The organism is Pandoraea capi (genome assembly GCF_902459735.1).
Classification (GTDB): domain Bacteria; phylum Pseudomonadota; class Gammaproteobacteria; order Burkholderiales; family Burkholderiaceae; genus Pandoraea; species Pandoraea capi.
In genome coordinates, this window is the sequence record NZ_CABPRV010000008.1 from 57,672 (window position 1) to 288,357 (window position 230,686).

The following is a 230,686-nucleotide window of genomic DNA, read 5'->3' on the forward strand; positions in this document are numbered from 1 at the left end:
AGCACTTTCGGGGCGTTGGTGTTTCGCAGCACCGAGTCGCTGATCCGGGATGTCGAGGCGAAGAACACCGACGCCCGCAAGCATCTGCTGAAGATCGATGGACTGATCGTCGCGATGATCGTCGTGACGCTGCTGTGCCTGATCTATGTGGATGCGGTGATTCTGCGGCCGCTCACGCATCTGATCCGGATGGCGGGGAACGCGGTGGCGGGCAAGGACAAGCTGCGGCTGCCGTGGCTGTCGCGCGGCGACGAAATCGGGGCGCTGTCTCGCACGTTGTCGAAGATTCAGGACAGTACGGCGTCGTTGGTGCGCAATCAGAAGCTTGCGACGGCGAAGAACACGATCTTGCAGCGCGCGCTGGCGAATGAGGAGCGGCTGAACAACTTCCAGAAGACGTTCCGCTCGATGGCGACGCACGAATTCCGCACGCTGCTGAGTGTGATCGACGGTCATGCGCAGCGGCTGCTCAGCCCGCGCAATGAGGAGACGGATTCCCGTCCGCGTTACACGAAGATTCGCGAGGCGGTGGCCAAGCTGAACAATCTCATTCAGAACTGGCTGGACGCAGCGCAGAGTGCATCGCTGGACGACCCGAAGTTTGGCAAGCGCGCCGAACTCTCGCTCGTGGCCTTGCTGGAGGACGTGCGAGGCGTGGGCGCCGACATGTTCCCGAATGCGACGATCACGGTGCAGGCCCCGCAGGGGATGGACAGCCAGATGATCGGCGACAGCAATGTGCTGTTCCACGCGTTCATCAATCTGGTGAGCAACGCGACGAAGTACACGATGGCGCAGCCTGCCATCGACATGAGCGTGTCGGATAAGGGCGAAGCGTTCGAGGTCGTGCTGCGAGACAACGGCACGGGTATCCCGGAGGAAGAACTCAAGGAGATCTTCCAGATGTCGTTCCGCTCACGCAGTAACGCCGTGCTGGAAGACGGCTCCGGCGTAGGACTGGCCGTGGTGTACGCCGCCATCGAATTCCATAAAGGGACGATCGACGTCACCAGTCAGGTTGGTGTCGGGACGACGTTTACGATTACGTTGCCGAAGCAGCCCGTGGTTGAGGAGGCGGTGGCGGGTTGAGGATTCAGGGTCACGATGACCCGATAAGGATTCATACGAGGCATTGCTCGCGAGCTTCGGGGGGGACTCAGCCTGTCCCCAATAGCAAGGCATCCAGGTTTTTTATACAAGCAGCCTAACGCTGCGCATCTGCGCTTCGGAACACTCCATGCACGAAATCATTTGTCCTCATTGCAAAAAGGCGTTCAAGATCGACGAAGCTGGCTACGCCGATATTCAAAAGCAGGTCCGCGACAGCGAGTTCGATAAGCAGCGCGAAGAACTGGAGAAGCAGTTGCACGAGCGGCTGCGGCTGGCCGAGCAGGAAAAGCAGAATGCCGTCGCGCTGGAACGAGCCAGGCTGGCCGGTGAAATGACGAGCAACGCCGCCAACAAGGATGCCGAAATCCAGGACCTCAAGAACCAGTTGGAAGCGGCCGCCATGGCCAGCCGGCTGGCTGTGACCGAGGCCCTGAGCGGACTCGAAAAGGAACGTGATGGGCTGCTCCACCAGTTGATGCAAGCGCAAAGCGAGCAGCAAAGCGCCGAACAGCTGGCAGCGGCGCGGTTGCAGGTCGAGCTGGAGAAAACCGCTGCGGCCAAGGATGTCGAAATCCAGAGACTCAAGGCTCAATTGGACGGCGAAGTCATGGCACGCCAACTGGCCGTGACCAAAGCCGTCAACGATGTACAAAAGCAGCGTGACGAACTTGCGCAGCAGTTGCATCAGGCCCAGGCCGAACAAAAATCTCAGGCCGAGCTGGCTCAGGCCCGATTGGACACCGAGCTGCAAAAAGCCGTCACCAGCAAAGAACTTGCATTACAAACGTTGAAATCGCAGTTGGATGCGACGTCAGTCAGCCACCAGTTGGCAATTACCGAGGCCGTGGGCAAAGTTCAGCAAGAGCGGGACGCGCTCAGAAACAATCTGGACCGCGCCGCACTGGAAAAGGAACTGGCTGAAAAATCGCTCAAGGACAAGTACGAAACCCAGCTCAAGGACCGGGACGAAGCCATTGAGCGTCTGCGCGACATGAAGGCAAAACTCTCGACGAAGATGGTCGGCGAGACGCTGGAACAGCATTGCGAAATCGAATTCAACCGCATCCGCGCCAGTGCTTTTCCGCGTGCCTATTTCGAGAAAGACAACGACGCCAGCGGCGGCAGCAAAGGCGACTTCATCTTCCGCGAGAGCGACGACGCGCAAACGGAAATCGTCTCTATCATGTTCGAGATGAAAAACGAGAACGACCAGACGGCTACGAAGAAAAGGAACGAAGACTTCTTCAAAGAGCTGGACAAGGACCGTTCGGAGAAAGGCTGTGAATACGCGGTGCTGGTTTCGCTGCTGGAGCCTGATAGCGAGCTTTATAACAGCGGGATCGTCGATGTCTCGCACCGCTACCCAAAGATGTACGTGGTGCGGCCGCAGTTCTTCATCCCGATGATTACGCTGCTGCGCAACGCGGCCATGAACTCACTACGCTACAAGTCCGAGCTGGCCCTCGTGAAAGCGCAGAATCTGGACATCACTCGCTTCGAGAGCCAGTTGGACGACTTCAAGACCTCGTTTGGCCGTAACTGGCGTCTGGCCTCCGACGGTTTCGAAGAAGCCGTCAAGCGCATCGACGAAGCCATCAAGGATCTGGAAAAGACCAAGGATGCGCTTTACAAGTCGGCCAATAACCTGCGGCTGGCGAACGACAAAGCCGAAGACCTCACCGTCAAGAAACTGACACGCGGGAACCCGACTATGGCGGCGAAGTTTGCGGAACTGAAGGGTGAAGATCCTACTGAGTCGAATTGATATGGCGTCAAAAGCGGGAAGCGCTCCAATTGCGGCAACTTGGGCGCAGGGCTTTGAATGACGGCATTCAACTTGAAACAGCCTTAGCGGGGATACTTTAAAGGACTGTTTCCGGGAGAACCTACGCTCGCTAAAGGATAAAGTCAGCGCTAGTGAAGATAGGATCGTGAACGAATGAAATTCATCGCTTATCACCTACTTGCCGGGGGCCATCAAATGGGAGCAGCTTGGTCCCATGGGGAGCACATATGCCGAGGACGGGATAACGATTATTCTCCCCATTTTCCATCGAGCGACTGCGACCTCACCCCACCAACACCCCACTCGCCACCGCTGCACGAGCTGCAGCCGCTGCCAGACGTTGCGGATCGCCGCCATGCACGCGCATGAGCACATCACCGACCTTCACCCGCTGCCCAACAGCGCAAAGCAGATCCACACCCGCCCCCAGATCCTCGGGCGCACCGGCGTCGCGGGCGATGCCGGAAATCTCCCAGCCGTCGATAGCCGCGACGACACCGTCTGACGTTGCCACGACGTTCACGAATTCCGTGGAAGGCGTCGCATAAGGTTTTCGTCCCTGTGATTCAACGATACGTTCGAACGCGCGACGCGCCGAGCCATCCGTCAGCAATGCTTCCGCGATAACCCGCGCCTTGACGACATCGCCGCCAAGCGCCGGATCCCACGACAAAATCCGTGACGCGAACGTCAGCGCTTTCGCCTGCAGATCGGCCGGCGCAGCAGCGTCATTGTCCAGAACCTGCAACACATCGCGCAGTTCCAGCGCCGGGCCGATGCCTCGACCGATCGGCGCACGGCCGTCGGTGGCGAATGCCTGCACGGTCATGCCCAACGCTGCCCCGACCCGCTCGAACAGCGCGCCAAGTTCGCGCGCCTGCGCTTCGTCCGCCATCTTGGCCTGCGGCCCCCACGGCAGATCCACCACCACGTGCGTGGCACCGGCACAGAACTTCTTGGAAAGTATCGATGCGACAGACCATCTGCGCGTATCCAGCCGGAGCGGTCGAACCATCGCGTTGGTCACGTCGTCGACGCGAGAGTGATTGAGACGACCGTTCCAGACGATGCAGCCCCCGGCCTGCGCCACCGCTGCACGCATTTCGGTCGCGTCGAGATCGACGCGTGTCGCCGCCTCCATCGCGTCGGCCGTTCCCGCCGCCGACGTAATCGCACGCGACGACGTCTTCGGCATGCACAACCCGTAAGCCACGACCAGCGGCACCACGATCAGCGTGATACGACTGCCCGGCACACCGCCCATTGAATGCTTGTCGACGACGATCGGACGTCCCCAATCGATACGCGGCATCCATCGCGTGCGGGCACGCGTCAGCGCAACGATCTCGTTGTCGTCCAGCCCTTCGATCAACAGCCGTAGTAGCGCCTCGCCCTCTTCCGGCGCATAACGCTCGTGCATCAGGTCGTCGAGGAGTAACGTCCACGACGCCTCGTCAAGCGTTGCACCGGCACGCTTGGCTTCCGCCAACCCCAGACTCTCGGGGGGCGCCGCACACGTCTCCAACGCTTCGACGAAACGCGCGATGCCGATGTCACTGGTGCTGTCGTTCGACACGCGCACGAGCGGCACTTCCGTCGGATAGGCCGTGACGGTGCGAGCCAGTCGCGCGACGATCTGTTCAGGCGTCTCGCGCCCGCGCCCGGCGATGCGCATAGCAAGCACCTCGGCAGGTGCACTGACCTCGATGACAATCAGACGCGGCACCCGGCCAATGAGCTTGGGCAGAATCGCCCGGGACCCATTGGCCACCACGTGACGGCCCTGCGCAAGATCGTCACGCAGCGTGGCATCGAGCCCGTAGTGCAGCCCATGTGCCTGCCACGTGACGAGAAACGCGCCCTGCGCATCTCGGGCGGCGAACTCGGCTTCGGTCACGCCGATGTGCGCCTCACCCGGGGCGTCGCCCGGACGGGTAATCGTACGTGTCGCGAACACGTACCGGCCACTGTCGGCGAAGCGCGCCTGCGCCCCGTCGATCAGCGTGTCCTTGCCGGCCCCACTGGGGCCGACCACGAAGAAGAAAATCCCGGGGCGCGTCATGGTCGGCATCGGCGTGTCGAGTGTCGGTAGATGTCGATGCCAGGATCAGGCTTCGTCCAGGCCGATATCGACGGCCGGGGCCGACTGCATGATCTTGCTCGTCGAAATGTAGTCGACGCCCGTCTCGGCAATCGGACGAATCGTATCCAGACGAATCCCGCCCGACGCTTCCACCTTGCACTTGCCATTGATCATGCCAACCGCCGTCTTCATGTCTTCGACCGACATGTTGTCGAGCATGATCACGTCCACGTCGGTCTCAAGCGCTTCGCTCACCTGATCGAGGCGGTCGCACTCCACTTCCACCTTGGTCAGCATCGGCACGAGTTTGCGCGCACGCGACACTGCGGCCTTGATGCTGCCGGCCACCGCAATGTGGTTGTCCTTGATCATCACGCCGTTATCCAGCCCCAGGCGATGGTTCAGCCCGCCGCCACAGCTCACGGCGTGCTTTTCCAGCATGCGCAGACCCGGCGTCGTCTTGCGGCTGTCGAGCAGTCGGGCACGCGTGCCTTCGATGGCGGCGACATAACGCGCCGTCTCATTGGCGATACCGCTCATGCGCTGCACGATGTTCAGTGCAGTGCGCTCCGCCGTGAGAATGCTGCGGGCGTTACCCGACACGTGCAGCAGGATCGCACCCTTCGGGGCATGCTCACCGTCACGCACTTTCACATCGATCTTGAGCGTCGGATCGTAACGCTCGAAAATTCGCGCAGCCACCTGAATACCGGCAACGATCACCGGTTCACGGGCGTTCATGACAAAAGCACCAGTCGCAGATTCGTCGATCATGGTCTGCGCCGTGAGGTCGCAATAACCAATGTCTTCGGTGAGCCACAGGTCGATCAGGCGGTCAACAGCAAAACGGTCGTACATGGCGGTTCCTCAGTCAGGACTCGGAAGGGTTATTAGTAGCGTACACACTTAAAATTGCGCCTTCAAGGAAAACAATTCCCCTTATCGGTAGAGAAAAACCCTATGTCTTTGATAGGCCCTTAATTTACGGCCTTTCCGGCATTGGCGAGAGCGGTAATTGACGACTTCAGGTCATCGGCGGACCTCTTATTTTTGTAGCGCATACACTTTTTGTTCGTGCTATACATCCGTCAGTGCCGAGCGCACACGCCCGAATTCTCGCCGGGCGGACGATTCACCCATCCCTTACAGTCATCGGGAATCGCCATGTCTTATATCTCAACGCCAAATGTGGTTGAAGCTGTGGCCACGTCGAGCGCCGACACCGACGCGGTCTACCGCAAGGTCACGGTGCGTCTCATCACCTTCTTCTGTCTTTGTTATTTCGCGGCGTATCTCGATCGCATCAACGTCGGGCTGGCCAAACTGCAAATGCTCAGTGCATTGCAGTTCAGCGATACGGTCTACGGGCTGGGCGCCGGTTTGTTCTTCGCCGGCTACATACTGTTCGAGGTGCCCAGCAACCTGATTCTGCAAAAGGTCGGCGCGAAGCTCTGGATCGCGCGGATCATGGTCACGTGGGGCCTGATCTCGGGCGCGACGGCCTTCGTCTCGACACCCACGCAGTTCTATGTGTTGCGCTTCCTGCTGGGCGTAGCCGAAGCCGGGTTTCTGCCGGGCGTGCTGCTGTATCTCACGCGCTGGTATCCGGATGAGCGACGCGCACGCATCATCGCGCTGTTCATGGTCGGCCTGCCGCTCTCGAGCATGATCGGCAGTCCGCTGTCGGGCTGGATCATGCAGATGTTCGACGGCGCCCATGGCTTTGGCGGCTGGCAATGGCTGTTCGTGATCGAGGCCATTCCGTCGGTCGTGCTGGGCATTGCGATCTTCATCTATCTGCCGAACGACATCGCGTCGGCACGCTGGCTCACGCCGCAGGAAAAAGCGCTGCTCGTCGCCAACCTCGACAAGGACGCCAATGTACAAAAGCGTCACAATCTCGGCGCCGCGTTCTCCGACGTGAAGGTGTGGATGCTGGGACTGATCGACCTGTGCGTGCTGCTCGGCCTGTATGGCGTGAGCTTCTGGCTGCCGACGATTCTGAAAGACACCGGCGTCAAGGACCCGTACACGATCGGCTGGCTGATGGCGATTCCCAACGCGCTGGCCGTTATCGGCGTGCTGGTCTGGGGCGCCCGCTCGGATCGACTGCGCGAACGCCGCTGGCACATCGTGCTGCCCTTCCTGCTCTCGGCAGTCGCCATGTTCATCTTTGCCAGCGGCTCACACGGCACGGCAATGACGGTCCTTCTGTTCTCGCTGATCAATCTGGGCGCGGCGGCTGCCATGCCGGTGGTGTGGGCGGTACCGTCGACGTTCCTGAAAGGGGCGGCTGCGGCAGCAGGCATCGCGTTCGCCTGCTCGCTGGCGAACCTGGGCGGCTTCCTGAGTACCTACTTCATCGGCTGGCTGCGCGACACCTTCCACACACAATCGGCAGGCATTTACGGATTTGCTGCGTGCATGCTGATCGGTTGCGCGCTGGCATTGGCGTACCCGAAGCACGTCGTAAATCGTTAAAGATAGCTTGAAGTGAAGGCTGTGCGAATCGGATGACTCACATGATTCGCACAACCTCGTCGGCTGAGGCATTGCGCTTCAGCCGACGAGCGTTTTACCCGCCTCCACGTCTATGAGCGACGTCACAGGAAGACGATGTCGACGAGCGGTCAGATCCGCCGCAATCGACACCGCAATCTCCGGCCGCGTCCGCCCGCCCAGATACAACCCGACAGGGCCGCGCAACCGCGCAAGCGCCTCGGGCGTCACCCCGAACAATGCCAGCCGCTCGCGACGCTTCTCGTTGTTGCGACGCGAACCAATCGCACCGACGTAGAACGCCGGCGACATCAACGCCTCCACCAGCGCGAGATCGTCGAGCTTGGGGTCGTGCGTGAGCGCCACGACCGCCATGCGCGCATCGGGACGCATCCCGACGACGGTATCGCCCGGCATCGTGCGCACCAGCGTCGTGCCGGGCGTATGCCAGCCGTCCCGATACGCCTCGCGCGGATCGCAAATCGAGAACTTCGCGATCGACGCTGTGCATGGGGGGCTCCGTAAATCGGGCGAACGCTCAGGGATGGTGTGCGGCGCGCGCACGGGCAGCGGCGCCGCTCAGGTTTTCCCATGCGGGCTGGTCGGGGGCGTAGCGCGTGCGGATGTAGGCGGCGAGTTCGGCCATCTGGCGATCGTCGAAAGCGTCGCGGAATCCGGGCATGTAGCCGAGGCCTTCCGTCGCGGGCTGATCGATGCCGTTCATCAGCACATGCATGAGGTTGTCGGGGCTGGCCTGACTGACGCTCGTATTGAGTCCCATCAGCGGTCGCACGCCAAAGTGCCCCACGCCGCCCGAATCTGTATGGCAAACGGCGCAGGCGGCCTCGAAAGCGCGACGACCGTTCTCGAGTCCGAGCGTGGTCGCAATGTCCACACCCGCAGCGCGATTACGCACGAGATCGGCCACCTTGGCGGTGTCGGGTTGCGGCGACAGCGACGCGATGTAATGCGCAATGGCGCGCACGTCGGATTCGGGCAACGCAGCGAGTCCGGACACCACGGGCGCCATCGGACCCGCGGCGACCCCGTGCTCCGGCGAAAAGCCGGTGCGCAAATAATCGAAGAGCGCCGCCTCGGTCCACGGCACCGGCGTGTCGGGGGTACCAACGAGCGGCGGCGCACGCCAGCCCTCCGCTTCGCCGCCGCGCAGATACAGCTTGTCGCGCTCGGCGCCGAGCATGTTGCGCGGCGTATGGCAGGCCCCGCAATGCCCCGCGCCGTCGACAAGGTAACGACCGCGATTCCACAGGGTCGACTGCGACGGATCGGGACGATATTCCGCGGTGTCGTGATACATCCAGTTCCACCCGGCGACCAGACGTCGTTGATTGAGCGGGAACGGGAGTTCGGTTTTCGGCGGCGTATTCGAGACGGCCGGTTGCGACATCAGATACCCGTACAGCGCGAGCATGTCCGGCTCGCTCATTTTGGCAAACGACGTGTACGGAAATGCGGGGTACAGATGCGAGCCGTCTCGGGAGATGCCCTCACGCATGGCGCGCGCGAAGGCGGCATACGACCAGCGACCGATACCGGTCTCGGGGTCGGGCGTGAGGTTGGTCGAGTAGACGGTGCCGAACGGTGTTTCCAGCGCGAGGCCACCGGCATTGGTCGCGCCGCCCCGGGTCGTATGGCAGACGGCGCAGTCGCCGGCCAGGGCGACCTGTCGTCCGCGCTCCAGCGTCGCAGCAGACCACAACGTGTTGTCTGCCGCCGAGATGGGGGCAATTTCCGCCGGTCCGGGCAGCATGGCGCAGGCGAGTCCGACCAGCCCGCCGATCAGTCCGCCGATGCCACCGCCCGCGAGCCAGCGACGCCAGCGCGCCGGGCGACGCCGGTCGGCGGGGGCATTTGCCACCCCGGCAATCTCTGCTGCGACCGGATCGCGAAACGCCTGACGCAGGCTGGCCGGATCGAACGGCGGCCGACGCAGGCGCACGCCAGTCGCGTCGAACAAGGCATTGGCGATGGCGGCAGCAGCCGACGCCGAGGCGTTCGCCAGACGGCGAGCGTCAGCCTCCGAGAGCTCGTGAGGCACATGCGCGCCATCCGGCATCTCGCTGGCCTGCGTCAGCGCGCGTTGCAGCGCGAGCGCAACGGCTGCCTGATTGTCGTTGGGGTTATCGGTACCGGTTTCGTCGTGCGCCGCTTCGGCGTGCCATGCCATGCCCAGCGCACGCTGCATCGCGTCGGTGATCTGCCACGCGGGCAGACCGCTCACGTGAGGGGCGGCGTCAGGCTTGCCCGTCGCGGCACCGGCGACCACGCGGCGAATCGCAATGTCCCCCGATTGCGGGTTGACGTCCAGATCGACGATCCACGCCGACCAGGCGTCCGGCGCGCCGTCCGTCGCGTCAGAGGCGCCACCATCGAATGCGAAACCCCGGCCGCGGCGCCAGCCCTCCGGTACGGCTGGCGCATCGGCGCGCTCCGGCAGTCCCCACGCGGCGCGCTGCGCCACCATGCGGATGACCTCACGTGCACCGGCGTCTTGCCGGGGATCGAGATGGTGCAGGCGATAGCTGACCGGGTCGTACCCGGCGTCCGTTGCCGCTTCGTCGATGAACGATTCACGCGCAAACGTGTGCGCTTGCGGCGGAATTCGATGGCCGACGTCGCTCACCTGCATGGCGCTGACGTCATGACGATAAAGCTGCGGTGGCGGCAGTGCTGTGTCCTGCGATGCCATCATGGGAGGCGCAGCGTCGCCGGGAGTGGCATCGCTGGATACCTCTGCCCGGTAGTCCCAGGTGCGCAGTGTGCCGTCGGCACGCGTGCGCGCCGTCACATCGAGCCGGGCGACGGCATCGCCGTCAAGCGTCGGCCAGCCGTAGGTCGCATGCGGCCCGTCGTCCGGCGTCGGCGATCCGAAGGCACTCCCGGTGGCGGGAAGTGCATCGGCCTTGCCGGCGGGCGCGACGCGGTGCGCGTCGCTATCGTCACGAGGGACGCCATCGACGCTATCGATCCGTGTCATGTCGCAGGTATTGCGCCGCGCGATGCACGGCCTTGACGATTTCGTAGTGTGTCCCGCAGCGGCACAGATTGAAGCGCAATGCGGCGTGAATCTCGCTGTCGTCGGGGGTGGGATTGCGATCGAGCAACGCCTTGGCGCTCATGATCATGCCGTTCAGGCAATACCCGCACTGCGCCGCCTGCTCGTCGATGAAAGCGCGCTGGATCGGATGCAGATCATCGATCCGGCCCAGCCCTTCGAGCGTGGTGACCTCGCGTTCGCGAGCGATGCTGACCGGTACCACGCATGAGCGCGTGGGCTGACCGTCCACGAGTACCGTGCACGCGCCGCATTGACCAAGCCCGCAGCCATACTTCGGGCCGTTGAGCGCAAGATCGTTACGCAGCACGTAGAGCAGCGGCGTGTCCGGTGTCGCATCCGCCACGCTGTGGCGCTCGCCGTTCACGCACAGCGTGACTGGTCCTGCGACGGTATTCGATACGGCCATGGATTACTCGCAGACGAAAAATCGGGGTGACGCCGTCCGTACCGGACGCCTCACCCCGCAGGTTCATGCAAGTCCTGTGCCTGCAAGTCAGGCGACGGCGCTCAGCGGCGGCGCAACCGTGCGCGAGGAAGCGGGGACGAGGGGGATCTCGAACACATCGTAACCGAACACCCAGGCCGGGTCCTCATTGGTGCGCAGCCAGGTATTGTTGTGGGACACGCGCTGCACCTCGGAGGCGCGCGCCGCACGGTTCGCCTCGTAGAGCGCGAAGGCATTGCCGTAATCGGTGACACCCACTTCGTTCAGGCAGCGCGTAAGCATGGCGGCGTCTTCGATCGCCATGGCCGCGCCCTGCGCCATGTGCGGCTTCATCGGGTGGCAGGCGTCGCCCAGCATGACCAGACGGCCACGGCTCCACAGCGGCAACGGATCGCGTTCGAGCAGCGGCCACTTGGTGATCGTCGGCGAGACCTCGATCAGATGCTGCACGTCGGCGTGGTAGCCGGCGAACGCTTCGCGCATCTCCTCGCGGCTGCTCGGCAGCATGGACACGCCAGCCGGCCATTCCTTCTGCGGCACCCCGGTCACGTAGTAGTACTCGTCCTTCTTCTCGGTCACGTAGTAGACCATCATGTGACGATCTTCCGACCACCACTTCACGCACATGTCGTAAGGCTTGTTGCCGAGCAGCGATGCCGGGAACACGGCGCGATGCGCGACATACCCCGTGTAGCGCGGCGGCTCCGCGCCCAGCAGATGCTCGCGGACCTTCGAGTTCACGCCATCGGCGCCGATCAGGATATCGGCCGTCTCGACGGTGCCGTCGGTAAAGGTCATGCGCACTTCGCGACCGGTGTCCTCCACCGATTGCAGGCACTTGCCGAAGCGGATGGTGCCCGGCGAGACGGCGCGCGTCATCAACTCGTGAAAGTCGCCGCGATGCACCGTCAGATAGGTCGCACCGTAGGTCTTCAATGCGAACTCGCCCAGCGGAATCTGCGACATCGCCTCGGCCGTCTTCCAGTCGCGGCTGTACCAGTAGTCGGGGTGCGAGCCCATGACGTTGAGCGCATCTTCGATACCCAGGCGACGCATGATCTTCATCACGTTCGGCCCCAGGTGAATGCCGGCGCCCAGACGCGAGAAGGCCGGGGCCTGCTCATACAGCGCAACGTCGTAGCCGCTGCGCTCCAGCAGACCGGCGGCCGCCGTGCCGCCCAGGCCTGCGCCGATAACGGCGATGCGTGGTTTGCTCATGAAAGCTCCTGATCGTGCGCCCGGCTTAGCCGTGAATCGGGGGAACATCCGGGCTGGTTGAGTTCGATGAATCAAAGCGTACACACGATAAATTTTGATCGCAAGAAGAAAAATGTCACGTCAGGGTTTGCCCCGATGAAGATCGATCAATTCACGCAAACTCCTTGATTCATGCGGCTTCATGCGCGGCAGCGAGGATTTTGTCTTGTGTTGCGAAAATATAATGTGTGCGCTAGAGTTTCTCGCACCTTGACCATTTATGGCGTGTGCATGGTATTGCTACCGTGCGCCAGCCGGGTCGCCCAACCCTTCGGGAGAATGCCGTCATGACCAAGCAATTCCGCATCGGCCAGATCGTGCCGAGTTCCAACACCACCATGGAAACCGAGATTCCCGCGATGCTGCGGCTGCGCGAGACGATCCGCCCCGAGCGCTTCACGTTCCATTCGAGCCGCATGCGCATGAAAAAAGTGGTCAAGGAAGAGCTCGCGGCCATGGACGCCGAATCGGATCGCTGCGCGCTGGAGCTGAGCGATGCGCGTGTGGACGTGCTCGGCTACGCCTGCCTCGTGGCGATCATGGCCATGGGTCACGGCTATCACCGCGTGTCGCAGAAGCGTTTGACGGAGAAGACCGTCGAGAATGGCGGCGCGGCCCCGGTGCTCACGAGCGCCGGTGCGCTGGTCGATGCGCTGCGCGTGATCGGTGCCAAGCGCATCGTCGTGGTGGCGCCGTACATGGTGCCGCTCACCGAACTGGTCGTCGATTACATCCGTAACGAAGGCTTCGAAGTCATCGCTTATCGCGCTCTCGAAATTCCCGACAACCTCGACGTCGGCCGTCATGATCCGAGCCGTCTGCCGGACATCGTCAAGACGCTGCCCTACGACGATGCCGACGCCATCGTGCTTTCGGCGTGCGTGCAGATGCCGTCGCTGCCGGCGGTGTCGAAGGTCGAAGCCATGACGGGCAAGCCCGTGATTACGGCGGCAATCGCCACGACCTACGCCATGCTGCGCGAGCTCGATCTGGAGCCGATCGTGCCGGGCGCCGGGGCATTGCTCTCCGGTGCGTACTGACACGCCGCCCCTCCTCCTGCCCCGACATCACGACTTTCGCGGAGCCTGCCTCATGCCTTCCACGTTCCAGTACGGCGCCAATGTGGCCGCCAACGGCATTCGCCAGCATTACCTGCGCTATGGCGGCGCACACGGTGCGCGCGCATCGCGCCCGGCCATCGTGCTTATTCCCGGCATTACGAGTCCGGCCATCACATGGGGCTTCGTCGGCGAGGTGTTCGGCCGCGAGTTCGACACCTACGTGCTCGACGTTCGCGGACGCGGCCTGTCGAGCGCTTCGGCTGACCTCGATTACAGCCTCGACGCACAAGCAGATGACGTAGCGGCGCTCGTTGCCGCCCTGGGGCTGACGCGCGTGATACTCGTGGGCCACTCGATGGGCGCGCGCATCGCCGCACGCGCCGCCCTGCGCGAGCCGCACGGTCTGGTGTCGGTAGTGCTGGTCGATCCGCCGGTCTCCGGTCCGGGGCGCCGCGAGTATCCGGGCAAGCTGCCTTGGTACGTGGATTCGATGGCACTCGCACGTGCGGGCACCGATGCCGAGGGCATGCGCGCCTTCTGTCCGACATGGACGGAGGAGGAGCGCACGCTGCGCGCCGAATGGCTGCACACCTGCGACGAACGCGCCGTGCTGGCGTCCTACGAAGGTTTCCATCACGACGATTTCCACGCCGACGCCGCGCAATTGCGGGTGCCGTCGCTGCTCATCACGGCGCAGAACGGCGACGTGGTGCGCGACGAAGACGTTGCGGAATTGCAGCGCGCCACGCCGGCCATGCAGCACGTGCGTGTGCCGAACGCCGGCCACATGATTCCGTGGGACAACGCCGCGGGTTTCTATGCGGCGTTCGGTGACTTCCTCGGCGCACCGCTCGGCGGGCCGGTCGCCGTCTGACGATCACGCCACGACCGTCACGAGAACCCAACGAAGGCGCTGTACCAAGAGGTCAACAAGGAGTCAAACGATGGCCATCAGCGATTACCAATTGATCGAAGCCTGGAAGGAAGTACTCACGCTCTCGAAGCTGACGCCCGGGCAGACCGTCACGATTCTCACGAGCTCGTCGACACATCCGCAAACGCTGTCGTGCGCGCTGATCGCCACGCAGTCCATGGGCGCGATCGTCAACCGGCTCGACCTGCCACCCGTGAACGGCGAAAAGGCGTTCAGCCGCGACTCGCTGGCCTATCTCGGCACCACGCCGCTGACGGGCAACCGCGCCGCCATTGCCGCGCTCAAGCACAGCGACCTCGTGCTCGATCTGATGACGCTGCTGTTCTCGCCGGAACAGCACGACATTCTCAAAGGCGGCACGAAGATCCTGCTCGCCGTTGAGCCGCCGGAAGTCCTGGCACGCATGGTGCCGACGCTGGCGGACAAGGCCCGCGTGCTGGCCGCGGCCGAAAAACTGAGCGCAGCGCGCGAGATGCGCGTGACGTCGCCTGCCGGTACGTCGCTGGTCTGCCCGATGGGCGAATTCGGCCCGACGGCCGAGTACGGCTTCGTCGACGAGCCGGGACGCTGGGATCACTGGCCGAGCGGCTTCGCCCTCTCGTATCCGAACGATCACACGGCGCACGGCACCATCGTGATCGATCGCGGCGACATTCTGCTGCCGCAAAAGCGCTATGTCACGGAGCCGATCGTGCTGACCGTGGAAAAGGGATATGCCACGCGCATCGAAGGCGGGGTGGACGCCGCGCTGCTGCGCGACTACATGGAGACGTTCCGCGACCCCGAAGGCTATGCCATCTCGCACATTGGCTGGGGGCTGCAACCGAGGGCGCGCTGGTCGACGCTCGGGTTGTACGACCGCGAAGCGACGATCGGCATGGATGCGCGCGCTTTCGAAGGCAACTTCCTGTTCTCGCTCGGCCCGAACAACGAAGGCGGCGGCAGCCGCACCACGACGTGCCACATCGACATCCCCCTGCGCCACTGCACGGTGTCGCTCGACGACGCCGTCGTCGTGCAGGACGGCCGGGTCGTGAACGAATGAAAGCGAATGATCCGTGCGGCATCGCGCCGCGCATCCAACCCAGAGACAAGACGTCATGAGTGATACCTCGCAACACGCCGAAGCCCATGTCTATCAACGCCAGGGCTTCGGCACTCCGCTGCCGGTCCGAGGCAATATCGGCTTGCTGATCATCGATCTGGTGGTCGGTTTTGCCGACCCGAAGACCTTCGGCGGCGGCAACATTCCGCAGGCCATCGCACGCACGGTCGATGCGCTGGCGCTAGCGCGTCGCAACGGCTGGCCGGTGGCGCACAGCCGTATCGTGTATGCCGACGACGGCAGCGACGACAACGTGTTTTCGCTCAAGGTGCCGGGCATGGCAACCCTGACCGAAGATCATCCGAACAGCGCCATCGTGCCGGAGCTGACGCCCGCGCCGGGTGAACTGGTCGTGCGCAAGGTCGTGCCGTCGGCATTTTTCGGCACGCAGCTCGCACCGTGGCTCTCGCAGCGTGCCGTGCAGACGCTGCTCGTCGCGGGTGCGGTGACCAGCGGCTGCGTGCGCGCGAGCGTGGTCGACGCCATGTCGCACGGCTTCCGGCCGCTGGTGCTGTCCGACTGCGTGGGCGATCGCGCCATCGCACCGCACGAGGCCAACCTGTTCGACATGCAGCAGAAGTATGCGGCCGTGATGCCGCTGGCGGACGCCATCGAAGCCATCGAGGCCGCCGACAAGCGCGCTCGCTGACGCACAAAGCCCGCCGCGCGCCCGTGATCGCGAGCACATGCGGCAGGAATCGCAGGAATAGCGGGAACGGTTGGCAAGTTGAGAAGAACGGCCGCAGGGTGATTGACGGGCCAATATTGGCCCCCTACCGTGACGAATGGCATGGTGCGACGGCACTTGCCGAACCACAGGAATCTGCTTGTGAATCGCACCGAATTACTGGCGCGCGACGGCTGCCTGACAGTCATCCGCCAGCCCGTCAAACCCATCAAGCCCGCTCCCGGTCAGCCGGGCAGCCATTCGAGCTTCGTGCCCGAAGTCGCCGAAGTGTTCGTCGCCGTGCTCGACGACGGACGGATTCTCGCGTTCAATGGTCATGTCGATCTGGGCACGGGCATCCGCACGTCGCTCGCGCAGATCGTGGCCGAAGAGCTCGATGTCGAAGCCGCTCAGGTGTCGATGCAGCTCGGCCATACCGACGCAACGCCCAATCAGGGCCCGACCATCGCGAGCGCCACCATTCAGATTTCCGCCGTACCGCTGCGATGTGCGGCGGCGCAGGCACGTCATGCGCTGATCGGGCTGGCCAGCCGTCGATTCGACATTCCCGCGCAGCAACTGTCTTGCGATGGCGCACGAGTGTTCGGTGAAACCGCTGGCGGCTTGGCATGCAGCGCCACTTTCGCCGAACTTGTGCGCGGCGAACGCATTGCGCTCGTGCTGAATCTGGAAACCCCGGTCAAGGACCCTGCCACCTATCGCGTCGTCGGCAAATCGTCGCGCCGCGTCGATCTTCCGGCCAAGGCGACCGGAGAACTGACCTTTGTGCACGACGTGCGCGTGCCAGGCATGCTGCACGGCCGTGTCGTTCGCCCCCCTTATAGCGGCATCGATTCGGGCACGTTCGTCGGGGCATCGCTGCTGTGCGTCGACGCGTCGTCCGTCATGCATTTGCCGGGGGTCAAAGCGGTCGTCGTGATCGGCGACTTCATCGGGGTTGTCGCGCAACGTGAAGAGCAGGCCATTCAGGCGGCGCGAGAGCTTCGCGTGACATGGAAACCCCTGCCCTCGCTGCCCGCCATGGACGACCCGGCGACGGCAATCTCGGCCGCACCGGCCACGCGTCGCGCACTGCTTGACGAAGGCGACGTGGCGTCGGTCTTCGCGCGCGATGACGTGGTCACACTCGAACGCACTTACGTCTGGCCCTATCAGATGCACGGCTCGATCGGCCCGTCGTGCGCAGTGGCCGACTACCGCGCGGAGGACGACGGACGAATCACCGTCTGGTCCGGCACACAAAACCCGGTCTCGCTGCGCTACGACCTGTCGCAGTTGATCGCCCGCGACGAATCGCAGATCGATATCGTACGCATGGAGGCATCGGGTTGTTACGGCCGCAATTGCGCGGACGACGTCTGCGGCGATGCGCTGCTCCTCTCACGCGCCGTGGGCGCGCCGGTACGCGTGCAACTGTCGCGCGCCGACGAACATCTCTGGGAGCCGAAAGGCACGGGCCAGGTCGTGACGGTTCGCGGTGCGGCAACACGCGACGGCGAGTTGCTGGCCTACGACTTCGCCTCTCGCTACCCGTCCAACGATGCGCCCCTCCTCGCCTCGCTGCTGACCGGTGTGACACCGCCGACGGGCGGCGTCTTCGAAATGGGCGACCGCACGGCGGTATCGCCTTACGAGAGCCCGAACCGCCGCTTCGTTTGCGACGATATGGCGCCGCTGGTGCGCGCCTCATGGTTCCGTGGCGTGTCGGCGTTGCCCAACTCGTTTGCCCACGATGCCTTTGCCGATGAAATGGCGGCGGCCACGGGCGTCGACCCGCTGCAATTCAAACTGCGCCATCTCAAGGACGAACGCGCCATCGAACTGCTCGAAGCGGTCGCCGCACGCGCGGGCTGGACGCCTCGGTCACACGACACCTCTCGCTGGGACACCGCGCCGCGTCATGCGCGTGGACGCGGTGTGGCCTACGCGCGCTATGTGCACAGTCGCTTTCCCGGCTTCGGGGCCGCATGGTCGGCGTGGATTGTCGATGTCGTCGTCGATCGCGTGACCGGCGAGGTGACGGTGGAGCGCGTGACAGTCGGCCAGGATACGGGCACGATGGTCAACCCCGACGGGGTGCGTCATCAGTTGCACGGCAACGTCGTGCAGGTGCTCAGCCGCTCGCTCAAGGAGCGCGTGCGCTTCGTGGACGGCAAGGTGTCGAGCCGCGAATGGGGCAGCTATCCGATCCTGACCTTCCCTGAACTGCCTGCGCTGGACGTCGTACTCATGCCGCGTCAGGGCGAGCCGCCGATGGGGGCCGGAGAGTCCGCCTCGGTGCCGGGGCCAGCAGCTTTGGCCAATGCGATTTACGATGCGGTAGGTGTACGCATCGTCGCGCCGCCGTTCACGCCCGAAACCGTGCGCGCCGCGTTGGCGGGTACGGGCCGGCTGATGCCGGCGCAACCGAGTCTGGCGCCTTCCCTGTGAAGGTTTAACGGCATGCACATGAAGGCATGAGCGTGCCGACGAACGATATCGAGGCAGATACCTGACCTCTGCGGCACGGGTATGCCGGCCTTACGCGTCTTTCTCGGTGGTCTCGCTATCCATCATCTTACGCAGCAGGAACACCAGCGCCACGCGCTCGGCCGTGTTGAGCGCGCCGTAGGTGCGCTCAGTCACTTCCTTGGCGAACGGCACCGTGTGATTGATGAGGGTGAGGCCTTCGGGGGTGGCGCGCACGAGCAGCTTGCGACCGTCGCTCGGGTCGGTCGTGACTTCAATGAGATGTCGCGCCTTGAGACGCTCGACCACGCCGCGAATGGTGGCCTGATCGATGGCCGTGGTCTTGACGATATCGTTGAGCGAGCACGACTGCTTTTCCTTGACGGTGCACAGCGCGACGAACTGCGCGGCGGTCAGGTCCGAATCGGGAATGGCGTCCTGAAAGATGGCGACGTGGCGCTGGTAAGCGCGGCGCAGCAGGTGGCCGATCTGATCGTGGAAGTCGTAGGAGTCTTTGCGCGACGTCATGAAGCGATGCCCGAATGGAAAGTGATGAAGTGTACACCCTGAAAGTGTGACGACCAAAGTGCTGATATTCAGTCGTTTGTGCTGCATCAAACACGTGACGTCACTGTAAATCGGGGTGCTTCAGGCGAGTGCATACCGCGTGACGGAGCACCAAAGCCGGGAGTGCCTGCACCAGCATACGCCGCACACTGAAATTTATAACGTACACATTAATTTTTTCATTTGAAATTGCACGATCATGATGTGACGATACGTGCACGAAAATGCAGGTGACGCATCGAAAAACCCCTTTATTTCTGCGGCCTTTTGCATGATGCAGTGCAACTGAGTGCAAACCCCTAGGCTGTGGCACGAACATTGCGTTGCAATGATTATTTGAGTGTCTACAATGTATTTTGCGCGAGCGGGGTGCGCGCAGAATCCGACAAACCTTTTGCATGTTGGACCCGGAGCTGATAATGACGAATCTGTTCAAGCGCGCTTGCCTGACCTTGAGCGCTGCGGCCATGCTGGTGCCCGCGGTACGCGCAGTTCACGCCGAGGAGATCTCGGTGACGCAGTGGGGCAACAGCCTGTACGGGCTACCGTATGCCGTGGCGATCGACAAGGGCTTGTTCAAAAAAGCCGGTATCGACATTACGGGCATTCTCAGCTCGGGCGGTGGCGGCACGACAGTGCGCAACATCCTCGCGAGCAAGACGCCATACGGTGAAGTCGCGGTATCGGCAGCACTCGCCGCGGCGCGCCAGGGCATGGATATCGTCATCGTCAATACGGGCACGCGCAGCGTGGCAGAAGCGTCGATGGTGACCATGCCTAACAGCAATGTGAAGTCGGTGGAGGATCTCGTCGGCAAGAAGGTGGCGATCACCTCACCCAAGAGCGTGTCGGAAATGTTGTTCATGATGGTGTTGCGCGACAAGGGCATCGATCCTGCCAAGGTGACGCGTGTGGCATCGGGCGGCTACGTCAACGGCATGACGATGCTTGAGCAGGGCGCCGTCGCCGGCGCCGTGGCGATCGAGCCGCTGTCGATCGTGCGCAAGGACAAGTACCGCGTGGTCTATCGTGCCGGCGACGTGCTGCGCCCGATGACCACGTCAGTGGGCATCACCACGCGCGAATTCGCCAAAGCGCATCCCGACGTGCTGCGTGCGATCATTGCCGGGCGTCGCGCCGGTGTCGAAGCGACGTATGCGGACCCGGCCGGCGCGGCGAAAATCATCGAAACCAGCTTCAAGCTCTCGCCGGCGGTCGCCAAGGAGGCCGTCGACAACATGGAGCGCTCGCGCATGTGGAGCACGGGCGAGTTCGATCGCGAGGAGCTCGATCGCATGGTCGACGGGCTCAAGCTCGTCGGGGAAATCAAGGACAACGTGGACTGGTCGAAACTCGTCGACACGAGCTTCCTGCCGGCCGATCTGAAAGCCAAGGGGAAGCTATGAACCTGATGCAAGCGAATTCCAAGCTCCATATCGTCGAGGCCGTGGCAGCACGCGCGCCCACGCCCGTCACGCAACCGGAGGCCCATGCGGTACTCACGGGCGTGATGCGCTACTTCAACAAGCCCGGCGAGCGTGAGCTGTTTCATGCGCTCGGCCCCATCGATCTGACGCTGCTCAAGGGCGAATTCTTCTCGGTCGTCGGGCCGTCGGGTTGCGGCAAGTCGACGTTGCTCGACGCGCTCGCCGGACTCGCCAAACCCAGCAGCGGCACCGTGATGTTCGAAGGCAAGCCGGTCAAGGGCGTGCCGGACGGCGTGGGCGTGGTGTTCCAGGAGGACGCCTCGTTTCCCTGGCTCAACGTGCGCGACAACATCGCGTTCGGCCTGCGCGCGGCGGGCGTCGATGGCGCCGAGATCAACCGTCGCGTGGAATACGCCATGGGGTTCATGGGGCTGCGCGACTTCGCCAAGGCGTACCCGGCGCAGCTCTCGGGCGGCATGCGTCAGCGCGTGTGCATTGCGCGCACGCTGGTGATCCAGCCACGGCTGATTCTGCTCGACGAACCGTTCGGCGCACTCGATCAGCAGACCCGTCTGCTCATGGGCGACGAATTGCTGCGCCTGTGGCGTGAAACGTCGGCCACGGTGCTGCTGATCACGCACGCACTCGACGAAGCGGCCATGCTGTCCGATCGCGTGGGCGTGATGTCGTCGCGCCCCGGCCTGTTCATCGATATCGTGGAGACGGGCTGGTCGCGCGATCGCGACAGTCAGGTGGTGTCTACACCGCGCTTCGGGGAGATTACGTCGCGCCTGTGGGAGAAGCTGCGTATCGAGTCGCTCAAGGTCATGGGCGCCGACGGCGCCGCGCACTGACTTCATGGCCGGAGGAGTCGTGATGACGCAACGAATAATCAAGCGGGAAACCCTGTGGCGCGGCGGCGTGGTGATCGGCTTCGTGCTGCTCATCGAGTTTCTGTGCCGCGTCGGTGTGATCCCGACCGAAGTAATGATTGCGCCGAGCGCGATGGCCGGTCATGCCATCGAAGTGCTGCGCGACGGCCGATTCGCCCACGATATTACGACGAGCTTGATCAATATCGTCGCAGCATCGGTGACGGCGGTGGTGCTGGGCTTCGTGCTGGGACTCGCGATTCATGCGATGCCCAGCGTGCGGCGCGCGCTTGAACCGATGATCGTGAGCTACTACGCCGTGCCGACGTTCATCTTCTATCCGGTGTTCATCGTGCTGTTCGGCGTGGGATCGCTGCCGATCATCGCGATTGCCGTGATGCTCGCGGTGGTGACCATGATTACGGCCACGCTCACCGGACTCGATCGCATTCCGCGCTCGCTGTCGAAGACCGCCAGGGTGATGCGTCTGTCGCCCTTGCAGTCGGCGTTGCGCGTGAAGCTGCCTGCGGCGCTGCCGTATCTGTTCAGCGGCGTGAAGTTGTCGGTGGCGTATGCGTTTATCGGGGTGATCGCGTCGGAATTCATTCTGTCGGGATCGGGCATCGGATACGCGATCGGATACGCCTACAACAACTTCCAGAACGACGACATGTACGCGTTGATGCTGATGGTGCTCGTCACCGTCACGCTGATCAACGTGGTGCTCAACCGGCTCGATGCGCGCTTTCAGGCGCGGCGTCAGCGCTGAGCGGGCAACGGAGAATTCGCATGAAAAATCTGATCGGACCTACCTGCGTCGTGCTGGTCGTGGTGCTGCTCTGGGAGGCGTTGCATCTCGCCGTGGGTGGCGCATCGCTGAGCTCACCGGCGCAGACGGTCGCGGAATTGTGGCAGATGCTCGGCACGGCGTCGTTCTGGGATAACGTAGCCGAGACCGGCCGCGCGCTGATCTACGCGCTGGTGATCGCCGTCGCGGGCGGGATTGCGCTGGGTGTGCTGCTGGGCATCAACCGCATGGCCGGCACGGTGGCCGAGCCGCTGCTGGTCAATCTGTACTCGCTGCCGAAGGTCACGCTGTACCCGCTGGTGCTGCTGGTCTTCGGGCTGGGACTCTCGGCCAAGGTGGCGTTCGGCGTGATGCACGGCCTCATCCCGATTCTCGTGTTCACGATGAACGCGATCCGTCAGATGAAGCCCGTGTATCTGCGCGCGGCGCAGACCATGCGCATGCCGTTCCGGGAGACCGTATGGCGTGTCGTGCTGCCCGCCATCTTTCCCGAGATCGTCGCCGGAATGCGGCTGGGCTTTTCGCTCACGCTGCTGGGCGTGCTGATCGGTGAAATGTTCGCCTCGCAAAAGGGACTCGGCTATCTGCTGACCAATGCAATGAACCTTGGCGACATCGGCACGATCATGTCGGTGGCGCTGTTCCTCACCATCTTCGCCCTGACCTGTAACGGCCTGCTGATGGCGGCGGACAAGCGGCTCACGCATCGGTGATGTGCGACGGCAGGGCCTATGCCGGCGGATTCACATCCGACGCGTTCCCTGCCCCGCCCAGCGCCTTGTAGAGGGCCATGCGATTGTTCAGACGGTTCAGGCGCGTCTGCGCATCGGCGGTCTGCGCAGTGCGCAGCAACTGGAGTTGTTGGAGCCACGGCTGCACGTCGATCGCCCCTGCCCGATAGCGCAAGCGCAACAGCGTCTCGGCACGTTGCGCCTGCGTGACCGACAAGGCGCGCTGCTCGCTTTCCCTGGTGAACTGATCTCGTGCGGACAGCGCATTCTCGACTTCGCTCAGCGCGGTGTAGAGGCTCTTGCGGAAATTCACCACCGCTTCCTCGTACTGCGTTTGGGACACCTTGATCTGCAACTGCATGGTGTTCCACTGAATGAACGGCAACGCCAGCCCCAGACCTAGCGAGCCGACAGGGTTCTGCAACACGCGCTCAAGCGAGGCGCTCGTCGTGCCCAACTGCCCGGTGAGCGTGAACGTCGGGTAGAAACTCGTGCGGGTGATGTCGACGTTGGCGAGCGTGCCGCGCAGGCGCAACTCCGCCGCGCGCAGGTCCGGCCGGCGGCCGAGCAGTTCGGCAGGCAGCCCCGCCGGGACCGCTGGCAGCGCCTGCATCGGCAGCGTCGACGGCTCCGGCGCCGCCTGTTCAGGCGGACGATCGAACAGGATCGCCAGCGCATTGCGGCTCTCCGTGCGCTGCTGCACCAACGATGTCAGGGCGGCGCGCTGATCCGCCAGACTCCCTTCCGTCTGCGCCACATCCAGCCCCGATACCGCGCCCGCCGCGTAGCGCGAACGTACCAGCGCCAGAATGCGCTCGGTGTACGCGATGTTGCTTTCCGCGTTGGCGATCTGCTGATTCAGGAAGCCGATCGTCCAGTAAAGCTGCGCCGTGGTGCCGATGAGCGACAGGCGAGCGGCCTCGCGGTCGGCATCGGTCGCTTCATACTCCCAGCGCGCGGCGTCGCGTTGCGCCGCCAGCTTGCCCCACAGGTCCAGTTCGTACGACGCCGTGGCCTGCAAGGTACTCTTGCGCCCCATCGCATGCGTATCGAGCGTGCGCGACACGGTGCCGTTGCCGTTGACCGTCACCGACGGCGTCAGGTTCGTGTCCGCCAAACCGGCCTGCAACTGCGCCCGGTAGACGCGAATCCCCGCCACCGCCAGATCGTTGTTGACGGCGAGCACGTCGGTGATGAGCTTGTCCAGCACCGGATCGCCAAACGCGCGCCAGAAGTCGGGGGCGATGACGGCCGCCGTGCCTGCTGCGGCCACGGTGCCGGCTCCTGCCCCCGGCGCTGCCGCCCATTGCGCAGGCACCTGCACGGCGGGAAGCGGTTCGTGACGCACACCGGCGCACCCCGCGAGCAGCGCCGCCACGCTCGCCAGCGCGAGCACCGAGCGGCTGAGGGACAACACCGGGGAGGGCGACGCAAGCGACGCCGTCGACGAATCGGACAAGGGGCGGGTCGGACGAGCGGGACGAGTAGGAGCAATCATTCGGGTCATCTGGCAATACCTCAATCGCGGGCAAGCGCTTCGACCGGGTCCAGCCGCGCCGCATTGCGCGCAGGCATGAAACCGAACACCACGCCGATGAGCGTCGAGCACAGGAATGCTGTGACGACCGACCCCATCGAAAACACCATCTTCCATTTCTCGACGAACAGCGAGAACAGGAAGCTCGCCCCGAAGGACAAGGCAATCCCGATCGCGCCGCCGATCAGACACACCATCACCGCTTCCACGAGGAACTGCTGCATGATGTCGCTCTGACGTGCGCCGACCGCCATGCGAATCCCAATCTCCCGCGTGCGCTCGGTCACCGACACGATCATGATGTTCATCACCCCGATCCCGCCCACGACTAGCGAAATTACGGCGATCAGCGACAGCAGCAGCGTGAGCGACTGGCTGGTCTTCTCGACCGTCTTCACCACGCTGTCCATGTTGTACGTAAAGAAGTCCTTGCGGCCGTGGCGCTGCGTCATGAGCGTCTCGAGGCTCTTCTCGGCCACCTTGCTCGGCTGACCGTCGCGCACCCGCACGGTGATGCTGTCCACGTTGCGCTGCCCGAACAGCCGCCCGGCCGCCGTCGTGTAAGGCACCCAGATGTTCAGGCTCTTGGTGTCGCCGAACGCGCTCTTCTTCTCGACCGTCACGCCGATCACCACGCACGGCAGATTGCCCACGAAGATCACTTCGCCCAGCGGGTTCGGATTCGAGCCAAAGAGCTTGCGACGCGTGTTCTGATCGATCACCGCCACCTGCGCCTGACGTCGCACCTCATCCGGTCCGAATGCAATGCCCTGCCCGATCTTCAGACCGCGCACCTGAAAGAAGTGCTCGCCCACGCCCGTGACCATCGCGCTCGCGTCGACGTTGCGGTAACGCAGCAGCAGACTGCGCGCCGTCTCGGGCGTCGCGCTGTCCACGTAGACCTGCTCCGAGAGCGCCTGCACGTCTTCGGGCACGAGCGTCTGAATCGCCGTGGCGCGGTTATCTCCCCAATCCTTGCCCGGATAGATGTTGATGGTGTTGGTGCCGATACTGCCGATCTCGGCCAGCATGTAGCGCTTCGCGCCCTCCCCGATCGCCACGATGGAGACGACCGACGTGATACCGATGATGATGCCGAGCATCGTCAGGAAGGTGCGCAGACGATGCGAAATCAACGCGATCCACGCCATGCGGAACGCCTCGGCAAAGCGACCGACACCGCCCGTCCAGCGGCGCGGCGGGATCGCGCCGCCATGGCTGGCATTCACCGACGCCGGATCGGTTGCCGATGCCGCCGAGGCCTCGGCCTGTGCCACCTCCTGGGGCGACTCGTCCGGCGGCGTGGCGTGCGCAGACGCGTCCGGCTCGACCTCCACCGGCGTATTCTCCCGATCCGCCACGATCTCGCCGTCGCGAATCTCGATGATGCGACGGGCGTGCGCGGCCACCTTCTCGTCGTGGGTCACGATGATGACCGTGTGCCCCAGCGCGTTCAGTTCCTTGAGAATGCGGATGACTTCACGGCCGCTGCGCGTGTCGAGCGCGCCCGTCGGTTCGTCCGCCAGAATGACTTCACCGCCGTTCATCAGCGCGCGCGCGATACTCACGCGCTGCTGCTGACCGCCCGACAACTGGCTGGGCCGATGCTCGGTGCGGTCCGCAAGCCCGAGCCGTTCGAGCAGCATGACCGAGCGCGACCGACGCGCGGCATGTGGCGTGCCCGTGTAGACGGACGGCATTTCCACGTTCGACGCCGCGTCGAGGTGCGGCAGCAGGTGATAGCGCTGGAAGATGAACCCGAAGTGCTCGCGACGCAGTTGCGCCAGCGCGTCGGCGTCCAGATCGCGCGTCTCGCGTCCAGCCACGCGGTAGCTGCCATCGCTCGGATGATCGAGACACCCGAGAATGTTCATCAGCGTCGACTTGCCCGAGCCCGACGCGCCCATGATCGCAACGATCTCGCCCGCTTCGATGGTGAGGTTCACATCGCGCAGCACGACGACGTCGCGCTCGCCCGACGGGAAGCGCCGGGTGATGCCCGTGAGCGACAGCATCGGGTGCGCGCCGACCCCGAGGGCATCCGCCGCGTTTCGAGACGTTTCGGAGGCTTGAGTCATGACGCTCGACATCCTCGACTTCCTTTATTGAGCGGCGCCCGACGACGTGTCGGCCGGCGTCGACGCGCCATCGCCCGCCTCGCCGATCACGACCCGGTCGTCTGCCGTGAGACCTTCACGCACTTCGACGCGCACGTTGTTGTTCAGTCCCGTGACGATCTGACGCGTCACGGCGTGCCCATCCTTGGCGTCCTTGTCCAGCACGCGCACCTCATAGCGATCGGGGCCGACCTTCTTGCCCAGCGCCGCCACCGGCACGCTCAGTGCCTGCTTGGCGGTGCCGAGCAACACGTTGACCTGCGCCGTCATCGAAATACGCAGGCGATGATCGGTGTTCGGCACGTCGAACAGCGCGTTGTAGAAGACGGCCGTGTTGTTGCGCGTGGCACCGCCGCCCAGCGTGCTCTGCGTGTCGAGGAAGTTCTGCGGCGCAGGTTCGATGGCGCGCAGCTTGCCGTAGTAACGCTTGTCCGGATCGCCGAGGATCGTGAAGTAGGCGGTCTGGCCCGGGGAGATGCGAATGACGTCCGCCTCCGATACCTGCGCCTTCACGGTAATGGTGTCCATATCGGCGAGCTTCAGAATCACCGGCGCCTGCTGCTGCGCGATCACCGTCTGACCTTCCTGCGTGACGATGGCGACCACCTGGCCGTCGATGGGCGCCACGATACGCGTGTACCCGACGTTCGCGCGTGCCGACTCGATGGCGACGCCCGCCTTGCGGATCTGGGCATCGAGTCCGGCGAGCGTGGCGCGCTGCGTGTCGAGCGCGGCCTGTGCCGATTCGAAGTCCTGACGGGACGTGGCGTCGTCGGGCAACATCTGACGCTGCCGGGCAAAGGCCAGCTCGGCCTGCTTCAACTGGGCCGTCGTCGAGCGCTTCTGCGCCTGGAGATTCTGCTCGTCGGCTTCGGCCTGACGCAAACCGTTCTGCGCGAGCACCGGATCGATCTCGGCGAGCCACTGCCCCTTCTTCACCTTGTCGCCGAGCTTGACCTTGAGCGACTTCAACTGGCCGCTGACCTGCGCGCCGACGTCGACCTGCTGGAACGCCTGAAGCGTGCCGGTGGCAAGGACCGTGTTTTCGAGGTCGCTGCGCTCGACCCTGGCGCTGATGTACTGCGGCGGCTTCGGCGTCGCAAGACTGCGCAGACCGAGCACCACGAGAACGATTAGCACAACGAGGCTGGTGACCAGATAGGGCCGGCGGCGAATGAACTGGATCATGGAACGAAGTTGGCGATCAAAAAGGCACGTCAAAAAGGGCAGTACAGGGGCGGTGAAAGCGGCGGTAAGACTGGCTGGCCGGTCGTTTTGCCGACCGTACGCCGTCCGACACGCTCAGGCACACAAAAGGTTGAGAGTTTAAGGGGTTTGGACAGCCTTGGGGCCGTGTCTGCCCATCTGTCGTTTCGTTGCCAGCAGTGTCGCACCGGGCCATGCGCCTGAAAACCTGTACAAATCACAGTGAAACGGCGCGCAAACCCTGAAAAACTGGGAAAAAACGCATGAAGTGATATAGTCGCCCGGCCTTTGCAAGGGACATCATGAAAACAGAAATCTTCTACGCCCTGTACCTGATCGCCATCGTGACGGAAGCGATGTCGGGGGCCATCATGGGGATGCAGCGCGGCATGGACCGCTTCGGACTCGCCTTCGTCGGCATGGTGACGGCGCTCGGCGGCGGCACGATCCGCGACGTGCTGTTCGGCCGTCACCCGCTGGTGTGGATCGCGCATCCCGAGTATTTGCTGCTCACGCTGGGCGCGGCGACGCTCGCGTCGATCGTGGCGCGCCACATTCACCGGCTGCGCATGACCTTCATCACGGTCGACGCCATCGGGCTGGCGGCTTTCACGATTCTGGGATGCGATATCGGCATGACCGTGAGCACGAGCCCGGTCATCGTGGTCCTCGCGGGGGTGCTCACCGGCATTGGCGGCGGCATGCTGCGCGACCTGCTATGTGGTCAGGTGCCGCTGGTGCTGCGCCGTGAGATGTATGCAAGCGTGGCGTGCATCGCAGGCGCGATGTATGTCGCGATGCTGCATTTCGGTGTGCCGAACGGTGTTGCGACGGGTGTGGGTTTCGTCGGCGGCTTCGTGATCCGCATGCTGGCGGTGTGGTTCGGCTGGCGCTTCCGTACGTTCGAGGACGAAGCCCCTTCCGAACCGTTGCACTGACGCGCGCTGCCGGTGGATTGCGCACGACACCGCCCCGTCCGACATCGCGAGCGGCATTACCGGGTCGACGGCACTTCGAACGACTCGAATGTTTCCGCCACGACCGGGCCGCCATAGCCGTATTTGGCGCGTGGGCGCAGCATGAACGCCTGCGTGCGTTGCTCCATGACATGCGCCACCCAGCCCGCCGAACGCCCGATGATCCACATCGCGGTCGACGTACCGTCGGGCAATCCCAGCGCCCGTGCGAGCGCCACCAGTCCGGTCGCCAGACCGGCATGCGCGTTCGCCTCGGTGCGCATGCGCTCCAGAAAGTCGAGCGTCAGCCGGGTGTTCCTGCGCAGCGTGTCGTCAATGGCGCCGTCATCCGTCTCGTTCATCAGCTCACCCGCGATCTGCATCATCAGATCGGCGCGCGCGTCGCCGCCCGGATACAGCGGATGATTGAAGCCAAGCAAACTCGCGCCATATTCGCGAACGCGCTGAACGCGTGTGTCCAGCGCATCGAACGGCTCGCATAGCAACAATGTCTCGATCTTCTCGGTGCTGGTGCCGGTGGTAAAGCCGATGTGCGAACCGATGGCTGCCGCCACACAGCCGAACAGATCGGCGTTGGTGGACGCCGCCACACGCGCGGAGAACGTCGCCGGGGCGAGTTCGTTGTCCGCCAGCACGACGAGTGCCGCGTTCATGGCGCGCAGCCTCGCAGGCGTGACAGCGCTGCCGGCCGCACGCAGCAGTTGCGCCGCGACACTCTCGTCTGGCTCGCGCGCTACGAAGCGTCGCTGCGGCCCGAGAAAGCCCACGCATCCGACCATGCAATGCAGCATCGCGCGCGCCGCCTGCACGGCGGTGCCATCGGCCAGTTCACGGGCGCCGCGCCCGTGCATGGCCAGCGCGAACGGCACCATGCCCAACAAGTTGCCGATGTCTGCGCTCGCGACTTCGCCGTCGTAGGTCGACAGAAAGCGCAGCACGTCGGGCGGCGTCTCCTGCATCGGCCAGTCGGCGATGCTGTCCTGCCAGATCCCCGTCATCAACAAATGCACGACCGATTCGAACGACGCCCCGCCGCTCGCCAGATCGATCGCCAGCCGGTTGCGATAGCGCGGACCGTGCGGCGTGATCTGCGTGATGGCCGAGTGCAGCACCGGGTCGCCGAAGCGCATCGTCGATTCCGCCACGGCGCCGGTCGGGGCCCGTCCCCGCTTGCGGGTCGCCAGACGCTCGACGTCGCGCCGCAGGTAAAGGCTCTTGCGGCCGTCCTCATGCGGCCGCGCACGGATCAACCCCCGGCTCACATAGGCATAGAGCGTGGCCGGCTTGATATCGAGCATCGCCAATACGTCCTCACGCGTCATCAGGTCGGTTTGCTGCGTCATCGTCTCCCTCTGAATGGTCTCGCCACGCACGCCGCCGCCTCGCTGCGACGGCTTTGCGGCACATCATGCCACATTCATATTGACTTTAAAAATCAATATTGATAAACAAAAAATCGGTCAGTAAAGTCGTCTCCGCGTGCACAGCAAAGTCATGGCAAGACAACAAAGACACTGCGAGCCGGCTTCGTCCGAGCGTCGACAGGTCGCCCATTCGGAGACAACGCATGGCCCTGGACCTACCCTCGCGGGCAGGCGAACGCATCGACGTTCGCGACGCCCTGCAATCCGCCCCGCTAGGGGCCTTTCACTACCGGCTCGCGACACTGCTCGCGCTGATCCTGCTGTTCGACGGCTTCGATCTGTACAACGCCGCTTACATCGTTCACGACGTCACCCGCCTCTGGCATCTGACACCGAGCCAGATCGGCGTGCTGCTGTCGTGCGGACTGGCCGGATTCGCCGCCGGCTCGGCCGTCTCGGGGCCGTTCAGCGACCGCATCGGCCGCCGTCGCGTCTTGCTCACCGGCATCTGGCTGTCCGGGGTAATGAGTCTTGCCATCGGGTTGTTTGCCCACGATCTGCGCACCTTCATCGGACTGCGCTTCGTGATGGGGATCTCGCTGGGCCTGCTCATGCCGGTCGCCGTCACCTACATCAACGAAATCGCGCCCAAGCGCAGCGCCAACGTCTTCACCATCGTGTTCTTCTCGTGCGGATGGATCGGTGGCGCAACGGCGTCAGGCTTCATCGCCGCATGGCTCATCCCGCAATACGGATGGCAGAGCATGTATTACGTGGGCGCGCTGTCGGTCGTGCTGGCGCTGGCGCTTCAGTTCGTGCTGCCGGAGTCGGTCTCGTTCCTCGCCAGTCGCGGTCATCAGGAAGCGGTGCGGGCGCAGCTCACCCGGCTGTGGCCCGCGCGTGCGGCCGAGTTCGCCACGGCGACGTTCACATCGCCCGACGCCGGCGTGAAAGCCGGTTCGGTCGCCGCGCTCTTCTCCGGTGAGTTTCGCCGTCAGACGATTTGCCTGTGGTCGATGGGGGCGTTGTCGCTCTTCTCGTCGTATGGCCTGTCGGGCTGGCTGCCCACCATCATGCTGGCACGCGGCGAGAACCTCTCGACGAGTTTCGCCTACGGGTCGCTGCTGGTCTTCGCCTCGGCGTTCGGCAGTCTGCTCACCGGTGTGGTGGCCGACCGCATCGGCAACCGCCGTCTGGCGATGTCGCTGGCGTGGTTGTGCGGCGCGGCGGCCATCGGGGTGCTGGCCACGATCACCGGCGGCTCGGTCACGTTCGTGGGCATCGTGGTCGCGGGCATGTTCGTCATCGGCACGCAGACCGTGCTCAACAACCTCGTCGCCGTGAGCTATCCGACAGAGATCCGCAGCACCGGCGTCGGCCTCTATCTCGGCATTGCCCGGGTCGGCGCGATGTGCGGCCCGGCCATCGCCGGCGTGCTGCAACAGGCAACGGGCGGCGCGGGAACGATGTTCTTCGTGCTCGGCGCCGCACTCGTCACCGCCGCGATGCTCGTCTTCCTCGTCGCACGCCCGGAAAACCTGCCGAAGGCCCCGGCCTTCGGTCACTGATTCATTGAACCTCTACCGTCTGCATCGAAACGCTTCATGAACAGACTGACCCTTTCGCTCGCCGTCAACGACTACGACCACGTGCGCGATCTGCTCGACGGTCGTGTCTCGGCCCAAGGCATCGACCTCGTGCCGTCCGTGTTGCCCGTCGAAGAAATCTTCTATCGCACGACGCATTTTCAGGAGTGGGATCTCTCGGAGATGTCGCTCGCCAAATATGCGTCCCTGCGCTCGCAGGGCGACGACCGGCTGATCGGCTTGCCCGTGTTTCCGTCGCGCGTGTTTCGTTTGTCGTCGCTCTATGTGCGCGCTGACGGCAGCGTGTCCTCGCCGGCCGACTTGCGCGGCAAGCGAATCGGCGTGCCCGAGTGGGCACAGACGGCGTCGGTGTACTCGCGCGGCTGGCTGGCGCAGGATCAGGGCGTGGCGCTCGCCGATGTCGAGTGGGTGCAAGGCGGCGTGAATCAGGCCGGACGCCGGGAGAAGGTCGCGGTGCGCGTGCCGGAGGGCGTGCGTTATCGCCCGTCGCCCGAGAAGTCGCTCACCGCCCTGCTGCTCGACGGCGAGATCGACGCGATCCTCAGCGCGCGTCCGCCAGCGCCGCCCCCGAGGCGCGAGCGCGAAGTGGTCCGGCTATTGCCCGACTTCGAGACCGCCGAGCGGGCCTATTTCTCGCGAACGGGCATCTTCCCGATCATGCATCTGATCGTGATGCGACGCGAGGTCTTCACCGCGAATCGATGGATCGCGAACAACCTCGTCAAGGCGTTCACGCAGGCGAAGGACGCCAGCATTGCGCGACTCGAAGACATCACGTGTTCGCACTTTCCGTTGCCGTGGATGAGCCAGCGCGCCGCACAAGCCCGCGAAATGTTCGGCGGCGATCCGTGGCCGTACGGCGTCGCGCCCAACCGGGTCACGCTCGACGCCTTCCTGCGCTTCGCCTTCGAACAGGGTGTGTGTCATCGCGAGATGCAGGCCGACGACCTGTTTCCGCCCGAAGTCTCGGCGGCCGTGCGGGTTTGACCCGACGCGGCGCCTCCCTTCGCTTTCGAACCTTCCATACGTCTAACCACACCTGCCCGACACCATCATGCAAGCCCATACCTCCCCTGCGCCCTACGTTCCCGCAGAGACCGAACACGATGCGATGACGATCGCGCAACTGTGCGAAGACCTCGCCGCCGCCAATCACGTGCTCGCCCATCATGAAGTGCTCGACGGCTTCGGTCACGTCAGCGTGCGCGATCCGCGCAATCCGGCGCATTTCCTGATCGCGCAATCGATGGCGCCCGAACTCGTCTCGCCCGACGACATCCTCACGCTCGACCTCGATTGCCAGCCGGTCGACGGCGACACGCGCAAGCGGTATCTCGAGACGTGGATTCATAGCGAGATCTATCGCGCCCGTCCGGACGTCAAGGCCATCGTGCACAGTCACTCGCCGTCCGTGATTCCGTTCGCCGCATCATCGGTACGACTGCGCCCGGTGTATCACATGGCCGGCTTTCTCGGCAGCGGCGCGCCGGTGTTCGACATCCGGCACTGCTTCGGCTGCACGGACATGCTCGTGCGCAACGGCGAACAGGGCAAAGCGCTCGCTGAGTCGCTGGGCGACTCGGACGTCGCCCTCATGCGGGGTCATGGTTTCGTGGCGACGGCACCCTCGCTGCCAGCCGCCGTCTATCGCGCGATCTACACCGAACTCAACGCGGGCATGCAAGCGAAGGCCATCGCGCTCGGCGGCGACGTGACGTATCTGGACGAAGAAGAAGGCAAGCGCGCCACGCAGACCAATCTCGGCGTGATGGAGCGGCCCTGGACGTTGTGGAAACGTCAGGCGGCAGCCCTGCGCGGCGAGTGATCGAGCGTCGTATGGTGTGCGCGCAACTCCGTTGTGCGCACCGCAAACGCGCGGGTCGCCGGTGACGCGATCACCACGGCACCGTGCGTCCGAGGTAATCCACGTAATGCAGCCCGGCGCGGCCCTCGTGCGCGGTGATGGTGTGGATCAGCGCGGGAATGCTTTCGTCGATACTTAATCGCGCCCCGGCGCCGCCCATGTCCGTGCGCACCCAACCGGGCGCCATCAGCAACAGCGCGCGCGGGTCGTCGCGATGCCGCGCCGCGAAGCTGCGCATGAACATGTTCAGCGCCGCCTTGCTGCCGCGATACACCTCGTAATTGCCGTTCGTATTGTTCGTGAGGCTGCCCTGCCCCGACGACATGACACCCAGCGTGCCGCTCGCGGGCACCAGAGACTCGAACGCCTCGATCACCCGCATCGGACTCAGCGCGTTCGTGACCATCACGCGCACGAACTCGTCGGTAGATACGTCGGCAATCGTTTCCCGGTCGTCGTTCTTCACCCCGGCGTTGACGAACAGCAAGTCCAGACACCGCCCGGACAGCCGTTCGCGCAAGCACTTGACCTGCAAGGCCACCGTAATGTCGACGGTCTCGACTTCCAGCGCGCCGTTCGCCTTGGCGGCCAACGTATTGAGCGCGACGCACGAGGCCTCACGCCCCGTCGCGATCACGTGCCAGCCGCGTTCGAGATAGCCTTCGACCATCGCGAATCCCAGCCCGCGCGAAGCGCCGATCACCAATGCCGTTTTCCGGCGCGTCGTTTCAGATGTCGTCTTTTGCATATGCCATTCCTCTTCAAAGTCGCTACGCGTGTCGCGCCTTCGCCACCGGCGACATGCCGGGCAGCCTTGCGACGCGACCCGCAGAGCAATATAGAAGGACGGGATACCTGGCGGAAGACGCAGCGATTGCACTGATAACATGCACGAAACGCCTTATCTCGTGCCAAGCCCCGTGCACGCGCCATCACGACTGGAAACGCCGATGTCCGACCCTGATCTGAATCTGCTCGTTGCGCTGGACACCTTGCTCGCGCAAGCGAGCGTGGCAGGTGCCGCGCGACAACTCGGGCTGAGTGCGTCGGCCATGAGCCGTACGCTCAGCCGTCTGCGAGACGTCACCGGCGACCCGCTGCTGGTGCGTGCCGGCCGACGCATGGTGCTCACGCCGCATGCCGAACACCTGCGTTCGCGCAGCCGCGGCGCCGTCGATGAGGCCCGCGCCCTACTGACGCCTGCGGCAGCGTCACTGGATCTGGCGAACCTGCAACGGACGTTCACGATTCGGGCGAACGATGGCTTTGTGGAGGCGTTCGGCGCGCGCCTGATCGCGGCGGTGACAGCACTCGCGCCGCATGCGGGCCTTCGATTTCTGCCCAAGGCCGAGAAGCACGCGGACCCGCTGCGCGAGGGGCGTGCCGATCTCGAGATCGGTGTGCTCGGCGCCGTTGGCGACGCGGGCAACATGGGGCCGGAGATTCGCGTGCAGGCGCTGTTTCGCGACCGGTTTGTCGGTGCGGTGCGCTCGGGTCATCCGCTGGCGACCGGCATGTCGTCCGGCACTTCGGCCGATAGCCCCAGCGATACGCCACCCGGCGTCGAAAGATACGTCGCCTTCGGGCACGTCGTGGCATCGCGCCGGGGCATTGGCAACGGACCGGTCGACGAAGCGCTCGCGGCGTTGGGGCGGCAACGGCAGATCGTCGCCGTCGTCCCCAGTTTTCCGGCAGCGCTGGCGGTGGCGCAAGCGTCCGATCTGATCGCGCTGGTGCCGGTGTCGCTGCTGCAAGCGCCGCACGCACGGCGAGGACCGGCCTCGCCCGCCCCCTTCCACAGCTTCACGCTGCCCGTGGCAACCGCTCCGGTTATCGTGTCGTTGATGTGGCATCCGCGCATGGACGCCGATGCCGCACATCGCTGGTTGCGTCAGCACATCGTCATGGTGTGCCGTGGTGACGCCGCCTGACGGCCGAACACGCCAGCGGTTTTAGCGCCGCTCCGTCTGTCGCGCTTGAGCCCGCCACTGCGCGGGCGTCACGCCGACGACCTTCTTGAACACACGCTGAAATGCGGCATCGGACTGGTAGCCGACGGATTCGCCGATGTCGGCGACGGATGCCGTCGTATGCGCAAGCTTGCGGCCTGCGAGCGTCATGCGAATCTCAGTGAGGAAGTCGTGCGCCGAGCATCCGAGCGCCTCATCGAAGCGGCGTGAGAACGTGGCGCGCGACATGTGGCACAACTCGGCCAGATCGGGCAACGACCACGCACGCTCCGGCGTATCGAACATCGCCGACAGCGCCGGTTGGAGACGGGGTTCGCGCGCGAGGGCCAGCAAGCCGCGCGGCGAGTTATCGCTCTCGCTTGCCGCGCGCAGCGTCATCGCGAACAAGGCCCCCGACAGATTGCCGACGAGCGCTTCGCATCCGGCCTCCTGCGCCATCGTTTCGTCGCGCATGAGCGCGATCAGCCGCGCCAGCCGGTCGCCGATACTGCCCGGCGCCGGTGCCTGCCCATCGGCCTGCCGCCCCCCTCGCACCACCATGCGCGACGGCAGGTACGTCTGAATCAGCCCATACGGCACCGTACCGAAGAAGAAGCGTCCGCACAGCACGTCGGCCGCATCGCCGTTGCCCTGACGCAAGATGGTGAAACCCGCGCCCGCTTCGAAGTGCGGCGGGTCCTTCTGACGTCCCTCCCCCTCATGCAGCGAATGCGCATGCCCCGCCGGAAACATCACGATATCGCCCGCCGTCATCACGACCGGCGGCCCGTCGCCATGCTCGACGGTAGCGGTGCCGCTCAGCAGCAAGTGCCAGGCGATCTGACTGTCGGGCGCACGCGCTTCGTCGATCCGCCACGGGGTGCCGAAATGACAACGGAAGTCGAGTTGTCCGGTCACGGGAATCAGTGTCAGGAGGCGATCCAGCAGATTCATAGGGGTGAGGTCCAGGATTCGTCTTGAGACGATTGAGCATAATACCGAGAAAAACAGGCATTAAAGATATCACCAATCCTCCCTAAGATGGGATCCATGCCGTCGCCACTCTGTCGCGGTATTTCCAACCCACTGAAGGAGTTACACCATGAGCCGCATTTCCACTGTTTCGCCCCAAGACGCTACCGGCCGCACCGCCGAACTGTTCGCCAGGATCAAGGCCGGAATGGGCAAGGTGCCTAACCTGTTCGTGACGATCGGGACCCACGCCCCGGACGCCCTCGAGACGGCACTCGGCCTCGATGCCGTCATCGGCAAGACCAGTCTCGCAAAGCAGGACATCGAGACGATCCGCCTGGTGGTCAGCGAAGTCGGCGGTTGCGATTACTGTGTGGCGGCCCACACGATGGTCGGCAAGATGGCCGGTCTTGCACCGGACGCCATGCGCGCCGTGCGCGCCGGTGTGGTGTCCGGCGACGACCGTCGCGACGCGCTGGCGCACTTCGTCCGTACGTTGGTGACCACGAACGGCACCCTCGGCAACAGCGAATACCAACGGCTGCGCGACGCCGGTTTCACCGAACGTCAGATCATCGAAATCGCGCTGGTGATGTCAGGCATCACATTCACGAATCTGGTGAACCGCATCAACGACACGGATCTGGATTTCCCGCGCGCCGACTGACCCCGTCGTTCCGCTCGCGCGGTGTGTGAAAGTGCAAAACGCCTCCCGGTGTGCCCGGGAGGCGCTTTTGCTTTTGCTGATGCTTTTGCCGTTGCCTGAGACGTCGGCCGTGATTGAACACGGCACGACGTGGCACGACGTGGTGTCACATCAGGGCATGACCGGCGGATGATAGGTCAGCGTCTGTGCGAGCCACCAGAGCATGATGATGACCACCGGGAAGTGCACCAGCAACTGCGTGAACGTGTAGCCGACCACGTCGCGAGCCCGCAGACCGAGCACACCCAGCAGCGGCAGCATCCAGAACGGGTTGATCAGGTTCGGCAGCGCTTCGGCCGCGTTGTACACCGTCACGGCCCAGCCCAGATGCACGTGCAGATCGTTGGCGGCCTGCATCACGTACGGCGCTTCGATGATCCACTTGCCACCGCCCGACGGCACGAAGAAGCCCAGCACCGCCGAATACACACCCATCACGCCCGGGAACGATTCCTGCGACGAGATCGCCACGAAAAAGCTCGACAGGTGATGCGAGAGCGTCTGCCCGTCGAGACCGGGCGCCTTCGTGAGGAGATAGGCAATGCCGCCATACAGCGGGAACTGGATCAGCACGCCCGCGACCGACGGCACCGACTTGGCGATGGCATCGAGAAAGCGGCGCGGACGCCAGTTCAGCAACATCCCCAGCATCAGGAACAGGAAGTTGTAGGTGTTCAGATTCGAGATCGCCAGCAGCGGGTCCTTGGTCGTGAACTCATGACCGATCCACAGCGCGCCCAACGCCACGATCAGCACCGTCACCAGCGGACTGTATTCGAGCCAGTCGCCGGGACGTTGCGGACGCCCGTACGACTTCGTGGCATCGTCGAGAGACACACCGAGGTCGGCGGCCACCGTCGCACGGTCGTCGCGCGGCGCGGAGTAGTACGCGAGGATCACGGAGATGACTGTCAGCACGGCGGCAATCGCCATCGATTGCGGCAGGAAGATCGTGTCCGAGAACGGAATGACACCGGTGATCTCGATGATCGCCTTCGGCAAGCTCGCCGGATTCGCCTGCAACTGCGCGGCCGATGAACTCAGACCCAGCGCCCACGTTGCGCCCATGCCGAGATACGCCGCCGCACCGCCCGCACGATAGTCCATGCGGATGTCGTCGCGCCGGGCGATGGCGCGCACCAGCAAGCCGCTGAACACCAGACTGATCGCCCAGTTGAACAGCGAGAGCACGATACTCACGAAGGCCACATAAGCCACAGCGCTGCGACCGCTGCGCGGCACGGCGGCCATCTTGCGGATGAGCGCAGCGGCCGGCGGGGAGACCGCGACGACGTAACCGGAGATAGCGACGATCGCCATCTGCATCGTGAACGGAATCAGGCTCCAGAAGCCGTCGCCGAATGCGACACCGACCTTGACGGCCGGCACGCCGATGGCGAGGGCGCCGCCGGCGCAAACCACCACGGCAAGGGCGGCGAACAGATAGGCGTCGGGAAACCAGCGTTCGGACCAGCGCGTGACCGATGCTGCCAGACGTTCAAGTAGGCCACCGCCTTGCGGCGACGGCGTGGTGCTCGATAGTGAAGATCCCGGTTTCATTTCCTGCGTTCCCCTTGCTGTAGTGTGTGCTTGATTGACGTACCGAACGCCCGTAGCCGTTCAGTGATCCTGCTGATCTTGCGTGGCGCGCCAGACGAGCATCGCGGCCGCAAGGTCTTCGAGCGCGGTGCCCACCGCCTTGAAGACGGTGCGTTCGTCGCGGGTATTGCGACGAATGCGCCCCCCTCGGCAAAGATCGGCGAGCGTGCCTTGCACGTCCTGCGCCGTGAACACGCCGCGCGACATCGGCCCGAGCAACTCGCCCGATTTCGCCAGCGCCTCTTCGGTGTCGACGAATAACGTCGCACCGGCGAAGCACGCGTCGTCCGCCTCGCGCATCTGCGGCGTGAAACTGCCGATCAGATCCAGATGCACACCCGGCGCAAGCCATTCGGCGTGCACCACGGGTTCGGTAGCCAGGGTTGCGCAAGTCACGATGTCGGCTTCTGCGACCGCCGCACGGGCGGTCTCGCAGACTTGCGCCTCGAAGCCCTGCGCACGCAATCCGTCGACGAGTCGCGCCGCAGCGGCCGCATCGCGATCCCATACGCTCACGCGCTCGATCGGGCGCACCGTGCGATGCGCGAGCGGCACCAGCGAGCCCACGCGTCCCGCGCCGAGCAGCGCGAGGTGCGACGCGTCTTCACGCGCCAGATACGCCGCGCCCAGTGCCGACGCGGCTGCGGTGCGGCGCGACGTGATTTCGTTGCCGTCCATTTGCGCGAGCGGCACTCCCGTCGTGGCGTCGTACAGCAGATACGTCGAATGCAGGCCCGGCACACCGCGCTGGGCGTTGGCCGGTGCAATGTTGACCGTCTTGATGCCGAGGAAGCCGCCCGGCTGCCACGCCGGCATGATGAGCACCGTGGTGGCTGCGCCCGTGGCCGGATCCGGAATGACGTGCGTGTGGCGCAACGGCACTTCGCATCCCTGCACGAACATGGCGTTGAGCGCGTCGAGCAACGGGCCGAATGCCAGGGCGTCCCGGGTCGTGGCAGCGTCGATGATTTTCATGGGGGTCGGTTCCTCTCTGAAATGGACGGAAGGAAAAGATGGAGGGAGGGAATCTCAGGCGTCGATGACGACGGCTTCGCGCGGCACGGCCTGACAGGCCAGACACATGCCCGGCTCGTCGAGCGCCACGTCGCCCATGTGATCGACTTCACCTTCGAGCACGCGCACGGCGCAACTCTCGCACTGTCCGACGCGGCACCCGCTCGGCAGCGACAGTCCCAGCGACTCGGCGAACGACAGCAGACTGCCGTGCGACGGCGTCCAGACGGCCTCGCGGCCCGAACGTGCGAAGCGCACAGGCCACGCGGCGTCGGCATCGACACGCGGTGCGCTCGGTGACCGGAAGGCTTCCTTGAACATGTCGAACGCCGGCATGCCGCGCGCCGCAAGTCCGCCCATGACGGCTGCCATCATCGGCTCCGGGCCGCACAGGTAGACACGCCCGCGTCGCGCGATGAGCGTGTCGGGCACGACCGCCGCCGACAGACGCTCGGACGACGCGTAGTCGCGCCCGAGCACATCGACATCGCGCGGCGCGTCGTAGTAATTGACGATATGCACGCTCGGCAATCGTGCCGCCAGCGCCGCCAGACGTTCGCGAAACGCATGCGTCGCGCCGCTGCGATTGGCGTAATGCAGCCAGACTTCCGGTGTCTGCCCGACACCCCGCTCAGCCTGTTCGGCAAGCGATTCGAGATAGCAGAGGAACGGCGTGATACCGATGCCTCCGGCGAAGCACACGACAGGCTGACGGCTTTGCAGCGGCATGACGAAGCGTCCGGACGGCGCGCCGAGTTCGATCACGTCGCCCACACGCGCGCCGGTGTTGAGCCAACTGGAGACGATGCCCTCGAACGGTTCGCCTGCGGCGGTGCGCCCCTGCTGATGACGCACGGCGATGCGGTAACCCCGGCGGCCCGGCTCGTTCGCCGGTCCGGTGAGCGAGTAGGCACGCGTGACCGGTTGCGCATGACCGGGCACCGGTACGCGAACGGTGACGTGCTGCCCCGCCAGATAGTCCGGCAGCCCCACGTCGTCCAACGGTTCGAAGGCGATGGCGCGCACGCCGTCGGCTGCCGCAGCGAGTTCGCTGATACGAAAGCGCGCCAGACCGTCCCACGGACGATGCGATGGATCGCTCGCGGCATCGCGCGCCACATCGCAGCGAAACGAGCGCAACGGCGACGACCCGCTGATCGGATCGATGTCACGCGCGGTCACCAGCGCGTTGAAGTTGCTCGACTGCTCGCCCGTCATGACGAAGCCGCGTCGGCCCACGCTGTCGCACGCCTGCCACCAGCCGTACTCGGCGAGCAGTACGTCTTCGCCGACGCCGGTATCGAACGCGGCGCGAAACCGCGCGACGCCCGCCGGGGTCGTCACCCGCACCCAGTCGCCCTGCGCGATCTGCTTGCGCTGCGCCAGCGCCGGATGCAGATGCACCACCGGATCCGGCGCGCGCATGCGCAGGCTCGCGAGGCCGCGATGCTGGCTGTGACAGTAGTAACCGTTCTTGGTCGACCCGAGCACGAGCGGGAATCGTTGCGCTTCGTCCTCCGTAACGTGACGTGGCGCCACATGCACCGGCACCGGCGGGTAGCCGTGACGCAGCAGACGCTCGGAATACAGTTCGACGCGACGCGTCTCGGTCGCGAAGCCCCGCACGCCGCCCGCCTCATTACGCGCGTACTTGCGCTCGTACTGCGGTTGGGGACGCGAAATCCCCTCGGGATGCGCACGCAACGTCTGCACATCGAGCCCGGTCGGGGCGAGTTGATGATTCCACCCGGCTTCGAGGCTTCCACCGAAGAAGGCGTCGCCCATGCCCAGCCGCGCGGCCAGATCGAACACAATGTCGTTGTCGCTGCGCGACTCGCCGCGCGGCGACACCATGCGCTGACGCAGTTGAATCAGGGCATCCGCCCGATCGTCGATCTCGAAGCCGGGGCGCAGACCCTCGCGCTCCCACGGCGTATTCACCGGCAGGATGATGTCGGCGTAACGCGACGACGGCGTCTCGAACAGATCGCAGTGCACGTGGAACTCAAGCGCTTCAAGTGCCTGCTTCGCCATCTCGTAGTCGGCGTGCGATGCCAGCACATTGGTGCCGAAGCAGAACATGGCGCGAACGCGATACGGCTCGCCGTCGAGGATCGCGCGATACGTGTCGCGTGCCGTCACCCAGCCGCGCGCGGGCGGTCCCAGCGGACGTTCGTCGATGCCCAGCGCCTTCGCCTGCTGCTCGGGACTCAGCAGTTCATGTTGCGCGACCGCGTTCACCGGCTGACGCGTCATCACGCGATTACCGCCGCGCCGGTCGAAGCTGCCCGTGAGCGCGTACAGCACGGCAATGGCGCGCTCGATCTGCGTAGCGTTGGCATGCTGCGCCACGCCCGACCATGCGTGATAGGCGATGCGCTGCGCGCCGTCGAAAAGGCTGGCCGCCGCGTCGAGTTGCTCGGGCGTCACGCCGCATAGCTCCGCGACCGTCTCGGGGTCGTAAGGGGCCAGCCCTTCGCACAGCAGGTCGAACGCAGGACGGCAGGTGATGCGCTTGCCGTCCCGGCCGTCGACAGTGAACTCGCCGCGCAACGCCGCGTAGTTGGCGGCGTCCCGTGTCAACGCGTGGGCAGTGTCGTAGACGTGCGGGGCGGCAGCCACTTCGTTCCAGATGACGAAGGCGTCCGGCAACGCGCTGTCGGAAGTCGCCAGTTCGCCAGCCCGAAGGAAATGGCCGTTATCGCTGCGCACGAGCATCGGCGCGTTGGTCCAGCGTCGCACGAAGGTGTCGTCGTAGCGCCCCGTGTCGATCAGGCGACGCGCGAGGCCAAGGGCCAGCGCCGCATCGGTGCCGGGACGCACCGGCAGCCACGCATCGGCGTCGCCCGCCAGCGGCGTCTTGCGCGGATCGACGACGAGCAGCCTGGCGCCGCGCGCGCGTCCGCGTCCGATGGCGTTGGCCTGACTCAGCCACGTGCTCGTCGGGTTATGGCCCCACAGCATGATGACGTCGGCTTGCGCGTAGTCGGCCGTCGGCATGCCGCAGCCGAACGTGAACGCGTGCGCGAAGTCTTTGTGCCAGTTGCAGATTTCCGTCGCATAGACGGTGTTGGGGCTGCCGAACACCCGGATGAAGCGCTCGATCCAGTCGATGCTGTCGGAAAGCGGCGTGCCGCTCGGGGTGGTGACGCCGAACGCCACGGCATGGGCGCCGCTCTCGCGCCGGATGTCCCCCAGACGCGTGGCGATTTCGGTGAGGGCCTGATCCCACGAGATACGCTCCCAACGCGGGTCGTCGTCGCCCTTCGGGGCCGTACGGCGCAGCGGCGTGGTCAGGCGATCGGGGTGATGCACCAGCTCCGGCGCCGCCTTACCCTTGCGGCACATGGCGGCGCCGTTCGGGTGCGACGGATCGGGCTCGACCGCGATCAGCGCGTCGTTTTCCACGCGATTGAGCGTACCGCAGCGGGATCGGCACAGCGTGCAGAACCCGGGCTTGACCTCCTGAACCATGTCCCGTGCATCTCTATAGGAATTGATATTCCGATGCTATACAGGGGTCAGTTTTATTACTAATATAAAAAATATAGTTTGCAATATTGATTTTTTCAATGAAACCAACCCTGCGTCAGATCGAGTATTTCGTGGCGGTGGCCGAGACGGGGCAAGTGATGCGCGCCGCCGAGCGGTGCAGCGCGTCGCAGTCGTCGCTCACGATCGCCTTGCAGAACCTGGAGGTCATCGTAGGCACGCCGCTGTTCGTGCGCCACGCGAAAGGATTGCGACCGACGGAAGCCGGCGAGCGCTTCCTGCGACATGCCTACCGCATTCTCAACGCCACGGACGATGCGCTGCATGAAGCGCGCACCCTGCCCGACGACGCCGGCGGCCGGTTGCGTCTGGCCGTCACCGAGACGATCTCCGCCTACCTGCTGCCATCGGTCGCGAGCACGCTGTCGAAGCGCTTCCCCAACGTCGAACTCACGCTGATCGAAGGCGACCGACAGGAACTGGAGGCGGGGGTACTCGCGGGGGATGTGGATCTTGCGCTGCTGCTGGTATCGAACGTCGTCGCCGACGGTCTCGTCTCACACACGCTGCTGCGCTCGACGCGCCGTTTATGGACAAGTCCGGGGCATCCGCTGCTGGACAAACCGACGGTTACGCTCGACGACGTGCGCGGCCAGCGCTTCCTGCTGCTCGACATGGACGAGCACGTGCAGACGGTCGAGCGCTACTGGCACGCGGCGAAGGTCGAACCGGTGGTGCATTTCCGAACGCGCTCGATCGAGTCGATTCGCAGTCTGGTGGCGCAGGGGTATGGCGTATCGATTCTCTCGGATCTCGTCTACCGGCCATGGTCGATCGATGGCGGACGGATTCTGCGACGGGATCTGGGCACAGGCGTGCCGTCGATGGATGTGGGACTGGTGTGGGCCGCGCAACGTCCGCCTCAAGGGCTGACGGAGCGTCTCGTCGGTGCGCTACGCACGCTCATCCGCGAAATCAACGATCGCGGGCATATGGGCATCGAGTGAGGGGCTGACGACGGCTTGCGCGCCGCCGCCCCGCATCCGGATCACGCGCGGCGCGTGGCCAGCTCGGCGCCCTGACGCAGCGCTTCGAGCAGACTGCCTTCGTCGGCAATGCCCTTGCCTGCGATGTCGAAGGCCGTGCCGTGATCGACCGACGTGCGCACCACTTGCAGGCCGACCGTCACGTTCACGCCAGCCTCGAGACCCAGCACCTTCACCGGGCCATGGCCCTGATCGTGGTACATGGCGACGACGAGGTCGAAGTCGCCGCGACCGGCGCGGAAGAACAGCGTGTCGGCAGGCAGCGGTCCTTCGATGTCCCAGCCGCGCTCGCGCAACAGTTGCACCGCCGGCACGATCTTCTCTTCCTCTTCGCCGTAACCGAACAGACCGTTCTCACCCGCATGCGGATTGATGCCGCACACCGCGATGCGCGGGTTCGCGATACCCGCCTTCACCAGCGTGGCATGACCGCGCTCGATGGTCCGTTGCACCAGACCCGGTTCGATCTTGCGGATGGCGTCGATGATCCCGATGTGCGTCGTGACGTGAATCACGCGCAGTTGCGGCGCGACCAGCATCATCGACACTTCGTCCACGCCCGTCAGATGCGCAAGCATCTCGGTATGGCCCGGGAACTTGTGACCGCCTGCGTGCAGGGCTTCCTTGTTGAGCGGCGCCGTGCAGATGGCGTCGATCTCACCCGCTTCCGCAAGCTTCGCCGCATGCGCGATGTACTGATACGCGGCGTCGCCCGCGATGGCCGACAGTTCGCCGAACGGCAGGTCTTCCGGAATCAGGTTCAGGTCGATGCACTCGATCACGCCACGCGCGAACGTCGCCTCGGAGACCGTCTTGATGCGACGCACGGTCAGCGGCGTCTTGACGATGGCGATGGCCTGTTCGAGACGGCGTGCGTCTCCGATCACCACCGGACGGCACTGCGCATAAACGCTCTCGTGCGCCAGACTCTTGACGATGATTTCCGGGCCGACGCCAGCCGCATCACCCATGGTGATGCCAATGACAGGGAGGTAAGGGTTCATGGCGTTTGCGTTCCTATCCGTTTCGTTGGGGGTGTCCGGCCTGTCACTGCGATGGCCGGAACGATATCCAAATGTGATGCTGTTGTGCTGACGGTATCGCTCACCCGCGCGCCGCAGCGCGCAAATGCCGATAGGCGCTGTGAAGCGCAGCCTCGCCACCAAAGGCGCCGGCCTTTGTGACGACATGCATCGGCGTGCCGTTGGCGGGTCGCCCCACGGCCACACCCGGTTCGACTTCGGAGAGCAGTTCCAAAGCCCCGATGTTCGCCGCGCTCAGCATCGCGCGCGCGGTCTCGCCGCCCGTCACGATCAAGCCCGACAATTGCGTGAAATGCGGTGCGATCAGCGCCGCCAGTGCGGCCGACAACTGCGCGCCTTCGGCGGGATCGAACGCCTCGTCGCGTCCGATACGCACCAGCAGATCGGTGCCCTGCCCGATCGCCTCGCCGATGCGCGCGCACCAGCCCTCGCTCTCGGGATGCGACGCGCCCGCGCGCAGCACCTCCGGCGGAACGATCCACTCGACGACGTCGTTGTCCTCGCACAGCCGCGCGCACTGCTGACGCGAAACGGCCGACAGACTGCCGACCAGCGTCAGGATGCGGCCAGCGCCAGCGCGACGATCATTCGTCGTGTCGTTCGCTGTCGCTTCCGCTTTCTCGATCTCGCCCGTCAGCGCAGCGCTTTCCGGCGTCTCGAACAACGCCGGCAATTCGGCCAGCTCGCGCGCGAGACCGCCCGAACCGACCCAGAAGATATCCGTGAGCGTAGCGCTCGCCCGCGCGAGCATGGCGAGATCGTCGTCCGTCTGCGCATCGACGATCAATGCGGTGACGCCATCTTCGCGCGCCTGCGCAGTGGCTTCACCGAGCGCCGCCTGCACTTGCGCGAGTTCGCCACGCAAGGCACTTGCGGGCACAATGCGCGACGTCATGCCGGCCGCGGCCAGCATCAGCGCCAGACGCGCTTCCTGCCCTTCGTGCTCAAGTTGCCAGGTGTCCGTCTCGGCCAGTGGTACGCCGCGCACGAACACTTCGCCGTTGCGCACGGTGCGGCCCGTGGCGGGGAATGCGGGCGCGACGATCGCAAGCCCCGCGAGCGGCTGCAACGCCGCGACTTCTGCGACCCAGTTGCCACGCAACGTGGAGTCGATTTTCTTGTAGAGACGACGGCCCGGGGCCGCCAGTCGCTGCCAGGCGGCAACGGCACGCGCCGCTGCGTCGGCCGGGGCGAGACGACGCGTATCCGTGTCGATCGCAACGACCTGCGCCGAGGCATTGAAGCCGTCGACATCCAGCGACACCACACTACGCCGTCCGGCATTGGTAAAGCCGATGGCACAGTCGGCAGCGCCGGACAGATCGTCGGCGACAATCAGAACACTCACCGCACCGCCCCCTTGCCTGCCATCGCACTGCGCGCCATGGCACGCTTGGCAACGGCGGCTGTCAGGATCGGCGAGACGATGGCCGTCACGACCACGCAGGCGGCCACGAGCAACGTCGCGCTCTTGGCCGCTTCTTCATAAACAGGGTTCGCCGCCGCGATCAGCGCAGGCACCGCTGCCGCATTGCCCGCCGTGTTGGCGGCGGCCGTACCGGCCACCCCCGTGCCGCCCGTCAGACGGTCGACGATGTACAGCGGAATGCCCGTCACGACGACCACGGCGAAACCGAGCAGGATGCCCAGCAGGCCGGCTTGCCAGACCTTGTGCAGATCGAGACCGGCGCCGAGCGCCAGCGCGAAGAACGGGATCATGACCGGTACGGCGCGTCCGAGAAAGTCGCGCATCTCGCGGTCGAGGTTACCCAGCAGCATGCCCAAGGCCAGCGGCAGAATGCTGCCCACCAGCGTCGGCCACGGGAACGCCGACAGACCGGCAACGCCCAGCGTGACCATCGTCAGGAACGGGCCCGATTCGAGCGACATGATCGTATAGGCGCCCACGTCTTCCGACCGGCCGTATTGCCCCATCAGCGCCATGTAAAGGCCGCCGTTGGTGTCGTTCATTGCGGCGACCACGGCCAACGTGGAGATGCCGGCGAACATGCCCGACGACACCGGCGCTTCACCGAGGAAGTGACCGAGCACGATACCCACGACGATCGCCGCACCCACCTTGGCCGCGAACAGCGCGCCGCCCTTCTTGACGAGGTAAGGCGTGGCCTTCACGTCGATGCTCGCGCCCATGCAGACGTAGAACACCGCCAGAATCGGCAGCGCGCCCGTGAACAGCGCATTCGTGAACGAGCCGAAGAACTTCGGCATGCCCGGCATGAACGTGGCGATCAAGGAGCCGATCAGCAGGGGGACAATCATCATCCCGCCCGGCACGCGCTCGATCCCGCGCTTGATACGAATTTGAGCCATTGTTGTCTCCCGACTGGTATCGATATTGATTAATCGATCATTTTTTTGATCGATTTGAGCAGACGGAAGTCTAATCGTTGCCAGAAAAATGTGCAAATTTTGTGACTAGGGGTTTATCCTCGGGTGAAATCGATCAAAACGGCATCATCGAGCCACGTCAAAATGATTGAATCGATCATTTTTGATCGACGCCAGTCACTGGCACCGCCCGACGACCACGCCTCTCGCTCACTGATCGATTTCCGGACGCGGCAAGCTACACTATGCGCGCCGCATGGCGATCCTGCTGTCGGCCGCTGTGTGGGTGCCTGTGCGGGCAACTTCGTAGCGTCCGGCTGTGCAGACCTACGGCATCCATCCGCTGACTGAACTTCCATGAAAGTAGCCAACCGCCGCGAGGCGATATTCAAAGCTGTCCTGTCGGGCATGACCGATGTCGCGGCGCTGTGCGCACATTTCGGCATGTCGGAGGCGACCGTGCGGCGCGACTTGCGCGCACTGGCGGACGAGCGGCGCATCGTGCGCACCTACGGCGGCGCGGCCGCGCCGGTGCGCATGCACGAACCCGAAGAGTCGCTGGAGCTGCGACGCGAGAGTTTTCGCGAGCAGAAGGACGCCATCGCGCGCGCCGCCGTCGCGCATGTGGCCGACGGCGACACCATCTTTCTCGATGGCGGCACCACGACCGAAGCGATGGCGCGCTTTCTGGCCGGACGCGAAAACGTTCAGGTGGTGACGAACAACCTCCTGGCCGTGGGCGCGCTCGCCGCCAATAAGGTGCCCGTCACGTTGATCGGTGGCGACGTGCGCCCGTCGAGCATGAGCGTGCTCGGGCCGCTGGCACAACTCGCGCTCTCGCGCGTGTCCGTCGACAAGGCCTTTCTCGGTGCGGACGGCGTGGTCGCTGGTCGCGGCCTGTGCGAAGCCTCGGCGGAACAGGCATGGCTCAAGGAATGCATCATTCGCCAGTCGGCCAGCGTCTATGTATTAGTGACGGCCAACAAGCTCGACCGCGCGAACCAGCAGCACTGGACCCCATTGGAGCGCGCGTGGACCCTCGTCACCGACGCACCGGCCGATGCCGACGCCCTCGCCGAATTCCATAAACACGCCGAAATCGCCGTCGAGTCAGTGCGATGAAGTCGGTGCGATGAAGTCAGTGCGCTGAACGCCGTCTGAGCCTGACCTTGTGTGGCGATTCGTAACGTCGCTGGTCCCGGTCGGCCTTGTAATCTGCCGAGACATTTATCCCCCTCAACGCGACGTCAATTCGTTGGGGTGTGCCATCGGGATTTGTCCCGCGCAGAATATCTGTCGTTGCGCGATGCGCGCGTTTGCCCGAGCGAGACCCCGATGACGATGAACCGACGCACGCTGCTGCGCTCCATGACCCTGGCGAGCATGGCCGCAATGGCTGGCTCCCTGCGCGCCGCCCCGCGTGCCTTTGATACGCGTGCGACGCAGATCCTGCTATGGCCGGGCACGCCGCCCGGTGGCGGCGGCCCCGGCGGTCAAGTGGAAACGAGTGTCAAGGGCGCCGTCAGCAATGTCGCCGCGCCGTATCTCGACGTCTACGTCCCTGAGCGTCCCAATGGCGCGGCGATGCTCGTGGCGGCCGGCGGCGGTTACAAGCGCGAACAGATGGGTTCCGAAGCGATTCCCGCCGCGCAGTGGCTCGCCGAGCGCGGTATCACCGCGTTCGTGCTGGCGTACCGTCTGCCGAACGAGGAATGGGTCGACGGCGCGCTCGCGCCATTGCAGGACGCCCAACGCGCCATGCGCATCATCCGTTCGCAAGCACACCAGCGCGGGCTGGACGCGGAGCGCGTCGGGGTCCTCGGCTTCTCCGCAGGCGGACATCTGATGGGATTGACGGCAACGCGCTCAGGCTTCGCGTCGTATCGTCCGGTCGACGACATCGACACGCATTCGGCGCGACCGGCCAACGCCGCGCTGATCTACCCCGTCATCACCCTGCTGCCGCCGTACGACCACACGTCCACGCGTCGTATCCTCGTCGGCAATCATCCGACGAAGCAGGAAAGCGCAGAGTGGTCCGTGGAAACGCATGTGAAGCACGGGTGCCCGCCGGTCTTTCTGACGCAGGCGGACGACGATCCCATCTCCAACCCGGAGAACACCCGCATCATGAAGCGCGCCTGCGAGCAGGCCGGGGTGCCGGTCGAGTTCCATCCGCTTGCCAGCGGAGGTCATGGTTTCGGTATGGGGAAGCCGGGCACGCCGACCGCCGAATGGCCCGCCTTTTACGAGACATGGTTACGCGCTCGCCAGATGATCGCCTGAATGGGAGACGGCAGCCGGTAGCGAGGCGCAAGACGCCTCGCGACTGTCAGTCCGCCGATTAGCCCGCAGCGTCAGCCCGCCGTATTCCTCGCCGCAGGCCCGTGCACCAGACGCGAGTACGAGACGAGCATCGACACCAGTTCCTGCGTGGCCAGCGTGAACGGCGCCGAGCGGCGCGCCACGAGACAGACGTCGCGCGGATCGAACGCCTCCCGAATCGGAATGCTCGTCAGCGCGCCGGAGAACAGCGTCAGCTCCGAGAGCACGCGCGGTTCGATCGTCAGATAGTCGGACTCGCAGACGATGTGAAGCGTCTCCAGCAGCGACTCCGCCGTCAGCACGATCTTCGGTGCGCCGAGATTCTCGGTATTGAACAGGCTGATCAGCCGGTTTTCGGCGCCCCCGACAATGCCTGCCGGACGAATACTCACCCACTCGCAATCGACCAGATCACGAATGGACGTGACGTGCGCCTTCGGATGCCCCTTGCGCGCGATCACGCTGGGCACCGACCGGTACAGACGCTCGATGGACAGATCGACGTCGCTCACCTGCGGGGCGAGCGGCGCGAGCGCGAAATCGAGCCGCCCGTCGCGAATGCGCTCGATCAGCATCTTCGTGTAGCCGCTGGTGACATGCACCTTCACGCGGGGAAAGCGCTCGACAAAGCGTTTGACCACCGGCAGCAGCAACTCGGCCAGCGGTTCCGACGTCACGCCGAGCGTGATGTTGCCTTCCTCTTCGCCGCGAGACTGCATGACGTCCTGCGACGCGAGTTCGCAGTCGCGCAAGATCGCGTTGGCGCGCACCAGAAAGCGCTCACCGATGGGCGTGAGGCTGATGCCCTGATGCGAGCGGTTGAGCAGCGTGACGCCCAACTCGCCCTCCAGGCCCTGAATTGCCTGCGTCAGGGTGCTTTGTGCGATGTCGAGCGTGCGCGCCGCGGCGCGAAAACTTCCCTGCTCCACCACTGCGCAGAACACTCGAAGCTGGACTAATGTCATGGGACCTCTCATCGTCTTGACGGGCCGGCGCGAGGATCGCGGACATGGCAGTCATGCCCGGGCCGGTTCGCTTGCGCCGCAAACGCGCCATCGTACCGCACTACCCCGGCGCCCAAGGCCTTCCCGGAAGTCAGGCGGCGCGAACGGTCGCGCTGGCCTGCGTCGCCACGGGGGCGACGAGCTGGTACAAGTCCTTGCAGTTGTCCAGTTCGGGGATCAGATCGATCACACGGCCCACACCCGCGTCGCGCGCGAGGTCGTGCAAATAGCGCAACGTGGAGAAATCTTCGAGCGCGAAGCCCACGGAGTCGAACACCGTGACCTGTTCGGCCGTCTCACGTCCCGCCACTTCGCCCGACAGCACTTGCCAGAAATGGATGACCGGCGAATTTTCGGGCAGATGTTGAATCTCGCCCTCGATACGCGTCTGCGGTTCGAACTCCACCATGACGCGCGCCGCCGTCACGATGTCGGTATGCAATTCGGTCTTGCCCGGGCAGTCGCCGCCAACGGCGTTCAGGTGCATGCCCGGCTCGATCATGTCCGGCGTGAGGATGGTGGCGTTCGCCTTGTCGGCCGTGACGGTCGTCACGATGTCCGCACCGCGCACGGCGTCGCGCGCTGAGGCGGCGCACACGATGCGCAGGCCGGGCACGTTCGAGAGGTTGCGCACGAGCTTGGCGGTGGCATCCGGATCGACGTCGAACAGACGGATCTCTTCGATGCCCAGCATCGCGTGAAACGCGAGCGCCTGGAATTCGCTCTGCGCGCCGTTGCCGATCAGGGCCATCACGCGGCTGTCGGGGCGTGCCTGCATCCTTGCGGCGAGCGCCGACGTGGCGGCCGTGCGCAGCGCGGTCATCAGCGTGAATTCGGACAGCAGCAGCGGCGCGCCGGTGTGCACGTCGGCCAGCACCGAGAACGCCATCACGGTCAGCAGATTGCGACGCGTATTGATCGGGTGACCGTTGACGTACTTGAAACCGTACAGGTCGCTGTCGGAGACGGGCATCAGTTCGATGACACCGTCCTTGGAGTGGTTGGCCACACGCGCCGACTTGTCGAACTCGGGCCAGCGCAGGTAGTCGTCGCGGATGTAATCGGCCAGTGTCTGGATGAACGGTGCGACACCGGTTTTTCGTAACAGCTTTTGAACGTCGTGAATGTCGATATAGCGAGTCATGGATTGTCTCGTTGTCAGAATCAGGTTCGGCCTACATTGGCGTCTGGCTTGGCGAAAATGACGGAAGTGTCGAAGTCGATGGATCGGGCGCCGATCACGCGCCCAGCAGCATGCCGGTGCGTTGCGAGCGATGCCCCGTGACGCGCCCCAGCGGGTCGCCCGCGTTGACGAAGCGCACGTCGCGTCGCATGTACATCACGCCCTGCGTGCGGCTCACCAGCGTGGTGATGTCGCCCGTGACCGGGTCCACGATGTCGAAGACCGGCTGATCGATCTCGACCAGCGCGCCGAGGGCAGCCCGATGCACGAGCACGCCCGCGCACGGTGCGCGGAACTGCTCGCTGCCGGCGAGCGGCGTGGCCGGATACGGCAAGTCGGGCAGCGGCGAGACTTGCCCGTCCACATCGCCCGTGTAGGTCAGGTATTGCAGGATGGCACTGGCGTCGGCTTCGGCCTGCTCGTACGACACGTCGCGCTGACCGCGATGCTCGACCGTGACCGACACCGGACCGGAGGGCATCGGATACGTCGCGCCGAAATGCTGGCGAAGCTGATACCACGTGTAGCTCTGCGCTTCGTCGAACGAATGCGCGCCCGAGTCCAGCGCCAGCAGGTTCGCCTTCGAGCCGAGATAACGGGCCAACGGCTCGACGGCGGGCCAGCATTCGTCGCCGGTGTAAAGATGCATCGTCGCTTCGCGCGAGCAATGCAGATCGAGCACGATGTCGGCGTCATGCGCCTGAAGCATCAGCAGCGACTGGAGCGCCCCGAAGGCATCGGTGACGGGACGCGCCAGCAACGCCTCGCGCCATGCGGCACGCACACGATCCCGGTTGCGCGCGACGTCGTCCGTCAACGCTTCCGGCTGCTGTTCCAGCAACTTCACGACGGCGTCGAACAGCATCGGGAAGCTGCGGTTGTAGTTGCGACCGCTGGCAAGCTCGAAGCGCCCCTGCGGCGCGCCCATCAACCACTGGTTCAGACCGAGCGGGTTCGCCACGCTCAGCAGCACGACTTCCGCGCGCAGACGGCCCTGCGCTTCGAGCACGAGCAACTTCTCGCGAAGCCGGGTGGCGACGAGCATGGCCGGGATCTCGTCGGCGTGCAGCGCGGCCTGCACATAGACCTTGCGCCCGCAGTTCGCCTCACCGAAGTGCTGTGCCACGACGGATTGCGCGGTGCCGGTACCAACGAACGGCAGGGGGTGGATTACGCTTTGCATGAATGAAATCGAATCAGGTCGTACAGGTATAGCCAGGGCCGGATCGTGAAAGCACCGGCCGATGAGTCAGTGTAGGCAGACGGGCGTCGCTCAGGAATGCGGCCGCACCGATCAGGATCATCTTTGCCAATCACCCGGGGGCATCGGAAAACCGATTCCCCCGGGGGCGAACATCAGGCGGCGAGCACCGCCACGCGATGGGCCCCATCCACGCTGCCCGCCACGCTTGCGAGCGTGGGCATCGCCTGCGGCGAACGCTCGGGGTCGTAGTACGGCAGCGAGGCATCGTGCGGACCGAGCGCGCGCGTTTGTACCGCGAAGCCCGTCTCACGATTGCCGCGCAACTCCGGCACCGCCTGCAACAGACGCCGCGTGTAAGGGTGTGCGGGCATGTCGAAAATCGCGTCTCGCGTGCCCGACTCCACGACATGCCCCCGGAACATCACGATGACGTGATCGGACAGTTGCTCGACCACGCCCAGATCGTGCGAAATCAGCAGACAGGCGAAGCGATACCGTGCCTGCAACGCGACCAGCATTTCGAGCACCTGCTTCTGCACGGTGACATCGAGTGCCGAGACCGGCTCGTCCGCCACGATGATCGCGGGATGGCTGGCCAGCGCCCGCGCGATCGCCACGCGCTGACGTTGTCCGCCGGAGAGCTGGTGGACGAAGCGCGGCCCGAAGCCGCTCAGCCCCACGTCCTCCAGCACCTGCGCCACCCGCTCGCGACGCTCGGCGGCGGTGAGCGACGTGTCGAGCCGCAGCGCTTCGTGCACCAGTGCCTCGACACGCATGCGCGGGTCGAGCGACGAGTACGGGTCCTGAAACACCATCTGGATAGAGCGACGCGCCTCACGCAACTCGCTGCGCGTGCCGTCCCCGGGGAACGGCTTGCCCAGCACCTTGACTTCGCCGCCCGCGAGCGGCAGCAGCCCCATGATGGCCTTGGCCATGGTCGTCTTGCCGCTGCCCGATTCGCCGACGATGGCAAGCGTCTGTCCTGCGCGTAACGAGAACGAGCACGGGAACACCGTCGGCACACGGGTCTTGCCCCACAGGCGGGTCGGCACGAGATAGTCGATGGCGACCTTGTCGACTTCGAGCACACGCTCGCCGGCCGGGGTACCTTCCTCATTCGCCGTGTCGCCGGTACCGCGCGCGTCGCGACGCGGCAGCGATTCGAGCAGGCGCTGCGTGTAGTCGTTGGATGGATGCGCCAGCACGCGCGCCACCGGGCCGGTTTCGACGAGATCGCCGCGTCGCACGACCATCACCCGTTCGGTGTAGGCGGCAACGAGCGCGAGATCGTGACTCACGAAGATCAGCGCCGTGCCCTCTTCCCGCGTGAGGCCGATCATCACGTCGAGCACTTCCTTTTGCACGACGCAATCGAGCGCCGTCGTCGGCTCGTCCGCGATCAGCAGGCGAGGCTTGAGCAGCATCACGGCCGCCAGCAGAATGCGCTGACGCATGCCCCCTGAGAACTCGTGCGGGAAGCGGTTCATGCAGCCCTTCGGGTCCCGCACACGCACGCGTTCGAGCATGGCGATGGCCTTCTCGCGCGCCTGCGCCTCGGGCACGCCACGGCGGCGCACCAGCGCCTCGACCATCTGCTCGCCGATGCGGATCGCCGGGTTGAGCGACACCATCGGCTCCTGAAACACCATGCCGATGTCGGTGCCGCGCAGCTCACGCCACGCCTGCGGTGTCAGATCGAGCAACGAACGGCCGTCGAACTGCATGGACTTCGCCTGCACGGTCGCCGAATCCGGCAGCAGGCCCAGCAGCGCCTTGCCGATGAGCGTCTTGCCGCTGCCCGACTCGCCGACGATGGCCAGCGATTCGCCGGGACGCAGGTACAGATCGATGTCGCGCACGACGTCACGCTGTCCGCCCTGCCCGTCAGGGAACGCAATGCGCAACCCTTCGATCGAGAGCAACGCGCCAGCTTCAGCCGCCTGGGCGGCCTTGTGGTTATCAGGTGTCGAGGTCATTTCGCCTCCTTCATGCGGGGGTCCAGCAGGTCGCGCACGGCGTCTCCCAGCAGGTTGATGCCGAACAGCGCCAGCGAGATCGCCGTGCCGGGGAACAGCACGAGCCAGAACGCCTGCTCGATGGACGAGCGGCCATCGGCCAGCATGCCGCCCCACGTCGGTTCCGGTGCGGGTACGCCCAGCCCCAGAAAGCTCAGCGCGCTCTCGGCAAGCAAAGCCGAGCCGAACAGCGACGTCGAGAAGATCAGCAACGGCTGCACGCAGTGCGGCAGCACATGCCGGATGAACGTCCAGACTTCGGAATTGCCCATCGTGCGCGAGGCGATCACGTAGTCGCGGGTGCGCAACGACAGCACGGCGCCTCGGGCGATACGGCTCACGGACGGCGTGTAAGCCAGCCCGAGCGCGAGCACTACGCCCCACTTCGACGGCCCGAGCACCGTCATGATGCCCAGCGCCAGCAACAGACCGGGGAACGCCATGAGGGCGTCGACCAGCATGCCGGCGATACGGTCGAGCCAGCCGCCGACGTAGCCGCAAATGGCGCCGATCAGCGTGCCGCCGGCCAGCGCCAGCATTACCGACGCGAGACTGACCGTGATGCTCACGCCCGCACCCGCCATCAGACGCGAGAGCACGTCGCGACCGAAGGCATCGGTGCCGAACCAGTGCTGCATGCTCGGCGCGGCGTAGCGGGCATAGAGATCCACGTCGATCGGGTTATAGGGGGTGTAGACGAGATCGACCGCGGCGATCAGCACCAGCAGCCCGACCAGAAAGCCGCCAATCCAGAGGTTGGCGCGATGTAAAGATTTCATGGCGTTCAGTGTTTGAGTCGGGGGTCGAACAGCGGATAGAGCAGATCCACGATCAGGTTGATCACGACGTAGATCAGCGCGATCACCAGCAGACATCCCTGCACGACGGGGTAGTCGCGTGCATAAATGCTCTCGACCAGCAAACGCCCCATGCCCGGCAACGTGAAGACGGTTTCGATCACGGCGCCGCCCGCGAGCAAGTGCCCCACGACCAGACCGATCACGGTGAGCGCCGGACCGAACGCGTTCGGCAGCGTGTGACGGGCGAGCACGCGTCGCTCGCTGAGTCCCTTCGCCCGCGCGTGAGCGATGTATTCGAGACGCAGCACGTCGATGCTGCTTGCGCGGATCATGCGCGTGACGACCGCAATTTCCCCAAGGCTCACGGCAATGACCGGCAGCACGAGATACTTCAGCGACCCCCAACCGGCCTGCGCGAACGTCTGATAGCCGAACGTCGGCAACCAGTGCAGCTTCACGCCGAAGACCCAGATCAGCAGAATGCCGGACCAGAAACTCGGGATCGAGACGAGCAGGATCGTCGTCATGACGACAGCCAGATCGCTGCGATGGTTCTGACGCCATGCGGCGAACAGGCCCGCCGGAATCGCCACGAGACACGCGATTACCGTCGCGCTCAGCACGATCTGCGCCGTCACCGGGAACGCCTCGGCGATGAGCGTCGAGACCGGACGATGACGCGCGATCGACATGCCCAGATCACCGCGCAGCAGATGCTCGATCCAGTGCAGGAACTGCATGGGCAGCGACTCGTCGAGACCGAACTCATGGCGCAGGTGCGCGAGCAATGCCGGGTCGTGGATATCGCCCAGCATCAGCGTGGCCGGATCGCCCGGAATGGCGCGGATCATCGCGAAGACGAGCACCGCCACGATCACCACCGTGGGGAATGCCATCGCGATACGTTTGAACAGATACGTCGGCATGGCCTCAGTCCTTCGTCACGTTATAGAAGCGCTTCAGACGCAGCGGCCAGGTCGTCACGCCATGCAGGCGCGAGCTGACCAGAATCAGGTCCGGCGAGTCGTAGAGCACGAGCATCGGCGCGTCGGCCAGCATGCGTCGATGCAGTTCGGCGAGCACTTTGGCGCGCACGGCTTCGTTGGTCTCGCCCGAGATGCTGCGCAGCAGCGCAAGCGCATCCGGGTCTTCCCACTGCACCAGCGGGTTGCGCGACTTGTCGCCCAGTACGTCGGCGAAGATCAGCGCAGGGTCGGTACGCGCGGTGTAGCCGAAGGCCATCAACTGGAAACGGCCCGCGCGGTAGTCGGCGAGTTGCTTGCCCCACTCGACCACCTGCAACTTGACGTTGATCCCGGCACGCGAGAGCAACGATTGCAGGTACACGGCCATCGTGAACATGTGCGAGTAACGACGGTTCGTCTCCAGCGTGATCGTCTGCCCGTGATAGCCCGCTTCCTTGAGCAGCCGTTTGACCTCGGGCAACGACTGCACGTAGCCCGCTTTCGTGACGTCGGTCGCAAGCGCGCTGGCGTTGGGCACGAGCGACGGGTTGTAGCCCGTGCGCCCTTCCGTGACGGCATTGGCGATGCCCGGCAGGTCGGCGGCCAGTGCGATGGCGCGTCGCATGCGCACGTCGGAGAGCAGCGGATCGCGGTTCTGGATCAGCAACGCGGCCGGATCGGCGCCGGGTCCGGCGACGATATGCCAGCCCGGATCCTTCGGCGGCACGATCTGCTCCGACATGTTCATCGCATCGATCTGCCCGGCCATGAGCGCCGAGAGTTGCGACGTCTCGTCGGGAATCACGACGAAACGCACGTCGGCGTGAGCGATCTTGCTGCCCGCCAGACCGCTGGCTTCTTCCTTGCGCGGCTGGTACCCCTCGAACGGCTTGAGCAGCACGTACTGCCCCGGCTGCCAGTCGCTGAACCGGTATGGTCCCGTGCCGATGGGATGCACCCACTTGCCCTGTGCATCCACGCTTTCCGGACTGAGCACCGCCATCGGGCAGCGCGGGTCGGTCATGTGATTGAGGAACAGCGCCGAGGGTTTGTCGAGCGAAAACACCACGGTATTGCGATCCGGCGCTTGCACGTCCAGCACCTTGGCCCCGGCATGCCCGTCGTAGGCGCGGCGGCAGTAGAACCCGGTCTTCGGGTTCATGAAGTACTCGTAGCTCCACTTCACATCAGCGGCGGTCACCGTCTTGCCGTTGTGGAAGTGCACGCCGTGACGCAGATGGAACGTGTAAGTCTTGCCGTCCGGCGAGATGTCCCAGGAGTCGGCGAGCATCGGCCCGATGCTCATGTCGGCGCGCAGCGCGACGAGCGACTCGACCACGTGCGCGAGGATGGTGTCGGTCGCGGTATTGCGCAGAATGCTGCCCGGCATCGACGTGGGCGTGTCGGTACTAAGCGCGAAGCGGATCTCGCGATGCGGCGCTGGCGTAATTGGTGTCGGCGATGCCTGCTGTGCCTGCCCCGCGTCGGTTTGCGCGACTGCCGTGCCCGCGAGTGCGAGGGCGGCGAGCGTCGTGGCGGCTGCGGCAAGGGTCGCGCCGCGCAGACGTGCACGTATGCCGGGACGCGACGTTGTCGTCATTGTTTTTGGGAACATCGGAAATCGTTGGGATAGAAAGAGCCGGCGCCGGGACGTCGTCTCCCGAAGACGTCACGCGGCGCGTCTGAACGACCGGCTGGCGATCTCAGCGCAGGCGGTATTCCACGAATTCGCGAGATTCGTACGGCTTGCGCGCGATCCACAGCACGCCCTCGGCGGCGTCCATGAGCGTGGTCGAGACCGTCGCGGCAATGCTGTCGAAGCTGACCTTGCGCGGCACGCGCAGCACGCCGACCGGTGCGCCGAAGTCGTCCGCCAGCACCGCCTTGATGACGTTCCAGTCGATCTTGCCCTGCGTGCGACGCGCGTCTTGCAGCGCCTGCGTGACGCGGCGCTGACGGTAGATCGAGTCCGGGCTCTTGGCCAGACCGAGATCGCGCAGCTTGGTGCGCGCCACCGGGCACATCCAGTGGTTGGCGTGCACGAGCACGTCGTCTTGCGGCGTGAGCCAGAAGATTTCGTCCGGCGCGCATTCGAGATCGACGGCTTCGCCCTTGGCGTCGGCAAGCATCAGATTGTTCGAGGCATAACGACGCGTGCTCCACAGCGCCTTCATGGCGTCGGCCATGCTGGTCGAGTCGAGCATGCGGCGGCGAATCAGGGCGAGCGGCGTGTCCGCCTGGCTGGCGTTGACGTAATCGCGATCGGACGTGAGGAAGTTGCCGGAGAGCGAGAGCCCGGCGCTGTTGATGCCATGACGGCCCAGCGTGCCGGCCTCGGTGAACACCAGCAGGTCGGGACCGTCGTCGCGCCGCATGCGCAGCACGATGCCGGTATCGGCGCACTCCGCACGCCAGTCCCAGTTGTGCGCGTGCATCAGGCGGCCGGTCGCGCTGGACGGCGGCATGACGATGAGTCCGGTACACCCGTCGTCGAGCGCCTTGCGGGCTTCGCCGATCTCATCGTGGCCGTACATCATTTCCGTGCGGCAGTTGATGAGCACGATGTCCTCGATCGTGAGCCCTGCGCCTTCGGCAATGCCGCGCATCTCTTCGAGATAGCTCGCATCGAACGCTTCGATGATCGGCACCATGCGTGCGGACAGGGCGCGCTGACGCTCGTGCGACACACCGCGCTTGTCGAGTTGCGAGCGATACAGGGCGAGGCTGCGCGCCACGCGCTCAGGCACCTGACGTCCGTGCGCAAGTCCTCGCTCGAAGGGGCCGCCGCTCACATCGACCAGCGGAAAGGCTTCATTGGCATTCATCGTGTTTTGTCTCGTCAAGTCCTGAATCTGGCTGGATTTTCATGGGTTTCCTGCATGCAAGGCACATGTCGGAACCATGACACCCAATCATCGTAAGAGGCCAAATCTCGCCCGGGAAGCACGGACTCGGCGATCGGTATCGCTTTTGCCGATCACGACGCCTCGCGCCCGCAGAAAAACCGTTCATCTGCCGGAGCGCGCGCGCCGCGAAGTCCCATCGGCGTTGTCGGCGGCGATTCCCTCCAAACAGGCTCGAATCAGGGTTTTCCCGAAGACTAAAACCCTATCGGAAAAATCGATCGTGAACCGTAGAAGTTGGCTTCCGCGACATTTCTTTTTCTTGAAAACTCTGCCCTCGTCAATGCAGGCGGCCCGCCGCCGCTTGACGTGCGGACCGTCGATCCGGCGGCGGACGCTCGACTTGCGAATCACTCTTACAACAACCCCGCACGGCAACGCCGACTCGCCGCGCTGCGCCGTCGCGGGTTCAAGTCCCTTGGAGATGTCACGATGAAGTATGGAATGCCGGCGATTGCGCTCGCCAGTTGTCTGGTTTGCGGCAGCGCTTTCGCACAGAGCAGCAACGTCCGTTTGTACGGGTTGATCGACAACGGATTCGTCTACAACAACAACGCAAAGGGCACGTCGCAATACCAGCTGGCCTCAGGCAACCTGCAAGGCAGCCGCTGGGGCATCGCAGGCACGGAAGACCTCGGTGGCGGGCTGTCGGCCGTGTTCCGTCTCGAAGGCGGCTACAGCATCGACACCGGCGCCCTCGGTCAGGGCGGCTCGCTGTTCGGCCGACGTGCGACGGTCGGGCTGGCCAACCGCTACGGCACCTTCTCGCTGGGGCGTCAGTACGACGCCCTCACGGATTACATGGCGGGCTACTCCGCCGCGGGATCGGCGCGCGGCGACGTGGTCAAGTCGTGGGCCGGCGTGTACGGCGCACACCCGGGCGATCTGGATAACCTCGGCGGTTCGAACCGTACCAACAACGTCGTGAAGTATTCGAGCGCGAACTTCAACGGTCTGTCGTTCGAGTCCGCTTACAGCTTCGGCAACAAGGCGGGCGATTTCAGCAGCAGCCAGAGCTTCAGCTTCGCCGGCGCGTATCGCAACGGCCCGCTCGACGCCGGTGTCGCTTATCAGAACGTGCGCAACCCGAACTACGCCAACTGGGGCGTGAATCCGAGCGCGAACAACGCCACGTCGGCCAGTTCGCTCAACATGAACAGCCCGGTGTACAGCGGCTTTGCGTCTGCCAAGACGATGCAGGTCGTCGCGGCCGGCGCGGCGTATCAGATCGGCACCTTGCGTATCGGCGGGATCTACACGAACGTCGAGTTCCAGCATCTGGGCGGCACGCCGGGCAACGGCCTGAATCCGCTGAAGCTGGCGGGCACTGCCGTGTTCAACACGTATGAGCTGAACGTCGCATGGCGTCCGATTCCGGTGGTGCAACTCGCCCTGTCGTACGCGCTCACGCGCGGCAATTCGGTCGGCAGCGTGTCCGGCGCGAACTACGGTCAGTGGAACCTCGGGGCGGACTATGCCCTGTCGAAGCGCACCGATCTGTATGCCGTAATGGTGTACCAGCGCGCGTCGGGCGTCGATTCGACGGGCAAGGCGGCTGTCGCGGCCGTGGCAAACCTGACGGCGTCGTCGACCCATTCGCAGGTCGGCGCGACGGTCGGCATTCGTCACGTGTTCTGATATCGTCTGCGCCTATCGCCACTCTGCCTTGCGTTATGCAACGTTTGCCCAGAACTTCGCGCACCCTCGCACTGCTGGGCGATAGCTGGGTGCGCGGCTCGGGACTGCCGTTCGCGGCAACCGGTCGCGCCCCCACCTACTTCGTCCCTCAACTCGCACGCACGTTACGAGAACGCTTTGGAGACGCCGGCGGCGGCTGGTGCGGTCTGTCGTACACCACGGACACAGATCGGCGCGGCGGCTCTGCCGAGCCCGACCGGTGGCATCAGTCCGGGGTCGGCAGTTGGCGGACCAACGTCCGCAATCAGCCAACGCCGGACATCTGCACCAGCGTGAGCGACACGCCCGGCGATCTGATTCACGTGACGTGGCTGGGCGACGCGACATCTGCGGTCGTGCTGCATGCGTTCGCGGGTGGCGCCATCAACTACCGATGGAACAGCGGACGCTGGCACGGCCTGACGCTCGGCGGCGCGGCCGGTCAATCCCGGTATGCCTTGCAGGACTTCCCGGAAACCGGCGCATGGACGCTGGATATCGCCGTGGCCCAGGGCACGGTCACGCTGTCCGGCATCGAACATCGCGCCGACATGATCGGTGTGGTCGATATGGACGATGTGGTCGATGTGGTCGATGTGGCCCCTGTTTCCGACACGCCCGGCATCCGTGTCCACAATCTCGGTGCGGGCGGAAGCACCACGGCCGACTGGCTTGCCGCCATGCGCTCGGCCTCCTGGTTCACGGGCGTTCACTCGCTGGGGATCGACGCCGCAGTGCTCCTGCTGGGCACCAACGATCAACGCGATTTCGACGCGGCCACCTACCGCGCCCATCTCGACGAGATCGTCGAACGTCTGCGCAGCCAGTTGCCGTCGATGAGACTCACGCTCGCATGCTCCCCCGAGAATAGTGGCGACGAACCGCAACGCGGTGCGCGTCCGATGGCGGCCTATCAGGACGCCGCAGCCACCGTCGCCTCGCGTCACGGTTTGTCGGTGGTGGATTTGCAGCAGACATTCGGCGACGTGGCGCAGTACCGCCACGACGGCCCCAATCCCTTGCTCGACGCGTCGCGCCTCCATCCGAATGCGCTCGGCAGCACGGTACTGTGCGAACGCATGACACAAGCGTGTCTGGCGATGCTGGAAGCCCATTGATCCCTCGATCGACGCAAGGTCTGCCCTCGCGTCGATCTTATTTTTCGCCGTTTGACTTATACGGGCATATGCCCACATAATCCGGACATCGCCTCACCCTGAGCATGAAACCTCGTATGAACGCATCGAACCCGGTCCCCGGCGTGTGCAACAACACGGCCCTGCGCAAAGCGGCGCGGCACGTGACGCGTTTTTACGATACGTGTCTGGCCGAAACGGGGTTGCGCGGCACGCAATACGCCATCCTCAATCTGGTCGCGACGCGGGGGCCGTCGACCATTGCCGATCTGGCCGAGACGCTTGTCATGGACCGCGCGACGATGGGTCACAATCTGCGCCCGCTTGAGCGCGACGGACTCATCGCGATCCGCGTCGGGCAACGCGACCGGCGCGAGCGCGAAGTCACGCTGACCGACGAAGGCACGGCCCTCGAAGCCGAAGGCAAGCTCGCGTGGAACCGCGCGCAGAAACAGTTCGAAACCCTGTTCGGCAAGGAAGACGCGCTCGCCATGCGCCGTGTCATGGCGCGAATTGCCGCGCTCGACCTCCAGGACAACGACGCTACCGAGCGTCGATAAGCACACACCGGATCACGCGGGCCGCCCAGTCCGCGTTTTCATTTCTCGAATACGGGCATATGAGGATATTTATGCGGCATTCCCTTCGTAGTTACACACTGCTTCCGATGATGGCGCTCGCCATGATGCATGCCAGCGTATCGCTTGCCGCCACCTGGTCGCCGAACGACGAGCAGCGGGTCCGCTCGCTGTTTCTCACACAGGTCGCGGCCGAAAACGCCCACGACATCGCGACGCTCGACACCGTTCTGGCGGACAGCGATGCCGGACGCCCATCCCCCGTGTCGTTCGTCGCGCGGGCCTATCGCTTCTGGGGTAAAGACGCCGTCATGCAGCACTTCCGCGAAGCCTTCGCCGGGACATGGCACCTCGAACCGGATGCGGCCCAGATTCAGGTGATTCCGCTGAGCGACGACACCGCCCAACTCTACGCGCCGACGCAAGTCACGCTCGGCGGACCGGGCAAACCTGCCGTCACGGCCCCATTCCTCATCAACCAGTTTGCCGTTCGCACGCCGCAAGGCTGGAAGTTCACGGCAATTCTTCCCGTCCCCGCGCAATAAGGAGGCCGACGATGTTCCGGCAAACCCTCACGACATTCGGCGTTGCGCTCGCGTGCGCGATGTCCGTCCTCCCGCAATCGAGCCACGCGGCGACGAGTTTCAGCGACAGCGATCGCGAGCAGGTGACGGCACTGTTCGCGAAGCAGGCGAACGCCGCTACCGCACACGATCTTGCCGCGTTCGAATCGGTACTGGCCAACCCGTCGTCCGACGGCACGGACCCCGTCGTCTTCGTCGCGCGCGCCTACCGTTACTGGGGCAAAGCGGCGCTGGTCGAGCATTTCCGCGAGACGTTCAAAGGCGTATGGAAATTCGAGCCCGATATGGCGCAGTTGCGCATCGTGGCACTGACGCCGGATGTCGCCCAGTTGTACGCGCCCACGCAAATCACATTGGGACACACCGATGCCGACGCGCGAACCGCCCCCTATCTCGTTTATGAAGTCGCCGTACGCACGACCGAGGGCTGGCGTATTGGCTCGATCGTGCCAATTGCCGCGCAATGATCGCAGCACAGGAGAAACACTGAAATGAAAGCAGCCGTGTACTACGTGAACGGAGGCCCCGAGGTCTTCCGCTTCGAATCCGTGGACGATCCCGTCTGCGGCCCCGGTGACGTCGTCATCGACATTCAGGCCATCTCGCTCGAGGGCGGCGATCTCATCAATCGTGAGATTCGTCCACTGGCGCGCGTGCCTCACATCGTCGGCTATCAATGCGCGGGCGTCGTCTGCGAGGTTGGCGCGCACGTGCGCAACCGTCAGGTGGGGCAGCGTGTCGTTGCCGTGCTTGCATGGGGATCGCACGCCGAACGCGTGGCGGCTCCGGCGGCGGACACGTGGGTCGTGCCCGATGCGCTCGATCTGATGGCCGCCGCCGCGATTCCGGTGGCATGGGGCACCGCGCATGAGTGCCTGTTCCACACCGGCGGCCTTCAGGCCGGGCAAACCGTGCTGGTGCACGCCGGGGCGGGCGCGCTCGGGCTTGCGGCCATCCAGTTGGCGAGCGCCGCCGGCGCTACGGTCTACGCGACAGCGTCCAGCGACGAGCGGCTGTCGCGCCTGACGCCTTTCGGCATGAGCGCCGGCATCAACTACGCCACCGACGACTTCGTCGCGCGCGTGAAGACGCTCACCGGAGGACGAGGCGTCGACCTCATCGTCGACAGCATTGCAGGGAGCACGCTCGTGCGCGGCGTGGAGGCACTCGCTTACGGTGGACGCATCGTGACCGTAGGCGTATCCGGGCGCGATACCACCCGGCTGGACCCGGTCAGCCTATGGCGCGGCAATCAGAGCGTGCACGGCGTGTATTTCCCGACGCGTCTGGATCGTGAACACGACCGAGTGCATGCGGTCGTCGACGCGTTGATTTGTCGCGTCGCCGATGGCGAGCTCAAGGTCGTGATCGACCAGACCTTCCCGCTCGATCAGGCGCAGATCGCGCACGCCTACGTGCAATCGCGAAGGGCGTTCGGGCGTGTAATGATGACGCCCTGAATCGCGCACTGAATCGTGCAGGAACGCTCAGAGATCGCTGGTGCGCGGGATGACGACGGCTTGCCCATGCAGCTTGCCGTCGTCATCGATCAGTTGCCAGAGCGTGGCCTCTTCGATCATGAATCGCTCACCGGTCTTGGTGATACGCACGCCCTTGTAACCCGACTCGTAGCCCAGACGCTGCACGCGTTCTAGAAACTGCTGACGCTCCTCGCGATTGGGGGCTTCGGCCGAGAGCCGCGACGGCAGCGCCGTGATCTCGTTCCAGTCGTAACCGAAACGACGCTGCGCAGCCTTGTTGCCGTACATGAACACCGGATCGGTTGCCGCGTTGTGGGCCAGCACTGCGAACGGAGCACGCTCGTAAAGCCATTCGACGGCTTGCTCGGCAGGGATGTCTTCAGGGACTAGCGGGCGGCCAAGCAGCCGGGCATGGCTATCCGCGAGGAGTTGAAAAAACGCGGGATCAGAGTGACGCGGAATCATGTGGCAACTTCAACTACGAATGACGGAAGGCTCCCACGATACCGCATCCTCATGAACAAAAAAGGGCAGTGACCGGAGATACCCCATCGTCCGGTCACCCTCGTTGGCAACAAACGCTCACTGTCCGAGCATCAGTTCCAGATTCTGAACCGCCGCCCCCGACGCGCCCTTGCCGAGGTTGTCGAGCACCGCCGCCAGCAGAATCTGGCCGTTTTCCTTGTGAGAGAAGACGCTCAGCTGCATCAGGTTGGTCCCGTTCAGCGCTTCGGGATCGAGTTGCTTCCCAACGTCTGACAGGTCCTGCGGCATCACCTGCACATATTTTTCATCGGCGTAGTGAGCCGACAGGCAGCGGTGCAGCGTTTCGCCGTCCACGCCCGGGGCCAGCAGACGCGTCTCCAGCGGAATCGTCAGCACGATCCCTTGCCGGTACGAACTGTACGAAGGGATGAACATTGGCCGGAACGCCAGTCCCGAATGCTGCTGGATTTCAGGCACATGCTTGTGCACCAGTTCCAGGCCGTACACGCGGTGCTGCGAACGGCTTATCGCATTCGGTCCTTCGTGCTCGTCGACGCCCGCACGTCCGCGACCGGAATACCCCGCCACGGCGTTGATGCTCACAGGGTAGTCGCGCGGAATCAGCCCGGCATCGAGCAACGGCCGCAGCAGCCCGACAGCGGCCGTCGGATAGCACCCCGGGTTGGAGACGCGGCGAGCGCTCGCAACGAGTGACGCCTGCTCTCTCGTCAGTTCCGGCAGGCCATACACCCACTCGGCGTGCGTGCGGTGGGCGGAACTGGCATCGATGACCCGCACACGCGGATTGACGATGGACGCCGCCGCCTCGCGCGCTGCGGCATCCGGCAAACAAAGAATCGCGATATCGCAATCGTTGATCGCTTCGGCACGGCGTTGCGGATCCTTGCGATGCGCGTCCGGCAGCGTGACCAGTTGAATATCGGTGCGCCCGCGCAGCCTGTCATGAATCTGCAAGCCCGTGGTGCCCTGATCGCCATCGATGAAAATCAGCGGAGAAGCCATGTCCGATTACCCCTATCTCTCGTTCGTGAACCGTATCGAACTGTTATCTTCGCGCTGCGGGTAAAATAAAAAAAGTTGAATTTCATGAACCTGAAATTCCATTTTTCTGAATCAGGACATTGCGATGCGAGAGATCAGCCTGGACCGCTTGAAGACGCTCGTAGCCGTGGCCGACAGCGGCTCGTTTGCCGACGCCGCGCAGGCGCTGCATCTCTCGCCGCCGACCGTCAGCCTGCACATCTCGGATCTGGAAGCCCGCGTGGGGGCGCAGTTGCTCTCGCGCAAGCGCGGGCATGTGCGGCCGACGTCCGTCGGCGAGGCGCTGGTCGAGCGCGCCCGGCGTTTGCTGGCCGACGCCGAGCGCACGCTGGAGGACATCGAGCGTCATGCACAGGGGCTGGCCGGACGCGTACGGATCGGCGCGTCCACCGGGGCCATCGCGCATATCCTGCCGCAGGCGCTCGAAACGCTGCGGCTGGATCATCCGGACATTGACGTCCAGGTCGCGATTCTGACGTCTCAGGAGACGCTCAGCCGTCTGCACCGCGGCGCGCTGGATCTGGGGCTGGTCGCCCTGCCGCAGCCGGAGGTCAAAGGGCTGACGATCCGGCAATGGCGACGCGATCCCGTCATGGCCTTCCTGCCTGCGCACTGGTCCAGCCCGAAGACCGTGACGCCCGACTGGCTGGCCAGCCAGCCGCTCATCCTGAACGACAGCACCACACGCCTGTCGCGCCAGACAGCCGAGTGGTTTGCCGTGGCAGGCCATCGTCCGACGCCGCGTATCGAACTGAACTACAACGATGCGATCAAGAGTCTCGTCGCGGCTGGTTACGGCGCAGCCCTGCTGCCACACGAGGCCACGACACCCCATACCGACGAGCGCATTGCCATGCGTGCGCTACGTCCGGCGCTGTGGCGGGAGTTGGGCATCGCACACGCCACCGGCACGCTCGAACGCTCCACCCGGCACGTGCTCGACGCCCTGTGGGGACTACGCGTGCGCTGACCTTCCTCTGCGCCTGCCAATCCCCCATTCACGCCGCCGCGGCCACCGTGAACACGGCGACCGTGCCGCGCATGCGAGTGGCCTGCTCGTCGAGCGACTGGGAGGCTGCGGCCGCCTCCTCGACGAGCGCGGCATTTTGCTGGGTGACTTCTTCGATCTGCCCGATGGCCTGATGAATCTGCTGGATGCGGTGCCCCTGATCGTCCGACGCCGAGGCGATTTCGCCGACGATGCCCATGACACGCGTCACCGCCTGTTGCACCGACGCCGTCACCCGCCCGACTTCCTCTGCCTGTGAAGACCCCGCTTGCACGGTCACGACGGACTGTTCGATCAACCCCTTGATTTCCCTGGCAGCGCTCGACGAGCGCTGCGCGAGGTTGCGCACCTCGGCAGCCACCACGGCGAAGCCCCGTCCCTGTTCCCCCGCGCGCGCCGCTTCGACGGCGGCATTGAGCGCAAGGGCGTCGCATTGGCGGAAATCCCCGACTGCGGTCACTTCCCGATGTGCTCGAATCCTGTGCTGATGTGGCAGACGCTAGAACGCTTTCAGACGTCTGCCGAATCGCTCAGTGCCGCAGCGTAGTTTCCGGCGCGGTTTCCGACGAAGTTTTAGGCGCAGATTTCGAAGCCGTCGCAGGATTCAGAACGAAGTCGTAGTGCAGTGAATAGCTGCCGTCATCGCGCCGCACCCACGGCGCGATGAGCGAATGCCGCACGCCGAAGACGGCATCCGAATCGAGCCATTGATCGTCTTCCCGGAACACATGCGTGACGAGCGTCTCATAGCCCGTCGCTTCGATACGGAAGTGCAGATGCGCGGGACGCCACGGATGCCGCGCCGTCGCTGCCAGAAACTCGCCGACAGGGCCGTCGGTCGGGATCGGGTACGCCTCGGCCAGCACGCTGTGAAAGTGGTAACGCCCCTCGCTGTCGGCATGCAGCACGCCACGTCCCTGTGCGGCGTCGAGTTCGTCGCGCTGCACGTCGTAGAGACCTTGCGCGTCCGCTTGCCACACATCAATCTTTGCGCCCGCAATCGGACGCCCGGCCGGATCGAGCACGGCGCCGCTCACCTCGCAAGGCTCGCCCGCTGCGCCATTCGCCACGTCTGCGCCGTTATCGTAGTGCGGTGCGTCGTCGACGAAGAACGGTCCGAAAACCGTCGCTTCCGTGCATTGCGGCGGCTTGGCGTTGTTCATCGCAACGGTCAGCATCGATAGCCCCAGCACGTCGCTCAACAAGATGAACTCCTGCCGCTTGTCGTCGCACTTCTGACCGGTCGCGGTCAGGAAAGCGATGCCCTTGGCCCATTCGTCTTCCGTCAGGCTCACTTCACGGGCGAAGTCGTGCAGATGGCGCACGAGACTGCCAAAGACCTCCTTAAGCCGAGGGTCCGGTGTGTCGGCGAGTCGGGCGATCACTTCCTGCGTGATCGTATGTTGGTCGAGGTTGCGCATCGAATGTCCTTGAAATCGGAAGAGTTACTGCTTGTCGTACTGTTGTCTCGCCTCACGAAACCCTTGTGCGTTGTCGATCACCCATCGCCACAGCGGCACCATGCCGGCGAGCAATCCGCGTCCGAGCGGCGTCAACTGATACTCCACACGCGGGGGCACTTCGCGGTAGTCGTGTCGCGAAATCAGACCGTCTCGTTCCAGTTGGCGCAACGTGCGTGTGAGCATGCGCTGCGTCACGCCGTCGAGCCGGCGCGCGATCTCCGCATGCCGCAGCGTGCCCGCCACGCCCAACGCATGCACGACGCCGAGCGACCAGCGGTTGCCCGCGTGGGTGAGGATCTCGCGCTTGAGGCCGTCGTCGTCGGCGCTGAGGGCATCGCACGCCTCGTGCGACTGCTGCAAGAGGGCGTCGAGCGAGGGAGTGTCCGGTGGCAGTATCACGCGTGTGCCTTCTTACCAAGGGTTCGTAACGTCACTATTATTCGCAACTTGACCGGAGTTGCAAATGACCTATCGAATCCCCCACGACAATCACGTCCTCGTCCTCGGTGCCGGAGAACTCGGCGAATGCATGCTGCGTGAGATGGCCGTCCAGCGCGATGCGGGACGCGTCGCATCCGTTGCCGTTTTACTGCGTCCCGAGTCGGAAACGTCGTCGGATCGTCGCACGCGCCTCCATTCTGCGCTGCGCACGTGGCGAATCGATGTCGTCGAAGCCGATCTCGTGACGGCAGACGAAACGACGCTCGCCGACATCTTCCGCCCCTACACGCAGATCATCTGCTGCACGGGCTTCGTCGGTGGCCCGGGCACGCAGCGCAAGATCACGGGCGCTGTCCTCAAAGCCGGCGTCGCGCACTACATTCCCTGGCAATTCGGCGTGGATTACGACGTCGTTGGCCGGGGCAGTGGTCAGGACGTCTGGGACGAACAGCTCGACGTGCGCGACATGTTGCGCGCTCAGGACAAGGTGCGCTGGACCATCGTGTCGACGGGCATGTTCACGAGCTTCGTGCTGCTGCCGGCGTTCGGCCTCGTCGACCTCGATGCGGGGGTGGTGCATGCGCTGGGCGATCCCGACTTCTCGCTGACGGTCACAACGCCGCAGGACATCGGCCGCCTGACCGCGCTCATCGCCACCTCCCGGCCGGAATTCGACGATCAGGTCGTACACGTGGCCAGCGACACGTTCACGTATCGCGAACTGGCGAGTACGCTGACGCAGGAACTCGGCAGACCGTTCACGCTGTCATGTTGCGATATCACGCAACTCAGGGCCGATCTGGCCGCGCATCCGGACAACACGATGCGCAAGTATCGGCTGTCGTTTGCACGCAAGGATGGCGTAGCATGGCCAGTGGCGCAGACGTTCAACGCGAAGGCAGGGATTGCGGTCACCGATCTCGCGGCATGGGTGCGCGAGTGGCGAACGGGACAGGAAGCGTAATGAGGATGAAGGCCGGGGACTAAAACCTGAACAACGACGAAGGCCAATCGAGCCGATTGCACCGGTTGATGCGAGACAACCAACGCATCGGCGCAAGGGCCGGTGCGGGTGCCACACGCGGAGATGACCCGCGTGTGGCACCGAAAGCCGCGTGACACTTCACGCGACCTTGAGACGCTCAGGCAACCAGCGTCTCGGACATTTCAAGCCGTTCAGGCATTGCGCAGCGCCGGACGCGAGCCCTTGCCGAGCACCACGTTGGCGACCACGGCGACGACGATGTTCACCGCCAGCGCGATCAGGCCCGTGTACATCGAGTACTTGTCACCGCCGAGCGTGAACGTATGCACCGGCTTGACGCCGTCCGCAAACGCCAGCCAGCTGCCGCACACGATACCGAAGGCCCAGCCCGTGAGCAGTGCGCGTGCGCCGAACCAGCCCACGAACAGTCCGAACACCAGTGCCGGGAACGTCTGAAGAATCCACACGCCGCCGAGCAGTTGCAGGTCCAGCGCGAACTGCGTCGGCAGGAACAGGATGAACACCAGCGCGCCCAGCTTCACCACCAGCGACACGACCTTGGCCACCTTCGCCTCACCCTCGTTCGAAATATTCGGGTTGACGTAAGGCTTCCAGAAGTTGCGCGTGAAGAGGTTCGACGCACCGATGGACATCACCGCCGCCGGCACCAGCGCACCGATGGCGATCGCGGCAAACGCAAAGCCTGCGAACCAGCTCGGGAACAGACCGTTGAACAGCGCCGGGACGACGTCGTTGTTGGTCGGCACCTTCACACCGGCAGCGTAGGCCATGAAGCCCAGCAGCGCGATCAGGCCGAGCAGCACGGTGTAGGCCGGCAGGAACACGGCATTCTTGCGAATCGTGTTGGCGTCCTTCGCGGCGAAGATGCCGGTGAGCGTGTGCGGATACATGAACGCCGCGAGCGCCGAACCGAGCGCCAGCGTGGCGAACGGCAGGAACTGCGTCGGCTTGAGCGTCAGGCCCGTTGCACCGCCCTTGTTCGCGAAGACGTCGCGCGCCGAGTCGAACACCGCACCGTAGCCGCCCAGCTTTGCCGGCACCACGACCACGGCGACCAGCACCACGATGTAGATCATCAGATCCTTGACGAACGCGATCAGCGCCGGTGCCCGCAGACCTGCCGAGTACGTGTACAGCGCGAGAATCACGAACGCAGCGAGCAGCGGCAATTCGCCCGTCAGCCCCAGCGCCTTGATCACGACTTCCATCCCGATCAGTTGCAGCGCGATGTAGGGCATCGTCGCGACGACACCGGTGAGCGCAATCGCGAACTCCAGCGGACGCGACTGATAACGGCCGAAAACAACGTCGGCAGCCGTCACGTGACCGGCCTTGTGCGCCGCATGCCAGAGCTTCGGCATGATCAGGAAGACAATCGGATAGACGAGAATGGTGTACGGCAATGCGAAGAAGCCGTAAGCGCCGACCGCGTAGACCAGTGCCGGCACCGCGATCACGGTATAGGCGGTGTAGAAATCGCCGCCGACCAGGAACCACGTGATCCATGCACCGAAGTTACGTCCGCCCAGACCCCATTCGTCCAGATGGGCGCCTTTGTTCGACGGCCCGGCCATCCAGCGCGACGCCCAGAAACCCATGACGGTCACGAGGATGAAGAAAAATACGAAGACCGCGAGCGCGGTCCAGTTGATACCGGCGTCCATTTACTCTTCCCCTTTCTTCAGACCATCGCGGAATACGATCCAGATCAGTAGCGAGGTCAGCGGCACCCAGGCGAACTGGTACCAGTAAAAGAAGGGAAAGCCCCAAAGGGACGGCAATTCACGGTTGTAGAACGGCACCCACAACAAACCGATGAACGGCAACAATAACAGTAACCGCATCTCAGCAGATCTCCTCTTGTTTTAATTCGACGAAGGCGCACATTAGCGACGCCTAAATACACTCTAGCCGAACGATGGTGGATTTGCCGGTGCGCCGGAAATCCCCATGAATCATGGGGTTTCACGAATGCGAAGCGATGTTGCGTGTATCGAAACCAATGCGCCGCGCCGCATTGTCGACGACGGTTTCAATGGCTGAAATGGACCACGATTTTCTTCGATTTCATCGGGACTTACCTTGAAATATCAAGCACTGAATACGCACCACGAACAAGCGTGACGCACACAGATCACTGAAATACGTATTCAGCCTCGTTGAATTTTTTGCGAAGAAAAATATTGACTTATTCTGATTCTTATCTACGTAGTGATACGTAGTCGGGTAAAACGCCCATCCGCCTGTCTCCATCCCGGCAGCTTTCGCCGTCGCAACACCGGGTCATGTAAGACATGTCGCCGAGGTCGGCTCAGTCGGCCCGGTCGCCAGGTTCGCGAGCGCAAGCAGCATGCCGACGCAGGCGTCAGCGACTTCGCGGCCCTTGTGTCGCAGGTGCTCGCCGAAGAATGCGTAATGCTCGTCGTGCGAGTGAAAGTGATGCGGCGTGAGCGACATCGAGAAAACGGGCACATCGGTGTCGAGTTGCACGCGCATCAGTCCGTCGACCACGGCTTGCGCCACGAACTCGTGACGATAAATGCCGCCATTGACGACCAGCGCGGCGCCGACGATCGCATCGTACTGTCCGCTTTGCGCGAGACGTCGGGCGAACAGCGGAATTTCGAACGCACCCGGCACATCGAAATGGCGGATGCATTCGGCAGGCACGCCCAGTTCGGCCATGCGTGACTGGAACGCGTCGCGGGCGCCGTCCAGCAGATCGGCGTGCCAGCCGGCCTGCACAAAGGCAATGCGGTGAATATCGAGAGAATTCGTCATAACTAGTCTTTCGCGAGCCGCCCACGCCTGCCCGTCATGCGCCACTGGCGCAGGCGGCTCGCTCACTTCCTCATTTCATTGGCGACATATCACGAAGCGTCGGCCGACAACTGTGCTGCCCCCGCCGTGCGGCGCGTGAGCAGCGTTACGACCACCAGCGTCACCACGTTGAATGCCAGTGCGACGATGCCCACGTTGAGATCCTTGAGCGCATCGGGCAGGAACGGGAACAGCGCGGCCACCGACTTCTTCGTGAGCGATACCCACGCCACCGTCGCTTCGCCGACGATGATGCTGGCGAACGCCGCCGGGCGCGTCACGAGGTTCTTGCCGATCAGGCTGGCCAGCAGCACCGGGAACAACTGTGTGACGAGGGCATACGCCATGAGCAGCAGCGCGACGATGGTCTGCCCGCCCCCCAGCGTGAACAGCACCGCGAGCGCCATGATCGCCGGGGCGAGCCACTTCGCCACACGCGCCACGTGAGCATCGCTCGATTGCGGGCGCATCGGGCGGTACACATTGTTCGCCAGCAGCGTGGCCGACGTCATCAGAATCATCGAACCGGGCACCAGCGCCGTGAGAATCCCGGCCGCGCCGATCACGCCGACGAACCACGGATCGAACGTCTTGAGCGACACCTTGAACAGCGCCAGATCGATGTCGCCGCCTGTGAGCCCCGGCACGGCCAGCACCGCCGAGAAGCCCACGAACAGAATGAACAGCAGCATCAACTGATAGATCGGCAGCACGAAGGCATTACGACGCAGCACCTCCTCTCGCTTGGCCGTGTACGTGGCCATGAACATGTGCGGCCACATATAGAAGCCCAGCGTCGACAGAATCACCGTGGAGACCATCCAGACCGGGCTTTCCCCCACGTCGCGCAGCGCCAGGAAACCCGGCTTGGCCTTCTCGATGGCCGCGAACATCTCGCCCACGCCACCGTAGTAGTGATACGGCAGATAGAGACCGAGGAAGACGGCGACGAACATGACCAGGGCATCCTTCACGACAGACGTCCAGGCCGAGCCGTGCACGCCGGACAACGCCACGTACACCGCCACCACGATGGCCCCGATCAGCACGCCCTGGTTCGACGAAATCGCCGAGTAGGACGACACGCTGACGATGATGCCCAGCCCCTTGAGTTGCAACACGAGGTACGGCACGAGCGCGGCAAACCCGACGATGGCGACGAGCACGCCCAGCACCGGGCTGTTGTACTTCGCGGCGAAGAAGTCCGGCTGTGAGATCAGACCGCGTTCCTTGGCGTAGCGCCAGATCGGCGGCAGAAGGAAGTACGACAGGATGAACGGCAGGCTGCCATATCCGAGCAGGTAGTACGCGCCCGCCCCGTGTCCGTACGCGTAACCGCTGCCGCCGAGAAACACGAACGTCGTATAGATTTCGCCCGCCATGAGCAGAAAGACGATGGCCGCACCGAAGCCACGACCGCCAACTGCCCACTGCTCCAGACTCATGTCCTTGCCACGACGCGCGCGAATGCCGAGGAACAGCGCCAGCGCTACGGCCAGAAAGATGAAGATCAATGCGCTATTCATGCTCAGGCTCCTTCGCCACCGTGATCGGCCGATGCGAGCCGCGCCTGATCGGCATAGAAAATGATGGCCATCACGACGGACGTGAGCACCAGCGCCCCGGCCAGCCATGCCAGCAGAAAGGGCATGCCGAGCACGTACGGCGTGACGCGATTGACAAAGAACGGACCTACCAGAACCGCCAATACCGGTAGGAGTGCTAAAAGATATATGGACCGCATGAACATCTCCAGGTTGTTCCCGTTTGCTTGTCGGGCCGAGCGGCGGATCGCGCAAGGCGATCGCCGTTCGGCTCGTCACGAATGCGGTGAAGCGTGTCCCGTACGATTCCCCGCGCCGGATCCGTCGTCGGGTTACGCCGGATCCATCAGGTGAGAGATGCTCTTGACGTGCGTGTAGCACTCAAGTCCCTCGGCACCACCCTCCCGGCCGTAGCCGCTGTCTTTCACGCCGCCGAACGGGGTTTCCGAGACTGCCGAGACCAGATGATTGATGGCGAGGTTGCCGACTTCGAGTTCGTCGCCCAACCGGTAAGCATTCGCTGCCGAGCGCGTGAAGGCATAGCCCGCAAGACCATACGGCACGCTGTTGGCACGTGCGATGGCGTCATCCAGGCTGTCGACCCGCACGATGAGCGAGAGCGGACCGAACGGTTCTTCGAGCATGGCGCGGGCATCCATCGGCACGTCCGCCAGTGCGGTGAAGGGGAAGACATATCCCGGCCCGTCAGTGCGTTCACCGCCGCAGATCGTGCGCGCGCCACGGGCGAGCGCGTCGTCGACCAGCGAGTGCAGCGCCGCCAGACGACGCGGGTTCACGACCGGTCCGATATCGCTCGACGACTCCAGCGCATGCCCCGCGCGAATCGCACCGCCGTGGCGGGCGAAGGCCTCCACGAAGGCGTCGTAGACCTTGTCGTGCACGAAGAAGCGCGTGGGCGCCACGCAGACCTGCCCTGCGTTGTTGAGCTTGCCTTTGACGCAGGCGAGCGCGGCCGTCTCAGGGTCGGCGTCGTCGCACACGATGACCGGCGCGTGACCGCCCAACTCCAGAATGGCCGGCTTCATGTGTTTGGCCGCCAATCCCGCGAGATGCTTGCCGACGGGTGTCGAGCCGGTGAACGTGATGCCGCGCACGACCGGGCTGGCGATCAGATGCGACGAGATCGTCGCCGGGTCGCCGAACACGAGGTTGAACACCCCGTCCGGCAGACCGGCATCCTGAAACGCCTGCGCCATGAGCACCGCGCCGGCAGGCGTCTCCTCCGCAGCCTTGAGAATGATCGAGCAGCCGGCCGCGAGCGCCCCGCCGACCTTGCGGGCGGGCGAGCTCATCGGGAAGTTCCACGGCGTAAAGGCAGCGATCACGCCCACGGGCTCACGCACGACCGTATGACGCATGCCCGGCTCGGCGGGAATCACACGTCCGTACAGACGCTTGCCTTCGTTGGCGTCCCATGTCATCAGGTCGCAGCCGCGCAGCACTTCGGCTCGGGCCTGCGCCAGTGTCTTGCCCTGCTCCAGCGAGATCGCGAAGGCGATGTTCTCCACCCGCTCCCTGAGCAAGGCGATGGCGCGCAGCATGATCTCGGTTCGCTGCGCGGGCGACGTGCGCCGCCACACACGAAACCCTTTCTCGGCGGCCAACAGTGCGGCGTCGAGATCGGTCAGCGTTGCCGTGGGCACCATGCCGATCGTCGTGCCCTCCGAGGGGTTCGTTACCGGCTGGCCCGGCGCACTGCGCCACTGACCGCCGATCAGCATCTTGATGTCAGGATAGGAATACATGTCAACGTCTCAAATAAACGGGAAGTAGAGAACGAACGCGATCCAGCGCGCAGCCATGCGCTAGCGCTTGCCGCCAGCCATCCGGCGCGATGCCGGGTGCTGACGCAACCGCCACATGGCAACGCAACCGAGCGCAGGGCCAATGGCCAGCATGCCCATGCCACCTGCCCAACCGAGATGCGCGACCACGACCGGTACCAGCCGGATGCTCGCCAGCGTGAGCAGGAACCCGGCGCAGGTCTGCGCGGTGAGCAACGTGCCGACCGACGTCGGGTCCGCCAACTCCGCGACAGCGGCCGAGAACTGCGCCGAATCCGCAATCACCGAGAACCCCCACACGAACGCCACGGCCATGACCACCGCGATCGGGGCGCCGGGCAACCAGCCGATGACGGCGGCGCATGTCGCGCTCGTGGCCATCGCGCCGATGGTGACGAGCGTTCTGCCGACACGGTCGGCGAGCAGTCCCCCGGTCCACGCGCCGAGCGCGCCGAACGCGATCACCGCGAAGGTCAGCACTTCGGCCTTCTCGTGAAAATCCGCCACGCCATGCAAGCTCAGCGTGTATTGCAGGAACAGGCCGAGCCACGCCCACATGGCATACAGCTCCCACATGTGACCGAGATAGCCGAGATTCGCGAGGCGCACGGCCGGGTCGCGCCACGCTTGCGTGACTTTGGCGAAGTCGACACGTGCCGCTCGCTTGATATTCGGGCCGATGCCCGCGAAACCGATCGCCACACCGGCCGCCAGCGCCAGCATCGCCGCAACGAGATACACCCAGCGCCAGTCGAGGCTCCGCCATCCGCTAATCAGATGCGGGCTTGCGGAACCGAGCGTGAGCGCCGCCACGAGCAAGCCGATCAGCAGCCCGAGGTCTGCTTTCGCCCAGGTCGTCACGAGCCGGATGCCGACCGGATAGACGCCCGCCATGCACACGCCGGTGAGCAGGCGCAGAGCGATCGCCAGCGGGCCGGTCGGCGGCAGCACGGCCAGCGCGCCCGTCGTGAGCGCCGCCATCAGCGCCGACGCCGCGAAGATTCTGCGCAGGTCGTAGCGATCCGGCAGCGCGAGCGTGGCCGACACCACAGTGCCGATCACGAACCCGAGCTGTACGGCGCCGGTGAGCATCGCCTCATCGCCCGACGCAATCGCCTGCGTGCGCTTGATGAGGGCGACGGCCGCCGTCGACGAAAACCAGACGCCCATCGCCGCCACCTGCGCCAGCAGTACGATCGCCAGCGATGCGCCCTTGCCGCGTGGCGCGCGAGGGTGGCGAACGGAGCTCAGAGATTCCATGAAGCGTCCGTCCTCAGGCCGTTGCCGGCTGTGCGGCAATGCCCACGCGGTGAAATCCGCGGGCGAAGTAAATCAGGCCATCGAGCGCACCGGCCGAGCGAGCCGCCTTCACTTCGCAGAAGAAGACCGTGTGCGTGCCGACTTCCGTGATCGATGACACTTCGCAATCGAGCACGCTGACCGCACCGCGCAGCGCCGGCGCACCGGTATGCATCGTGTCCCAATCGCCGCTGGCAAAGCGCGTCTCGATGGAGAGATCCTTCGTCGCGAACTGCATGGCGATGTCGCGTTGATCGGCGCTGAGCACGTTCACGCACAGGCGGGCGTTCTCGCGCATCACGGCGTTGTTGCGGCTCGCCCGGTTGATGCACACGAGCAACGTGGGCGGATCGTCGGTCACGGCACACACGGCAGACGCCGTGCATCCCGCCAGACCGCCGGGGCCATCGGTAGTGATGACGTTGACGGCAGCGCCGAGACCCGCCATCGCTTCACGAAAGATCGATTTGTCCACCGTGCTCTTGTCCATGTCCTTCACCTCGTTCGATACGTGACGGTTGCGATTGCTGAGATGCACGTCAGGCTCACTTCCCGACCGAACGGTATTGCGCAGCGTTGTGCGTGTGCGGCAGACGGTCGTGGCCGAAGAGCTTCTTGCGGTACGTGCCCTCGCCGTAAGACGTCTTGTACGCACCGCGCTCCTGCAACAGCGGCACCACGTGGTCGATCACGTCTTCGAAGCATTCCGGCACCACCGTACGCGACAGGTTGAAGCCGTCGATGCCCGTGGCTTCGCTCCACGTCATCATCTGATCGGCGATAGCCTGGGCAGAGCCGACCCACGGCGTCTGGCGGCTGCCCAGCACCATCTGTTCGAGCAGTTTGCGACGCGTCCACTGCGGACCGGCGGCGCGGGTCATGGCCGTCACGTTCGACACGATGGCCTGACTCTTGCCCGTGTCGATCGGCTCGTCGATGTCGTACTTCGCGAAGTCGATGCCAAGCGACGCGGCGGCGTGAGCCAGCGCGCCTTCCGAGCTGACATAACGACGGTACTCTTCGAATTTCTCCTTCGCCTCGGCATCGGTACGACCCACGATGGGCGTGGCGCCCATGAAGACCTTGACGTCGCTGCCGCTGCGCCCATGCTCGACGGCCTGCGCGCGGATGGCGTCGACGATCTCCTTCACGCCGTCCATCTTCTGGCCGTTCACGAAGACGCACTCGGCATGCGTGGCGGCGAACTGGCAACCGCGCGGCGACGAACCTGCCTGGTAGAGCACCGGCGTGCGTTGCGGCGACGGCGCGCTCAGATGCATGGCGTCGACCTTGTATTGCTTGCCGTGGTGATGAATCACGCGCACCTTCGACGGATCGGCGTACACGCCGCCCGCACGGTCGGCGACCACGGCGTCGTCGTCCCAACTACCTTCCCACAGCTTGTAGACGAGCGACATGTATTCGTCGGCAAGGTCGTAGCGATCGTCGTGCGCGATCTGGCCGTCGATGCCGATGGCACGCGCGGCGCTGTCGAGATACCCGGTGACGATGTTCCAGCCGATGCGCCCGCCGGTCAGGTGATCGAGCGTGGACATGCGACGCGCGAACAGGAACGGTTGCTCGTACGTGAGGTTCGCCGTGACGCCGAAGCCGAGATGCTCCGTGGCGGCGGCCATCGCGGGGATGAGCATCAGCGGATCGTTGACCGGCACCTGCACGGCGTTGCGCAGCGCGGCATCGGCGTTGCCGCCATAGACGTCGTACACACCGACCACGTCCGCGAAGAACATGCCGTCGAAAAGCCCCTTCTCCAGCTTCTTCGCGTAATCGACCCAGTAGCGAAGCTCGCCGTAGCGCGTGGATTGATCGCGGGGATGCGTCCAGAGACCTTGCTGAATATGACCCACGCAGTTCATCTCGAAAGCGTTCAGTCGAATTTCACGGGGCATGTTGACTCCTTGTCTGCACAGATTTGAAGGCGGAATCGACTGCTGTCGAATCGTCGTTACCGTTTACTATAGTAGACGTTTGACTACAATCAAAAATGTTTCAGATGGGGGTTAACGCGTAATTCGAGGGGAGATGCGAGGCGGGGGTCAGGCGGGAGTGAGGCGGGATCGCGCGGGGAGACGCCGGTAGGCGCACGCGTGGCTTGTATAATTTCGCAACCCGAAACCCTTGGAAATACAGCATGACGCCCCCGATGGTCGATCCGACGCCGGCGATTTCGCATCGCATCCGCATCGAACGCGAGTCTCGCGGCTGGTCGCTGGGCGATCTCGCCGAGCGCTCCGGCGTGTCGAAGGCGATGATCAGCAAGATCGAGCGCGGTGCCGCGTCGCCGACCGCTGCGCTGCTGGGGCGTCTGTCCGGCGCGTTCGGCCTGCAACTGTCGATGCTGCTCTCGCTCGCCGAGCAGTCGGGAGAGCGGCTGAGTCGCGCCGACGAGCAACTCGTCTGGCAGGACCCGGAGACCGGTTATCTGCGCCGTGCGGTATCGCCGCGCAATGGCGGCATGCTGGAACTGCTGGAGGTCACGCTGCCGCCGGGCGTCAACGTGTCGTATCCGTCGTCGGCATTCACGTTCCAGCATCAGCAGATCTGGGTGCGTCAAGGCACGCTGACCTTCGAAGAAGGTGAGTTGACGTATGAACTCAAGGAAGGCGATTGCCTGCAACTCGGGCCGCCCGCGCCCTGCACGTTCCGCAATCCGAGCAAGCAGCCTTGCGTCTATGTCGTGGCGCTGGTGCGTCGATAACCCGGCAGCAAGTAATGACTGGCGTCAGCCTTGTCCGTCACGATCACCGGCGGAAATTTCGTGATAGACGTTGCTCACGTGCAGAGGCACATTGTGTGTCCGTTTCTCTCTCGCCCAAACACTTCGCACAAGGAGTTTTCATGCGCACCATCGGCCTTATCGGCGGCATGAGCTGGCAGTCCAGCGCCGAATACTACCGCATCATCAACGAAACGGTTCAGGCCCGGCTAGGCCCCTTGCGCTCTGCTGAGATGCTGATGTTCAGCGTCGATTTCGGACCCATCGAGCGCGCGCAGCACGAGGGGCGCTGGGCCGATGCAGGGGCGCTGTTGCAACAGGCGGCAAAGCGCCTTGAAGCGGGTGGCGCGGAATGCGTCGTGCTTTGCACGAACACCATGCACAAGCTCGCCGATATGATCGAAGACGCGGTTTCCATCCCCTTGCTGCACGTCGCCGATCCGGCGGGCGAAGCCGCACGCGCGCGCGGCTTGACATGCGTGGGCCTGCTCGGGACCGCATTCACGATGGAGCAGGACTTCATCAAGTCGCGGCTGAAAGAGAGGTTCGGTCTCGACGTACTGACTCCCGACGCCCCGGATCGCGAGGTCGTCCACCGCATCATCTATGACGAGCTTTGCGTGGGCATCGTCAAAGACACTTCGCTTGCGGCGTATCAGGACATCATGGCGCGACTGGCCTCGCGCGGTGCGCAGGCCATCATCCTCGGTTGCACGGAAATCTCGTTGCTGGTGAAGCCGGAGGACAATGCATTGGTTCTGCTCGACACCACCGCCCTGCATGCGCAGGCGGCGGTGGCGTTTGCGCTGGGGTCACACTGATCGGCCCGGCATCGACGAGGTCGCGCCATCACGCGGCGCGACCGTCCCCGCCAGCCCCCCCCTCTTCCTTACGCGCGGCTGCGCTGCGAACGCAACCACAAGAACTGTACGATAGACCCGACGACGAAAATGCCCAGCCACGTCGCCAGCGCCCCGCGCACGAGCGGGGATTCGGGGCCGCTGGCGAGCGGATGACTCGCGGGCAGGCGGGTGAGCGTCTCGTTGATGCCCGGCACCAGCAGTAGGAAGAAGCTGAATCCGAAGGCGAACTGCGACAGGTACGGACGCACACGTCCCAGGAAATTGAGACTCGGGATCACGACTCCGGCCAGCGTCGCGAGCAATGCCAGAATGCCCAACGCATGGCCAACGTTGAAGCCGCCGGTACTCGACAGGCCAAACGACGTCAGCACCGAAATCAGCATGCCGACCAGATAAACCCGGCCAGACCGACTGGCACTTTCAATGGTGCGATACCGGGCGAAGCTGACGAACCCGGCGGCAAACGTGACGAGACTGATCGCGGTGTGCGCCGCGCCCAACGTGGAAATGGGATGAGGCATGGTGGAGACTCCGTTTGAAATGGCCCCGTTACGTCATCGCCATACGTAATGGCTCGGTGAACACGAGGCGAGAACTACCGTCAAAAAAACAACCAACTAGTTGGTTTGTTGCAAGCGTTAAAAAATTGGGCGCCTGGACGCCCACGTTGAGATTGCTGCCCTTACTGGATGCATGACCTGCCGTAATCAGTTCGACACACTCAGCTGACTGATCGCCACTTGCGATATCGACCGGAACGACTCTGCATCGCCCAGCGCGCGGGCCGTCAACATGGCGCCGTGCACCGTCGACATGAACGCTTGCGCCTCTACCAGCGCAGTACCGCAAAGGGTGAACTGCCCTTTGGCCACGCCCGCCTCAAGCACCGAGGCGATCCACGCCGTCAGGCCGTCGAAATAGCCCCGAACCTCGTCGGCAATGTCCTTCGGGATCATCGGCAGTTCGGCAGCGAGCATGGCGCAGATGCACATGGGCATCGAACCATCGCGAATGCATTCAGCCCAGTAGTTCGTGTATGCGCCCAGTCTCGCCTTCGGATCTTCGACGTGCAGATCCAGCGCCGCCAACCCGTCCCGGGCTTGCTCCCGGTGACGCTTGACGACCGTCAGCACCAGTTCCGCCTTGCTTGGGAAATGGTGGTGAATGCTGGCCTTGCCGATGTTCACGCGCTCGGACAAGTCTGCGTAGCTGAACCCGTGATACCCCCCCGCCGCTAGCAATTGCTTTGCGTGGTCGGCAATTTCGGTCGCTCGGGGAGACAGCTCGATGGTCATGATCCTTTGGCTCAATGTGGCCGGCGACTACCCGGAACGAGACTTCCGGGCACACCGCCGACGTTAATGCATGGGTACAATGGCGACCAATCTACTAGTTGGTTGGTTTTGTGTCAAGACCGATGTTGAGATTCGGACCGGCAGACGCCCTCATCAACAACGCCGGGGTCATGCTGCTCGGCGATATCACGCGACAGGATCCCAACGAATGGGATCGCATGATCGACGTCAACATCAAGGGCGTGCTGAACGGGGTGCATGCCGTCGTCGACGGCATGGTCGAGCGCAAACGCGGCACGATCGTGAACATCAGCTCGGTGGCCGGACGCAAGACGTTCCCGAACCATGTCGCCTATGTCGGCACCAAATTTGCCGTGCACGGGTTGTCGGAAAACCTGCGCGAAGAACTCTCGCCGCACAACGTGCGCGTGGTGACGATTGCACCGGGTGCGCTCGACACCGACCTGCTCAGCCACACCACCGACGAGGCCATCAAGACCGGCTACGAAGCGTGGAAAACCGAGATGGGCGGCAAGGTGCTGTCGGCGGACGATGTGGCGAACGCCATCTATTACGCCTACGCTCAGCCCGCCGGCGTGTGCATCCGCGAGATCGTGCTGGCAGCAACACGCCAGCAGGCGTAAGCGTCGCTTGACGGGCGACGCCTCGCCATCGACGGCAGCGGGCATTCCCTGCCCGCTCACCCCGGCTCAAGCTCAGATGCCCTGCCCGCCGGACACTTCGATACGTTGCGCATTCACCCAGCGGTTATCGTCGGTCAGCAGGCTGGCGATCATGGGGCCGATGTCGTCGGCGACGCCTACACGGCCCAACGCCGTCATGCTGGCGAAGAAGCGGTTGAACTCCGGCGTATCGCGCACGGCGCCACCGAAGAAGTCCGTCTCGATAGCGCCGGGCGCGACGACATTGACCGCAATCTTGCGGTGACCCAACTCCTTGGCCATGTACACGGTCAGCACCTCGACCGCGCCCTTCACCGCCGCGTAAGCCGACCAGCCCTCGGCGCAAATGCGCGTCAAACCTGTGGAGAGATTGACGATGCGCCCGCCGTCGGCGAGCACCGGCAACAGCGTCTGCGTCAGGAAAAACACGCCTTTGAAGTGGACGTCGACCAGTTTGTCGAATGCAGACTCGTGCATTTCGGCAAGTGGTGCAACGTCGCCATGGCCCGCATTGTTGACGAGATGGTCCAACGTATCGCGCCCCCAGGTGCGTTGCAGCGCGATCTTCAGGTGTTCGGCAAATGACGCGAACGTGGAGACATCGCCAACGTCCAGTTGCAGGGCAATCGCCTTACCGCCCGACGCTTCGATTTCGGAGACGACGGCGAGCGCGTCGGCTTCGCGCGACTGATACGTGAGAACAACATCGCCGCCATGACGCGCGATCGACAAAGCGGCATTGCGGCCCAGACCACGACTGGCGCCGGTAACGAGAGAAATTTTGCGCATCGCGCACTCCTTGATGACTGAGAGGGAGCGATCGATTCTGCGGCGCAACGCGACGATACCCTTTGCCTGATTCGCTTCGTCGTTGGCCTGTTTCTCCAAAGATCCTTGCGGGGCGATGCCACGAGTTGCCGAATGTCGTTACGATGCTCCGGTGCAACAACGACGACCGAAACACAGAGGAACCTCGGCTGAACGGCAGCATGACGACATGAACGACACCTTGCTTGCGGCGGTGCGCAGATACACCGAGACGTATGCCGACCCGACCGGTGTCGCCCGGCCGCCCGTGCGGGGGATGAGTCTCATCCGGGCCGCCCGGCCCAGCGGTATCGACTATGCGATTTCCCGACCTGTGGTCTGCCTCGTCCTGCAAGGCAGCAAGCGCGTCGCCATGGGCACGCAGATGTTGTCGTTCTCCGCCGGCGACTCGCTGCTGATTACGTCCGACGTCCCCACCGTCAGTCAGATCACACACGCCAGCGCGAGCGAACCGTACCTCTCGCTGATTCTGGATCTTGATCTGAGCGCCATCGCAGAACTTGCGATGGAAATGAAGCTGGCTCCGATGCCTCAGAGCGCCCACGTACAGGTCGAACCGTCCGATGAAGAGGTCGCCGATGCGGCGTTGCGTCTGCTGCGCCTCGTCGAACGTCCGGCGGCCTTGCCCGTGTTGCAGCCCCAGGCGTGGCGTGAGATTCACTATTGGCTGCTGGTCGGCAAGCATGGCCCGATCATTCGTCAGCTCGGATGGCCGGAGGGTCACGCACAACGCATCGCCCGTGCCGTTGCGACGCTTCGCGCCGAGTTCACCCGCCCCATTCCGATGGAGCGCCTGGCCGATATCGCCGGCATGAGCCTCTCGTCGTTTTACAAGCGCTTTCGCCTGGCGACTTCGCTCTCACCTCTGCAATTTCAGAAGCAGCTACGCCTGATAGAAGCGCGGCGCCTGATGATCTCGGAAGCGATGTCGGCAAGCAGCGCCGCGTTTGCCGTCGGCTACGAAAGCGTTCAGCAGTTCACCCGGGAGTACAAGCGGATGTTCGGGTTGCCGCCACAACAGGACGCCGACCTGACCCGAAATGTCGCTGGCAGCTAGCCGACACATCACGCCCCTCTATTCCGCCCGATTTCCGCTTCCACAAGCGATATGCGGCCGCCCTGCGCCGAATTCCTCCACGTCGAATTCCACATTGAATTTCGGACCAACAGACCGAAATTAAAAAAACAATCTCAGAATTCTCTTGAAATAACGGCGTAAACCCGGATTTTCCACAAAATATTCAGAGCGTAATCTTAATTAATGGACACAACGTCCAGTTATGGAGATGCAATGAAGCTGGAAATCACCCCCTGCAAGGCACGATTGGGCGCCGAGGTTCGCGGCATCAATCTGTCCCACCCCCTGACCACCGACGCGCGCACCGCGATCGAGACTGCCATTGCGGAGCATGCGGTGCTGGTGTTTCGCAACCAACCGCTATCGCAAGATGCGCAAGTGGCGCTCGCGCGCAGCTTCGGCCCGCTGGATCTCGGACTGAAACGCGTGAAGAAAACCGCCAGCCGGTTCCGCTACGACGAACTGCTCGACATCTCGAACGTCGGTGTCGACGGCGAAATCGCGGCACGCGATACACGACGGATTGTCGGCAATCTCGCCAATCAGTTGTGGCACAGCGACAGTTCGTTCCAGAATCCCGCTGCCCGCTACTCGCTGCTCTCGGCCATCACGGTCGCACCGAGCGGCGGCGACACCGAGTTCTGCGATCTGCGCGCCGCCTGGGACGCCTTGCCCGAAGACTGGAAGCGCGACGTCGAAGGCCGCGATGCGGTGCACTATGCGCTGCACTCGCGCTTCATGCTCGGGGACACCGATTACAACGAAGCGCAACGCGCGGAACTGCCGCCCGTCACATGGCCGCTGGTACGAACGCATCCGGATTCCGGACGCAAGCTGCTGTTCGTCGGCGCCCATGCGTGCGAGGTTTCCGGCATGACGCTCGCCGAAGGCCGCATGCTGCTGATGGATCTGCTGGAACACGCAACGCAACGCGAATTCGTCTATGTGCACAAGTGGCAACCCGGCGATCTGGTGATGTGGGACAACCGCAGCACGCTGCATCGTGGGCGCCGCTACGATTTGTCCGTGCGGCGCGAGATGCGTCGCACGACAACGCTCGACGTCGACGGCAGTCATGACGACGCAGACGATGTCACCAACGCCGCACGCTCGCCGCAACTGGCCTGAGCCTCCACAACAACGATGAGTGCCGCCGCCGACCGACGCTCGCGCAGGCTCGCACCACGCATCCCGTCAAGACGACAGGAGACAACGATGAACACACGTACCGGGCAGGCGGAGGTATTACGCATGTCGACGACGGGCGCACCACCGGCCGTCGAGGCGGCCGATCTCGATCGCATCGTCAGCAAGGCCGGGCGACGCCTGATGTGGTTTCTGGTCGCGCTCTATCTCGTCGCGATCCTCGACCGCAGCAACATCTCGTTCGCCGCGCTCACCATGAACAGCGATCTGGGCCTGTCGCCAAAGGCGTATGGCATCGGTGTGGGGGCGATGTTCTTTACCTACGCGCTGTTCGAGGTGCCGAGCAATCTGCTGCTCGCACGCATCGGTGCGCGGGCAACGCTGACCCGCATCGCCATCGTCTGGGGCATCGTCACGATGCTGATGGCTTGCGCCGTCGGGCCGCTCAGCTTCTGGGGACTTCGCGCATTGCTCGGCGCCGCCGAATCGGGGCTTTTTCCCGGTGTGATGCTGTTTCTGAGCTTCTGGTTTCCTTACGCCTGGCGTGCACGATATAACGCGGTGTTCAACCTCGCGGTGCCGATCGCCTACATCGTGTCCGGTGTCGTCTCCGGTGCCTTGCTCACGCTGAACGGCGCCTGGGGACTGGCGGGCTGGCAATGGCTGTTCATTCTCGAAGGGCTTCCTGCCGTGGCGCTCGGCGTGATCGGCGCGTTCTATCTGACCAACCGACCGTCCGAAGCCCAATGGCTCACGCCCGTCGAACGCCAGACGCTCCAGGCAGCGCTCGACGCGAACCCGCCATCGGCGAAGGTCATCGCACCCACGTCGATGCTCCGCGCGCTCGTCAACCCCGTCGTGCTGACGATGGGCCTGTGCAACACACTGCTGTTCTGCGGCCTGACGTCGGCGCAAATCTGGCTGCCGCAGATGTTGAAGACCTATCATGCGTCGTACATGACGATTGGGCTGCTCGCCGCGATTCCGCCGCTCGCAGGCTTGCTCGGCATGCTCGCGCTCGGCCGCCTGTCGGATCGCTCTCAGCATCGCTTCCTGCACGCGTCGCTCGCGTTCGTGTTGTCGGCATGCGGTTTCGCGCTGGTCGCGATGTCGAACTCGCTGGCGACGATGCTGACCGGCTTCACGCTGGCGAGCGTGGGTGTGCTGGCAACGCAGGCGATTTTCTGGACGATTCCGCAATCGTTCCTGCATCGCTCGACGTCGGCCGGCGCTATCGGTGCGATCGGCATGATGGGCAGTATCGGCGGCACGGTCATGCCGATGATCGTGGGCGAGTTGCGTGCGCAAACGCATTCGTTCACCGCGGGCTTCACCGTCGTTGCCGTCGTTTGCCTCGTGGGCAGCGCACTCATCGGTGTACTGCGTTCGATGATGACTTCGCAACGATAGACATGCCCGGCGCGCCAACCGGCGGCGCCATTGAGGTAAGCTCGCACACGAACCTCCGGCGCGCGCTCCCCCAAAGGGACGCCGCCGGAAACGACGACTTCCCACGCCCATGACAGCCACCACGCCCAAGGAAATCCGCCCGAAAGTCTCCGATGACGACGTCTCCGCCCTGTCGCGCGGTCTCGCGCTGCTGGAGACCATCACGGCATCGGTCACCCCGCTGACGGTCAAGGAGCTTGCCGAACAGACAGGTCTGCCGCGCCCGACTGTCGCGCGTATCGCTTCGACCCTCGTGAATGCGGGGTATGTCCGCCAGCTCGAAGGCAAGGATCGCTACTTTCCGACCACCCGCTCGCTCGAACTCGCCAACACCTTCCTCTCGCACTTCGATATGCGCAAGGCGGTGCGGCCACTCTTGCGGGAGCTTGCGGAAGAGTGCGGCACAGCGGTTCACCTATGCCTGCGCAACCGACTCGACATGGTCGTGATCGAATCGGTCCGGCCATCGGTCGGCCCGATCACCGTGCGGCTCGGACTGGGCGATCGGCTGCAACTCGCGCGCTCGGCGATTGGCCGCGCCCATCTCGCCAGCCTGCCGCCGGAAGAGCGCGACATGCTGCTCGAATCGCTTCGCATCTCCGGCGCAAACGAAGGCATCGACCTGCGAGCCATGATGAAGAAGGCCGTGAACGAACTCAGCGAGAAAGGCTTCGTGAGCGCATTCGGCGACTGGCACAGCGACATCAACGCCGTTGCCGTGCCGCTGCAATCACCTTCCGGCGAGCGCTTCGCGATTAACTGCGGCGGCCCCGCCTTCCTCTGCTCGCCCGAGACCTTGCTCGAAGACATCGGTCCACGCCTCGTCGACACAGCGCGAAAAGCACAAGCCTTGAGCGGAAAGGTCGTTCTGGGATCGGTCTGAGGCGTCACGCGCCGTCAGTCGGTGCCGGTTCCGATTCCGATTCCTGTTTCGGCGGCGGGCACGTCGCGGGAAGCATAGTGCGACGGCGGCATGCCGACGTGGCGCGTAAACGCCACGCTGAAAGCGCTCGCCGAGCGATAGCCGACGCGTTCGGCGATCGTCGCGACACTGGCCTTGTTCCTGCGCAGCAGACGTTTGGCAATCGCCATTCGCCATGACAGAAGATAGGTCATCGGCGCGATGCCGACGGCTCGGCTGAACCGCTCGAAGAACGAGGAGCGCGAGAGCGATGCCGCTTGCGCGAGTTGCGCGATCGTCCACGGCGCCGCCGGACTTTCGTGCATGCGGCGAATCGCATGGGCGAGACGGGTATCCGCCAGTCCCCGCACCAGACCGGGCGACGCACTCGTATCCGCCGAACGCAGCGCTTCGATGAAGATGACTTCCAGCAGCCTCGCAAGCAACACGTCGCGGGCCGGTCGATGCGCGAGCGACTCGTCGCGCAAAAGCCCGACGAGGGTTGCGAGGCGCGGTTCGTTGCGCACGCTCACCAGTTCCGGCAACAACGACACGAGCAGCGCCGCGTCCGGCGAATCGAACGCACACACGCCCGCGAGCCATCGCACCTGCGGTGCGCCCGAGATGTCGCCAAAACGAAGACTCCCATCAGGCAACTTGCTCGGCAGCGCATCCGCCTCGTCGTCACCCTCTGGCGCATCGAGGCTCGTCATCGCGAAACGAAACCCTTCCGGCACGAGCACGAAGTCATTCGCCTGAAGGGTGACCGGCGCCCTGCCATTCACGGTAAAACGGCACTCCCCATCGAGAATCACGCAGTAGAACGGCTCGCCGGAGAACGTGCGACTCGCGCGCCACTGCCCTGCCGCACCGAGGACCTTGGAGAACGTCAATGTCGGCTGGAGCAGCGTGACGACTTCGGCAAGTGGGTCGATCATGACCGGACGATCTCGAATGAAACACGGACTTTAGATTATAGCGAGTCTGGCGCATGGCGACCTATGATGCGTTCACTGTCACCATCGATAGGAATCGACATGAAGACCGTTCTGATTACCGGCTGCTCATCCGGGTTTGGCGTGGAAATCGCGCGCTATTTTCTGGATCGCGGCTGGCGCGTGATCGCGACGATGCGCACCCCGCGCGATGACGTCTTGCCGCGATCCGAGCATCTCGCCATCCTCCCGCTCGATGTCAAGGACTCGCAAAGCATTCGCGCCGTCATCGACGCTGCCGGGCCGATCGATGTCCTCGTCAACAACGCAGGGATCGGCTTTCTGAATGCACTCGAAGGCACGCCGATGGATGCCGCACGCGATCTCTTCGAGACCAACACGCTCGGCACCATCGCCATGGTGCAGGCGGTGCTGCCCCAGTTCCGGGAGCGTCGCGGCGGCGTGATCGTCAACGTCACGTCGAGCGTCACGATCCGGCCGCTGCACCTGTTGTCGGTCTATACCGCGAGCAAGGCGGCCGTGAACGCATTCAGCGCGTCGCTGGCCCTCGAACTCGAAGCCTTCGACGTGCGCATGCGCGTCGTACTGCCAGGGCGCGCCCCGTCGACGCGCTTCGGCGAGAACGCGCGCGCCCGCATGAAAGACGGCTTTCCCGCGCCGTACGAAGCGATCGTTCAGCGCGTTTTCGCGAACTGGCAGAACGATACGTCCGTCACGCACGCAACGGACGTGGCCGAAGCCGTCTGGCGAGCCGCGACCGACGCGTCGAGCCCGTTCACGATTCCCGCCGGGGAAGACGCCGTCGCCGGCTACAACGCGCGCTAAGTTCCGTACTGTCGGTGGCGAGCGCAATACGTCATCCCGACGTTAGGCACCCGCCTCCGACGGCACCACTGCAATCGCGACTTTTCCTCTGACGCCATGGTTGGCGCCTTCGAGCCGCGCATGCGCAAGCGCAGTATCGGCAAGCGAATACACCGCACCCACGTGGGGACGCAACTGTCCCCGCTCGACCAACGTGTGCAATTCGTCGAGCTTGCCCCGGTTCTGGCGCGTGAAAACGAAGTGATAGCTCGCGTTCTTCCCCCACGCCTGAATCAGGTTTTGCGGCTTCGCAATGTCCACGATCGACACGACACGGCCGAGTTGCGCGAGCGCGTCCGGGCTGCGCGACAAGGTGTCGCCACCAATCGTGTCGAATATGACGTCGACGCCCTGCCCCTGCGTTTCGCGCAGAACCGCATCGACGTAATCCTCCAACGCGTAATCGATGACCACGTCGGCCCCAAGGCTTTTCACGAAGTCGGCGTTGGCCTCGCGCACCGTCGTGAACACGCGCGCCCCCATCGCTTTGGCTAGCTGAATCGCCACATGACCCACGCCGCCCGCGCCACCGTGCACAAGCACGCTCTCCCCGACCCGAAGTGCTGCGCGGACCACCAGCGCCTCCCACGCGGTTCCGCCGACGAGCGTCAGACTCGCGGCTTCAAGATGGCTCAGCGAGGGAGGCTTCCTGCCGACGATCGCCTCGGCCGCGACGTGGTACTCGGCATAACTTCCCGGGCCGTCGAATATCTGCGGGGTGTACCAGACCTCGTCTCCCGGCGCGAATGCCGTCACGCCCGGACCGACGGCTTCGATAACCCCCGACACGTCGTGACCGGTGATCGACGGCAGCGGCACCAGGTCCGGATAGTCGCCGCGACGAACCTGATAATCGAGCGGGTTGATGGACGTGGCGTGCACGCGCACGAGCACCTGCCCCGCACGCGGTATGGGTTTGGGCACCTCCCACACCTCGAACGATGCCGGTCCGCCGAATGACTTCAGTACGATCGCTTTCATGACAACCTCTCAATTCTAGAAAAAGGGATATCGAGATTTGTCGATATATATCGACAAAAAAATTCACAGATCCTTGCCGATGATGTCGGCAAGCGCTGCGATGGTGGCTTCGTTGCGCTTGTAGTAAGTCCACTGACCGATGCGCCGGACTTCGACCAGCCCGGCGCGTTGCAACGTCGCGAGATAGTCGGACACCGTCGACTGCGACAGTCCAACGCCTTCCTGAATGCTGCTCACGCAAACGCCGACCGTGTTCACATCCCCCTCGTCCTGGGGCGGAAAGTGCTTTGCCGGATCCTTGAGACCTTTCAGGATCTCAAGGCGCGTCCGGTTCGAGAGGGCTTTGAAGATGTCGAGCAATTCCATCGCGCCATGATATCGAGATTTTCCGATATGTCAATGTGGCAATGGCCGAGGATTGAACGGCTAATCGGCGCGTGCGCGGGCGAGATGGCTTGCAAACAGACAGAGCATTTCGTACATCAGCGTCGCGCCGACCAGCGCCGTGTTGCCGCCAACGTCGTACGGCGGCGACACTTCGACGACATCGCCACCGGCCCACGCGATACCGTCGAGCGCACGCAGCAGCGCGAGCATCTCGCGGGTGCTGAGACCGCCCACCTCCGGCGTGCCGGTGCCGGGCGCATAGACGGGATCGAGCGCGTCGACATCGAGCGAGAGGTAGACCGGTCCGTCGCCCACCACCTGCCTGGCAAGCGCCGCCACCGTCGCGGCCCCCATCGCCTCGAATTCCTCGATGAACACCACGCGCATGCCCTGCGCCTGCGAATATCGCCAGCCTTCGTCGGAGCCCTGCGCGCCGCGAATCCCGATCTGGATCGAGCGATGCGGATCGATCAGACCCGCCTCGATGGCCCGCCGAAACGGGGCGCCGTGCGTAAACTTCGAGCCCTTGAAGGTATCCCACGTGTCGGTGTGCGCATCGATGTGCACGAGTCCGACGGGCTTCGCCGGCTGCATCGCCTGCAACACCGGGTAAGTGATGGAATGATCGCCACCGGCAATCAGCGGCAACTTGCCTGCCGCGAACAGCGGTGCGAAGAATTCCCGGATATCGGCATGGGCCAGCTCGACGTCGTAGAGATTCGAGAACGGCACGTCGCCCACGTCACCGATCCGGCACCCGTCGAACGGATTGAACCGCGTCACGTGATGGATCGGTCGCATCATGGTCGACATGTTGCGAATCTCGCGCGGCCCGAAGCGTGCGCCCGGACGTGCCGTCACACCGCCGTCGTAGGGCACGCCCGCCAGGGCGATGTCGAGCGACTGCCACGCCTGCACGAACGGCACGCGCATGAACGTGGGAATGCCGGCAAAGCGCGGCAATTGCATTTGCGATACATCGGTGCCTGACACGATGAATGCGCTCCTAGAAGGTCGGTGGCGTATTGATCCAGAGCACGCGGGTCACCGTCTCGCCGGGATTGCGATAGCTGTGCGGCAACGTGCTCGGGAAGTGAAACGAATCCCCGGCGCGCAGCACATGACGTTCCTCGCCGAGCATCAGTTCCAGCGTGCCCTCGATCACGTAGCCCAGCTCCTCGCCGATGTGTGATATCTGCTCATCGCTGCTCGTGTTGGGCTCGATGACGTGGATATCCCCTTGCAGCAGTTGCCCCTGCCCCGGTACGACCACGCGTTCAAGCATGATGGAGCCGCGATTGCGCTTGGTCGGAAAGCGCACCACCGGCCGCTGATCGCTGCGATGCACCGGTGACGACGTGAGATCGGGACCGGAGACCAGCTCACCGATATTCGTGTCGAGCGCGTGGGCGATGCGATGCAGCGTGGCCAGCGAAGGCGTTGCGTTGGCGCGCTCGACCTTCGAGAGCAGGCTCTCGGAACATCCGGCGAGTTCAGCAAGCGCCTTGAGCGTGAGTTGCCGCACGAGCCGCGCGTGCTTGAGCCGCAGGCCGAGCGAGTCGTTGGCCCCCGGGGCGCCGGCCGTCTTGCGGCCCGCGCCGCCGGAACCACTGGCGTGGCCCGGCGCGGCAGAAGATGAGGCGGATTGACGTTTAGCCACCGTGATTTATCGAATAGGGATGAATGCAGCAAACTCAGCGGGAAACCGCAGGAAAATCCGCGCAGGAAAATCAGGCCAGCACCGTGAACTCGACTTCCACCGGGTTCAGGGCGTTGATCGGAATGATATCTTGCGGGCACGCCGACATCACGACCACACAATCCATCACCGCACGAATGTCGACATAGTCGCCCGCCTTAGAGACCGGCGGCAGCCAGTCGATCGAGTAATCGGACTTGATCGGGATGTTCATCCACAGATTGAACGGCTGCGGCACTTCGCGCGCGCGCAGGCCGATGGCCTTGAGCGCGAGCCGCATGTTGTCGGCGCAGTTGTCGTGATAGCCCTCGACGCCAAGATTACGGTAGCGATACAGATCGCACGCGGCGATGAGCGTGTCGTGCACACCCGGCGACGTGTCGGTCACCAGCTCCGCAATCGGACGGCGATGGTTCGTCACGAGCGGATCGCCGGGATGCGGAATCACCTTGTCCAGATAGGCCCGCGTGTGCTCGAACGACAGAAACTCGTTGAGGTGCTCGGCGTTGAAGATCCACGTATCGCAGACCTGCGTGCCGTGAGGATTTGCAATGCGGATCGTCTGGCCCGCCTTCACGCGAACCGCGCGGCCGCTGCGGGCGGGCACGGTGTAGGTCTTGCCCGGTTCGGGGGTGCCGTCGGCGGAGATCGGTTCGGCCAGCGTGGCGTTCTCGCCCAGGGCGTTGCCGTTGTCGGGCGAGTGCGTGTGATCGTGCGTCTGGTCGTGGGTGTGGCTGTGCGACATGGTTGGCAAACTCCTGTTCAGAAGGGATGACTGAGTGTCGTGATGCAGTGTGCGAGTGCCCGGGCACCGAGCACGAGATGAGCGTCGTCGGTAGCTTCGGCCGGATTGTGGCTGATGCCGCCCCGACTGGGGACGAACAGCATGGCCGTGGGGCAATGCTGTGCGAGGTACATGGCGTCGTGGAATGCGCCCGAGGTCAGGCGAGGCACGGGGCCACAGACCGATGCGCAGGCCTGCTCGACGTGCCCGAGGACATCGGGATGAAACGCGACCGGCGCATGCTGGAACAGTGCGCGCGCCGACACGCCGTGCCGCACGACGCACTGCGCGAGTGCGTCGTCGAAACGCGCGAGCACTGTCGGATCGGGATGACGAAAGTCGACGGAGAACGTGACTTGCGAAGCAATCGTATTGATCGCGTTCGGCGTGACCGACCAGCGACCGAACGTCACACGCGTGTGTTCACCACCTAGCGACAACGCGATCGCTTCGAGTTCGGCGCGCACGGCACAGGCCAGCGTCATGGCGTCGCGCCTTGCGGCCATCGGCGTCGTGCCCGCGTGCGCGGCCATGCCTTCGCAACGGATGTCGTACCAGCGCACGCCCTGAATGCCGTCGACGATACCGAGCGGTGCGCCCGCCATCTCCAGCAAGGGACCCTGCTCGATATGCAACTCGACGAAGGCGCGCATCGGCGCTGCCAGCGAGCGCGCCGTCAGCCCCGGCAAGGCGCGTGTATGCGCATCGATCGCGTCGGCCAGCGGCACACAGTCTGCGTCGGTCACCGGCAGATACTGCGCCAGACGAGAGGGCTCGACGTACGCGCTGGACCCCATCGCGCCGGGCTGAAACCGGGTGCCCTCCTCGTTGGTCCAGACCACCACGTCCACCGGATAATGCGTGCGGATATCGAGTGCAGCGAGCGTGGCCAGCACCTCCATGCCCGCCAGCACGCCATAACACCCGTCGAGCTTGCCGCCGGTCGGCTGGGTGTCGGCGTGACTACCGGTCACGACCGGCGGCACGTCGTGGGCGCCGGGGCGACGAAAGAACAGATTGGCGCACGCGTCGACATGCACCTCGCATCCCAACGCGCTGGCGCGCTCGACCAGCCAGGCGCGCGCGTCGAGATCGACGGGACTCAGCGCCGGGCGATCGACACCGCCGTCGGCGCGCGCACCGAACGACGCCAGTGTCTGGATGCTGTCGAGCAGACGCGCCGGATCGACATGGGCTGCGACCCGGTCCGCGATGTCGCGGGTAACGTCGTCCGCGAGATGCCGGACATGACGATCAGCGTCGCCACTATCGACGCCGTGGTCCCCGGCCTGATGAGACGACATCGGTGAGGCGCTCATGATTGCCCCTCCACGAGACGCATGGCGGGCGACACAGGCGCGACCGGCGCGATTGAGGCGGCCTCGCTCCCCGGCAAACTGCGCTCGAACCACGGCTTGAGAAACTGTTGCAGACGTGGCGAGCGCGACTGACCGAACAATTGCGCGGGCGCGCCGATTTCCACGACACGTCCGGCTTCCATGAACACGATCCGGTCGGAGATCTTCGCGGCGAAGCTCATCTCATGCGTGACCATCACCATGGTCATGCCGTCCTGACCGAGGCTGCGAATCACGGTAAGCACCTCTTCGACCAGTTCCGGATCGAGTGCAGACGTCGGCTCGTCGAGCAGCATGACTTCCGGCTCGATCGCCAGCGCCCGCGCGATGCCGACACGTTGCTGCTGACCGCCGCTCAGCCTCGACGGATAGACGTCCGCCTTGTGATCCATGCCCACACGCCGCAGCGCGCTCATCGCCTTGGCGTGCGCCTCACGCTTGCCGATCTTTTTCGAGAGCACGAGCGGCGCGGCAACGTTCTCGACGACTGTCATGTGCGGCCACAGGTTGAACTGCTGAAACACCATGGCGACCGGCCGCCGGACTTCCGCGATGGCTGCATCGCTGTCGCGATCGCGCTCGCTGCGTCCCGGCGAGTGATAGCCCAGCAACTGGCCTTTGATCCACACTTCCCCTTCGTCATAGGCTTCGAGGAAGTTCATGCAACGCAGCAACGTCGTCTTGCCGGAACCGGACGGGCCGATCAGGGTGACGATCTCACCGCGTGCGATATCGAGATCGATACCTTGCAGCACGCGCACGTCGCCATAGGACTTGCCGACGCCACGTAGCGAGAGAATCGGGAGTTGGCTCATGGACGTCTACCGAAGAAAAGGGATGAAACGCAGGGCACGGCGCGCCATCATCGCGACCGACTGCGTGAGCAGCCAGTAACCGGCGATGAGCAGCGCATACGGCAACACATAGGTGTACGTGGAGGACACGATGTCACTGGCGGTCATGGTGAGCTCGGGCACCGTGATGATCGACGCGACCGCGCTTTCCTTGATGACGAGAATGACCTGATTGGCCAGCAACGGCAGCGCGAAGGCGAGCGCCTGCGGGCATTCGATCGCACGAAACACGGCCCAGCGACCAATGCCGAAGGCTTGCGCCGCCTCCCGCTGTCCGCGCGCGACGCTGTTCCAGCCCGCGCGGAAGATCTCCGCGAAGTAAGCGGCGGCGTAGACTGCCAACGACACCACGGTGGCGTCGACCGCGTCGAGCGTGATGCCCAGCGCCGGCAGACCGAAGTACACGATCATCAGTTGCGAGAGATACGGCGTGCCGCGAATGAGCCACACGTACAGACGGTACGGCAGGCCCAGCGCACGCGGGAAACGCAGGCGTAACGCGTTCAGTACGAAGCCGCCCGCCATGCCGAGCACCGCGGCAATCACACTGACCTCCAGCGTGACGAGCATCGCCGCGAGATAGCGTGGAATGAGCGGCAGCATCGCCGAAATGAGATCGTTCACGAGTCGAGGCTCCGGGCTCAGGTACGGCGCGCCATACGGCGTGCCCAGACGGCGCCGGCCGCCGACACCAGCGACGTGATGACCAGATAGCCGAGTGCGGCCATGGAATACACCTCCAGGGGGCGGTACGTCGCAGACGCCAGTTGCTGCCCCACGCGCGTGAGATCCGTCACCGTAATGACCGACACCACGGCCGATGCCTTCACGACGTCGATCACTTCGGACACGAGCGCGGGCGACGTCAGCGCCGCGACCTGCGGCACTTCGATGCGCCAGAGCGTCTGCGAGCGCGTCAGGTTGAAGGTGCGCGCCGCTTCGATCTGACCGGCAGGAATGGCGCGAAAGCCCGCGCCGAGAATCTGCGACTGATAGGCCGCCGTGTTCAACGCAAGGCCGATCACGGCGGCGATGCTGCCGGGCCAGGTCAGCCCCAGCGCCGACGGAATGAAGTAGCACACCAGCAACTGCGCGAGCACCGGAGTGCCGCGCACGATGCTGATGTAGATACGTGCGACCCGCGAGACGACACGGCCACCGCTCGTCTCGACGAGATACAGAAACACCCCGCCGAAGAAACCGAACACCACGGCCACCGCCGAGATCCACAAGGTCGTGACCGCGCCGTCGAGCATCTGCGGCAAGTAGCCGAGACATCGGGCAAGGAGATCGGGAACGATCGTGGGAGCAAGAGCGGCAGCGTTCATGGTGTCGGGGCTGGCGAGGGGTAGACGTGTCGGCCTGCGTTACATCGTGGGTTCGGGAACGGCGTCGGCCGGTACGTCCATCGTCGAGCCGAACCACTTCAGCTGGAGTTGCTTCATGGTGCCGTCACGGTTGGCACGGGCGATGCCGTCGCTAAAGAGTTTGACGAGCGCGGCGCTGTCGGCGTCCTTGCGTCCAACCCACGCGAAGTAGGTCTTCGGGCCGATCGTCTGCGACAAGATCGTGAACACACCGGGGCGTGCCTTCATCAGCGGTCCAAGATTGGCGACCGATTGCGCGACGGCATCGATGCGACCGACCGCGAGATCGGCGTAGGCTTCATCGAACGCGACGTATTGCTTGATCTGCTTGATGCCTGCACCGCCGTCGGCCTTGAGCTTCTTGTCCAGCGCGATGAGCGCCTGAAGCTGCGCCGAACCGGTTTGCGAGCCGACGGTCTTGCCGTTCAGATCGGTGGGCGTCGCAATGCCCTTGTCCCCTGCGCGCACGAGCACGCCGGTCGTGGCATCGGCCACCGGCACGGTGAACGCGAAGTGACTCGCGCGGTCCTTGTTGATCGTGACCGCCGTGACCACGATGTCGAAGCGCTTCGCATCGAGACCGGGCAACAGCCCCTGGAACGGCAGGTCGAGTTGCTTGACCTTGACGTCCGGGAGCGCCTTGAGCACGTATTGCATGAGATCGGCGTCGTACCCGACGATCTTGCCGTTCTCTACCGACTCGAACGGCGCATAACGCGCTTCGGTAGCAATCGTGATTTCCTTGTTTGACTTGACTCGGGCGAGCAAGTCGGCGGTTTGCGCCCACCCCGATGTGGCCGTCAATAGCGCGACCGAGCCGGTCAGCGTGGCCACCAGAGTGCGAATGAGAGAGAACGACTTTTGCATGATGCTCCTTGTCAGGCCAGTACTGCCGAAGATCGGCTTTATGAAATAAACATGAAATCCATTCAAGTCACTTGAATACGAGTCCATGAGCATGAACCGTGCCAACGTGACGGATGACGCACCGAAAGCCCCGCCGGTATTGGCTGAGGCAGACAAAAGCGACGGGCATTGGGAGATGGGCCGGCACGCAGGCGCGTGTCGACCGGGTGCGGACATGCACCTCACGCGTGCACGACGCACCGAAAACGGCACGATGCGTCATATAGATGGCATCTATCCGGCGCAGAAAAACAGATGATTTGCCTTATCCGGACGCCGTCCTTAGCATGGGTCGCATCCGGGGCGCGACGACACGGCGAGGGGTGTTGCATCGCGCATTCGTGCCTTCGTGCATGCCGCAGCCCCGGCACTCATAAGAACAGGAGACAACGATGGCCAGTCCGGTCAACGTCGACGATTTTCGAGAACTGGCGAGACAGCGGCTTCCCCGCATGGTGTTCGATTACATGGAAGGCGGGGCGGAAAGCGAAAGCGGGCTGCGACACAATCGCGACGTCTTCGAAGGCGTTCGCTTTGCGCCCCGGCGTCTGGTGGACATCAGCCGCCGCGCGATCGACACCACGCTCTTCGGCAAGCCGCTGCGCGCCCCGCTGCTGATCGCGCCCACGGGTTTGAACGGCATCCTCTGGCCCCACGGCGACATCGTGCTCGCCAGGGCTGCCGAGCGATTCGGCATCCCCTTCATCCTGTCGACGGCGTCCAATGCGTCGATAGAAGATGTGGCGCGCGCCGCCGGTGGCGACCTCTGGTTCCAGCTCTACGTCGTGCATCGGCGATTGGCCGAGCGCATGGTCAAGCGTGCGCTGGATGCAGGCTACAGCACGCTGGTGCTCACGACCGACGTTGGCGTGAACGGCAAACGCGAGCGCGATCTTCGTAACGGCTTCGGCGTGCCGGTCCGTTACACACCGCGCACGCTGCTCGACGGGGTGCGACACCCGCGCTGGTCCGTCGATCTATTGCGACATGGTGTTCCGCAACTGGCGAACTTCGTGTCATCCGACGCGAACGATCCCGAATTGCAGGCCGCGCTCATGAGCCGGCAGATGGATGCCAGCTTCTCGTGGGACGATCTGGCAAGACTGCGCGATCTCTGGCCGCATCGATTGCTCGTCAAAGGGCTGAGTCGGGTAGATGATGCGCAGCGGTGTGAAGCGATGGGCATCGACGGCGTCATTCTGTCCAATCACGGCGGACGTCAACTGGACGGTGCCATCGCACCGTTCGAGGTGTTACCGTCAACGCGCCGGGCCGTGAAGATGCCCGTGCTCATCGACAGCGGTATCCGGCGCGGTGCGGACGTGGTCAAGGCGGTGGCGTCGGGCGCCTCGGCCGTGCTGATCGGACGGGCGACGCTGTACGGCCTCGCAGCGCTGGGCGGGCAAGGCGTGGATGCCGTGCTGGAACTCTTCCGGGACGAGATCGACCGCACGCTGGCGCAGATCGGCTGTGCCAGCGTGGCCGAGCTGGATGCGAGCTATCTGTGGGCGTCGTAACCCACGACGCCCCACAACTCCCCTTGATGGCGGCGTCGCTACCCGGCAGTACCTTCTGCCGGACGGCGACGCCGTAGCACCGGCCTCAGACTCCGTGGCGCAACAGCATCAGGCCCGCTTGGGATTGGGCGAGAAGCGAATCGGCCGGGCCTGAATCTCGGGCGCGGGAAGCCCAAGCGTCTTCGCCAGCGTACGGCTCTCGGGGTCGGCCAGCGCGGCACGCCGTGCGGCCTGCAGCCGCGTTACCTGCTCGGCATTCGTGCGTGTACCGGGCTTCGTCACATCATCGAGAATGCTGCGCAAGTTGGCTCGCCCGCGAAGATGCGTCTGCCCGTAGCCCTTGACGAGATTGCCGCACAGCGCCAGCTCGTACGCGAGCGCCGCCGAGCGCGGCAGTGCTGCGCGAATCGCCGCCAGCCATTCGCCGATCAGTGCCTGCTCTTCATGAAAACGTGCCGAATGCCGTCGCCAGCGTCGCAGGCTGCGCAACGCAACCAGCATCGCGAACCCCGAAATGCTCGTCGTCTTCACGTGAAGGCCCACGTGGACGTCTGCGCCCCGACGCTGTCCCCAGCGGCGCACGAGACTCGCCATGCCCTTCGGCAGGACCGAACACAGCTCCTCGATGCCGGGCTTGAGATACTCGACCAGCATCACCGGTTCGTCCGGCTTTGCACCGACCTCCGCCCGCACGCGCTGAAGGCGTTCGCGCCGCGTCTTCAGATCGGCCACCCGGATCACGTCTTCGTAGCTCATCCACAAGGCGAGATAGCGCGCCGCCTCCAGCGACACGGGATACCCCGCCGCACCACCGCCAGCATCGCGCTCAAGGGCGACGATCTCGTCGACCCGGCCGAGATAGGTCTCGACGTAACGCGCGTCCTGATAGTCCCCGACCTGATCGATGCCCGCCGAGAGAATGGTGCGCAACGCCTGGGGATAGGCAGCCAACCGCGCGGACAGCTTGCCCTCGCGCGCCGGTGCGGCCCCCTGCTGCGCCGGCTTCGCGCTCAGCGTTGGTTGCCCGCCCGATACCGCGAGGGCGTAACCGGCGGCGAAGCCGGCCAGACTGGCCTGCACGGCCTTGCCGGTGCGACGAATGGCTTCCTCGCACGCGGCGCGCGACAGCGGCAGCGCACCCGCACCGACCAGCGCCCCGAACATCACCGTATTGATGACCGTACCGTTGGCGAGCGCGAGGGCGCGCAAGTCGCCGAACACCGCCGTACGCGCGAGTTGTGTGGCGGCATCGACGATCGGTTGCGTGTCGTAACGACCGTCGCCCATGGCGGTCTTTTCGACCACCGCATACTCGCGATGGGTCGACGCGACCAGCGTGGTGCGCCCCGGCGTGACCCAGCCGCGCTGGATCGCACGCCCGGCTTCGACGATCTCCGACGCCACCACGGCGTCCACACTGCCCGGGCTGGGCGTGAGCGACAGAATCGGTTCCTTGCCGCCGAGTTCGCTGCGAGGCTGCGGGAAAATTTCGACGTAGTAGGTCGTGGCCCCCGTGCGTTGCGCGACCCCGGGGATCGATGTGCTCTGCACCGGAAAGTCGTGCTGATTCGCCGCTTCGATCAGCCAGTCGGTCAACACGCCGCCGCCCTCACCGCCCAGTGCGGCGATCAGCACGGTGACGCTACGCGTTTTGCTCACTGCCATGCCTGCCTCCGGGCGCTGCCCGCCATGCGATCGATCACGAAATTACGGAAACCGGCCGAAATACGATCCCATCGCGTCGGGTTCTGAATCACTTCGGCCTTGTAGAAAGACGGGCAAAGAATCGCCGCGTGCGAGACTTCACCGCAAAGACCGCAGCCCACGCATCCCTGATTGACGGTCGCGACGGGATCGGTCCGCAAGGCGCTCGGGTTGTCCTTGATCGTCAGCGACGGGCAGCCGGACAACCGTATGCACGAGTGATCGCCCGTGCACACGTCGTCGTCGATGCCGAAGCGGGTGCGCACCACGCGCTTTCCGCCCTTGAGCCGCGCGGCCTGTTGCGGCTTGATGCGACGCTGACGCTCCAACTGGCATTCGCCATCCGCAATCACGACCTTCAAACCGGGGGCCTGCGTCGTCACCGCGTCCGTCAGCGTCTTCACCATGTCGCCGACCTGATAGCTCGGCACCGTACGGATCCAGTCCACGCCCACACCGCGCAGCGCCTTCTCGATGTCCAGCGACTTCGGAATTGCCTGGCTCGATACGGTGGACGGAATCTCCTGCGTACCTGTGGCCGACGTATAGCCGTTCTTCATGATGACGAGCACCGAATCCTGCTCGTTGTGGACCGCGTTGACGACACCCGAGGTGAACCCGTTGTGCCAGAAACCGCCGTCGCCCATGATGCTCACCACGCGGTTGCGCATGAGGGGCGCGACCCCGGACGAACTCGCCAGCCCAAGGCCATAGCCGAGCACCGTACTGCCGACGTTGAACGGCGGCAGCGTGCCAAACGTGTGACAGCCGATGTCCGCACTCACATGCACCGCGCCGACCTTCTCCTGCATCAGCTTCATCGCCGCGAATACCGGCCGCTCCGGACAACCGACGCAAAAGCCCGGCGGACGGCTCGGCACCGGCGCCGCGCCCAGCGCCTGCGCCCCTTGCGTGCGCTGCGCCACCAGCGCTGCGCCGAGGTCGCCAACGCCCGCGACATCGAGGCCGGCCGGACGCGTCGCGTCGATGAACCGGGCAACGCCATCGACCAGCACCTCGCCCGTGTATTCGCCATAGGCCGGCAGCATGTCCTTGCCGTGAACGGCAGTCATCGCGCCCGAGCGCCGCAGAATCGCCTGAATCGCGTCTTCGATGTAGGCCGGTTGCCCTTCCTCGACCAGCAGCACCGACTGTTTGCCTTCGCAGAATTGTTCGATTTCGTCGGCAACCAGCGGATACACCACGTTGAGCACGTGAATCGGAATGTGCGGCTCGCCGAAGGCATCTGCGAGTCCGAGCTGTTGCATCGCGCGGATCAGGCCGTTGTAAAGGCCGCCCTGCACGATGATGCCGACGTCCTGACACCGCGCACCGGCAAACGTCTCGTTGAGCTTTGCGCGACGAATGTAATCGACGGCTGCGGGCCAGCGGTCTTCGATCTTCTGCTTCTCGTGGACGTAGGTCGACGGCGGCAGACAGATCTTGTCGTAGCTGACCTGCGCATCGTCGATCAGATGATCGCGCGAGATCGCGGGTGCGCGGTTGTCCTTGCTCACGAACGCGCCATGCACATGGCAAGCGCGAATGCGCAGTTGCAGCATCACCGGCGTGCTGCTCGCCTCCGACAGCTCGAAGCCCTGCTCCACCATGTCGACGATGGACGTCAGGTTCGGTCTCGGATCGAGCAGCCACAATTGCGACTTCATCGCGAACGCATGCGTGCGTTCCTGAATGATGCTCGACCCTTCGCCGTAATCTTCGCCAAGGATGACGACCGCGCCGCCCTTGACACCGGCCGACGCCAGATTGGACAGCGCGTCGGACGCCACGTTGGTCCCGACCGTCGACTTCCACGTGACGGCGCCGCGCACGGGATAGTGGATCGAGGCGCCGAGCATCGCCGCCGCCCCCGCTTCGGACGCATTGTTCTCGAAATGAATGCCTAGCGAATCGAGCAGTTCACGCGCGTCGCCCAGCACATCGATCAGATGCGAGACGGGCGCGCCCTGATAGCCGCCGATATAGCTCACGCCCGATTGCAGCAGCGCCTTGGTGACGGCGAGGATGCCTTCGCCGTGAAAGACTTCTCCCGCCCCCATCGAGAGACTCTCCACCTCTCGCTTGAAAGACCGTTCCATACTCTCTCCCACGAACCTCTGAACCCGCCGCATCACTGCCCCATCGGGCGAGCGTGCGGCGGAACGTTTGTTTACATCCCCAGATAAGCCTGTTTGACGCGTTCGTCGCCCAGCAACTCGCTACCGGTGCCCGACACCACGATCCGGCCCAGTTCCATCACGTATCCGTAGTCGGCAATGGAGAGCGCCGCGTGGGCGTTCTGCTCGACAAGGAGGATCGGGATGCCGGACGCGCGCAACCGTTTGATGACGTCGAACACTTCCTGCACGAGCTTGGGTGAAAGCCCCATCGACGGCTCGTCGAGCAACATCAGCCGGGGACGGCACATCAGCCCCCGCCCGATCGCCAGCATCTGCTGCTGCCCGCCGGACAACGTGCCGGCCAGTGCCTGACGCTTTTCGACCAGCGCCGGAAAGATGTCGTACACGCGCGCCATTTCCACGTCCCGGTCGGCGCTACCCAGGGTGTAGCCGCCCAGAATCAGGTTCTCCTCGACGGTGAGACCGGCGAAGACCTGTCGTCCCTCCGGCACGTGCGCCATGCCCCGGGCGACGCGTTTGTCGGCACGCAGACGCGAGATGTCTTCGCCGTACAGACGCACGCCTCCCCCGGACGCCGACACCACGCCGGACAACGTGCGAAGCAGCGTCGTCTTGCCCGCGCCGTTGGCACCGACCAGCGTGACCAGTTGTCCCGACGTCACGGAAAAGTCCACGCCGAAGAGCGCCTGAATGCGTCCGTATCCTGCCGTCAGACCGCTCACCTCCAGCACCGGACGAGGCTGACTGCCCGCTGCGCCGTCGGGCGAGCCTGGCTTCGTCGGGCGCGTGTGCAGCGCGACGTGCATCGGCTCGGCCGTGCGCGCCACGCCTTGCATTGGGGTATCCACTCTCGATACGTTCATGCCATGGCTCCCAGATACGCCGCGACGACCGCCGGATTGCTGCGGATCTCCTGTGCATTGCCTTGCGCGAGCACCTTGCCGAAATCGAGCACGAGAATCCGGTTGGCAATCGCCATGACCATGTTCATGTCGTGCTCCACGAGCATGACCGTCACCCCTTCGTCGGCAACGCGCCGGATCAGCTCGCTGATCTGTGCGGTGTCGGTATGGTTCAGCCCGGCAGCCGGCTCGTCGAGCAGCAACAGGCGCGGGCGGGCCGCGAGCGCCCGGGCGATTTCAAGACGCTTGAGCGCACCGAACGGCAAGCCCTGTGCGGGCGAATCGGCGTACTGGCTCACTCCGGCGAACTTCAGGCATTCGCGCGCATGATCGCGGGCTTCGGCTTCAGCACGCGCGAGCTTCCGTCCGTAGAACATGCCGGCCAGCACGCCGTGGTTCAGGCGCAGATGCGCGCCCAGCATCACGTTCTCCAGCACGCTCAGATTCATTGCGACCTGAAGGTTCTGGAACGTGCGGCTCATGCCGAGCCTGGCCAGTTGTTCGGGTGCCTTGCCGCCGATCTCACCGCCGTCCATGCGCACATGGCCGCTCGACGGGGTGTAGACACCGGTAATGACGTTGAACAGTGTGGTCTTGCCGGCGCCGTTCGGCCCGATGACGGCATGAATGTCTCCGGCCTGCACCGAGAAGCTCAGATCGTCGATGGCAGTCACGCCGCCGAAACGCATGCTCAGATGGTCGACCTGTAGCATCACGACCTCCCGCGCATGAAGCGATTGGCCAGCGTCGGGACGATGCCGCGCGGCAGGAAGATCATCGTGACCATCAGCACCAGACCGAAGAGGATCAGCTCATACTCCTGAAGCCCGCCGAAGAGTTGAGGCAGCAACACGATGAGTGCTGCGCCGAGCACGACACCGAACGTCGACGCCATACCGCCCACCACCACGATCGTGGCCAGTTGCACGGACGACATGAAGCTCGCGAGTTGCGGCGTAATGAAGCCGGTGTAATGCGCGAGCAATCCCCCTGCGAGACTGGCGATCACCGCCGAGAGGACGAATACCCGCGCCTTGAATGCCGTGGCGTCGACGCCCATCACCCGAGCCGCCACCTCCGTGCCGTGCAGCGCCCGCAAGGCCCTGCCCGCCGGGGAGATGTACAGATTGAGCGACAGCACCACGACGATCACGAGCAGCACGGCCGCCGCGACATACCACGCCATCGGCGTTTCCAGCGTCAGCGAACCGATGCCGAACGGCCCGACCGCCATGCCGTCCGGGCCGCCCGTCAGCGCCCCCTCGTTGATGAGCACCAGATTGACGATGATGCCCAGACCGAGCGTGGCCATGGTGAGCGAATGGCCGCGCAGTCGCAGCATCGGGCGCGCAATGATCCACGCGACGATGCCGGTCCCCACCGCACCGCACACCAGCGCGGCTGACGGCGGCAGGTTGTAGGTGGTGGTGAGAATGCCGCTCGCGTAGCCGCCCATCGCCACAAACGCTGCGTGGCCGATGCTGATCTGACCGGCGAAGCCCATGAGCAGATTCAGTCCCACGGCGATCATGCCCGCGAACAGAATGCGAATCGCCACGTCCAGCATGAACGCGTTCGGCAACAGCCACGGCAATACGGCGAGTACGACGATGCCCAACCAGACGGAGCGGGCAAACAGATGGTTTTTCATACGCGCTCCGTCAGTCGGCCGCCGAAGATGCCGCGCGGCATCAGCAGCAGGACACCGATGATCATGATGAAAGGCACGGCATCCTTGTAGGCAGACGACACATAGCCCGCGATCAGCGCTTCGAGCAGCCCCACCAGCAGGCCGCCGACGACAGCGCCCGCGCCGCTGCCCAGTCCGCCGAGCGATGCCGCAACGAACCCCTTCATCCCGAGCATCAGGCCGAGGTCGTACACGGTCGTCGTGATCGGTGCGGCGGTGATGCCGGCGATCGCGCCGAGCAGTCCCGCCAGCCCGAACGACAGCAGCGTCACCACATGCGCCGGAATGCCCACGAGTTGCGCGGCAGAGCGGTTCATCGCCACGGCCCGGATCGCACGACCGATCAGCGTCTTTTTGAAGAACAGCGCGACGAGCACCATCAGCACGGCCGCGACACCGATGATCCACAGGCTCTGCGGCAGCAGTCTCGCCCCGGCGAACTCCAGCGGCGTGTCGCCGGAGAACGACGGCAACGTGTGCTGGTTCTTGCCGAGCAACAGTTGCGTGCCGCCTTGAATGAAGAGCGACGCCCCGATGGTGATGATGATCAGCGTGAGCGGATCGGCGCGGCCCGCCGGCGCAATGCCGAAACGTTCGAGCGCACCGGCGACACAGGTCGTGGCGACGATGGCAATGCCCGCAGCGAGCAGCGGATGTACCTGAAGCTGGATCAACGCCACCGTCACCATGCCGCCGAGCATGACGAAATCGCCCTGTGCGAAGTTGATGACGCCACTGGCGTTGTAGACGATCGTGAAGCCGAGGGCCACGAGCGCATAGATCGCGCCCACGGTCACACCGGCCATCACGAATTGCAGAAAGTCGTGCATGACGCATTCCTCACGACGAACGCGAAGCGCAGCGCCACCGGGCAGCGCCTCGCGCGAGATTGGAGACGGCTTACCTGGCCGCGACGAAGCGGCCGCCGCGAATCTCGACCATCCGGAACGCGCTGCTGTTCAGGCCCATATGGTCCGTCGGCGACATGGTGTACACGCCGCTCACGCCGACGAAGTTTTTCGTCTGCTCAAGGGCGTCGCGTACCTTCGCCTTGTCGGTCGAGCCGGCACGCTTGATCGCATCGGCCGCCATCATCAATCCGTCATAGGCGTAGCCGCCGAACGTGGAGACGTCCTGCTTGTACTTCGTCTCGTAGGCGAGCTTGTATTCGAGGCTGACCTGCCGTTGCGGATCGTTCGTCGAGAGTTGCTCGGCGATCAGCAGTGCGGGCGACGGCATGCGCACCCCTTCGGCGGCTGCGCCGGCAATACGGATGAACTCCGCCGATGCCTGCCCGTGCGACATGTAAAGCGGCACGCTCAGACCGAGCTGATGGAAGTTCTTGGCAATGATCGCCGGAGCCTGACCGGTCCCGAAGACAAACACCGCTTGCGGATTGGCGGCGCGCGCCTTGGTGAGTTGCGGCGTCATGTCCGCATCGCGCTCCCCGTAGCTCTGGTCTTCGACGATGGTCAGTCCGAGCCGCTTGGCCGCCTTGATGGTTTCGTTGCGACCCGACTTCCCGAAGCCGCCCGTGTCGGAGAGCAGTGCGACGCGCGTGATGCCGTGCTGCTTCATGTCTTCGAGCACTTTCTCTGCCGCCATCGTGTCCGAGTGCGGGACTTTGAAGACGTAAGGCTTGACCGGATCGACGATGACCGTCGCGGCCGCCAGCGAGACCGTCGGCACCTTGTTGGCGCTCGAAAGCGGCGCCATCGCCATCGTCGAGCCCGTGGTGGACGCACCGAGAATCAGATCGACCTTGTCCTGCAGGATCAGTCGCTTCGCCATGGCATTCGCCGTGTTGGCGTCGCTGCCATCGTCATAAACCGTTAGGACAACTTGACGACCGAGAATGCCACCCGCGGCATTGATCTTATCCACGTACTGATTCAGCGTCTTCTGCTCGGGATCGCCGAGAAACGACGCGGCGCCGGTTGCCGAGACCACAGCACCGATGCGAATCGGATCGGCAGCGTGGCTGGGGGGTGCCAGGGAAAAGGCGAGAAAGGGAACCACGGTCGCAGCAACGCGCGACGTGAAAGTCGTCAAGCGGGGCATGTTGTCTCCAGGTTGTTCTGTTTTGTGAGGCGAGTATAGAAATCGCTCGACGCACAAATCAAATCGATAATATGATTTGCAAAAATCGATGCCATCTATACGACCAAATGACGCGCGCTTCGACAGGAACGACCCGGCTGGATCTGAATTTGATTAGGGTTTTCGTTAGTATTTACGAGACGGGAAGCGTGACGGCAGCCGCCTCCCGAATGTTCGTGACGCAGCCGACGGTCAGTTACGGACTGGCGAAGTTACGCGAAGCCCTGCACGATCCGCTGTTCATTCGTACGGCCGACAAGATGGTGCCCACAGCGGTCGGCGAAGCCACGTATCGAAAATTCTCGAGTGCGCTGGTCACCATCGCCAGTGCGATCGAAGCACCGCAACAGTTCGACGCGCAGACCTCCACCCGACGCTTTCGGCTGGCGATGAGCGACATCGGCGAATTGATTTTTCTGCCGCCGATTTATGCGCGCGTCGCGTCGGCAGCGCCGCAGGTTGAAATCGAGATCGTGCAGGCGACGATCGACGAGGCGGCCAAATGGCTCGCGGCCGGCAAGGTGGATCTGGTGATCGGCAACATGCAGCTCGCCGGCGAGGGCATCCGGCGCAAGGGGCTGTTTCGCGAGCATTACGAATGCCTGCTGCGCAAGGGACATCCGGCGGCGCGGCCGAAGCTCAGTCTCACGCGCTTCGTCGAAGCGCGCCACGTCATGGTGACCTCACCGTTCTCGGGGCATTCGCTGGTCGAGCATGCGCTTCGCCAGCACAGCGTGAGCCGCCGTATCGTCATGCAGATCCTGCATTTCACGATCCTGCCGCAGTTGCTCGCGTCGAGCGATCTGATGGCGACGGTGCCGTCGCGCGTGGGACAGTATTTCGAACAGCTCGCACCGCTGCGCTCCGTGCCGCTACCCATCGAGATCGAACCGTTCGAAGTCGGCATGTACTGGCACGAATTTCAGGATGACAACCCGGCGCATGCCTGGATGCGCGATCTCGTCGACGACGCCCTCTCGCGCATCTGACCTCGACGGCCTTCGCGGGATGGTCGCAACATCCAGTCATGACGCCCCGTCACGACGGCCGTCCGCGACGGTCGGCGGCCCCGCTGAGGCCCATCACCTGAGCGTCAGACGCTGTACCTCTCGACCGCGTCTTCCTTCCAGACGAAGCCCGCGCCGGGCCTGTCGCCGATGTGAGCATGACCGTCGCGGAACGTCAGCGACGAGTCCACGACCGGCCCCGCCAGATCCATGCGTTCGAGCCAGTGACACGTTGGCGTAACCGCCAGCAGATGCGCGCTGAACTCCTGGAAGATATGGCTCGACATCGGCAGACCGTGACACTCGGCCAGCGTGCGTGCACGCAGCCAGCCGCTTACCCCGCCGATCTTCATTAAATCCGGCATGCACAGATCGCACGCCTGCGCCTTGAGTGCGAGCGACATCTCCTCGACACCGAACCAGTTCTCGCCCATCTGCACCGGCGTGGCAATCGCTTCGCGAATCTTGCGATGACCGTCGTAGTCGTGCTGTAGCGTCGGCTCCTCGATCCAGCCGAGCCCTTCGGACGCGAGCGCCCGGGAACGCTGTATCGCTTCGGGCACGCTCAGTCCCTGGTTGTAGTCGACCAGAATCTCCACGTGGTCGCCGACCGCGTGACGAATGGCGCGGATGACGTCCAGATCCTGCGCCAGACTGGCGTATCCGATTTTGGTCTTGATCGCGCGATAGCCGGCGTCGCTCGCGTCGTGCGCGCGACGCACCGCGAGGTCCACGCCGTCCATGCTGTGACTGTCGTACGCCGGAATCGGGCGCGCGCGGCCGCCGAGCACTTCGACCAGCGGGGCGTTCAGTGTCTTTGCGTAGGCGTCCCAGATCGCCATGTCGAGTCCCGCGCTGGCCATCCGGATCAGGCCCGTGTTGCCGACCAGCCGGAAACGCGCTTGCAGCAGTTGTTCGATGGTGTGGGGCGACAGCGGCTGCCCGGCCACGAGCGGAGCCAGCGCATCGATCATGGCCTGCGTCGCCTTGAGCGCCAACGGCGTGTAGGTGAACACATAGGCGTGACCGACGACACCGCTGTCCGTCTCCAGATCGATCAGCACCAATGGCGCCGTCGCCACCACACCGACCGCCGTAATCACCGGGTATTGCAGGGGTACATTGACCGCGCGCGTCCGAAGACCGGTCATCCGGATATCCGATTCCATCGATGTCGTCCCGACTGTGAAAGTGGGCTTCATCCTATGAGCCTGCGCGGCGAGAGGCAAATCGACAGATTCGCGATGGCCGGATAGATGGCGTCTATATGACGAGGGCGCCGGTCTTCGTGAGATCTCCGCGCCCCCTACCGCGTGATTACCATTGGGGGCACTTACATCTCATCGACCGCCGTCGTGGCCGTGGGCTGACCGTCTTGCTGTTCCAGCGAGAAGCGATTGCGGGTATCGACGTAGAAGCTCGCGCCAAAGCGGCCCACGGGGAAATAGTTCTGCAAACGCACTCGCCAGGTCTGCGTGTCGATCAGCTCTTCGCGTGCGTGCATACGCTCGACGCGTCCAATGAAGATATGGCGGCTCGGTGTCTCCAGCGTCTCCCACAACGTGCATTCGAACGCCACCGGCGCCTCGGCGATGCGGGGCGGCGCGACGAGACTGCTCGGTACCGGCGTGAGCCCCGCGTGCGCCAGTTCACTCTCGCTCGGCGGCAGACGCTCCCCGCACGCGTGCATGCGGGCGGTCATCGCCTCGTCCGTCAGGTGCACGACATACTCCCGGTCGCGCAGGATGTTTGTCGCCGTGTCCTTGAGCGTGTCGTCGTCGAGCCGGTTGATCGAGAGCATCACGATCGGCGGTTCTTCGCCGAGCATGTTGAACATCGAAAACGGTGCGGCGTTGACGGTGCCCCCGTCGTTGATCGTGGTGACGAGCGCAATCGGACGCGGCACGATCAGGCTCGCCATCAGTTTGTAACGCTGGTACGCCGTGATTTCGCGGAAGTCGATTTCCATGCGATCTCCTCAGGCACGCTTGCGGCCAGCGCGTTTGACCGGGGGCGCGGACGGGGACGATGAAGGGGACGACGAAGGGGAAGGAGGCGACATCGTGTCCTGCGCTGCCGCGACCTCCGGCAAGCCGAGCAACGACGCCAGGCTCTTCTGCCCGCGCATCCGGGTCGTCTCTATACGACGCTCTAGCTCTTCGAGATGCGACTGCATCCGGGCAATGGCGCCGGGGGCATCGCGCTGCTCGATGCACGCCACGATGGCGGTGTGTTCGTCGTGCTCGCAGGGCGCGTAACCGGGCGGCTCGTATAACCCCACGATCAGCGAGCACCGCGAGATCAGCTCGGTGAGATAACGCAGCAACACGGCATTGCCCGCAAGCGCCGCCACACGCAGGTGAAAATCGCTCGCCAGACGCGCCCACGACGGCTGATCGAAACGGTGCATGGCTTCGTGCTCGGCGTCGAGCTGACGGCGCAGCATGGCGAGATCGTCGTCGGTCACCCGCGAGACTGCCAGTTCAACCAGCGAACGCTCCAGCGCACGCCGCGCTTCGAAAATCTCTCGTGTTTCCTCCGGCGTCGGCTCGGCGATCACAGCGCCCTTGTTCGGCCTGAGCGTGACAATGCCGTCGTGCGCCAGACGCTCCAGCACCCGCCGCACCACCGCGCGTCCGACGTCGAACAGCTGGCAAAGCTCCGGCTCGGGCAGCTTCGTGCCGGGCGTGAGGCGATGCGCGAGCACGCCGTCGACGATGGTGCGGTAGATGTGCGTCTCGATGCGCGTCTCGGCGCTCATCGCCTCATCGTTCGCGACCGGCAGGTGCAACGAGAGAAGACGGGTTTCGGTGTCACCGTCGTGGACCGTAGTGGCAGTGGTGGCAGTAGGGGCAGTGGGGGCCGCTGGGCGGCGCGCACGGGAAACAGGCTTGTCTGCTGGCATGACGGGCGTAGTGGGCAAGGACGATGAAGGCACTGAGGGCACTAAAGGAAGTAGAGACAACTTTCCACAGTCGGGACACGCCGGGCAATAGGATTTGAGTGTCACGCTGGCTCACCCCATGACGGCATCTGGCTCGGCGACACTGACGGACGCCACGTGCGCGGCGATGTCGCCCGGCGTCGCCACCCAGATCTCGCCGCGCTGCGCAGCCTGCGCGATGGGCGTGAGCACGCGTCGCAGATGCCGCAGGCGGTAAGGCTGCCCGACCAGATACGGGTGCAGCGCAATGCCCATGACCAGCGGCTGGCCTCGCGTCGGATGCTCCGCCTGAGCGTACATCTCGTCGAAATTGTCCGCGATCATGTCGGCAAACGCTGCGCCGTCCATCTGACGGCCGATGATCATCGGAATATCGTTCACCTCCTGCGGATAGGGCACCGACCACAGGGTCCCGTGCGCCGTACGCATGCGCACCGGACGGTCGTCGTGACACCAGTTCAGCGTATAGCCATAGCCGGTGCGCACCAGCAGGTCCGGCGTGTGGTGCGTCTCCGAGATCCATGGCGAAAGCCACCCCGACGGCGTGTAGCCCGTCGCTTCCGTCAATCGCGATCGGCAATGTGCCAGCAGCTCCCGCTCGTGCGCGCACTCGAAATCGCTTTGCCGATGCGCGTTGGTGTGACCGTGACCAATCAGCTCATCGCCGCGCGCCACGCAGGCATGCACGAGTTCGGGACAGTGATCGAGCAGCGCCGTGTTGAGCACGACACCCGCGCGCATCGCGAGATCACCGAACAGATCGAGGCATCGCCATGCGCCGACCCGGTTGCCGTACTCGCGCCAGCTGTAGTTGAGCACGTCGGGCTGCGGCGAGACCGGGCCGAGATTCGCGCCCAGCCCTTCCCCGAACGCGAAGTGCTCCAGATTGAAGCCGAGATAGACGGCGAGTCGCGCGCCGTTGGGCCAGCGATACGTATCGCGCGCCGTGATCGGCAGATAGTCGAAGCGATCGTGCGAACGCAATGCGCCGAAGCGAACGTCGGGCACATCGTGCACGTCATGTACGTCGGTGGTCGCGAAATCGTCAGGTGATGAAAGCGGCAGGGTCAGAGTCATCGTGTGTCGTCTTGAAACATTCGCGCACCGCCACAGTGCGGGCGCGTTCCGAGTTGGCGCAAAACGCATCGTCAACGAACGTCATACCAGATCGTTCGCAATTTCGATGCCAGATCGTCAACACCTTGGCGTGCATATCGTGTGACGCCATTCATTCGAAATGTCGACGAGGTGGCATGCCTCTTGCGTACGGCGGGGACATAGCGGGTCGTGCCCGTTGCCGGGATGCCCGACCATCCCTTCCCTTCGCATCCGACGTGTCGCTCTGACATGTCACATGTCATTACGGAGATTGCTCATGCTTGCCTCTGCCCGTCACAACGCCGTCTGCGCCACCACCTCATCCGCCCCCTCCACCCCCTCGCGCCGTCGCTGGCTTCGTGTCGGCGCCGTCGCACTGGCGGCTGCGGGCATGTTCGTGAGCGCAGCGGGCTACGCCGCAGACACCATCAAGATCGGTCTCGTCACGGCGCTCTCCGGGCAATCGGCACGCGCCGGTGAAGCCCTGACGCGCGGCATGACCATCGCCATCGACGAAATCAATGCGAGCGGCGGCGTGCTCGGCGGACGCAAGCTCGAACTGGTGCGTCGCGACGACGAAGGCAACCCCGCCAAGGGCGTGCTCGCCGCGCGCGAACTCATCTACAAGGACAAGGTGGCCGTGCTCTTCGGCGGTCTGGATACGCCGGTCTCCATGGCCATCGTGCCTATCGCCAATCAGGAGAAAGTCCCGTTCATGGGGCCGTGGGCCGCCGGCACGCCGATCACCCACAACGGCGCCAATCCGAACTATGTGTTTCGCGTGTCGGCTGTCGATGAAATCGTCGACGGCGCCATGGTGAACTACGCGCAGCAGAACTTCGGCGCGAAGAAGCTCGGCCTGATTCTCGTGAACAACCCTTGGGGGGAGTCGAACGAGAAAGGCATCGTCGCGGCACTGGCGGCGAAGGGCATGAAACCGGCCGCCGTCGAGAAATTCGAGGCGACCGACGTGGACGTCACGCCGCAACTTGGGCGCCTGAAGGCCGCCGGGGCCGACACCCTGCTGATGGTGGGCAACGTCGGGCCGTCGGCACAGGTCGTGAAGTCGCTCGACCGCATGGGCTGGAAGGTGCCCATCGTCTCGCACTGGGGTCCGGCGGGCGGACGCTTCACCGAACTGGCCGGCCCGAACGCGAAGACCGTGCATTTCGTGCAGACGTATAGCTTCTTCGGCGCGACGTCGCCAGTCAGCACGCGTGTCGTCGCTGCGCTCAAGGCCAAGTATTCGGACATCAAGGGACCGGACGACATCACGCCGGCCGTCGGTGTCGCCAACGCGTACGACGCCATGCGTCTCACGGCCCTGGCCATCGATCGCGCAGGCTCGACCAATGGCGACGCCATTCGCACCGGCTTCTACAAGATCGACCGCTACGAAGGTCTCATCAAGACGTACGTGAAGCCCTTCAGCGAGCAGCAGCACGACGCCCTGTCCGCGCAGGACTACGTGTGGGCGCAGTTCATTGACAACCGTATCGTGCCGGTGGCACCGACGGGCGCGAAGGTCGCCGCGAAGTAAGCAGGGCATCAGCAAAACACATCGACCGGACGAATTCGTCACACGACACCGGCAATGAACGGGCGCCACGGTGTGGCGTCCCGGAGGACATCTCATGCAATGGATCTCGGCGCTCGTCGCCGGCCTTGGGCTCGGCAGTATGTACGGCCTCATGGCGCTCGGCTTTCATCTGACGTTCGCGGTGAGCGCAACGGTCAATTTCGCGCAAGGCAGCTCGATGATGCTGGGCGCCGTGCTCGCCTACACGTTCGCGCAGACGCTCGGGTGGCCGATGCCGCTGGCCATCGTTGCGGCGCTGGCGCTTTGCGCCGTCTACGGACTGGTGGTCGAACGGCTTGCCGTTCAGCCGTTCGTGCGGCGCGGATCGAGCGCGTGGCTCATGGCGACGGTGGCGCTGGGCATCGTGCTCGATAACGTGGTCATGCTGACGTTCGGGACGGAACCGCGCAGCCTGCCCTCGCCGCTCGCGCAAAGCTCGCTGCACATCGGCGATGCCGGTCTCGGCGTCTATCCGCTGCAATTACTGATCCCGGTGGTCGGTCTGGCGCTCGCGGCATCGCTGCATTACGTGTTGCGCCGCTCGCGCTGGGGTGTCGCCATGCTCGCCGTGGTGCAGAACCGCGACGCCGCTCGGCTCATGGGCATTCCCATCCAGCGCACGATCGCGGGCGCGTTCGCCGTCTCGACGTTGCTCGCCGGTATCGCCGGTGTGCTGATCGCGCCGCTCTTCAACGTGCAGGCCGATATGGGCACGGTCTTCGGTCTCAAGGCATTTGCAGTGGCGATTCTCGGCGGATTGTCGAGCGCCTGGGGGGTGATGATCGCCGGTCTGCTGTTCGGCGTGACAGAAGCGATGATCACGGCAACGCTCGGGTCGAGCTACACGCAAATCATCACGTTCGGTCTGGTCATCGTGTTGCTGGCGATGCGTCCCGACGGCATGTTCGGTCGCGCGGAGGTGCGTAAGGTATGAGCGATTCTTCTTTGCGGCTGGCATCGCAATCCTCGCCGGTGTCGGCAACGACGGGGCGCCGGTCGTCGCGCGACGCTCGCGACGGTCTGGCCCTCGGCGCCGCACTCGCTGTCGCGCTGCTGGCGATGGCCGGTGCCGCCTGCGTGGTGAACGGTTACTTCGTCGTGGTGATCGCCGGCGTCGCCCTGCTCGCCATCTGCGGCGTCGGTCTGAATCTGTTACTCGGACTCACGGGGCAGGTGTCGTTCGGCCACGTCGGGTTCTATGCCATCGGCGCCTATGCGGTGGCGACTCTGACCACGCAGGCGGGCTGGCCGTTCTGGCCGGCATGGCTCGCGGGGGGTGTGATCGCGGCACTCACCGGCGGTCTGCTGGCGCTCCCCGCGCTGCGTGTGCGCGGGCCGGGACTGGCCATGGTGACGATCGCCTTCGGGTTCATCGTGGAGCACGGCGCGGTCGAGTGGCGCGGTCTGACGGGCGGTCAGAACGGGTTGATGGGCGTGATGCCGCCGGGCATCTTCGGTATCGCAGGCAGCGAACGTGTCGTCGCCGTCGCCGCGCTGGCGGTGCTTGCGGTGGCGTTGCTGGTCTACGCACGCGTGTCTCGTGGTGCCTGGGGGGCCGCCATGCGCGCCGTGCGCGACAGCGAAACGGCAGCGGCCTCGATCGGGGTCAATCCCCTGGTCGTGAAGGCGGTAGCGTTCGCGTTCTCCGCCGCACTGGCGGGTCTCGCAGGCGGTCTCTTCGCGCCGTTGCAGGGCATGGTCACGCCGGGCATGTTCTCCTTCCTGCAATCGATCCTGTTCGTCCTCGTCGTGATGATCGGTGGCGCGGGCACGATTGCCGGGCCGGTCGTCGGCGCGGTGATCGTCGGACTGCTGCCCGAATTTCTCGCGAGCCTGGAGAACCTGCGTCTGCTGTGTTTCGGCGTATTGCTGCTGGTCGTGTTGTGGGGGGCGCCCAATGGCGTGATCGGTGTGCTCGGGAAATGGTGGACGTCGCGGCGCGGTGGCCCGTCGGACGACAGGGATGTCGGCGTGACGTCGGCATTGACCTTGCCGGTGCTGGCAACGTCACAACGCAAAGGCCTTGCCGCGCATGGTCTGGCGATGACGTTCGGTGGCGTGAAAGCCGTTGCCGATCTCTCCTTCGAACTGCCGCCCGCACAGGTGACAAGCCTGATCGGCCCGAACGGGGCCGGCAAGTCGACCGTCCTCAATATGCTCTCGGGCTTCTATCGGCCGCTGTCGGGCACCCGCGCGCTGGGCACAGACGATCTCCCGGCCAAGGGCGCCTGCGACAGCGCACGGCACGGCGTAGCGCGCACGTATCAGACGTCGCAACTGTTCGGCGGCATGAGCGTGCTCGATAACGTGACGCTGGCGTTGAGCGCAGGGCGGCTTGGCGGGTTGCTCGGCGTCGCGCGCATGCAGGGCAAGGCGCACCGCGACGAGGCACGAGCGCTGCTGCGGGCGTGCGGCTATCACGGCGACGTCGATCTGATGGCCGCCGATCTCGCGCACGTCGACCGACGTCTCGTGGAGATCGCACGGGCGCTGGCAACGCGCCCGAGTGTGTTGCTGCTCGATGAACCCGCCGCCGGGCTGTCGACGCAGGACAAGGCGCAACTGGGCAGATTGCTGCGGCAAATCGCGGAGAGCGGCGTGGCCGTCGGTCTCGTCGAACACGATATGTCGCTGGTGATGGGCGTGTCGGACGGGATCGTCGTGATCGACGCGGGGCGCTTCCTCGCGCAAGGCACGCCGACGGCGATTCGTCACGACGAGCGCGTGCGGCAGGCGTATCTCGGTGCCGCCGCGACACCGGTGGCGGACGCAGCGCAGACCGACACACCGGACGAGCCGATCGAACGAAGTGCATCGACCTCGCCCGAAGTCCTCGGCGTTGGCAAACTGACGGCGGGCTATGGCGCAGCGCCGGTACTGCACGACGTCTCGATTCAGGTGCGTGACGGTGAACTCGTCGCGCTGCTCGGCGCCAACGGCGCGGGCAAGTCGACCCTCATGCGGGCGCTGGCCGGACTGCATCGCCCGGTGAGCGGCGGCATCACGTTCAACGGGCGCGACCTGTCGCGTCTGGAGGCTGCGAAGATCGCCGCATTGGGGGTCGTGCTCGTGCCTGAGGGACGTCAGGTCTTCCCGGAGCTTACCGTGCTCGATAACCTGCGGCTCGGCGCATTTCCGTGCGGGCGTCTGCCACGCGCGGCGCTCGACGCCCGCATCGAACAGATGTTCTCGCGCTATCCGCGTCTTCGAGAACGTCAGCACCAGCGGGCAGGGCTGCTCTCCGGCGGCGAGCAACAAATGTTGGCGATTGCCCGGGCGTTGATGTCGTCGCCTCGCGTGCTGCTGCTCGACGAACCCTCGCTCGGCCTCGCCCCGAAGGTCATCGCCGAGTTGTTCGCGTCGCTCGACGCCTTGCGACGCGAATCGCTGTCGATGCTGCTCGTCGATCAGATGGCTACCATGGCCCTGTCGATTGCCGACCGGGGATACGTGCTCGAAGAGGGGCGTGTGACGGTGGGCGGCCCGGCGAGCGAGCTGGCGGGCGATGCGCGTCTCGCAGCAGCGTATCTTGGCGGCGGGCACGAAGCAGACGTCTCAGGCATGGCAGGAGCGGCGGCATGACAGCGCGCGACGAAGTCCCCATCGGGTTGACGGCATCGACGGGATCCGCGAGCGGGCGCGCCGGACTGGTGACGAGTCCGCAAACGCTGGCCAGCGCCGCCGGTCGCGACGTGCTGCAACAAGGCGGCAACGCCATCGAAGCCGCGATCGCCATTGCGGCGATGCTGTGCGTGACGATGCCGCATTTCACCGGGCTGGGTGGCGACGGCTTCTGGCTGGTCGCCGACGGCACGTCAGACGCCGCAGCACCGCTCGCCATCTCCGGTATCGGGCAAGCGGCACGACATCTGCCACCGGCCTTGTGTCGGGGCGATGCGATCCCCGTGCGCGGGCCGGCTTCCACATTGACGACGGCAGCCACGGTCGCTGCATGGGAGGCCGCTTACCGGGTGAGCCGCGAACAATGGGGCGGCACGTTGACATGGGCCGCCCTGCTTGCACCTGCCATTGCAGCAGCCGAAGACGGCTTCCCCACCAGTCGCTCGCAGGACTTCTGGTACACGTATCGTGCCGACGAGATGCGCGACGCGTCGACATGGCATGGCTTCGCGCCGACATTCCTGCCAGACGGTCGCGCACCGGCCGCCGGGCAACGGTTTCGGCAGCCAGCGTTGGCGTCGACATTACGACAACTCGCCGACAGCGGGCCACGAGAATTCTACGAAGGTGAGCTGGCCGCGCGTCTGGCCGACGGCTTGCAGTCGGCAGGCTCACCACTCACGCGAGAAGACCTCGCCGCCACACGCGTGCACGTCTCGCCCGCACTCATGATGCCCTATGGCGACGGTGCGCTGGCGACACTGCCCCCGCCCACACAAGGCGTGACGACACTCCAGATCATGGGGATCGTCGCGCGTCTTGGCCTGAAGGACTGCCCGCATGGCAGCGCGACGTACTACCACCGTCTGGTCGAGGCGGTGAAACAGGCGTTCCTCGATCGCGACCGATACGTCGCCGATCCGGCATTCGTGGACGTGCCACTCACGACGATGTTGTCGGACGAACATCTTCGTGCAGCGGCCTCGCGCATCGACGATCACAAGGCACTCGAATGGCCCCATCGGTTTCGCGAAGGCGATACCGTGTACTTCGCCGCGACGGATGCAGCCGGTCGCGCCGTCAGCGTGTTGCAGACGATCTATTTCGACTGGGGCAGCGGTGTGATGGCCGGAGATACCGGTGTGCTGTGGCACAACCGCGGGGCCGCATTCCGGCCCTCCGGCAGCGCTCACCCCAATGCCCTGATGCCCGGCAAGCGGCCGTTCCACACGCTCAATCCCGGCATGTACCTCAAGCACGGCCGGGCACGGTTGCTCTACGGGACGCAGGGTGCAGACGGTCAGCCGCAGACGCTGAGCGCCTTGCTCACACGACTGATCGACTACGGGATGACGCCGCACGAGGCGCTATCGCATCCTCGCTTCCTGCTGGGCAGGACGTTCTCCGACAGCCGGGACAACCTCAAGCTGGAGAGCGACGCCGGGGAGTCCGTCTTCGAGGCGCTGACTGAACTCGGGCACCTTCTGGCGCCGTTGCCCCGTCACAGTCCGCTCGCCGGTCAGGCCGGTGTCATTGCCATCGCCGACGACGGCCTCGCTACCGGCGCACACGACCCGCGCAGCGACGGGGCCGCGATGGCGGCGTAGTCTGCGGGTGTATCCGAACGGCTCGCGCACCGTTCGGACAGACCGGATCAGGCGCGATGCTTGCCGGGGTTGCCAAGGCTGCCCAGGGCGGCCTTCTGACCAAACCCCAGCAACCATTTTTCCGCGTAGCTTTGCCCGTGGGCGCGGGCATCGCTGCGCGTCGCAAACACCTGGCCGTAGAGCTCCTGGCGATGGCACGACTCTCGGGATCCAATGCGCCGCACCACCACGTCGGCACGATAACGCCCGTCTCGAAGCGGGATCGAAAAGACAGTCACGTGGAAATCGCCCGTCACATACTCATGCTCTGGCATACGTTTTCCCCCTCGAACATCGCATCTAAGAACGACTTCTCCCTACTGCGCTGCCAGCATCGCGCTGACACCCGTCCGAGCGCCCCCCTCCCGCCCGTCAGTCCGTTGACGACCTTCGATTACTCCGGATTCTAGTCAATACCGCATACAGGTCAATATTGACCGACGATCGACCGTCCTGAGCGCGCCGTCCCACCCGGATCGCTTCGCCCCCAAACGTTTCCTGCCATCGCGCCGTTGCCTGCCGATGATCCACAGATCGTGGACGATCGGTGTACACCCCGGCCGTTGTTCCTCCCCTCGCTGCGCCGTATCGTCCATCCACGGTGTTGCCCCGTCGTCTGCCCGGCAGGCAAACGGCGCGCAACGGCGCTTTGGATTGACAAGGATTCGGAAGACACGAGGATTGAGCATGAAAATTGAATCGGTTGAGATCATCCCGCTCGACATGGCACTGGAGGAAGTGTTCAAGGGCGGCACGTATCAGGTGGCGTCGCGCCCGACGATCGTCACACGCGTGTATCTGGAAAACGGCATCGTCGGGGAAAGCTACGGTGGCGACGAGTTCCACACGCAGACCGAGATCGTCAACGTCGTACGCGAACATCTGTCGCCCCTGCTCATCGGTCAGGACGTTCGCGACTTCCAGCGACTCTGGGAGGCGATGTTCCATGTGAACGTGGATCTGGGCAATCGCGGGCTGCACCAGTTGGACATGCATCCGCGCGGCATCCTGCTGCAGGCCGTAAGCTGTCTCGACAACGCCATGTGGGACGCCCGCGGCAAGCTTTACGACACGCCGGTCTACAAGCTGCTCGGCGGCGTGCGGGACCGCGTGCCGGTCATCTCCATCGGTGGGTACTATCCGAAGGATGGCAAGGATTCATGCGTTGCCATCGCCGAGGAAGTGGCGATGGTGCGCGAGACCGGTTGCATCGGCATCAAGATGAAAGTCGGCCGCGCGTCGCTGGAAGAGGATCTGGAGCGCGTGCGCGCAGCTCGCCGCGCCGGCGGCAAGGACTTCGTGGTGACGGTCGATGCCAATCAGGGCTGGGACCCGCTCGACGCCGTCAAATTCTGCGTCGCCATGGAGAAGGCAGACCTCGACGTGCGATGGATGGAAGAACCCGTGAAGTGGTATGACCAGACCGACGGCCTGGCGCTTCTCGCCATGAAGACGTCGATTCCGGTCAACGTCGGTCAGGGCGAGATCACCGGCCGCGCATGCCGCGACCTCATCACCAAAGGCCATGTGTCCATCCTGAACCTCGACTGCACGCTGTGCGGCGGTGTGACCGAATGGCAGCGCGTTGCCGACATGGCCAAGCTGATGAACGTGGAGATGGCGCACCACGAAGAGCCGCAAGTCGCCGTCCACCTGATCGCGGCCAATCCGCACGCGCTGTTCGTCGAGATCTTCGCCAACAAGGTGCGCGACCCGCTGCTGTGGCAGTTGCCCGACGGTTTCCCGGAAATTCGCGACGGCTACATGACGGTGCCGCAAGGTCCGGGCTTCGGTATCCGTCTCAAGCCGGAGGTGATCGAGCAATACCGCATCGATCGCTGATCTGCGCGACAGATCGACGGCACCCCTCGACAATACGAACAAAACAACAGGGGCGCGCGCGGTTCAGGCGCGCCTCGTCAGCAGGAGACACGCAGTATGAATTCGTCTGTTCCCAATGGGGAGGGAATCGCGCGGGAGCGCTGGTTCATCATCCTTCCGGCCACCTTCATCATGTACACGATCTCGTTCTTCGATCGTGCCAACATGGGCATGGCGCTGCCCCACATCACGCAGGAGCTTGGCCTCTCGCCGATTCAGGCGGGCTGGATCGGTGCAGCGTTCGCGTGGGGCTACGCGGTCACCCAACTTGGCGGCGGCATCATCGCGCTGCTGTTCAATCCCCGGCGACTGATCGGCGTTGCGCTGCTGCTGTTCGGGCTGGCGGCCGTCGCCACCGGGTTTGCGCGGACCTACCATGAGCTGGTCGCCTTGCGCGTGCTGCTCGGGCTGGCCGAGGGGCCCATCTACGCGGCCGTTTCGCTGTTCCTCGCGCAATGGTTCGTGAAGGCCGAGCGAGGCCGGGCGTTCGGCATCTGGAATCTCGCCATTCCGGCCGGCGGTTTTCTCGCAGGCCCGATTTCCGGCGCGATTCTCGCCCATTACGACTGGCGCGTCATGATGATCGCCGAGGGCCTGCCCGCCTGGATCTTCTGCGCGATCTGGTTCCTTGCGATCCCGCGTAGCCTCGAAAGCGCGCGCTGGCTGTCGCAAACCGATCGCCAATGGCTGCAACGTGAGCTGAACGCCGAACAGGCGTCGCACAAGAAGCCCGAAGTCGATCCGTGGTGGAGCGTGCTGACGGAACCGACGGTCTGGTTGCTGACGGCCGGCTTCGCACTGAACGGCATTCTGATGTACGGCGCGACGCTCTGGCTGCCGACGATCATGCGCACATACGGCACGCTCGGCGACTTCTATATCGGCGTGTTTTCGGGCCTGCCGTTCATCGCCTCGATGTTCGGGATCTTCTACATCAGCCGACGCTCGGACAAACACGGGCAGGAACGTCGCTGGCATGCCGCGCTGCCGACCGCATTCACCGGTTTCGTGATGATCGGCGCAGCGCTGGTCCCCGCCAATCTCTACTACCTGCAAATCATCCTGTTCATGGTGCTGGGCTTCACGCTGAAGATGCTGAACCCGCTCGTGTTCGCCTGGCTCACGGAAATTCTGCCGACGCGCAAGGCGATTCCGGCAGTCGCCATTGTCAGCGGGGTGGGCAACCTCATCGGGCAGTCCGCCGGGCCGCTGCTGGTAGGTTACGTGAAGTCGGTGTCGAACAGCTTCGTGCCGTCGCTGCTGGTATTGGCCGCCTGCGCGATTCTCGGCGGCGTCGCCATCGCCATGTCGGGACGCAAGACGCCGCGAGAACCCGCCGTCGTCACGGCCTGAGCGACACAGCCCTGTTTGATCGAGCTATCGACGGGGCTATCGACGAGGGAATCAGCAGAGGGTCAACGGTGACGTTGACCCTCCCCGCATTCCGGCATTCAGACATTCAGGGCGACAGCGGCGCCGTGGCCTCGAATTCGCTGGCAAACCAGTTTTGCAGAAACTCCACGCACACGCGCACCTTGGCCGAGGCGGAAAGACGCGCCGTCGTCACCGCATAGATATCGGCAGGCCAGTCATATTCCGGCAGCACACGAATCAACTGCCCCTGCTGGAGGCTCTGCGCACAATCCCACGCCGATGCGCGCATGATGCCGTGCCCGCCCAACGCCCACGTCCAGATGATGTCGTTGTTGTTGGACGACAGCGAGCCGCCGACCTTGATCGTTGCGACGTCCGCCTCAGCCTCTTTCCCTGCGGTCCTGTTTCGCAGCCGCCACGTGCCGAACGGCTGGTCTCGCTCGCGGAACACGAGGCACGAATGCGTCAGCAGGTCGTCAGGCGTCTGCGGCATGCCACGGCGCGCCAGATAGTCGGCCGACGCGCACAGCACACGTGTGCTGGCCGCCAGTTTGTGCGCAATCAGATGGGGCTCCGACACCTTGCCGATGCGAATATCCAGGTCGATCGACTCCGCGATGAGATCCACCGGCCGGTCCATCACGATCAGCGAGATGTCCAGACGCGGGTATCGGCTCGATAGCTGCGAGAGCGCGGGCGCCAGCAGATTGCGTCCCAACCGGAAGCTTGAACTGATGCGCAGATCGCCACGCGGCTCGGTCTTGATGTCCGACACCGCGTCATGCATTTCCGTCGCCGCGTCGAGCATGTAGACGGACCACTTCAGAATCGCCTCGCCGTCCTCGGTCGGCGTCACCCGTCGCGACGTGCGATGCAACAGCGTCGCGCCCATCTCGCGCTCCAGCATGTGAATGCGCTTGCTGATATACGACGTCGACGCGCCAAGCTCGGTCGCCGTCTTGGCGAAGCTGCGCAGCCGGCAGACCACGCTGAAGATCTGCAAATCGCGAAGATCGGGGAAATTCTGCATGTTTATCCGGGAGTGCGTCGCTCAACGAAGCTTTTAGCGAAGCTTTTAGCGAACCTTTTAGCGAACCTCTTAACGAACCTTGTCGGCACGGCGCTGCACCGACGTGCCCGACGGCGCGCCGCAACTCGCGCGAGACTCGAACCACGTCGGCAGGCTCACCGATTCTGGCGTGCCCGGCGTTTCGATGTGCGTGAGCACCAGTTGCGCCGCGCGCGCGCCAAGTTGCTCGGCGTCACGCATGACCGTGGCGATCGGCGGTTGATGAAAGCGGCACAGAGGCACGTCGTCGCAACTCACGAGCGACAGGTCCCGGCCGAGCTGAAGCCCCCGGCGGTGGATGGCCTGCAATGCGCCTTCGAGCAACTGATTGCCGCCCAGCACGATCGCGGTCGGGGGATCGTCGTCGGCGAGCATTTCCTCGATGGCCACCTCGCCGTGATCCGACGACAGCGTGCCGCGATGCACGATGAGATCGCGCGGCAAACCGAGCCGGTCGTAGGCGTCTTCCATCGCCCGGACACGCTCGCGCGTCGGGCGCACATCACGCCCCACGACGAGGCCGATACGGCGATGTCCCTTGTCGAGCAATGCACGCGCGGCATCACCCATGCCCTGATAGTGATCCGACAGGACATAGTGCGCGGGAATATCGGCGGGAAAGGCGCGGTCGATCAGAACGACAGGGCACTTGGTATTGCGCAGCGCGAGCAGCGTGGCCGGGTCGTCTTCGAGCGTGGGCAACACGATGAGACCGTCGACTTGCCGGTGCATCAGCACCTCGATGCGCTCGGCGTCTACGCTCGGCACGCCGCCCGAATTCGTCAGCAGCACGGAAAACCCGGCGACCGTGAGCACGCTTTCCGCGCCGCGCACGATGGACGCGATCAACGGGTTGGTGATGTCCGATCCCACGAAACCAATGGAACGCGTCGCGCGCCGGCGCAGCCCCTGCGCGAGCGCGTTCGGCGCGTAACCGAGCGTGCGCGCAGCTTCCAGCACCCGTTGCGTGAGTTGCGGGCTCGATCCGGGTTGCCCGGACAGCACGCGCGACACGGATGCGATTCCCACGCCAGCCAAGGCGGCCACCGCCTTGATTCCCGGCCGTCCCTTGGGATCGCCCGGCAAGTTGTCACTCATCGATCTCATCTCCTCTTGACGCGCCAGTTTACAACGATTATCTTTTGGAAACGTTTCCGGAAACGTTTCCAAAAGTGAAGTGCCGGCAAACGGAATCACAGGAGGACCGCGACGACAGCTAATGCGTCGCGGCGACCGTCATGGAGAGAGACAAGTGCGCCGGCTCGCGAGCGAGCGGCGCACATGAAGGGGTCATACGTGAATACCGAAGGACAAATGACGCCGGAAGTTCGGCAAGCAATACGCAATGCGATCCTGAGCGCGATCGTGGGCACGGCGATGGAGTGGTACGACTACTACCTCTACGCCACAGCCGCCGCCACGCTCTTCAACCATCTGTTTTTCCCGTCCTACGACCATCTGACCGGCACGTTGCTCGCCTATGCGAGCTTCGCCATCGGCTTTTTCGTGCGTCCGGCCGGGAGTGTGATCTTTGGACGACTCGGTGACCGGATCGGCCGCAAGTCGGTGCTCATCATCACCTTGCTGCTCATGGGCGGGTCGACGACGTTGATGGGCTTACTCCCGACGTATGCGTCCATCGGTGTCTGGGCGCCGATCCTGCTATGCGTACTACGCGCGGCGCAGGGGCTCGGGTCGGGTGCCGAATACGCCGGCGCCGTGCTCATGGTGATCGAATATGCCCCGGCGAAACGCCGTGGGCTCTACGGCTCCCTGCCGTACATCGGGGTGGCGCTCGGGCTGTTGATGTCGCTTGCCACCTTCCATCTGTCGTCATCGATGTCCAAAGAGGGCTTCGAAGCGTGGGGCTGGCGCATTCCGTTTCTGCTGAGCGCCGTGGTCGTTGCGCTCGGCGTGCTGTTACGCAGTCAACTCAAGGAGACGCCGGTCTTCGAAGCGTTGCGCCGCAAGAACGCCGTGGTGCGCGCCCCGCTCACCGAGGTCTTCCGCCACTCGCTGCGTCCGATGCTTTGCGCCTGGGGCGCCCGCCTGGGCGACAACTCGCTCGCGTACATCTACGAATCGTTCGTCATCGTCTATGTGACGCAGCAACTGCACATGTCGCGCGACGTCATCGTCACGGCGCTGATGTGGAGCACCGCGCTTCAGTTCATTACCGTGCCGCTGTTCGGCTGGGTCTCGGACAAGGTCGGTCGCAAGCCGGTGTACATGGGCGGCGCCCTGCTCTCCGGCATTGCCGTATTCCCGTTCTTCCGGATGTTGCAGACGGGCGAGGTCCTATGGATTTACGTCGGCCTGTTCCTGGTGTCGTCGATCGCGAAAACGATGATGACGTCAGCGCAAAGTCCGTGGCTTGCCGAGATGTTCCCCTCACGCGTGCGCTACACCGGCTTCTCGCTCGCACGGGAAGTCACGTCGCCGATCTCGGGCGGGATTGCACCGATGATCGCCGTGGCCCTGCTCTCGGCCGGTGAGGGCTCGCCACACCTCGTGGCGTGGTACGTGGTCGCGCTCGGTGTCATCACCGCGATCTCGGTGGCGCTCGGCCCGGAAACACGCGGCCGCTCGCTCAATGACGACATGCACGACGGCACTCACGACGACGCGCACACCGCCCCGGCACGTCCCATCGCCCATCAGTCCCGTTAATCCCCTCAATCCCGTGAATGCATTGAACGCATTCCCGACAGTTACACAGTCTTTCCACGAAGGAGTCACGATGAAAATCACGAAGGTCGAGCCGCTTCACGTCGGCCAGTTCATGTTCGTTCGCATTGACACGGACGAAGGCATCACCGGCTATGGCGAAGCCGGTATCTGGGGCCATATCGAAGCGGCAGGAACGGCCATCAAACGCTTTGCCGAATATCTGGTCGGCAAGCGCGCGTTCGATATCGAGCACCATTGGAACGTGATGCATCGCTTCAGCTACTTTCAGGGGCTGGCCATCAACGCGGCGATTTCCGCTATCGACATCGCGCTGTGGGACATCAAGGGCCGCGCACTGAACGTGCCGATCTATGAGCTGCTCGGCGGGCCGGCGCGCAAGAAGGCGCGTATCTATGGCCACATCTACGAAAGCAACATCGAAAAGGTGCTGGAGGAATGCCAGCGCAAGATGGAAGCGGGTTTCAATGCTTTCGGGCACATCAATCCGTTCCTCGACGAGGGCAACGACAAGGTCTACTTCAAGACCCACATTCGCAAGATGCACGATGCGATCGACAACGTTCACCGGATGCGTGAGGTCGTGGGCGACCGCGTCGATCTACTCATCGAACTGCATCGTCGTCTGACGCCGGCGGAAGCCGTGACATTTACGAACGGCATCGAGCAGGACACGCCGATGTTCGTCGAGGATCCGATCCGCCCGGAGAATGCCGACGCCATGGCGCGCGTCGCCGACCGCATCCGCGTGCCGATCGCCACGGGTGAGCGCTTCTGCACCATCTACGAATTCCAGGCGCTGCTCGCACGCAACGCGGTGGAGTACGCGCGTATCGACGTGGCTGTCTGCGGCGGGATCACCGGCGCGAAGAAGGTCGCGGCGATGGCCGAGGCCCATCACGTTCAGGTCGTGCCGCATAACCCGCTCTCCCCGATCGGGCTGGCCGCGTGCCTGCAAGTGGCCGCAGCGATTCCGAACTTCGCTGTGCAGGAATATGCGACGGGGTTCGAAGCCGGCGTGTTCGAATCGACGGGCACCCATCTGGGCAGCGATATCGTCGACAAGGTCCCGCTGCCGGATCAGGGCTTCGTCGACATTCCCGACGGCCCGGGCCTCGGCATGGCATTGCTGCCCGATGCGCAGAGGATTCGCCCGCCGCTGGTGAAGCCGATTTCGATGCGTCCGCACTACGATGGCTTCGTGGTCGATCAGTAACCCCTTACGCCCTTCAGCCATCAAGCCCTGAGCATCGAACGTCAGGGGGCGGACGCCACGCCCCCGACGACTTCGAGCAACGTGGCCGCAAAGCGCTGCGCCAGCAGACTTTGCGGCCACGTGCTGCGGTCGCAGCAGATGGGTGGCGAACAGCACGTCCGGCGCGAACGGCCGATAGTCCAGCCCCCGGCCGACGTACGCTTGCGCCACCGCGCGGCTCACGATGCTCACGCCGAGCCCGCTGGCGACCATCGCACACACCGTCGCTTCGTAAGGCGTTTCCAGTTCCTTGTGACGCAACTCGATGCCCGCCTCGCGAAAGCGCTGATCGATCTTCATGCGTGTGCCGTCGACCAGCGACAACGCGATGAAGGGCTCGTATTCCAGGTCGGCCGGCGTCACGACATCGAGCATCCCCAGCCGATGCCCCGTGGGAAACGCGCACACGCCCGCGATCTCGCAGATCTTTGTCGCCTCGATACCCGACACGTCCCGACTGACGTAGGACGTCACCCCCAGATCGCAAAACTGCGACGCGACCCAGTAGGCCACGCGCGGCGAATCGTTCGTCAGCAGTGAGACGGCGACCCCCGGGTGCGTTTGCCGAAACCGCCGGATCGCTTCGGGCATCTGGGTCAGCGCCATCGACGGCACGGCGCCCACACGCAGGCGCCCGGTGCCGGAGCGGCGAATCTGCTGTGCCGAATCCTCCAGACTTTTCAGACTGACAAACGCACGCTCGACATCGCGAAACAGTTCGGCGCCTTCGTCGGTCAGTTGCAGCCGTCCGTTGATGCGCTCGAACAGCCGGAAACCGGCGCTGTCTTCCAACTGGCCGATCAATCGGCTGATGTTGGGCTGCGACGTGTGCAGCGCTTCCGCCGCCGCCGTCATCGATCCCGTCTGGATCACCGCCCGGAATGCCTCCACCTGTTTGAATTTCATCGACGCGGTCTCCTGTGGACGGGCCATCCCCGTTGCGCCTTGCCAAGCCATACCGCCTAGCAGCAGGGGCATATCAAAAATGTATGGACCCGTATTGTATTGTGATTTTTAAGAATGCCCCTGCCCGGCTACAGTCGTTCGTATCCCGTCTGCGCGCCATGAGGCAAGGCACTCGCCGCCTCCCGACGCGTGGCCGCCCGAGTCCTCCATGTGCCGTTTTTCGCTTCAGGAGCCTTCGATGTCACGCCCTACCCGTTCGTTCGTCGCCGTTCTGGCGACTGCCTCCACCGCCGCCACCCTCATTGCGCTGGCCACCCTGACGGCCCGCCCGGCCCTCGCCGCGCCGGGCGACTTGCCGCCGGTGCCTGCTGAAATCAAGGCGCAAAGCCAGTTGCGTGTGGGCGTGCGCTGCGACCAGCCGCCGTATGGCTATCAGGACAGCAGCGGTGCGTTCGCCGGTGTGGAAGTCGAGATGGGACGCCAGATCGCCGAGTGGGCGCTGGGCAGCAAGGACAAGGCCGTCTTCACCTGCGTGACCGCAGAGAACCGTGTGCCGCAATTGCTCGGCCGCAAAGTCGATCTGCTCATCGCGACCCTGGGGGTATCGCCCGAGCGCGCTCGCGTCATCGACTTCACGCAACCGTATCGTTGGGGGGCGAGCGACGTGGTGGTCCGTCGCGATAGCGGCATCAACTCAATCGCCGACCTCAAGGGCAAGACACTCGTCGCGTTGAAGGGCTCCGTGCAGGCCAAGTGGTTCGAAGACCACATGCCGGACGTGAAGATGCTCCGACTGAACACCGCCGCCGACGCCATGCAAACCTTCCGCCAAGGCCGCGCGGACGCCTACACGCACGACGCCGCCACGCTTGTAGTCGCCGCAGCACAAGACCCGTCGGCGAAACTGCTGGGGCAGTACTTCCAGATCTCGGACGCGGCCATCGGCGTGCGCAAGAACGAAGCGGCATGGCGCGATTACCTGTCCGCCACGATTGCCCGCATGCGCTACGAAGGCCGCTTCGTGCAGTGGGTCAAACTCAACGTTCCCGAGTCGATTCGCAGCTATTACCTGTCGGTGTTCCAGCAGGGACGTCCGAAGGAAACGCTGTAAGCGGCGGCGGCTATGGATTTCGACGTCGCTTACCTTCTCGCGCAATGGCCGGCTCTCTGGCGCGGCGCGCTGATGACGCTGGAAGTGTCGGTCATCGCCATCGTCTGCTCGGCGCTGATCGGCATTGCCGGTTGCGCCATTCGCCTCTTCCGCGTGCCCGTGCTCTCACCACTCGTCACCGGCTATGTGGAGCTCATGCGCAACACACCGATCCTCGTGCAGTTGTTCTTCATCTTCTACGGATTGCCGGCGGTCGGACTCAGTCTGTCGCTGTTCACCTCCGGCGTGCTGTGCCTGTCGCTGTGGGCCGGCGCGTATCAGATCGAGAACCTGCGAGGCGGCATGGCGAGCGTGGGACGCCGCATGTACGAATCGTGTCACGCGTTGTCGCTGCGCCCGTGGCATTACTTCACGCTCATCGCCCTGCCCATTGCGTTGCGCCATGCGCTGCCCGGCATGCTCAATACCGCGATTTCGCTGCTCAAGAACTCGTCGTACTTGCAGGCCATCGGGTTGATGGAGCTGACGTTCGTTGCGGTCGACCGCATTGCAACGGACTTCCGTCCGCTGGAAATGTTCGGCGCGATCCTCGTGCTCTATCTGGGCATGGTGGCGGTCCTCTCCCTACTCGCGCATCGGCTCTCGGCCTGGATGCAACGTCCGTTCCGAACGCATTGAGGCCATCTCTCCCATGCACATCATTCTCGAAAACTGGCGGCTCATCGCCCAAGGGCTGAGCATGACGCTGGCCCTGGCGGGCGCCGTGCTGCTGTGCACGACCGTGATCTCGTTGGCGCTGGGGGTGCTCGCTACCCTCCCCAACCGATGGGTCAGAGCGACCATTCACGGCTACGTCGAACTGTTCCGCTCGATTCCGCTGATCGTCAACGTGTTCTGTGTGTTCTTCGTCGCGCCGATGTTCGGCCTCGATCTGAGCCCGTTCGTCGCCGCCACGGTCGGTTTGTCGCTGTGGGGCGGCGCCAACGGCACCGTGGTCGTGTCGGGCGGCATTCAATCCGTGCCGCCGCATCAATGGAAGAGCGCCGCCGCGCTCGGCCTGCGTCGCTGGCAGATCTATCGCTATGTCATCGGGCCGCAGTCGGTCGGCGCGATCCTGCCCGCCTATACGGGCCTGCTGACGCTGCTGGTCCAGTCCACGTCGCTTGGCGCACTCATCGGCGTGAGCGAGTTCCTCAAGGTCAATCAGAACATCATCGAGCGCGTCACCGTCATGCAAGGCCGCAATCCCGCCTTCGAGATCTACGGCCTCGTGCTCATCGTGTATTTCATCGTCTGCTCGGCGCTCAGTGCGCTGTCCCGTCATCTCGAACGCCGCCTGCAACGCGAGCCCGTTCGGTCTCTTCCCCAACAAGGTTGAACATGTCCACATCGAAAGTCAGTCGCCGGCTCACCGAAGCCGCCGCGCCGGAAGTCAACGACATCATCTTCAAACCGCGCCTCGACGGTTTCGAAGAGACCTTCCTGCCGCTCGGCGACATCAACAAGGCGCACGTGGTGATGCTGGCCGAGCGCGGACTCATTCGCCGCGAACATGCGGCAGCGCTGGCGCGCGGCATTCTGGCGATGGAAGATGCCGGCCCTGCCGCCGTGCCGCTCGATCCGGGCCGGGAAGATGGCTATTTCAACTACGAAGCGCATCTGATGCATCAGGTCGGCGCAGACATTGGCGGACGCATGCATACCGGGCGCAGCCGCAACGACATTCTCGCCACGCTCGACCGTCTGCGCTCACGCGCCGTGCTGCTCGATCTGATCGAAGCCTTGCTGCGCGTGCGCGAGACCGCATTGACGCAAGCCGCCAACCACGCCGATGTCGTCATGCCCGGCTACACGCATTTGCAGCCGGCGCAGCCGATGACTTATGGGTTCTATCTGGCGGGCGTCGCGCAGGCGCTCGAACGTGACACGCGTCGCCTGATGGACACGCTCACGAACATGAACGTCTCGCCGCTCGGCGCTGCGGCGTTCGCCGGCACCCCGTTTGCGATCGATCGTCAGCGTACGGCCGATCTGCTGGGCTTCGACACGTTCGTCGACAACGCGCTCGATGCCGTGGGTTCGCGCGACTTCGTGCTCGAGAGCATTGCCGATCTGAGTCTGCTGGCCGTGCTCTGGAGTCGCGTGGCCCAGGATTACTTCGTGTGGACCACGCACGAGTTCGGACTGATCGAATTCCCGGACAGCGTGGCCACGACCTCGAGCATCATGCCGCAGAAGAAGAACCCGGTCGTGCTGGAGTACCTGAAGGGACGCACGGGACAGATCGTCGCCGCCCTGATGGCGAGCGCCATGGCGATCAAGGGCACTAACTTCACCCACTCCGGCGACGCCAACCGCGAGGGCACGCAAGGCTTCTGGGAGACGGCGCGTGAGGCGGTCCGCTGCCTGAATCTGCTGGAACTCGTGCTGCGTACGGCGCGTCCGGCGGCCGCCCGCGCCGAACGTCTGGCCGCCGAGGACTTCTCGACGGCGACTGCACTGGCGGACCACATGGTGCGCGAGCACGACCTCTCGTTCCGGGCCGCACATCACGTCGTGGGGTCGGTCGTGCGCAGCGCGATGGATCTCGGCGTGAGTGCCGACCGGATCGACGTCGCGATGGTCGAAGCCGCCGCGCGCGAACAGCTTGGCGCACCGCTCGGCATCGACGCCGAAGCCGTGCGGGCGTGTCTGGACCCTGCGAGCAACGTTGCGGGACGCGCATCGGCCGGTAGCCCGAACCCCGGCCTCCTGCGCACGCACTTGCAGGAGGCGAACGTCAGGCTGGGCGACACGCGCGCGAGCCTTGCCGACTGGCATACCCGTCTGGCGAATGCGCGGCAGGTGTTGCAAAACGCCACACGAGCACTGGCGGGGCTGCAATGAACGCGCTGCTTTCGATTCGCGGGTTGCGAAAGCATTTTGGTCCGCATCAGGTCGTCAATGGTGTGGATCTGGATGTCTTTCCGGGCGAGGTCGTGGTGGTTATCGGGCCGAGCGGGTCAGGCAAATCGACGCTGATCCGCTGCCTGAACAGCCTCGAGACGCCGACCGACGGCACCGTCACGCTGGGCGACGCCGCGACCGACGTCAAGGATCATCGGGCGATGGCAAAACTACGGGAAGACGTGGGGATGGTGTTTCAGGACTACACGTTGTTTCCGCACCTGAGCATCCTGCGCAACATCACGCTCGCCCCGGTAAAGTTGGGCCGCATGACGCAGGCCGAAGCTGAACGTACCGCACATGCCCTGCTGGAGCGTGTGGGACTGGCGCACAAGGCGAACGCGTTTCCAGTGTCCCTGTCAGGCGGTCAACAGCAGCGCGTGGCGATTGTGCGCGCGCTGGCGATGAAGCCAAAGCTTATGCTGTTCGACGAGCCGACGTCTGCGCTCGATCCGGAAACGGTCGGCGAAGTGCTGGGCGTCATGAGGGATCTGGCGCGCGACGGCATGACGATGATTGTCGTAACGCACGAGATGGGCTTCGCGCGCGAGGTGGCAGATCGCGTGGTGTTCTTCGATCACGGACGCATCGTGGAAAGCGGTTCCCCCGCCGATATCTTCGGCGCGCCGAGGCAAGCGCGAACGCAGCAGTTCCTGGGGAGCGTGTTGCGCTGAGCGGCGTGGCGCCGGGCACTCGCTCGGCGGCGCGGCGAGCGAGTGCCGACACGCTTGACGCGCGCCGCGGGACCTGGCCCGCCGGGCAGCGTCACGATGCCTTGCAACGTGACGCCATCGGCGACATCAGATGATCGAGCACGACCGCCGATCCGACAACTTCACCTTACGTCGCGCCACCGCGACAACGCAGAGAAACCCGATCACCGATACCGCCGCGATGAAAAACCCGGGTGCGGCGCGGTCTTTTGTCGTACTGGTGAGCAGCGATGTCGCAAGCGGTGTGAATCCCCCGAGCAGCGCGGCCGCGATGTTGTAGGACATCGCCAACCCACTGAACCGAAGGTTCGTCGGGAACAGGCCCGAAGCGAGCGCGCCGAACGTTCCGGCGACGAGCGATGCAATCACCGCCGCCAGACCGAACACCGCATACGGGTTGATCGCTCCGCTCATCAGCACGACGTAGAACGGATACCCGCCGACAGCGATCAGCAGCGCAATGAGCGCCTGATTGAGGCCGACGATGCCGATCGCCGCCACCACTTGCGGTCAATGACGCTGCAGGACTTCAATCGCCGGGAGCTTCGTGCGCTTCTGATGCTTGATTGCCATGAACAGCGCCGTCTCCCGCAGATCACGACGCATCAACGCCCCGAGCGCCCCAAGTCCGCCGCCGATGAGAAAAGCGATGCGCCACCCGTACGTCGACATATCCGCCTCGGCTAATGTCGCATGCAATCCGATGCTCACCAGCGTCGCGAGCAGGCTCCCCGAGTTCACGCACGAGAACATCACCCCGTACGCCAGCCCGCTGCGCGAGGGCGCTGACTCGACGACATAGGCGATCGCGCCGGGCAACTCGCCGCCGATACAGGCACCCTGGAGAAATCGCAGTGCAACGAACGCAATGCTCGCCGTCAAACCGATCGATTGATAACTGGGCATGAGCGCCATACCGGCGGTGGTCAGCGTCATCAGGACGAGCGATATCTGGAATGCCGCCCGGCGGCCGAACCTGTCGCCGATGTGACTGAGGACCAGCCCGCCAAGCGGTCTGGCGAGGTATCCTACCGCGAAGGCGGCGAACGTCGCCATCATCGACGTGGCGCCGTTTCCTTCCGGGTGTGGGAGCAAACCACGCCACTACGCTGGCGCGATCGTCATACCCGTTCACAAGAAAAAGCGCGTCGAATGCTGGGGTGGACGCCCCGCGAACCTCGCGAAGCCATCATTGCTGCGGCACGTAGCCTCGTGGCAAGCGGCAACACCGGGCAGTAGATCGCACGGCAATGGGTCGTCGCACGGACTCCTCACCGATAATCCCGCCCCCCAGCGCATAGCCGCAGCATTCGGCGTCAGGTAGTTCCCGCGCCACGCACTCATCAATTTATTAGCGGGGGGACCGTAGGGGGACGAACGGTCAGTACCATCCGCCACAACCAAGTTCGCGCCGTCAGGGGGATATTGACGTTAATCGCGCGAAACGTATGGCAGGAGGGGGACATCGTCCTCGTGCGCGACAATCGAAGACAACCATTACTTGGCGTCGCACCGGGGTTCAAGCTTTATCGTACGTCGCTCATTCGCATTGGCGTGCTCGTTCCAGACTCGTGTCAGATTCGGCCCTGTGCGCCTTGTGCGCAGAGGGTGGCACGTCTGCGCGCTATACGAGCAGACCAGAATGAAGAGCTATGAAAGTCTTGTCCATCTTCGGCACGCGTCCTGAAGCGATCAAGATGGCGCCCCTTGTGAGCGCACTGGATCGCGAACCCGGCATCGACAGCGTGGTATGTGTCACTGGCCAGCATCGCCAGATGCTCGATCAGGTGATGTCTCTCTTTGACATCACCGCGAAGTACGATCTGGAAGTCATGGTGCCCAACCAGACGCTCAACGGCCTGTTTTCACGGGCCGTGCAGCGAGTCGATGCCGTTCTCGAATCCGAGAAACCCGATTATGTGCTGGTGCATGGCGATACCAGTACCGCATCGGCATGCGCGCTCGCCGCGTTCCATCGCCGCATTCGCATCGGCCACGTGGAAGCCGGACTGCGAACGGGCGACCTGAGCCAACCCTTTCCTGAAGAAATGAATCGCCGGGTAGTCGATGCCGTGGGCGACTGGCTGTTTGCGCCGACCGAGACGTCGCGCGCCAATCTGCAACGCGAGAACCTTCACGGTCGCATCGCGGTGACCGGCAATACGGTGATCGACGCCCTGGCCTCGCTCACGGCCCGATTGCGTGACAACTCCCCGCTGGCTTCGGAGATCGCCGCGCGCTACCCGTGGATCGATCCCCGCCGCCGTCTGCTGCTCGTGACCGGACACCGGCGCGAGAGCTTCGGCGATGGCTTCCGGAACATCTGTGCAGCGCTGGCCGAACTCGCGCGACGCGACGATCTGCAAATCGTCTATCCCGTGCATCTCAACCCGGCCGTGCGAGACGTCGTCATGACAGAGCTTGCCGGTTTCAACAGCGTGCACCTCATCGACCCGCTCGACTACGTGGACTTCGTCTGGTTCATGCAGCGCGCCTACATCATTCTGACGGACTCCGGCGGCGTGCAAGAAGAAGCGCCGTATCTCGGCAAACCGGTACTGGTGATGCGCGACGTCACCGAGCGACCGGAAGCGGTCGATGCGGGAACCGTGGCGCTGGTGGGCGCGAACCGGGAGCGAATCGTCGCGGGTGTGACCCGTCTGCTCGACGATCTCGCGTATCACACGTCGTTCTCAAGACGAATGAATCCGTATGGAGACGGCCACGCGGCAGGCCGTATCGTGGACGCGCTGTGCGGGCGTCCCGTCAGGGAGTTTTCTCCCGGCAATGCGCAAAGTATCCACGCACGCTGAAGGCGGCCGCCATGACACCTGAAACGTCCATGACGCCTACCTCGTGCCCGCTTTCGAGTCCGCCGGCCTTGCCGACATCGTCCAACTCAGTGTCGTCGCCTGCACGCGGCCGCACGTCTACTCACGGAACACCCATGTTGTTGCCTAACGCCATGCGTAATCTCAGTGCTTTGCGCGGTCATCCCGCGCGTTTCGGCAGACGCCACAAGACGACGATTTCCGCCATTGCGCTCGGTGCGCTGGTGTTCACGGGTGCCCTGTGCCCGACGGTGTCGCACGCCAGTGCACTGGGTGACGGCGTGCGCGCGCTGGGCTCGGGGGCCAATCTGACGCGCAGTATCGCGCTGTCGGACCTCGGTATCCTCGCTCCGGTGGTGCTCTCGGGCGACGCCAGTCAGGAGTTCTATCTGCCGGTTCCCAAGGGTCTGCCGCTGGCCGATGCCTCAGTGGCCTTCGACGGTCGCTACCTGAAAGGTGCGCCCGGTGCGGCATCGGTCGTGCTGTCCATCGACGGACAACCGATGACCTCGCAGTCCTTTCCCGATGGCGATGGCCCCGTTCAGCGCAATCTGGCCGTCTCATCGCGTGCGCGCGACACGGGTTTCGTACGACTCGGCGTGAACTGGCATTCCCGCACGGGAACGTACCGCTGCGAGCCGGATCACTCGATGGCCAACTCGGTCACGATCTCGCCGCAAACCCGCTTGACCTACCGCATCGACCAGAAGTCGGTGACGAGTCTCGACGACGCCTGGAGCACCCTGCCCGGCGCGCCCGCGCTGCTCGTGGCTGGCAAGACGCTCGATAAGGACGCCTTCGACAGCGCATGGCGCGTCGGGGTGGCACTCGAGCGTAGCGGCAAGCGCGTAGTCGTGCGTGCGTTGCCCGCGCTTGGCGATGTCGTCGATACGCGAGGCATCGATGTCCCGGCATCGCTTGCCGGGCTGCCGGCATTCGCAGCGATCAAGGACAATAGCGCGACCCACAAACTGGCCAACGACGCCGAACTCGGCGCATTGCTGGCCGTCGGGGCGCCGTCCGTCAGCGGTGAAATTGTCGTGGCTGACGCTGCTTTGCGCACGCGTCTGAGCGCCGCCTTCGACGCGTTGCAAAGTCAGTTTGCCAACGACAGCGATGCCGCCGAGGCTTTCAAGGCGTGGCGTGCCAATCGCGCCCCGCTGGCGGGTGAAGCACTCGGCGCGAAGCAGATTCGTCTGCTGTCGATGGGCAGCCAGTCCGTGATTGCGATCGCCGGTGACGCAGGGGCACAGGCTGCCGGGCTTTTCGACGACGCGCTGCGCCGTCTGCTGGTATCGAACAACGTAACGGCACCCATCGCCCACACGCCGGATATCGAAGACAAGACGGTGGTGCGCCTGTCGAGTCTGGGCGGTTCGGCCGACAGTTTCGACGTACTCGCGCGGGGTGACTGGACGCTAAGCTTCCCGCTCTCCGCGGTGGCCTCCAGTGGTCGCATGCCGGGCGAAATTTCCCTGTATCTGTCGGCAGCGCCCGGACCGGCGACGTCCAAGCCCGTCGCCACGGTGTTCTGGAACGGCATTCTGCTCGCCGCCAAGCAGCTCGACGCCAATGGGCGCCCCGAGCAGCTCAAGGCACGCGTGCCGGGCTACGCTCTGGGGGTGAACAACAATCTGCGCGTCTCGGTGCAACGCCAACCGTATTCAGCCGACTGCAACGAAATTCCGCAGGCGTATCCGGTCAATGTGCTGCCTGCGGCCAGTTATGTGCGCCCGGGCAAGGCTGAGCCGGACGGCACGTTCGTGGGTCTGTTGCCGCTCATGGCAGGTGACCCCCAACTGATCGTACCGGCGCGCTACCTTGCTTCCGCCCCCGAAAACATCAAGCGCGTGATCGGCATTGCGGCAGCGAGCGGCGTGTCTCCTTCGCGAGCGGAACTGACGGTTGCCGCCGGTGACAAGCCGGTCAAGCCGAGCAAGCCGTTCGTGGCGATGGAAGTGCCGGTCGACGGTGCGACGCCCTCTGCAGTCGTGACGGATCGCAAGCGTCTGGAGATCGGTAACAAGGACGCCAAGTGGCTCGACATCACTGGCCTGCAACGCCTGTCGACCGCGGAAGTCGTGCGTGGCGGTGGTCAGGACGGCTTGCTCTGGTACGCGATCGGCGAGCCGAAGCCCGACGTGGGCGTGCCGTTCCTGCTCAATCGCGGCAATCTGGCAATCATAGGACCGGCAGGCCCCGTGGCGTGGATCGACACGAGTAACCCCGACGCGAGCCTGCCGCCAGGGGCCGGTGAGAGTGCGTTCTACGAATGGCGCCGGTATGTGTCGTGGGGCGTGCCTGCCATTGCTATCGTACTGCTCGTGCTGCTGCTGATTCTGGTGCTGGCCTTGCGCGCTGGTCGCAAGAGCAACAGCAAAAGCGATCATTAACGCATAGCGACGATTCGACGTGCTCTCCTCGCTCTATTGGCCATATCTGGTCGCCGACTACTACCACGGGCTCGAAATCGCGAGCGCGATCGTCGGCGTCATCATTCTGCTATCGAGTGCCGACGACCTGTTCGTCGACCTCTGGTACTGGGTGCGTCAGGTCTACCGGTCGCTGTTTATCCGGCGACGCTACACGCCCTTGCAGGCATCGCAGTTACGTGAGGTGCGCGAGCAGCCGCTCGCCATCATGGTGCCTGCATGGCTGGAGTACGACGTGATTGCGGCCATGCTCGAGAGCATGGTGGGCACGCTCGAATACAAGAACTACATGATCTTCGTCGGCACGTACAAGAACGACGACAAGACCAAGACCGAAGTCGAACGCATGCGTCGGCGCTATCGCCAGCTCGTCCACGTGGGCGTGCCGCACGACGGACCGACCTGCAAGGCCGATTGTCTGAACTGGATCGTGCAGGCGATCTTCAAGCAGAACCAGTTGCAGCCGGAACCGTTTGCCGGCGTGATTCTGCATGACGGCGAAGACGTGCTTCACCCGTTGGAGCTGAAGTACTACAACTACCTGCTCCCGCGTATCGACTTCATTCAGTTGCCGGTGACATCGCTTGAGCGTGAGTGGTATGAACTCGTGGCGGGTACTTACATGGACGAGTTCGCCGAGTGGCACACCAAGGATCTGGTGGTGCGCGAGAGCATGTCGAAGATGGTGCCGTCCGCCGGTGTGGGCACGTGTTTCTCTCGCAAAGCGCTTGAAGAGCTTGCCGCCGAGACGAGCAATCAGCCGTTCAATACCGACACGCTGACCGAGGATTACGACATCGGCGCGCGTCTCGCTCGCAAGGGCATGAAGCAGATTTTCGGCAAGTTCCCTGTCGAGTACGTGACCAAACGCACCTCGGTGTTCGGCTTCGGCAAAGAGAAAATCTCGACGATTCGCATGCCATTGGGCATTCGCGAATACTTCCCCAATACGTTCAAGACCGCTTATCGACAGAAAGCGCGCTGGACACTCGGTATCGGCCTGCAAGGTTGGGCACAGGTCGGCTGGCATGGGTCGCTCGCAACGAAGTACCTGCTGTTTCGCGATCGAAAAGGGCTGGCGACGTCGTTCGTCGCGATTCTCGCTTATCTGCTGCTGCTCAACTTTCTCGGCTTTCTGATCGCGGATCGCATGGGGTGGTGGACCGTCTATTACCCGTCCGTCTTCCCGCCGAATGGCTGGCTCGTGACGCTCATGGGCATCAACGCGTTCGCATTGGCGCTGCGCGTGATTCAGCGCAGTTACTTCGTGTATCACATGTACGGCTGGGAGCATGCGTTGCTCGCCGTGCCGCGCATGGTGATCGGCAACTTCATCAACGCCATGGCGGCCGCGCGCGCGTGGCGGTTGTTCATCGTCCATTTGGTGACGGGCAAGCGTCTGGTCTGGGACAAGACCATGCACGACTTTCCGACGTCCGATCAACTCACACAGCAGCGTCAGCGTCTGGGCGAATTGCTGATGTCCTGGCAGGCCATCGACGAGACCAAGCTCGAATTTGCGCTCGGCGTTCAGGCGCGTGAGGGCCGCCCACTTGGCGAAATCCTCATCGAGCGAGGCTGGCTGGACGAAACCACGCTACGCGAAGCGATTTCATTCCAGCAAGGTGTGCCGGGTATTCCGGCATCCGACGCGCAACCTCCTAACCCAAGTCACGCGGTCACATGACGTTCTTCTCCCGTTCTCTTTGCTGCGCCGCCGTGCTGGCAAGTCTCTCAGCCGGTGCGGTTGCGGCACCTGTGAGCGCAGCGCGCGTCGAAGCGCCGCTCGAGGGGGAGGCATGGCAATTCGGGGACGCCGCCTTCAAGGCATACAACCGCAAAGACTACGCAGGCGCCGAAGCGCAGGCCGCGAAAGCGCTGGCGTTGCGCCCGGACGTGACGCGACTCTGGTTGCTTCGCATCTACGCGTTGCAGAACATGGGACGTACCCGGCAAGCGCTCGACATCACGGATCAGGCGCTCGCACAGGGGCACCACGACCCGGCGCTGAACGCGGCGCGCACGAATTTGCGCGCGGCACTCACGCCCGCGACGGCGGGCAAGAACGGGCGTGGCGAGAGCGGGACGATGCAATCGCCCGCGTATCGGGCGGGCGACGCTGCGTACAAGGCGTATGCGTCTGGCCGCTATGACGAAGCCGAACGCAATGCACGCGAATCGTTGCGCCTTGCGCCGCAAAACCCGGACATGCGAAGCCTGCTTCTTTATTCTCTTGAGCGTCAGGACAAGGTGCAGGAAGCCGCAGATGAGGCCGATGCCGCGCTGCGTCTCACGCCCGGGGACGAATCGCTTCAGGCGTTGCGTGATCGCATGCATCGCCGTCTGGCGCCGGCGCCTGCGATGGCCGCCTGGAATGCGTATCGCGACGGCGACTACGCCAAAGCCGCCGGTCTGGCACGTGAGGCGGTGGGGCAAGCGCCCGACGTTCAGAGCTACCGCTACCTGCTCACTGGCGCATTGCTTAGTGAAGGCCTCTACGCACAGGCTGACGCCGCCGCATCAGATGCACTCTCGCAGGACGGCGAAGACGCCCTTTCGCTTGCGATGCGCGGCTTCGCGCGTCAGAAGCTGAATCGTCCGGCCGACGCGGGGAAGGATCTCGACAAGGCCGAGGCTCAGGACTGGCTGTCCGAACAGCAGCTCTCAACCGTCAAGCGGATTGCGGCGGACACGCGACGTCCCGCAGACACAAGACGCGCACGCAGTCCGGCCGACGAAGCCCCGGTGGTGTTCTGCACGCCCGACGCGCAGGACGTGTTGTGCAGTCTCCTGCCTGCCGGTTCCAGCCTCGCCGGCGCGGGCCCCGGGTACGAGGCCGCGTCGCAGGCCTACGCGTCGATGGCAAAGCAGGATTACCGCGCGGCGGCCAAATCGGCTCACGAAGCCCTCGACGCCGCGCCCGACAATCTCTCTTATCGCTTGTTGCTCGTCAATGCGCTGAGTCTGGCGGGCGACAGGCAAGCCGCTCGCGAAGCCTACGCGCCGATTGCGGCACCGGGCAGCGAGGTGCCGCCCGAGAGCCTGCTCGACGCAGCCTATAGCGCACAGCGTCTCTACGACAACAAACAGGCAAGCGGCTGGTTCTCGCGCGCTATCGATGCCAACGACGAGGGCAAGATCGAGCTTGAGCCACAAGCGCGTCAGAACGTGCGTCAGGCCGTGTCGGATCTGGACCGTACCTGGGGATTCAACGCCGCGCTCGGTTACGGCACCGTGGGCGTCATGAACTCGGCGTTCTCGCCGTCGCTAAGTGCGCGCAAGACGTTGCAGTCGTCGGAAGAACTGTACTGGCGCCCGCCGGTGATCGGCAATCGGGACGGCAGTACGTTCGAGCTGTATGCGCGCCTCAATCAGGCGCTGTACGACGGCACGGGGGGCGTGACCGGGCTCTCGACCAATCAGGGCGTGCTCGGTGCGCGCTGGAAACCGTTCAGCCGCCAGAATTTCGTGTTCGCCGTGGAGAAATTCGTGCCGCTGGGTAGCAACAGTCGAACGGACTGGCTGCTGCGTGCGGCGTGGTCGGAGGGTGAAGGCGGGAGTTTGCGCGTAGACAAGTCGAACTGGCAATACTGGCAGGTGTACGCCGAAGGCGACTATTTCATCGATCATCCGCAGACGCTTGGCACGGCCGAGGCTCGCTATGGCCGCGCGTTCCGCATGGACGGTATCAACAGCAATCTTGTGCTCACGCCGTATCTCGGCGCGACAGTCGGTTTCGACAGCTTGCTCGCGCAGCGCTTCACGATGGGAGTTGGCCCCGGCGTGACCGCGCGCTGGTGGTTCCGCGAAGACAAGTATCACGCGCAGCAATCGTTCGTCGACCTGAACGTGCAATACCGCGTGAGCATTGCCGGCGCCGACCGCTCGCAGGGCATTTTCGCCGGACTCTATTTTTCTTACTGACGACGTGATGACGCATACGCTCTCATTCCTCAAACGGGTATCGCGCGCCGGTTCAACGCTGGCCGTCGTAGGGCTGGCGACGCTGGCATTGCCGGGCGTGCCCGCGCATGCCGCCCCTGCCGACGATATCTCGAAACTGTACGGGTTACCGCCTGACGGTTCTTCGTACGTTCGCGTGCTCAACACGAGCAACACGGCGCTCAGCGTGCAATTGGGCGCAGGCGCGAAGGCCGAATCGCTCGCTGCGAACGCCAGAATCGTGTCCGATTACCGAGTGCTACCGGGCGGTCAGGCATATGCCATCAAGGTCAATGGCCACCCGGTGATCGTCGACGGCAAGGCACCCAAGGGCGGCTTTGTCACACTGGTGATCGACGGTGCGAAACCGAATGCGCCGGTTAAGGCCATCGTTGACGAAAGCCCGGCTGCCGACGGCTTGAAAGCCGAGTTGGCGGCCTACAATCTCGTGCCCGGATGTACGGCAAAGATCGGCGTGGCGAATGGGCCCACCGTGTTTCCGGGGATTGCCGACGGGGCTCGCGTCGCGCGAGCCATCAATCCGGTGTCGGCCTCGCTCGTGGGGGAATGCGCGGGGCACGCCTCGGTAGCGCTGGCGTTGCCGCCGCTCAAAGGCGGCGACCGCTACAGCCTCTTCCTCGTGGGAACGGCCGAATCGCCCGCGCTGGTCGGCGCGACAAATCGGACTCAGCCTTACCGTGCGAACTGAGACGTCCACCGACACATCAGCCGGCACTCGAACCTGGCACGCCGACACGGGTGCCGCAAGAACACGTGAAACCATCGTCGGGCGTCATCACCGGAGCCTGACCTTCGATCATCGCAAGCCTCATGAAACTGAACGCTGAATTCCCGCAATTTGCCCGCAAGCTGGTGGCTGGCCTGTTGGTCGCGGGCGTCTGTTTGTCCGCCACGAGTGCCCAGGCCCAAGCGGTACTCATCGGGAAAGACGACTGGTTGTTCTACGCACAGGACAACATGACCGATGCGGGCCGCGCCGGCATCGACAACTCTGTGAGTCTGATGCGCTCGGCGCGCGATGCGCTACAGGCGAAGGGCATCGGTCTGGTCGTGGTCGTGGCACCGCTCAAGGCGCGTTTCTACGAAGACAAATTGCCCGCCGGTACGACAATAGCGCCGGCCGTGCGCGATCGCTATGCTCAGATGATCGATAGCCTGCGCCGTGCGGATATCCAGACGGTCGATCTGATGCCCGTGCTCAAGAGCGTGGAGCACGACAACCAGACCGCGTTTCTTCAGAAGGATTCACACTGGACCGCATGGAGTGCCGAGGCAGCGGCGGCGGCAACGGCCGACGTCATCAAGAAACACTGGACGCTGACCGGTCAGCCCGGCACGGGCAAGAAGCTGGGCAACTGGATCAAGGAGCGTCGCTTCGCCGACTTCGCCGAGTTGATGACGGCGGCGCAACGCAAGAGCGTGGGACAGGAAATCTACGTGGTGCGCTCGACCAAGGCCGATGAGGGTGGCCTGCTCGACGACACGGCGTCGCCGGTGCACGTGGTGGGCAACAGCTTCGTTCAACCGTACCTTGGCTTTCCTCAGGCGCTGTCGGCCGACATCGATCGTCCGGTGGGCCTCACCTGGAAGTACGGCAACTTCGGCCCATGGGCAGTGTTCGCGCAGTACCTCGAATCACCGGCATTTCAGCAGGCGCGCCCGCAGGTGGTGGTGTGGCAGCTCAACGAAGTCCAGATGCTCTACGGCCCGAACACGAGTGGTCAATGGGACGCGGCATCCCTCATGACCGATGCCGCGTGGCGCGAACGCGTCGCAGCCGCGATTGCCAAGTGACGCCCCCATGAGCTTACCGATGTCATCGCCACAGGCTGTGGCGACACCCCCCACAGTCACTTCGCATCGCTTGACGGCCCTGTGTTTCGCGCTGTTGATGGTGCTCGGACTGATCTACGGCGTGTGCGAGTCAGCAAGGGCTGGGCTTGGCGAATACGCACCGACGGCATGGCTGGACGGCACGGCGGGCAAGCGTCTCGATACCACGCTCGCGTTGCCGTATCGCGAGACGGCAGAAACGGCCGACGCCGCGTGGCGCTATCGCCTGCTGGGGCAGCTCGGCACGCAAGTTCAGCAGGGTTGTCCCGGTTGGCTGTTCTACACCGACGGCCTGCGTGCGCCGGTTGCCGACGTACACGCTGTCGTCAACGCGCGCATTGCGCTGATGCGACGCCTCACGGCGCAGTTGCGCGCCGAGAATATTCAGGTGCTGGCAGTCACCGTGCCGGACAAGTCGCGCATTGCCGCCAACGCGTTGTGCGGCATGACGCGCCCGGCCGATACCATCATGGGCCTCGCGCAGTGGCAACGTGCGCTCGACGCCGCAGGGGTGGCGCACGTGGATCTGTCCACCGTGCTCGCACCGATGCCCGACGCGTTCTATCGCACGGATGTGCACATGAACCAGCGCGGCGCCGCCGTGGCGGCTCAGGCCGTTGCAAAAGCGGCGCTGCCTTTGGTCGGTGCGCGCGGACCGTTGCGCTACGACGTCTCTCGCGCCCCACACGCCTCACCGCGTGTTGGCGACCTGCTGGTGTTGGCCGGCCTTGGCAAGGCACCTGACGGTTGGCGTCCCCCGCCCGACAACTACGTGCAGGAGACATTCACGTTGCCCGCGAGTGGCGGCTTGCTCGACGACGGCCCGCCGATCGAGGTGTTGCTCGCCGGGAGTTCGAACTCGCGTCGCAGCAACTTCGCCGAGCAGTTGGGGCAGTCACTGGGACAGCCCGTCTGGAACGAGAGTCGCGACGGCGGCAAGTTTGCTGATGCCCTCGTCCAGGCCATGCAGGATCGCGCGCGCTGGCCCAGGAGCCTGAAGCTGGTGATCTGGGAGATGTCGGAGATGTCGTTGCTCCAGCCCCTCACCGAACAGGAAAAGGCATTGCTGAACACCCGCCCGAACGCGCAAGTGGTGGCCTCGAAGGCTGGCGGGGCCGGACGCTGACGTTGTGACGACGCGCACGTCATTTTTTTACGGGACATACGCCCATGCCGGAACTGAACTGGTTGCCTCGCTCGCCCGACTGGGCGAAGCAAGTGGATGCATTACCCAAAGACACCGCGCCCGCATGGCACGAACTGGTTCGGCTCGCCAACGAGAATCTGGACTTCGTGCAGACCGGGAAGCTCGACAAACGCCTGCAAAAAGCCTATGGCACGCAGCCGCCAGCCGATCTGACGAGCCCACAGGTGCGTCTGGCCCTACTCGGTTCGTCGACCATGGATCACCTGCTGCCGGGCCTGAGAGTCGGCGCACTGCGCCGCAATCTCTGGGTGCAGACCTATGTGCCGGACTACGGTCAGTATCTGCGCGAAACGCTCGATCCGTCGTCCGGTCTGTACGCGTTCGCGCCGAACGTCGCGCTGTGCGCCTTCGACTCCCAGCACCTGATCGGCAGTGAAACCGCCGCGCTGAGCGCTGCACAGGCCGACGAGAAGATCGCCGCCGCCATCGACAATCTTCGTGCGTTGTGGCGTCGCTTGCGCGAGAACCTCGGTGCGCACGTCATTCAGCAAACCCTGATGCCCGCGCAAGTGGCGCTCATGGGCAACAACGAACAACGCATGCCGGGCTCGGCGCGCTGGCTCACGCATCGTCTGAACGACGCCCTGCGTCAGGCGGCAGACGAGGCCGGTGTCGATATTCTGGCGCTCGATGATGCTTGTGAACAGGATGGCGTGAGCGCATGGCACGATCCGCGCCTGTGGCTGCGCGCGAAGCAATACGTCACCCCTGCCGCTGCGCCCGCCTACGGCGATCTGGTAGCACGACTCGTCACGGCGCGCCGGGGCGGCAGCGCCAAGTGTCTGGTACTCGATCTCGACAATACGCTGTGGGGCGGCGTGATCGGCGACGATGGACTGGCCGGCATCGTGCTCGGACAGGGCAATGGCGAGGGCGAAGCGTTTGCCGCGTTCCAGCGCTATGCACGCGATCTGACGCGTCGCGGGGTGATCCTCGCCGTGTGCTCCAAGAACGACGAAACCAACGCGCTGGAGCCGTTTCTCTCGCATCCCGAGATGGTGCTCCGGCGCGACGACATCGCGTGTTTCGTCGCGAACTGGCAGGACAAGGCGAGCAACCTGCGCGCGATAGCGTCGCAACTCAACATCGGCCTCGACGCCCTGGTGTTTGCCGACGACAACCCGTTCGAGCGCAACCTCGTTCGCCGCGAACTGCCGATGGTGAAGGTGCCGGAGATGCCGGAAGATCCGGCCTTGTACGCATCAACCGTCGCCCGTGGCGGCTATTTCGAAGGCGTGACGTTGACCGCAGAGGACCGCGAGCGCGCCGGACAGTATCAGGCCAACTTGCAGCGCGAAGCGCTGCGTACCAGTCAAAAGGATCTGGCGTCCTATCTGGCGAGCTTGCAGATGGTGCTCGAATGGAACGTGTTCAACGCCACCGATCTGCCGCGCATCGTGCAACTGATGGGCAAGACGAATCAGTTCAACCTGACGACGCGCCGTCATACGGAAGACGAGGTGCAGGAGATGATGCGCGATCCGCGTGCCGTGCTGTTGCACTTCCGTCTGAAGGACAGCTTCGGCGACAACGGCATCATTGCGGTCATTGCCGCACTGCCGGACACGGCGGAGGCACCGGGCGACTGGCGCATCGACACGTGGCTGATGAGCTGCCGGGTGCTTGGGCGCGAAGTCGAGCCGGCCACGCTCGGCGTGCTCGTCGCGCAGGCACGTGCGGCCGGGGCCAGACGCCTGATCGGCGAGTATATTCCGAGCGCGAAGAACGGCATGGTCAAGGACCATTATCGAAACCTCGGATTTTCGCCGTTTGCCGAACATGAGAACGCCACCGAATGGGTGCTGGACCTTGGCGACTTCTCTTCACAAATAGCACCCATGGAAATCAGGAGCATGCAATGACCGACACCGAAATCCTCAACGCGCTGACCGACATTTTTCGCGACATCTTCGACGACGACACCGTGGTAATCACGCCGCAATCGTCGGCCGCCGATTTCGATGCCTGGGACTCCCTCTCCAACGTCAACATCATGGTCGCGACCGAGATGCGCTTTGGCGTGCGTTTCAAGACGTCGGAAGTCGAAGGACTGAAGAACGTCGGCGAACTCATGGCGCTGATCAGAAAACAACTGGCCGCCAAGGGCTGATCGCGCATTCACCGTAAAGTCTTGCGACTTTTTGACACAGATTCCCCGGTATGCTGTTCAACTCCCTGCCGTTTCTCCTGCTGTTCCTGCCCATCTCGCTGGGTGGGTATTACCTCGCGGGAGCGTTGCGCCCCATCGCGGCCGCCGCATGGCTGTGCATCGCCTCGCTGGTGTTCTATAGCTGGTGGAACCCGGTGTTCGTAACATTGCTGCTCGGGTCCATCGCGTTCAACTACGTCGTGAGCCTGGGCATTCTGTCGACGGAAAATCGCCCTCGTCTGCAATCGTGGTTGCTTGCGGGGGGCATCGTCGCGAATCTCGGGCTGCTGTTCTACTACAAGTATCTTGTCGCGCTGCTCGATTTTCTCGCAGGGTTTGGTCTCGTGTCGCACAGCGTGAGCGAAATGATCCTGCCGCTCGGGATCTCGTTCTTCACGTTCACACAACTGGGTTTTCTGCTCGATTGCCGTGCGGGCGTGGTACGCGAACGAAGCTTCGTGAGCTATGTGCTGTTCGTCACGTTCTTCCCGCATTTGATCGCGGGACCGATTCTGCATCACAAGGAAATGATGCCGCAGTTCGCCGACCGTGAGAGTTACCGGTTCAAGGCGGAGAATCTGTCGATCGGTGCGACGTTGTTCATTATCGGTCTGGCCAAGAAGGTCCTGCTCGCGGACAGCATCGCGCCGTGGGCCGAGGCGGGCTTCAACGCGCCTGGCGAGTTGCAGTTCATGGCCGCGTGGGGCACGGCGCTGGCGTATGCGCTGCAACTGTATTTCGATTTCTCGGGGTATTCGGACATGGCGATGGGGCTGGCGAAGATGTTCGGCATTCGCTTCCCGCTCAACTTCAATTCGCCTTACAAGTCCACCGGCATCATCGAGTTCTGGACACGCTTTCACATGACGCTCACGCGTTATCTGACGGCGTATCTCTACAACCCTGTCGCGATGACGATCACGCGGGCGCGCGCTCGCAAAGGGCTTTCCGTGGGTCGAAAGGCCACGGCGACCGCCCGCGGCTTCGGCAGCATGATCCTGTTCCCGACGGTCTTCACGATGGGGCTTGCCGGTATCTGGCACGGTGCGGGGCTCCAGTTCCTTATCTTCGGCTTGCTGCATGGAGTCTATCTCAGCGTGAATCACGCATGGCGGCTGTTCGGGCCGAATCGCACGCAACCGGCGACCGGGTGGCGTCGCGCCGCCTATGTCGTGTTGACGTTCCTCTGTGTGGTGTTCGCGCTGTTGTTCTTCCGCGCACACAGTACGCACGATGCTTTCACGCTGATCGGTAGCATGCTCGGCCTGAAGGGTCTCGAATCGCTCGCACCGATGCTGTATCCGCTGCAAGCGCTCACGCACGCAGACCCGAGCTGGACGGCGGGCGACCTGATGCGTCTGTTTGTCGAGCGATGGAGCCAGGGCCTGCTGATCCTCGGGATGCTCGTGGTGGTGTGGTGTGCACCGAACTCCAATCAGATCATGAACGTGTATTCACCCGCACTGGAAGGACCGGCGCCGGGCGCGCCGCGCTGGTTGCAATGGCGCCCAACGCTTGCGTGGACTGTCCTGTCCATGGGGGTGCTGGCCTACGCTGCGCTCAATCTGCACAAGACCGCCCGCTTCCTTTACTTCCAGTTCTGAGCCAGATCATGTTGACTGCCCTGGGTTGCACTTTTCACCATATCGGGATCGCGTGTCGCGATCTCGATGCCGAGCAAGCGTACTGGGAAGTTCTGGGTTACTCGCTGGAGTCGCCGGAATTCGAAGACCCGATCCAGCGCGTGCGTGGCCGCTTTCTGACGGGCCCCGGCCCGCGCCTCGAACTCCTCGCACCGAGCGCAGAGGGGTCGCCCGTCGAAGGCGTGCTAAAACGTCGGACCAAGATGTATCATCAGGCGTTCGAGACCCGCGAGTTCGATCGCGCGCTCGCGGCGCTGGAAGACACAGGCGCACGGCGCACCGCGGATCCTGCCCCGGCCATCGCCTTCGGCGGGCGCCGCATCGTCTTTCTGTTTCTGCCCAACGGAAACATTGTCGAGATCGTGGAAGCCGCCTGAGCGCGCCCGGGCGTCCGAGACGGTGCTGCCCAACCTCAACACCTCAACGCATCGACGATTGCCAATGACGCAGCAGCGCGTGCGCTTGCGGCGTATCGCCGAGCACCCAGGGATCAATTGCGAACGCGATCACCCGTTGGGCGCCGTATTCGCTCGCGATGTCCCACTGCTTTTGAATGCGTGAAAAGCTGGCTGCGTGTGCCTTGAAGTCGACGCCGTCCTTCTTGCCGTCGGGAGCGCTCTGGAACAACTCCAGAATGAGATCGAACTTCGTGCCGCGTGAGACGAATAGCGTGCGCAGCGGCGCAAGCACAGCGTAGTTCTCGATGCCCCATTCCCCTACGCCGTCCTGAACCATCGGATAGACGTCGACGCGATCGAGCAGCGTGCGCCACATCTCCTGCAACCCCCCCGGCCCGGGGATATGACTGTAGAACGTGGATATGGTCGGTGCGCGCCCGCAGGTGTCATGCGAGAGCTTCGACAGCGTGCCAAGCCATGCGGCGAGCTTGTCGAGCCGTGCGGGGTCGGACCAACTATATTGCTCAAGCTCATACGGCAGGTACCATCCCCGGAACGCGGGATGACGGGACAGCGCAGCATTGCGCAGGGCGACGGCGGCGCGCTCGTACGCGTCGCGCATGTAACTGTCGAGCACACTCGCATCGGTGCTGCCAAGCACGGACCACCAGCGCTCGTCGTATGGCACCCCCAAATGTACCCCGATACCCTGCGCGTGGCACTCGTCGAGCAACCGCGTAAGAAAAGCGGGGGATGCCTGCCATTCGTTCGCCGTATTGCCGCTGAGCGCGATCCACTGGACGAATATCTCCTGACAGCCCAGTGCACGCGTCATGGCGATGCGCGCTCGCCATTGCTCGCCCCCCCAATCCAGATGCTCGCGCCACAATTGCAGAAACGTGCCACCGATGCCCATCCGGGTATCACAGGCGACCAACGGCAGACACGTGGCGAGCGCGGCGGCGCGTAACAACCGTCGACGCATCGGAGAGTCGGGAAGCGCAGACATTGCTAAATCACCGAATTATGGGGAAAGGGCGAAGGCGAAACGCAGCATGGCGTCGCAGGCATCTTATCCCGCGGATCCCCGTTTCTGACAGATCTACGGATACGATAGCCTTCACCGCAGCACACGAAGTCCGGCACAAGACCGGATTTCGTGAGTTTAATCGGGGATTATTGCTGGCCAAACGCTTCGTAGTTCACATCCGTCACGATCCCATTCGGATCGACTGTGACGGTCAGTTCGCGTTTCGATATCTTCAGGTTGAACGCCGACCCACTCGTCGTCACATACGAATACACGAGGGCCTGTCCTTCCTTGTCCTTGATCATGGGATAGATTGCATACCCTGCCGGACGTCCCAACAGCGCGACGACGTCCGCCCGAGTCGTCTTGCCCTTCACGATGGCCGAGCGCTTTGCGTCGTCAAAAGCACTGGCATCGTCCTTGAAGGAAGAGACGAACGAGTTCGATACGAGCAAATCTTTCCAGAACGACAGCGCCAGGGATCGCGCCGGTATCACGCCCGGTTCCAGCGGCGCTCCCCCTACCGCAGCGTAAGCGTAGGACAACATCTTGACGTCCTCATCGTTTTTCGAGACTGTGCTCTCGCGATACGGACTCCCGTACTTCGCTTTGACCTCCGCGAGCGTGGTCTTGCCATTTTGCAGCGCCGAATCATCCGGACGAACGAAGTTGGTGCCGGCGCATCCGCTCAGCACAATGCTCAACAACGCGCCGAGACAGATCATCGCAACTCGTTTCATGAAATCCCCTTGAGAAGTAAAAGGCGGTTAGTCATGCGACTTCATCGCCAATCGCTTTGCAACGCGCGTGATAGTTTTTGTGTCGCGCGCAATGAATATCGGCAGAAAGGAGGAATTCCTTAAGGAATCCATGTAGTTTTCTTAGGGAAAATTGAGCCGCTAACCCAAAGCCGGCGGCGGCACGATTTGCGGCGGACTCATTGGGACGGCACAGTCCGAACGAAGTCGATAAACGCCTTGAGTGGCGCCGGCACCAGTTGCCGCCCCGAGTAATAGAGAAATGGCCCGGAGAAGGATTGCCACCACGATTCCAGAATCGGTTCAAGCGCACCGGTCGTGAAATGAGGGCGCAACCAATCCTCAAATAGATTGATAACGCCAGTTCCGGCGACCGCCGCTTCGACAGCCAGATCCACAGCACCGCCTACATGGACGATGCGCGGGCCATCGGGATCGACCGCGATCACCTTGCCATTGCGCTCAAATTCCCATGGGTAGATGGTTCCGCTGCTGAAACGGCCACGGATGCAGGCGTGATCCAGGAGTTCTTTCGGATGTTTGGGGCGGCCGCGTCGATCCAGTTGGCGCAGAAAACAAAAAAGCCCTTGAAACTCAAGGGCTTAATCGTTTGCTTGGCGGAGAGGGTGGGATTCGAACCCACGATACGGTATAACCGTATACCGGATTTCGAGTCCGGCGCATTCGACCACTCTGCCACCTCTCCAAGCATTCTTGCTGCTTTGGTTCGCTGCCTGAGTGGCCTCAAGCAGCGAGAAAGAGATTATAGCCGAATTTCTTTTTCGAGCAACTCTTTTTTCGAAGTTTTTTACTTCGTCGCGCGGCCCGACTCAGGCCGCCGGTGTCAGACGCTCGATGCCGCCCATGTACGGACGCAGCACGTCGGGCACCGTTACCGAACCGTCCGCATTCTGATAGTTCTCCAGAACGGCCACGAGCGCACGTCCCACCGCCAACCCCGAACCGTTCAGCGTGTGCACCAGCTCCGGCTTGCCCTGCGCATTGCGGAAACGCGCCTGCATCCGACGTGCCTGGAAGCTCTCCATGTTCGAACACGACGAGATCTCGCGATACGTGTTCTGTGCCGGAATCCACACTTCCATGTCGTACGTCTTCGCGCTGCCAAAGCCCATGTCGCCCGTGCACAGCACCAGTGTGCGATACGGCAGGCCCAGCTTCTGGAGAATCGTCTCGGCGTGGCCGACGAGCGCCTCCAGCGCGTCGTACGACTCTTCCGGGCGCACCACATGCACCAACTCGACCTTGTCAAACTGATGCTGACGAATCATGCCGCGCGTGTCCTTGCCGTAGCTGCCCGCTTCCGAACGGAAGCACGGCGTGTGCGCCACCATCTTCATCGGCAACGCATCGTTCGACAGCAACTCGTCACGCACCAGATTCGTGAGCGACACTTCCGCCGTCGGAATCAGGTAGAAGTTCTCGATGCGCTCGCCCTCGTCCCCGCCGACTTTACGCGGCACCTTGAACAGGTCGTCCTCGAACTTCGGCAACTGGCCCGTGCCGCGCATCGACGCCGCATTCACGATGTACGGCACATACGTTTCCGTATAGCCGTGCTCGCTCGTGTGCGTGTCGAGCATGAACTGCGCCAACGCACGATGCAGACGCGCAATCCCGCCCTTCATCACCGAAAAGCGCGCGCCGGCAAGCTTCGCCGCAGCATCAAAATCCAGCCCCAGTGCAGCGCCCAGATCGACGTGATCGCGTGGCGTGAAATCGAACTCGCGCGGCGTGCCCCAGCGACGCACTTCCACGTTCTGCGTTTCGTCCGAGCCGACCGGCACGCTCTCGTGCGGCAGGTTAGGCACGCCAAGCAGCAAGTCCGACAGACGCGTCTGAATCTCTTCCAGACGCACCGACGACGACTTGAGCGTGTCCGCAATGCCGCCGACTTCGGCGATCTCGGCCGAGGCGTCCTCGCCCTTGCCCTTCTTCATGCCGACCTGCTTCGACAACGCGTTACGACGCGCCTGAAGCTCCTCGGTTTGCGTCTGAATCTGCTTGCGCTCCGCTTCGAGCGCCGCGAACGCCGCCACGTCGAGCGAGTAGCCGCGCGCCTTGAGTCGCGCTGCAACGCCGTCGAGATCCTTACGAAGAAGTTGAATGTCGAGCATGGTGGGAAATCTTTTGTGAGTGGCTCACGTCGGTGAGCCTTGAATTGGGTGTTGGCCGTTGCCTGGGCAATCCCAGTCAACATTTCGTCGTACAACGGCAATGGCGGGATTTTACCAAACGCGCAGCACGATGACGCGATTTAGCATCTCTCCCCTCGCCAGAAACGCGTAATTGCCGGATTTCCGAGGGGACGACGCCGGACGCGCGCTGTCATCGGTTCTCCCTCGACGTCATCGGCCAAACCACGGTCGACGCCATTGCTACGGCGTCTACGGCTTAACTGGCGTCGTCGTCAGCAGTCGCGTCAGGAGAGGCTTTTCCGGATGCGGACGGTGGAGAAGATGGGGACGATGAAGACGATGCGGAAGATCCGCTCCCCGCCGCCGGTGCTTTCGCCGGGGCATCGGATGCCGCATTGGAAGCTTTACGTCCCTTGGAATTGGCGCGACGCCATTCCGCGTCGAGCGACTTCAGCCAGTTGAGCTTCTCGCCGATTTTCCCCTCCAGCCCGCGCGGCACCGGACGATACCAGCTCTGCGCACGCAGATCGTCGGGGAAATACGTTTCGCCAGCCGCGTAGGCGTCCGGCTCATCGTGGGCATACCGGTACTCGTGGCCGTATCCCAGTTCCTTCATCAGCTTCGTCGGCGCATTACGCAGATGAATCGGTACCGCGCGCGATTTGTCCTTGCCGACGAACGCGCGCGCCTGATTGTAGGCGTTGTACCCGGCATTCGACTTCGGCGCGCTCGCCAGATACAGCACCGCCTGCGCCAACGCCAACTCCCCTTCGGGCGTGCCGAGACGCTCGTAGGTCTCCGCGGCATCGAGCGCGATGCGCGCGGCGCGCGGATCGGCCAGACCGATGTCCTCCCACGCCATGCGCACGATCCGGCGCGAGAGATACCGGGGATCCGCGCCGCCATCGAGCATGCGGCAGAACCAGTACAGCGCGCCGTCCGGCGAACTGCCGCGCACCGACTTGTGGAGGGCGCTGATCTGATCGTAGAAGGCGTCGCCGCCCTTGTCGAACCGGCGCAGATTCTCGGCAAGCACGCTGGCGAGCAGCGCCTCGTCGATCGTCTCCTGGCCCTGCGATACTGCCGCCTGCGCCACGATTTCGACGTTGTTCAGCAATTTACGTCCGTCGCCGTCGGCCGAGTCGATCAGCCCCTGACGCGCTTCGTCCGTGAAGCCGATGTCGTCGAGCTCATGCGCGGCGCGCGTGACCATCTCGCCCAGCTCTTCGTCGTTCAGGCTCTTGAGCACGTACACCGCCGCGCGCGAGAGCAATGCGCCGTTCACTTCGAACGACGGATTCTCGGTTGTCGCGCCGACAAAGATGAAAAGTCCGGATTCGACGTGCGGCAGGAAGGCATCCTGCTGCGCCTTATTGAATCGATGGACCTCGTCGACGAACACTACCGTCTGCTTGCCCTGCGCGCGCTGGATCTGCGCCGCTTCGACCGCGTCGCGAATGTCCTTCACGCCGGAGAGCACCGCCGAGAGCGCAATGAAATATGCCTTGAAGGCATCTGCCATCAGGCGCGCCAGGGTCGTCTTGCCCACGCCCGGCGGGCCCCACAGAATCATCGAGTGCGGACGGCCGGCCTCGAACGCCACGCGCAAAGGCTTTCCCTTGCCCAGCAGGTGGCGCTGGCCAATCACGTCGTCGATGGTATGGGGGCGAAGGCGCTCGGCCAAAGGCACCGAAGCCGACAAAGGGGCGTCGTTTGGCATGTTCTCAAGCAGCGCGGCCGGGGAGTCCCCGGCCGCAGTCAGATAATCAGATGTCCCATTATGCCAGCCCGATGGCCGGCTCGCCCGTAACGCGTTCAGTGCACGTCAGCGCACGTCAGAGGGCAGGCGCGGACAGAGAAGGCACACGAGCGTCTGCGCACGTTCAGCCCTTGATCACGTCGGCGCCCTTGGGCACCGTGAATTTGAAGTTGTCGGCCGGCAGCGACGGGTTCTTCTGCATGTTGCTGAACGTGAGCAGCGTCACGTTGCCAAATGCGTCGTACAACTCCATCGCAGCCAGATTGCCATCGCGAAAACCAATGCCCACGCGCTGGAACTGCGTGTCCTGCGCCTTCGGACGCAGTTCCACCCAGTCGATACCGTTCTTCACGCCCGCGTCCTTGAGCGTAAAGCTCTTTTCGATGTCGTTGCTGCCGAACAGAATCGCCGCCGGACTGGCGCCCAGCGAGTTACCCAGCGCGCGCTCGGTGACCTGATTCAAGTCCTTGTCGTAGACGTACAGCGTCTTGCCGTCGGCCTGCAACAACTGATCGTACGGCTTGCTGTAATGCCAGACGAAGCGGCCGGGGCGCGAAAACTCGAACGTGCCGGACGCCGTGTTCGTCACCTTCAACGTGCCGTCCTGCTGACCCTGTTGCTGCTTCACCTGCTTCTGCTCGAAGTCGCCACGCGCCGACTTGACCTGCTCCGCGAACGCCTTGAGTTGCGCCGTCCCACTGGCGTAGGCCGGGGCGACCAGCATGGCCAGCGTCATCCCGACGGCGCCCGCCATGAGCGGCAAACTGCGCTTGAATCCCAGCATCTTCCTTATTCTCCCTCGCGATTCGGCACCAGAATTTCCCGGTTGCCGTTGCTCGCCATCGCCGACACCACGCCGGACTGTTCCATCTGTTCGAGCAGCCGCGCCGCCCGGTTGTAACCGATGCGCAAATGCCGCTGCACCAGCGAGATCGACGCGCGGCGCTGCTTGAGCACCACCGCGACCGCCTGATCGTACAGAGGATCGGACTCGCCGCCCCCCTCGCCAGTTCCACCCGCGGCACCGTCGATACCACCGTCTTCGCCTTCGGTCGCGCCGTCCAGAATGCCTTCGATGTAGTTCGCCTCGCCCTGCTCCTTGAGCCGCTCGACCACGCGATGCACTTCGTCATCGGCCACGAACGCCCCGTGAACCCGCAGCGGCAACCCGGTGCCCGGCGGCATGTAGAGCATGTCGCCCATGCCGAGCAGCGTCTCGGCGCCCTGCTGATCCAGAATCGTGCGCGAATCGATCTTCGACGACACCTGGAATGCCACCCGCGTCGGCACGTTCGCCTTGATCAGACCGGTGATGACGTCCACCGACGGACGCTGCGTCGCCAGAATCAGGTGAATGCCCGCCGCCCGCGCCTTCTGCGCAATCCGGGCGATCAGCTCTTCCACCTTCTTGCCCACGACCATCATGAGATCGGCCAGTTCGTCGATCACCACCACGATGTACGGCAGACGCTGCAACGGCTCCGGCTCGTCCGGCGTCAGAGAGAACGGATTCGGAATATGCTCTTCGCGCTTGGCCGCATCGTCGATTTTGTTGTTGTAGCCCGCCAGATTGCGTACGCCCAGCTTGCTCATCAGCTTGTAGCGGCGCTCCATCTCGGCCACCACCCAGTTCAGAGCATGGCCGGCCTGACGCATGTCCGTCACCACCGGGCACAACAGATGCTGGATACCTTCGTACATGCTCATTTCGAGCATCTTCGGATCGATCAGGATCAGGCGGACCTGCTCGGCCGTTGCCTTGTACAGCAGCGAGAGGATCATCGCGTTGATGCCGACCGACTTGCCCGAACCGGTCGTACCGGCGACCAGCAGGTGAGGCATCTTCGCCAGATCGGCCACGACCGGCTTGCCGCCGATGTCCTTGCCCAGGGCAAGTGTGAGCAGCGACGACGAACTGTTGTAGACCTCGGAGCCCAGAATTTCCGTCATCCGCACCGTCTGACGACGCGGATTCGGCAACTCCAGCCCCATGTAATTCTTGCCCGGAATGGTTTCGACCACGCGGATCGACACGAGCGAGAGCGAACGCGCCAGATCCTTCGCCAGATTCACGATCTGGCTGCCCTTCACGCCAGTGGCCGGTTCGATCTCATAGCGCGTAATGACGGGGCCGGGATAAGCGGCCACCACACTGACTTCGACGCCGAAATCCTTGAGCTTCTTCTCAATCAGACGCGACGTGAATTCCAGCGTTTCGCCCGATACCGTTTCCTGCGCCACCGGCGCGGCGTCGAGCAACGCCAGCGGCGGGAGGATGGAATCGGGCAGATCGGCGAACAACGGCGCCTGCTTTTCCTTCTCGACCCGCTCGCTCTTGGGTACGACCTTGACCGGCGGCACAATCTGCACCGGCTCGTGGACTTCCGCCCGCACACGGTTTTGCACCACGGCGCCCTCACGGGCGATGGCTGCCTCTTCGCCCAGACGCCGGTCCTGGCGTGCCTCGCGGCGGCGGCGGATGACGGTGCCGGTATCGAGAATCAGGGCGCCGAGCTTCTCGGCGGCGGACAACCAGGAGAAATGGAACAGCAGCGACAGGCCGAACGCGAAGATCAGCAACAGCGCCAGCGTGCCGCCCGTAAAGCCGAGCGCATGCTGGAAGAAGCCGCCGACGGTTTCGCCGATGACACCGCCGGACGCACGCGGTAATTGGGCCTTGAGGCGATAAAGACGCAGGGATTCGATGCCGGCGCTCGAGAGCAGGACCATCAGGGAGGAGACGATCTCGACCCAGCCGCCGCTGGCAAGACGCTCGCGCAGCGGGGGCGCTTCACGGCGGGCGGAAATCCGGCGGTAGCCCGAGACCACGCGGCGCCCGATGAACACCACCAGCCAGTAGGCGGACAGGCCCAGCATGAGCAGCAGCATGTCGGCGACCCACGCGCCGACGCGTCCCGCCCAGTTGGCGATACGCTCCACGTGCGCCGCATGTGTCCAACTGGGGTCCAGGCGGCTGTACGAGAACAGCGCCATCAACAGGAACACCATCAGCGCGACCTGCGCCATCCAGCGGATTTCATGGAAAAGGTGCGTCACCCGATTGGGCAACGACGATCCGGCACCAGCAGAGTAGGAAGATTTCGTCGTCATCAAGCCATGCGGTTGGGCGGGCAGACGGGCGGCCTGCCGCGCGGCAAGGCTCCATTGTAAACAACTATTACATTCGTATTCGCATGAAAAGGTGACAAGCGGTAACGCCAGTGTTTCCGCCGTCCCCGGCACTCCCGTCCACGGCCCGCTCCCGCGCACGTGCGCCCCACAGGCTATCGCACCGATTGTGAGGCTCGATCAACGAAACGACGGCGGCCCTTTATAATGTCGGCTTGCGCTGCCCCCTGCCGTATCGGTGCAGGGTCAGGCGCCAGCCCCTTCTTTTTCCGGTGAGCAAGTCCATGTCTGCTGCCAAGCACGCCAAAGTCCTGATTCTCGGTTCCGGCCCCGCCGGCTATAGCGCCGCGGTGTACGCCGCACGCGCCAACCTCAATCCCGTGCTGATCACGGGCATCGCCCAGGGCGGTCAGTTGATGACCACCACGGACGTCGAGAACTGGCCCGGCGACCCGACCGGGGTGCAAGGCCCCGAGCTGATGGCCCGTATGCAGGCCCATGCCGAGCACTTCAACACCGAGATGATTTTCGATCACATTCATACGGTGCATCTGAACGAACGCCCGCTGCGCCTGATCGGCGACTCCGGCGAGTACACGGCCGACGCCCTGATCATCGCAACCGGCGCCTCGGCCCAGTACCTCGGCCTGCCGTCCGAAGAAGCCTTCTCGGGCCGCGGCGTCTCGGCCTGCGCCACCTGCGACGGGTTCTTCTATCGTGGCAAGGAAGTCTGCGTGGTCGGCGGCGGCAACACGGCCGTCGAGGAAGCCCTCTACCTGTCGAACATCGCCAGCAAGGTCACGGTGATCCACCGTCGCGACAAGTTCCGCGCCGAGCCGATCCTGATCGACCGTCTGCTGGAAAAGGCCAAGCAGGGCGTGGTCGAACTGAAGTACGACAGCGTGCTCGACGAAGTCACGGGCGACGACAGCGGCGTAACCGGCGTTCGTATCAAGAACACCAAGACCGGCGCGCACGAAGACATCTCGCTGCACGGCGTGTTCATCGCCATCGGCCACAAGCCGAACACCGATATCTTCGACGGCCAGCTCGAAATGAAGAACGGCTACATCGTCACGCACAGCGGCCTGAACGGCAACGCCACGGCCACCAGCGTGCCGGGCGTGTTCGCCGCCGGCGACGTGCAGGACCACATTTACCGTCAGGCCATCACCAGCGCCGGCACGGGTTGCATGGCCGCACTCGACGCCCAGCGCTACCTCGAGAACCTCGACCAGTAAGCGCGCCAGCGCCACCGGTTGCCGGCGGCGCCCTCGCTGTGTGATCTCTCATGCAGCGGGGGCGCCGTCCTCGTTTTGCCGCCCGTCTTGCCGTCCGGGAATCGCACAGCTGCCTCGTTCGATGACGCCTGCGAGCCAGTCGCGTCATACGATCGGCTTGCACCTCCCGCCAGTCCCGCTATCATCGGCTCTGCCCCTCACCTTGTTCGCACGACCATGAGCAAGAAGCCCCCGAAACTCAGTCTCAGCGATCTCAACGGCCTGCGCGACGCGCTTGCCAGGGAGAGCGCCGCCCGCGAAGCCGAACGTGTCGCTGCCGCCAAGCGTGCCGCACAAGCCGAACGCGACGCCAACGTGTTCCGCGACAGCATCGGCGACATCGCGCCGCTGACCGGCAAAGGCTCGGCGAATCGCGTCGAACACCCGCGTCTGCCGCCCGAGCCGGTCGCCCGTCAGACGCAGGAAGACGAAGCGGCCGTGCTGCACGAATCCCTGTCCGACGAATTCGACCCCGAAGCGCTGCTCGATACGGATGACCGGCTGTCGTACCGCCGTCCCGGCATCAGCCACGACGCCGTGCTCAAGCTCCAGCGCGGCGACTGGGTCGTGCAGGCGCAGATCGATCTGCACGGCATGCGTCGCGACGAGGCCCGTGAAGCGCTCTCGGCCTTCCTGCACGACGCCGTCAAGCGTGGCCTGCGTTGCATACGCGTGATTCATGGCAAGGGCCTTGGCTCGGTGAATCGCGAACCGGTGCTCAAGGACAAGGTGCGCGGCTGGCTTGCGCAGAAGAACGAGGTGCTGGCGTGGGCGCAGGCGCAAGGACGCGACGGCGGGGGCGGCGCGCTGGTAGCATTGCTCCAGGCTTCGCAGTCCAGAGCGTCCCGCTCGGGCGAGTGAGGCCGCATCCGCATCTTCCGCTTCGACGGTGTCACCCGCCTCGCCTGCTTCATTCGCTTCATCTGCTTCACACGTGGATTCCGCGTCCCCCGTTTGTCGCCGTTTGTCGCCGTTTGTCACCCGTTTATCACCCTGATCGCCGCTGACAGGATTTGCCGATGATTAACGAGATGAGCGCCCAACTGCATACGATCCTGGCCATCATGGAGGCCATCGCCGTATTGTCGTGCGCCATCTCCGGTTTCGCGGAAGCCCGCAAGCAGCACCTCGACCCCGTCGGCGCCTTCGTGCTGGCCTTTGCGACGGCCTTCGGCGGCGGCACGCTGCGCGACATCCTGCTCGACCATCGGCCCTTCTACTGGGTCCAGCATCAGTGGTACTCGGTCATCATCCTCGTGCTCTCGCTGTCCACGTCCATGGTGCTCAAGCTGGTGTCGCGCGTGGCAACCGAGCGGGTGCTACTCATTACGGATGCCATCGGGCTGGGGTTCTTCAGCGCTTCGGGCACGTCGCTGGCGTTACAGACGGACATGTCGGCGTTCATGTCCGTGATGATGGGCGTGATCACCGGCGTGGGGGGCGGCGTGATTCGCGACATTCTCTGCAACGAGGTGCCGCTGGTGTTGCGCGACACGCGCCCTTACGCGGTGTGTGCCTTTATCGGGGGATGGATCTACATCGCGCTCACTTACGCGGATCTGGACCCTGTCTACACCCTGTCGATCAGCGCGTTTTGCGTGATTTTCGTGCGCCTGCTCACCGTCGCGTTCGATGTCCGGCTCAAGTCCTGATGCCGGTCGGCGTCACGCTCTCATCGCCTTCGTAGCGGTCAGCCCCGTCAGCCCCGTCAGCCGAAATACGCCCTGAAATGCCGAAGGGCGACGCCGCTTGCGCAGCCGTCGCCCTTCGTTGTCGTTCCTTGTCCTGCTCCGCCCTGCGCCCCGGCACATCCCCGGCGCGTCGCGGGCCGCGATCAGACTGCCTGCTCGCCCTCTTCGCCCGTACGGATACGAATCACGCGCTCGACGTCGGTTACGAAAATCTTGCCGTCGCCGATCTTGCCGGTGCGGGCTGCGCCCAAGACGGCGTCGATGACCTGCTCGGCCTGCGCTGCGCTCACCACGACTTCGATCTTGATCTTCGGCAGGAAGTCGACGACGTATTCCGCGCCACGATACAGCTCGGTGTGCCCCTTCTGACGGCCGAAGCCCTTCACTTCCGTGACCGTAAGGCCCGTGACGCCGACTTCGGCCAGCGCTTCACGGACTTCGTCGAGCTTGAAGGGTTTGATGATGGCAGTTACGCGTTTCATTGTCGCCTCGATATCTTGGTTGGATTGTTCTGAGAATTCGCCGGGCTATTGTACCGGTCCGGGGACGGCACGCCGATGACAGCGCGTGCGAGCGTCCCGCCAGGGATTCACGCGTGTGGATCGTCCGGCACGGTGTCCAGATCCGCGAGCCACACCACCGACTCCGAATCGCTCGGCGCACGCCAGTCGCCGCGCGGCGAGAGCGAGCCGCCCGTGCCGACCTTTGGCGCGTTCGGAATACACGAACGCTTGAACTGGCTGGTGCGGAAGAACCGGTCCAAGAAGATGCGCAGATTGCGCTTGATCGCCACCAGATCGTAGGCGTTGTGCGCCTGATGTCCCTCGTCCGGCCAACGCCCGCGAGAAGCATCGTGCCATGCGCTCCACGAAAGGAACGCCACCTTGCGCGGCGCGTAGCCGAAGCGCAGCGTGTAGTAGAGGTTGAAATCCTGCAATTCGTACGGGCCGATGAAATGCTCGGTGCGCTGCTCGGGCGCGCCGTTGGCCTTGCCGGGTACGAGTTCGGGGCTGATTTCCGTCTCGAGAATATCGATGAGGACGTTGCGACGCGCAGCGCTATCCTTGCCCGCCTTGGCAGCCTTCGCCGACGCCGCACCGCCCAGTTGCCCGGTCTCGGCGACCCACCGCACGAGGTGCATGATGAGCGTCTTGGGCACGCTGGCGTTCACGTTGTAGTGCGACATGTGATCGCCCACGCCGTACGTGCACCAGCCCAGCGCCAGTTCGCTCAGATCGCCGGTGCCGATCACGATGGCCCCGAGATGATTCGCCAGTCGGAACAGGTGGTTGGTACGCTCGCCCGCCTGCACGTTCTCGAACGTGACGTCGTAGACTTCCTCGCCCTTCGCGAACGGATGATCGAGGTCCTTCAGCATCTGCCTGCAGCTCGGACGAATATCGATCTCGCGCGCCGTGCAGCCCACGACCTCCATCAGCTCACGCGCCTGACGTAGCGTTCGCTCACTGGTGGCGAACCCCGGCATCGTGTACGCCAAAATATTCGTGCGTGGCAATCCGAGCCGGTCCATGACCTTCGCGCAGACGAGCAGCGCATGCGTCGAGTCCAGCCCGCCGGACACGCCGATCACGACCTTCTGAATCTTCGACGACGCCAGACGCTGCATCAGCGCCTGCACCTGGATGTTGTAGACCTCGTGGCAACGCTCGTCACGACGCTGCGCGTCGGACGGCACATACGGGAAGCGGGCGATGGCGCGCGCGAGCGGCAGTTCCGTGTCGCGCGGCAGCGTGACATCCACCTTGATCGTGCGAAAGCGGGCGACCTCGTCGGCATGACGCCGCACCGACACGCCGAACGTCGTCTGGTGCATGCGCTCGCGGGCGAGCCGCTCCAGATCGACGTCCGCGAAAATCAGATGCGACTCGCTGGCAAAACGCTCGGACTCGGCGAGCATGTCGCCGTTCTCATAGATGAGGGCCTGTCCGTCCCAGGCGAGATCGGTGGTCGACTCGCCCTGCCCGGCGGACGTGTACAGATACGCGGCGAGGCAGCGCGCCGACTGCTGACCGACCAGTTGATGGCGATAGGCCGACTTGCCGACGACCACGTTCGAGGCCGAGAGATTGACGAGCACGGTCGCCCCGGCCAGCGCCGCGAAGGACGACGGCGGCACCGGCACCCACACGTCCTCGCAAATCTCGCAGTGAAAGCGCAGCAACGGCTGATCGGCCGCTTCGAAGATCAGCGAGCCGAACGGCACGTCTTCGCCCAGCAGCGACACGGTATCGACGCCCGCGTCGTCCGCCGCGTTGAACTGACGCGCTTCGTAGAACTCGCTGTAGTTCGGCAGATACGTCTTAGGCACGACGCCGTGAATACGGCCACGCGCCACGACGACCGCGCAATTGAACAACCGCTGCTGCACGCGCACCGGCATGCCGACGATCAGCGCCGCCCCGAGTTCGCGGCTCGCGGTCACGATCTCGGCCAGCGCGGCGTCACAGGCATCTTGCAGCGCGCGTTGCTGGAACAGGTCTTCGCAGCTATAGGCGGGAATCCCCAATTCGGGGAAGGCAACGAGCACGGCGCCCTCGGCATCGGCCTGTCGGGCCAGTGCAATCGTCTGCGCAGCGTTGAAAGCGGGATCGGCGACGCGGCATTGCGGCACACCGACGGCCACACGCGCGAAATCGTGATTGTAGAGATTGAGGAATCGGTTGGTCATGTCGACGGCTATCAGGCATCGCCCGTGCGCCGCGGCGTCGGCAGGCGGGGCCGCCACGAAAGGGTCGGCCGGCGCGCCCGCCCGGCGCGAGCGGCGGACGTGTAAGACGTGAGGGACATTGGATTCGCCAGTATATTACGCGCGCCCCGCCCTTGCCCGGCCCCGTATCGGCAGATGCCTGCCTATACCAGCTTAAACCTGCCTATGCGACGGGGCGCTTGAACGGCGTGTGCGCCTCCAGCTCACCGATGTGCTCGTCCATCGCGGACGTCTCCCGGTCAAGAAAATCCTCGATCGCCTGCGCGAATCGCGCGTCGGCAATCCAGTGCGCGGACCATGTGGGCGTAGGCAGCAGCCCCCGCGACATCTTGTGCACGCCCTGCGCACCCCCTTCGAAGCTGCGCAATCCGTGCGCAATGCAGTACTCGATGCCCTGCGCGTAGCACGTCTCGAAGTGCATGCCGGAGACGAAATCCGTGGTCCCCCAATAGCGCCCGAACATCGTGTCGCCGCTCACAACATTGAGCGCGCACGCCAACGGTGCACCGTCGCGCTCGGCCATCACGAGCAGCAAGGCGTCAGGCATTGCCGCATGCACCTGCGCGAAGAAGTCTCGCGTCAGATACGGAGCGTTCCAATGCTCGCGGTAGGTGTTTTCGTAGCACTGGTAGAAAAAGTCGAGCGCGGCGGCGTCAAGCTCGGCACCGCGCAGCCAGCGATAGGTCACCCCGGCTTCCCGCACGCGTCGCCGGTCCTGCTTCAACTTCTTGCGCTTTTCCTGATTCATCTGCGCGAGGAAGTCGTCGAACGTGGCGAAGCCCAGATTCTCCCAATGGAACTGCACGCCCTCGCGCAGCATGTAGCCCGCTTCCGTCAGCGCGGCCAGATCGTCGTCGTGCGTGAACAGGACGTGGAGGGAAGAGAGTTCGAGCTGCTTCGCAAAAGCAATCGCCCCGCGCGCCAGTGCCACGCGATCGGCATGCGTGCGCGCGAGCAGCCGCGGCCCCGTCACCGGAGAGAACGGCACCGCGCACAACAGCTTCGGGTAGTACTCGAGACCATGACGCGCAAACGCATCGGCCCACGCGTGATCGAAGACATACTCGCCGCGGGAATGCGATTTGACGTAAAGCGGCATGGCGCCCACCAGCACGTCACCGGCATGCATGAGGAGATACGTCGGCTGCCAGCCGGTGCGCTTCGACGCGCAGCCCGTTTCGTGCAAGGCATGTAAAAACGCGTGCTGCACGAACGGATTGCCGCCCGTGAGCGCATTCCACGCCTCGGCCGACACCTCGTCCAGCGACGGCACTACTCGGATGATGACTTCGCTACTCACCGCTCACCTCGTCTGCAATCCAGCCTGCCGGCACGTAAATACCACCGGCAGCGGACGTGAATTTCCCGAACTGTCTGCCATTGTCGCCGAACTCGGCGCGGCTTTCAGGCGATCCGCACTCGCATCGCGCGTGTTGCCCCGCATGGTGCCTCGCATTTCGCCTGAATGCCACCTGACGACGCCTGCGCCGCAGGCAACAAAAAACCCGGCAGTGCCGGGCTTCTTGCTGACATCGCGATGCTTTCGCATCCATACCGCTGACGCTTACTTCTTGACGTTAGCGACGCCGTCGAGAATTTCCTTGTGGGCGGCTTCGATGCCTTCCCAGCCTTCGATCTTCACCCACTTGCCCTTTTCGAGCGCCTTGTAGTTCTCGAAGAAGTGCTTGATCTGGTCCTTGAGGTAGCCCGGCACGTCGTCGATCGACTTCATGTGCGCCGTCATCGGGCAGATCTTGTCGACCGGCACGACGACCAGCTTGGCGTCCACGCCCGACTCGTCGGTCATGTTGAGCAGGCCGAGGGCGCGGCAGCGCACGACAGCGCCGGCGAGCAGCGGGAACGGCGTGATGACCAGCGCGTCGACGGGGTCGCCGTCGCCCGACAGCGTTTGCGGGATGAAACCGTAGTTGGCCGGGTAGCGCATGCCCGTACCGATGAAGCGGTCAACCACCAGCAGACCCAGTTCCTTGTCAGCCTCGTACTTCACCGGATCGCTTTGCGCCGGGATCTCGATGATGACGTTGAAATCGTTGGGAAGGTCCTTACCGGCGGGCACGTTATTGAAGCTCATGATGGCATTCCTGTGTATGAAAGAGGGCATGCCGTCGTGCAGCGCGAACCGTCATACGTCGGCATTATTCAGAAATGAATCCGAAATTAACCCGCCGGAGACGCCGCGGCCCGACGGCAATCGGGCGCGGGACATTATAGCGGGTTTGACCGATTTGCCCGTCCCGTCACAGCGACGGCAGCTTTGCCAGCCGCTGCGGCGTGAGGTCGTCCACGCTGGCGCACCCGAGCAGTTGCAGCGTGGTGCGCAACTCGCCCAGCAGTAATTCGAGCACGCCCGCGACACCCTGCCCGCCGCGTGCGGCCACGCCGTACAGCGGCGCGCGCCCGAGCAGCACCCCCTTCGCGCCGAGCGCCACGGCCTTGGCGACGTCGCCACCGCGCCGCACGCCGCCGTCGAGGAAGACGGCCATGGCCGGGCCGCCCGCGTTCACGGCATCCACGATCATCGGCAGCGCCTCGACCGGTGCGAGCGTGCTGCCCAACTGACGTCCGCCATGGTTGGAGACGACGATGCCGTCTGCGCCATGGGCCTGCGCCTGACGCGCGTCGTCGAGCGTCAGAATGCCTTTGACGAGCACTTCACCGGGCCAGTGACGCCGCACCCAGGCGAGGTCGTCCCAACTGAGCGACAGGTCCATCTGCCGGCTGAGCATCGCCGCGTGACGCGCCAGATCGGCCCGCTCGCCCACGCTCTTCGCGATGTTGCGCAGTTGCGGCGCACCGCCCACGAGCATCTGCCAGCTCCAGTGCGGATGCCGCATGCAATCGGCCACCAGTCGCGGCGTAAAGCGCAACGGCAGCTTGAAGCCGTTGCGCGTGTCGTGATCGCGTTTGCCGTGGACCGGCGTGTCGACGGTCAGCATCAAGGTGCGAAAGCCCGCCTCGCGCGCCCGGCGCATCATGCTCTCGGCAATGCGCCGGTCCTGCTGCACATACAGTTGCAGCCACAACTCGCCGTCCGGCACGGCAGCGCGCACGTCTTCGAGCAAGGAGGTGGAGGCCGTCGAGAGCACGAACGGCAGACCGGCGTCGGCCGCCGCGCGTGCCAGCAACTCGTCGGCACGCGGCCAGAACAGGCCATTGAGGCCCGTGGGACCGACGACCATCGGGGCAGCGGCGGCACGCCCCCATAAGGTCGTCTGACTCGTCGTTTGCGAGATGTCCTGCATCACGCGCGGCGCAAATCCCCATTGCCCGAACGCCTCGCGATTGCGGCGCAGCGCCTCGCCATCTTCCGCCCCGCCTTCCAGATAATCAAACGCCAGCTTCGTCAGACGGCGGCGCGCCGCCAGACGGTAATCCTCCACGCAGGAAAACGCGTGCATTGCTCCCCCTGTCCTCATGTTCCCAATCGCGCCCATGGGCTTTCGACGTCAGCCCTGCCGTCAGGGAAAGTTCGCTACTTGGGCACAAACAATTGCATTACAATCATAATCATTACAATCCGAACACACTCGCAAACCCCATGCCGCGCTCACCCGCCGGGTCGTCGCGCTCGACGCACGACACTTCCGCCGCCGCCTCCAGCCCTGCTTCCGCAGCGACTGCGACGGCGCCGTCCCCCTCGCGTTCATCGCTTTTCGTCGGCTCGACGGAAAAGACGTTTCAGGTGCTGCACGCCTTCGACGGCCCAGCGCGCTACATGACGCTCGGTGATATCGCGAAAGCGGCCGACCTCGACCGCAGTGCGACCCAACGGCTCGTGCATACGCTCGAAGCGCTCGGCTATCTCTTCCGGGTGCCGGAAACGCGCACCTACGGGCTGACGACGAAGGTGTTGCAGTTCTCGTACAACTACATCCGCGCGAACGAGCTGGTCGACAAAGCTTCGCCGTATCTGCTCGACATCAGCCGCCGTGTGGGCGAGACGACCAACCTCCAGGAACTCGACGGCCACGAGATCGTGTTCGTCGCGCGCTTTCCCGGCCAGCATCTCGTGAACATCGACATCGTGGTGGGCGCACGCCTGCCCGCCATGTTCACCGCCTCGGGCATTGCGATCCTGTCGCGCCTGCCGGATACTCGCGTGCGCGAAATCCTGTCCGGCACGGCACTCGAACCCATTACGCCGTACACGCTGATCGACGAAAAGAAGCTGCTCGAACGGATTCAGATGACCGCGCGTCGCGGCTACGCCATCGTCGAGAACGAGACCGTGATGGGCGACATTTCGGTTGCCGCGCCCATCACCGATCACGACGGTCATGCCGTGGCCGCCATCAACATCTCGGTGCCGACCTCCCGCTGGACGCGTGAGCGCGCGGAAGCCGAACTCGCCCCGCACATTCAGGTGGCCGCCACCTCGATCTCGAAGTCGCGACTGTCGACGTTCCGACGCTGAACGTCGACACCGCCTTCGGGCGATGGCGCAACGCGCCGCCGCCCGAACAGCATCGACGTCACACCAACGTCACCAACCTGATCAACGTCCTTCGAAAATCGCCAGCTGACGCTTCAGCTCTTCGCGCAACTCGGCCGACAGCGCCGGTGCCGGCGGCACCAGCGGGGCGAGCATCGCCGGGGCGTTCACACCGATCAGATCCATCACCGACTTCATCGGGCCCGGGTTCGTTTCGGCGAATGCGAGATTCATCAGCGGAATCAGCGAGCGGTGCAGTTCCAGCGCATCGGCCGTCTTGCCTTCCGACGCCAGCGTGAAGATGCGTTGCCATGCCGTGGGCAGCAGCGACGCCGTCACCACGATCCCGCCGCGCGCACCGGCCGCGATATGCAACGGGAACAGCGTGTCTTCCCCGCTCAGCACCGCAAACGATTCGTCGACACCCGCCACCGTGCGCAGGAAATGCCACATGTCGGTGTTGCATGCCTTCATGCCGATGATGTTCTCGTGGCGCGACAGCTCGTGCAGCACTTCCGGGGCGATCGCGATACGCGTGCGATACGGAATTTCGTAGATGAGGATCGGCAGCGGCGACTCGTCGGCGTAACGCAGGAAGTAGTCGCGGATACCGGCTTGCGTCGGGTTCGTGTAGTACGGCGTGAGCACCAGCAGCCCGTCGGCACCGGCAGCGGCGAAATCGCGACCGGCCTCGATGGCGTCGTGATACCCCGGATCGAGCACGCCGGCGATGACCGGCACGTCGCGGCCGTGCGCCTTGACCTCCTGCGCCGTGAGTTCGGCCATGCGCACCCGCTCGGCACGCGAGAGCGCGCCGTACTCACCGGTGCCGCCCAGCGGCACCACGCCGTCGATGCCCTGCGCCAGCAAGTAGCGCATGAGCGCGCGGGCGGCATCGGCGTGAATCGTGTCGTCGGCGTTCACCGGCGTGGGGATCGCCGGGAAAATGCCCTTGAGTTGTTCGGAGCGAAGCATGAGTTAAACGTCCGTGAATCGTGAGTTCGTGGAAATCGGAGACCGCATCGGTTCAGGTAGCCAGGCTGCGACGGCGCAGACGCTCGGCCACCCAGATGAGTGCGGCGATGAAAAGGAACAGGCACGTGGAGACCGCGGCGATCACCGGCGAGATCTGCATCGTGATTTCGTCCCAGAATTGCTTGGGCAACGTGGTCGACAAGCCGCCCGACGTGAACAGGGCAATCGTCAGTTCGTCGAACGACGTGGCGAACGCGAACAGGAACGACGAGAGCAGACCGGCGCCGAGAATCGGGAACGTCACGCGACGCAGCGTCGCCCACGGACGCGCGCCGAGGCTGTACGCCGCCAGATCGAGGCGCGTGTCGTAGTTGCGCAGCACCGCCATCATCGTGATGACGACATAGGGCACGGCCACAACGGTGTGGGCAAGCGTCAGTCCGACGCTGGATCCGACCAGCCCGACCTTGGCGAAGAAATAGAACACGCCCACGGCCAGGATCATGCGCGGCACCACGATGGGGGCGAGCACGAAGGCGAGCATTGCCGACTTGCCGCGCATGCCGCCGCGCACCAGCAGGAACGCAGCCGGTGTGCCGACGAGCATCGACAACAGCCCCGCACCGATGCCCACGAGCATCGAACGCGTGACGGCCTGCATCCACAGCGGCGAATCCCAGATCTGCTGGTACCACTGGAGCGAGAAGCCCTTGGGCGGCCACGCCAGCCCCGAGGCCGAATCGAACGACATCGGAATCATCAGCAGCGCGGGCGCGGCGAGGAACACGACCAGCAGGAAGACGACCACGCGCAGCAACGGCCCGTCGCCCTGCTCGCCCTTGTGACGCGGCAACACATGCAGCAGCAGATCGGTGGCGCTGCCAAGCGTGGCGAGCACCTTCTCGCCGAGCGAACGGCTCCAGCCGCCGCGACGCTTGCCTGCCTTCGCGTCGCCCGCGCCGCCGGCCATCGTCGAGAGACCGACCATGCGGTCGTAGACGAAGAACACGACCAGCACCACGGCAAGCAGCAACACGGAAATCGCGCCGGCAAAGCCCCAGTTCAGCGCCTGCATCACCTGATCGATGATGAGCTGCGTGATCATGGTTTCGTGACGTCCGCCGAGCAGCGTCGGCGTAATGAAGAAGCCGATCGCGGTGACGAACACCATCAGCGCACCGGCCGCCACGCCCGGCAGCGACAACGGGAAATACACGCGCCAGAAGACCGTACCGGGACGCGCGCCGAGCGTCGAGGCTGCGCTCGGCAGACGACGGTCGATGTTCTCCATGACGGAGAGCATCGTGAGCACCGCCAGCGGCATGAGCGCATGCACCATCCCCAACACCACGGCCGGGAAGCTGTAGAGCAGCGAGAGCGGCTGATCGATCAGACCGAGATCGAGCAGCGTGCGGTTGACGACCCCGTTACGGCCGAGCAGCACCACCCATGCGAACGTGCGCACGAGGAAACTCGTCCAGAACGAGAGCAGCAGCCAGAACAGCAAGCGCTGCTTGCGCGCACCACTGAGCGTGGAGAGCCGATAGGCAATCGGATAGCCCGTGAGCACCGCGAAGAAGGTCGTGTACAGCGAGACCTTCAGGGTAATGAGCAGCACCTCGACATACACCGACGAGGCGAACAGCCGCTGGTACTCGGCGAAAGTGAAACCGCTCTCGCCGCGAATGCTCAGCAGCAGCAACTGGCCGACCGGATAGATCAGCATCACCGCCAGCAGGATGACGATGGGCGCGGCCATGAACAGCGGGCGCAGACGCGCACGCCACGGCGAGCGACGCGGCGTCGGCTGCACCGGTTGCGAGGGTTGGGAGGACGAAGGGCGAACCACGGCGGAAGCACTCATGACTTACCCCGCGATCGCCACGGCGTCATCGGCGTGCCAGGCGAGGCCCAGCGTCTGACCGATTTCGTAACGGTTACCCTGTCGATGCGTCGGGAAGGCCGCCACGAGCGACTTGCTCGCGTCGCCGCCCGTCACCGCCGATTGCAGATACAGCTTCGTCATACCGCCGGTGACCATGATGTCGGTGAGCTTCGCCGAAATCGTGGCTACACCGTCCGCACCCGATCGACCGTCGTGAATGTGCAGGTTCTGCGGACGCAGCATGAGCTTGACCGGACGGCCGCGCTCGATCTGCGCGTCGTAGACCATCGCGCCGGCACCACCGGCGGCATCGACACCCGGCATCGCCACGCGCACCTGATCGCCCGCCCGCTCGAGCACCGTGGCGTCGAGCAGATTGGATTCACCAAGGAAGTCGGCAACGAACACGCTCTTCGGACGGAAATACAGATCGTCCGGCGTGCCCAGTTGCGCGATCTCGCCGGCGTTCATCAGGCAGATGCGATCGGACATCGTCATCGCTTCTTCCTGATCGTGCGTGACGTACACGATGGTGGTGCCGAGCTCTCGGTGGATGCGCTTGATTTCGAGCTGCATGTGATCGCGCAGCTTCTTGTCGAGCGCGCCCAGCGGCTCGTCCATCAGAATGATCGACGGCCGGTAGACCATGCAGCGCGCGAGCGCAATGCGCTGCTGCTGACCACCCGAGAGTTCGCGCGGATAGCGCTCTGCCACGTGCGGCAGATGCACCATTTCCAGCGCGTTCATGACCATCTTGCGAGCCTCGGCGGCATCGGTGCGACGCATCTGCAACGGGAACGCGATGTTTTCCGCCACCGTCATGTGGGGGAACAGCGCGTAGTTCTGGAACACCATGCCGATGTCGCGCTCGTACGGCGCACCGTACGTGACATCGGCCCCATTGATGCGGATGGCGCCCGCATCGGGCTGCGACAGACCGGCGATGAGCGAGAGCAACGTGGTCTTGCCCGAGCCGCTGGGGCCGAGCAAGGTCAGGAATTCGCCCTGGGCGACATCGAGATCGGTCGGCGCCAGCGCTACGAAATCGCCGTAGCGTTTGGACAGGCCCGAGACTTGAAGATTGGCAACGGTCATGAGATCAGCACCCCAAAAAACATGAAACGGAACGGCAGGTGAGGATCAGGTCAGGATCCAGCGGTTGAAACGTTCGAGCGCAACGCTCTGGTTCTGCTGCCAGAACTGGGCGTTGATATGCACGCCGCTCTTCATGTTGTCCGGGAAGGTCGGGCAGTTCTTTGCGATCTCCGGCTTCACGTAATTGAACGCTTCGGGCTGCGTCATGCCGGCGGGGAAGTACTTGACCAGTTCCGCCTGACGCTTCGGATCGCTCGCGAACTTGATGAACTCGCGGCAAGCGGCCGCGTTCGGCGTGCCCTTGAGAATCGACCAGTTATCGACACCCCAGATGTTCTGGTTCCAGACGATCTCGACCGGCACGCCGTTGGCCTGTGCCGACTGCGCACGCGAGGCCCACGTGGCGACCATGTCCACTTCGCCCGAGCCGAGCATCTGCTCGACCTGTGCACCGGTCGTCCACCACACGGCGACCTGCTTGGCGATCTTGTCCAGGCTCTTGAACGCGCGGTCGAAGTCGCACGGATACACCGAGCCCGGCGCAACGCCGTCGGCAAGCAGTGCCTGTTCGATGGTGTCGAACGGATACTTGCGAATCGAGCGGCGGCCCGGGAAGTCCTTCACGTTCCACAGGTCGGCCCACGACGTCGGCGCCTTGCGGCCCTTGAACGCGTCGGTGCGATAGGCCAGCACCGTCGAGTAGACGTTGGTCCCCACGCCGAACGGCGACATGTACTGCTTCGGGATCTTGGCGATGGTCGGGTCCGACTCGAGACCGTGACGCTCCAGATACTCCTTGCCCCCGCCGGTCAGCAGCAGGATCGCGGGCTGGCTGATCTTCGCCATGTCCCACGTGTAGCTGCCGGCTTCGACCATGCTCTTGATCTGCGCGGTCGGCTCGGCGTTCGCCTGCACACCGACGACTTCGATGCCCGTCGCCTTGGCGAACGGCTTGTAGTACACGGCGTCGTACGCCTTCGTGTAAATGCCGCCGTCGTCACGCACGACGATGCGCTTGGTCGCGGCGCGCGAGGGCGTCCACACGAACGGGAAGGCAACGGCGGCCGCGCCGACGAGCGCCGTCTTCATGGCCGTGCGACGGCCCGGTTGTGCGAGCGACGCTGCGTTGTTGTCTACGGAATCGAGCGGGCTTGCAGAGGTCTTGCGTTTCATCATGGTCTCCGGTCTTGACTGGGAGGGTGGGCGCGGCGACGGACGCGATTTCGGCACAGCCGCCGCGCGCGCAGTTATGGCAAAACAAACAGCAAAACGTGAAAAACGAAAATGTCGTGGATGTGCCGACCGCTCAGGGAACGAGGCGCCCCGGGTTGAACAGCTGGTTCGGATCGAGCGCCGCCTTCACGGTGCGCATCAGGGCAAGCTCCGCCGGTGCCTTGTAGCGCTGCATCAGCGGCAGGCCCGTCTGGCCGACGCCGTGTTCCGCGCTGAACGTACCCGACAGACGCGCCGCGACGTCGTTCACGCAGGCGCGCATCGCGTCGCCCATGGCCGCGCTGTCGGCGAGCGCCGCCCACGCGGCGAACGAGAACATCGGAATGAAGTGCACGTTGCCGTCGCCCATATGGCCGACGATGGCGATGTCCAGCCCCGGCACGATGGCATGCACCGCACGCGTGGACGCTTCGATGAATTCGGGAACGCTCGACACCGGCACGGCGCAATCGGTCGTGAGGCCGATGGCGGCCTTCTTGTTCGCCTCGCTCACGCTGTGACGCACTTCCCACAGGTCGGCGCGCTGTGTTTCGTTCGCGGCAACGACGGCGTCTTCCACCAGGCCCTTCTCGATGGCGTCGCCCAACGTTTCGGTCAGTACCGCTTCGAGCCCTTCGGCGTCGCGCGTGTCGCCCAGTTCGACAAGCACGTGCCAGGCATGAGCGCCGGTAAGCGGATTGCGGCGATTCGGCACGTTCGCCAGCACCAGATCCAGCTGGTGACGATTCATGATTTCGAACGCGGACAGACGCGAGCCGCAGACGTTCTGGAACATGCCGAGAATCTGCTGCGCGGCAGCCGGATCGCGCGGGGCGAACCAGGCAAGCGCGTGATGCGTGGGCAGCGGGTGGAGCTTGAGCGCCGCCGCCGTGATGATGCCCAGCGTGCCCTCCGCGCCGATGAACAGATGCTTGAGATCGATGCCGGTGTTGTCCTTGCGCAGCGCACGCAATCCGTCCCAGATCGTGCCGTCGGCCAGCACGACTTCGAGACCCAGCACGTTCTCGCGGGTGTTGCCGTATCGCAGCACGCTCGTGCCGCCCGCATTGGTCGAGAGCGTGCCGCCGATCTGGCACGACCCCTCGGCGCCGAGGCTGACCGGGTAGAGACGCCCGACGTCGGCCGCCGCATCCTGCACGGTTTTCAGAATGCACCCAGCTTCGACGACCATCGAACCGTTGGCCGCGTCGATCTGACGGATATGACGCATGCGCGCCAGATTCAGGATCACAGGGGCCGGGCCGCCTGTCGCCGGCACCGCGCCGCCGCACAGGCTCGTATTACCACCCTGTGGGAGGATCGGCACCCCGGCAGCCGCGCACAGCTTCACAATGTCGCTGACCTGCTCGGTCGACGACGGCAGCACCACGCACAGGGCTTCGCCCCGGTAGCGCCCGCGCCAGTCTTCCGTGTAACCGGCGGTGTCGGGCGCGCTCGTGAGCACGGCGTCCGCGCCCAGCGCGTCCTGCAACCGGTTCAACAGGGTCTCTTGCGTGACTGCGTCGTTCATTGCCTGCCTGCTCCTGAATGCGTCGGTTCGACTGCCCCGCTGCGTGCCTCGCCGTCTGCTATGACTGTACGCAACGAGCGGTGTTGCCATGCCAGACGCCCGTCTGGCGATTTGTTGTAATCAAGGATAGGCGAGAAAAAATTGCAATAAAATATCTTTAATTGCAATGCGCTCATTTTAGGTGTTTATGCGGATGTGACCCATACGGCGGTCAACGCTCTCGTGAGTTAAGTGATAATGGCTCCACCCTTCACACGAGGTGCCGTCGACATGCCCGAAGCTACACACTTCATCGGCAATCAGTGGGTTGCCCCCGCCAAACGCGCCGGGGTTTCCGCCGCTTCCGCAGGTGCCGCGAACACGGTCATTGCTGTCATCGATCCGTCCGACGGTCAGCCGTTCACCGAAATCGCCCGGGGCGACGCCGAAGACATCGACCGTGCCGTGCGCGCGGCACGCGCCGCCTTCGACGGCGACTGGGGCCACATGGCCGCTGCCGAGCGCGGGCGCACGCTATACGCCCTATCGACGCTGCTCGCCAGACATCAGGAAGAACTCGCGCAACTCGAAGCCCGCGACACCGGCAAGCCGCTCAAGCAGGCGCGCGCCGATGCGGCGGCCATCGTGCGTTACTTCGAGTTCTACGCCGGCGCGGCCGACAAGCTCCATGGCGAGACCATTCCCTATCAGCAGGGCTTCACCGTCTTTACGGTGCGCGAGCCGCATGGCGTGACCGGTCACATCATTCCGTGGAATTACCCGCTGCAAATCTTCGGCCGTAGCGTCGCCGCCGCCCTCGCGACCGGCAACGCCTGTGTCGTCAAACCGGCCGAAGACGCCTGCCTGTCGCTGCTGCGGGTGGCCGAACTGTCGAAGGAAGCCGGTCTACCTGCGGGCGCGCTCAACATCGTGACGGGCTATGGCGCCGAGGCCGGCGCCGCGCTCGCCCGGCATCCGGGCATCGACCACATCTCGTTCACCGGCTCGCCCGCGACCGGCACGCTGATCTCGCAGATGGCCGCCGAGCACCACACACCGGTCACGCTCGAACTCGGCGGCAAGTCGCCGCAGATCGTCTTCGCCGATGCCGACATGGACGCCGTGCTGCCGGTGGTCGTGAACGCCATCGTGCAGAACGCCGGGCAGACCTGCTCAGCAGGCAGCCGCCTGCTCGTGCAGCGCGACGCCTACGAAACCGTGCTCGCCCATCTGGCAGACGCGTTCGCACGCCTGCGCGTGGGACCGTCGCAGGACGATCTCGACCTCGGCCCGCTCATCAATGCCCGTCAGCAGCAACGCGTATGGGACTTCCTGTCCGAAGCGCAGCACGACGGCATTGCCGTCATGTCGCAGGGCGAAGTGACCGGCAGCGCCCCCGAAGCGGGGTTCTATCAGGCGCCCACGCTACTGCGCGACGTGCCGGACACGCATCGTCTGGCGCGTGAAGAAGTGTTCGGGCCGGTCCTGGCCGCCATGCCGTTCACCGACGAAGCGGATGCCGTGCGTCTGGCCAACGGCACGCCTTACGGGCTGGCCGCCGGCGTCTGGACGCGCGACGGCGGACGACAGATGCGTCTGGCACGCCACATTCGCGCGGGACAGATCTTCATCAACAACTACGGCGCAGGCGGCGGCGTGGAGTTGCCCTTCGGCGGCATGAAGCATTCCGGTCACGGTCGTGAGAAAGGCTTCGAAGCGCTTTACGGGTTCACGACGCTCAAGACCGTCGCCATCCGGCACGGTTGATCCGCCGCCCCCGACAGTTCTCAGCATCACGCCACCTGAAATAGTCGCAACGAACAGATCGCAGTGAAGCGCCAAAGGCTCCCTGACCACCGGGCGCTTCGCGTCGAAAAATGCACATCAGGGACCTTTGGAGACAAGGCATGCGTTTGCAAGAGAAAGTGGCTATCGTGACAGGCGCCGGATCGGGATTCGGCGAAGGCATTGCCAGGACGTTCGCACGCGAAGGCGCTGCGGTCATCGTGAACGATCTGAATCGCGAAGCCGGTGAGCGAGTGGCGCGCGAGATCGCCGACGCGGGCGGACGCGCCGCGTTCGTGTACGGCGACGTTTCCCTCGAAGGCGATCACGTCACGCTGCTCGACGAAGCCGTAACGCGTTTCGGACGTCTCGACATCGTGGTCAATAACGCGGGCACCACGCACCGCAACAAGCCGTTGCTCGAAGTCACCGAGGCCGAGTTCGACCGTGTCTATGCGGTAAACGTGAAAAGCATCTTCTGGAGTGCGCGCGCGGTCATCCCCTATTTCCAGCAGCGCGGCGGTGGCGTGATGATCAACATTGCCTCGACGGCCGGCGTGCGCCCGCGCCCGGGCCTCGTCTGGTACAACGGCAGCAAAGGCGCCGTGATCACCGCAAGCAAGGCGATGGCCGCCGAATTCGGGCCGCAGAACATTCGCGTGAACTGCGTCAATCCGGTCATCGGCGACACGGGCCTGACCGCTGAATTCATGGGCGTGCCCAACACGCCCGAGAACCGCGCCAAATTCCTCGCGGGCATTCCGCTGGGACGCTTCTCCACCCCCCAGGACATCGCCAACGCCTGTCTTTACCTCGCAAGCGACGACGCCGCCTTCATCACCGGCGTGTGCCTCGAAGTCGACGGCGGGCGCTGCATCTGAGGCGCGCTGCCCGAGCTCTCCCAACATCCGTACGCCGAAGTTCATTGCGTTTCCAGCAGTCGGTAGCACCCGTAGTTGTCACACAAACATAACTAGACAACACCTCGTCAAACCGGAGGAGATTCCGTATGAACAGCGTTCCGACGCCCCCCTCGTCAATGTCCGGCGCCCCCCATGCCGACTTCGAAGCTGCCACGTACCGCAAGGTCGGCTGGCGGCTGATTCCGTTCCTGCTGCTGTGCTACGTGGTCGCGTATCTCGACCGCGTGAACGTGGGCTTCGCCAAGTTGCAGATGGTCGGCGACCTGCAATTCTCCGAGACGGTGTTCGGTCTGGGCGCCGGCATCTTCTTCATCGGCTACTTCATCTTCGAAGTGCCCAGCAACGTGATCCTGCATCGGGTGGGCGCACGCGTGTGGATCGCGCGCATCATGATCTCGTGGGGCATCATTTCCGGCGCGACGATGTACGTCACCACGCCGTCGATGTTCTACGTCATGCGCTTCCTGCTCGGCGTGGCGGAAGCCGGTTTCTTCCCCGGCATCATCCTTTACATCACCTATTGGTACCCGGCCTCGCGACGCGGGCGCATGACGGCGTGGTTCATGACGGCCGTGGCGCTCTCGGGCCTGATCGGTGGACCGCTCTCGGGCTGGATTCTCAAGGACATGAGCGGCGTGAACGGTCTGGCCGGATGGCAGTGGATGTTCCTGCTCGAAGCGATTCCGTCGGTCGTGATCGGCATTGCCGTGCTGTTCGTGCTCAACGACCGGATTCGCGATGCCAAATGGCTGAACGATGACGAGAAGGCGCTGCTCGAACGCAACATCGCGAGCGACGTACTGACCAAGGAAGACCTGCCGCTGCGTCAGGTCTTCTCCAGCCCGCGCGTGTGGATGATGAGCCTCATCTACTTCTCGTTCGTGATCGGCCTGTATGGCGTGGGCTTCTGGCTGCCGACGATCATCAAGAGCACCGGCGTGACGGACCCGTTGCAGATCGGGCTGCTCACCGCGATTCCGTACTTCTTCGCGGTGATCGCGATGGTGCTTGTGGGGCGTCGCTCGGATCTGCGCGGCGAGCGTCGCTGGCACATCGCGATTCCGGCGTTCCTCGGCGCCATCGGCCTGTTCCTCTCGACGGTGTGGAGCCACAACACGCAACTCGCAATGGTCGCGCTCACGCTCGCCACGATGGGCATCATGATCGTGCTGCCGTTGTTCTGGAGCCTGCCCACGGCATTTCTCGGCGGCACGGCGGCCGCCGCAGGCATCGCGATGATCAACTCGCTGGGCAATCTGGCCGGGTTCGTGGGCCCCTATCTCATCGGCTTCCTCAAGGACGCGACCCAAAGCACCAACAGCGGCATGTTCCTGCTCACCGTGTTCATGATTCTGGGCGGGTTGCTGACGCTGGCGGTCCCGGCCCGATTGGTCAATCAGTAGCCGTGCCTGTCGGCACGACACGCAGTTCGCTTGTCGAAACGGCGTCTTGATCGTCGAGACCGAGACGCCACAGGGCGACTGGCCGGGTCGCCACGGTGGGAGTAACATGTTTGCCAGGAATCAGGCCGTCCCCGCTCGGGACGGCTTGTTTTTTTGCTCCCTGAGCGATTGCCTCCCCTGCCCCCTACGCTTCGCAGATTCGCATGCCCGCCAACGACTCACAGACGACGCCGGCCGGCGTCTCGCTCACGCCCAACGAGGTCAAGTCGATCCTCACCGGCTTGCTGCTCATCATGTTTCTCGGCTCGCTCGACCAGACCATCGTCGCGCCCGCCTTGCCGACCATTGCCCGAGACCTCGGCAGCTTCGATGCGGTCTCATGGGTCGTCACGGCCTACCTGCTGTCGTCGACGGCGATTACGCCCATCGTCGGCAAACTCTCCGACCTGTTCGGGCGACGCGTCGTGATCGCCGTGAGCGTCACCGTCTTTCTCGTGGGCTCGGTGCTGTGTGCGCTCGCGCCCAGCATGCTCGCGCTGATTCTTGCACGCGGGGTCCAGGGGTTGGGCGGCGGCGGATTGATCGCGCTGTCGAACACGGTGATTGCGGATATCGTTTCGCCACGCGAGCGCGGCCGCTATCAGGGCTATATCTCGGGGATGTTCGCAGTCTCCGGCGTGGCCGGGCCCGTCACGGGCGGCGTGTTCGCCCAGTACCTCAACTGGACGCTCATCTTCTGGATCAACATTCCGCTCGGTCTGCTCGCCATCTATCTGAGCGACCGCGCGCTGCGACGTCTGCCGCGTCGCGAGGGCAAGCCGAGCATCGACTATCTCGGCTCGCTACTGCTGATCGTCGCCACCGTCTGCCTGCTGCTCGCGCTCACGTGGGGCGGGCATCGCTATGCGTGGGTGTCGGCGGAAATCGGTGGATTGGTCGTGGCCGCCGTGGTGATCGGCGCCGTGTTCCTGCGGCATCAACGTACGGTGCGCGAACCGTTGTTGCCCGTTGCGCTCCTCGCCAATCCCGTGTTTCGCATGACCTCGACGATGGCCGTGCTGGTGATGATGGTCAACATCAGCATCGGCATCTATGTGCCGCTCTATCTGCAACTGCAACGTGGTGAATCGGCCAGCAGTTCCGGGCTGATGCTGATATTGCCGCTGCTCGGTATCGTGGTCGGCGCGCTCAGCGCCGGGCATTACATGCGCAAGACGGGGCACTACAAGCGGCCGCCGCAGATCGGCCTGCCGGTGGCATTTATCGGACTCGCGGTCATCACTGCCGGCGTACAGTCGCTGCCGCTCACGGTCATCGGCATCTGTCTCGGGTTGGTCGGGATCGGGTTCGGCTCTGCGATGCCGGTCATGACGGTGGCCACACAGAACGCCGTGGCGCCGCGCGACATCGGCATTGCCACGGCAGCGCATGCGTTCTTCCGCGCGCTGGGCGGCATGATCGGTGTCGCAATGTTCGGCGCGCTGATCGTCGGCCTGCTGGTCTCCGGCGACGACGGTAGCGCTCCGCGCGAACTCACCGACTTCCTGCGCCCCGGCGGCGCCCCGGCCGGGATGACGGAACACCTGCGGATCGCCTTCGGCGCGTTCTTCGGCGGCAGTGCACTGATCGCCGCGCTGGCGATCGTCGCGCTGGGCCGTCTGCCGGAAATTCCGCTGCGTCAAAGCTCCGGGAACGAAGCCTCGGCCATCGAGTAAGACGCGTCGGATCGCCTGGCGTCGATCTGAAAAATCATTTCAAGCCCTTCCCACGCGGGGATTTGCAGGTATCGCTCATCCCCGTGCCGTTCTCCGCAATTCGCCGACATTCCCCAAAGTGGTTCATCGATAGCCGCCTCACTGTGAGCACTCCTTTCCACGCATCAAGGAGTTCGTCATGGGCGGCACTGGACCACTATCGAGGGCAAAGCCTACGAATCACGTGCAGTATTCGACATTCGCACCGCAATCGACCGGACAATCATCGGCAGCGGCCGGGACGTCTCAGGCGATTCAGCGCGATCTCAACGCCGTGCGTTCCGCTTCGCCGGGTTCGACCACGTCAGGCAGCTTCCTCTCCAACATCACGCAACGTGTTTTCGGCACGAAGACGTCCCCCTTCTGCACACCGGACTCGTCAGCGGCGGAGAAAGCCGCAGCGCGTGCACGCGGTGCCGACACGTTGGCCAAACTCCCGCCGATCCATCAAATGACCGGTGCGGTGTCGGCGTCTCCCACCTCCCAGCCCATGACACTGGGCGACTTGCTCAACGTCACGCAGGCAAACCGCTATGAAGTATGGCTTTGTCTGACCCACCGGGAAGCCGGTCCAGGCGATACCATGGCGCCCCCCAAACTGGCGGCATTCGCGAACGCCATCGACCTCTTGCAGGAAGATCATCGACCGCCCGCAGCGGAATTCGTGATCTCGTATCTGCACAACTTCTACGTCGCCATTGGCAAGCCCGGCGAGTTGGCGACGTATGTCGGCCAGATTTTCAGCGGCATGAAACAACGGGCGAGCGCAACGCCATTGATCGAGGCCTTTTTCCGACAAACCGCGACCGTATTCGGCAACAAGCAGCATCTGGTCGCGTGGGGAATACAGCGAAATCTCACGGGCTTTAGCACGGCCGACGCCGACAAGCTTTGGCGCGCTACCGCCATCTGGAAGCTTGAATACATGCGCGCCGAGCAGCGTTACGACGGGTGGACGAAAGCCTTTGAGCGGCTGGATCGCCAATCCATCGCGTCGACTATCGCCGACATCGCCCTTCACGCCAACGCGATCACACTGATCCCCGAAGGCGAAAACCGCCACCTGGCGGCCAGTCAGCTGGCCAGGCGCCTGATCGCATCGGCGACGCCATGCGCAACGCCCGCTGCCAGAATTGCGTTCGTTCATGAGGGACTGGCGATGATCGACGACAACGCGGTCCGGGCAGACGTTGCCGAAGGACTCATCGAGCACGCACGAGCAGACCGCTCGGCGGCTCAGGAATACATTCATCGCGCCATCTCCGACCGATTCGACTTGTTCGATCCGGGCACCGGATTCCATCTGCAAAGCGTGCTCAAACGCCTGAACCCGTCGGCCCAATCAGAAAAGCCCTGACACGAGCGGCAAAGTCTCACGCCGGACAACCCGGCACAGTGCGGGCTCCTTCACGATCTGTCAGGAGTCCGCATTGTTTCCTTCTTCACGTCTGACTCACACCGCATTGCCGGTCGATGCCACCACGACGTGCAACACGACATCGACGTCGACCACTTGGGTGACGACCGTGCCCCCCTCAAACTCCCCAACATCTACGACGCCCTCGCGCTCCCTTTTCCCTCACGATTTCTGGCAAGCGTTTCAGGCCCCCCTCAGCCCACCGGCGATGCGCCCCACTGACGACACACTGCCCGCAGTGCCGTCGCCACCTCTCATGGCGTCGCAGCCATCGTTGGGCCTTGCGGCCAGCGATTGGCGCGTCGACTTCACTGGCCTGTTCGAACTCCCGTTGTCGACCGACGACGCCACGAGCGTGACGCGCCCTGCCATCGGCAAGCGCGACTTCGCTACGGCCCTCGGTGGCGACGACGCCACCCACGCAGCGCACTGGAAGCGTCTGTCCGCCCTGCGCGAGATCCCGGCGCTCGACCCCAGGCCATCGACCTCGGGCATGCGTTATCGCACCGGTCCGTCGATTCCGGAGCCTGTGCTGCGTAAGGCCCTGCTTGTGCTCGGCGATCCCGCTGCGCAGGCCCCCGACTGGTTTGCCACGCTGGCATCGCGCGCCGTCGATGTCGTGCTCGACAAGGGGCACTACGCCGACGCCCGTCATCTGCTCGAAGGGCTGTTGCGACGTCTGGAGACCGATCAGGCGCTTGCGCATTGGACCACGGCGTTCGAGCGCGTTGTCGCACTCGCGTTGCGCTTCGAGGCGCGTACGGAGGATGCCGCGCGCGCCATGCTGCTCACTTGCAGCAAGACGTCAGGCGACGGCGCCCAGACGCTGGCGCAAGCGTCGACGAATGCCAGCATCGAACATCTGGTGGCGCACCGGCTCCATGCGATTGCGGATGGACCAGCCGACGGGCGCGCGAGCGAATGGCGCGACTTGCTAGACGGCATGCAGCGCTCGAGAGCGTGCACGACGGCGCAACGTCTCGTGCCCCTCGCACGCTTCATCGGCTTGCTGAACGAGGCGGAGCAGACGCCTGCGGCCATGGCGCTCGTCGAGGCGGCATGCACGTTCGCCGGTCACGGCGGCTGGCGCGAACTGGCGTCCGAACTGCTCGGGGCGGTGCCGTCCGGCGAAATGGCGGCGATTGCACGCTCCCTCACGAGCAGCGACCGGCGTATGTTTGCCGACGACGTAAAAGCCGTCGTCGAAGCCATCTCGGAACGCATCGACCGCCTGTCCGACGACGACACGCGAGCGCTCATCGAACATCTCGAACCGATCGTCATGATGCGCGGTGATTTCGACTATCTGGTCTTCGGGCCGGACGAGTGCGCCCAGATGCTCGACGACCTGCGCACGACATGCCGCCGCCGGGGCTTCGACGATCTGACGAGCCAACTGGACACAACCCTCGAAGCGGTCTGCGACGAGTACAAGCGCACGATGATGGACTGACCGCGCTACCGTACGGTTCATCGCGACACCCGCATCGACGCGGGTGTCGGTTGTGATTTCCCCTCACGCCGTTCACTCGAACGGATTGTGAAAGACGCGCCTGCGAGGTGTGTCGCACAGTACACAGTTCGCCCCCATCAAGGAGAGACTTATCGTGCCGCCCGTAACCGGTCCCTCAGACGCTCGCCGGACACCGTCCAACGTCAACGAGACGCGCCAGGCGCCAACCGACAGTCGCCCGTCGGCAAACACCAGACACACGTTCTCAATCGATTTCAACAATGCCCACCATAGTGCCTTTGCATTGGGGTCAGGCCCGGGCGCGGCGTTGACGACTGACACGCCATCGTTGCATTCGCCATAAACGACAACACCCGCTCGCGGCGGGTGTTGTCGGTCAACCATGGGCGCTCTGTATCTCAAGCCGTGGCGCAGGCCCGGTAGTGACGATTGGCCTGATCCATCTGCCCCAGCCCTTCGAAGAGCTGCGCCAGCGACAGATGCAGACGCTGCTGCAAATGCCGGTCGTCGGTGTGACGCAATGCGCCTTCGAGGAACGTCTGCGCCTTGCCCCACAACCGCTGGTGCTGGCACAGCTTGCCCAGCGCGTAGAGCAGATCGGGATCGTTCGGATGCCGCTGCTGCCAGGCTTCGGCCTTCTGGATGAGCGGCAGGGCGTCGCCGCCCGCGCACTCGGCGTAGCGACGCAGCAAGCGCGCGTCCCAATGCTCGGCCAACGCCGCTTCGACGATATCGCGCGCTTCACGCGGACGGTCCAGCGAAATCAGCAGTTCGGCGGCGACATCCGCGATACGCGCCGACGTGCGGGCATCCGCCGGCAACTCGTGCCAGCACTTGAGCAGCGCATCCGCATCGTGACGATGGTCGCGCAGAATGCCTTCGCTGGCCGTCTGCTTGAGCTTGGCTGCCAGCGCCGGATGCAACGCTTCACGCTTTTCGAGCATCTTGAGCAGGTTCAGCACCTCGGGCCAGTGCTTGAGATGCTGATGCGCACGCAATGCCACGAGCTGCGCCTGCATGCGTCGCGCGCCCTGCGCACGCATCTCGGTCAGCGCATCGAGCGCGCCTTGTGCATCACGATTGTCGACACGCAACTCGGCCGTCTGCAACAAGCGTGCCTCTTCCAGATTCGCGCCCTGCGCTTCGGCCAGCCACGTATCGCGACGCGCGAACTCGCGCATGCGATGCGCCGCACGCGCACCGATGATCGCGGCCACACCACGATTGTCGTCTTGCTCCGCCGCTTCGCGCGCCGCCTTTTCCGCACGCGTGTAACGTCCGGCGAAGAGGTTCGCCACCGCGTCGCGCAGCGCAATGTTCGCGCGACGGCTGCGTTGGCGATTGCGGTACGCGGCGACACGTTCCGGCATCTTGTAGATGTTGCGCAAGATCCGAATGATGACGTACAGCGCAACGAACAGGGCCAGCAGCGCCAGCACGAACAGGTTCAGCGATACGTCCACCCGGTACGGCGGCACCAGCATCACCACCTGCCCGTGATTGAACGTGGCCAGTACGGCAAAGCCGGCCGCCACCGCGAACAGGAGCGTCAACCAGATCAGTCCTCGCATGCCCGGCTCCTTACGGCTTTTCCTTGACGTCCTTGACCTGACCGATGGCGGTCAGGCTGGCGTCAAGGGTCGGCAGTTCGATGGTGCGCGAGCCTGAATCGACCTGGTCGAGCAACGTTTTGACGGCGGCGATGCGGCGCGACTTGGCGTCGAAGTACTTGTCGAGCGCGGCCTGCGCGACCAGCACGTCGCTATGCACCGCCGAGGCGTTGCGCGCGAGCAGCGCCAGTCGGGCGTTAAGCAGGCGCAGCTTGAGGTTCGCACGCAGGAAGGCGCCCTGCTCGGGCGCGACGAGCATCACGTCCGGATCGTCGAGACGCCGCACCTGCACCAGTTGCTTGAGGCTGCCGAGCATCTCGCCGGACAGACGGTGCCAGGTGGCCGTCCAGCCGGTCTCGCCGGCACCGCTCGGGCCGCTGGCGTCCGTCTTCGGTGCGACGCGCTGTTCTTCGGCCTGCAACGGCAACGTGTCGATCATGGCGATGGCCTGATCGAGCTTGCCGGTCAGTTGCGGAAGATCGGCGGCGGGCACGGCCTTGAGGCGGTCGATGTCCTTCTTCAGGGCATCGCGCACGCCTGCGAGTTGCGGCGCGCCGGTGCGGGCCAGACGCGCATCGGCGCCCTCCAGCGCGATCAATGCCCCGCGCACGTTGCCCGTCAGTTGCAACTGTTGATTCGCACTCGTGACGATCTGCTCGGTCTCGGCGAGCACCCACTCGTCGCGGTTATGCGCCAGTTCCTGATAGAGCTGTTCGAGCGCGGCCTGCTGACTGCGCGAGTCGGACACACGGCCTTCCAGCGCGGTGAGCCGGTTCTGGAGGTCGCGCTGGTTATCGAGCGCCTGCGCGGTGCGCACCTGCGCCTGCATCACCTGCGAGTCGCCCGCCTGCTGACGGCGCGCCATTTCCTGCTGCACGCGGTCGAGCTTCTGGTTGAGCGACCAGCCGCCGATGCCCGCGCCGGCGGACACCAGCACGAACAGCAGCCACGGCAGCGCCGCCCCCGAACCGCGACGCTTCTGCGGTGGCTCGGGCGGTTGCCATGCCGGCGGACTGCCGGCGGCGCTATAGGTCGCCCCCGCGGCCGCGCCGCCGGTAGCGGGTGAATTCGCCGTCGTGCCGGTCGACACCGACGGGTTCTGGGAAGACTCTGGAACGCGATTATCTGTCGTCATGCTTGACTTGAATGGGATCCGCCCATGTTTTGAGTGCGGCCAGCAAGTTGTCGTCGCCGGGCGCGCACTGCGTAATCCTATCAAACCCCGCCGAGCGCGCGGCATCTGCGATGCGGGTATGCGAAGTAAAGCACGGTGCGGCAAGGATTTGGGCCAGCACTTGCGGGGTGCCCGGGGTATGCACGCCGTCACGGGTACCATAGCGCGCCGCGAGTAGCGTAGCGAGGTGCCGGACCGCTTCCGAGCTGGTCAGCACCCAGGCACACCGCTCGGCGCCATCGTGCGAGGCGAGCCGGGCTTCGAGCGCGGCCCAGGCCGCCGCATCGGGCGCGCGCGCACGACGCGTGTACGCGCTCACGATATCGAGCTGCGCGCCATTCGCCCGCAGCGTATCGGCCAGCAATTCGCGACCGCCGTCGCCCCGAACCAGCAGCACACGTCGCCCGGCAAGCGCCGGCAGATCGAGCGCCTCGAGCAACGCCTCGGAGTCGAAGCGCGCGTCGGGACCGCCCGGCGGCACGATGACACGATGTCCGGGCGACGCAATGCCGGCGTCGGCCAGCGCCTGCGCGCTGCCGGGGCCGACCACGGCCACGGGTAACGTTTGCGGCCAGCGCGCCCCCGCTTCACCCGCTCCCCTCACCTCGTCCGCGTTCGTCGTCCCGTCGCCGTTCGCCGGTTGCAGATACGTCAGTCGCGCGAGCGCATGCATGACAGCGTTGGGTGAGACGAATACGGCCAGCGCGTAAGACGACAGCGACGCTAGCGCCGCGTCGAGCGCCGCCAGCGCTGCGGGATCGGCTTGCGCGGCAATGTGCAACAGCGGGAATTCGAGCGTATCGATCCCTTCGGCGTGCAGCGCACGGGCCAGCGTTTGGGCCTGCCCGTCCGGCCGGGTGAGGATCGCGCACGGTGCGGCGCTCACGGCCACAGTGCGCACGGACGTGGCAGGCGTACCCGCCGTAGCGGCCGAGTTCGGCGACGCCGGTGGCAGCGGTGCGCGCGGCGTCAAACGGCGGTGTCCTTCGGCTCGGACGGCGGCACCAGCGCCAACCCGCCCGCGTCGATCAGTTCCTGCGCCACGCGCTGCCCCAGCGCTTCAGCGCCGAACACGTCGCCCTGCGCCACCCGGGCAGAACCCGCCGCGCGCAGCACCGTCGCGCCGTCGGTCGAGGCGATGAACGCACGCAACGCCAGTTCCCCCTGCGGCGAGAATTCGGCGTACGCCCCCAAGGGCACCTGACACGAACCGCCGAGGGCACGCGACACGGCACGCTCGGCACTCACGGCCAGCGTAGTGTTGCCATCGTGCAACGGTGCGAGCCATTGCAGGATTTCGGGACGTCCGGCCCGCACTTCGATGCCCAATGCACCCTGACCGGCCGCCGGCAGGCTCGCATCGGTCGGAATGATCGCTCGGATGCGGCTGGCGAGCCCGAGGCGCTTGAGCCCTGCTGCGGCCAGGATGATGGCCGAGAAGTCACCCCGGTCGAGCTTGCCCAGGCGGGTATCGAGGTTGCCGCGCAACGGCGCGACCTTGAGATGGGGATAACGGGTGCGCAGGCTGACTTCCCGGCGCAGGCTCGATGTGCCCACGACGGCCCCGGCGGGCAAGGCGTCGAGGCTGTCGTAATCGTTGCTCACGAAGGCGTCGCACGGGTCTTCGCGCTCGAGCACGGCCGCCAGCGTGAAGCCGTCCGGCAATTGCATCGGCACGTCCTTGAGCGAGTGAACGGCGAGATCGGCACGGCCGTCGGCCAGCGCCAGCTCGAGTTCCTTGACGAACAACCCCTTGCCACCGACCTTCGCGAGCGAGCGATCGAGAATTTGGTCACCGCGAGTGGTCATTCCGAGAATACTGACGTGACACTGCGGATATAATTTGTGCAGCGCGTCACGAACGTGTTCGGCTTGCCACATGGCGAGGCGGCTCTCGCGTGAAGCGATTACCAGGGTTTCAGGAGAAGCGAAGTTCATTCAGCAACCGCGTGAAGACCAAAAGAAAAAATGGTAACACGCTTGACCGGCCCGAACGGCTGGTCTCGAGAGGAGCGACATGAAGAGCAGCGCAAAGGCAAAAGCCCCGAAAGAGGGCCTGGCCAAGTCGGTCGGCAAGACGTCCCCCGCGAAGGCAGCACCCGCGGTTTCATCCCCCCCATCCCGCTCGCCACGTCCATCAGGTCAATCAAGTCCTGCCAAGACGGCGCGCACGGGTGCGACATCCGCCACAGCGGTCAAGGCCCCCCCATCCACGGCAACGCCCAAGGTCCGTCGCTCGCGCGAGGACAAGGACGCCCCGCTGCGTGAGGACATCCGCTTCCTCGGCCGTCTGCTCGGCGACGTACTGCGCGAGCAACAGGGGAGCGACGCCTTCGATCTGGTCGAGACCATCCGTCAGAACGCCGTGCGCTTTCACCGCGAAGGCGACCGCAGCGCGGCCAGAGCGCTCGACACGCTGCTCAACGGCCTGACCAACGAGAAGGCCATTCAGGTCGTGCGGGCGTTCAGCTACTTCTCGCATCTGGCCAATATTGCCGAGGATCGTCACCACAACCGCCGCCGCCGCGTGCACGCGCTGGCCGGCAGCCGCCCCCAACCGGGCAGCCTGAGCGCCGCGCTGCAAAGCCTGAAGGACGCCGGGCGCGACGACCCCGCCACGCTGCAAGCTTTCTTCGCCAGCGCGCTCATCGTGCCGGTGCTCACCGCCCACCCGACCGAAGTTCAGCGCAAGAGCATTCTCGACGCCGAACGCGAAATCGCGCGCTTGCTCGAACACCGTGACGACGCCCTCACCGAACGCGAGTCGGCGCGCAACACGGAATCGATGCGCGCCTACGTCACCACGCTGTGGCAGACGCGCATGCTGCGCAGCTCGCGACTGACGGTGGCCGATGAAATCGAAAACGCGCTGTCGTACTACCGCAGCACGTTCCTGACGGAAATTCCCGCGCTGTATGACGACGTCGCCGCCGAGCTGCACGACGCCGTGCCGAGCGTGCGCTCCGAAGGTCTCGGGCGTTTCCTGCAAATGGGCAGCTGGATCGGCGGCGATCGCGACGGCAACCCGAACGTCACCGCACAGACGCTGCAACTGGCGATCACGCGTCAGGCCACGGAAATCTTCGCGCACTACCTCGAACAGGTGCACTCGCTCGGCGCGGAACTCTCCGTCTCGCATCTGCTCGCCGGCGCCAGCGACGCCCTGCTCACGCTCGCCCGCCGCTCGCCGGACGACTCCCCGCACCGCACCGACGAACCCTACCGGCGCGCGCTGATCGGCGTGTACGCGCGACTGGCCGCGACCGCCCGCGAGTGGGTGGGTCACGTACCGCATCGCGGCGCCGTCGGCAATGCCAGCCCGTACCTCGACGCCAGCGAATTCATCTCCGATCTGAACACGGTCGTCGCATCGCTCATGGCGCATCACGGCAGCGCACTGATCTCTCGGCGCCTCGGACCGCTGGTGCGTGCTGCCGAGGTGTTCGGCTTCCATCTCGCGAGCATCGACCTGCGTCAAAGTTCGGACGTTCACGAAGCGGTCATTGCGGAGTTGTTCGCAAAGGCCGGCGTCGAAGCGAATTACGCGAAGCTCGACGAGCACGAGAAACTCGCCCTGCTGCTGCGCGAACTACGCGAAGCCCGCCCGCTCTTTTCGCCGTACCTCGAATACTCGCAACGCACCCGCGACGAACTGGCCGTGTTCTGCGCCGCGCGCGACATCCGTGCCCGGTTCGGCGCGCGCGCCGTACGCAACTACATCATTTCGCACACGGAAACCGTGAGCGATCTGGTGGAAGTCATGTTGCTGCAAAAGGAGACGGGCCTCTTTCAGGGCGCACTCGGCAGCGACGGCGCGAAGCCGGTCGAGCCAAAGGTCGGCGCGATGGTCATCCCGCTGTTCGAGACGATCGCCGACTTGCGCAACGCGCCGGTCATCATGCGCGAGTTCTTCGACATTCCGGGCATGCCGGCGGTCGTCACGCAACAAGGCGGCGAGCAGGAAGTCATGCTCGGCTACTCCGACAGCAACAAGGATGGCGGCTTCCTCACGTCCAACTGGGAGCTCTATAAGGCCGAACTGGCGCTGGTGCGGCTGTTCGAGGAGAAGGGCATCCGCCTGCGGCTGTTCCACGGCCGGGGCGGTACGGTCGGTCGCGGCGGTGGCCCGACCTATCAGGCCATCCTGTCGCAGCCGCCGGGCACGGTGAACGGGCAGATCCGTCTGACGGAGCAAGGCGAGATCATCGCCAGCAAGTTCGCGAACCCGGAGATCGGACGCCGAAATCTGGAGACCATCGTCGCCGCGACGCTCGAAGCCACCCTGCTGCCGAGCCGCAATCAGCCGCCGCGTCTGGCCGCGTTCGAAGCGGTCATGCAGACGCTCTCCGATACGGCGTTCGCCGCGTATCGCGATCTGGTGTACGAAACGCCCGGCTTTACCGACTACTTCTTCTCGGCCACGCCGATTGCGGAGATCGCCGAACTGAACATCGGCTCGCGTCCCGCGTCGCGCAAGTTCTCCGATCCGAAGCATCGCCGCATCGAAGACCTGCGCGCCATTCCGTGGGGATTCTCGTGGGGCCAATGCCGACTGCTGCTTACCGGCTGGTACGGCTTCGGCAGCGCGGTGAGCGCCTATCTCGACGGCGATGGCGGCAAGTCCGGCAAGCCCGCGAAGGCCAGCCAGGAAGACAAGGCGGGGCGCGACAAGCGTCTCGACACGCTGCGTCAGATGGTCAAGCGCTGGCCGTTCTTTGCGAACCTGCTCTCGAACATGGACATGGTGCTCTCGAAAACGGACCTGGCCGTGGCATCGCGTTACGCCGAGCTGGTGCCGGATGAGAAGCTGCGCAAGCGCGTGTTCAACCGCATCGTCGCCGAGTGGCAGAGCACGTCGCAGGCGCTCGCGCTCATCACCGGGCACGAGGAGCGTCTGGCGGACAACCCGATGCTCGCGCGCTCGATCAAGAACCGCTTCCCGTATCTCGATCCGCTCAATCACTTGCAGGTCGAGTTGCTGCGTCGGCATCGCGCAGGGGAATCGGACGAGCGGGCGCGTCGCGGCATTCACCTGTCCATCAACGGGATTGCCGCCGGGCTGCGCAATACCGGCTGACGTCCGAAAAAGCTGTCCGGTTCTGCTCCGTGCCGACGCTGGCGCGGAGCAGGCACACCGGATGGATGGCGACGGGATACCCAAAGGTGGCTCATGCGCCCTTGGGAATCTCCTCAACGACAGCCCATGGATAGCGCGGTATATTTCGACGCATTCGACTCGATGGCTGCCGGGGGGCCAATCCATCATGCATTCCGATCATTTCCTTAATGCACACCGGGCGAACCGGGCGTACCGGACGCATCCGGTGCCGACGCGACCTGCGCACGTTACCTTGACACGGCGGGCAGCTCGGCTCGCGGCGTGCGTCGCGACCGCAGCGTCCGCCGCATTTGCCGTCTGCACCAGCGCGCATGCCACACCCGCCACCAGCGCCGCGCCAGAGCAGAGCGCCCGGGCGTCTGCCCTCTCGTCCTATGCCATTGCGACCGCACCGCACGGCGTGCGCGGATTCGCGGCGCGTGTCGTCTCGCAAACGCTCGCCGCATCCCCGCCGGAGCCGTCGAAGCCCCGGCCCGTCGTCGACCCGGTGCTGGATCCGTTGATGAACGGCATTCTCGCGCGCCTTGCGATCAGCGAAGCGGTCGCCAGAAACAAATACGCCTCGGGCAAGCCGGTGCAGGACACGCCGCGCGAGCAGGCGCTGCTCGACAGCGTGGGCGAGCGCGCCAGCCAGTTCGGGCTGACGCCTGCGCAGGCGCGCACCTTCTTCCGCCTGCAAATCGAAGCGGGCAAGCTCGTGCAGACGGCCTTGCTGGCGCGCTGGGCCCGCGACGGCAGTGCACCGGGCGAGCCGGTCGACCTGAGCACCCGGCTGCGGCCGGCGCTCGACAAGCTCGGCACCTCGCTGATGCACGACCTCGGACGCCTTTGCGCCCTGCCCGACGATCCGACGCGAATGGCCCGCATCCATCAGGCCCGCGAGCGCATCGCCAAAGCGGCGAAACTCGAAGCCCTGCAACGGGCGGCGTTCGACGAAGCGACCTCCGGCCTGTGCCTGTCGGCGCCGCCGCGCGTCTGGACGTTATCGATGGCGAACTGAGCCGTAACGCGGCCGGCCCCCGTCCCGGGGTCGCCGCTGGCCGCCTTCCCGGCTCAGGGCTGTCGTAGCAAGGGCGCCGGGGCTGTATAATCGCGGTTTGCCGTGCTTTGCCACGGTTTGCGCCCACGGGCCTGAACGGGCCCACGATTAGCCACGCTACGACAATGACCTCCCAACTCCACAAGAAAGGCGAAGCCTGGTCGGCACGCTTTTCCGAACCCGTTTCCGATCTCGTCAAGCGCTATACCGCGTCGGTGTTCTTCGACAAGCGACTCGCGCTGTTCGACATCGAAGGTTCGCTCGCTCACGCCGACATGCTCGCTGCGCAAGGCATCATCAGCGCGCAGGACCTGGCCGACATCCAGCGAGGCATGACGCAGATTCGCAGCGAGATCGAAGGCGGTCAGTTCGAGTGGCAACTGGATCTCGAAGACGTCCACCTCAACATCGAAGCCCGTCTCACCGCGCTGATCGGCGACGCCGGCAAGCGCCTGCACACGGGCCGTTCGCGTAACGATCAGGTCGCCACCGACATTCGCCTGTGGCTGCGCAGCGAGATCGACAGCATTGGCAAGCACCTCGGCGACCTGCGCCGTGCGCTGCTGGATCTGGCCGAGCAGCACAGCGCCACGATCCTGCCGGGCTTTACGCATCTGCAGGTGGCACAGCCGGTGACGTTCGGTCACCACCTGATGGCTTACTTCGAGATGTTCAGCCGCGATGCCGAGCGCATGGTCGACGTGCGCCGCCGCGTGAACCGTCTGCCGCTGGGCGCCGCGGCGCTGGCCGGCACGAGCTACCCGATCGATCGCGAGCGCGTTGCCGCGACGCTCGGCTTCGAAGAGGTCTGCACGAACTCCCTCGACGCGGTGTCGGATCGTGACTTCGCCATCGAATTCACCGCCGCCGCAGCGCTGGTAATGACGCACGTCTCGCGCTTCTCGGAAGAACTGGTGCTGTGGATGAGCCCGCGCGTGGGCTTCATCGATCTGGCCGACCGTTTCTGCACGGGCAGCTCGATCATGCCGCAGAAGAAGAACCCGGACGTGCCAGAACTTGCCCGCGGCAAGACCGGTCGCGTGAATGGCCACCTGATGGCGTTGCTGACGCTGATGAAGGGCCAGCCGCTGGCATACAACAAGGACAATCAGGAAGACAAGGAACCGCTGTTCGACACGGTCGATACCGTGATCGACACGCTGCGAATCTTTGCCGACATGGTGCCGGGCATCAAGGTGCGCGAAGCCAACATGCGCAACGCCGCGCTGCAAGGCTTCTCGACGGCGACCGATCTGGCCGATTACCTCGTGAAGAAGGGGCTGCCGTTCCGCGACGCGCATGAAATCGTCGCCCATGCCGTGAAGATCTGTTCGGACCGCGACATCGATCTGGCGGACCTGTCGCTCGCCGAGTTGCAGAAGTTCTCGCCACTCGTCGGTGAAGACGTCTTCGAATACCTCACGCTCGAAGGCTCGGTCGCCAGCCGTAACCACATCGGCGGCACGGCGCCGGCGCAGGTGCAGCGCGCCATCGCGGCCGCCCGCGCGAAACTGGCGAAGTAAGCACCGGGCACAGCGCGCGCATCATCTGCGCTTCTGCACCAAAGAAAAATGCCACCCGAGTGAACTGACCCCAAAAAGTTAGACGGACAAGTTTGCTCAGCGCACGTCTACGGGCTGAGTTCTGTATTGCACAGGACTCAGCCCGTTTCGTTTGAGGCTGATGCGTTCGTGATTGTAGTAGTGAATGTATGCGCGCAAGCCATCGCATAATTGCTTGGTGCTTTCGAACCGGTTCAGATAGAAAAACTCTGTCTTGAGCGTAGCGAAAAAACTTTCCATAGCGGCGTTGTCCAGGCAATTTCCCCGTCGCGACATGCTTTGCTCGACGCCGTTTTGTGCAAGTTTGCGCTGCCAGTCGCTCATCTGATATTGCCAGCCTTGATCGGAGTGCAAGACGGGGCGTTGCTTGCCAGTCAGGCGCCGCATAGCTTGATCCAGCATCTTGCCTACGAAGCCGCAGTGAGGCCGCTCACCGGTCTGCCAAGCGATGATCTCGCCGTTAACCAGTGAGTATTGCGAGCGTAACTCGCGCACTATTTGCGCTTTTTCTTTTGCCCCGTTTGGTACTGGCCCTGCTCCTTTTGCTTGAGCAGGGCATCGAGCTTTTTTAGATACGTGTTCTCCGCACGCAAATATTCAAGTTCTTCGAGCAATTCCTCGCGGGTGCGAGTGTCATTCTCTTTGGGGGGAGGGGCTGAGGGACTGAGCGGGGACATAACAGATGGGCGTCGGCCTTTGGGGCGCGGCTCCAGAGCGTGGATTCCGCCCTCATGATACTGGCGTTGCCAGCGAGAAACACTGGCGGCCTCTCGCAGATCGAAGCGCGCGCTCATGAAAAACACCCCAAAGGTTGGATTTACGTCCAACTTTTGGGGTGCAGTTCAGAGGGTGGCATTTTTTTCGCACTCAAAACACTGGCAACGACAGGAATCCCTTGATGACGAGAGCGTTGAGAATGTCGATGAAGAACGCGCCGACCATCGGCACGATCAGGAAGGCGATGTGCGACGGACCGAAGCGCTCCGTCACCGCCTGCATGTTGGCAATGGCCGTGGGCGTCGCGCCGAGACCGAAGCCACAGTGGCCGGCAGCCAGCACCGCAGCATCGTAATTTCGGCCCATGGCGCGGAACGTGACGAAGATCGCAAATGCCGCCATCGCCACGGCCTGCACGACCAGAATCACGATCATTGGCAACGCCAGCGTCGAGAGGTCCCACAGGCGCAGCGACATCAGCGCCATCGCCAGAAACAACGACAGGCTGACGTTGCCCAGCACCGACAGCGAACGCTCGAAGACTTCATATCCTACGAGCGACAACACGTTGCGTACCACGACACCGGTGAACAGCACGCACACGAAGGTCGGCAACTCGAACGGCGTCTCCGACAGCCAGCGCGCCACGATCTCCCCGCCCAACAGGCAGATGGCGATCATCGCCACCGTCTCGATCAGCGCCTGCGCCGTAATCAGTCGCACCGTGTGCGGTTGCTCGAAGCCCTCCGGGGCGGCATCTTTCGCGGCATCGACCCCGGGCACGCTCACGCCCGCACGCCCGAGTCGCCCGACCAGATAGCGCGCCACCGGACCGCCCAACAGGCCGCCCAGCACCAACCCGAAGGTCGCGCAGGCCATCGCGATTTCCAGCGCCGACTGCACGCCATAGCGCGTGGTGAGCGTCTCGCCCCATGCCGCGCCCGTCCCATGTCCGCCCGCAAGCGTGATCGAACCGCCCAGCAGCCCGACCCCCGGCGGCAATCCCATCGACATCGCCAGCCCCACGCCAATGGCGTTCTGCATGACGAGCATCGCCGCCACGATCCCCAGAAACAGCACCAGACGCTTGCCGCCCGCACGAAGGCTGGCCAGATTCGCCGAAAGGCCGATGGTCGCGAAAAACGCCAGCATCAGTGGCCCTTGCAAGGTCGTATCGAACTTCAGTTCGACGTCGCCGACCTCGCGCAGCGTCAGCGTGCCGAGCGCGACGAGCAACCCTGCGGCCACTGGCTCGGGAATGCTGTAAGTCCGCAGCGGACCGATCCACCCGACCAGCTTGCGTCCGAGTAACAGGACCAACGTGGCGCAAACCAGCGTGCCGTATGTGCCGAACGCTAATTCCCAGGTAATTTCCATGCATTTCCCCGCGACAAAAAGTGCGACGAGTTTAGCAATCGACACCGTGCGAATTGATGGGAAACATCCCAAAAATAGCGAAGTCGAGTCGGGCCACAAAACTCGGGTTTTGTGCCGCATCACATCGATTTGCGGAAATTTGGCGTGATTTCACCGCCGCTTGTCCCGAATTTTGACGCGTACGTTCGACCGCGCTATTGACGCACGAGCACTTGCCGCAAGCTATCACATCGAAAACGGCGTATAGCGCGCCGCGTGGATGACACGCCTCATGCCAAATACAGCGCCTAAAACAAAAGGGCCCCGCGCTTTCGCGTGGGGCCACATTGCCGTTATCTGCACGGTGAGCGCTGTCACCGGACGTCGCTTATTGACGCACGCAGTCCACGAAGTACTCGGGACGTCCGTCCACGTCCTCGACCACCAGACCGTGGATATCGGTATGGAAGCCCGGGAAGCGCTCGTTGAAGTCGCGCGCGAAACGCAGGTACTCGATGATGGCCGCGTTGAAACGCTCGCCCGGAATCAGCAGCGGAATACCCGGCGGATACGGCGTGAGCAGCACGCTCGTGACGCGACCTTCCAGTTCGTCGATAGGCACCCGGTCGATCTGGCGGTGAGCCAGCTTCGAGAAGGCGTCCGTCGGCTTCATGGCCGGCTGCATGTCCGAGAGATACATTTCGGTGGTCACGCGCGCAACGTCGTTCGCCTTGTACACGCTGTGGATCTGGTCGCACAGGTCGCGCAGACCGATGCGTTCATAGCGCGGGAACTGCGCCACGAACTCCGGCAGCACGCGCCACAGCGGACGGTTGTGATCGTAGTCGTCCTTGAACTGCTGCAACTCGGTCACCATCGAGTTCCAGCGACCCTTCGTGATACCGATCGTGAACATGATGAAGAACGAATACAGACCGGTCTTCTCGACGATGATGCCGTGCTCGGCCAGATACTTGGTAACGATGGCCGCCGGAATGCCGCTTTCGCCGAACTCGCCGTCCACGTCCAGCCCCGGCGTGATGATCGTCGCCTTGATCGGGTCGAGCATGTTGAAGCCATCGGCCAGATCGCCGAAGCCGTGCCAGCGGTCGTTCGCGCGCAGCACCCAGTCGTCGCGCTGAATCGTGCCCTCGTCGCCCAGATTCTCCGGGCCCCACACCGAGAACCACCACGAATCGCCGTACTCCTGATCCACCTTGCGCATGGCGCGACGGAAGTCGAGCGCCTCGACGATCGATTCCTCGACCAGCGCCGTACCGCCCGGCGGCTCCATCATGGCCGCCGCCACGTCGCACGACGCGATGATCGCGTACTGTGGCGAGGTCGACGTGTGCATCAGGTACGCCTCGTTGAAGCGGTACGTATCGAACGTGCGCGCATCCGAATCCTGCACCACGATCTGCGACGCCTGCGAAATGCCGGCGAGCAGTTTGTGCGTGGAGTGGGTGGCGTAAATCGTCGCTTCCGACGAACGCGGACGGCCTTCGCCGATGGCATGCATGTCGCGATAGAACTCGTGGAACGCGGCGTGCGGCAGCCAGGCTTCGTCGAAGTGCAGCGTGTCGATGTTGTTGCCCAGCACGTCCTTGATCATTTCGACGTTGTAGATCACGCCGTCGTACGTGCTCTGCGTGATCGTCAGGATACGCGGCTTGGCGTTCGGGTCACGCTCCAGCACTTCGCGGGCGAACGGGTTCGCTTCGATCTTGGCGCGAATGACTTCCGGCTCGAATTCCGACTTCGGAATCGGGCCGATGATGCCGAGGTGGTTGCGCGTGGGCGTGAGGAACACCGGCACGGCGCCCGTCATGGTGATCGCGTGCAGGATCGACTTGTGACAGTTACGGTCGACGACCACGATGTCGCCCGGCGCCACGGTGGCGTGCCAGACGATCTTGTTCGACGTCGACGTACCGTTCGTCACGAAAAAGAGGTGATCGGCATTGAAGATGCGTGCCGCATTACGCTCCGACGCCCCGACCGGGCCGTTGTGATCGAGCAACTGGCCGAGTTCTTCCACAGCGTTACAGACGTCTGCACGCAGCATGTTCTCGCCGAAGAACTGGTGGAACATCTGCCCCACCGGGCTCTTGAGGAACGCCACGCCGCCCGAGTGCCCCGGGCAGTGCCACGAGTAGGAACCGTCGGCCGCGTAGTGCGTGAGCGAGCGGAAGAACGGCGGCGGCAGCGAGTCGAGATACGACTTGGCTTCACGGATGATGTGACGCGCCACGAACTCCGGCGTGTCTTCGAACATGTGAATGAAGCCGTGCAGCTCGCGCAGGATGTCGTTCGGGATGTGGCGCGAGGTGCGCGTCTCGCCGTACAGGAAAATCGGAATATCCGGATTGCGACGACGCACTTCCTGCACGAAGGCACGCAGGTTGATGATGGCCAGCGCCAGTTCGCCCTCGCCTTCGCCGCCCGCTTCACTCGAGAACGTGCCGAACTCGTCGTCGTCGATGGACAGGATGAAGCTCGACGCGCGGCTGGCCTGCTGCGCGAACGAGGTCAGGTCACCGTAGCTGGTGAGACCGTTGACTTCCATGCCCTCGGCCTCGATGGCCTCCGCCAAGGAGCGAATCCCCGATCCGGAAATGTTCTCGGAGCGGAAGTCCTCGTCAATGATGACGATCGGAAAACGGAATTTCATTGGCGTTCCTTCGACAAAAGAACGAGCCACGGTCCGACATGGCCGTGGCTCTGGGGCATTGCGATATTGAGGATGCTCACCGGCGGCGAGTGTCTAGCGTATCAGGCTAGGTTTTCGGCAGCGTGACGCCACGCTGTCCCTGATACTTGCCGCCGCGATCCTTGTACGAGGTCTCGCAGACTTCGTCGGATTCGAAGAACAGCACCTGAGCCACGCCTTCGTTGGCGTAGATCTTGGCCGGCAGCGGCGTCGTGTTCGAGAACTCCAGGGTCACGTAGCCCTCCCATTCGGGTTCGAACGGCGTCACGTTCACGATGATGCCGCAGCGGGCATACGTCGACTTGCCGAGGCACACGGTGAGCACGCTGCGCGGAATACGGAAGTATTCGACGGTACGGGCGAGCGCGAACGAGTTCGGCGGAATGATGCAGACATCGCTCTCGACATCGACAAAGGACTTCTCGTCGAAGTTCTTCGGGTCGACGATCGTCGAGTTGATGTTCGTGAAGACCTTGAATTCAGGCGCACAGCGGATGTCGTAGCCGTAGCTCGACGTGCCGTAACTGACGATCTTTTGCCCGTCCTGGGAATACCGGATCTGGGACGGTTCGAAGGGCTCGATCATGCCGTGCTCTTCGGCCATACGCCGGATCCATTTGTCGGACTTGATGCTCATGTCTGGGCCTGAATTGGGGTGGTACGTAAAAAGTGGGCGTATTTTACGCGATTGTTGCGGTGCGGTGAGGTTTTGACTCGCACCGCTCCGCGCGGGGCCGCCCGGCCCCGGCAGCGCAGTCCTTACGTGTTCTGCACCACGATGGACGGGAACTTGCTGGTCATGTCCTTCTGCTTGGCCGCGATCTTGACCGCGACCTTGCGGGCGATGGCCTTGTACAGCTCGGCCACGCGACCGTCCGGGTCGCCCACCACGCTCGGCATGCCGGCGTCGGCATGCACGCGGATGCTCATCTCCAGCGGCAGCTTGCCCAGCAGGTCAACGTCGAAATCGTGGCTCATGCGCTCGCCGCCGCCCACGCCGAAGATCGGCTCTTCGTGACCGCAGTTCGAGCAGATGTGCAGGCTCATGTTCTCGATCAGCCCCAGAATCGGCACGCCGACCTTTTCGAACATCTTGAGACCCTTGCGCGCGTCGAGCAGCGCCAGATCCTGCGGCGTCGTGACGATGACCGCGCCCGTGACGGGCACCTTCTGCGCGAGCGTGAGCTGGATGTCGCCCGTGCCCGGCGGCATGTCGACGATCAGGTAATCGAGGTTTTTCCAGTTCGTCTGGTTGAGCAGTTGTTCGAGCGCCTGCGTGACCATCGGGCCGCGCCAGACCATGGGATTGTCCGGCTCGATGAGAAAGCCGATGGAGCTGGCTTGCAGACCGTGGCCGACCATCGGCTCGAGCGTCTTGCCGTCCGTCGACGCCGGCTTGCCGTGAATGCCCAACAGCGTCGGCAACGACGGGCCGTAGATATCGGCGTCGAGAACGCCGACCGCGGCGCCTTCGGCGGCGAGCGCCAGGGCGAGGTTCACCGCCGTGGTGCTCTTGCCCACGCCGCCCTTGCCCGAGGCCACGGCGACGATGTTCTTGACATTGGGAAGGAGCTTCACCCCGCGTTGAACGGCGTGCGATACGATCTTCTGGTCGATGTGCACGGCAACGCGCTCCACCCCGGGCAGCTTGCCGACGGCGTCGGTAATGCGGGCGCGCATCGCTTCGAACTGGCTTTTGGCGGGATAGCCGAACTCGATATCGATACCGACGTGACCGTGCCCGGCATCGACCTGTTTCACATACTTTCCGGCGATCAGGTCCAGGCCCGTATCCGGGTCGACGATGCCACGCAGCACTTCATTGATTTGGGCGACTTCCATATGGGTCTCTCGCTCTGTCGAGGCGCCCCGGGCGGGCCCGGCATGGCGCTAACAACTTGTAACAACCGTGGCGCACGCTCTCGACTAGCATTCGAGGCGCGCGTGTTATGGGGAACCAGCCGTCGCGGCAATTTGTCCTTGCCTGCGGTTGAAGCTCAGCGCTATTGTAAAAGACGTCGCGCCGACAGGTTTAAAACCCCTGCGGCGCGCGCGTGCTTCGACGAAGTGCTTACGCGTGTTTCATCACAGCTAGCTAATCGATAAGGAGCCTCAAATGAACAAGAACACTCTGCGCGCTTCCGCGCTCGTACTGGTCGCAGCCGCCATGCTCGCCGGGTGCCAGACGCAGCAGGGCACGAACACGGCAGTCGGTACCGGTGTCGGTGCGGCCGTCGGGGCGGGTCTTGGCAACCTCATCGGTGGCAATACCACGGGCACCCTGATCGGTGCTGCGGTCGGCGCGGCCGCCGGCGGCGCCACGGGCTACAACTGGCAATCGATCAAGAACACGCTGGGCGGCCACACGGCCGGCACCGGCACGCAGATCTCCGAGCGTCCGGACGGCCAGCTCCAGGTCAACGTGCCGAGCGACGTGACGTTCGACACCAACCAGTACGCCATCAAGCCTAACTTCGCGGCAGTGCTCACCGATCTGGCCAACTCGATGAACCAGAACCCGGGCATCACCGCACGCGTGATCGGGCATACCGACAGCACGGGCGGCGACCGGATCAACATTCCGCTGTCGCAAAATCGCGCCAACAGCGTCATTCAGTTCCTGACTTCCCGTGGTGTGGCCGCAAACCGCCTGCAAGGCGTTGGCGTCGGGTCGAGCCAGCCGGTCGCCTCCGATGCGACAGCCGAGGGCCGTGCCCAGAACCGTCGCGTCGAAATCCTGCTGCAAGCCCCGCAACAACAGCAAGCGCCGCGCGGCTAATCCCGCCGACGTTACCGAGTCACCCGTTCAAACGCCTGCCCGCCCCGCCGGGCGGGCGTTTGACGGCTCCTCCGCCACACGCATGCTGCGACGCAGCATCGAAAGTCGGCACGCTGGTTGAACTAATCCCCTGCCCTATCGCTCAGACCCTTCGGAAGTGCCTACCGTGGGCGCTTTCATCTCCTCTTTGTTATTGACGTTACGTGTGCCTAGTTATGCCGGAACCTGGTTCCGGCTTTTTTTTGGCCGCTCGCTTTGTCCCGTGCGCCGCGCGCGGACGAATTCGTCATCCGGCGCGCCGGTTTGGGCGTCAACCCGCCTCGCCTGCTAGAATCGTCCTTTCCTGCATCCCTCAACCCACCACAGTCAATCCACATGTCCCGCCGCATTCTCGTTACATCCGCACTGCCGTACGCCAATGGCCAGATCCACATCGGTCACCTGGTGGAATACATCCAGACCGACATCTGGGTACGGTTCATGCGAATGCAGGGCCATGAGGTGTACTACGTCGGGGCAGACGACACGCACGGCACGCCCGTCATGCTGCGTGCCGAGAAGGAAGGCCTCACGCCGAAGCAACTGATCGATCGCGTCTGGACGGAACACAAGCGCGACTTCGACAGCTTCAACATCTCGTTCGATAACTATTACTCGACGGATTCCGAAGAGAACCGCGTATTGTCCGAAAGCGTCTATCTCGCCCTCAAGGAGCAGGGCCTGATCGAAGCGCGCGACATCGAGCAGGCGTACGACCCGGTCAAGGAAATGTTCCTGCCGGATCGTTTCATCAAGGGCGAATGCCCGAAGTGCGGCGCGAAGGATCAGTACGGCGATTCGTGCGAAGTCTGCGGCTCGACCTACGCACCGACGGACCTGCTCAATCCGTACTCGGTCGTCTCGGGCGCCACGCCGGTGCGCAAGACGTCCACGCATTACTTCTTCAAGCTCTCGGACAAGCGTTGCGAGCAGTTCCTGCGCAAGTGGGTGTCGGGTCTCGCCCAGCCGGAAGCCGCCAACAAGATGAAGGAATGGCTCGGTGAAGATGGCGAATCGACGCTGGCCGACTGGGACATCTCGCGCGATGCGCCCTACTTCGGCTTCGAAATTCCGGGCGCGCCGGGCAAGTACTTCTATGTGTGGCTCGACGCACCGGTCGGTTACTACGCCAGCTTCAAGAACCTGTGCGACAAGCGCGGCCTGAACTTCGACGAATGGGTGAAGCCCGGCTCGACCACCGAGCAGTACCACTTCATCGGGAAGGACATCATGTACTTCCACACGCTGTTCTGGCCGGCGATGCTCGAATTCTCGGGCCACCGCACGCCGACCAACGTGTTCGCCCACGGCTTCCTTACCGTGGACGGACAGAAGATGTCGAAGTCGCGCGGCACGTTCATTACGGCCCAGAGCTTCATCGACACCGGGCTGAACCCGGAATGGCTGCGCTATTACATCGGCGCCAAGCTCGGCAACACGATGGAAGACCTCGACCTGAACCTCGACGACTTCATCGCGCGCGTGAACAGTGATCTGGTCGGCAAGTACGTCAACATCGCCAGCCGCGCTGCGGGCTTCCTCATCAAGCGTTTCGACGGCCGCGTGTCGGCAGACGCCATGAAGGCCCCGCTGCTCGAACAGGTCCGCGCCGCTGCGCCGCAAATCGCCGCCTATTACGAAGGGCGCGAGTTCGGCAAGGCGCTGCGTCTGGTGATGGAGCAGGCCGACGCCATCAACGGCTACGTCGACACCGTCAAGCCGTGGGATCTGGCGAAGGATCCGGCGCAGGCTGCCGCACTGCACGAAGCATGCTCGGTGTGTCTGGAGGCGTTCCGTCTGCTCACGCTGTATCTCAAGCCGGTGCTGCCGACCACGTCGCAAGCCGTCGAGCAATTCCTGAACATCGCGCCGCAAACGTGGCAGGACGTCGATCGTCCGCTCACCGGCGATGCCGCCATCACGGCTTACAAGCATCTGATGACGCGCGTCGAAGGCAAGCAGGTCGAAGCGCTGCTCGCGGCCAACCGTGACTCGCTGCAAGCGACCGCCCCCACGACCGAAGCGGCTGCCGCAAAGGGTAAGGACAAGTCCGCCAAGGCAGACAAGTCGGCACCGGCGACCGAGAAGGCAGACGACGGCATCATCACCATCGACGACTTTGCCAAGATTGACCTGCGCATTGCGCGCATCGTCGATTGCAAGGCGGTCGACGGTTCCGACAAGCTGCTGCAACTCACGCTGGACGTGGGCGAAGCGCAAACGCGCAACGTCTTCTCCGGCATCAAGTCCGCTTACCCGCAGCCGGAAGTGCTGGTCGGCAAGCTGACGGTGATGGTCGCCAACCTGGCCCCGCGCAAGATGAAGTTCGGGATGTCGGAAGGCATGGTGCTGGCTGCGTCGGCTGCCGACGAGAAGGCGGAACCGGGCATCTACATCCTTGAGCCGCACGACGGCGCAAAGCCCGGCATGCGCGTGAAGTAAATCTCACGTTCGTCCAGCAAGACACCCCGAGTGCCGGTTCGCCGGCCTCGGGGTATTTTGTTTTCTGGCTCAGCGCAGGTGATCCACCGGCAACGCCGTGGTGAACTTCACGGTTTCCATCGAGAAGCTTGCGCTGATGTCCTGAAGATCGGCCACGCGAATGAGCTTCTTGTAGAAACGGTCGTACGCCGCGATGTCCGGCAGATAGACCTTGAGCAGATAGTCGATGTCGCCGGCCATGCGGTGGATCTCGACAATTTCGGGCAATTCCCGCGCGCCGGACACGAAACGGACCATCCAGTCCTCGCTGTGCGTCGCCGCCTTGATGAACACGAACGCCGTGACGCGCAGATCCAGTTGCTGCGGATCGCATAGCGTCACCTGCCCGGTAATCACGCCGTTTTCCCGCAGACGCTGCACCCGGCGCCAGCAGGGGGTCGGCGAAAGATGCACGGCTTCGGCCAGTTCGCCTAGCGAGCGCGAGGCATCGTTTTGCAGATTTTCAAGAATCGCGAGATCGGTTTTATCCATGGCGGCCACCCGGGAGGAAAATTTTTCCAAATCCTACCCGATTCGGCAGGATATTTGAAAGCCTTTACCTCGGGCGCGCCATTAGACTTAAGAAACATTCTTAGAAGAGCGCTCGCCATGAAAATCTTCACTCAACATCCGGCATCCGTCGGCGAAAACTATCTCCAGCACATGGGGTCGGCACTCTCGTTTGCGCTGCCGTTGCTGGGGGCCTTCTTCGCGTGCCTCGTCCACGCCATCTTGCCGTTCGCGTTCGAGAAAACCGGGAGCAGGATCATCGTGCGGTTGCACGAGCGCATGGTGACGAACCGGCATCGGCACGCGACGCAGCAGGCATCCACCGAACTGACCGGTCAGGTAACCCCGCAATAAACGGATCGGTGGGCGGCGATCACGGTCGTTCGGACGCCGGATCCGGCGAGCGCGACGTCACCGTGACCCGGCCGTCCGCCCCGAAGTGGGCGTTGAACATGCCGGGCGAATTCACGCCGTCTTCGAGCCAGCGCCAGCTCCACACGGTCTCCTTCTTCAAACGATACTCGGCAACCGTCGTGGGTTTGCCGAGCAGACGCCGCACATCGTCCTGCGACATTCCCGGCTGTACCTGCCCGAAGTTCTCGGCCGAGAGCGCCTGCGTCACGCGCGTGAGCTTGCCATTCGCATCGATGTCGACCATGTACGTCTTGAGTCCGCCCGGTGCACGCGGATATTCCAGGCGACGCGAACCGTCGTTGTTCTCCCAGACGATCTCCGGCTTGCCCATCTGATCGCGCACCTGCGCTTCGGTCGTCTCCCCAGGTTTGAGGTCGCGCAGCAGCATGTCGTCCGGCTTGACGGCGTTGAACGTGTCGCGCGCCTTTTCACGCACTTTGTCGATCTGCTGCTGGTCGCAACCGAACAGTCCCAACAGACTCGCGAGCAATCCCATAGCGACTCCCCAACGAAGGCCCCGGCGCCAGCCCGGTGCACCATGATCGAAATTGATCGACGTTTTCATCGTGACTTCTCCTCTTCACGTTAGTCGGGCGCGACTGTCGTGCACGCCCGACGCGACGTCATTAATCGAAGCGACGGTTGAACAGCACATCGAACCCCGACAGCGACCCGGTGCGCAAGGCGAGTTGCCAGCGACGCGACACCTGCCACGTGATTTTCACGATACTCGCTGCACTGGTCAGACTTTGCTCGTATCCCAACGAGAAGTTATCGGAGATCGCCTTGCCGACCTTGACGACCTGCTCGTCGTCGGAGAGTCCCGAATCGCTGGTGCCGATGCTGAACTCGTCGATCCCCAGATCCTTGATGATGCGCCGGCCGCCCGTCGCGCCTAACAGCGCGGTGGCCGCACCTGCCATCGCCTGACGCTGCCCCAGCCCTGCGCCGTCGGGGCCATGGCCGAACATCAGCCACGAGAGCTTCTCTTCATCCGACACGTTCGGCTCGGAGACGAGCGTGACGCGTGGCTGACGCACCGTGCCCGTTACCAGCACACCGGCGGCGACTTCCTGATTGCGACGCATCGCCTGAATGTAGAGATCGGGGTTGTCCAGCGGACCGACGAAGTTGATCTGCCCGCGATCGATGGAAAGCTTTCGATCGAATGCCTCGTAGGTGCCCTCAGCAACGGTGATCGTGCCGGTTGCGCGCATCGGCGTGAGGGGATCGCTTTGCACGCGCATGCTGCCGCGCAACAGCAGATCCGCGCCCGCACCAACGAAGCGGAAGTCGCGTCCCAGATTGACCTCCACGTTGATGTGCGGCGAGAAGCGGCTCGTCGGTTGCGCGCCGATTCGTGCCGCTTCCTCCTTCGGATCGAGCGGCTTGGTGCGTGCCTGAGCGCCGCCACGCACGACCACGACATCGTCGCCTAGTCTGGGCGCGCTGGTCGGCGGCAGGGCGAACCGGGCGCGATCGACGGTGAACTTGCCGTTCAGCGCCATGGCGTCGCCACTGCCGGTGGCCTTGGCTTCGCCCGTGAGCGACAACTGGCGGTCCGGTGCCGCAAACAATTGCAGTTTGTCGGCCGCGAGCGTGATGCCGAGCGTCGGCTCGGGCGTGTCGAGACGGATGTTGCCGCTCGCGCGCGCCGTGCCGCCACCGCCGCCGGTCATGACGACGTCGCGCAGCACGATCTCGGTCGGCGTCAGGGCAATGCGCACGCGGCCGTCCTTCACGCTCACGCCCGTATCGAACATCTGGACAGCGAGATCGTCTGCCGTCAGTTCCCCTGTGGGACGCGGCTTCGCCACGGTGCCCGCCAGCGTCATCTGTAGATTCGCACGGCCCCTGAACGAGAACTGGGCGCCCGCGAGGTCTTCGAACCGCGAGAGGTTCGGAATCGCGACGGCCATGCGGCCGGTAAGCGGGGCATCATCGGGCACCGTCGGGATACCGTCCTGCACACGCAGACCGGTCTGGACGTCGGCGTCGAGCGTGCCGACCAGCGACGACACCGCCTTCACCGTGGTGCGTGCGGTCTGTCCCGACAGATCGATGCGCGCATGCATCTCCGAGATGCCGAGCGGCACGCGCGCGCCCACCCCGCCCTTGCCGCCCTTCTCCGCGCTCAGGCCGGGAATGCCCGTGATCGTCACCCTGACGCTCTCGTTCACCCCGCCGCGCCGCAACGTGACGTCGCCACTGCGGCGTACGACGTCGACGAAACCATCGGCACGCTGTCCGGCGCTCACATTCCATTTGCCGTCGAGCACCATGTCGCTCGCCACCGACAACGGCTCGCCCGTGAACGACTGCACCACGCGCAGCACCTGCGCGATGTCGAGCGTGTCGATCGTGCCTGCCGTCTTCAACCGGCCATCGCCATAATCGAAGTTCGTGAGCGACAACGTACCCGCCGCTGCGACCAGCCGGGCAGCGCCCAGATGCACGCGCGCCGCGCTCGCCTCGACCTGCCACGGCGACGCCAGACTGAGCTTCGGCACGCCCCGGTTTTCCAGCGCCTGAATCGTGCCCTTCCAGCCCGGCTTGCCGCGCGTGTTCGTGATGGCGCCTGCGGCGTCGAGATTCATGTCGAGCGGCGCTTCGCGCAACTTCCCGCTCGTCTTGAGATGCAACGTATGCGCTCCACGCGTGCCGGCCAATGCCACCGAGAGTTTGTCGAGCCGCGCGACGTCGCTGACGAAACCCTGAGCGTCGAGCGTCACGTTCAGACGGTCGCTCGCCGCGCCGGGCAAGCCACCGCTCACGTCCACCTTACCGGCCAGATGCTCAAGCTTCTGCGCGCCGAACACGAGCTTGTCTGCCGCGAGTGTCGCCACCACGACCGGACGCTCCATCGTCCCCGACACCTGACCGTCCAGTTGCAGACGGCCGGCGAGACCGAAGCCGAGTTTGTCCAGCGACGGGGCATCGACGTTGACCGCCATCCGGTCGCCCGGCGCGCCGAAGCTGCCGCGCAGCAGTACCTTGTTGCCCGCCACGAGCAGGTTCGCATCGCTGGGCAGCAATCGCGTGCCCGCCAGCCTCACCGTGCCCGCACCGCTCATCGGCAAATCGGCGTAGACGCTGTCCTGCAAGGCGAATTTCAATGCCAGTCCGAACGCCGGACGCAACGCGCCCTGCGCATCGAACTGCCCGGTCACGCTGGCCGTGGGTGTCTTCGTGCCACGTTTTTGCGGACCCTGCTTTTGCGAACCATAAAGGTCATACCAGGCGGCGGGATCGAAGCGCGTGAGCCTGATCTGCGCCTGATACGCGCCGGTGTCGCCATTCTCCAGCACGCCGGTCGCGGCGACGCGGCTGTTGCCTGCCTCCAGCGACAGTGCGTGAATCGTCGTGCCCTTGGCGTCGAGACCGACGTCGGCGAGCACGCGTCGGGCCGCATCGCGCCAGTCGAGCACGATGCGCTGCCCCTTCGCGTCGAGTTTGACGTCGAGCGGGCCGCCGAGCTTCGTGGCCGGCAGCTTGCCGTACAACGCGCGCAGATCGAGGTCGCGCAGGGTCAGCGCGAAGCCGCCGACAGTGGCTTCGGTATCCGCTGCGGTGGTCGTTGGCGTGGTCGGTGCGCTCGGTGCGCTCGCCCCGCTCGCAGGCACCGCCACGGGTGCGCTGGCCTTCGCCACATCCGCCAGTGGCGCGACCTTCTCACGACGCAGTTCGCCGCTGCCGGTCAGCACCGCGCGCCCTGCCAGTTTCAGTTCGATGCCGGTCAACGCCTGACGCGTCGCGTCGAGCAGCACCTGCGTGCGCAGGCTCTCGACCGGCAGCCCGCCCGCATCGATCGCCCCCGGTTTCGCGTTGGTCACCGACACGGGCCCCAATACGCGGAATGTCTTCGCGCCGGGCTCCGGGCGCAGATCGGCCTGCACGGCGAGATCGGCTTGCGGCGCCCCCGCTGCGAAATCGCGCGGATTGAGGTGATCGAGCGCAATTTGCGCCCGAGACAGAGGCACAGCACCGAACGGTGACGCCGCAATATGCGCCGTCCCATTGAGCTTCTCACCGCTGGCCGTCAGATCGACGATGAGCGCATCCAGCGATCCGGACAGATCCGCTTTGAGTGAGACGGGAATATCGCCCGCCTTCGCCTGCAAGCCGACGTTGCCCCCCAGTGCAAACGGACGTTGGCCGTTCAACTGGAGATTCGCTTGCGCCTCGCCGTAAGGCGTACCGAGATGCGCCAGTTGCACTGTATGCTGCGTGCCATCGCTGCGTGCCGTCACCTGAATGTCTTCGAGCACCAGCGCCGGCGCGTGCATGGTGAGCTTCGCGACGCGCACGTCGTTGAGCGTCAGGCCAAGCGGCAGACGCAGGCTGGCGGGCATCGTCGTCGGCGTATTTGACGGTGGCGACGGCGCGAAGGCCAGATCCACTTCGCCCGCGTGCAACTTGTCCACCGTGAAATGCAGCGGACGCCAGGAAAGGTCCCAGCGGCTTTCGAGCTTGCTGACGGTAATGCGCGTCGCACCGTCGACGTATTTCACGTCGTTCACCGTGAAGCCGTGCAGCACACTGCCACTGCGCCACTCACCCGAGAGCTTGCCGCCGAGCGTGGAGACGGCCGTCTGCCAGAGCCAGCGGCTGCCGCGCTCGCTGGACATCGCCCAGACCAGCGCGCCAATGGCCAGCACGACGATGAGCAGGAGCGCCAGCACCACGCCGACCAGCGTGCGGCGCCACCGGCGAGGGCGTGGCGGCGGAGGCGTCGTGTTGTCCGGCGGTGGCGGATTGCCGCCGCTACCACCACTACCGGTCGAACTCACTGCGCCGGTGTGCGACGGTGATGTCGACGTCAAGGTCGGTTCTCGCGCATCGCTGTGGGTGCCAGCACTCATGGCGGTCGTATCGAGAGGTGTCGTCGTCATCAGAACGCCACCCCCAGCGAGATCGACGGACGGAAGCGGCGATCATGCACGCCGTAGCCGAGGTCGAGGTTGACGGGGCCCACCGGACTGCGCCAGCGCACGCCCAGACCCACGCCGTGGTACAGCGGCGTGGGATGCCGATAGTCGTCAGTGGCCGTGCCCACGTCCCAGAACGCGGCACCGCCCCAGTCGCGCGTGAACCAGCGCTGATATTCGAGGCTGGCGGTGGTGAGGTATTTCGTCGGGAATGTCGTGCCGTTTTGCTGACGCCCGATGCTCTGATACGTATAGCCGCGAATCGACGAGGTGCCCCCCGCGAAGAACAGCAGCGACGACGGAATCCGGTTGCTATTGCCATTCGTCAGCACCGCCCCGAGCTCCAGACGCGCCAGAATGAGATCGCGCTCGCCGACCGGGAAGTACTGACGAATACGACCGTACAGGCGCACGAAGCTCTGATCGGTGAGCACCGGCTTGGCCGCGAAACCGACCTGCGTATTGATGATGTTGCCCTTGCGCGGGAAGATGAGATCGTCCACGTCGCGACGGTTCCACGAGAAAGCGGGCACGAGCGCCTTGTTCTGAAAGCGTTCACCGCCATCGGGCCGCTCGTCCGTGTGGTAGAAGTCCAGCGTATAGGCCCAGTCATAGCGCTCGCGTGAACGGGCGCGTTTGATGCCGATCTGCGCGGAGCGCTGGTCGAGACCGTTCAGATACGTGCGGTCGAACGAGCCGCGCAGGCTATTGGTGTACCCGCTCGTATCCGGCGGCATGCCGATTTCTGCGTAACCGCCCTGACGATACTGTTCGAGGCGCGCCTGCGTATCAAACGTCCACGCCTTGCCGAACAGGTTGTAGTACGAGTAGCGTCCGTTGACGCTGGCGCCCGTATCCGTCGTGTAACCCACGCCGCTCTGCACACGCTGTTCGGGGAATTCACGCACCTTCACTTCGATCGGGGCGTTATCCGCCTTCGCCGGATCTTCCGTCACGGAAATGATGACGTTCGAGAAATAGGGCGTGGCCTGAATCTGACGTTGCAGCTCTTGCAGACGGTCGGCGTCGAACGGCTCACCCTCGGACAGCGGATTGACGTTGCGGATGATCTGCTCGGGATAACGCCGCGTGCCCGAGATGATGAGCGGACCCAACGTGAACGGCGGACCGCTCTCATAGGTCGCAGCGAGCGAGGCGGCGTTGGCGTCGGCGTCGATCACGGCGCGCGAGAACGTCATCTTTGCCGCGTGATAGCGCTTCTGTCCCAGTTGAAACAGCGTGTCGTTCTTGGCCTTGTCCCAATCCGACTGGCGAAACGGCGCATCCACCGGCAACTCCCAGGCATTGCGCAATTGCGCCACCCGCTCAGGGTTCTGTTCTACGACCGGCCCCGTGAATTTCAGGTCGACATCCTTGATATGCGTGCGCGTGCCGGCGTCCACCTTGATATCGACGTCGCGCTTGCCGTTGATGGTCGCGACATCCACATGGGTGACGGGCGAAAAGTAGCCCTGTGTGGACGTAAGTTCCTGGACCTGCTCGCCGATCGTCGCGATGATGTGCTCGAATTGCGCGTCACCGATGTCGTCGCGCTCGGCAAAGCGCACGACATCGAGGTTGTCTTTCAGGAGTTTGGCGATGTCGCCGGGCGCGTCGACGCGAACCCCGTAGTCCGCCTGGGCGAAACCGGGCAGCCACAGGCCACAGGCCAATGCGCTCAGGACGAAAAGCCGGATCGGCGCACGACATGATGGGTGCCATGACGGGCGCCACCGCGGACACCATGAGGGGCGGCGCAAAAGGCGCACACCGAAGCGACGGCCAGCGTCGTGTCCGGATTTGATCTGCGAGACGGTCAAAACCTTCCTTGAAATGATCGCCGCCGGTGGTCCGGCGTGCCGTAGTTCGTGCTCAAGCACGCGATGCCCGTCAGCATGGCACAACTGGACACCGCGTATTGCGTATGTGAATCGTATTTGAACATATCCGTTCGACGGGTTCACCCGTATGGCCCCAAATCGGGCAAATCGCCCAAAACGCCAAAAACCGGCAAAACGTCGAATAGGGACGGGTTTGCGGTAGAATCTGCGTCGATTGGCGCTGTCTGGATGGCGCCGCTTTTGCCTATTTCTCAAGCAATCGACCATGTACGAGTCCGACATCACCCAATTCATCAAGCAACTCAAGTCCGAGAAGCCGACGCTGGAAGCGGAGCAACGCAAGGGCCGTTCCCTGCTGTGGGACAAGCAACCGATCGATCTGGACGAGCGTAGCCGCGCCCAGCAATCGCGTGTGGCCCAGCAGCCGTACGTCTACCAAAGCGAGTAAGCGCGTCATTCGCGTCGCCCACCGAGTTCTGCATTGAACCCGAGTTCCCCCGACGATCCGTCGGTCTCCCCCGCCGCGCCCGACCCGATCCCCGAGATCGCGCCGGTGCCCGAGCACGTCATTGCGGGGATGACTGAAGTCGCAGCAAGCGCAGGGCACGCGGCGGACGATGGCCGGAACGACGACATTCGTGACGGTTCGGCCGAAGTGACGGAAGCGACGGCGAACGCCGCGGACACTCCCGGCGCTCCCGACGGCGCAACGCCATCGGCGCCACCGGAGCCTTCGTCCGGCGACGCCGAAGCGGCGGCCGAGTCTACGGGATCGGCCGCTTCGGGGGCATCGTCACGCCCCGCCGGTGCGGGCGGCAATGCCACGGAACTCCCGGCGCCGAACGAAGGGCAGGATTCGACGCCCGACACCGTCGATGGCGTCGCGCGAGCCCGACTGTATGGCGAGCCGCTCTTTGCGCTGCCGAACGACCTCTACATTCCGCCGGATGCCCTCGAAATCTTCCTCGAAGCTTTCGAAGGTCCGCTCGACTTGTTGTTGTATCTGATTCGCAAGCAGAACTTCAACGTGCTCGATATCCCGATGGCGCAAGTCACGAAGCAGTATCTGCTGTACGTCGAACAGATCCGCCGGACCAATCTGGAACTCGCGTCCGAGTATCTGCTCATGGCCGCGATGCTCATCGAGATCAAGTCGCGCATGCTGCTGCCGGTCAAGAAGGCCGACACCGGCGAGGAAGCCGAAGATCCGCGCGCCGAACTGGTGCGCCGTCTGCTCGAGTACGAGCAGATGAAGCTCGCCGCGCAGAAGCTCGACACGCTGCCGGTGCTGGGCCGTGACTTCCTGCGCTCGCAGGTCTACATCGAGCAGAGCCTTCAGCCGCGCTTTCCCGACGTCGACGCCGAAGATCTGCGCGCCGCGTGGGCTGAAGTGCTGCGTCGGGCCAAGCTCGTACAACATCACAAGATCTCCCGCGAAGAACTGTCCGTGCGCGAGCACATGAGCCAGATTCTGCGACGCCTGCAAGGCGCGCGTTTCATGGAGTTCACCGAACTCTTCGACGTCACGCGTGGCGTGCCGGTCGTCGTGGTCAACTTCATCGCCATGCTCGAACTCACGCGCGAGTCGCTGCTGGAAATCACGCAGGCCGAACCTTTTGCGCCGATTTACGTTCGCCTGACTTACACCCCAAACTGAGCGCCCCATGAAAGTCATCCCCTCGATTCACGAACTGCGCGACCAGTTGCGCGGCCAGAATCGCGTCGCCTTCGTGCCCACGATGGGCAATCTGCACGAAGGTCACCTGTCGCTGATGCGCCTCGCGCGTCAGCACGGCGACCCGGTCGTCGCCAGCATTTTCGTGAATCGTCTGCAATTCGGGCCGAACGAGGACTTCGACAAGTACCCGCGCACGATGCTCGACGACATCGAAAAGCTCACGGGCGAGAACGTCTACGTGCTGTTCGCGCCGGACGAGAAGGAGATGTATCCGGAGCCGCAGGAATACCGTGTCGAGCCGCCGCACGATCTGGGCGACATTCTCGAAGGCGAATTCCGCCCGGGCTTCTTCAAAGGCGTGTGTACGGTCGTCACCAAGTTGTTCTCCTGCGTGCAGCCGCGTGTGGCCGTGTTCGGCAAGAAGGATTACCAGCAACTGATGATCGTGCGCAGCATGTGCCGTCAGTTCGCGCTGCCCATCGAGATCATCGCGGCCGAGACGGTGCGCGCCGAAGACGGTCTCGCACTGTCCTCGCGCAATCGTTATCTGTCGGATGCCGAGCGCGCCGAAGCCCCGCAGTTGTACCGTCTGCTGGGCGAGATCCGCAACGCCGTGAACAGCGGCAATACCGATTACGCAGCCCTCGAAGCCGCCGCCATGAAGACGCTCACGGAGCGCGGCTGGAAGCCGGACTACGTGTCGATTCGCCAACGGGCGAATCTGCGCGTGCCCGCCCCCGGTGCAGCGCCGGCCGAGAGTCTGGTGGTGCTCGCCGCCGCCAAACTCGGGGCCACACGTCTGATCGACAATCTCGAAATCTGAGCGCCGGGTGCGCCGCACGCGGTCGATGCACCGGTGCGGCACACCTGAAGCGCCACGCTGCGCGCGTGTCGGCCGTCTGCCGATTGCGCACGCATTTTTTCTTCGCGCTGCGCGCGACACCGCAACACAAGAGGCACGCCATGTACCGCACCATGCTCAAGTCGAAGATCCACCGCGCCACCGTAACGCATTGCGAATTGCATTACGAAGGCTCGTGCGCGATCGACGAAAACCTGCTCGAAGCCTCGGGCCTTGTCGAAAATGAGCAGATCGACATCTTCAACGTCAATAACGGCGAGCGTTTCACGACCTACGCCATTCGCGGCGAGCGTGGCAGCGGCATGATCTCGCTCAACGGCGCCGCCGCGCGTCGTGCGCAACTGGGTGACGTGGTCATCATCGTGTCGTATGCACAGGTCGAGGAAGCGGCCGTGCTGGCCGGCTTCAAGCCCAAGCTGGTGTTCGTCGACGAGAAGAACGTGCAGAAGGGCGAGCGCGATCACGTACCGCTTCAGGCATGGGAAGAAACGCGCGCCTTCGAAGCGGCAACCGCAGCGAAGTAATGCGGCCGTAGTCCGCCGTCGCGGGGCGGCGCGCTACGCGAATGCGCGCGTCGCTGACTAGCGGCGCAATGCAAAAGGGACCCCTCGGGTCCCTTTGCCATTGGATCGACGCGCTTTGTTCGTCTTCGTGTGCCTTCATGCGTGATGTCGACGTCGTCCGTACGTCCACCGCCTCACTTCGCTATGAACGCCGTGATCCCATCCCACTGCGGCAGATCGCGCTCGACGCGTCCCGGCGCCACATCCCACAGCGTGAGGCCGTGCGCTGCGAGTTGCACGTAGTTCTGCGTGTTGCGCAGCATGCCGAGCACGGGCAGCCCGGCTTCCTCACAGTAGCGCGAGAGCTGGTCGGCGGCGCGAGTACGCGCGTCCACGCGCATTCCGACGACACCGATGCGCACGTCGCCCTGACGCACCGCCTTTTCCTCGCCGAGCTTCTGGAGGAAATCGCGCGTCGCGAGAATATCGAAGATCGACGGCTGCAACGGCACCAGAATGTGGTCGGCAAGCTTCAGAATCGAGTCCAGACGCTTGCCATGCAGACCCGCCGGGGTATCTAGCACGGCGTGTGTCGTGCCCTTGGGCGGCCGGGCGACCTCGTTGTGATCAACGTCCCAGGTCGCGATCGGACGCAGCGCCGGCGGACGCAATCCCAGCCAGGCGCGCGACGACTGCTGACGGTCTGTATCGCCGAGCATGACGGCACGGCCCTGAGCCGCCAGATAGCCCGCCAGATTCGTCGCCAGCGTGCTCTTACCCACGCCACCCTTTGGATTCGCTACCACAATCACCGGCATTGCAGACTCCCCGAGGTCGATTTTCCGCACATCTTACAACGGCTGGATGACGGTCCGGATGCCCACGGATCCGTGGGGGTGATCCGGCGGACACCGGCCAATGCTCATCGAAGTCAGCGCAGGCGCGCCCACACACGCGGCAAGTCCAGATGCTCAGCGAACGAATCGGCCAGCCGATCGAGCGAGGCTTCGCGCAGCGCGTTGTAATCCTGCCGTTCGAGATCACGCGCCCCCGCCCATGTCAGCAAGGCATGCAACGCTTCAGGCGTATCGAACAGGCCGTGCAGATAGGTCCCCATCACCTGATCGTCCGCCGAGCGCGCCCCGTCGGCGACGTCTCCATCCAGCCAGACGGCCGGACGCGCAAGCGCCGCCCCGCGTGTCACGCCCATGTGAATCTCGTAGCCCTTCACCGGCGCGTCACCGGCGGTCAGGCGTCCTGACACGACACGCAACTGCTTGTGCGTCTGCATCGTGGTTTCGACCTCCAGCCACCCAAGCCCGGCCGTCGTGCCGGCGTCGCCCTCCAGCCCCAGCGGATCGTGAATCGCCGCGCCCAGCATCTGAAGGCCGCCGCAGATCCCCAGCACCTTGCCGCCGTAGCGCAAATGCCGTGCAATCGCCGGCTCCCAACCCTGCGCCCGCAGCCACGCCAGATCAGCCCGTACGTGCTTGCTGCCGGGCAGGATCACCAGATCGCTCGCCGGCCATGCCTCGCCCGGCCCCACGTACCGGAAATCGACCTGCGGATGGGCCCGCAGCGCGTCGAAGTCCGTGTGATTGCTGATACGGGGCAGGACCGGCACGGCCACGCGCAGGCGCGTCTCGGCGCCCGCCGTCGCGTGACGCTCGCGCGGCAGCATATCCTCGCCGTCGAGATGCAGGCCGTGCAGATACGGCAGCACGCCCAACACGGGAATGCCGGTCTTCTCCTCCAGCCATTCCAGACCGCTCGTGAGTAACGACGGATCGCCGCGAAACCGGTTGATGATGAAGCCCTTGATGCGGGCGCGTTCGCTATCCGACAGACACGCGAGCGTGCCGATCATCTGCGCGAAGACCCCGCCGCGGTCGATGTCTGCGACGAGCAGCACCGGGGCGTCGACCGCCTCGGCAAAGCCCATGTTGGCAATGTCGCGCGAGCGCAGGTTCACTTCGGCGGGGCTGCCCGCGCCTTCGACGATGACTGCGTCATAACCCGTGCGCAGACGCTCGTAAGCCGCCAGCACCGCCGCCATCGCGCGCGGCTTGTACTCGTGATACGCCCGCGCATCGAGGTCGGCCATGACCTTGCCGCCGATGATGACCTGCGCGCCACGGTCGCTGCTCGGCTTGAGCAGCACGGGATTGAAGTCGGTATGTGGCGCGATGCCCGCGGCCTGCGCCTGGAGCGCCTGCGCGCGGCCGATCTCGCCGCCGTCGGCCGTCACGGCGCTGTTGAGCGCCATGTTCTGCGGCTTGAAGGGGGCCACGCGCACGGCTTCGCGATGCAGCAGACGGCACAGACCGGCGACGACCGTGCTCTTGCCCGCGTCGGACGTCGTTCCCTGAATCATCAGGGTGCCGCGATAGCGGGGATGATCCGCATGATCGGCGTGATCCACACTGGCGGACGCTTCGAAATTGACAGGGATTTCACTCATGACGCGGATTATCGCACCGGGCGCTCGTACAATATCGCCCATGACCGATCTCGTTCCGACCTCCCCTGACCTGACCTTCGTATTGGGCGGCGCGCGCTCCGGAAAGAGCGCCTTCGCCGAGGGGCTCGCCGTGCAGAGCGGCCTTCCCGTCACCTATCTCGCCACCGCCGCCGTGAGCGACGAGCCCGAAATGCGTGCCCGCATCGCGCATCACCGGGCGAGCCGCCCCGCGCATTGGGAGACGGTGGAAGTCGGTCGCGATCTCGCCGGGGCGCTGCGCGATACTGCGCGCGAGGGGCATTGCGTACTCGTGGATTGCCTGCCGTTGTGGCTCGCCGGATGGCTATGCCCGCCGGACGATCATCCCGACGGCCCGGCGGACGATACGCAGTGGCAGGGCGTGGTCGATACGCTGGCGGCGACACTCGTGTCGCTGCCGGGCAAGATCGTCGTCGTCAGCAATGAAATCGGATTGGGCGTGATTCCGATGGGCTCGGTCACGCGCCGCTATGTCGACGAACTCGGACGCCTCAACCAGCGTGTGGCCGCGCTGGCACCGCACGTGCGTTTCGTGGTCGCCGGCCTGCCGATGGCGGTGAAGGGCTGAGTTGGCAAGCATCGCAGCAGGATTCGCCCGTCGGGGCAGAACACAAGCACAGCACACAAAGACAGATAAAGGATAAGCGCCGATGCTCACCGGACTCGCTCCCGAATCGCTCTGGCTCGCCGCATTGATCGGTGTGCTGCTCGACGCCTGGCTTGGCGAGCCACGCCGCTGGCATCCGCTCGTAGGCTTCGGATATGTCGCCAACGGTGTCGAGGCATGGCTCAACGATCCGGCCGTGCGCGACAAGCCGTTCAGTGCCATGACGCGCGGCGCGTGGGCCTGGTCGATCATGCTGGTAATTCCGGTGCTGATCGCCTGGGCGCTGACGTTCCTGCCCGGCTGGGGCGGCATTCTCTGGCAGGCGCTCGCGTTGTACGCCGCACTCGGCGCGCGCAGCCTGCGCGAGCATGTCATGCCCATCGCACGCGCCCTGCGCGACGGCGACGTCTCTCGAGCGCGTGCACTGACGGCACGCATCGTCTCGCGCGATACGGAGGACGCGAGTGCGTCCGACCTCGCACGCGCCACCGTGGAGTCGACGCTGGAGAACGGCAACGACGCCATCTTCGGTGCACTCTTCTGGTTCGCCATCGCTGGCGCACCGGGCGTGGTCCTCTTCCGTCTGGCCAATACGCTCGACGCGATGTGGGGCTATCGCACCGACAAGTTTCTGTATTTCGGCCGCCCTGCCGCGCGAATCGACGATATCCTCAACTGGGTTCCGGCACGGCTGACGGCAGCGAGTTATGCGATGTTCGGCGACGTCGCCCGTGCGATCGATTGCTGGCGCACGCAGGCCGGCGCCTGGTCCAGCCCCAACGCCGGCCCCGTAATGGCCGCAGGCGCAGGCAGCCTCAACGTCCAGTTGGGCGGGCCGGCGCGGTACCACGGCGAGTGGGAATCGCGTCCCCCGCTGGGCTGCGGCATGGAGCCGTCTGCGCAACACATCAAGGCCGCCTGGCGGCTCATCTCCCGCTCCATGTGGATGTGGCTGATCGTCAGCGGTGCGCTCGCGCTGTTCGCTGCCTCACAGGCCGACGCCATGCCCACCACGCTGCTTTGACCCTCATGTCTGCTTCATCGGCTTCATTGGCTTCGGCTGCCTCGTCCACTTCATCCACTTCCGTCGATTCGTCAGCGTCGTCCACGTCCTGCGCGCCGCGCCACGGCGGCAATCTCGGTGAGGCGATCCGTCAGTACGGCCGTGCGCGCGAGGACTGGCTCGACCTGTCGACCGGCATCAACCCCATCGGCTATCCCGTACCGATGCCGCCCGCGAGCGCATGGCGCGACCTGCCCGATGCGTTCGACGAGTTACGCGATGTCGCCGCGCACTACTACGGCGTGCCCGTCGACACCGTTGTGCCATGCGCCGGCTCGCAGGCCGTCATTCGCGCATTGCCCGAGCTGCTTCGCCCGGGACGTGTGGCCGTCGCCACGCTCACCTACAGCGAGTACGCCCCCGCCTTCGCACGCGCCGGGCATACGCTCGTGCCGTGGCTCGGCCCCGAGGCCGGCCTGCCCGACGTCGACTACCTCGTGTGGGTGAATCCGGACAATCCGACGACACGGCACGTCGATCGCGGAACGCTCGCGCAATGGCGTGCGGCGCTGGCAGCGCGCGGGGGCATGTTGATCGTGGACGAAGCGTTTGCGGATATCTCGCCTCACGCATCGATGACACCACACGTGGGCGCAGATGGCCTCGTCGTGCTGCGCTCCGTCGGCAAGTTCTTCGGACTCGCAGGTATTCGCGCCGGGTTTGCCTTGTGCCCGGCGTCGCTCTGCGCGTCACTCACGACGCGTCTCGGTGCATGGACCGTCAGCGGACCGGCACGATTCGCCGTCCGCACGGCATTACGCGACACGGCGTGGCAAAACGCCGCACGCGAACGTTTGTTGCAAGACGGTGAACGACTGTTGTCGCTGCTGCACGCGCAGGGCTGGCCCTCCGTCGGCACTCCGCTGTTTGCGTGGACACCTCACCTTTCGGCACCGCAATGGCATGAACGGCTCGCGCAGGAAGGTGTCTGGACGCGGTTGTTCGAGCCCCGTCTCATCAGCCGAACCGATGGAGCAACACAGCCGCTCCCGAGCCTGCGGCTGGGCTTGCCGTCGACGGAAGACGCGTGGCAGCGCTTAGAATCGGCACTGCGCGTGGCAAGCGTTGCCTGACGATAGGCCAACACCCCGGCCAGCACCGCCGGTGACTTTCATTCACTGCCATTGATTTGTCCCGGATTCCGTCCCAAATGCGCTTTACGGGAACTGCCAGGGGCCGGTGCCATCCAATTTTCTCGTTATGCTTCAGAACGGGCGCACGCTGCCCGACGTCACTCGGCACTGACGCTCCGCCACCGCTTACGCGGTATTCATTGACGGGCGTTCTCGACGTTTTCGTTACAAATTGAAGCATTTCTGCAACAAATGCACACAGTCATCGCCGAAGGGCGCCGCTAGACTGAAGGTTCTTTCGCAAGGGCTTTCCCCAATTAAAAGGACGACCAAATGAAAAAACTGCCGCTGTTGCTCGCCACGCTTCTGACCGCCACCATCGTGACGGTGGGTTGCTCGAAGAAGGAAGATCAATCGGCCGCTCCGGCTGCCGACACGACCGCATCGGCCCCGGCCGCTGCGCCGGCAGATAACTCGGCTCCGGCCAGCGATGCAGGCGCCGCAATGAGCGCGCCGGCATCGGACGCAGGTGCGGCTGCCCCGGCACCGGCATCGAACTAACGCCGCATGACGGACGCGCCGCTGCCAAGGACGCCGATCCTCCCGGCAGCGTGCGAGTCCGCCACGTGTCGCCGTACGCTCCAGTAACGTTTGACACTGCGCCACTGCATGATGCCGCATGTAACACCGCGCCCCCTGAACTCTCACGAGTCAGGGGGCGCGGTCATATGGGCATGGCGACTCACTTCAGCCCCACGTCAGACTCACTTCACGATCGTCACGCCGCCGTCGATGACGCCGTAGGCCTCGACCTTGCCGGTGCCGCTCGCGCGCGAGGCCGATCCCGCCCCGCCGTCAGGTGCCGCACACGCCCCCAGCATCGTCACGACGAACAGCGCCAGCGCGCTCACAATTCCGATATTTCGCTTCACAACGTCACTCCTTGAATCCAGCACGTCTTGCGTGGGTTGGCTATCGACGCCTTCCAACACGTCATACGACATTCCGTCACACATCGTTCGACCTCCCTTGCGTGACATCGGTTCGTCGGTTTCCCCCGCTCACCCTGTCCCCCCGTCCCTTCGGCCGCTTGCCCCGACGTCACAACCCACCGAGAATGGCGGACGCGTGGCGAAAATGATCTCACGTTGTGAATCTTCCCGAATATCCAACGTCCTCTTCGGGATCTCGCCCATCCTTCCCTCTCATCTCGATGTGACCGCTCCGGCCATGTTCCAACGCTATCGCCCATCGCGCCGTCTGGTGCAACGTCATCGTCTGGCCCATGCCCTGGCCGCAGGATGCCTCGTCGTCGCCTCGTCACTGAGCGCTTCACCGGGGTACGCCGCCGTCTCCGTGAAAGACGATACCGGCGCGACGGTCACGCTCGCAGCACCCGCACGGCGCGTGGTGAGTCTGGCACCGCATGCGACAGAATTGCTCTTTGCCGCCGGGGCCGGTGACAAGGTGGTGGGCGTGGTGAAGTACTCCGATTATCCGGAAGCGGCGCAGCGCCTGCCACGCGTCGGCGACAACAGCGCACTCGATCTCGAACGCATTCTTGCGCTCAAGCCCGATCTGCTCGTCGTGTGGATGCACGGCAATTCGCAGCGGCAGGTCGAAGCGTTACGTCAGTTGAAGCTGCCGGTGTTCTACTCGGAGCCGAAGCATCTGAGCGACCTGCCTGCCGCCATCGAAACGCTCGGCACGCTGATGGGAACGCCAGCGAAAGCGCAGGCGTCTGCCGACGCGTTTCGTGCCCGTTACGAAGCACTGCGCAAGCAATACGCGTCGCGCTCGCCCGTGCCGGTGTTCTATCAGGTGTGGACGCAACCGCTGATGACGCTCAACGGCACGCATATGGTGAGCGACGTGATTCGCCTGTGCGGTGGAGTTAACGTCTTCGCCGGCGAAGCGCCGCTGGTGCCGCGCGTCTCCGTCGAAGCGGTACTCGCGAAGGCGCCGGAAGCGATGTTCACGGCCACGCAGGGCGCAACGAAATCGGACAAGCCGCTGGCGACGCTCGACAGTTGGCGCAAGTGGCCGCAACTGCCTGCGGTGGCGCGCGACAATCTGTTCGGCATCGACGGCGATCTCATCAACCGCCCCAGCCCGCGCATTCTCGACGGCGCCACCACGATGTGCGAAGACCTCGATCTGGCGCGCTCGCGTCGTCCGTCAACCGGAAAGTGAGTGGCAGCCGAAGGGGGATGACGACGCAATGACAGTGCGGGCGTCGCCCCGTCAAGCGTTCCAGCGGATCAGGCGTGCTTGCCCGTCGTCGGCGATGTCGAGGTGACAGAGATGGCCGAAATCCAGCGTCCACGACAGACAGGCGGTGGTTGGCAGGCGCAGCGCGGTTGCCGTATGCAGACGAATCGGACCCGCGTGGGCGACGACGACATGCACTTCGTCTTCGCCCGTGGCTTGTGAGCGCAAGGCTCGCGCCCACGCGTCCATGCGGCGCACAACATCGCGCGCGCTTTCGCCATCCGGTGGCGCATAACCGCAGACATCCGCCGCCCACGCGTCGAGTGCCTTGCGATCGATGTCGTCCCAACGGCACCTCTCCCACGCCCCGAAATCCATTTCGCCGAGCCGCGCATCGACCTGTAGCCGAAGGCCGAGGTGCCCCGCCATCTCCTGCGCGACACGTTGCGCGCGGCGCAGCGGACTGCTGTGAATCGAAGTCACGCGACGGCCGTCGAGTGCATCGCCCAGGCGCGTGAGCATCGTGCTGAGCGCTGACGGCAGGATGGTGTCGATCGGCGGCACGTCTGCTCTGCCGTAGCAAATTCCCGGCGCGATGTCGGGCGGCGGGTGCCGCATCAATATCAGATCCATGCGCATACCGTGAGATACAACGCGAGTTCGCCGAGTTGCTGGGCGAAGCCAAGCGTGTCGCCGGTATAACCGCCGAGACGCCGACGCAGATAACGAATGAACCCGGCACGCAACACAACGAGCACCAACGCGCCCGCCACCCCCGCGCGCCAATCCGGCCACACCCACCACGGCGCGCTGCACGCCACGCCAAACATCAACCCGCCCACGCTCAGCCGCTGTGCCACCGGTTTGGCCTTGCCTTCGGGACGCACATAGTCGAGCGCGCGCAGCAGACTGATCGCCATGCTGCGACTCGCGGCATGCGCCCCGATCAGCACGACGGCAAAACCGCTCCACCCCACCGACGCCTGAATGTCGACAAGCGCCTGCCACTTGACGGCCAGCGCCAGCCACAGCGCGACCGCCCCATACGTGCCGATCCGCGAGTCGTGCATGATCGCCAGCACGCGTTCACGATCGAATGCCCCGCCAAACCCATCGACCGAATCGGCAAGGCCGTCTTCATGAAAAGCGCCGGTGAGCAGCACGCTCACGCCGAGTCCCAGTGCGATGGCGAGAGGCGGCGACCACAGGTGCCCCATCGCCACCGTCAGCAAGGCCACGCACGCACCGACGAACACCCCGACGAGCGGGAAGTATCGCGTCGCCGCGTTCAACTGTTCGGGGGAATAGCCGACCCATTGCGGAATTGGCACGCGTGTGAAGAATCCGAGCGCCGTCAGGAACAGTCGCCAGTGCCCCCGGAATCCTCCGAACGACGCCGTCGGGCAAGGCGGTGCGACGAGATCGCGCGAGCCGTTGCCGTTGCCGTTGCCGTTGCCGTTGTCCGCATCATCGTTGCGCGGCGAAGGATCGGGGACGGACGCCGTCATGCGCTGGTCGCCTCGCGATCGCTCACGCCCGCGCCTTCGAACGTCGCCATCTCGCGCAGGAAGGCGGCCGCCGCCTGAATCAGCGGCATCGCGAGCGCCGCCCCCGTGCCCTCGCCAAGGCGCAAGCCGAGTTGCAGCAACGGTTCGGCATCGAGCGTGTCGAGCATCGCCCGATGGCCAGTTTCGTCGGACGCGTGCGCGAACACGCAGTAGTCGAGCACGGCAGGCGACACGCGCGACGCGACCAGCAGCGCCGCCGTGCTGATGAAGCCATCCACCACGATCACGAGACCGAGTTTCGCCGCGGCGAGATACGCGCCCGTCATCATCGCGATCTCGAAGCCACCGAAGGTCGCGAGCGTGTCCAGTGGGTCGGGGTTGTCGCCCGCGACCGGATGCGCCGCCAGCGCGCGCTCCAGAATGGACGTCTTGCGGGCGAGCCCCGCATCGTCGACACCCGTGCCACGGCCGACGCACGCTGCGAGCGGCAATCCCGTCAGCCGCTGCATCAGACAGGCTGCGGCCGACGTGTTGCCGATCCCCATTTCACCGAAGCCGATCATGCGGGTGCCGCGCGAGGCATGCGTCACCACGCGCGCCGCGCCGGCGGTAAGTGCGGCCTCCAGTTGCTCGCGCGTCATCGCGGGCGCGTCGAGGAAGTTCCGGGTGCCGGGCGCCACGGGAATGTCGACGAGCGATGCGTGCGACGGGAAGTCCGCCGCCACGCCCGCGTTGATCACTTCCATTTCAATGCCGTTAGCGCGGCAAAAGACGTTGATCGCGGCACCGCCACGCAGGAAGTTGAGCACCATCTGCGCCGTGACGGCCTGCGGATACGGGCTCACGCCAGCCGCCACAATCCCGTGATCGCCCGCGAACACGAGCATGGCGGGACGCGTCAACTCGGGCGTCGCGCTCTGCTGAATGCGACCGATACGGTGCGCCACCCGTTCGAGGACGCCGAGGCTGCCGGGCGGCTTCGTCTTGATGTCGATGGCGTGTTGCAGCGAGGCGTCCATCGCGACGGAAGGCGAGGCGATGTCGAAGAGTTCGGTGAGCAGCGGGCTGAAAGCGGTCATGCGCAGACGTCCTGAAACGGTAATACGGGAGTGACTACCAGAGTGACAATGGCGCGCGGCACCGCGTACGGCCCCACGCGCGGATGTGAGTGTACGCCGGCGCGTGTGCCCATCGCGAATCCCCTTCGGCGCGGTGTCACGAGCACGGTCATCAGCGTCGAACCGGCACGAGCGCTTCGTCGTCGCCGTCGCGAATCAGACGCAACGGATAACCGAACGCGTCGCTGCACGACTCGGCCGACAGCACCTCGCGCACCGGCCCGGCGCGCCAGCCGCCACGACCGTCGAGCAGCAGGCCGTGCGTGGCGAAGCGTCGCGCCAGATTGAGATCGTGGCACGAGAAGATGACGGCCGCGCCCTTGCGCTCGGCGTGCGCGGCGAGCAATTCGAGCGCGTCGATCTGATGATGCAGATCGAGGTGCGACACCGGTTCGTCGAGCAACAACAACGGCGTGGCCTGCGCGATCACCGCCGCGAGCGACACGCGCTGGCGCTCGCCGCCCGAGAGCGTCGTGACGTCGCGCGAGGCAAAGTCTTCAAGGCCGACCTGTGCGAGGGCGGCGCTGGCGAGGGCGACGTCGTCATCGGACTCCCATGCCCCCCAACGTCCCGGCGCGAGATACGGGTGTCGACCCGCCAGCACGACTTCGAGCGCGGTCGCGGCGAACGCGTCGCGTATCTGTTGCGGCATCAGTGCCCTCACCCGTGCCAGCGGTTCGGGACGCCACTCCGCCAGCATCTTGCCGCCGATCGCGACGCGTCCGCTTGCGGTAATCGCCGCATCGCGGGCCGACGTCTCCGCGATGGGACGAAGACCCGCGAGCGTGTCGAGCAATGTCGTCTTGCCCGCGCCGTTCGGCCCGGCGAGACACCAGCATTCGCCCGGCGCCACCGCGAGATCCAGCCAGTCGACGAGCATGCGCTCACCCGCGCGCAACGTCAGCGCATGGGTTTGCAGCAACGGCTCGCGGGTCGATGCCGTGCTCGGCAAAGACGTCGAAAGATTCCCCGGTGAACTCATCGGATCACCCTCCGGGACAGCAGCCACAGGAAGACGGGCACGCCGATCATCGCGGTGATGACACCGACCGGCAATTGCGTCGGCGCGATCACGGTGCGTGCGACCAGATCCGCGAGCATCAGCAACGCACCGCCGCCGAGGGCCGCCGCCGGCAGCAGCATGCGCTGATCGTTGCCGAAACGCAGACGCAGGATATGCGGCACGACGAGACCGACGAAGCCAATGCTGCCCGCCGTGGTCACGGCAACGGCGGTGGCGAGCGACGCCGCCAGATAGATCCGCGCACGCAGCGGGCCGACGGCCACGCCCACGGCCTGTGCGACGGCTTCGCCGCGCAGCAGCACATTCAGACGATGCGCGACAGGGCACACGATGAGCAGCGTCACAGCGAGTGTGGAAAGGGGCAGCGAAGCGCGATCGACACCGTTCAGGTCGCCCGTCAGCCAGAACAGCATGCCCCGCAGGCTCGCGTCGGGCGCGAGCGTGAGAATCAGCGTAGCGATGGCGCCGAAGCCGGCCGCCATCATCACGCCGGTGAGCAGCAGTTTGGTGCTGCTGTCCCGGTCGCCCGGACGCAGGAAGCTACGGTGCGACAGGCCCATCACGATGACGATGGCCGCCAGCGCTCCCGCGAAGGCGCTCGTCTGCACCCAGAAAAACGGCAGCGTGAGCGCCAGCGCGGCCAGTGCTGCGACGCCTGCGCCGCCGGAGATGCCCAGCACGTACGGATCGGCCAGCGGGTTGCGCAATAACGTTTGCATGAGGGTACCGGCGACGGCGAGCAGGCCGCCGCAGGCGAACGCGGCCAGCGAGCGCGGCAGGCGCAGACGCCAGATCACGTCGCCCGCGAGGCCCACGTCATGTCCCAGCACCAGCGCACCGATCTCGCGCAACGAAACCGGCACGCTCCCGAGCATGAGCGACGCGACGAGCACGGCCAGCGCAATGCCGGCCAGCCCCGCCCAGATCGTGAGGGCGCGACGCAGCGTCATGCGTCAGCGCGCGCCACCGGGGCGCCGTCGGATGCGCGACCGGTCATGCGCAGGTCAGAACTGCTTCCAGCCGAGCGAGACGTAAATCGCGCGCCCGAGGGTGTTGTAGCCATAGACCGTCTGGTAGTTCTTGTTGAAGACGTTGTCCAGATGCGCCGAAACGTACCAGGATTTGTCGATGTTGTAGCGCGCCTGAAGATTCACGAGCGTGTAGGCACCAAGATGCTGGCCTCCCGTATCGTAACGCTCGCCGCTGTAGAAGACATCGCCGCCGACGCTGAATTTGCTGAAAAGCGTCTGCGTCACGCCGAACGAGCCATACTGCTTCGCGCGACGTGCGAGGACCTTGTCGGCGTCCAGATCGGTCGGGTTCTGACGCGTGAACGACGCCCGCACGTCCGTGCCCGTCCACTGAATCTTGCCCTGATAGGTCAATTCGAGCCCTTCCACGCGCGCCTTCGCCACGTTCGCGGCCGTGTACGGGAATACGGTCAGCGACTGAATCAGGTTCGTGTAGTTGGTGCGGAACAGCGCGAGTTTGGCCAGACCAAAGCGCTCGTCGAAGAACTGCACCGCGACCTCTTTCGAAATCGAGCGCTCCGGTTGCAGGTTCGGATTGCCGAAGCCGGGATAGAACAGCTCGTTAAAGGTCGGCGCGCGGAACCCGTCGGACGCGTTGGCCATCAGCTTCCACTGGTCGGTCAACCGGTATCCGTAGCCGACCCAGTAGCTGTTCGCGCCACCGAAGTCCGAATACATGTCGCGCCGCACGGTCGCCTGCACCTCGTGCTTCTGTGCGATCACGCCCTCGTAACCGACGTAGAACGAATCGAGATGGCGGTTGTTACGGTCGTAGTTCGTGTTGCTGTCGACG

At 64.3% G+C, this 230,686-nt stretch carries 195 protein-coding genes, 1 tRNA gene and 6 pseudogenes (2 of these 202 only partly in view); 89 read left to right on the top strand and 113 right to left on the bottom strand.

Going from position 1 to position 230,686, the window contains the following annotated elements; all coding sequences use genetic code 11:
- Both PCA20602_RS16570 and PCA20602_RS16575 read left to right on the top strand, forming a co-directional pair.
- Window positions 1-1,089 carry the 3' portion of a sensor histidine kinase gene (locus PCA20602_RS16570; protein WP_150722166.1) on the top strand. Its footprint begins 507 nt before the window's first position, so the window shows 1,089 of its 1,596 coding nt (coding positions 508-1,596); its start codon lies off the left edge, out of view; it ends in the stop codon at window positions 1,087-1,089.
- 421 nt (window positions 1,090-1,510) lie between these two features.
- The gene (locus PCA20602_RS16575; protein WP_217432451.1) at window positions 1,511-2,875 is read left to right on the top strand and encodes a DUF2130 domain-containing protein; all 1,365 of its coding nucleotides are present in this window, start codon (window positions 1,511-1,513) and stop codon (window positions 2,873-2,875) included.
- Between the two features lie 304 nt (window positions 2,876-3,179).
- Here PCA20602_RS16575 and phnN read toward each other — a convergent pair whose 3' ends face one another.
- On the bottom strand, window positions 3,180-4,967 hold the full coding sequence (gene phnN, locus PCA20602_RS16580; protein WP_246182198.1) for a phosphonate metabolism protein/1,5-bisphosphokinase (PRPP-forming) PhnN: 1,788 nt from the start codon (window positions 4,965-4,967) through the stop codon (window positions 3,180-3,182).
- A gap of 36 nt (window positions 4,968-5,003) precedes the next feature.
- Window positions 5,004-5,837 (bottom strand): carboxylating nicotinate-nucleotide diphosphorylase, encoded by an 834-nt coding sequence (nadC, locus tag PCA20602_RS16585; RefSeq protein ID WP_150722168.1) that lies wholly within the window; start codon window positions 5,835-5,837, stop codon window positions 5,004-5,006.
- 306 nt (window positions 5,838-6,143) lie between these two features.
- On the opposite strand from nadC, the gene PCA20602_RS16590 reads away from it, so the two are divergent.
- Window positions 6,144-7,460: an MFS transporter gene (locus PCA20602_RS16590; protein ID WP_150722169.1), complete on the top strand. Its 1,317-nt coding sequence runs from the start codon at window positions 6,144-6,146 to the stop codon at window positions 7,458-7,460.
- Window positions 7,461-7,538: 78 nt separating this feature from the next.
- Here PCA20602_RS16590 and PCA20602_RS16595 read toward each other — a convergent pair.
- The 4 genes and pseudogenes from PCA20602_RS16595 to PCA20602_RS16610 form a co-directional block, all read right to left on the bottom strand.
- Window positions 7,539-7,964: pseudogene (locus tag PCA20602_RS16595) on the bottom strand (XdhC family protein); the annotation flags it as partial.
- A 52-nt stretch (window positions 7,965-8,016) separates the two neighbouring features.
- Window positions 8,017-10,476, bottom strand: coding sequence for a c-type cytochrome (locus tag PCA20602_RS16600; RefSeq protein WP_150722171.1), 2,460 nt, complete (start codon window positions 10,474-10,476; stop codon window positions 8,017-8,019).
- On the bottom strand, window positions 10,460-10,963 hold the full coding sequence (locus PCA20602_RS16605) for a (2Fe-2S)-binding protein (RefSeq protein WP_150722172.1): 504 nt from the start codon (window positions 10,961-10,963) through the stop codon (window positions 10,460-10,462). Before PCA20602_RS16605 ends, PCA20602_RS16600 begins: the two co-directional genes overlap by 17 nt.
- Before the next feature lie 87 nt (window positions 10,964-11,050).
- The gene (locus PCA20602_RS16610; protein WP_150722173.1) at window positions 11,051-12,220 is read right to left on the bottom strand and encodes an FAD-dependent monooxygenase; all 1,170 of its coding nucleotides are present in this window, start codon (window positions 12,218-12,220) and stop codon (window positions 11,051-11,053) included.
- A 326-nt stretch (window positions 12,221-12,546) separates the two neighbouring features.
- Between PCA20602_RS16610 and PCA20602_RS16615 the strand changes: the two genes are divergently transcribed.
- The 5 genes from PCA20602_RS16615 to PCA20602_RS16635 all read left to right on the top strand — a co-directional run bounded on the left by PCA20602_RS16615 (window position 12,547) and on the right by PCA20602_RS16635 (window position 18,477).
- On the top strand, window positions 12,547-13,299 hold the full coding sequence (locus PCA20602_RS16615) for a maleate cis-trans isomerase family protein (RefSeq protein ID WP_069343617.1): 753 nt from the start codon (window positions 12,547-12,549) through the stop codon (window positions 13,297-13,299).
- Window positions 13,300-13,351: 52 nt separating this feature from the next.
- Entirely contained in the window at window positions 13,352-14,194 is an 843-nt protein-coding gene (locus PCA20602_RS16620; protein ID WP_150722174.1) for an alpha/beta fold hydrolase, read from the top strand.
- Window positions 14,195-14,264: 70 nt separating this feature from the next.
- Window positions 14,265-15,299 (top strand): 2,5-dihydroxypyridine 5,6-dioxygenase NicX family protein, encoded by a 1,035-nt coding sequence (locus PCA20602_RS16625; RefSeq protein ID WP_150722175.1) that lies wholly within the window; start codon window positions 14,265-14,267, stop codon window positions 15,297-15,299.
- Between the two features lie 55 nt (window positions 15,300-15,354).
- On the top strand, window positions 15,355-16,008 hold the full coding sequence (locus PCA20602_RS16630; RefSeq protein WP_150722176.1) for an isochorismatase family protein: 654 nt from the start codon (window positions 15,355-15,357) through the stop codon (window positions 16,006-16,008).
- Between the two features lie 180 nt (window positions 16,009-16,188).
- Window positions 16,189-18,477: a xanthine dehydrogenase family protein molybdopterin-binding subunit gene (locus tag PCA20602_RS16635; protein WP_150722177.1), complete on the top strand. Its 2,289-nt coding sequence runs from the start codon at window positions 16,189-16,191 to the stop codon at window positions 18,475-18,477.
- A gap of 90 nt (window positions 18,478-18,567) precedes the next feature.
- Here PCA20602_RS16635 and PCA20602_RS16640 read toward each other — a convergent pair whose 3' ends face one another.
- Window positions 18,568-19,023, bottom strand: coding sequence for a MarR family winged helix-turn-helix transcriptional regulator (locus PCA20602_RS16640; protein WP_069343622.1), 456 nt, complete (start codon window positions 19,021-19,023; stop codon window positions 18,568-18,570).
- A gap of 458 nt (window positions 19,024-19,481) precedes the next feature.
- Between PCA20602_RS16640 and PCA20602_RS16645 the strand changes: the two genes are divergently transcribed.
- The 4 genes from PCA20602_RS16645 to PCA20602_RS16660 are packed head-to-tail and all read left to right on the top strand — an operon-like array spanning window position 19,482 to window position 22,882.
- The gene (locus tag PCA20602_RS16645) at window positions 19,482-20,468 is read left to right on the top strand and encodes an ABC transporter substrate-binding protein (protein ID WP_150722178.1); all 987 of its coding nucleotides are present in this window, start codon (window positions 19,482-19,484) and stop codon (window positions 20,466-20,468) included.
- Window positions 20,465-21,343, top strand: a complete 879-nt coding sequence (locus PCA20602_RS16650) for an ABC transporter ATP-binding protein (protein WP_069343623.1) — start codon at window positions 20,465-20,467, stop codon at window positions 21,341-21,343. The genes PCA20602_RS16645 and PCA20602_RS16650 overlap by 4 nt, the downstream gene beginning before the upstream one ends.
- A gap of 22 nt (window positions 21,344-21,365) precedes the next feature.
- Window positions 21,366-22,130 (top strand): ABC transporter permease, encoded by a 765-nt coding sequence (locus tag PCA20602_RS16655; protein ID WP_174981223.1) that lies wholly within the window; start codon window positions 21,366-21,368, stop codon window positions 22,128-22,130.
- A 20-nt stretch (window positions 22,131-22,150) separates the two neighbouring features.
- Entirely contained in the window at window positions 22,151-22,882 is a 732-nt protein-coding gene (locus PCA20602_RS16660) for an ABC transporter permease (protein WP_069343625.1), read from the top strand.
- A 16-nt stretch (window positions 22,883-22,898) separates the two neighbouring features.
- Here PCA20602_RS16660 and PCA20602_RS16665 read toward each other — a convergent pair whose 3' ends face one another.
- From PCA20602_RS16665 to macA, 3 genes are all read right to left on the bottom strand, one after another.
- A complete protein-coding gene (locus PCA20602_RS16665) occupies window positions 22,899-24,314 on the bottom strand; it encodes an efflux transporter outer membrane subunit (RefSeq protein ID WP_425495679.1) in 1,416 nt (471 codons plus the stop codon).
- A gap of 104 nt (window positions 24,315-24,418) precedes the next feature.
- Complete coding sequence (locus PCA20602_RS16670; RefSeq protein WP_425495680.1) at window positions 24,419-26,452, bottom strand: MacB family efflux pump subunit; 2,034 nt, start codon at window positions 26,450-26,452, stop codon at window positions 24,419-24,421.
- 87 nt (window positions 26,453-26,539) lie between these two features.
- The gene (gene macA, locus PCA20602_RS16675; protein ID WP_150722182.1) at window positions 26,540-27,742 is read right to left on the bottom strand and encodes a macrolide transporter subunit MacA; all 1,203 of its coding nucleotides are present in this window, start codon (window positions 27,740-27,742) and stop codon (window positions 26,540-26,542) included.
- 320 nt (window positions 27,743-28,062) lie between these two features.
- Between macA and PCA20602_RS16680 the strand changes: the two genes are divergently transcribed.
- Complete coding sequence (locus tag PCA20602_RS16680; protein WP_069343630.1) at window positions 28,063-28,698, top strand: trimeric intracellular cation channel family protein; 636 nt, start codon at window positions 28,063-28,065, stop codon at window positions 28,696-28,698.
- A 56-nt stretch (window positions 28,699-28,754) separates the two neighbouring features.
- Here PCA20602_RS16680 and PCA20602_RS16685 read toward each other — a convergent pair whose 3' ends face one another.
- On the bottom strand, window positions 28,755-30,080 hold the full coding sequence (locus tag PCA20602_RS16685) for a citrate synthase (protein ID WP_246182199.1): 1,326 nt from the start codon (window positions 30,078-30,080) through the stop codon (window positions 28,755-28,757).
- A 224-nt stretch (window positions 30,081-30,304) separates the two neighbouring features.
- Here PCA20602_RS16685 and PCA20602_RS16690 point away from each other — a divergent pair, with 224 nt between their 5' ends.
- The 3 genes from PCA20602_RS16690 to PCA20602_RS16700 all read left to right on the top strand — a co-directional run bounded on the left by PCA20602_RS16690 (window position 30,305) and on the right by PCA20602_RS16700 (window position 33,533).
- On the top strand, window positions 30,305-31,669 hold the full coding sequence (locus PCA20602_RS16690) for an MFS transporter (protein ID WP_150722183.1): 1,365 nt from the start codon (window positions 30,305-30,307) through the stop codon (window positions 31,667-31,669).
- Window positions 31,670-31,705: 36 nt separating this feature from the next.
- On the top strand, window positions 31,706-32,695 hold the full coding sequence (locus tag PCA20602_RS16695) for a substrate-binding domain-containing protein (RefSeq protein ID WP_150722184.1): 990 nt from the start codon (window positions 31,706-31,708) through the stop codon (window positions 32,693-32,695).
- Between the two features lie 124 nt (window positions 32,696-32,819).
- Complete coding sequence (locus PCA20602_RS16700) at window positions 32,820-33,533, top strand: class II aldolase/adducin family protein (RefSeq protein ID WP_150722325.1); 714 nt, start codon at window positions 32,820-32,822, stop codon at window positions 33,531-33,533.
- Between the two features lie 70 nt (window positions 33,534-33,603).
- Here the strand turns inward: PCA20602_RS16700 and PCA20602_RS16705 are convergent, their stop codons facing one another.
- Window positions 33,604-34,320 carry an SDR family NAD(P)-dependent oxidoreductase gene (locus PCA20602_RS16705; RefSeq protein ID WP_150722185.1) on the bottom strand — a complete coding sequence of 239 codons (717 nt, stop codon included), beginning with the start codon at window positions 34,318-34,320 and terminating at the stop codon, window positions 33,604-33,606.
- Between the two features lie 202 nt (window positions 34,321-34,522).
- Here PCA20602_RS16705 and PCA20602_RS16710 point away from each other — a divergent pair, with 202 nt between their 5' ends.
- A complete protein-coding gene (locus PCA20602_RS16710) occupies window positions 34,523-35,503 on the top strand; it encodes a LysR family transcriptional regulator (RefSeq protein ID WP_150722186.1) in 981 nt (326 codons plus the stop codon).
- Between the two features lie 21 nt (window positions 35,504-35,524).
- Here the strand turns inward: PCA20602_RS16710 and PCA20602_RS16715 are convergent, their stop codons facing one another.
- Entirely contained in the window at window positions 35,525-36,475 is a 951-nt protein-coding gene (locus PCA20602_RS16715) for a cupin domain-containing protein (RefSeq protein WP_150722187.1), read from the bottom strand.
- A gap of 148 nt (window positions 36,476-36,623) precedes the next feature.
- Here PCA20602_RS16715 and PCA20602_RS16720 point away from each other — a divergent pair, with 148 nt between their 5' ends.
- A complete protein-coding gene (locus PCA20602_RS16720; protein WP_150722188.1) occupies window positions 36,624-37,160 on the top strand; it encodes a carboxymuconolactone decarboxylase family protein in 537 nt (178 codons plus the stop codon).
- Window positions 37,161-37,310: 150 nt separating this feature from the next.
- On the opposite strand, the gene PCA20602_RS16725 is transcribed toward PCA20602_RS16720, so the two are convergent.
- Genes PCA20602_RS16725 through PCA20602_RS16735 form a run of 3 tightly spaced genes read right to left on the bottom strand, consistent with a single transcriptional unit; the run spans window position 37,311 to window position 43,286 of the window.
- Window positions 37,311-38,759, bottom strand: a complete 1,449-nt coding sequence (locus PCA20602_RS16725; protein ID WP_069343641.1) for a short-chain fatty acid transporter — start codon at window positions 38,757-38,759, stop codon at window positions 37,311-37,313.
- A gap of 60 nt (window positions 38,760-38,819) precedes the next feature.
- Complete coding sequence (gene lhpI, locus PCA20602_RS16730; RefSeq protein ID WP_150722189.1) at window positions 38,820-39,773, bottom strand: bifunctional Delta(1)-pyrroline-2-carboxylate/Delta(1)-piperideine-2-carboxylate reductase; 954 nt, start codon at window positions 39,771-39,773, stop codon at window positions 38,820-38,822.
- A gap of 54 nt (window positions 39,774-39,827) precedes the next feature.
- Window positions 39,828-43,286, bottom strand: a complete 3,459-nt coding sequence (locus PCA20602_RS16735; RefSeq protein ID WP_150722190.1) for a molybdopterin-dependent oxidoreductase — start codon at window positions 43,284-43,286, stop codon at window positions 39,828-39,830.
- Between the two features lie 98 nt (window positions 43,287-43,384).
- Here PCA20602_RS16735 and PCA20602_RS16740 point away from each other — a divergent pair, with 98 nt between their 5' ends.
- The gene (locus PCA20602_RS16740) at window positions 43,385-44,311 is read left to right on the top strand and encodes a LysR family transcriptional regulator (protein ID WP_150722191.1); all 927 of its coding nucleotides are present in this window, start codon (window positions 43,385-43,387) and stop codon (window positions 44,309-44,311) included.
- 41 nt (window positions 44,312-44,352) lie between these two features.
- On the opposite strand, the gene pdxA is transcribed toward PCA20602_RS16740, so the two are convergent.
- The 3 genes from pdxA to PCA20602_RS16755 form a co-directional block, all read right to left on the bottom strand.
- Window positions 44,353-45,354 carry a 4-hydroxythreonine-4-phosphate dehydrogenase PdxA gene (gene pdxA, locus PCA20602_RS16745; RefSeq protein ID WP_069343645.1) on the bottom strand — a complete coding sequence of 334 codons (1,002 nt, stop codon included), beginning with the start codon at window positions 45,352-45,354 and terminating at the stop codon, window positions 44,353-44,355.
- Between the two features lie 100 nt (window positions 45,355-45,454).
- Complete coding sequence (locus PCA20602_RS16750) at window positions 45,455-46,741, bottom strand: four-carbon acid sugar kinase family protein (RefSeq protein WP_150722192.1); 1,287 nt, start codon at window positions 46,739-46,741, stop codon at window positions 45,455-45,457.
- Window positions 46,738-47,724 (bottom strand): 2-keto-3-deoxygluconate permease, encoded by a 987-nt coding sequence (locus PCA20602_RS16755; protein ID WP_150722193.1) that lies wholly within the window; start codon window positions 47,722-47,724, stop codon window positions 46,738-46,740. The genes PCA20602_RS16750 and PCA20602_RS16755 overlap by 4 nt, the downstream gene beginning before the upstream one ends.
- 375 nt (window positions 47,725-48,099) lie before the next feature.
- Here PCA20602_RS16755 and PCA20602_RS16760 point away from each other — a divergent pair, with 375 nt between their 5' ends.
- Together PCA20602_RS16760 and PCA20602_RS16765 are read left to right on the top strand one after the other, a co-directional pair.
- Window positions 48,100-48,864 carry a DeoR/GlpR family DNA-binding transcription regulator gene (locus tag PCA20602_RS16760; protein WP_150722194.1) on the top strand — a complete coding sequence of 255 codons (765 nt, stop codon included), beginning with the start codon at window positions 48,100-48,102 and terminating at the stop codon, window positions 48,862-48,864.
- Between the two features lie 213 nt (window positions 48,865-49,077).
- Complete coding sequence (locus PCA20602_RS16765) at window positions 49,078-50,028, top strand: alpha/beta hydrolase (RefSeq protein ID WP_217432443.1); 951 nt, start codon at window positions 49,078-49,080, stop codon at window positions 50,026-50,028.
- Window positions 50,029-50,099: 71 nt separating this feature from the next.
- Here PCA20602_RS16765 and PCA20602_RS16770 read toward each other — a convergent pair whose 3' ends face one another.
- The 8 genes from PCA20602_RS16770 to PCA20602_RS16805 form a co-directional block, all read right to left on the bottom strand.
- Window positions 50,100-51,032, bottom strand: a complete 933-nt coding sequence (locus PCA20602_RS16770; RefSeq protein ID WP_069343649.1) for a LysR substrate-binding domain-containing protein — start codon at window positions 51,030-51,032, stop codon at window positions 50,100-50,102.
- 130 nt (window positions 51,033-51,162) lie between these two features.
- Window positions 51,163-52,215 (bottom strand): ornithine cyclodeaminase, encoded by a 1,053-nt coding sequence (locus tag PCA20602_RS16775; RefSeq protein WP_150722195.1) that lies wholly within the window; start codon window positions 52,213-52,215, stop codon window positions 51,163-51,165.
- Window positions 52,216-52,309: 94 nt separating this feature from the next.
- Window positions 52,310-53,437, bottom strand: a complete 1,128-nt coding sequence (locus PCA20602_RS16780; protein WP_150722196.1) for a succinylglutamate desuccinylase/aspartoacylase family protein — start codon at window positions 53,435-53,437, stop codon at window positions 52,310-52,312.
- A gap of 173 nt (window positions 53,438-53,610) precedes the next feature.
- Window positions 53,611-55,434: a dipeptide ABC transporter ATP-binding protein gene (locus PCA20602_RS16785; RefSeq protein ID WP_150722197.1), complete on the bottom strand. Its 1,824-nt coding sequence runs from the start codon at window positions 55,432-55,434 to the stop codon at window positions 53,611-53,613.
- Window positions 55,431-56,252 carry an ABC transporter permease gene (locus tag PCA20602_RS16790; protein ID WP_150722198.1) on the bottom strand — a complete coding sequence of 274 codons (822 nt, stop codon included), beginning with the start codon at window positions 56,250-56,252 and terminating at the stop codon, window positions 55,431-55,433. Before PCA20602_RS16790 ends, PCA20602_RS16785 begins: the two co-directional genes overlap by 4 nt.
- Before the next feature lie 5 nt (window positions 56,253-56,257).
- Window positions 56,258-57,199, bottom strand: a complete 942-nt coding sequence (locus tag PCA20602_RS16795; RefSeq protein ID WP_069343654.1) for an ABC transporter permease — start codon at window positions 57,197-57,199, stop codon at window positions 56,258-56,260.
- Window positions 57,200-57,203: 4 nt separating this feature from the next.
- Window positions 57,204-58,838 (bottom strand): ABC transporter substrate-binding protein, encoded by a 1,635-nt coding sequence (locus tag PCA20602_RS16800; protein ID WP_174981226.1) that lies wholly within the window; start codon window positions 58,836-58,838, stop codon window positions 57,204-57,206.
- 103 nt (window positions 58,839-58,941) lie between these two features.
- Entirely contained in the window at window positions 58,942-60,063 is a 1,122-nt protein-coding gene (locus PCA20602_RS16805) for a C45 family autoproteolytic acyltransferase/hydrolase (protein WP_150722200.1), read from the bottom strand.
- A gap of 510 nt (window positions 60,064-60,573) precedes the next feature.
- On the opposite strand from PCA20602_RS16805, the gene PCA20602_RS16810 reads away from it, so the two are divergent.
- From PCA20602_RS16810 to PCA20602_RS16835, 6 genes are all read left to right on the top strand, one after another.
- Window positions 60,574-61,779 (top strand): porin, encoded by a 1,206-nt coding sequence (locus PCA20602_RS16810; protein ID WP_150722201.1) that lies wholly within the window; start codon window positions 60,574-60,576, stop codon window positions 61,777-61,779.
- Between the two features lie 35 nt (window positions 61,780-61,814).
- The gene (locus PCA20602_RS16815) at window positions 61,815-62,936 is read left to right on the top strand and encodes an SGNH/GDSL hydrolase family protein (protein ID WP_150722202.1); all 1,122 of its coding nucleotides are present in this window, start codon (window positions 61,815-61,817) and stop codon (window positions 62,934-62,936) included.
- 116 nt (window positions 62,937-63,052) lie between these two features.
- Complete coding sequence (locus tag PCA20602_RS16820) at window positions 63,053-63,514, top strand: MarR family winged helix-turn-helix transcriptional regulator (RefSeq protein ID WP_242561797.1); 462 nt, start codon at window positions 63,053-63,055, stop codon at window positions 63,512-63,514.
- Window positions 63,515-63,585: 71 nt separating this feature from the next.
- Window positions 63,586-64,077 carry a YybH family protein gene (locus PCA20602_RS16825; RefSeq protein WP_246182200.1) on the top strand — a complete coding sequence of 164 codons (492 nt, stop codon included), beginning with the start codon at window positions 63,586-63,588 and terminating at the stop codon, window positions 64,075-64,077.
- A gap of 11 nt (window positions 64,078-64,088) precedes the next feature.
- Complete coding sequence (locus tag PCA20602_RS16830; protein ID WP_246182201.1) at window positions 64,089-64,583, top strand: YybH family protein; 495 nt, start codon at window positions 64,089-64,091, stop codon at window positions 64,581-64,583.
- Window positions 64,584-64,607: 24 nt separating this feature from the next.
- Window positions 64,608-65,576, top strand: coding sequence for a quinone oxidoreductase family protein (locus PCA20602_RS16835; protein WP_150722203.1), 969 nt, complete (start codon window positions 64,608-64,610; stop codon window positions 65,574-65,576).
- A gap of 27 nt (window positions 65,577-65,603) precedes the next feature.
- Here the strand turns inward: PCA20602_RS16835 and PCA20602_RS16840 are convergent, their stop codons facing one another.
- Complete coding sequence (locus PCA20602_RS16840; protein ID WP_150722204.1) at window positions 65,604-66,062, bottom strand: MEKHLA domain-containing protein; 459 nt, start codon at window positions 66,060-66,062, stop codon at window positions 65,604-65,606.
- A gap of 117 nt (window positions 66,063-66,179) precedes the next feature.
- Entirely contained in the window at window positions 66,180-67,106 is a 927-nt protein-coding gene (gene argC / locus PCA20602_RS16845; protein ID WP_150722205.1) for an N-acetyl-gamma-glutamyl-phosphate reductase, read from the bottom strand.
- A gap of 124 nt (window positions 67,107-67,230) precedes the next feature.
- Here argC and PCA20602_RS16850 point away from each other — a divergent pair, with 124 nt between their 5' ends.
- A complete protein-coding gene (locus tag PCA20602_RS16850) occupies window positions 67,231-68,115 on the top strand; it encodes a LysR family transcriptional regulator (RefSeq protein WP_150722206.1) in 885 nt (294 codons plus the stop codon).
- A 28-nt stretch (window positions 68,116-68,143) separates the two neighbouring features.
- On the opposite strand, the pseudogene PCA20602_RS16855 reads toward PCA20602_RS16850, so the two are convergent.
- The 3 genes and pseudogenes from PCA20602_RS16855 to PCA20602_RS16865 form a co-directional block, all read right to left on the bottom strand.
- A pseudogene (locus PCA20602_RS16855) lies at window positions 68,144-68,590 on the bottom strand (methyl-accepting chemotaxis protein); the annotation flags it as partial.
- Window positions 68,591-68,684: 94 nt separating this feature from the next.
- Window positions 68,685-69,575: an intradiol ring-cleavage dioxygenase gene (locus tag PCA20602_RS16860; protein ID WP_150722208.1), complete on the bottom strand. Its 891-nt coding sequence runs from the start codon at window positions 69,573-69,575 to the stop codon at window positions 68,685-68,687.
- Window positions 69,576-69,599: 24 nt separating this feature from the next.
- Window positions 69,600-70,016, bottom strand: coding sequence for a winged helix-turn-helix transcriptional regulator (locus tag PCA20602_RS16865; protein WP_246182202.1), 417 nt, complete (start codon window positions 70,014-70,016; stop codon window positions 69,600-69,602).
- Window positions 70,017-70,080: 64 nt separating this feature from the next.
- On the opposite strand from PCA20602_RS16865, the gene PCA20602_RS16870 reads away from it, so the two are divergent.
- Window positions 70,081-71,022, top strand: a complete 942-nt coding sequence (locus tag PCA20602_RS16870) for an aromatic alcohol reductase (RefSeq protein ID WP_150722209.1) — start codon at window positions 70,081-70,083, stop codon at window positions 71,020-71,022.
- A 212-nt stretch (window positions 71,023-71,234) separates the two neighbouring features.
- Here PCA20602_RS16870 and mctP read toward each other — a convergent pair whose 3' ends face one another.
- The 9 genes from mctP to PCA20602_RS16915 form a co-directional block, all read right to left on the bottom strand.
- Window positions 71,235-72,728 (bottom strand): monocarboxylate uptake permease MctP, encoded by a 1,494-nt coding sequence (gene mctP, locus PCA20602_RS16875; RefSeq protein WP_150722210.1) that lies wholly within the window; start codon window positions 72,726-72,728, stop codon window positions 71,235-71,237.
- Window positions 72,729-72,908, bottom strand: coding sequence for a DUF3311 domain-containing protein (locus tag PCA20602_RS16880; protein ID WP_069343687.1), 180 nt, complete (start codon window positions 72,906-72,908; stop codon window positions 72,729-72,731). It abuts the gene before it with no gap.
- Window positions 72,909-73,347: 439 nt separating this feature from the next.
- A complete protein-coding gene (locus PCA20602_RS16885; protein ID WP_150722211.1) occupies window positions 73,348-73,845 on the bottom strand; it encodes a 6,7-dimethyl-8-ribityllumazine synthase in 498 nt (165 codons plus the stop codon).
- Between the two features lie 89 nt (window positions 73,846-73,934).
- On the bottom strand, window positions 73,935-75,410 hold the full coding sequence (locus PCA20602_RS16890) for a sodium:solute symporter family protein (RefSeq protein ID WP_150722212.1): 1,476 nt from the start codon (window positions 75,408-75,410) through the stop codon (window positions 73,935-73,937).
- Between the two features lie 2 nt (window positions 75,411-75,412).
- A complete protein-coding gene (locus PCA20602_RS16895; RefSeq protein WP_217432445.1) occupies window positions 75,413-75,634 on the bottom strand; it encodes a DUF3311 domain-containing protein in 222 nt (73 codons plus the stop codon).
- 126 nt (window positions 75,635-75,760) lie between these two features.
- Window positions 75,761-77,194, bottom strand: coding sequence for an NAD-dependent succinate-semialdehyde dehydrogenase (locus tag PCA20602_RS16900; RefSeq protein ID WP_150722214.1), 1,434 nt, complete (start codon window positions 77,192-77,194; stop codon window positions 75,761-75,763).
- A gap of 60 nt (window positions 77,195-77,254) precedes the next feature.
- A complete protein-coding gene (locus PCA20602_RS16905; protein ID WP_150722215.1) occupies window positions 77,255-78,493 on the bottom strand; it encodes an MFS transporter in 1,239 nt (412 codons plus the stop codon).
- A gap of 13 nt (window positions 78,494-78,506) precedes the next feature.
- A complete protein-coding gene (locus PCA20602_RS16910) occupies window positions 78,507-79,070 on the bottom strand; it encodes a flavin reductase (RefSeq protein WP_425495677.1) in 564 nt (187 codons plus the stop codon).
- Between the two features lie 7 nt (window positions 79,071-79,077).
- Entirely contained in the window at window positions 79,078-80,442 is a 1,365-nt protein-coding gene (locus tag PCA20602_RS16915; protein WP_150722216.1) for an LLM class flavin-dependent oxidoreductase, read from the bottom strand.
- A gap of 242 nt (window positions 80,443-80,684) precedes the next feature.
- Between PCA20602_RS16915 and PCA20602_RS16920 the strand changes: the two genes are divergently transcribed.
- The gene (locus tag PCA20602_RS16920) at window positions 80,685-81,251 is read left to right on the top strand and encodes a helix-turn-helix domain-containing protein (protein WP_150722217.1); all 567 of its coding nucleotides are present in this window, start codon (window positions 80,685-80,687) and stop codon (window positions 81,249-81,251) included.
- Between the two features lie 140 nt (window positions 81,252-81,391).
- Window positions 81,392-82,090, top strand: a complete 699-nt coding sequence (locus PCA20602_RS16925) for an aspartate/glutamate racemase family protein (protein WP_150722332.1) — start codon at window positions 81,392-81,394, stop codon at window positions 82,088-82,090.
- A 68-nt stretch (window positions 82,091-82,158) separates the two neighbouring features.
- On the opposite strand, the gene PCA20602_RS16930 is transcribed toward PCA20602_RS16925, so the two are convergent.
- Both PCA20602_RS16930 and PCA20602_RS16935 read right to left on the bottom strand, forming a co-directional pair.
- Window positions 82,159-82,653, bottom strand: coding sequence for a hypothetical protein (locus PCA20602_RS16930; RefSeq protein WP_150722218.1), 495 nt, complete (start codon window positions 82,651-82,653; stop codon window positions 82,159-82,161).
- 186 nt (window positions 82,654-82,839) lie between these two features.
- Entirely contained in the window at window positions 82,840-83,427 is a 588-nt protein-coding gene (locus PCA20602_RS16935; protein ID WP_150722219.1) for a TetR/AcrR family transcriptional regulator, read from the bottom strand.
- A 122-nt stretch (window positions 83,428-83,549) separates the two neighbouring features.
- Here PCA20602_RS16935 and PCA20602_RS16940 point away from each other — a divergent pair, with 122 nt between their 5' ends.
- Complete coding sequence (locus PCA20602_RS16940) at window positions 83,550-84,071, top strand: SDR family oxidoreductase (protein WP_246182203.1); 522 nt, start codon at window positions 83,550-83,552, stop codon at window positions 84,069-84,071.
- A gap of 72 nt (window positions 84,072-84,143) precedes the next feature.
- On the opposite strand, the gene PCA20602_RS16945 is transcribed toward PCA20602_RS16940, so the two are convergent.
- Window positions 84,144-84,899 carry an SDR family oxidoreductase gene (locus PCA20602_RS16945; protein ID WP_150722220.1) on the bottom strand — a complete coding sequence of 252 codons (756 nt, stop codon included), beginning with the start codon at window positions 84,897-84,899 and terminating at the stop codon, window positions 84,144-84,146.
- Window positions 84,900-85,107: 208 nt separating this feature from the next.
- Between PCA20602_RS16945 and PCA20602_RS16950 the strand changes: the two genes are divergently transcribed.
- From PCA20602_RS16950 to PCA20602_RS16965, 4 genes are all read left to right on the top strand, one after another.
- On the top strand, window positions 85,108-85,995 hold the full coding sequence (locus tag PCA20602_RS16950) for an AraC family transcriptional regulator (protein WP_150722221.1): 888 nt from the start codon (window positions 85,108-85,110) through the stop codon (window positions 85,993-85,995).
- 234 nt (window positions 85,996-86,229) lie between these two features.
- Complete coding sequence (locus tag PCA20602_RS16955) at window positions 86,230-87,144, top strand: TauD/TfdA dioxygenase family protein (RefSeq protein ID WP_150722222.1); 915 nt, start codon at window positions 86,230-86,232, stop codon at window positions 87,142-87,144.
- A gap of 87 nt (window positions 87,145-87,231) precedes the next feature.
- Window positions 87,232-88,572, top strand: a complete 1,341-nt coding sequence (locus PCA20602_RS16960; RefSeq protein WP_246182204.1) for an MFS transporter — start codon at window positions 87,232-87,234, stop codon at window positions 88,570-88,572.
- A gap of 109 nt (window positions 88,573-88,681) precedes the next feature.
- Complete coding sequence (locus tag PCA20602_RS16965) at window positions 88,682-89,494, top strand: IclR family transcriptional regulator (protein ID WP_069343703.1); 813 nt, start codon at window positions 88,682-88,684, stop codon at window positions 89,492-89,494.
- A gap of 14 nt (window positions 89,495-89,508) precedes the next feature.
- Here PCA20602_RS16965 and PCA20602_RS16970 read toward each other — a convergent pair whose 3' ends face one another.
- Window positions 89,509-90,450 (bottom strand): AraC family transcriptional regulator, encoded by a 942-nt coding sequence (locus PCA20602_RS16970; protein WP_150722223.1) that lies wholly within the window; start codon window positions 90,448-90,450, stop codon window positions 89,509-89,511.
- 99 nt (window positions 90,451-90,549) lie between these two features.
- Between PCA20602_RS16970 and PCA20602_RS16975 the strand changes: the two genes are divergently transcribed.
- Complete coding sequence (locus tag PCA20602_RS16975; RefSeq protein ID WP_150722224.1) at window positions 90,550-91,293, top strand: SDR family oxidoreductase; 744 nt, start codon at window positions 90,550-90,552, stop codon at window positions 91,291-91,293.
- Between the two features lie 42 nt (window positions 91,294-91,335).
- Here PCA20602_RS16975 and PCA20602_RS16980 read toward each other — a convergent pair whose 3' ends face one another.
- The 10 genes from PCA20602_RS16980 to PCA20602_RS17025 all read right to left on the bottom strand — a co-directional run bounded on the left by PCA20602_RS16980 (window position 91,336) and on the right by PCA20602_RS17025 (window position 99,629).
- Entirely contained in the window at window positions 91,336-92,313 is a 978-nt protein-coding gene (locus PCA20602_RS16980) for a zinc-dependent alcohol dehydrogenase family protein (protein ID WP_150722225.1), read from the bottom strand.
- Window positions 92,314-92,376: 63 nt separating this feature from the next.
- Window positions 92,377-92,679: an ArsR/SmtB family transcription factor gene (locus PCA20602_RS16985; protein ID WP_150722226.1), complete on the bottom strand. Its 303-nt coding sequence runs from the start codon at window positions 92,677-92,679 to the stop codon at window positions 92,377-92,379.
- Window positions 92,680-92,739: 60 nt separating this feature from the next.
- Window positions 92,740-93,693, bottom strand: a complete 954-nt coding sequence (speB, locus tag PCA20602_RS16990; protein ID WP_150722227.1) for an agmatinase — start codon at window positions 93,691-93,693, stop codon at window positions 92,740-92,742.
- A 13-nt stretch (window positions 93,694-93,706) separates the two neighbouring features.
- The gene (locus PCA20602_RS16995; RefSeq protein ID WP_246182205.1) at window positions 93,707-94,360 is read right to left on the bottom strand and encodes a cupin domain-containing protein; all 654 of its coding nucleotides are present in this window, start codon (window positions 94,358-94,360) and stop codon (window positions 93,707-93,709) included.
- Between the two features lie 70 nt (window positions 94,361-94,430).
- Entirely contained in the window at window positions 94,431-95,144 is a 714-nt protein-coding gene (locus PCA20602_RS17000) for a DUF1989 domain-containing protein (protein ID WP_150722228.1), read from the bottom strand.
- Between the two features lie 17 nt (window positions 95,145-95,161).
- Window positions 95,162-96,502, bottom strand: a complete 1,341-nt coding sequence (locus PCA20602_RS17005; protein WP_246182206.1) for a M20 family metallo-hydrolase — start codon at window positions 96,500-96,502, stop codon at window positions 95,162-95,164.
- The gene (locus PCA20602_RS17010) at window positions 96,499-97,356 is read right to left on the bottom strand and encodes an amino acid ABC transporter ATP-binding protein (protein ID WP_150722229.1); all 858 of its coding nucleotides are present in this window, start codon (window positions 97,354-97,356) and stop codon (window positions 96,499-96,501) included. The genes PCA20602_RS17005 and PCA20602_RS17010 overlap by 4 nt, the downstream gene beginning before the upstream one ends.
- 6 nt (window positions 97,357-97,362) lie before the next feature.
- Window positions 97,363-98,019: an amino acid ABC transporter permease gene (locus PCA20602_RS17015; RefSeq protein WP_246182207.1), complete on the bottom strand. Its 657-nt coding sequence runs from the start codon at window positions 98,017-98,019 to the stop codon at window positions 97,363-97,365.
- Window positions 98,020-98,036: 17 nt separating this feature from the next.
- Window positions 98,037-98,723, bottom strand: coding sequence for an amino acid ABC transporter permease (locus PCA20602_RS17020; RefSeq protein ID WP_150722230.1), 687 nt, complete (start codon window positions 98,721-98,723; stop codon window positions 98,037-98,039).
- Window positions 98,724-98,762: 39 nt separating this feature from the next.
- Window positions 98,763-99,629, bottom strand: coding sequence for a transporter substrate-binding domain-containing protein (locus tag PCA20602_RS17025; RefSeq protein ID WP_150722231.1), 867 nt, complete (start codon window positions 99,627-99,629; stop codon window positions 98,763-98,765).
- Between the two features lie 91 nt (window positions 99,630-99,720).
- On the opposite strand from PCA20602_RS17025, the gene PCA20602_RS17030 reads away from it, so the two are divergent.
- The gene (locus tag PCA20602_RS17030; protein ID WP_150722232.1) at window positions 99,721-99,927 is read left to right on the top strand and encodes a hypothetical protein; all 207 of its coding nucleotides are present in this window, start codon (window positions 99,721-99,723) and stop codon (window positions 99,925-99,927) included.
- A gap of 133 nt (window positions 99,928-100,060) precedes the next feature.
- Window positions 100,061-101,185 carry an alpha-hydroxy-acid oxidizing protein gene (locus tag PCA20602_RS17035; RefSeq protein WP_150722233.1) on the top strand — a complete coding sequence of 375 codons (1,125 nt, stop codon included), beginning with the start codon at window positions 100,061-100,063 and terminating at the stop codon, window positions 101,183-101,185.
- A 108-nt stretch (window positions 101,186-101,293) separates the two neighbouring features.
- Here the strand turns inward: PCA20602_RS17035 and PCA20602_RS17040 are convergent, their stop codons facing one another.
- The 7 genes from PCA20602_RS17040 to PCA20602_RS17070 form a co-directional block, all read right to left on the bottom strand.
- The gene (locus PCA20602_RS17040) at window positions 101,294-102,850 is read right to left on the bottom strand and encodes an indolepyruvate oxidoreductase subunit beta family protein (RefSeq protein ID WP_150722234.1); all 1,557 of its coding nucleotides are present in this window, start codon (window positions 102,848-102,850) and stop codon (window positions 101,294-101,296) included.
- A complete protein-coding gene (locus PCA20602_RS17045; RefSeq protein ID WP_150722235.1) occupies window positions 102,841-104,988 on the bottom strand; it encodes a thiamine pyrophosphate-dependent enzyme in 2,148 nt (715 codons plus the stop codon). Before PCA20602_RS17045 ends, PCA20602_RS17040 begins: the two co-directional genes overlap by 10 nt.
- 71 nt (window positions 104,989-105,059) lie before the next feature.
- A complete protein-coding gene (locus PCA20602_RS17050; RefSeq protein ID WP_217432459.1) occupies window positions 105,060-105,761 on the bottom strand; it encodes an ABC transporter ATP-binding protein in 702 nt (233 codons plus the stop codon).
- Window positions 105,762-105,889: 128 nt separating this feature from the next.
- On the bottom strand, window positions 105,890-106,645 hold the full coding sequence (locus PCA20602_RS17055) for an ABC transporter ATP-binding protein (RefSeq protein ID WP_150722236.1): 756 nt from the start codon (window positions 106,643-106,645) through the stop codon (window positions 105,890-105,892).
- Entirely contained in the window at window positions 106,645-107,583 is a 939-nt protein-coding gene (locus PCA20602_RS17060; protein WP_150722237.1) for a branched-chain amino acid ABC transporter permease, read from the bottom strand. The genes PCA20602_RS17055 and PCA20602_RS17060 overlap by 1 nt, the downstream gene beginning before the upstream one ends.
- Window positions 107,580-108,452, bottom strand: coding sequence for a branched-chain amino acid ABC transporter permease (locus PCA20602_RS17065; protein WP_150722238.1), 873 nt, complete (start codon window positions 108,450-108,452; stop codon window positions 107,580-107,582). Before PCA20602_RS17065 ends, PCA20602_RS17060 begins: the two co-directional genes overlap by 4 nt.
- A 70-nt stretch (window positions 108,453-108,522) precedes the next feature.
- Window positions 108,523-109,683, bottom strand: a complete 1,161-nt coding sequence (locus PCA20602_RS17070; protein WP_150722239.1) for an ABC transporter substrate-binding protein — start codon at window positions 109,681-109,683, stop codon at window positions 108,523-108,525.
- 107 nt (window positions 109,684-109,790) lie between these two features.
- Here PCA20602_RS17070 and PCA20602_RS17075 point away from each other — a divergent pair, with 107 nt between their 5' ends.
- Window positions 109,791-110,711 carry a LysR family transcriptional regulator gene (locus tag PCA20602_RS17075; protein ID WP_277990493.1) on the top strand — a complete coding sequence of 307 codons (921 nt, stop codon included), beginning with the start codon at window positions 109,791-109,793 and terminating at the stop codon, window positions 110,709-110,711.
- 104 nt (window positions 110,712-110,815) lie between these two features.
- Here PCA20602_RS17075 and PCA20602_RS17080 read toward each other — a convergent pair whose 3' ends face one another.
- The 4 genes from PCA20602_RS17080 to PCA20602_RS17095 all read right to left on the bottom strand — a co-directional run bounded on the left by PCA20602_RS17080 (window position 110,816) and on the right by PCA20602_RS17095 (window position 114,750).
- A complete protein-coding gene (locus PCA20602_RS17080) occupies window positions 110,816-111,880 on the bottom strand; it encodes an enolase C-terminal domain-like protein (RefSeq protein WP_246182208.1) in 1,065 nt (354 codons plus the stop codon).
- A gap of 182 nt (window positions 111,881-112,062) precedes the next feature.
- Window positions 112,063-112,698 carry a flavin reductase family protein gene (locus PCA20602_RS17085; RefSeq protein WP_150722242.1) on the bottom strand — a complete coding sequence of 212 codons (636 nt, stop codon included), beginning with the start codon at window positions 112,696-112,698 and terminating at the stop codon, window positions 112,063-112,065.
- 9 nt (window positions 112,699-112,707) lie between these two features.
- A complete protein-coding gene (locus PCA20602_RS17090) occupies window positions 112,708-113,490 on the bottom strand; it encodes a GntR family transcriptional regulator (RefSeq protein ID WP_150722243.1) in 783 nt (260 codons plus the stop codon).
- A 255-nt stretch (window positions 113,491-113,745) separates the two neighbouring features.
- The gene (locus tag PCA20602_RS17095) at window positions 113,746-114,750 is read right to left on the bottom strand and encodes a polysaccharide deacetylase family protein (protein ID WP_246182209.1); all 1,005 of its coding nucleotides are present in this window, start codon (window positions 114,748-114,750) and stop codon (window positions 113,746-113,748) included.
- 412 nt (window positions 114,751-115,162) lie between these two features.
- Between PCA20602_RS17095 and PCA20602_RS17100 the strand changes: the two genes are divergently transcribed.
- The 4 genes from PCA20602_RS17100 to PCA20602_RS17115 all read left to right on the top strand — a co-directional run bounded on the left by PCA20602_RS17100 (window position 115,163) and on the right by PCA20602_RS17115 (window position 121,578).
- The gene (locus PCA20602_RS17100) at window positions 115,163-116,311 is read left to right on the top strand and encodes an ABC transporter substrate-binding protein (RefSeq protein WP_150722339.1); all 1,149 of its coding nucleotides are present in this window, start codon (window positions 115,163-115,165) and stop codon (window positions 116,309-116,311) included.
- Between the two features lie 94 nt (window positions 116,312-116,405).
- A complete protein-coding gene (locus PCA20602_RS17105; RefSeq protein WP_069343713.1) occupies window positions 116,406-117,284 on the top strand; it encodes a branched-chain amino acid ABC transporter permease in 879 nt (292 codons plus the stop codon).
- A 125-nt stretch (window positions 117,285-117,409) separates the two neighbouring features.
- A complete protein-coding gene (locus tag PCA20602_RS17110; RefSeq protein ID WP_425495681.1) occupies window positions 117,410-119,932 on the top strand; it encodes a branched-chain amino acid ABC transporter ATP-binding protein/permease in 2,523 nt (840 codons plus the stop codon).
- Window positions 119,929-121,578 carry a gamma-glutamyltransferase family protein gene (locus tag PCA20602_RS17115; protein WP_150722245.1) on the top strand — a complete coding sequence of 550 codons (1,650 nt, stop codon included), beginning with the start codon at window positions 119,929-119,931 and terminating at the stop codon, window positions 121,576-121,578. The genes PCA20602_RS17110 and PCA20602_RS17115 overlap by 4 nt, the downstream gene beginning before the upstream one ends.
- A gap of 47 nt (window positions 121,579-121,625) precedes the next feature.
- Here the strand turns inward: PCA20602_RS17115 and PCA20602_RS17120 are convergent, their stop codons facing one another.
- Window positions 121,626-121,892: a hypothetical protein gene (locus PCA20602_RS17120; RefSeq protein ID WP_150722246.1), complete on the bottom strand. Its 267-nt coding sequence runs from the start codon at window positions 121,890-121,892 to the stop codon at window positions 121,626-121,628.
- Between the two features lie 412 nt (window positions 121,893-122,304).
- Between PCA20602_RS17120 and PCA20602_RS17125 the strand changes: the two genes are divergently transcribed.
- Entirely contained in the window at window positions 122,305-123,459 is a 1,155-nt protein-coding gene (locus PCA20602_RS17125; protein WP_174981232.1) for a mandelate racemase/muconate lactonizing enzyme family protein, read from the top strand.
- 96 nt (window positions 123,460-123,555) lie between these two features.
- Entirely contained in the window at window positions 123,556-124,851 is a 1,296-nt protein-coding gene (locus PCA20602_RS17130) for an MFS transporter (protein ID WP_150722248.1), read from the top strand.
- 106 nt (window positions 124,852-124,957) lie between these two features.
- Here PCA20602_RS17130 and PCA20602_RS17135 read toward each other — a convergent pair whose 3' ends face one another.
- Both PCA20602_RS17135 and PCA20602_RS17140 read right to left on the bottom strand, forming a co-directional pair.
- A complete protein-coding gene (locus PCA20602_RS17135; protein WP_150722249.1) occupies window positions 124,958-125,902 on the bottom strand; it encodes a LysR family transcriptional regulator in 945 nt (314 codons plus the stop codon).
- 69 nt (window positions 125,903-125,971) lie between these two features.
- Complete coding sequence (locus tag PCA20602_RS17140; protein WP_174981235.1) at window positions 125,972-127,039, bottom strand: LacI family DNA-binding transcriptional regulator; 1,068 nt, start codon at window positions 127,037-127,039, stop codon at window positions 125,972-125,974.
- Between the two features lie 216 nt (window positions 127,040-127,255).
- On the opposite strand from PCA20602_RS17140, the gene PCA20602_RS17145 reads away from it, so the two are divergent.
- Together PCA20602_RS17145 and PCA20602_RS17150 are read left to right on the top strand one after the other, a co-directional pair.
- Entirely contained in the window at window positions 127,256-128,611 is a 1,356-nt protein-coding gene (locus PCA20602_RS17145) for an MFS transporter (protein WP_174981238.1), read from the top strand.
- Between the two features lie 70 nt (window positions 128,612-128,681).
- Window positions 128,682-129,845 (top strand): mandelate racemase/muconate lactonizing enzyme family protein, encoded by a 1,164-nt coding sequence (locus PCA20602_RS17150; protein ID WP_150722252.1) that lies wholly within the window; start codon window positions 128,682-128,684, stop codon window positions 129,843-129,845.
- 156 nt (window positions 129,846-130,001) lie between these two features.
- Here the strand turns inward: PCA20602_RS17150 and PCA20602_RS17155 are convergent.
- A pseudogene (locus PCA20602_RS17155) lies at window positions 130,002-130,862 on the bottom strand (LysR substrate-binding domain-containing protein); the annotation flags it as partial.
- A gap of 166 nt (window positions 130,863-131,028) precedes the next feature.
- On the opposite strand from PCA20602_RS17155, the gene PCA20602_RS17160 reads away from it, so the two are divergent.
- The 5 genes from PCA20602_RS17160 to PCA20602_RS17180 are packed head-to-tail and all read left to right on the top strand — an operon-like array spanning window position 131,029 to window position 135,521.
- On the top strand, window positions 131,029-131,901 hold the full coding sequence (locus tag PCA20602_RS17160; RefSeq protein WP_150722253.1) for a transporter substrate-binding domain-containing protein: 873 nt from the start codon (window positions 131,029-131,031) through the stop codon (window positions 131,899-131,901).
- Between the two features lie 12 nt (window positions 131,902-131,913).
- A complete protein-coding gene (locus tag PCA20602_RS17165; RefSeq protein WP_069340585.1) occupies window positions 131,914-132,579 on the top strand; it encodes an amino acid ABC transporter permease in 666 nt (221 codons plus the stop codon).
- A gap of 13 nt (window positions 132,580-132,592) precedes the next feature.
- Entirely contained in the window at window positions 132,593-133,279 is a 687-nt protein-coding gene (locus tag PCA20602_RS17170) for an amino acid ABC transporter permease (protein WP_150722254.1), read from the top strand.
- A 2-nt stretch (window positions 133,280-133,281) separates the two neighbouring features.
- Window positions 133,282-134,787 (top strand): argininosuccinate lyase, encoded by a 1,506-nt coding sequence (argH, locus tag PCA20602_RS17175; protein WP_150722255.1) that lies wholly within the window; start codon window positions 133,282-133,284, stop codon window positions 134,785-134,787.
- Window positions 134,784-135,521 (top strand): amino acid ABC transporter ATP-binding protein, encoded by a 738-nt coding sequence (locus PCA20602_RS17180; RefSeq protein ID WP_150722256.1) that lies wholly within the window; start codon window positions 134,784-134,786, stop codon window positions 135,519-135,521. Before argH (PCA20602_RS17175) ends, PCA20602_RS17180 begins: the two co-directional genes overlap by 4 nt.
- A gap of 126 nt (window positions 135,522-135,647) precedes the next feature.
- Here PCA20602_RS17180 and PCA20602_RS17185 read toward each other — a convergent pair whose 3' ends face one another.
- Both PCA20602_RS17185 and PCA20602_RS17190 read right to left on the bottom strand, forming a co-directional pair.
- The gene (locus PCA20602_RS17185) at window positions 135,648-136,064 is read right to left on the bottom strand and encodes an MFS transporter (protein WP_150722257.1); all 417 of its coding nucleotides are present in this window, start codon (window positions 136,062-136,064) and stop codon (window positions 135,648-135,650) included.
- Between the two features lie 6 nt (window positions 136,065-136,070).
- Entirely contained in the window at window positions 136,071-136,619 is a 549-nt protein-coding gene (locus PCA20602_RS17190) for an MFS transporter (RefSeq protein WP_150722258.1), read from the bottom strand.
- A gap of 593 nt (window positions 136,620-137,212) precedes the next feature.
- Here PCA20602_RS17190 and wecB point away from each other — a divergent pair.
- The 11 genes from wecB (at window position 137,213) to PCA20602_RS17245 (ending at window position 151,995) form a co-directional block, all read left to right on the top strand.
- Complete coding sequence (gene wecB, locus PCA20602_RS17195; protein ID WP_150722259.1) at window positions 137,213-138,373, top strand: non-hydrolyzing UDP-N-acetylglucosamine 2-epimerase; 1,161 nt, start codon at window positions 137,213-137,215, stop codon at window positions 138,371-138,373.
- Window positions 138,374-138,507: 134 nt separating this feature from the next.
- Window positions 138,508-140,784: a cellulose biosynthesis cyclic di-GMP-binding regulatory protein BcsB gene (locus tag PCA20602_RS17200; protein ID WP_246182210.1), complete on the top strand. Its 2,277-nt coding sequence runs from the start codon at window positions 138,508-138,510 to the stop codon at window positions 140,782-140,784.
- A 19-nt stretch (window positions 140,785-140,803) separates the two neighbouring features.
- Window positions 140,804-142,510, top strand: a complete 1,707-nt coding sequence (locus PCA20602_RS17205; RefSeq protein WP_150722260.1) for a glycosyl transferase family protein — start codon at window positions 140,804-140,806, stop codon at window positions 142,508-142,510.
- Window positions 142,507-144,747, top strand: coding sequence for an NfrA family protein (locus PCA20602_RS17210; RefSeq protein ID WP_150722261.1), 2,241 nt, complete (start codon window positions 142,507-142,509; stop codon window positions 144,745-144,747). Before PCA20602_RS17205 ends, PCA20602_RS17210 begins: the two co-directional genes overlap by 4 nt.
- A 7-nt stretch (window positions 144,748-144,754) precedes the next feature.
- Window positions 144,755-145,474 (top strand): alginate O-acetyltransferase AlgF, encoded by a 720-nt coding sequence (locus tag PCA20602_RS17215; RefSeq protein ID WP_150722262.1) that lies wholly within the window; start codon window positions 144,755-144,757, stop codon window positions 145,472-145,474.
- 122 nt (window positions 145,475-145,596) lie between these two features.
- A complete protein-coding gene (locus tag PCA20602_RS17220; RefSeq protein ID WP_150722263.1) occupies window positions 145,597-146,580 on the top strand; it encodes an alginate O-acetyltransferase AlgX-related protein in 984 nt (327 codons plus the stop codon).
- A 19-nt stretch (window positions 146,581-146,599) separates the two neighbouring features.
- A complete protein-coding gene (locus PCA20602_RS17225; protein WP_217432447.1) occupies window positions 146,600-147,745 on the top strand; it encodes an alginate O-acetyltransferase AlgX-related protein in 1,146 nt (381 codons plus the stop codon).
- Between the two features lie 44 nt (window positions 147,746-147,789).
- The gene (locus tag PCA20602_RS17230) at window positions 147,790-149,688 is read left to right on the top strand and encodes an HAD-IIIC family phosphatase (RefSeq protein ID WP_150722264.1); all 1,899 of its coding nucleotides are present in this window, start codon (window positions 147,790-147,792) and stop codon (window positions 149,686-149,688) included.
- Window positions 149,685-149,936 (top strand): acyl carrier protein, encoded by a 252-nt coding sequence (locus PCA20602_RS17235; protein ID WP_150722265.1) that lies wholly within the window; start codon window positions 149,685-149,687, stop codon window positions 149,934-149,936. Before PCA20602_RS17230 ends, PCA20602_RS17235 begins: the two co-directional genes overlap by 4 nt.
- A 50-nt stretch (window positions 149,937-149,986) precedes the next feature.
- Window positions 149,987-151,579: an MBOAT family O-acyltransferase gene (locus PCA20602_RS17240; protein ID WP_150722266.1), complete on the top strand. Its 1,593-nt coding sequence runs from the start codon at window positions 149,987-149,989 to the stop codon at window positions 151,577-151,579.
- Window positions 151,580-151,587: 8 nt separating this feature from the next.
- Window positions 151,588-151,995: a VOC family protein gene (locus PCA20602_RS17245; RefSeq protein WP_174981241.1), complete on the top strand. Its 408-nt coding sequence runs from the start codon at window positions 151,588-151,590 to the stop codon at window positions 151,993-151,995.
- Between the two features lie 43 nt (window positions 151,996-152,038).
- On the opposite strand, the gene PCA20602_RS17250 is transcribed toward PCA20602_RS17245, so the two are convergent.
- From PCA20602_RS17250 to PCA20602_RS17285, 8 genes and pseudogenes are all read right to left on the bottom strand, one after another.
- A complete protein-coding gene (locus tag PCA20602_RS17250) occupies window positions 152,039-153,025 on the bottom strand; it encodes a DUF4434 domain-containing protein (RefSeq protein ID WP_150722268.1) in 987 nt (328 codons plus the stop codon).
- 167 nt (window positions 153,026-153,192) lie between these two features.
- Window positions 153,193-153,786: a hypothetical protein gene (locus PCA20602_RS17255; protein WP_150722269.1), complete on the bottom strand. Its 594-nt coding sequence runs from the start codon at window positions 153,784-153,786 to the stop codon at window positions 153,193-153,195.
- Between the two features lie 197 nt (window positions 153,787-153,983).
- Window positions 153,984-154,367, bottom strand: a pseudogene (locus tag PCA20602_RS17260) (LysR substrate-binding domain-containing protein); the annotation flags it as partial.
- A 52-nt stretch (window positions 154,368-154,419) separates the two neighbouring features.
- Window positions 154,420-154,510, bottom strand: a tRNA-Ser gene (locus tag PCA20602_RS17265).
- A gap of 124 nt (window positions 154,511-154,634) precedes the next feature.
- Window positions 154,635-155,939: a serine--tRNA ligase gene (serS, locus tag PCA20602_RS17270; protein ID WP_150722271.1), complete on the bottom strand. Its 1,305-nt coding sequence runs from the start codon at window positions 155,937-155,939 to the stop codon at window positions 154,635-154,637.
- A 277-nt stretch (window positions 155,940-156,216) separates the two neighbouring features.
- Window positions 156,217-157,680, bottom strand: coding sequence for a replication-associated recombination protein A (locus PCA20602_RS17275; RefSeq protein ID WP_150722272.1), 1,464 nt, complete (start codon window positions 157,678-157,680; stop codon window positions 156,217-156,219).
- 163 nt (window positions 157,681-157,843) lie between these two features.
- A complete protein-coding gene (gene lolA, locus PCA20602_RS17280; RefSeq protein WP_150722273.1) occupies window positions 157,844-158,503 on the bottom strand; it encodes an outer membrane lipoprotein chaperone LolA in 660 nt (219 codons plus the stop codon).
- 5 nt (window positions 158,504-158,508) lie between these two features.
- On the bottom strand, window positions 158,509-160,830 hold the full coding sequence (locus tag PCA20602_RS17285; RefSeq protein WP_069342589.1) for a DNA translocase FtsK: 2,322 nt from the start codon (window positions 160,828-160,830) through the stop codon (window positions 158,509-158,511).
- A 302-nt stretch (window positions 160,831-161,132) separates the two neighbouring features.
- Between PCA20602_RS17285 and trxB the strand changes: the two genes are divergently transcribed.
- From trxB to PCA20602_RS17300, 3 genes are all read left to right on the top strand, one after another.
- Window positions 161,133-162,089: a thioredoxin-disulfide reductase gene (gene trxB / locus PCA20602_RS17290; protein WP_069342590.1), complete on the top strand. Its 957-nt coding sequence runs from the start codon at window positions 161,133-161,135 to the stop codon at window positions 162,087-162,089.
- 216 nt (window positions 162,090-162,305) lie between these two features.
- Window positions 162,306-162,989: a Smr/MutS family protein gene (locus PCA20602_RS17295; protein WP_150722274.1), complete on the top strand. Its 684-nt coding sequence runs from the start codon at window positions 162,306-162,308 to the stop codon at window positions 162,987-162,989.
- A 170-nt stretch (window positions 162,990-163,159) separates the two neighbouring features.
- Window positions 163,160-163,780 (top strand): trimeric intracellular cation channel family protein, encoded by a 621-nt coding sequence (locus PCA20602_RS17300; protein WP_425495682.1) that lies wholly within the window; start codon window positions 163,160-163,162, stop codon window positions 163,778-163,780.
- Between the two features lie 182 nt (window positions 163,781-163,962).
- Here the strand turns inward: PCA20602_RS17300 and PCA20602_RS17305 are convergent, their stop codons facing one another.
- The 5 genes from PCA20602_RS17305 to PCA20602_RS17325 all read right to left on the bottom strand — a co-directional run bounded on the left by PCA20602_RS17305 (window position 163,963) and on the right by PCA20602_RS17325 (window position 169,966).
- Window positions 163,963-164,301: a P-II family nitrogen regulator gene (locus PCA20602_RS17305; protein ID WP_010805431.1), complete on the bottom strand. Its 339-nt coding sequence runs from the start codon at window positions 164,299-164,301 to the stop codon at window positions 163,963-163,965.
- A 107-nt stretch (window positions 164,302-164,408) separates the two neighbouring features.
- A complete protein-coding gene (locus tag PCA20602_RS17310; protein ID WP_150722275.1) occupies window positions 164,409-166,508 on the bottom strand; it encodes an NAD(+) synthase in 2,100 nt (699 codons plus the stop codon).
- A gap of 202 nt (window positions 166,509-166,710) precedes the next feature.
- Window positions 166,711-167,847 (bottom strand): GNAT family N-acetyltransferase, encoded by a 1,137-nt coding sequence (locus PCA20602_RS17315; RefSeq protein ID WP_150722276.1) that lies wholly within the window; start codon window positions 167,845-167,847, stop codon window positions 166,711-166,713.
- A 264-nt stretch (window positions 167,848-168,111) separates the two neighbouring features.
- Window positions 168,112-168,639, bottom strand: coding sequence for an inorganic diphosphatase (gene ppa, locus PCA20602_RS17320; RefSeq protein ID WP_150722277.1), 528 nt, complete (start codon window positions 168,637-168,639; stop codon window positions 168,112-168,114).
- 166 nt (window positions 168,640-168,805) lie between these two features.
- On the bottom strand, window positions 168,806-169,966 hold the full coding sequence (locus PCA20602_RS17325) for an alpha-hydroxy acid oxidase (protein ID WP_150722278.1): 1,161 nt from the start codon (window positions 169,964-169,966) through the stop codon (window positions 168,806-168,808).
- Between the two features lie 140 nt (window positions 169,967-170,106).
- On the opposite strand from PCA20602_RS17325, the gene PCA20602_RS17330 reads away from it, so the two are divergent.
- Window positions 170,107-170,982, top strand: a complete 876-nt coding sequence (locus PCA20602_RS17330; protein WP_150722279.1) for an IclR family transcriptional regulator — start codon at window positions 170,107-170,109, stop codon at window positions 170,980-170,982.
- An 81-nt stretch (window positions 170,983-171,063) separates the two neighbouring features.
- On the opposite strand, the gene dapA is transcribed toward PCA20602_RS17330, so the two are convergent.
- From dapA to PCA20602_RS17355, 5 genes are all read right to left on the bottom strand, one after another.
- Window positions 171,064-171,975 carry a 4-hydroxy-tetrahydrodipicolinate synthase gene (gene dapA, locus PCA20602_RS17335; RefSeq protein ID WP_150722280.1) on the bottom strand — a complete coding sequence of 304 codons (912 nt, stop codon included), beginning with the start codon at window positions 171,973-171,975 and terminating at the stop codon, window positions 171,064-171,066.
- A 52-nt stretch (window positions 171,976-172,027) separates the two neighbouring features.
- A complete protein-coding gene (locus tag PCA20602_RS17340) occupies window positions 172,028-173,734 on the bottom strand; it encodes an ABC transporter permease subunit (protein ID WP_150722343.1) in 1,707 nt (568 codons plus the stop codon).
- 108 nt (window positions 173,735-173,842) lie between these two features.
- Window positions 173,843-174,955, bottom strand: coding sequence for an ABC transporter ATP-binding protein (locus PCA20602_RS17345; protein WP_150722281.1), 1,113 nt, complete (start codon window positions 174,953-174,955; stop codon window positions 173,843-173,845).
- Between the two features lie 45 nt (window positions 174,956-175,000).
- Entirely contained in the window at window positions 175,001-176,128 is a 1,128-nt protein-coding gene (locus tag PCA20602_RS17350) for an ABC transporter substrate-binding protein (protein WP_150722282.1), read from the bottom strand.
- A 133-nt stretch (window positions 176,129-176,261) separates the two neighbouring features.
- The gene (locus tag PCA20602_RS17355; protein WP_150722283.1) at window positions 176,262-177,698 is read right to left on the bottom strand and encodes an FAD-binding oxidoreductase; all 1,437 of its coding nucleotides are present in this window, start codon (window positions 177,696-177,698) and stop codon (window positions 176,262-176,264) included.
- Window positions 177,699-177,968: 270 nt separating this feature from the next.
- Between PCA20602_RS17355 and PCA20602_RS17360 the strand changes: the two genes are divergently transcribed.
- The 6 genes from PCA20602_RS17360 (at window position 177,969) to PCA20602_RS17385 (ending at window position 186,412) form a co-directional block, all read left to right on the top strand.
- The gene (locus tag PCA20602_RS17360; RefSeq protein ID WP_150722284.1) at window positions 177,969-179,444 is read left to right on the top strand and encodes an aldehyde dehydrogenase family protein; all 1,476 of its coding nucleotides are present in this window, start codon (window positions 177,969-177,971) and stop codon (window positions 179,442-179,444) included.
- A gap of 140 nt (window positions 179,445-179,584) precedes the next feature.
- The gene (locus tag PCA20602_RS17365) at window positions 179,585-180,343 is read left to right on the top strand and encodes an SDR family oxidoreductase (protein ID WP_150722285.1); all 759 of its coding nucleotides are present in this window, start codon (window positions 179,585-179,587) and stop codon (window positions 180,341-180,343) included.
- A gap of 128 nt (window positions 180,344-180,471) precedes the next feature.
- The gene (locus PCA20602_RS17370; RefSeq protein WP_246182212.1) at window positions 180,472-181,788 is read left to right on the top strand and encodes an MFS transporter; all 1,317 of its coding nucleotides are present in this window, start codon (window positions 180,472-180,474) and stop codon (window positions 181,786-181,788) included.
- Window positions 181,789-181,991: 203 nt separating this feature from the next.
- A complete protein-coding gene (locus PCA20602_RS17375) occupies window positions 181,992-183,503 on the top strand; it encodes an MDR family MFS transporter (RefSeq protein WP_150722286.1) in 1,512 nt (503 codons plus the stop codon).
- 490 nt (window positions 183,504-183,993) lie between these two features.
- Window positions 183,994-184,899 carry a hypothetical protein gene (locus PCA20602_RS17380; RefSeq protein WP_150722287.1) on the top strand — a complete coding sequence of 302 codons (906 nt, stop codon included), beginning with the start codon at window positions 183,994-183,996 and terminating at the stop codon, window positions 184,897-184,899.
- Window positions 184,900-185,215: 316 nt separating this feature from the next.
- On the top strand, window positions 185,216-186,412 hold the full coding sequence (locus tag PCA20602_RS17385) for a hypothetical protein (RefSeq protein ID WP_150722288.1): 1,197 nt from the start codon (window positions 185,216-185,218) through the stop codon (window positions 186,410-186,412).
- Between the two features lie 419 nt (window positions 186,413-186,831).
- Here PCA20602_RS17385 and PCA20602_RS17390 read toward each other — a convergent pair whose 3' ends face one another.
- Genes PCA20602_RS17390 through hemC form a run of 4 tightly spaced genes read right to left on the bottom strand, consistent with a single transcriptional unit; the run spans window position 186,832 to window position 191,155 of the window.
- Window positions 186,832-188,004: a heme biosynthesis HemY N-terminal domain-containing protein gene (locus PCA20602_RS17390; RefSeq protein ID WP_150722289.1), complete on the bottom strand. Its 1,173-nt coding sequence runs from the start codon at window positions 188,002-188,004 to the stop codon at window positions 186,832-186,834.
- A 10-nt stretch (window positions 188,005-188,014) separates the two neighbouring features.
- On the bottom strand, window positions 188,015-189,178 hold the full coding sequence (locus PCA20602_RS17395; protein ID WP_174981244.1) for a uroporphyrinogen-III C-methyltransferase: 1,164 nt from the start codon (window positions 189,176-189,178) through the stop codon (window positions 188,015-188,017).
- Window positions 189,165-190,190 (bottom strand): uroporphyrinogen-III synthase, encoded by a 1,026-nt coding sequence (locus PCA20602_RS17400; protein ID WP_150722291.1) that lies wholly within the window; start codon window positions 190,188-190,190, stop codon window positions 189,165-189,167. The genes PCA20602_RS17395 and PCA20602_RS17400 overlap by 14 nt, the downstream gene beginning before the upstream one ends.
- Complete coding sequence (gene hemC / locus PCA20602_RS17405; RefSeq protein ID WP_150722292.1) at window positions 190,187-191,155, bottom strand: hydroxymethylbilane synthase; 969 nt, start codon at window positions 191,153-191,155, stop codon at window positions 190,187-190,189. Before hemC ends, PCA20602_RS17400 begins: the two co-directional genes overlap by 4 nt.
- 79 nt (window positions 191,156-191,234) lie before the next feature.
- Between hemC and ppc the strand changes: the two genes are divergently transcribed.
- The 3 genes from ppc (at window position 191,235) to argH (PCA20602_RS17420) (ending at window position 196,898) form a co-directional block, all read left to right on the top strand.
- On the top strand, window positions 191,235-194,294 hold the full coding sequence (ppc, locus tag PCA20602_RS17410; protein WP_150722293.1) for a phosphoenolpyruvate carboxylase: 3,060 nt from the start codon (window positions 191,235-191,237) through the stop codon (window positions 194,292-194,294).
- Between the two features lie 274 nt (window positions 194,295-194,568).
- Window positions 194,569-195,336, top strand: a complete 768-nt coding sequence (gene aroQ / locus PCA20602_RS17415; protein ID WP_174981247.1) for a gamma subclass chorismate mutase AroQ — start codon at window positions 194,569-194,571, stop codon at window positions 195,334-195,336.
- A gap of 164 nt (window positions 195,337-195,500) precedes the next feature.
- The gene (argH, locus tag PCA20602_RS17420; protein WP_150722295.1) at window positions 195,501-196,898 is read left to right on the top strand and encodes an argininosuccinate lyase; all 1,398 of its coding nucleotides are present in this window, start codon (window positions 195,501-195,503) and stop codon (window positions 196,896-196,898) included.
- A 96-nt stretch (window positions 196,899-196,994) separates the two neighbouring features.
- Here the strand turns inward: argH (PCA20602_RS17420) and PCA20602_RS26400 are convergent.
- The 6 genes and pseudogenes from PCA20602_RS26400 to apbC form a co-directional block, all read right to left on the bottom strand.
- Window positions 196,995-197,405 (bottom strand): annotated as a pseudogene (locus PCA20602_RS26400) (IS3 family transposase); the annotation flags it as partial.
- Window positions 197,406-197,431: 26 nt separating this feature from the next.
- The gene (locus PCA20602_RS26405) at window positions 197,432-197,731 is read right to left on the bottom strand and encodes a helix-turn-helix domain-containing protein (protein WP_150722297.1); all 300 of its coding nucleotides are present in this window, start codon (window positions 197,729-197,731) and stop codon (window positions 197,432-197,434) included.
- Window positions 197,732-197,804: 73 nt separating this feature from the next.
- Window positions 197,805-199,031: a sodium/glutamate symporter gene (gene gltS, locus PCA20602_RS17435; RefSeq protein ID WP_150722298.1), complete on the bottom strand. Its 1,227-nt coding sequence runs from the start codon at window positions 199,029-199,031 to the stop codon at window positions 197,805-197,807.
- Window positions 199,032-199,398: 367 nt separating this feature from the next.
- Complete coding sequence (locus PCA20602_RS17440) at window positions 199,399-201,684, bottom strand: arginine/lysine/ornithine decarboxylase (RefSeq protein WP_069342613.1); 2,286 nt, start codon at window positions 201,682-201,684, stop codon at window positions 199,399-199,401.
- A gap of 106 nt (window positions 201,685-201,790) precedes the next feature.
- Entirely contained in the window at window positions 201,791-202,360 is a 570-nt protein-coding gene (gene dcd / locus PCA20602_RS17445) for a dCTP deaminase (RefSeq protein WP_039373928.1), read from the bottom strand.
- Window positions 202,361-202,482: 122 nt separating this feature from the next.
- Window positions 202,483-203,571: pseudogene (apbC, locus tag PCA20602_RS17450) on the bottom strand (iron-sulfur cluster carrier protein ApbC); the annotation flags it as partial.
- Between the two features lie 268 nt (window positions 203,572-203,839).
- On the opposite strand from apbC, the gene PCA20602_RS17455 reads away from it, so the two are divergent.
- Together PCA20602_RS17455 and metG are read left to right on the top strand one after the other, a co-directional pair.
- Window positions 203,840-204,502: a YiaD family glycine zipper/OmpA-like lipoprotein gene (locus tag PCA20602_RS17455; RefSeq protein WP_150722300.1), complete on the top strand. Its 663-nt coding sequence runs from the start codon at window positions 203,840-203,842 to the stop codon at window positions 204,500-204,502.
- 375 nt (window positions 204,503-204,877) lie between these two features.
- The gene (metG, locus tag PCA20602_RS17460; protein WP_150722301.1) at window positions 204,878-206,983 is read left to right on the top strand and encodes a methionine--tRNA ligase; all 2,106 of its coding nucleotides are present in this window, start codon (window positions 204,878-204,880) and stop codon (window positions 206,981-206,983) included.
- A gap of 69 nt (window positions 206,984-207,052) precedes the next feature.
- Here metG and PCA20602_RS17465 read toward each other — a convergent pair whose 3' ends face one another.
- Complete coding sequence (locus PCA20602_RS17465; RefSeq protein WP_174981253.1) at window positions 207,053-207,514, bottom strand: Lrp/AsnC family transcriptional regulator; 462 nt, start codon at window positions 207,512-207,514, stop codon at window positions 207,053-207,055.
- A 117-nt stretch (window positions 207,515-207,631) separates the two neighbouring features.
- Here PCA20602_RS17465 and PCA20602_RS17470 point away from each other — a divergent pair, with 117 nt between their 5' ends.
- Complete coding sequence (locus tag PCA20602_RS17470) at window positions 207,632-207,886, top strand: DUF6356 family protein (protein WP_150722303.1); 255 nt, start codon at window positions 207,632-207,634, stop codon at window positions 207,884-207,886.
- Between the two features lie 19 nt (window positions 207,887-207,905).
- Here the strand turns inward: PCA20602_RS17470 and bamE are convergent, their stop codons facing one another.
- From bamE to PCA20602_RS17485, 3 genes are all read right to left on the bottom strand, one after another.
- Window positions 207,906-208,442: an outer membrane protein assembly factor BamE domain-containing protein gene (bamE, locus tag PCA20602_RS17475; RefSeq protein ID WP_083254214.1), complete on the bottom strand. Its 537-nt coding sequence runs from the start codon at window positions 208,440-208,442 to the stop codon at window positions 207,906-207,908.
- Window positions 208,443-208,572: 130 nt separating this feature from the next.
- A complete protein-coding gene (locus PCA20602_RS17480) occupies window positions 208,573-212,838 on the bottom strand; it encodes a translocation/assembly module TamB domain-containing protein (protein WP_150722304.1) in 4,266 nt (1,421 codons plus the stop codon).
- Window positions 212,838-214,547: an autotransporter assembly complex protein TamA gene (locus PCA20602_RS17485; RefSeq protein WP_246182213.1), complete on the bottom strand. Its 1,710-nt coding sequence runs from the start codon at window positions 214,545-214,547 to the stop codon at window positions 212,838-212,840. Before PCA20602_RS17485 ends, PCA20602_RS17480 begins: the two co-directional genes overlap by 1 nt.
- Window positions 214,548-214,980: 433 nt before the next feature.
- Between PCA20602_RS17485 and PCA20602_RS17490 the strand changes: the two genes are divergently transcribed.
- The 4 genes from PCA20602_RS17490 (at window position 214,981) to panD (ending at window position 217,779) form a co-directional block, all read left to right on the top strand.
- Entirely contained in the window at window positions 214,981-215,163 is a 183-nt protein-coding gene (locus tag PCA20602_RS17490; RefSeq protein WP_069344307.1) for a DUF3460 family protein, read from the top strand.
- 186 nt (window positions 215,164-215,349) lie between these two features.
- Entirely contained in the window at window positions 215,350-216,372 is a 1,023-nt protein-coding gene (locus tag PCA20602_RS17495; RefSeq protein ID WP_425495683.1) for a segregation and condensation protein A, read from the top strand.
- A gap of 7 nt (window positions 216,373-216,379) precedes the next feature.
- Window positions 216,380-217,216 carry a pantoate--beta-alanine ligase gene (gene panC / locus PCA20602_RS17500; RefSeq protein ID WP_150722305.1) on the top strand — a complete coding sequence of 279 codons (837 nt, stop codon included), beginning with the start codon at window positions 216,380-216,382 and terminating at the stop codon, window positions 217,214-217,216.
- 140 nt (window positions 217,217-217,356) lie between these two features.
- Window positions 217,357-217,779, top strand: a complete 423-nt coding sequence (gene panD / locus PCA20602_RS17505) for an aspartate 1-decarboxylase (RefSeq protein ID WP_150722306.1) — start codon at window positions 217,357-217,359, stop codon at window positions 217,777-217,779.
- A gap of 173 nt (window positions 217,780-217,952) precedes the next feature.
- On the opposite strand, the gene PCA20602_RS17510 is transcribed toward panD, so the two are convergent.
- Together PCA20602_RS17510 and PCA20602_RS17515 are read right to left on the bottom strand one after the other, a co-directional pair.
- The gene (locus PCA20602_RS17510) at window positions 217,953-218,576 is read right to left on the bottom strand and encodes a ParA family protein (protein ID WP_150722307.1); all 624 of its coding nucleotides are present in this window, start codon (window positions 218,574-218,576) and stop codon (window positions 217,953-217,955) included.
- A gap of 113 nt (window positions 218,577-218,689) precedes the next feature.
- Window positions 218,690-220,132 carry a cobyric acid synthase gene (locus PCA20602_RS17515; protein WP_150722346.1) on the bottom strand — a complete coding sequence of 481 codons (1,443 nt, stop codon included), beginning with the start codon at window positions 220,130-220,132 and terminating at the stop codon, window positions 218,690-218,692.
- A 127-nt stretch (window positions 220,133-220,259) separates the two neighbouring features.
- Here PCA20602_RS17515 and cobU point away from each other — a divergent pair, with 127 nt between their 5' ends.
- From cobU to PCA20602_RS17535, 4 genes are all read left to right on the top strand, one after another.
- A complete protein-coding gene (cobU, locus tag PCA20602_RS17520; protein WP_150722308.1) occupies window positions 220,260-220,826 on the top strand; it encodes a bifunctional adenosylcobinamide kinase/adenosylcobinamide-phosphate guanylyltransferase in 567 nt (188 codons plus the stop codon).
- Between the two features lie 82 nt (window positions 220,827-220,908).
- On the top strand, window positions 220,909-221,889 hold the full coding sequence (cbiB, locus tag PCA20602_RS17525; protein ID WP_150722309.1) for an adenosylcobinamide-phosphate synthase CbiB: 981 nt from the start codon (window positions 220,909-220,911) through the stop codon (window positions 221,887-221,889).
- A gap of 5 nt (window positions 221,890-221,894) precedes the next feature.
- Window positions 221,895-223,001 (top strand): threonine-phosphate decarboxylase CobD, encoded by a 1,107-nt coding sequence (gene cobD, locus PCA20602_RS17530; protein ID WP_150722310.1) that lies wholly within the window; start codon window positions 221,895-221,897, stop codon window positions 222,999-223,001.
- Between the two features lie 333 nt (window positions 223,002-223,334).
- A complete protein-coding gene (locus PCA20602_RS17535) occupies window positions 223,335-223,562 on the top strand; it encodes a hypothetical protein (protein ID WP_069344301.1) in 228 nt (75 codons plus the stop codon).
- 203 nt (window positions 223,563-223,765) lie between these two features.
- Here the strand turns inward: PCA20602_RS17535 and PCA20602_RS25685 are convergent, their stop codons facing one another.
- Window positions 223,766-223,933 (bottom strand): hypothetical protein, encoded by a 168-nt coding sequence (locus PCA20602_RS25685; protein WP_170836307.1) that lies wholly within the window; start codon window positions 223,931-223,933, stop codon window positions 223,766-223,768.
- 298 nt (window positions 223,934-224,231) lie between these two features.
- On the opposite strand from PCA20602_RS25685, the gene PCA20602_RS17540 reads away from it, so the two are divergent.
- The gene (locus tag PCA20602_RS17540; protein ID WP_150722311.1) at window positions 224,232-225,194 is read left to right on the top strand and encodes a cobalamin-binding protein; all 963 of its coding nucleotides are present in this window, start codon (window positions 224,232-224,234) and stop codon (window positions 225,192-225,194) included.
- Window positions 225,195-225,245: 51 nt separating this feature from the next.
- On the opposite strand, the gene cobC is transcribed toward PCA20602_RS17540, so the two are convergent.
- The 6 genes from cobC to PCA20602_RS17570 form a co-directional block, all read right to left on the bottom strand.
- Complete coding sequence (gene cobC / locus PCA20602_RS17545) at window positions 225,246-225,845, bottom strand: alpha-ribazole phosphatase family protein (protein ID WP_174981261.1); 600 nt, start codon at window positions 225,843-225,845, stop codon at window positions 225,246-225,248.
- Window positions 225,836-226,720, bottom strand: a complete 885-nt coding sequence (locus PCA20602_RS17550; protein ID WP_150722313.1) for an adenosylcobinamide-GDP ribazoletransferase — start codon at window positions 226,718-226,720, stop codon at window positions 225,836-225,838. The genes cobC and PCA20602_RS17550 overlap by 10 nt, the downstream gene beginning before the upstream one ends.
- On the bottom strand, window positions 226,717-227,799 hold the full coding sequence (gene cobT, locus PCA20602_RS17555; protein ID WP_150722314.1) for a nicotinate-nucleotide--dimethylbenzimidazole phosphoribosyltransferase: 1,083 nt from the start codon (window positions 227,797-227,799) through the stop codon (window positions 226,717-226,719). Before cobT ends, PCA20602_RS17550 begins: the two co-directional genes overlap by 4 nt.
- Before the next feature lie 151 nt (window positions 227,800-227,950).
- Window positions 227,951-228,718, bottom strand: coding sequence for an ABC transporter ATP-binding protein (locus PCA20602_RS17560; protein ID WP_246182215.1), 768 nt, complete (start codon window positions 228,716-228,718; stop codon window positions 227,951-227,953).
- A 98-nt stretch (window positions 228,719-228,816) separates the two neighbouring features.
- Window positions 228,817-229,812: a FecCD family ABC transporter permease gene (locus PCA20602_RS17565; RefSeq protein WP_069344298.1), complete on the bottom strand. Its 996-nt coding sequence runs from the start codon at window positions 229,810-229,812 to the stop codon at window positions 228,817-228,819.
- Between the two features lie 54 nt (window positions 229,813-229,866).
- A protein-coding gene (locus PCA20602_RS17570) for a TonB-dependent receptor plug domain-containing protein (RefSeq protein WP_150722316.1) crosses the window boundary here: on the bottom strand, window positions 229,867-230,686 show its final stretch. 1,127 nt of this gene lie beyond the right edge of the window; the window shows 820 of its 1,947 coding nt (coding positions 1,128-1,947); its start codon lies beyond the right edge, outside the window; its stop codon occupies window positions 229,867-229,869.

What these genes read in the sequence shown, in the direction of transcription:
- panC (WP_150722305.1), top strand. Translation starts at nt 216,380, where the DNA reads ATGAAAGTCATCCCCTCGATTCACGAACTGCGCGACCAGTTGCGCGGC.
- PCA20602_RS17055 (WP_150722236.1), bottom strand. Translation starts at nt 106,645, where the DNA reads ATGCTACAGGTCGACCATCTGAGCATGCGTTTCGGCGGCGTGACTGCC.
- PCA20602_RS17035 (WP_150722233.1), top strand. Translation starts at nt 100,061, where the DNA reads ATGGCCAGTCCGGTCAACGTCGACGATTTTCGAGAACTGGCGAGACAG.
- PCA20602_RS16850 (WP_150722206.1), top strand. Translation starts at nt 67,231, where the DNA reads ATGCGAGAGATCAGCCTGGACCGCTTGAAGACGCTCGTAGCCGTGGCC.
- PCA20602_RS17075 (WP_277990493.1), top strand. Translation starts at nt 109,791, where the DNA reads ATGACGCGCGCTTCGACAGGAACGACCCGGCTGGATCTGAATTTGATT.
- PCA20602_RS16755 (WP_150722193.1), bottom strand. Translation starts at nt 47,724, where the DNA reads ATGGCTCAAATTCGTATCAAGCGCGGGATCGAGCGCGTGCCGGGCGGG.
- PCA20602_RS16890 (WP_150722212.1), bottom strand. Translation starts at nt 75,410, where the DNA reads ATGAATAGCGCATTGATCTTCATCTTTCTGGCCGTAGCGCTGGCGCTG.
- PCA20602_RS17550 (WP_150722313.1), bottom strand. Translation starts at nt 226,720, where the DNA reads ATGACGGCGTCCGTCCCCGATCCTTCGCCGCGCAACGATGATGCGGAC.
- PCA20602_RS17110 (WP_425495681.1), top strand. Translation starts at nt 117,410, where the DNA reads ATGGCCGGTGCCGCCTGCGTGGTGAACGGTTACTTCGTCGTGGTGATC.
- PCA20602_RS17095 (WP_246182209.1), bottom strand. Translation starts at nt 114,750, where the DNA reads ATGACTCTGACCCTGCCGCTTTCATCACCTGACGATTTCGCGACCACC.
- PCA20602_RS16860 (WP_150722208.1), bottom strand. Translation starts at nt 69,575, where the DNA reads ATGCGCAACCTCGACCAACATACGATCACGCAGGAAGTGATCGCCCGA.
- PCA20602_RS16605 (WP_150722172.1), bottom strand. Translation starts at nt 10,963, where the DNA reads ATGGCCGTATCGAATACCGTCGCAGGACCAGTCACGCTGTGCGTGAAC.
- PCA20602_RS16985 (WP_150722226.1), bottom strand. Translation starts at nt 92,679, where the DNA reads ATGGAATTGCTCGACATCTTCAAAGCCCTCTCGAACCGGACGCGCCTT.
- PCA20602_RS16830 (WP_246182201.1), top strand. Translation starts at nt 64,089, where the DNA reads ATGTTCCGGCAAACCCTCACGACATTCGGCGTTGCGCTCGCGTGCGCG.
- PCA20602_RS16645 (WP_150722178.1), top strand. Translation starts at nt 19,482, where the DNA reads ATGACGAATCTGTTCAAGCGCGCTTGCCTGACCTTGAGCGCTGCGGCC.
- PCA20602_RS17455 (WP_150722300.1), top strand. Translation starts at nt 203,840, where the DNA reads ATGAACAAGAACACTCTGCGCGCTTCCGCGCTCGTACTGGTCGCAGCC.
- PCA20602_RS16790 (WP_150722198.1), bottom strand. Translation starts at nt 56,252, where the DNA reads ATGAAATCTTTACATCGCGCCAACCTCTGGATTGGCGGCTTTCTGGTC.
- PCA20602_RS17565 (WP_069344298.1), bottom strand. Translation starts at nt 229,812, where the DNA reads ATGACGCTGCGTCGCGCCCTCACGATCTGGGCGGGGCTGGCCGGCATT.
- PCA20602_RS16700 (WP_150722325.1), top strand. Translation starts at nt 32,820, where the DNA reads ATGACGATCGCGCAACTGTGCGAAGACCTCGCCGCCGCCAATCACGTG.
- PCA20602_RS17030 (WP_150722232.1), top strand. Translation starts at nt 99,721, where the DNA reads ATGAACCGTGCCAACGTGACGGATGACGCACCGAAAGCCCCGCCGGTA.
- PCA20602_RS17220 (WP_150722263.1), top strand. Translation starts at nt 145,597, where the DNA reads ATGAAACTGAACGCTGAATTCCCGCAATTTGCCCGCAAGCTGGTGGCT.
- panD (WP_150722306.1), top strand. Translation starts at nt 217,357, where the DNA reads ATGTACCGCACCATGCTCAAGTCGAAGATCCACCGCGCCACCGTAACG.
- PCA20602_RS17245 (WP_174981241.1), top strand. Translation starts at nt 151,588, where the DNA reads ATGTTGACTGCCCTGGGTTGCACTTTTCACCATATCGGGATCGCGTGT.
- PCA20602_RS16780 (WP_150722196.1), bottom strand. Translation starts at nt 53,437, where the DNA reads ATGCAAAGCGTAATCCACCCCCTGCCGTTCGTTGGTACCGGCACCGCG.
- PCA20602_RS16690 (WP_150722183.1), top strand. Translation starts at nt 30,305, where the DNA reads ATGGCCCTGGACCTACCCTCGCGGGCAGGCGAACGCATCGACGTTCGC.
- PCA20602_RS16975 (WP_150722224.1), top strand. Translation starts at nt 90,550, where the DNA reads ATGAAGACCGTTCTGATTACCGGCTGCTCATCCGGGTTTGGCGTGGAA.
- PCA20602_RS16620 (WP_150722174.1), top strand. Translation starts at nt 13,352, where the DNA reads ATGCCTTCCACGTTCCAGTACGGCGCCAATGTGGCCGCCAACGGCATT.
- PCA20602_RS17090 (WP_150722243.1), bottom strand. Translation starts at nt 113,490, where the DNA reads ATGAGCGCCGAGACGCGCATCGAGACGCACATCTACCGCACCATCGTC.
- PCA20602_RS17120 (WP_150722246.1), bottom strand. Translation starts at nt 121,892, where the DNA reads ATGCCAGAGCATGAGTATGTGACGGGCGATTTCCACGTGACTGTCTTT.
- PCA20602_RS17370 (WP_246182212.1), top strand. Translation starts at nt 180,472, where the DNA reads ATGAACAGCGTTCCGACGCCCCCCTCGTCAATGTCCGGCGCCCCCCAT.
- PCA20602_RS17365 (WP_150722285.1), top strand. Translation starts at nt 179,585, where the DNA reads ATGCGTTTGCAAGAGAAAGTGGCTATCGTGACAGGCGCCGGATCGGGA.
- PCA20602_RS16740 (WP_150722191.1), top strand. Translation starts at nt 43,385, where the DNA reads ATGAAACCAACCCTGCGTCAGATCGAGTATTTCGTGGCGGTGGCCGAG.
- lolA (WP_150722273.1), bottom strand. Translation starts at nt 158,503, where the DNA reads ATGCTGGGATTCAAGCGCAGTTTGCCGCTCATGGCGGGCGCCGTCGGG.
- PCA20602_RS17170 (WP_150722254.1), top strand. Translation starts at nt 132,593, where the DNA reads ATGCACATCATTCTCGAAAACTGGCGGCTCATCGCCCAAGGGCTGAGC.
- PCA20602_RS16615 (WP_069343617.1), top strand. Translation starts at nt 12,547, where the DNA reads ATGACCAAGCAATTCCGCATCGGCCAGATCGTGCCGAGTTCCAACACC.
- argH (WP_150722295.1), top strand. Translation starts at nt 195,501, where the DNA reads ATGACCTCCCAACTCCACAAGAAAGGCGAAGCCTGGTCGGCACGCTTT.
- PCA20602_RS16895 (WP_217432445.1), bottom strand. Translation starts at nt 75,634, where the DNA reads ATGTTCATGCGGTCCATATATCTTTTAGCACTCCTACCGGTATTGGCG.
- PCA20602_RS17240 (WP_150722266.1), top strand. Translation starts at nt 149,987, where the DNA reads ATGCTGTTCAACTCCCTGCCGTTTCTCCTGCTGTTCCTGCCCATCTCG.
- PCA20602_RS16870 (WP_150722209.1), top strand. Translation starts at nt 70,081, where the DNA reads ATGACCTATCGAATCCCCCACGACAATCACGTCCTCGTCCTCGGTGCC.
- PCA20602_RS16800 (WP_174981226.1), bottom strand. Translation starts at nt 58,838, where the DNA reads ATGACGACAACGTCGCGTCCCGGCATACGTGCACGTCTGCGCGGCGCG.
- PCA20602_RS16880 (WP_069343687.1), bottom strand. Translation starts at nt 72,908, where the DNA reads ATGCGGTTACTGTTATTGTTGCCGTTCATCGGTTTGTTGTGGGTGCCG.
- PCA20602_RS16955 (WP_150722222.1), top strand. Translation starts at nt 86,230, where the DNA reads ATGAAGCTGGAAATCACCCCCTGCAAGGCACGATTGGGCGCCGAGGTT.
- PCA20602_RS17535 (WP_069344301.1), top strand. Translation starts at nt 223,335, where the DNA reads ATGAAAAAACTGCCGCTGTTGCTCGCCACGCTTCTGACCGCCACCATC.
- PCA20602_RS17190 (WP_150722258.1), bottom strand. Translation starts at nt 136,619, where the DNA reads ATGATGGCGACGTTCGCCGCCTTCGCGGTAGGATACCTCGCCAGACCG.
- PCA20602_RS16805 (WP_150722200.1), bottom strand. Translation starts at nt 60,063, where the DNA reads ATGAATGCCAATGAAGCCTTTCCGCTGGTCGATGTGAGCGGCGGCCCC.
- PCA20602_RS17305 (WP_010805431.1), bottom strand. Translation starts at nt 164,301, where the DNA reads ATGAAACGCGTAACTGCCATCATCAAACCCTTCAAGCTCGACGAAGTC.
- PCA20602_RS17165 (WP_069340585.1), top strand. Translation starts at nt 131,914, where the DNA reads ATGGATTTCGACGTCGCTTACCTTCTCGCGCAATGGCCGGCTCTCTGG.
- macA (WP_150722182.1), bottom strand. Translation starts at nt 27,742, where the DNA reads ATGATCCAGTTCATTCGCCGCCGGCCCTATCTGGTCACCAGCCTCGTT.
- PCA20602_RS16960 (WP_246182204.1), top strand. Translation starts at nt 87,232, where the DNA reads ATGAACACACGTACCGGGCAGGCGGAGGTATTACGCATGTCGACGACG.
- PCA20602_RS16810 (WP_150722201.1), top strand. Translation starts at nt 60,574, where the DNA reads ATGAAGTATGGAATGCCGGCGATTGCGCTCGCCAGTTGTCTGGTTTGC.
- PCA20602_RS17080 (WP_246182208.1), bottom strand. Translation starts at nt 111,880, where the DNA reads ATGACCGGTCTTCGGACGCGCGCGGTCAATGTACCCCTGCAATACCCG.
- pdxA (WP_069343645.1), bottom strand. Translation starts at nt 45,354, where the DNA reads ATGAACCCTTACCTCCCTGTCATTGGCATCACCATGGGTGATGCGGCT.
- cobC (WP_174981261.1), bottom strand. Translation starts at nt 225,845, where the DNA reads ATGGATCTGATATTGATGCGGCACCCGCCGCCCGACATCGCGCCGGGA.
- metG (WP_150722301.1), top strand. Translation starts at nt 204,878, where the DNA reads ATGTCCCGCCGCATTCTCGTTACATCCGCACTGCCGTACGCCAATGGC.
- PCA20602_RS17060 (WP_150722237.1), bottom strand. Translation starts at nt 107,583, where the DNA reads ATGAAAAACCATCTGTTTGCCCGCTCCGTCTGGTTGGGCATCGTCGTA.
- PCA20602_RS17100 (WP_150722339.1), top strand. Translation starts at nt 115,163, where the DNA reads ATGTTCGTGAGCGCAGCGGGCTACGCCGCAGACACCATCAAGATCGGT.
- PCA20602_RS16905 (WP_150722215.1), bottom strand. Translation starts at nt 78,493, where the DNA reads ATGGAATCTCTGAGCTCCGTTCGCCACCCTCGCGCGCCACGCGGCAAG.
- PCA20602_RS17230 (WP_150722264.1), top strand. Translation starts at nt 147,790, where the DNA reads ATGCCGGAACTGAACTGGTTGCCTCGCTCGCCCGACTGGGCGAAGCAA.
- PCA20602_RS17360 (WP_150722284.1), top strand. Translation starts at nt 177,969, where the DNA reads ATGCCCGAAGCTACACACTTCATCGGCAATCAGTGGGTTGCCCCCGCC.
- PCA20602_RS17465 (WP_174981253.1), bottom strand. Translation starts at nt 207,514, where the DNA reads ATGGATAAAACCGATCTCGCGATTCTTGAAAATCTGCAAAACGATGCC.
- PCA20602_RS16785 (WP_150722197.1), bottom strand. Translation starts at nt 55,434, where the DNA reads ATGACCTCGACACCTGATAACCACAAGGCCGCCCAGGCGGCTGAAGCT.
- PCA20602_RS17115 (WP_150722245.1), top strand. Translation starts at nt 119,929, where the DNA reads ATGACAGCGCGCGACGAAGTCCCCATCGGGTTGACGGCATCGACGGGA.
- argC (WP_150722205.1), bottom strand. Translation starts at nt 67,106, where the DNA reads ATGGCTTCTCCGCTGATTTTCATCGATGGCGATCAGGGCACCACGGGC.
- PCA20602_RS16940 (WP_246182203.1), top strand. Translation starts at nt 83,550, where the DNA reads ATGTTGAGATTCGGACCGGCAGACGCCCTCATCAACAACGCCGGGGTC.
- PCA20602_RS17355 (WP_150722283.1), bottom strand. Translation starts at nt 177,698, where the DNA reads ATGAACGACGCAGTCACGCAAGAGACCCTGTTGAACCGGTTGCAGGAC.
- nadC (WP_150722168.1), bottom strand. Translation starts at nt 5,837, where the DNA reads ATGTACGACCGTTTTGCTGTTGACCGCCTGATCGACCTGTGGCTCACC.
- lhpI (WP_150722189.1), bottom strand. Translation starts at nt 39,773, where the DNA reads ATGAAAATCATCGACGCTGCCACGACCCGGGACGCCCTGGCATTCGGC.
- PCA20602_RS17180 (WP_150722256.1), top strand. Translation starts at nt 134,784, where the DNA reads ATGAACGCGCTGCTTTCGATTCGCGGGTTGCGAAAGCATTTTGGTCCG.
- PCA20602_RS16590 (WP_150722169.1), top strand. Translation starts at nt 6,144, where the DNA reads ATGTCTTATATCTCAACGCCAAATGTGGTTGAAGCTGTGGCCACGTCG.
- PCA20602_RS17070 (WP_150722239.1), bottom strand. Translation starts at nt 109,683, where the DNA reads ATGCCCCGCTTGACGACTTTCACGTCGCGCGTTGCTGCGACCGTGGTT.
- hemC (WP_150722292.1), bottom strand. Translation starts at nt 191,155, where the DNA reads ATGAACTTCGCTTCTCCTGAAACCCTGGTAATCGCTTCACGCGAGAGC.
- PCA20602_RS16655 (WP_174981223.1), top strand. Translation starts at nt 21,366, where the DNA reads ATGACGCAACGAATAATCAAGCGGGAAACCCTGTGGCGCGGCGGCGTG.
- PCA20602_RS17515 (WP_150722346.1), bottom strand. Translation starts at nt 220,132, where the DNA reads ATGATTCAGGGAACGACGTCCGACGCGGGCAAGAGCACGGTCGTCGCC.
- PCA20602_RS16770 (WP_069343649.1), bottom strand. Translation starts at nt 51,032, where the DNA reads ATGACATTAGTCCAGCTTCGAGTGTTCTGCGCAGTGGTGGAGCAGGGA.
- PCA20602_RS16820 (WP_242561797.1), top strand. Translation starts at nt 63,053, where the DNA reads ATGAACGCATCGAACCCGGTCCCCGGCGTGTGCAACAACACGGCCCTG.
- PCA20602_RS17310 (WP_150722275.1), bottom strand. Translation starts at nt 166,508, where the DNA reads ATGACCAACCGATTCCTCAATCTCTACAATCACGATTTCGCGCGTGTG.
- PCA20602_RS16670 (WP_425495680.1), bottom strand. Translation starts at nt 26,452, where the DNA reads ATGCTGTCGCTCACGGGCATCACCCGGCGCTTCCCGTCGGGCGAGCGC.
- PCA20602_RS17470 (WP_150722303.1), top strand. Translation starts at nt 207,632, where the DNA reads ATGAAAATCTTCACTCAACATCCGGCATCCGTCGGCGAAAACTATCTC.
- PCA20602_RS16965 (WP_069343703.1), top strand. Translation starts at nt 88,682, where the DNA reads ATGACAGCCACCACGCCCAAGGAAATCCGCCCGAAAGTCTCCGATGAC.
- PCA20602_RS16650 (WP_069343623.1), top strand. Translation starts at nt 20,465, where the DNA reads ATGAACCTGATGCAAGCGAATTCCAAGCTCCATATCGTCGAGGCCGTG.
- PCA20602_RS16925 (WP_150722332.1), top strand. Translation starts at nt 81,392, where the DNA reads ATGCGCACCATCGGCCTTATCGGCGGCATGAGCTGGCAGTCCAGCGCC.
- PCA20602_RS17130 (WP_150722248.1), top strand. Translation starts at nt 123,556, where the DNA reads ATGAATTCGTCTGTTCCCAATGGGGAGGGAATCGCGCGGGAGCGCTGG.
- PCA20602_RS17135 (WP_150722249.1), bottom strand. Translation starts at nt 125,902, where the DNA reads ATGCAGAATTTCCCCGATCTTCGCGATTTGCAGATCTTCAGCGTGGTC.
- PCA20602_RS16945 (WP_150722220.1), bottom strand. Translation starts at nt 84,899, where the DNA reads ATGCGCAAAATTTCTCTCGTTACCGGCGCCAGTCGTGGTCTGGGCCGC.
- PCA20602_RS17145 (WP_174981238.1), top strand. Translation starts at nt 127,256, where the DNA reads ATGACGCCGGAAGTTCGGCAAGCAATACGCAATGCGATCCTGAGCGCG.
- PCA20602_RS17390 (WP_150722289.1), bottom strand. Translation starts at nt 188,004, where the DNA reads ATGCGAGGACTGATCTGGTTGACGCTCCTGTTCGCGGTGGCGGCCGGC.
- PCA20602_RS17085 (WP_150722242.1), bottom strand. Translation starts at nt 112,698, where the DNA reads ATGGAAATCGACTTCCGCGAAATCACGGCGTACCAGCGTTACAAACTG.
- PCA20602_RS16920 (WP_150722217.1), top strand. Translation starts at nt 80,685, where the DNA reads ATGACGCCCCCGATGGTCGATCCGACGCCGGCGATTTCGCATCGCATC.
- PCA20602_RS16900 (WP_150722214.1), bottom strand. Translation starts at nt 77,194, where the DNA reads ATGTATTCCTATCCTGACATCAAGATGCTGATCGGCGGTCAGTGGCGC.
- PCA20602_RS17440 (WP_069342613.1), bottom strand. Translation starts at nt 201,684, where the DNA reads ATGAAATTCCGTTTTCCGATCGTCATCATTGACGAGGACTTCCGCTCC.
- PCA20602_RS16915 (WP_150722216.1), bottom strand. Translation starts at nt 80,442, where the DNA reads ATGCCCCGTGAAATTCGACTGAACGCTTTCGAGATGAACTGCGTGGGT.
- PCA20602_RS17215 (WP_150722262.1), top strand. Translation starts at nt 144,755, where the DNA reads ATGACGCATACGCTCTCATTCCTCAAACGGGTATCGCGCGCCGGTTCA.
- PCA20602_RS16835 (WP_150722203.1), top strand. Translation starts at nt 64,608, where the DNA reads ATGAAAGCAGCCGTGTACTACGTGAACGGAGGCCCCGAGGTCTTCCGC.
- PCA20602_RS17225 (WP_217432447.1), top strand. Translation starts at nt 146,600, where the DNA reads ATGTCATCGCCACAGGCTGTGGCGACACCCCCCACAGTCACTTCGCAT.
- PCA20602_RS17285 (WP_069342589.1), bottom strand. Translation starts at nt 160,830, where the DNA reads ATGACGACGAAATCTTCCTACTCTGCTGGTGCCGGATCGTCGTTGCCC.
- mctP (WP_150722210.1), bottom strand. Translation starts at nt 72,728, where the DNA reads ATGGACGCCGGTATCAACTGGACCGCGCTCGCGGTCTTCGTATTTTTC.
- PCA20602_RS16630 (WP_150722176.1), top strand. Translation starts at nt 15,355, where the DNA reads ATGAGTGATACCTCGCAACACGCCGAAGCCCATGTCTATCAACGCCAG.
- PCA20602_RS17490 (WP_069344307.1), top strand. Translation starts at nt 214,981, where the DNA reads ATGTACGAGTCCGACATCACCCAATTCATCAAGCAACTCAAGTCCGAG.
- PCA20602_RS17330 (WP_150722279.1), top strand. Translation starts at nt 170,107, where the DNA reads ATGCCGCGCTCACCCGCCGGGTCGTCGCGCTCGACGCACGACACTTCC.
- PCA20602_RS17345 (WP_150722281.1), bottom strand. Translation starts at nt 174,955, where the DNA reads ATGACCGTTGCCAATCTTCAAGTCTCGGGCCTGTCCAAACGCTACGGC.
- PCA20602_RS16660 (WP_069343625.1), top strand. Translation starts at nt 22,151, where the DNA reads ATGAAAAATCTGATCGGACCTACCTGCGTCGTGCTGGTCGTGGTGCTG.
- PCA20602_RS17540 (WP_150722311.1), top strand. Translation starts at nt 224,232, where the DNA reads ATGTTCCAACGCTATCGCCCATCGCGCCGTCTGGTGCAACGTCATCGT.
- PCA20602_RS16685 (WP_246182199.1), bottom strand. Translation starts at nt 30,080, where the DNA reads ATGACGCAGCAAACCGACCTGATGACGCGTGAGGACGTATTGGCGATG.
- PCA20602_RS16775 (WP_150722195.1), bottom strand. Translation starts at nt 52,215, where the DNA reads ATGACTCGCTATATCGACATTCACGACGTTCAAAAGCTGTTACGAAAA.
- PCA20602_RS16625 (WP_150722175.1), top strand. Translation starts at nt 14,265, where the DNA reads ATGGCCATCAGCGATTACCAATTGATCGAAGCCTGGAAGGAAGTACTC.
- PCA20602_RS16980 (WP_150722225.1), bottom strand. Translation starts at nt 92,313, where the DNA reads ATGAAAGCGATCGTACTGAAGTCATTCGGCGGACCGGCATCGTTCGAG.
- PCA20602_RS16930 (WP_150722218.1), bottom strand. Translation starts at nt 82,653, where the DNA reads ATGCCTCATCCCATTTCCACGTTGGGCGCGGCGCACACCGCGATCAGT.
- PCA20602_RS17255 (WP_150722269.1), bottom strand. Translation starts at nt 153,786, where the DNA reads ATGAAACGAGTTGCGATGATCTGTCTCGGCGCGTTGTTGAGCATTGTG.
- PCA20602_RS17385 (WP_150722288.1), top strand. Translation starts at nt 185,216, where the DNA reads ATGGCGTCGCAGCCATCGTTGGGCCTTGCGGCCAGCGATTGGCGCGTC.
- PCA20602_RS17395 (WP_174981244.1), bottom strand. Translation starts at nt 189,178, where the DNA reads ATGACGACAGATAATCGCGTTCCAGAGTCTTCCCAGAACCCGTCGGTG.
- PCA20602_RS17150 (WP_150722252.1), top strand. Translation starts at nt 128,682, where the DNA reads ATGAAAATCACGAAGGTCGAGCCGCTTCACGTCGGCCAGTTCATGTTC.
- PCA20602_RS16725 (WP_069343641.1), bottom strand. Translation starts at nt 38,759, where the DNA reads ATGAAACCGGGATCTTCACTATCGAGCACCACGCCGTCGCCGCAAGGC.
- PCA20602_RS17040 (WP_150722234.1), bottom strand. Translation starts at nt 102,850, where the DNA reads ATGGCAGTGAGCAAAACGCGTAGCGTCACCGTGCTGATCGCCGCACTG.
- PCA20602_RS17140 (WP_174981235.1), bottom strand. Translation starts at nt 127,039, where the DNA reads ATGAGTGACAACTTGCCGGGCGATCCCAAGGGACGGCCGGGAATCAAG.
- PCA20602_RS17020 (WP_150722230.1), bottom strand. Translation starts at nt 98,723, where the DNA reads ATGAACGCTGCCGCTCTTGCTCCCACGATCGTTCCCGATCTCCTTGCC.
- cobD (WP_150722310.1), top strand. Translation starts at nt 221,895, where the DNA reads ATGTCTGCTTCATCGGCTTCATTGGCTTCGGCTGCCTCGTCCACTTCA.
- wecB (WP_150722259.1), top strand. Translation starts at nt 137,213, where the DNA reads ATGAAAGTCTTGTCCATCTTCGGCACGCGTCCTGAAGCGATCAAGATG.
- PCA20602_RS16735 (WP_150722190.1), bottom strand. Translation starts at nt 43,286, where the DNA reads ATGGTTCAGGAGGTCAAGCCCGGGTTCTGCACGCTGTGCCGATCCCGC.
- trxB (WP_069342590.1), top strand. Translation starts at nt 161,133, where the DNA reads ATGTCTGCTGCCAAGCACGCCAAAGTCCTGATTCTCGGTTCCGGCCCC.
- PCA20602_RS16720 (WP_150722188.1), top strand. Translation starts at nt 36,624, where the DNA reads ATGAGCCGCATTTCCACTGTTTCGCCCCAAGACGCTACCGGCCGCACC.
- PCA20602_RS17160 (WP_150722253.1), top strand. Translation starts at nt 131,029, where the DNA reads ATGTCACGCCCTACCCGTTCGTTCGTCGCCGTTCTGGCGACTGCCTCC.
- PCA20602_RS17010 (WP_150722229.1), bottom strand. Translation starts at nt 97,356, where the DNA reads ATGAGCCAACTCCCGATTCTCTCGCTACGTGGCGTCGGCAAGTCCTAT.
- PCA20602_RS16695 (WP_150722184.1), top strand. Translation starts at nt 31,706, where the DNA reads ATGAACAGACTGACCCTTTCGCTCGCCGTCAACGACTACGACCACGTG.
- ppa (WP_150722277.1), bottom strand. Translation starts at nt 168,639, where the DNA reads ATGAGCTTCAATAACGTGCCCGCCGGTAAGGACCTTCCCAACGATTTC.
- PCA20602_RS17340 (WP_150722343.1), bottom strand. Translation starts at nt 173,734, where the DNA reads ATGGCCGCGCCCATCGTCATCCTGCTGGCGGTGATGCTGATCTATCCG.
- PCA20602_RS16575 (WP_217432451.1), top strand. Translation starts at nt 1,511, where the DNA reads ATGGCCAGCCGGCTGGCTGTGACCGAGGCCCTGAGCGGACTCGAAAAG.
- PCA20602_RS17350 (WP_150722282.1), bottom strand. Translation starts at nt 176,128, where the DNA reads ATGAAACGCAAGACCTCTGCAAGCCCGCTCGATTCCGTAGACAACAAC.
- PCA20602_RS16795 (WP_069343654.1), bottom strand. Translation starts at nt 57,199, where the DNA reads ATGCCGACGTATCTGTTCAAACGTATCGCGATGGCATTCCCCACGGTG.
- PCA20602_RS17300 (WP_425495682.1), top strand. Translation starts at nt 163,160, where the DNA reads ATGAGCGCCCAACTGCATACGATCCTGGCCATCATGGAGGCCATCGCC.
- PCA20602_RS16885 (WP_150722211.1), bottom strand. Translation starts at nt 73,845, where the DNA reads ATGACGAATTCTCTCGATATTCACCGCATTGCCTTTGTGCAGGCCGGC.
- PCA20602_RS17560 (WP_246182215.1), bottom strand. Translation starts at nt 228,718, where the DNA reads ATGCTCGTCGACTGGCTGGATCTCGCGGTGGCGCCGGGCGAATGCTGG.
- PCA20602_RS17325 (WP_150722278.1), bottom strand. Translation starts at nt 169,966, where the DNA reads ATGCACGCGTTTTCCTGCGTGGAGGATTACCGTCTGGCGGCGCGCCGC.
- PCA20602_RS17375 (WP_150722286.1), top strand. Translation starts at nt 181,992, where the DNA reads ATGCCCGCCAACGACTCACAGACGACGCCGGCCGGCGTCTCGCTCACG.
- PCA20602_RS17065 (WP_150722238.1), bottom strand. Translation starts at nt 108,452, where the DNA reads ATGCACGACTTTCTGCAATTCGTGATGGCCGGTGTGACCGTGGGCGCG.
- PCA20602_RS17000 (WP_150722228.1), bottom strand. Translation starts at nt 95,144, where the DNA reads ATGTCGCACAGCCACACCCACGACCAGACGCACGATCACACGCACTCG.
- PCA20602_RS16815 (WP_150722202.1), top strand. Translation starts at nt 61,815, where the DNA reads ATGCAACGTTTGCCCAGAACTTCGCGCACCCTCGCACTGCTGGGCGAT.
- PCA20602_RS17025 (WP_150722231.1), bottom strand. Translation starts at nt 99,629, where the DNA reads ATGCAAAAGTCGTTCTCTCTCATTCGCACTCTGGTGGCCACGCTGACC.
- PCA20602_RS17200 (WP_246182210.1), top strand. Translation starts at nt 138,508, where the DNA reads ATGTTGTTGCCTAACGCCATGCGTAATCTCAGTGCTTTGCGCGGTCAT.
- PCA20602_RS17480 (WP_150722304.1), bottom strand. Translation starts at nt 212,838, where the DNA reads ATGACGACGACACCTCTCGATACGACCGCCATGAGTGCTGGCACCCAC.
- PCA20602_RS17380 (WP_150722287.1), top strand. Translation starts at nt 183,994, where the DNA reads ATGACCGGTGCGGTGTCGGCGTCTCCCACCTCCCAGCCCATGACACTG.
- argH (WP_150722255.1), top strand. Translation starts at nt 133,282, where the DNA reads ATGTCCACATCGAAAGTCAGTCGCCGGCTCACCGAAGCCGCCGCGCCG.
- PCA20602_RS17295 (WP_150722274.1), top strand. Translation starts at nt 162,306, where the DNA reads ATGAGCAAGAAGCCCCCGAAACTCAGTCTCAGCGATCTCAACGGCCTG.
- PCA20602_RS16640 (WP_069343622.1), bottom strand. Translation starts at nt 19,023, where the DNA reads ATGACGTCGCGCAAAGACTCCTACGACTTCCACGATCAGATCGGCCAC.
- dcd (WP_039373928.1), bottom strand. Translation starts at nt 202,360, where the DNA reads ATGAGCATCAAGTCCGACAAATGGATCCGGCGTATGGCCGAAGAGCAC.
- PCA20602_RS26405 (WP_150722297.1), bottom strand. Translation starts at nt 197,731, where the DNA reads ATGAGCGCGCGCTTCGATCTGCGAGAGGCCGCCAGTGTTTCTCGCTGG.
- dapA (WP_150722280.1), bottom strand. Translation starts at nt 171,975, where the DNA reads ATGCTTCGCTCCGAACAACTCAAGGGCATTTTCCCGGCGATCCCCACG.
- gltS (WP_150722298.1), bottom strand. Translation starts at nt 199,031, where the DNA reads ATGGAAATTACCTGGGAATTAGCGTTCGGCACATACGGCACGCTGGTT.
- PCA20602_RS16765 (WP_217432443.1), top strand. Translation starts at nt 49,078, where the DNA reads ATGACGATGAACCGACGCACGCTGCTGCGCTCCATGACCCTGGCGAGC.
- cbiB (WP_150722309.1), top strand. Translation starts at nt 220,909, where the DNA reads ATGCTCACCGGACTCGCTCCCGAATCGCTCTGGCTCGCCGCATTGATC.
- PCA20602_RS17005 (WP_246182206.1), bottom strand. Translation starts at nt 96,502, where the DNA reads ATGAGCGCCTCACCGATGTCGTCTCATCAGGCCGGGGACCACGGCGTC.
- PCA20602_RS16710 (WP_150722186.1), top strand. Translation starts at nt 34,523, where the DNA reads ATGTCCGACCCTGATCTGAATCTGCTCGTTGCGCTGGACACCTTGCTC.
- phnN (WP_246182198.1), bottom strand. Translation starts at nt 4,967, where the DNA reads ATGCCGACCATGACGCGCCCCGGGATTTTCTTCTTCGTGGTCGGCCCC.
- PCA20602_RS16600 (WP_150722171.1), bottom strand. Translation starts at nt 10,476, where the DNA reads ATGACACGGATCGATAGCGTCGATGGCGTCCCTCGTGACGATAGCGAC.
- PCA20602_RS16705 (WP_150722185.1), bottom strand. Translation starts at nt 34,320, where the DNA reads ATGCAAAAGACGACATCTGAAACGACGCGCCGGAAAACGGCATTGGTG.
- PCA20602_RS17045 (WP_150722235.1), bottom strand. Translation starts at nt 104,988, where the DNA reads ATGGAACGGTCTTTCAAGCGAGAGGTGGAGAGTCTCTCGATGGGGGCG.
- PCA20602_RS16970 (WP_150722223.1), bottom strand. Translation starts at nt 90,450, where the DNA reads ATGATCGACCCACTTGCCGAAGTCGTCACGCTGCTCCAGCCGACATTG.
- cobU (WP_150722308.1), top strand. Translation starts at nt 220,260, where the DNA reads ATGACCGATCTCGTTCCGACCTCCCCTGACCTGACCTTCGTATTGGGC.
- PCA20602_RS16610 (WP_150722173.1), bottom strand. Translation starts at nt 12,220, where the DNA reads ATGAGCAAACCACGCATCGCCGTTATCGGCGCAGGCCTGGGCGGCACG.
- PCA20602_RS16715 (WP_150722187.1), bottom strand. Translation starts at nt 36,475, where the DNA reads ATGAATCTGCTGGATCGCCTCCTGACACTGATTCCCGTGACCGGACAA.
- PCA20602_RS16950 (WP_150722221.1), top strand. Translation starts at nt 85,108, where the DNA reads ATGAACGACACCTTGCTTGCGGCGGTGCGCAGATACACCGAGACGTAT.
- PCA20602_RS16680 (WP_069343630.1), top strand. Translation starts at nt 28,063, where the DNA reads ATGAAAACAGAAATCTTCTACGCCCTGTACCTGATCGCCATCGTGACG.
- PCA20602_RS16840 (WP_150722204.1), bottom strand. Translation starts at nt 66,062, where the DNA reads ATGATTCCGCGTCACTCTGATCCCGCGTTTTTTCAACTCCTCGCGGAT.
- bamE (WP_083254214.1), bottom strand. Translation starts at nt 208,442, where the DNA reads ATGGGATTGCTCGCGAGTCTGTTGGGACTGTTCGGTTGCGACCAGCAG.
- PCA20602_RS17125 (WP_174981232.1), top strand. Translation starts at nt 122,305, where the DNA reads ATGAAAATTGAATCGGTTGAGATCATCCCGCTCGACATGGCACTGGAG.
- serS (WP_150722271.1), bottom strand. Translation starts at nt 155,939, where the DNA reads ATGCTCGACATTCAACTTCTTCGTAAGGATCTCGACGGCGTTGCAGCG.
- PCA20602_RS17105 (WP_069343713.1), top strand. Translation starts at nt 116,406, where the DNA reads ATGCAATGGATCTCGGCGCTCGTCGCCGGCCTTGGGCTCGGCAGTATG.
- PCA20602_RS16935 (WP_150722219.1), bottom strand. Translation starts at nt 83,427, where the DNA reads ATGACCATCGAGCTGTCTCCCCGAGCGACCGAAATTGCCGACCACGCA.
- PCA20602_RS17275 (WP_150722272.1), bottom strand. Translation starts at nt 157,680, where the DNA reads ATGCCAAACGACGCCCCTTTGTCGGCTTCGGTGCCTTTGGCCGAGCGC.
- PCA20602_RS17510 (WP_150722307.1), bottom strand. Translation starts at nt 218,576, where the DNA reads ATGCCGGTGATTGTGGTAGCGAATCCAAAGGGTGGCGTGGGTAAGAGC.
- PCA20602_RS17235 (WP_150722265.1), top strand. Translation starts at nt 149,685, where the DNA reads ATGACCGACACCGAAATCCTCAACGCGCTGACCGACATTTTTCGCGAC.
- PCA20602_RS16825 (WP_246182200.1), top strand. Translation starts at nt 63,586, where the DNA reads ATGCGGCATTCCCTTCGTAGTTACACACTGCTTCCGATGATGGCGCTC.
- cobT (WP_150722314.1), bottom strand. Translation starts at nt 227,799, where the DNA reads ATGACCGCTTTCAGCCCGCTGCTCACCGAACTCTTCGACATCGCCTCG.
- PCA20602_RS17250 (WP_150722268.1), bottom strand. Translation starts at nt 153,025, where the DNA reads ATGTCTGCGCTTCCCGACTCTCCGATGCGTCGACGGTTGTTACGCGCC.
- PCA20602_RS16760 (WP_150722194.1), top strand. Translation starts at nt 48,100, where the DNA reads ATGAAAGTAGCCAACCGCCGCGAGGCGATATTCAAAGCTGTCCTGTCG.
- ppc (WP_150722293.1), top strand. Translation starts at nt 191,235, where the DNA reads ATGAAGAGCAGCGCAAAGGCAAAAGCCCCGAAAGAGGGCCTGGCCAAG.
- PCA20602_RS17210 (WP_150722261.1), top strand. Translation starts at nt 142,507, where the DNA reads ATGACGTTCTTCTCCCGTTCTCTTTGCTGCGCCGCCGTGCTGGCAAGT.